203 protein-coding genes and 1 tRNA gene (2 of these 204 cut by a window edge) are annotated in these 225,551 nt (G+C 67.1%); 116 read left to right on the top strand and 88 right to left on the bottom strand.

Annotated features, from left to right (window positions below):
- Nucleotides 1-518, bottom strand: the 5' portion of a protein-coding gene (locus AC1RVY_RS17800) for an SDR family oxidoreductase (protein ID WP_492807487.1). It extends 247 nt beyond the left edge of the window; only the first 518 of its 765 coding nucleotides appear in the window; its start codon is at nt 516-518; its stop codon lies off the left edge, out of view.
- 107 nt (nt 519-625) lie between these two features.
- Here AC1RVY_RS17800 and AC1RVY_RS17795 point away from each other — a divergent pair, with 107 nt between their 5' ends.
- Nucleotides 626-1,537, top strand: a complete 912-nt coding sequence (locus AC1RVY_RS17795; RefSeq protein ID WP_492807485.1) for an AraC family transcriptional regulator — start codon at nt 626-628, stop codon at nt 1,535-1,537.
- Nucleotides 1,538-1,588: 51 nt separating this feature from the next.
- Here the strand turns inward: AC1RVY_RS17795 and AC1RVY_RS17790 are convergent, their stop codons facing one another.
- The 4 genes from AC1RVY_RS17790 to AC1RVY_RS17775 all read right to left on the bottom strand — a co-directional run bounded on the left by AC1RVY_RS17790 (nt 1,589) and on the right by AC1RVY_RS17775 (nt 6,671).
- Nucleotides 1,589-2,767: a DUF1513 domain-containing protein gene (locus tag AC1RVY_RS17790; RefSeq protein ID WP_492807483.1), complete on the bottom strand. Its 1,179-nt coding sequence runs from the start codon at nt 2,765-2,767 to the stop codon at nt 1,589-1,591.
- Nucleotides 2,760-3,878 (bottom strand): imelysin family protein, encoded by a 1,119-nt coding sequence (locus tag AC1RVY_RS17785; protein WP_492807481.1) that lies wholly within the window; start codon nt 3,876-3,878, stop codon nt 2,760-2,762. Before AC1RVY_RS17785 ends, AC1RVY_RS17790 begins: the two co-directional genes overlap by 8 nt.
- 79 nt (nt 3,879-3,957) lie before the next feature.
- Nucleotides 3,958-5,448 carry a di-heme oxidoreductase family protein gene (locus AC1RVY_RS17780; RefSeq protein ID WP_492807508.1) on the bottom strand — a complete coding sequence of 497 codons (1,491 nt, stop codon included), beginning with the start codon at nt 5,446-5,448 and terminating at the stop codon, nt 3,958-3,960.
- A gap of 2 nt (nt 5,449-5,450) precedes the next feature.
- On the bottom strand, nt 5,451-6,671 hold the full coding sequence (locus AC1RVY_RS17775; RefSeq protein ID WP_492807480.1) for an imelysin family protein: 1,221 nt from the start codon (nt 6,669-6,671) through the stop codon (nt 5,451-5,453).
- Nucleotides 6,672-6,983: 312 nt separating this feature from the next.
- On the opposite strand from AC1RVY_RS17775, the gene AC1RVY_RS17770 reads away from it, so the two are divergent.
- Nucleotides 6,984-9,209: a PhoX family protein gene (locus AC1RVY_RS17770; RefSeq protein ID WP_492807478.1), complete on the top strand. Its 2,226-nt coding sequence runs from the start codon at nt 6,984-6,986 to the stop codon at nt 9,207-9,209.
- Nucleotides 9,210-9,311: 102 nt separating this feature from the next.
- Here AC1RVY_RS17770 and AC1RVY_RS17765 read toward each other — a convergent pair whose 3' ends face one another.
- The 4 genes from AC1RVY_RS17765 to AC1RVY_RS17750 all read right to left on the bottom strand — a co-directional run bounded on the left by AC1RVY_RS17765 (nt 9,312) and on the right by AC1RVY_RS17750 (nt 12,705).
- The gene (locus tag AC1RVY_RS17765) at nt 9,312-10,133 is read right to left on the bottom strand and encodes a FecR family protein (protein WP_492807476.1); all 822 of its coding nucleotides are present in this window, start codon (nt 10,131-10,133) and stop codon (nt 9,312-9,314) included.
- On the bottom strand, nt 10,087-10,935 hold the full coding sequence (locus AC1RVY_RS17760; protein ID WP_218295679.1) for a BPSS1780 family membrane protein: 849 nt from the start codon (nt 10,933-10,935) through the stop codon (nt 10,087-10,089). Before AC1RVY_RS17760 ends, AC1RVY_RS17765 begins: the two co-directional genes overlap by 47 nt.
- Nucleotides 10,936-11,289: 354 nt before the next feature.
- Nucleotides 11,290-12,240, bottom strand: coding sequence for a homoserine kinase (locus AC1RVY_RS17755; protein WP_218340043.1), 951 nt, complete (start codon nt 12,238-12,240; stop codon nt 11,290-11,292).
- 105 nt (nt 12,241-12,345) lie between these two features.
- A complete protein-coding gene (locus tag AC1RVY_RS17750; RefSeq protein ID WP_492245864.1) occupies nt 12,346-12,705 on the bottom strand; it encodes a hypothetical protein in 360 nt (119 codons plus the stop codon).
- A 53-nt stretch (nt 12,706-12,758) separates the two neighbouring features.
- On the opposite strand from AC1RVY_RS17750, the gene polA reads away from it, so the two are divergent.
- A complete protein-coding gene (gene polA, locus AC1RVY_RS17745) occupies nt 12,759-15,557 on the top strand; it encodes a DNA polymerase I (RefSeq protein WP_492807473.1) in 2,799 nt (932 codons plus the stop codon).
- A 341-nt stretch (nt 15,558-15,898) separates the two neighbouring features.
- Here polA and AC1RVY_RS17740 read toward each other — a convergent pair whose 3' ends face one another.
- Nucleotides 15,899-16,798 carry a LysR family transcriptional regulator gene (locus AC1RVY_RS17740; protein ID WP_492807472.1) on the bottom strand — a complete coding sequence of 300 codons (900 nt, stop codon included), beginning with the start codon at nt 16,796-16,798 and terminating at the stop codon, nt 15,899-15,901.
- Nucleotides 16,799-16,904: 106 nt separating this feature from the next.
- Here AC1RVY_RS17740 and AC1RVY_RS17735 point away from each other — a divergent pair, with 106 nt between their 5' ends.
- The 6 genes from AC1RVY_RS17735 to AC1RVY_RS17710 all read left to right on the top strand — a co-directional run bounded on the left by AC1RVY_RS17735 (nt 16,905) and on the right by AC1RVY_RS17710 (nt 22,798).
- Nucleotides 16,905-17,879, top strand: coding sequence for a Bug family tripartite tricarboxylate transporter substrate binding protein (locus AC1RVY_RS17735; protein ID WP_492807470.1), 975 nt, complete (start codon nt 16,905-16,907; stop codon nt 17,877-17,879).
- A gap of 43 nt (nt 17,880-17,922) precedes the next feature.
- Nucleotides 17,923-18,762, top strand: a complete 840-nt coding sequence (locus AC1RVY_RS17730; protein WP_492807468.1) for a substrate-binding domain-containing protein — start codon at nt 17,923-17,925, stop codon at nt 18,760-18,762.
- 147 nt (nt 18,763-18,909) lie between these two features.
- A complete protein-coding gene (locus AC1RVY_RS17725; protein WP_492807466.1) occupies nt 18,910-19,977 on the top strand; it encodes a porin in 1,068 nt (355 codons plus the stop codon).
- A 216-nt stretch (nt 19,978-20,193) separates the two neighbouring features.
- Nucleotides 20,194-21,096, top strand: coding sequence for a glutathione-dependent disulfide-bond oxidoreductase (gene yghU, locus AC1RVY_RS17720; protein ID WP_492807464.1), 903 nt, complete (start codon nt 20,194-20,196; stop codon nt 21,094-21,096).
- A gap of 21 nt (nt 21,097-21,117) precedes the next feature.
- On the top strand, nt 21,118-21,750 hold the full coding sequence (locus tag AC1RVY_RS17715) for a glutathione S-transferase family protein (RefSeq protein ID WP_492807462.1): 633 nt from the start codon (nt 21,118-21,120) through the stop codon (nt 21,748-21,750).
- Nucleotides 21,751-21,871: 121 nt separating this feature from the next.
- On the top strand, nt 21,872-22,798 hold the full coding sequence (locus tag AC1RVY_RS17710) for a LysR family transcriptional regulator (RefSeq protein ID WP_218295669.1): 927 nt from the start codon (nt 21,872-21,874) through the stop codon (nt 22,796-22,798).
- 54 nt (nt 22,799-22,852) lie between these two features.
- On the opposite strand, the gene AC1RVY_RS17705 is transcribed toward AC1RVY_RS17710, so the two are convergent.
- Entirely contained in the window at nt 22,853-24,067 is a 1,215-nt protein-coding gene (locus tag AC1RVY_RS17705) for a D-amino acid dehydrogenase (RefSeq protein ID WP_492807460.1), read from the bottom strand.
- A gap of 355 nt (nt 24,068-24,422) precedes the next feature.
- On the opposite strand from AC1RVY_RS17705, the gene AC1RVY_RS17700 reads away from it, so the two are divergent.
- Both AC1RVY_RS17700 and AC1RVY_RS17695 read left to right on the top strand, forming a co-directional pair.
- Entirely contained in the window at nt 24,423-25,313 is an 891-nt protein-coding gene (locus tag AC1RVY_RS17700; protein WP_492807458.1) for a transporter substrate-binding domain-containing protein, read from the top strand.
- A gap of 21 nt (nt 25,314-25,334) precedes the next feature.
- Entirely contained in the window at nt 25,335-26,132 is a 798-nt protein-coding gene (locus AC1RVY_RS17695; protein ID WP_370627790.1) for an aspartate/glutamate racemase family protein, read from the top strand.
- A gap of 142 nt (nt 26,133-26,274) precedes the next feature.
- On the opposite strand, the gene AC1RVY_RS17690 is transcribed toward AC1RVY_RS17695, so the two are convergent.
- Nucleotides 26,275-28,674: a sensor domain-containing diguanylate cyclase gene (locus AC1RVY_RS17690; RefSeq protein WP_492807456.1), complete on the bottom strand. Its 2,400-nt coding sequence runs from the start codon at nt 28,672-28,674 to the stop codon at nt 26,275-26,277.
- A gap of 234 nt (nt 28,675-28,908) precedes the next feature.
- Here AC1RVY_RS17690 and AC1RVY_RS17685 point away from each other — a divergent pair, with 234 nt between their 5' ends.
- Both AC1RVY_RS17685 and AC1RVY_RS17680 read left to right on the top strand, forming a co-directional pair.
- Nucleotides 28,909-29,805: a dienelactone hydrolase family protein gene (locus AC1RVY_RS17685; protein ID WP_218340053.1), complete on the top strand. Its 897-nt coding sequence runs from the start codon at nt 28,909-28,911 to the stop codon at nt 29,803-29,805.
- 148 nt (nt 29,806-29,953) lie between these two features.
- The gene (locus AC1RVY_RS17680) at nt 29,954-30,814 is read left to right on the top strand and encodes a ZIP family metal transporter (protein ID WP_218295663.1); all 861 of its coding nucleotides are present in this window, start codon (nt 29,954-29,956) and stop codon (nt 30,812-30,814) included.
- 43 nt (nt 30,815-30,857) lie between these two features.
- On the opposite strand, the gene AC1RVY_RS17675 is transcribed toward AC1RVY_RS17680, so the two are convergent.
- A complete protein-coding gene (locus tag AC1RVY_RS17675; RefSeq protein ID WP_492807453.1) occupies nt 30,858-31,799 on the bottom strand; it encodes a LysR family transcriptional regulator in 942 nt (313 codons plus the stop codon).
- Nucleotides 31,800-31,868: 69 nt separating this feature from the next.
- On the opposite strand from AC1RVY_RS17675, the gene add reads away from it, so the two are divergent.
- The 3 genes from add to arsA all read left to right on the top strand — a co-directional run bounded on the left by add (nt 31,869) and on the right by arsA (nt 35,954).
- Nucleotides 31,869-32,954, top strand: a complete 1,086-nt coding sequence (gene add, locus AC1RVY_RS17670) for an adenosine deaminase (protein ID WP_218295661.1) — start codon at nt 31,869-31,871, stop codon at nt 32,952-32,954.
- 12 nt (nt 32,955-32,966) lie between these two features.
- Nucleotides 32,967-33,986 (top strand): tripartite tricarboxylate transporter substrate binding protein, encoded by a 1,020-nt coding sequence (locus AC1RVY_RS17665; RefSeq protein ID WP_492807452.1) that lies wholly within the window; start codon nt 32,967-32,969, stop codon nt 33,984-33,986.
- A 144-nt stretch (nt 33,987-34,130) separates the two neighbouring features.
- A complete protein-coding gene (arsA, locus tag AC1RVY_RS17660; protein WP_492807450.1) occupies nt 34,131-35,954 on the top strand; it encodes an arsenical pump-driving ATPase in 1,824 nt (607 codons plus the stop codon).
- Nucleotides 35,955-36,028: 74 nt separating this feature from the next.
- On the opposite strand, the gene AC1RVY_RS17655 is transcribed toward arsA, so the two are convergent.
- Nucleotides 36,029-36,787: a LytR/AlgR family response regulator transcription factor gene (locus tag AC1RVY_RS17655; protein WP_492807448.1), complete on the bottom strand. Its 759-nt coding sequence runs from the start codon at nt 36,785-36,787 to the stop codon at nt 36,029-36,031.
- Entirely contained in the window at nt 36,768-38,027 is a 1,260-nt protein-coding gene (locus AC1RVY_RS17650; RefSeq protein ID WP_492807446.1) for a sensor histidine kinase, read from the bottom strand. The genes AC1RVY_RS17655 and AC1RVY_RS17650 overlap by 20 nt, the downstream gene beginning before the upstream one ends.
- Before the next feature lie 51 nt (nt 38,028-38,078).
- Between AC1RVY_RS17650 and argH the strand changes: the two genes are divergently transcribed.
- Together argH and AC1RVY_RS17640 are read left to right on the top strand one after the other, a co-directional pair.
- Nucleotides 38,079-39,569 carry an argininosuccinate lyase gene (argH, locus tag AC1RVY_RS17645; RefSeq protein ID WP_492807444.1) on the top strand — a complete coding sequence of 497 codons (1,491 nt, stop codon included), beginning with the start codon at nt 38,079-38,081 and terminating at the stop codon, nt 39,567-39,569.
- A gap of 204 nt (nt 39,570-39,773) precedes the next feature.
- Nucleotides 39,774-40,766: a Bug family tripartite tricarboxylate transporter substrate binding protein gene (locus AC1RVY_RS17640; RefSeq protein ID WP_492807442.1), complete on the top strand. Its 993-nt coding sequence runs from the start codon at nt 39,774-39,776 to the stop codon at nt 40,764-40,766.
- A 141-nt stretch (nt 40,767-40,907) separates the two neighbouring features.
- Here AC1RVY_RS17640 and AC1RVY_RS17635 read toward each other — a convergent pair whose 3' ends face one another.
- A complete protein-coding gene (locus tag AC1RVY_RS17635; protein WP_218295653.1) occupies nt 40,908-41,516 on the bottom strand; it encodes a hypothetical protein in 609 nt (202 codons plus the stop codon).
- A 54-nt stretch (nt 41,517-41,570) separates the two neighbouring features.
- On the bottom strand, nt 41,571-43,688 hold the full coding sequence (locus tag AC1RVY_RS17630; protein ID WP_369643040.1) for a catalase: 2,118 nt from the start codon (nt 43,686-43,688) through the stop codon (nt 41,571-41,573).
- A 222-nt stretch (nt 43,689-43,910) separates the two neighbouring features.
- Between AC1RVY_RS17630 and AC1RVY_RS17625 the strand changes: the two genes are divergently transcribed.
- The 5 genes from AC1RVY_RS17625 (at nt 43,911) to AC1RVY_RS17605 (ending at nt 56,485) form a co-directional block, all read left to right on the top strand.
- A complete protein-coding gene (locus AC1RVY_RS17625; protein WP_492807507.1) occupies nt 43,911-49,883 on the top strand; it encodes an alpha-2-macroglobulin family protein in 5,973 nt (1,990 codons plus the stop codon).
- 51 nt (nt 49,884-49,934) lie between these two features.
- Complete coding sequence (locus AC1RVY_RS17620) at nt 49,935-50,303, top strand: hypothetical protein (protein WP_218295651.1); 369 nt, start codon at nt 49,935-49,937, stop codon at nt 50,301-50,303.
- The gene (pbpC, locus tag AC1RVY_RS17615; RefSeq protein ID WP_492807439.1) at nt 50,296-52,674 is read left to right on the top strand and encodes a penicillin-binding protein 1C; all 2,379 of its coding nucleotides are present in this window, start codon (nt 50,296-50,298) and stop codon (nt 52,672-52,674) included. The genes AC1RVY_RS17620 and pbpC overlap by 8 nt, the downstream gene beginning before the upstream one ends.
- Before the next feature lie 83 nt (nt 52,675-52,757).
- Nucleotides 52,758-55,040, top strand: coding sequence for a bifunctional diguanylate cyclase/phosphodiesterase (locus tag AC1RVY_RS17610; RefSeq protein WP_492807437.1), 2,283 nt, complete (start codon nt 52,758-52,760; stop codon nt 55,038-55,040).
- A gap of 281 nt (nt 55,041-55,321) precedes the next feature.
- Nucleotides 55,322-56,485, top strand: coding sequence for an alpha-hydroxy acid oxidase (locus AC1RVY_RS17605; protein WP_492253657.1), 1,164 nt, complete (start codon nt 55,322-55,324; stop codon nt 56,483-56,485).
- Nucleotides 56,486-56,524: 39 nt separating this feature from the next.
- Here AC1RVY_RS17605 and AC1RVY_RS17600 read toward each other — a convergent pair whose 3' ends face one another.
- A complete protein-coding gene (locus tag AC1RVY_RS17600) occupies nt 56,525-57,268 on the bottom strand; it encodes an IclR family transcriptional regulator (RefSeq protein ID WP_492807436.1) in 744 nt (247 codons plus the stop codon).
- Between the two features lie 136 nt (nt 57,269-57,404).
- Here AC1RVY_RS17600 and AC1RVY_RS17595 point away from each other — a divergent pair, with 136 nt between their 5' ends.
- From AC1RVY_RS17595 to AC1RVY_RS17545, 11 genes are all read left to right on the top strand, one after another.
- On the top strand, nt 57,405-58,931 hold the full coding sequence (locus tag AC1RVY_RS17595; RefSeq protein ID WP_492244170.1) for a class I adenylate-forming enzyme family protein: 1,527 nt from the start codon (nt 57,405-57,407) through the stop codon (nt 58,929-58,931).
- Nucleotides 58,928-59,731: a citryl-CoA lyase gene (locus AC1RVY_RS17590; RefSeq protein WP_492244169.1), complete on the top strand. Its 804-nt coding sequence runs from the start codon at nt 58,928-58,930 to the stop codon at nt 59,729-59,731. Before AC1RVY_RS17595 ends, AC1RVY_RS17590 begins: the two co-directional genes overlap by 4 nt.
- The gene (locus tag AC1RVY_RS17585) at nt 59,728-60,552 is read left to right on the top strand and encodes a hypothetical protein (RefSeq protein WP_492807433.1); all 825 of its coding nucleotides are present in this window, start codon (nt 59,728-59,730) and stop codon (nt 60,550-60,552) included. Before AC1RVY_RS17590 ends, AC1RVY_RS17585 begins: the two co-directional genes overlap by 4 nt.
- A 40-nt stretch (nt 60,553-60,592) precedes the next feature.
- Nucleotides 60,593-61,459: an SDR family NAD(P)-dependent oxidoreductase gene (locus AC1RVY_RS17580; protein ID WP_492807432.1), complete on the top strand. Its 867-nt coding sequence runs from the start codon at nt 60,593-60,595 to the stop codon at nt 61,457-61,459.
- 70 nt (nt 61,460-61,529) lie between these two features.
- Complete coding sequence (locus tag AC1RVY_RS17575) at nt 61,530-62,522, top strand: tripartite tricarboxylate transporter substrate binding protein BugE (protein WP_492807430.1); 993 nt, start codon at nt 61,530-61,532, stop codon at nt 62,520-62,522.
- 122 nt (nt 62,523-62,644) lie between these two features.
- Nucleotides 62,645-63,595 carry a DMT family transporter gene (locus AC1RVY_RS17570; RefSeq protein WP_492807428.1) on the top strand — a complete coding sequence of 317 codons (951 nt, stop codon included), beginning with the start codon at nt 62,645-62,647 and terminating at the stop codon, nt 63,593-63,595.
- Nucleotides 63,596-63,757: 162 nt separating this feature from the next.
- On the top strand, nt 63,758-64,333 hold the full coding sequence (locus AC1RVY_RS17565) for a sigma-70 family RNA polymerase sigma factor (RefSeq protein WP_218295643.1): 576 nt from the start codon (nt 63,758-63,760) through the stop codon (nt 64,331-64,333).
- Between the two features lie 15 nt (nt 64,334-64,348).
- Nucleotides 64,349-65,140 (top strand): anti-sigma factor, encoded by a 792-nt coding sequence (locus tag AC1RVY_RS17560; protein ID WP_218295642.1) that lies wholly within the window; start codon nt 64,349-64,351, stop codon nt 65,138-65,140.
- Between the two features lie 141 nt (nt 65,141-65,281).
- Nucleotides 65,282-66,217: a DUF3034 family protein gene (locus AC1RVY_RS17555; RefSeq protein WP_492807426.1), complete on the top strand. Its 936-nt coding sequence runs from the start codon at nt 65,282-65,284 to the stop codon at nt 66,215-66,217.
- A 19-nt stretch (nt 66,218-66,236) separates the two neighbouring features.
- Nucleotides 66,237-66,701: a group I truncated hemoglobin gene (locus tag AC1RVY_RS17550; protein ID WP_218340072.1), complete on the top strand. Its 465-nt coding sequence runs from the start codon at nt 66,237-66,239 to the stop codon at nt 66,699-66,701.
- 4 nt (nt 66,702-66,705) lie between these two features.
- Nucleotides 66,706-67,449 (top strand): cupredoxin domain-containing protein, encoded by a 744-nt coding sequence (locus AC1RVY_RS17545; protein ID WP_492807424.1) that lies wholly within the window; start codon nt 66,706-66,708, stop codon nt 67,447-67,449.
- A gap of 84 nt (nt 67,450-67,533) precedes the next feature.
- Here the strand turns inward: AC1RVY_RS17545 and AC1RVY_RS17540 are convergent, their stop codons facing one another.
- From AC1RVY_RS17540 to AC1RVY_RS17505, 8 genes are all read right to left on the bottom strand, one after another.
- Entirely contained in the window at nt 67,534-68,508 is a 975-nt protein-coding gene (locus AC1RVY_RS17540; protein WP_218295639.1) for a c-type cytochrome, read from the bottom strand.
- A gap of 153 nt (nt 68,509-68,661) precedes the next feature.
- Nucleotides 68,662-69,735: an ABC transporter substrate-binding protein gene (locus tag AC1RVY_RS17535; RefSeq protein WP_218295638.1), complete on the bottom strand. Its 1,074-nt coding sequence runs from the start codon at nt 69,733-69,735 to the stop codon at nt 68,662-68,664.
- 46 nt (nt 69,736-69,781) lie between these two features.
- The gene (locus AC1RVY_RS17530; protein ID WP_492807421.1) at nt 69,782-70,963 is read right to left on the bottom strand and encodes an NAD(P)/FAD-dependent oxidoreductase; all 1,182 of its coding nucleotides are present in this window, start codon (nt 70,961-70,963) and stop codon (nt 69,782-69,784) included.
- Entirely contained in the window at nt 70,960-72,366 is a 1,407-nt protein-coding gene (locus tag AC1RVY_RS17525) for an FAD/NAD(P)-dependent oxidoreductase (protein ID WP_492807420.1), read from the bottom strand. Before AC1RVY_RS17525 ends, AC1RVY_RS17530 begins: the two co-directional genes overlap by 4 nt.
- Nucleotides 72,363-72,689 carry a (2Fe-2S)-binding protein gene (locus tag AC1RVY_RS17520; protein ID WP_492807419.1) on the bottom strand — a complete coding sequence of 109 codons (327 nt, stop codon included), beginning with the start codon at nt 72,687-72,689 and terminating at the stop codon, nt 72,363-72,365. Before AC1RVY_RS17520 ends, AC1RVY_RS17525 begins: the two co-directional genes overlap by 4 nt.
- A 15-nt stretch (nt 72,690-72,704) precedes the next feature.
- Nucleotides 72,705-73,499 carry an ABC transporter permease gene (locus AC1RVY_RS17515; RefSeq protein ID WP_218340075.1) on the bottom strand — a complete coding sequence of 265 codons (795 nt, stop codon included), beginning with the start codon at nt 73,497-73,499 and terminating at the stop codon, nt 72,705-72,707.
- Nucleotides 73,500-73,594: 95 nt separating this feature from the next.
- Nucleotides 73,595-74,491: an ABC transporter permease gene (locus AC1RVY_RS17510; protein ID WP_492807417.1), complete on the bottom strand. Its 897-nt coding sequence runs from the start codon at nt 74,489-74,491 to the stop codon at nt 73,595-73,597.
- Complete coding sequence (locus AC1RVY_RS17505) at nt 74,488-75,582, bottom strand: ABC transporter ATP-binding protein (protein WP_218295632.1); 1,095 nt, start codon at nt 75,580-75,582, stop codon at nt 74,488-74,490. The genes AC1RVY_RS17510 and AC1RVY_RS17505 overlap by 4 nt, the downstream gene beginning before the upstream one ends.
- A gap of 294 nt (nt 75,583-75,876) precedes the next feature.
- Between AC1RVY_RS17505 and AC1RVY_RS17500 the strand changes: the two genes are divergently transcribed.
- The 4 genes from AC1RVY_RS17500 to AC1RVY_RS17485 all read left to right on the top strand — a co-directional run bounded on the left by AC1RVY_RS17500 (nt 75,877) and on the right by AC1RVY_RS17485 (nt 79,683).
- Nucleotides 75,877-76,749, top strand: coding sequence for an IclR family transcriptional regulator (locus tag AC1RVY_RS17500; RefSeq protein WP_369643023.1), 873 nt, complete (start codon nt 75,877-75,879; stop codon nt 76,747-76,749).
- Between the two features lie 154 nt (nt 76,750-76,903).
- Nucleotides 76,904-77,332 carry a TipAS antibiotic-recognition domain-containing protein gene (locus AC1RVY_RS17495; protein ID WP_492807415.1) on the top strand — a complete coding sequence of 143 codons (429 nt, stop codon included), beginning with the start codon at nt 76,904-76,906 and terminating at the stop codon, nt 77,330-77,332.
- 16 nt (nt 77,333-77,348) lie between these two features.
- The gene (locus tag AC1RVY_RS17490; RefSeq protein ID WP_492807414.1) at nt 77,349-77,990 is read left to right on the top strand and encodes a GNAT family N-acetyltransferase; all 642 of its coding nucleotides are present in this window, start codon (nt 77,349-77,351) and stop codon (nt 77,988-77,990) included.
- Between the two features lie 190 nt (nt 77,991-78,180).
- Entirely contained in the window at nt 78,181-79,683 is a 1,503-nt protein-coding gene (locus AC1RVY_RS17485) for a sensor domain-containing diguanylate cyclase (protein WP_492807412.1), read from the top strand.
- 19 nt (nt 79,684-79,702) lie between these two features.
- Here the strand turns inward: AC1RVY_RS17485 and AC1RVY_RS17480 are convergent, their stop codons facing one another.
- From AC1RVY_RS17480 to AC1RVY_RS17465, 4 genes are read right to left on the bottom strand one after another with little or no spacing between them, the layout of a single operon-like run.
- Nucleotides 79,703-80,806, bottom strand: coding sequence for an alpha/beta hydrolase (locus AC1RVY_RS17480; protein WP_492807411.1), 1,104 nt, complete (start codon nt 80,804-80,806; stop codon nt 79,703-79,705).
- 55 nt (nt 80,807-80,861) lie between these two features.
- A complete protein-coding gene (locus AC1RVY_RS17475; RefSeq protein ID WP_492807410.1) occupies nt 80,862-81,950 on the bottom strand; it encodes an alpha/beta hydrolase in 1,089 nt (362 codons plus the stop codon).
- A 2-nt stretch (nt 81,951-81,952) separates the two neighbouring features.
- Nucleotides 81,953-83,185: a (R)-mandelonitrile lyase gene (locus tag AC1RVY_RS17470; RefSeq protein WP_492807408.1), complete on the bottom strand. Its 1,233-nt coding sequence runs from the start codon at nt 83,183-83,185 to the stop codon at nt 81,953-81,955.
- Between the two features lie 9 nt (nt 83,186-83,194).
- Entirely contained in the window at nt 83,195-84,046 is an 852-nt protein-coding gene (locus AC1RVY_RS17465) for an aldo/keto reductase (RefSeq protein ID WP_492807406.1), read from the bottom strand.
- 121 nt (nt 84,047-84,167) lie between these two features.
- Between AC1RVY_RS17465 and AC1RVY_RS17460 the strand changes: the two genes are divergently transcribed.
- Nucleotides 84,168-85,175, top strand: coding sequence for a LysR family transcriptional regulator (locus AC1RVY_RS17460; RefSeq protein WP_218340084.1), 1,008 nt, complete (start codon nt 84,168-84,170; stop codon nt 85,173-85,175).
- 246 nt (nt 85,176-85,421) lie between these two features.
- On the opposite strand, the gene AC1RVY_RS17455 is transcribed toward AC1RVY_RS17460, so the two are convergent.
- Nucleotides 85,422-86,333 carry a LysR family transcriptional regulator gene (locus AC1RVY_RS17455; protein ID WP_218295624.1) on the bottom strand — a complete coding sequence of 304 codons (912 nt, stop codon included), beginning with the start codon at nt 86,331-86,333 and terminating at the stop codon, nt 85,422-85,424.
- A gap of 239 nt (nt 86,334-86,572) precedes the next feature.
- Here AC1RVY_RS17455 and amaB point away from each other — a divergent pair, with 239 nt between their 5' ends.
- From amaB to AC1RVY_RS17415, 8 genes are all read left to right on the top strand, one after another.
- Nucleotides 86,573-88,108, top strand: a complete 1,536-nt coding sequence (gene amaB / locus AC1RVY_RS17450; protein WP_492807404.1) for an L-piperidine-6-carboxylate dehydrogenase — start codon at nt 86,573-86,575, stop codon at nt 88,106-88,108.
- A 23-nt stretch (nt 88,109-88,131) separates the two neighbouring features.
- Nucleotides 88,132-89,322, top strand: coding sequence for an NAD(P)/FAD-dependent oxidoreductase (locus AC1RVY_RS17445; protein WP_492807402.1), 1,191 nt, complete (start codon nt 88,132-88,134; stop codon nt 89,320-89,322).
- Nucleotides 89,323-89,419: 97 nt separating this feature from the next.
- Complete coding sequence (locus tag AC1RVY_RS17440; RefSeq protein WP_218295621.1) at nt 89,420-90,331, top strand: amino acid ABC transporter substrate-binding protein; 912 nt, start codon at nt 89,420-89,422, stop codon at nt 90,329-90,331.
- Entirely contained in the window at nt 90,328-91,554 is a 1,227-nt protein-coding gene (locus AC1RVY_RS17435; RefSeq protein WP_492807400.1) for a pyridoxal phosphate-dependent aminotransferase, read from the top strand. Before AC1RVY_RS17440 ends, AC1RVY_RS17435 begins: the two co-directional genes overlap by 4 nt.
- 48 nt (nt 91,555-91,602) lie before the next feature.
- Nucleotides 91,603-93,303 carry a thiamine pyrophosphate-binding protein gene (locus AC1RVY_RS17430; RefSeq protein ID WP_492807398.1) on the top strand — a complete coding sequence of 567 codons (1,701 nt, stop codon included), beginning with the start codon at nt 91,603-91,605 and terminating at the stop codon, nt 93,301-93,303.
- 76 nt (nt 93,304-93,379) lie between these two features.
- Complete coding sequence (locus AC1RVY_RS17425) at nt 93,380-94,669, top strand: Y-family DNA polymerase (protein WP_218340089.1); 1,290 nt, start codon at nt 93,380-93,382, stop codon at nt 94,667-94,669.
- Between the two features lie 151 nt (nt 94,670-94,820).
- A complete protein-coding gene (locus tag AC1RVY_RS17420) occupies nt 94,821-96,380 on the top strand; it encodes a methyl-accepting chemotaxis protein (protein WP_492807396.1) in 1,560 nt (519 codons plus the stop codon).
- A 90-nt stretch (nt 96,381-96,470) separates the two neighbouring features.
- Nucleotides 96,471-96,737 carry a hypothetical protein gene (locus tag AC1RVY_RS17415; protein WP_218295616.1) on the top strand — a complete coding sequence of 89 codons (267 nt, stop codon included), beginning with the start codon at nt 96,471-96,473 and terminating at the stop codon, nt 96,735-96,737.
- 17 nt (nt 96,738-96,754) lie between these two features.
- Here the strand turns inward: AC1RVY_RS17415 and queF are convergent, their stop codons facing one another.
- The 4 genes from queF to AC1RVY_RS17395 form a co-directional block, all read right to left on the bottom strand.
- Nucleotides 96,755-97,600, bottom strand: a complete 846-nt coding sequence (queF, locus tag AC1RVY_RS17410) for an NADPH-dependent 7-cyano-7-deazaguanine reductase QueF (RefSeq protein WP_218295615.1) — start codon at nt 97,598-97,600, stop codon at nt 96,755-96,757.
- Between the two features lie 57 nt (nt 97,601-97,657).
- Complete coding sequence (locus AC1RVY_RS17405; RefSeq protein ID WP_218295614.1) at nt 97,658-98,569, bottom strand: 2OG-Fe(II) oxygenase; 912 nt, start codon at nt 98,567-98,569, stop codon at nt 97,658-97,660.
- A gap of 35 nt (nt 98,570-98,604) precedes the next feature.
- Nucleotides 98,605-99,390 carry a peroxide stress protein YaaA gene (yaaA, locus tag AC1RVY_RS17400; RefSeq protein ID WP_218295613.1) on the bottom strand — a complete coding sequence of 262 codons (786 nt, stop codon included), beginning with the start codon at nt 99,388-99,390 and terminating at the stop codon, nt 98,605-98,607.
- A 188-nt stretch (nt 99,391-99,578) separates the two neighbouring features.
- A complete protein-coding gene (locus AC1RVY_RS17395) occupies nt 99,579-102,713 on the bottom strand; it encodes an Rne/Rng family ribonuclease (protein ID WP_218295612.1) in 3,135 nt (1,044 codons plus the stop codon).
- A gap of 596 nt (nt 102,714-103,309) precedes the next feature.
- Between AC1RVY_RS17395 and AC1RVY_RS17390 the strand changes: the two genes are divergently transcribed.
- From AC1RVY_RS17390 to AC1RVY_RS17375, 4 genes are all read left to right on the top strand, one after another.
- Nucleotides 103,310-104,323 (top strand): RluA family pseudouridine synthase, encoded by a 1,014-nt coding sequence (locus AC1RVY_RS17390; protein WP_218295611.1) that lies wholly within the window; start codon nt 103,310-103,312, stop codon nt 104,321-104,323.
- Between the two features lie 20 nt (nt 104,324-104,343).
- Nucleotides 104,344-105,018 (top strand): HAD family hydrolase, encoded by a 675-nt coding sequence (locus tag AC1RVY_RS17385; protein ID WP_218340095.1) that lies wholly within the window; start codon nt 104,344-104,346, stop codon nt 105,016-105,018.
- Between the two features lie 32 nt (nt 105,019-105,050).
- Nucleotides 105,051-105,428: a Rieske (2Fe-2S) protein gene (locus AC1RVY_RS17380; RefSeq protein ID WP_218340096.1), complete on the top strand. Its 378-nt coding sequence runs from the start codon at nt 105,051-105,053 to the stop codon at nt 105,426-105,428.
- A gap of 101 nt (nt 105,429-105,529) precedes the next feature.
- Nucleotides 105,530-106,576 carry a S49 family peptidase gene (locus AC1RVY_RS17375; protein ID WP_492807393.1) on the top strand — a complete coding sequence of 349 codons (1,047 nt, stop codon included), beginning with the start codon at nt 105,530-105,532 and terminating at the stop codon, nt 106,574-106,576.
- Nucleotides 106,577-106,740: 164 nt separating this feature from the next.
- Here AC1RVY_RS17375 and AC1RVY_RS17370 read toward each other — a convergent pair whose 3' ends face one another.
- The 3 genes from AC1RVY_RS17370 to AC1RVY_RS17360 all read right to left on the bottom strand — a co-directional run bounded on the left by AC1RVY_RS17370 (nt 106,741) and on the right by AC1RVY_RS17360 (nt 109,421).
- Nucleotides 106,741-107,841: a toxin-antitoxin system YwqK family antitoxin gene (locus AC1RVY_RS17370; RefSeq protein ID WP_492807391.1), complete on the bottom strand. Its 1,101-nt coding sequence runs from the start codon at nt 107,839-107,841 to the stop codon at nt 106,741-106,743.
- An 82-nt stretch (nt 107,842-107,923) separates the two neighbouring features.
- Entirely contained in the window at nt 107,924-108,700 is a 777-nt protein-coding gene (locus tag AC1RVY_RS17365) for an SAM-dependent methyltransferase (protein ID WP_492807389.1), read from the bottom strand.
- 121 nt (nt 108,701-108,821) lie between these two features.
- Nucleotides 108,822-109,421 carry a Maf family protein gene (locus AC1RVY_RS17360; protein ID WP_492807387.1) on the bottom strand — a complete coding sequence of 200 codons (600 nt, stop codon included), beginning with the start codon at nt 109,419-109,421 and terminating at the stop codon, nt 108,822-108,824.
- Between the two features lie 25 nt (nt 109,422-109,446).
- Between AC1RVY_RS17360 and AC1RVY_RS17355 the strand changes: the two genes are divergently transcribed.
- The 13 genes from AC1RVY_RS17355 (at nt 109,447) to AC1RVY_RS17295 (ending at nt 120,524) form a co-directional block, all read left to right on the top strand.
- Nucleotides 109,447-109,998: a YceD family protein gene (locus tag AC1RVY_RS17355; RefSeq protein ID WP_492807385.1), complete on the top strand. Its 552-nt coding sequence runs from the start codon at nt 109,447-109,449 to the stop codon at nt 109,996-109,998.
- 108 nt (nt 109,999-110,106) lie between these two features.
- Nucleotides 110,107-110,289 (top strand): 50S ribosomal protein L32, encoded by a 183-nt coding sequence (gene rpmF / locus AC1RVY_RS17350; RefSeq protein ID WP_005794249.1) that lies wholly within the window; start codon nt 110,107-110,109, stop codon nt 110,287-110,289.
- Nucleotides 110,290-110,397: 108 nt separating this feature from the next.
- Entirely contained in the window at nt 110,398-111,453 is a 1,056-nt protein-coding gene (gene plsX / locus AC1RVY_RS17345) for a phosphate acyltransferase PlsX (RefSeq protein ID WP_218340100.1), read from the top strand.
- Nucleotides 111,453-112,430: a beta-ketoacyl-ACP synthase III gene (locus tag AC1RVY_RS17340; protein ID WP_218295603.1), complete on the top strand. Its 978-nt coding sequence runs from the start codon at nt 111,453-111,455 to the stop codon at nt 112,428-112,430. Before plsX ends, AC1RVY_RS17340 begins: the two co-directional genes overlap by 1 nt.
- 60 nt (nt 112,431-112,490) lie before the next feature.
- Nucleotides 112,491-113,441 carry an ACP S-malonyltransferase gene (gene fabD, locus AC1RVY_RS17335; RefSeq protein WP_492807382.1) on the top strand — a complete coding sequence of 317 codons (951 nt, stop codon included), beginning with the start codon at nt 112,491-112,493 and terminating at the stop codon, nt 113,439-113,441.
- Nucleotides 113,438-114,184 carry a 3-oxoacyl-ACP reductase FabG gene (gene fabG, locus AC1RVY_RS17330; RefSeq protein ID WP_218295601.1) on the top strand — a complete coding sequence of 249 codons (747 nt, stop codon included), beginning with the start codon at nt 113,438-113,440 and terminating at the stop codon, nt 114,182-114,184. The genes fabD and fabG overlap by 4 nt, the downstream gene beginning before the upstream one ends.
- 103 nt (nt 114,185-114,287) lie before the next feature.
- On the top strand, nt 114,288-114,527 hold the full coding sequence (gene acpP / locus AC1RVY_RS17325; protein WP_003058049.1) for an acyl carrier protein: 240 nt from the start codon (nt 114,288-114,290) through the stop codon (nt 114,525-114,527).
- Nucleotides 114,528-114,575: 48 nt separating this feature from the next.
- Nucleotides 114,576-115,820 (top strand): beta-ketoacyl-ACP synthase II, encoded by a 1,245-nt coding sequence (gene fabF / locus AC1RVY_RS17320; RefSeq protein ID WP_492807380.1) that lies wholly within the window; start codon nt 114,576-114,578, stop codon nt 115,818-115,820.
- Nucleotides 115,821-115,955: 135 nt separating this feature from the next.
- On the top strand, nt 115,956-116,468 hold the full coding sequence (locus AC1RVY_RS17315; protein WP_492807378.1) for a hypothetical protein: 513 nt from the start codon (nt 115,956-115,958) through the stop codon (nt 116,466-116,468).
- A gap of 6 nt (nt 116,469-116,474) precedes the next feature.
- A complete protein-coding gene (rpoE, locus tag AC1RVY_RS17310; protein ID WP_218295598.1) occupies nt 116,475-117,101 on the top strand; it encodes an RNA polymerase sigma factor RpoE in 627 nt (208 codons plus the stop codon).
- A gap of 9 nt (nt 117,102-117,110) precedes the next feature.
- Entirely contained in the window at nt 117,111-117,779 is a 669-nt protein-coding gene (locus tag AC1RVY_RS17305) for a sigma-E factor negative regulatory protein (protein WP_492807376.1), read from the top strand.
- Nucleotides 117,780-117,812: 33 nt separating this feature from the next.
- Complete coding sequence (locus tag AC1RVY_RS17300) at nt 117,813-118,892, top strand: MucB/RseB C-terminal domain-containing protein (protein WP_255594727.1); 1,080 nt, start codon at nt 117,813-117,815, stop codon at nt 118,890-118,892.
- Between the two features lie 162 nt (nt 118,893-119,054).
- Nucleotides 119,055-120,524, top strand: coding sequence for a Do family serine endopeptidase (locus AC1RVY_RS17295; RefSeq protein WP_492807374.1), 1,470 nt, complete (start codon nt 119,055-119,057; stop codon nt 120,522-120,524).
- A 120-nt stretch (nt 120,525-120,644) separates the two neighbouring features.
- On the opposite strand, the gene AC1RVY_RS17290 is transcribed toward AC1RVY_RS17295, so the two are convergent.
- Complete coding sequence (locus tag AC1RVY_RS17290; protein ID WP_218340104.1) at nt 120,645-121,043, bottom strand: hypothetical protein; 399 nt, start codon at nt 121,041-121,043, stop codon at nt 120,645-120,647.
- Between AC1RVY_RS17290 and lepA the strand changes: the two genes are divergently transcribed.
- The 9 genes from lepA to nagZ all read left to right on the top strand — a co-directional run bounded on the left by lepA (nt 121,033) and on the right by nagZ (nt 129,169).
- A complete protein-coding gene (lepA, locus tag AC1RVY_RS17285; protein WP_218295594.1) occupies nt 121,033-122,841 on the top strand; it encodes a translation elongation factor 4 in 1,809 nt (602 codons plus the stop codon). The two genes, AC1RVY_RS17290 and lepA, sit on opposite strands and share 11 nt — an antisense overlap.
- On the top strand, nt 122,841-123,815 hold the full coding sequence (lepB, locus tag AC1RVY_RS17280; RefSeq protein ID WP_492807371.1) for a signal peptidase I: 975 nt from the start codon (nt 122,841-122,843) through the stop codon (nt 123,813-123,815). Before lepA ends, lepB begins: the two co-directional genes overlap by 1 nt.
- 39 nt (nt 123,816-123,854) lie before the next feature.
- Nucleotides 123,855-124,220: a DUF4845 domain-containing protein gene (locus tag AC1RVY_RS17275; protein ID WP_492807370.1), complete on the top strand. Its 366-nt coding sequence runs from the start codon at nt 123,855-123,857 to the stop codon at nt 124,218-124,220.
- On the top strand, nt 124,220-124,903 hold the full coding sequence (gene rnc / locus AC1RVY_RS17270) for a ribonuclease III (RefSeq protein WP_492807369.1): 684 nt from the start codon (nt 124,220-124,222) through the stop codon (nt 124,901-124,903). Before AC1RVY_RS17275 ends, rnc begins: the two co-directional genes overlap by 1 nt.
- Nucleotides 124,900-125,904, top strand: a complete 1,005-nt coding sequence (gene era, locus AC1RVY_RS17265; RefSeq protein WP_218295590.1) for a GTPase Era — start codon at nt 124,900-124,902, stop codon at nt 125,902-125,904. Before rnc ends, era begins: the two co-directional genes overlap by 4 nt.
- A gap of 95 nt (nt 125,905-125,999) precedes the next feature.
- Nucleotides 126,000-126,764, top strand: coding sequence for a DNA repair protein RecO (gene recO / locus AC1RVY_RS17260; protein ID WP_218295589.1), 765 nt, complete (start codon nt 126,000-126,002; stop codon nt 126,762-126,764).
- A complete protein-coding gene (locus AC1RVY_RS17255) occupies nt 126,761-127,549 on the top strand; it encodes a pyridoxine 5'-phosphate synthase (protein ID WP_492244136.1) in 789 nt (262 codons plus the stop codon). The genes recO and AC1RVY_RS17255 overlap by 4 nt, the downstream gene beginning before the upstream one ends.
- Before the next feature lie 59 nt (nt 127,550-127,608).
- Nucleotides 127,609-128,025, top strand: coding sequence for a holo-ACP synthase (gene acpS / locus AC1RVY_RS17250; protein WP_492807366.1), 417 nt, complete (start codon nt 127,609-127,611; stop codon nt 128,023-128,025).
- A gap of 52 nt (nt 128,026-128,077) precedes the next feature.
- Nucleotides 128,078-129,169 carry a beta-N-acetylhexosaminidase gene (gene nagZ / locus AC1RVY_RS17245; RefSeq protein ID WP_492807364.1) on the top strand — a complete coding sequence of 364 codons (1,092 nt, stop codon included), beginning with the start codon at nt 128,078-128,080 and terminating at the stop codon, nt 129,167-129,169.
- A gap of 60 nt (nt 129,170-129,229) precedes the next feature.
- On the opposite strand, the gene AC1RVY_RS17240 is transcribed toward nagZ, so the two are convergent.
- The 12 genes from AC1RVY_RS17240 to AC1RVY_RS17185 form a co-directional block, all read right to left on the bottom strand.
- Nucleotides 129,230-129,886, bottom strand: coding sequence for a mechanosensitive ion channel family protein (locus AC1RVY_RS17240; protein ID WP_218295818.1), 657 nt, complete (start codon nt 129,884-129,886; stop codon nt 129,230-129,232).
- Nucleotides 129,887-129,948: 62 nt separating this feature from the next.
- Nucleotides 129,949-130,974 carry a GGDEF domain-containing protein gene (locus tag AC1RVY_RS17235; protein ID WP_369643777.1) on the bottom strand — a complete coding sequence of 342 codons (1,026 nt, stop codon included), beginning with the start codon at nt 130,972-130,974 and terminating at the stop codon, nt 129,949-129,951.
- An 81-nt stretch (nt 130,975-131,055) separates the two neighbouring features.
- Nucleotides 131,056-132,600 (bottom strand): lysine--tRNA ligase, encoded by a 1,545-nt coding sequence (lysS, locus tag AC1RVY_RS17230; protein WP_492807362.1) that lies wholly within the window; start codon nt 132,598-132,600, stop codon nt 131,056-131,058.
- 87 nt (nt 132,601-132,687) lie between these two features.
- Nucleotides 132,688-133,299, bottom strand: coding sequence for a sugar transferase (locus AC1RVY_RS17225; protein WP_492807360.1), 612 nt, complete (start codon nt 133,297-133,299; stop codon nt 132,688-132,690).
- A gap of 1 nt (nt 133,300) precedes the next feature.
- Nucleotides 133,301-134,476: a DegT/DnrJ/EryC1/StrS family aminotransferase gene (locus AC1RVY_RS17220; RefSeq protein WP_492807358.1), complete on the bottom strand. Its 1,176-nt coding sequence runs from the start codon at nt 134,474-134,476 to the stop codon at nt 133,301-133,303.
- 28 nt (nt 134,477-134,504) lie between these two features.
- Nucleotides 134,505-135,203, bottom strand: coding sequence for a class I SAM-dependent methyltransferase (locus AC1RVY_RS17215; protein ID WP_492807356.1), 699 nt, complete (start codon nt 135,201-135,203; stop codon nt 134,505-134,507).
- A complete protein-coding gene (locus tag AC1RVY_RS17210) occupies nt 135,200-136,231 on the bottom strand; it encodes a glycosyltransferase family 2 protein (RefSeq protein WP_492807354.1) in 1,032 nt (343 codons plus the stop codon). Before AC1RVY_RS17210 ends, AC1RVY_RS17215 begins: the two co-directional genes overlap by 4 nt.
- A gap of 5 nt (nt 136,232-136,236) precedes the next feature.
- On the bottom strand, nt 136,237-137,292 hold the full coding sequence (locus AC1RVY_RS17205; protein ID WP_492807352.1) for a glycosyltransferase: 1,056 nt from the start codon (nt 137,290-137,292) through the stop codon (nt 136,237-136,239).
- 1 nt (nt 137,293) lies between these two features.
- Nucleotides 137,294-137,872, bottom strand: a complete 579-nt coding sequence (locus AC1RVY_RS17200) for an acyltransferase (protein WP_492807350.1) — start codon at nt 137,870-137,872, stop codon at nt 137,294-137,296.
- On the bottom strand, nt 137,856-139,088 hold the full coding sequence (locus AC1RVY_RS17195) for a lipopolysaccharide biosynthesis protein (RefSeq protein WP_218295577.1): 1,233 nt from the start codon (nt 139,086-139,088) through the stop codon (nt 137,856-137,858). Before AC1RVY_RS17195 ends, AC1RVY_RS17200 begins: the two co-directional genes overlap by 17 nt.
- Nucleotides 139,085-140,995 carry a polysaccharide biosynthesis protein gene (locus AC1RVY_RS17190; RefSeq protein WP_492807346.1) on the bottom strand — a complete coding sequence of 637 codons (1,911 nt, stop codon included), beginning with the start codon at nt 140,993-140,995 and terminating at the stop codon, nt 139,085-139,087. Before AC1RVY_RS17190 ends, AC1RVY_RS17195 begins: the two co-directional genes overlap by 4 nt.
- A gap of 46 nt (nt 140,996-141,041) precedes the next feature.
- Nucleotides 141,042-141,683 carry an LON peptidase substrate-binding domain-containing protein gene (locus tag AC1RVY_RS17185; protein ID WP_218295575.1) on the bottom strand — a complete coding sequence of 214 codons (642 nt, stop codon included), beginning with the start codon at nt 141,681-141,683 and terminating at the stop codon, nt 141,042-141,044.
- A gap of 79 nt (nt 141,684-141,762) precedes the next feature.
- Between AC1RVY_RS17185 and AC1RVY_RS17180 the strand changes: the two genes are divergently transcribed.
- Nucleotides 141,763-142,311 carry a YggT family protein gene (locus AC1RVY_RS17180; RefSeq protein ID WP_492807344.1) on the top strand — a complete coding sequence of 183 codons (549 nt, stop codon included), beginning with the start codon at nt 141,763-141,765 and terminating at the stop codon, nt 142,309-142,311.
- A 239-nt stretch (nt 142,312-142,550) separates the two neighbouring features.
- Here AC1RVY_RS17180 and accD read toward each other — a convergent pair whose 3' ends face one another.
- The 7 genes from accD to asd form a co-directional block, all read right to left on the bottom strand.
- Nucleotides 142,551-143,423: an acetyl-CoA carboxylase, carboxyltransferase subunit beta gene (accD, locus tag AC1RVY_RS17175; RefSeq protein ID WP_218295573.1), complete on the bottom strand. Its 873-nt coding sequence runs from the start codon at nt 143,421-143,423 to the stop codon at nt 142,551-142,553.
- Between the two features lie 176 nt (nt 143,424-143,599).
- The gene (trpA, locus tag AC1RVY_RS17170) at nt 143,600-144,409 is read right to left on the bottom strand and encodes a tryptophan synthase subunit alpha (protein ID WP_218295572.1); all 810 of its coding nucleotides are present in this window, start codon (nt 144,407-144,409) and stop codon (nt 143,600-143,602) included.
- Nucleotides 144,406-145,683 carry a tryptophan synthase subunit beta gene (gene trpB, locus AC1RVY_RS17165; protein WP_218295571.1) on the bottom strand — a complete coding sequence of 426 codons (1,278 nt, stop codon included), beginning with the start codon at nt 145,681-145,683 and terminating at the stop codon, nt 144,406-144,408. Before trpB ends, trpA begins: the two co-directional genes overlap by 4 nt.
- Nucleotides 145,661-146,416 carry a phosphoribosylanthranilate isomerase gene (locus tag AC1RVY_RS17160; RefSeq protein WP_369642983.1) on the bottom strand — a complete coding sequence of 252 codons (756 nt, stop codon included), beginning with the start codon at nt 146,414-146,416 and terminating at the stop codon, nt 145,661-145,663. The genes trpB and AC1RVY_RS17160 overlap by 23 nt, the downstream gene beginning before the upstream one ends.
- Nucleotides 146,413-147,234 (bottom strand): tRNA pseudouridine(38-40) synthase TruA, encoded by an 822-nt coding sequence (truA, locus tag AC1RVY_RS17155; RefSeq protein ID WP_492253630.1) that lies wholly within the window; start codon nt 147,232-147,234, stop codon nt 146,413-146,415. The genes AC1RVY_RS17160 and truA overlap by 4 nt, the downstream gene beginning before the upstream one ends.
- Before the next feature lie 49 nt (nt 147,235-147,283).
- On the bottom strand, nt 147,284-149,944 hold the full coding sequence (locus AC1RVY_RS17150) for a motility hub landmark protein FimV (RefSeq protein ID WP_492807342.1): 2,661 nt from the start codon (nt 149,942-149,944) through the stop codon (nt 147,284-147,286).
- Nucleotides 149,945-150,233: 289 nt separating this feature from the next.
- Nucleotides 150,234-151,364: an aspartate-semialdehyde dehydrogenase gene (gene asd, locus AC1RVY_RS17145; RefSeq protein ID WP_492807340.1), complete on the bottom strand. Its 1,131-nt coding sequence runs from the start codon at nt 151,362-151,364 to the stop codon at nt 150,234-150,236.
- A gap of 367 nt (nt 151,365-151,731) precedes the next feature.
- Here asd and AC1RVY_RS17140 point away from each other — a divergent pair, with 367 nt between their 5' ends.
- Nucleotides 151,732-152,406: a dihydrodipicolinate reductase gene (locus AC1RVY_RS17140; protein WP_492807339.1), complete on the top strand. Its 675-nt coding sequence runs from the start codon at nt 151,732-151,734 to the stop codon at nt 152,404-152,406.
- Between the two features lie 75 nt (nt 152,407-152,481).
- Here the strand turns inward: AC1RVY_RS17140 and leuB are convergent, their stop codons facing one another.
- From leuB to AC1RVY_RS17110, 6 genes are all read right to left on the bottom strand, one after another.
- On the bottom strand, nt 152,482-153,555 hold the full coding sequence (gene leuB / locus AC1RVY_RS17135; protein ID WP_492807337.1) for a 3-isopropylmalate dehydrogenase: 1,074 nt from the start codon (nt 153,553-153,555) through the stop codon (nt 152,482-152,484).
- An 89-nt stretch (nt 153,556-153,644) separates the two neighbouring features.
- Entirely contained in the window at nt 153,645-154,295 is a 651-nt protein-coding gene (gene leuD, locus AC1RVY_RS17130) for a 3-isopropylmalate dehydratase small subunit (RefSeq protein ID WP_492807335.1), read from the bottom strand.
- Nucleotides 154,296-154,308: 13 nt separating this feature from the next.
- Nucleotides 154,309-154,434: an entericidin A/B family lipoprotein gene (locus tag AC1RVY_RS17125; protein WP_010463809.1), complete on the bottom strand. Its 126-nt coding sequence runs from the start codon at nt 154,432-154,434 to the stop codon at nt 154,309-154,311.
- Between the two features lie 12 nt (nt 154,435-154,446).
- Complete coding sequence (gene leuC / locus AC1RVY_RS17120) at nt 154,447-155,868, bottom strand: 3-isopropylmalate dehydratase large subunit (RefSeq protein ID WP_492807333.1); 1,422 nt, start codon at nt 155,866-155,868, stop codon at nt 154,447-154,449.
- Nucleotides 155,869-155,900: 32 nt separating this feature from the next.
- Nucleotides 155,901-156,854 carry a LysR family transcriptional regulator gene (locus tag AC1RVY_RS17115; protein WP_492807332.1) on the bottom strand — a complete coding sequence of 318 codons (954 nt, stop codon included), beginning with the start codon at nt 156,852-156,854 and terminating at the stop codon, nt 155,901-155,903.
- Nucleotides 156,855-156,993: 139 nt separating this feature from the next.
- Complete coding sequence (locus AC1RVY_RS17110) at nt 156,994-158,364, bottom strand: MBL fold metallo-hydrolase (protein WP_492807330.1); 1,371 nt, start codon at nt 158,362-158,364, stop codon at nt 156,994-156,996.
- A gap of 244 nt (nt 158,365-158,608) precedes the next feature.
- Here AC1RVY_RS17110 and AC1RVY_RS17105 point away from each other — a divergent pair, with 244 nt between their 5' ends.
- Nucleotides 158,609-159,547, top strand: coding sequence for a lytic transglycosylase domain-containing protein (locus tag AC1RVY_RS17105; RefSeq protein ID WP_492807328.1), 939 nt, complete (start codon nt 158,609-158,611; stop codon nt 159,545-159,547).
- Between the two features lie 40 nt (nt 159,548-159,587).
- Here the strand turns inward: AC1RVY_RS17105 and dnaJ are convergent, their stop codons facing one another.
- The 3 genes from dnaJ to grpE form a co-directional block, all read right to left on the bottom strand.
- A complete protein-coding gene (gene dnaJ, locus AC1RVY_RS17100; protein ID WP_218295559.1) occupies nt 159,588-160,733 on the bottom strand; it encodes a molecular chaperone DnaJ in 1,146 nt (381 codons plus the stop codon).
- 88 nt (nt 160,734-160,821) lie between these two features.
- Nucleotides 160,822-162,777, bottom strand: a complete 1,956-nt coding sequence (gene dnaK, locus AC1RVY_RS17095; protein ID WP_218295558.1) for a molecular chaperone DnaK — start codon at nt 162,775-162,777, stop codon at nt 160,822-160,824.
- A gap of 94 nt (nt 162,778-162,871) precedes the next feature.
- A complete protein-coding gene (grpE, locus tag AC1RVY_RS17090; protein WP_218340129.1) occupies nt 162,872-163,423 on the bottom strand; it encodes a nucleotide exchange factor GrpE in 552 nt (183 codons plus the stop codon).
- A 304-nt stretch (nt 163,424-163,727) separates the two neighbouring features.
- Here grpE and rpsF point away from each other — a divergent pair, with 304 nt between their 5' ends.
- The 5 genes from rpsF (at nt 163,728) to dnaB (ending at nt 166,849) form a co-directional block, all read left to right on the top strand.
- Complete coding sequence (rpsF, locus tag AC1RVY_RS17085) at nt 163,728-164,117, top strand: 30S ribosomal protein S6 (protein WP_094285575.1); 390 nt, start codon at nt 163,728-163,730, stop codon at nt 164,115-164,117.
- Between the two features lie 15 nt (nt 164,118-164,132).
- Nucleotides 164,133-164,423, top strand: a complete 291-nt coding sequence (priB, locus tag AC1RVY_RS17080; RefSeq protein WP_218295556.1) for a primosomal replication protein N — start codon at nt 164,133-164,135, stop codon at nt 164,421-164,423.
- Between the two features lie 17 nt (nt 164,424-164,440).
- Nucleotides 164,441-164,722 carry a 30S ribosomal protein S18 gene (gene rpsR, locus AC1RVY_RS17075; protein ID WP_005795932.1) on the top strand — a complete coding sequence of 94 codons (282 nt, stop codon included), beginning with the start codon at nt 164,441-164,443 and terminating at the stop codon, nt 164,720-164,722.
- Nucleotides 164,723-164,734: 12 nt separating this feature from the next.
- Nucleotides 164,735-165,187 carry a 50S ribosomal protein L9 gene (gene rplI, locus AC1RVY_RS17070; RefSeq protein ID WP_218295555.1) on the top strand — a complete coding sequence of 151 codons (453 nt, stop codon included), beginning with the start codon at nt 164,735-164,737 and terminating at the stop codon, nt 165,185-165,187.
- Between the two features lie 249 nt (nt 165,188-165,436).
- Nucleotides 165,437-166,849 carry a replicative DNA helicase gene (gene dnaB / locus AC1RVY_RS17065; protein ID WP_218295554.1) on the top strand — a complete coding sequence of 471 codons (1,413 nt, stop codon included), beginning with the start codon at nt 165,437-165,439 and terminating at the stop codon, nt 166,847-166,849.
- A 125-nt stretch (nt 166,850-166,974) separates the two neighbouring features.
- Here the strand turns inward: dnaB and AC1RVY_RS17060 are convergent, their stop codons facing one another.
- The 4 genes from AC1RVY_RS17060 to AC1RVY_RS17045 form a co-directional block, all read right to left on the bottom strand.
- Nucleotides 166,975-167,361, bottom strand: a complete 387-nt coding sequence (locus tag AC1RVY_RS17060; protein ID WP_218340130.1) for a hypothetical protein — start codon at nt 167,359-167,361, stop codon at nt 166,975-166,977.
- Nucleotide 167,362: 1 nt separating this feature from the next.
- The gene (locus tag AC1RVY_RS17055) at nt 167,363-169,120 is read right to left on the bottom strand and encodes a PhoH family protein (protein ID WP_492807325.1); all 1,758 of its coding nucleotides are present in this window, start codon (nt 169,118-169,120) and stop codon (nt 167,363-167,365) included.
- A gap of 190 nt (nt 169,121-169,310) precedes the next feature.
- Nucleotides 169,311-169,796 (bottom strand): peroxiredoxin, encoded by a 486-nt coding sequence (locus AC1RVY_RS17050; RefSeq protein WP_184858228.1) that lies wholly within the window; start codon nt 169,794-169,796, stop codon nt 169,311-169,313.
- 236 nt (nt 169,797-170,032) lie between these two features.
- Nucleotides 170,033-170,404: an Mth938-like domain-containing protein gene (locus AC1RVY_RS17045; RefSeq protein ID WP_218295551.1), complete on the bottom strand. Its 372-nt coding sequence runs from the start codon at nt 170,402-170,404 to the stop codon at nt 170,033-170,035.
- A gap of 150 nt (nt 170,405-170,554) precedes the next feature.
- Here AC1RVY_RS17045 and AC1RVY_RS17040 point away from each other — a divergent pair, with 150 nt between their 5' ends.
- From AC1RVY_RS17040 to moaD, 7 genes are all read left to right on the top strand, one after another.
- Complete coding sequence (locus AC1RVY_RS17040; protein WP_492244116.1) at nt 170,555-171,796, top strand: pyridoxal phosphate-dependent aminotransferase; 1,242 nt, start codon at nt 170,555-170,557, stop codon at nt 171,794-171,796.
- Nucleotides 171,797-171,827: 31 nt separating this feature from the next.
- Nucleotides 171,828-172,850 carry a DUF1176 domain-containing protein gene (locus tag AC1RVY_RS17035; protein WP_492807323.1) on the top strand — a complete coding sequence of 341 codons (1,023 nt, stop codon included), beginning with the start codon at nt 171,828-171,830 and terminating at the stop codon, nt 172,848-172,850.
- 68 nt (nt 172,851-172,918) lie between these two features.
- Nucleotides 172,919-174,253, top strand: coding sequence for a homoserine dehydrogenase (locus tag AC1RVY_RS17030; RefSeq protein ID WP_492807321.1), 1,335 nt, complete (start codon nt 172,919-172,921; stop codon nt 174,251-174,253).
- On the top strand, nt 174,253-175,692 hold the full coding sequence (gene thrC, locus AC1RVY_RS17025) for a threonine synthase (protein WP_218295548.1): 1,440 nt from the start codon (nt 174,253-174,255) through the stop codon (nt 175,690-175,692). The genes AC1RVY_RS17030 and thrC overlap by 1 nt, the downstream gene beginning before the upstream one ends.
- Before the next feature lie 148 nt (nt 175,693-175,840).
- The gene (gene mobB, locus AC1RVY_RS17020) at nt 175,841-176,398 is read left to right on the top strand and encodes a molybdopterin-guanine dinucleotide biosynthesis protein B (protein ID WP_218340137.1); all 558 of its coding nucleotides are present in this window, start codon (nt 175,841-175,843) and stop codon (nt 176,396-176,398) included.
- The gene (locus AC1RVY_RS17015; protein WP_492807319.1) at nt 176,395-177,636 is read left to right on the top strand and encodes a molybdopterin molybdotransferase MoeA; all 1,242 of its coding nucleotides are present in this window, start codon (nt 176,395-176,397) and stop codon (nt 177,634-177,636) included. Before mobB ends, AC1RVY_RS17015 begins: the two co-directional genes overlap by 4 nt.
- Nucleotides 177,637-177,715: 79 nt before the next feature.
- Nucleotides 177,716-177,970 (top strand): molybdopterin converting factor subunit 1, encoded by a 255-nt coding sequence (moaD, locus tag AC1RVY_RS17010; RefSeq protein WP_218295545.1) that lies wholly within the window; start codon nt 177,716-177,718, stop codon nt 177,968-177,970.
- Here the strand turns inward: moaD and dapA are convergent.
- The 4 genes from dapA to AC1RVY_RS16990 all read right to left on the bottom strand — a co-directional run bounded on the left by dapA (nt 177,957) and on the right by AC1RVY_RS16990 (nt 180,747).
- Entirely contained in the window at nt 177,957-178,853 is an 897-nt protein-coding gene (dapA, locus tag AC1RVY_RS17005; RefSeq protein ID WP_492807317.1) for a 4-hydroxy-tetrahydrodipicolinate synthase, read from the bottom strand. The genes moaD and dapA overlap by 14 nt on opposite strands.
- A 278-nt stretch (nt 178,854-179,131) precedes the next feature.
- Nucleotides 179,132-179,491 carry a hypothetical protein gene (locus AC1RVY_RS17000; RefSeq protein ID WP_218295543.1) on the bottom strand — a complete coding sequence of 120 codons (360 nt, stop codon included), beginning with the start codon at nt 179,489-179,491 and terminating at the stop codon, nt 179,132-179,134.
- Nucleotides 179,492-179,551: 60 nt separating this feature from the next.
- Nucleotides 179,552-180,463, bottom strand: coding sequence for a hypothetical protein (locus AC1RVY_RS16995; RefSeq protein WP_369642973.1), 912 nt, complete (start codon nt 180,461-180,463; stop codon nt 179,552-179,554).
- A gap of 29 nt (nt 180,464-180,492) precedes the next feature.
- Complete coding sequence (locus tag AC1RVY_RS16990) at nt 180,493-180,747, bottom strand: hypothetical protein (protein WP_492807315.1); 255 nt, start codon at nt 180,745-180,747, stop codon at nt 180,493-180,495.
- 76 nt (nt 180,748-180,823) lie between these two features.
- Here AC1RVY_RS16990 and AC1RVY_RS16985 point away from each other — a divergent pair, with 76 nt between their 5' ends.
- From AC1RVY_RS16985 to AC1RVY_RS16960, 6 genes are all read left to right on the top strand, one after another.
- Nucleotides 180,824-181,054: a hypothetical protein gene (locus tag AC1RVY_RS16985; protein ID WP_218295540.1), complete on the top strand. Its 231-nt coding sequence runs from the start codon at nt 180,824-180,826 to the stop codon at nt 181,052-181,054.
- A gap of 57 nt (nt 181,055-181,111) precedes the next feature.
- Complete coding sequence (locus tag AC1RVY_RS16980; protein ID WP_218340141.1) at nt 181,112-181,588, top strand: molybdenum cofactor biosynthesis protein MoaE; 477 nt, start codon at nt 181,112-181,114, stop codon at nt 181,586-181,588.
- A 183-nt stretch (nt 181,589-181,771) separates the two neighbouring features.
- Nucleotides 181,772-185,020, top strand: coding sequence for an IPTL-CTERM sorting domain-containing protein (locus AC1RVY_RS16975; RefSeq protein ID WP_492807314.1), 3,249 nt, complete (start codon nt 181,772-181,774; stop codon nt 185,018-185,020).
- 159 nt (nt 185,021-185,179) lie between these two features.
- Complete coding sequence (gene clpB, locus AC1RVY_RS16970; protein WP_218340143.1) at nt 185,180-187,786, top strand: ATP-dependent chaperone ClpB; 2,607 nt, start codon at nt 185,180-185,182, stop codon at nt 187,784-187,786.
- Nucleotides 187,787-187,861: 75 nt separating this feature from the next.
- Nucleotides 187,862-188,215 carry a hypothetical protein gene (locus AC1RVY_RS16965; protein WP_492807312.1) on the top strand — a complete coding sequence of 118 codons (354 nt, stop codon included), beginning with the start codon at nt 187,862-187,864 and terminating at the stop codon, nt 188,213-188,215.
- 120 nt (nt 188,216-188,335) lie between these two features.
- Nucleotides 188,336-189,775 carry a coniferyl aldehyde dehydrogenase gene (locus AC1RVY_RS16960; RefSeq protein ID WP_218295535.1) on the top strand — a complete coding sequence of 480 codons (1,440 nt, stop codon included), beginning with the start codon at nt 188,336-188,338 and terminating at the stop codon, nt 189,773-189,775.
- Here AC1RVY_RS16960 and AC1RVY_RS16955 read toward each other — a convergent pair.
- Both AC1RVY_RS16955 and AC1RVY_RS16950 read right to left on the bottom strand, forming a co-directional pair.
- The gene (locus tag AC1RVY_RS16955; RefSeq protein WP_492807311.1) at nt 189,747-191,627 is read right to left on the bottom strand and encodes an ATP-binding response regulator; all 1,881 of its coding nucleotides are present in this window, start codon (nt 191,625-191,627) and stop codon (nt 189,747-189,749) included. The genes AC1RVY_RS16960 and AC1RVY_RS16955 overlap by 29 nt on opposite strands.
- Complete coding sequence (locus AC1RVY_RS16950) at nt 191,614-192,249, bottom strand: response regulator (protein WP_218295534.1); 636 nt, start codon at nt 192,247-192,249, stop codon at nt 191,614-191,616. The genes AC1RVY_RS16955 and AC1RVY_RS16950 overlap by 14 nt, the downstream gene beginning before the upstream one ends.
- A gap of 163 nt (nt 192,250-192,412) precedes the next feature.
- On the opposite strand from AC1RVY_RS16950, the gene AC1RVY_RS16945 reads away from it, so the two are divergent.
- The 3 genes from AC1RVY_RS16945 (at nt 192,413) to AC1RVY_RS16935 (ending at nt 195,094) form a co-directional block, all read left to right on the top strand.
- Complete coding sequence (locus AC1RVY_RS16945) at nt 192,413-193,012, top strand: hypothetical protein (RefSeq protein WP_218340144.1); 600 nt, start codon at nt 192,413-192,415, stop codon at nt 193,010-193,012.
- Nucleotides 193,013-193,211: 199 nt separating this feature from the next.
- Nucleotides 193,212-193,733 carry a GNAT family N-acetyltransferase gene (locus AC1RVY_RS16940; RefSeq protein WP_055393295.1) on the top strand — a complete coding sequence of 174 codons (522 nt, stop codon included), beginning with the start codon at nt 193,212-193,214 and terminating at the stop codon, nt 193,731-193,733.
- A 185-nt stretch (nt 193,734-193,918) separates the two neighbouring features.
- On the top strand, nt 193,919-195,094 hold the full coding sequence (locus AC1RVY_RS16935) for a methyltransferase (protein ID WP_492807506.1): 1,176 nt from the start codon (nt 193,919-193,921) through the stop codon (nt 195,092-195,094).
- A gap of 36 nt (nt 195,095-195,130) precedes the next feature.
- Here the strand turns inward: AC1RVY_RS16935 and AC1RVY_RS16930 are convergent, their stop codons facing one another.
- Nucleotides 195,131-195,649: a hypothetical protein gene (locus AC1RVY_RS16930; protein WP_218295532.1), complete on the bottom strand. Its 519-nt coding sequence runs from the start codon at nt 195,647-195,649 to the stop codon at nt 195,131-195,133.
- Nucleotides 195,650-195,891: 242 nt separating this feature from the next.
- On the opposite strand from AC1RVY_RS16930, the gene AC1RVY_RS16925 reads away from it, so the two are divergent.
- Complete coding sequence (locus AC1RVY_RS16925) at nt 195,892-196,851, top strand: tRNA dihydrouridine synthase (RefSeq protein WP_492807309.1); 960 nt, start codon at nt 195,892-195,894, stop codon at nt 196,849-196,851.
- A 46-nt stretch (nt 196,852-196,897) separates the two neighbouring features.
- Here the strand turns inward: AC1RVY_RS16925 and AC1RVY_RS16920 are convergent, their stop codons facing one another.
- From AC1RVY_RS16920 to AC1RVY_RS16875, 10 genes are all read right to left on the bottom strand, one after another.
- Entirely contained in the window at nt 196,898-198,814 is a 1,917-nt protein-coding gene (locus AC1RVY_RS16920; protein ID WP_492807307.1) for a phospholipase D family protein, read from the bottom strand.
- A gap of 118 nt (nt 198,815-198,932) precedes the next feature.
- A complete protein-coding gene (locus AC1RVY_RS16915) occupies nt 198,933-200,135 on the bottom strand; it encodes an ammonium transporter (protein WP_492807306.1) in 1,203 nt (400 codons plus the stop codon).
- A gap of 154 nt (nt 200,136-200,289) precedes the next feature.
- Complete coding sequence (ribD, locus tag AC1RVY_RS16910; RefSeq protein ID WP_492807304.1) at nt 200,290-201,396, bottom strand: bifunctional diaminohydroxyphosphoribosylaminopyrimidine deaminase/5-amino-6-(5-phosphoribosylamino)uracil reductase RibD; 1,107 nt, start codon at nt 201,394-201,396, stop codon at nt 200,290-200,292.
- Nucleotides 201,397-201,421: 25 nt separating this feature from the next.
- Nucleotides 201,422-201,859 carry a type IV pilin protein gene (locus tag AC1RVY_RS16905; protein WP_492807302.1) on the bottom strand — a complete coding sequence of 146 codons (438 nt, stop codon included), beginning with the start codon at nt 201,857-201,859 and terminating at the stop codon, nt 201,422-201,424.
- A gap of 27 nt (nt 201,860-201,886) precedes the next feature.
- The gene (locus AC1RVY_RS16900; protein ID WP_492807301.1) at nt 201,887-205,630 is read right to left on the bottom strand and encodes a pilus assembly protein; all 3,744 of its coding nucleotides are present in this window, start codon (nt 205,628-205,630) and stop codon (nt 201,887-201,889) included.
- An 82-nt stretch (nt 205,631-205,712) separates the two neighbouring features.
- A complete protein-coding gene (locus tag AC1RVY_RS16895; RefSeq protein WP_492807299.1) occupies nt 205,713-206,549 on the bottom strand; it encodes a pilus assembly PilX family protein in 837 nt (278 codons plus the stop codon).
- Between the two features lie 24 nt (nt 206,550-206,573).
- Nucleotides 206,574-207,491, bottom strand: coding sequence for a PilW family protein (locus AC1RVY_RS16890; protein ID WP_492807297.1), 918 nt, complete (start codon nt 207,489-207,491; stop codon nt 206,574-206,576).
- 13 nt (nt 207,492-207,504) lie between these two features.
- On the bottom strand, nt 207,505-208,149 hold the full coding sequence (gene pilV, locus AC1RVY_RS16885; RefSeq protein ID WP_492807296.1) for a type IV pilus modification protein PilV: 645 nt from the start codon (nt 208,147-208,149) through the stop codon (nt 207,505-207,507).
- 5 nt (nt 208,150-208,154) lie between these two features.
- The gene (locus AC1RVY_RS16880) at nt 208,155-208,754 is read right to left on the bottom strand and encodes a GspH/FimT family pseudopilin (protein WP_492807295.1); all 600 of its coding nucleotides are present in this window, start codon (nt 208,752-208,754) and stop codon (nt 208,155-208,157) included.
- Between the two features lie 108 nt (nt 208,755-208,862).
- Nucleotides 208,863-209,147 carry a hypothetical protein gene (locus AC1RVY_RS16875; RefSeq protein ID WP_492807293.1) on the bottom strand — a complete coding sequence of 95 codons (285 nt, stop codon included), beginning with the start codon at nt 209,145-209,147 and terminating at the stop codon, nt 208,863-208,865.
- A gap of 173 nt (nt 209,148-209,320) precedes the next feature.
- On the opposite strand from AC1RVY_RS16875, the gene rpsO reads away from it, so the two are divergent.
- From rpsO to nuoL, 18 genes are all read left to right on the top strand, one after another.
- Complete coding sequence (gene rpsO, locus AC1RVY_RS16870; RefSeq protein ID WP_005793232.1) at nt 209,321-209,587, top strand: 30S ribosomal protein S15; 267 nt, start codon at nt 209,321-209,323, stop codon at nt 209,585-209,587.
- A gap of 207 nt (nt 209,588-209,794) precedes the next feature.
- Entirely contained in the window at nt 209,795-212,041 is a 2,247-nt protein-coding gene (gene pnp / locus AC1RVY_RS16865; protein WP_218295520.1) for a polyribonucleotide nucleotidyltransferase, read from the top strand.
- A gap of 104 nt (nt 212,042-212,145) precedes the next feature.
- A complete protein-coding gene (locus AC1RVY_RS16860; RefSeq protein WP_492807290.1) occupies nt 212,146-213,132 on the top strand; it encodes an NAD(P)H-quinone oxidoreductase in 987 nt (328 codons plus the stop codon).
- A 2-nt stretch (nt 213,133-213,134) separates the two neighbouring features.
- Complete coding sequence (gene tpiA / locus AC1RVY_RS16855; protein WP_492807289.1) at nt 213,135-213,884, top strand: triose-phosphate isomerase; 750 nt, start codon at nt 213,135-213,137, stop codon at nt 213,882-213,884.
- 39 nt (nt 213,885-213,923) lie between these two features.
- Complete coding sequence (secG, locus tag AC1RVY_RS16850; protein WP_218295517.1) at nt 213,924-214,298, top strand: preprotein translocase subunit SecG; 375 nt, start codon at nt 213,924-213,926, stop codon at nt 214,296-214,298.
- A gap of 114 nt (nt 214,299-214,412) precedes the next feature.
- A tRNA-Leu gene (locus AC1RVY_RS16845) sits at nt 214,413-214,497 on the top strand.
- 73 nt (nt 214,498-214,570) lie between these two features.
- The gene (locus tag AC1RVY_RS16840) at nt 214,571-214,930 is read left to right on the top strand and encodes an NADH-quinone oxidoreductase subunit A (RefSeq protein ID WP_055393226.1); all 360 of its coding nucleotides are present in this window, start codon (nt 214,571-214,573) and stop codon (nt 214,928-214,930) included.
- 24 nt (nt 214,931-214,954) lie between these two features.
- Nucleotides 214,955-215,434 (top strand): NuoB/complex I 20 kDa subunit family protein, encoded by a 480-nt coding sequence (locus tag AC1RVY_RS16835; protein ID WP_007849129.1) that lies wholly within the window; start codon nt 214,955-214,957, stop codon nt 215,432-215,434.
- A 10-nt stretch (nt 215,435-215,444) separates the two neighbouring features.
- Nucleotides 215,445-216,053, top strand: a complete 609-nt coding sequence (locus AC1RVY_RS16830) for an NADH-quinone oxidoreductase subunit C (protein WP_492807286.1) — start codon at nt 215,445-215,447, stop codon at nt 216,051-216,053.
- A 27-nt stretch (nt 216,054-216,080) separates the two neighbouring features.
- On the top strand, nt 216,081-217,334 hold the full coding sequence (locus tag AC1RVY_RS16825; RefSeq protein WP_492807285.1) for an NADH-quinone oxidoreductase subunit D: 1,254 nt from the start codon (nt 216,081-216,083) through the stop codon (nt 217,332-217,334).
- Nucleotides 217,331-217,864: an NADH-quinone oxidoreductase subunit NuoE gene (nuoE, locus tag AC1RVY_RS16820; RefSeq protein WP_492807283.1), complete on the top strand. Its 534-nt coding sequence runs from the start codon at nt 217,331-217,333 to the stop codon at nt 217,862-217,864. Before AC1RVY_RS16825 ends, nuoE begins: the two co-directional genes overlap by 4 nt.
- Nucleotides 217,861-219,219 carry an NADH-quinone oxidoreductase subunit NuoF gene (nuoF, locus tag AC1RVY_RS16815; protein WP_218340158.1) on the top strand — a complete coding sequence of 453 codons (1,359 nt, stop codon included), beginning with the start codon at nt 217,861-217,863 and terminating at the stop codon, nt 219,217-219,219. The genes nuoE and nuoF overlap by 4 nt, the downstream gene beginning before the upstream one ends.
- 15 nt (nt 219,220-219,234) lie before the next feature.
- Nucleotides 219,235-221,370 (top strand): NADH-quinone oxidoreductase subunit NuoG, encoded by a 2,136-nt coding sequence (nuoG, locus tag AC1RVY_RS16810; protein ID WP_492807281.1) that lies wholly within the window; start codon nt 219,235-219,237, stop codon nt 221,368-221,370.
- Entirely contained in the window at nt 221,367-222,443 is a 1,077-nt protein-coding gene (nuoH, locus tag AC1RVY_RS16805; RefSeq protein WP_218295511.1) for an NADH-quinone oxidoreductase subunit NuoH, read from the top strand. Before nuoG ends, nuoH begins: the two co-directional genes overlap by 4 nt.
- Nucleotides 222,444-222,455: 12 nt before the next feature.
- Entirely contained in the window at nt 222,456-222,968 is a 513-nt protein-coding gene (gene nuoI, locus AC1RVY_RS16800; RefSeq protein ID WP_218295510.1) for an NADH-quinone oxidoreductase subunit NuoI, read from the top strand.
- 50 nt (nt 222,969-223,018) lie between these two features.
- The gene (locus AC1RVY_RS16795; protein ID WP_218295509.1) at nt 223,019-223,687 is read left to right on the top strand and encodes an NADH-quinone oxidoreductase subunit J; all 669 of its coding nucleotides are present in this window, start codon (nt 223,019-223,021) and stop codon (nt 223,685-223,687) included.
- Nucleotides 223,684-223,992 carry an NADH-quinone oxidoreductase subunit NuoK gene (gene nuoK / locus AC1RVY_RS16790; protein ID WP_005793248.1) on the top strand — a complete coding sequence of 103 codons (309 nt, stop codon included), beginning with the start codon at nt 223,684-223,686 and terminating at the stop codon, nt 223,990-223,992. Before AC1RVY_RS16795 ends, nuoK begins: the two co-directional genes overlap by 4 nt.
- Nucleotides 223,993-224,023: 31 nt before the next feature.
- Nucleotides 224,024-225,551: the 5' portion of an NADH-quinone oxidoreductase subunit L gene (nuoL, locus tag AC1RVY_RS16785; protein WP_492807280.1), read on the top strand. It continues 509 nt past the right edge of the window; 1,528 of the gene's 2,037 nt are visible here — the first part of the coding sequence; it begins with the start codon at nt 224,024-224,026; the stop codon falls past the right edge of the window.

The following is a 225,551-nucleotide window of genomic DNA, read 5'->3' as shown; positions in this document are numbered from 1 at the left end:
GCATAGCCGGGCTCCACGAGTTTCACGCGGACGCCAAAGGCCTCCAGCTCGAAGGCCAGCGAGGCGGTGAACCCCTCGATGGCGGTCTTGCTGGCGGTGTAGGCGGCCACGAGCGGCATGGGTGCCAGGGTGGCGCTGGACGTGACGTTGACCACCAGGCCCGCGCGCCGGTCGCGCATCTGCGGCAGCACGGCCTGGGTCACCGCCATGGTGCCGAAGGTGTTGGTGTCGAAGATGTCGCGCACCGTGGCCATGGGCGTGGCCTCGAAGGCGCCGAACAGGCCCAGGCCCGCGTTGTTCACCAGCACGTCGATGGGGCCTGCGGCCTGCAGCGCCTGGGCGATGCTGTCGGACCGGGTCACGTCCAGCGGCAGGATGCGCAGGCGGTCCGATAGCGGCAGCAGGTCAGTGCGCGGGGTGCGCATGCTGGCGATCACGTTCCAGCCCTGGGCGTGGAAGTGGCGGGCGGTGGCAAGGCCGTAGCCGGACGAGCAGCCGGTGATCAGGATGGTCTTCATGGTGAAACTCCGTGGATGGGTTGCGATAGAAAGTGGTGCAACGATATCGAGCCGGAGCCGGATTAACTACAATCAAAAGTCTGATTTTCTTTTGCAGGAGTCCGACCGTGGTCGATCCCCTCGCGCAGGTCATCGCTCTGCTGCGGCCGCGCGCCGTGTTCTCCAAGCTGATCAGCGGCGCGGGGCCCTGGGCCGTGCGCTATGGCGAGTTCGGCAGCCCGAGCTTTTGCACCATGCTGGAGGGACAGTGCGTGCTCGCCCTCGCGGGGCAAGAGCCCGTGGCGCTGGAAGCGGGCGACTTCGTGCTTCTGCCCGCGACACCGGGGTTCACCTTGTCGGGCGTGGAGCAACCGGCGGCGCCGGTGTTCATGGACCCCCACCGCATGCCCGCGCCAGACGGCGAGCATGGGCTGCGCCATGGCACGCCCGACGGCCCGCCGGACATGCGCATGCTGGGCGGCTACTTCGAGTTCGACTCCCCCGACGCCGCGTTGCTGGTGTCGCTGCTGCCGGACATGCTGCACGTGCGCGGCGTGGAGCGGCTGCCGACCCTGGTGCAATTGGTGCGGCAAGAGTGCCTGGCCGCGCTGCCGGGCCGTGAACTGGTGCTGGACCGCCTGGTGGAGGTGCTGCTGATCGAGGCCCTGCGATCGAGCAACCGCGATGGTGCGCCCCCCGGGCTGCTGCGTGGGCTGGCGGACGCCCGCGTGGCGGTGGGCCTGCGCCTGATGCACAGCGCCCCGGAGCGGTCATGGACGGTGGACGCGCTGGCCCGGGAGGCGGCGTTGTCACGGTCCACTTTTTTCGAGCGCTTCCTGCGCGCCGTGGGGGTGCCGCCCATGGAATACCTGCTCGCCTGGCGCATGGCGCTGGCCAAGAACCTGCTGCGCAGCGGTGGCGGCGTGGGGCTTCATGAGGTCGCGGAACGCGTGGGCTACAGCTCGGCCAGCACGTTCAGCACGGCGTTCAGCCGCCATGTCGGGCTGGCGCCCGGCCGCTACGCGCGCCAGCAGCAGTAGCAGGCCTGCGGGTTGGTTGCTATGTTTTGTATAGCTGGTTGCGCTTGTCCATCAAGCGCTGGGGGCACTTTTCATTCCAATTTTCTGCGCCAGCACCCAGTGGTTGTCCAGCCGCACATCCTGCAAGCCCCGGCCATGCGGGTGGCGCAGGGGCGCGGCGGCCTGCGCGCCCTGCAGGCTGGCGCCCAGGCCGCCTGCCCACAGCGCGCCGCCTTGCACCGCCAGGGGGCAGGCCTCGGGCAGGGGCACCAGGCCCTGCCACTCGCCCTGCAATGAAAACGTGGCAATGCCGTGGGCGCGGGGGCAGCTCACGGCCCAGCCGGCGGGCGTGGCGGCCATGCTGCCGCCGTAGCCGTGGATGCCCTGGGCGATGGCCTGGGGTGCAGCCACCACGCGCAGCGCCGTGCCGTCGAACAGGGCCAGTACCGGGGCGGCGTCCTTGGCGGCTGCGTCGTCGTGCTCGGCCTGCAGCGCGATGCCCAGCGTGGTTCCATCGGGGCTCCATGCCAGGTGGCGCAGGCTCAGGCGGGGGTCCTGCAGGCGCCATTGGCCCAGCAGCCGGCCCGTGCGGGCGTCGAGCCGCACGAGCGATGAGTCCATGGTGCCCAGGTCGCGCTTGACGCGGCCTGTTTCTGGCGCGGTGGGCACGCCGCCGTTGGCGACGATCAGCGTGGGGGCGGCGCTGCCTTGGCCCTTGCTCTTGCCGCCCTGCGTGTCCCAGAGCAATTCATGCGCGTCGATGCCGTGGGTAGGCCATTCGGCGGTTTTCACGAGCGTGTGGGCGTCGCGCGCCACGATCAAGCTCGCGCCGGTCTCGGCGTCGGTCTCGGTGGTGTACAGCCGCTGGCCATCGGCGCTGGCGAGCACGTGGCCGTTGAAGGAGCGCTCTCCGTCTTGCCACAGCCACTGGGGCTCGCTGTCTTTGTCCGGCTGCCAGCGCACCAGCCAGTCGCCGGGCCGGCGGGCGGTGGCCAGCACGGAGCCGTCAGGCAGCACGCACAGGCCGTGGGCGCGCGTGGGCACTTCCAGCGACGCGTGGACCTGCAGCGCCTGCCCGGCACCCTCCTGCGTGGACAGCACGCCGATGTGGAAGCTGCCCTGGCGCTCCCACGCGGCAGCCAGGTGCACGCGGTCACCGGGTTTGGCGAAGACGGCACCTGGCGCAAGCACGCAGGCACCGAGGCCCCCCAGCAGGGCCAGCACGTGCCGGCGGTGCAGAAGATCAGTCACCGTCTGCATCCGAGAATCCAATGCTCACCTGCAGCGCGGGCGCCACTTCGGACTCGGCCAGGAACTTCAGCGCCGCCAGGTCCCTGGCGGTCTGCTGGATGGCCGCCTTGTTCTGCAGGCCGGACTTCTGCACCTGGGCCATCGACGCGTCGACCTTGTCGGTGGCCTGGCGCAGCTTGTCGGCCAGCGGGTTCAGGCCCTTGCCGCGCAGGTACATCTCCAGAGGCACCAGGGCCTCGCCAGCCGCCGGTATCTCGGCGCTGGCGGGCAGGGTGGTCACGCTGCGCAGGCCGCCCCAGGTGGCCGCCCAGGCCGCCAGCGTGGTGCCGCTGGCGGTGCGGGGGTAGTCGGGCGTGCGGGCGCCGGATCCCGATCCAGCGGCGCGCAGCGGCTTGTCCATCTGCGCCCAGCGCAGGCGCTCGATGCCGCCCACCCACTGGTTCACGAATTCGCTGATGGCCTGGGTGGACTGCTCCTGCTCGTCCTCGGCGCCCCAGTCGGTGGCCGCCGCATCGGCATAGGCCTTGGCGAGCGCGGCGGATTCCCGCGCCACATCCTGGGCCACTTCGTGCGCGTAGCCGCAGGCGGGGCTGCCGGGCTGGGCCGGGCGCGTCCACAGCAGCCATTCCAGCGCGGGCAGGCCCTTGGCGGGGGTGCCGATGCGCTCGAAGGCCTTGACGCCCTGGGGCTGGGCAGCGATGGCTTTGTCGATCAGCGCGGGGCGCGTGGGCGTGAAGTCGATGGCGCGCTGGCTGCGGCGTGCGATGACGGGGCCCACGGACACGGCGGCGAGTTGCTCCCACGCGCGGGCCGTGGCCTGCCAGGCGCCGCGTGCGGAGTCGAGCGCGGCCTTGCCGTCTGCCGCCGGCGCCTGGCACAGCGCCGCCACGGCGGGCACCAGGGCGCGGGCATCGCGGTCGAAGTCCTGTGCGCGTGGCAGGGCCCAGTGGCCGTAGATGCCTTGCAGGGCGTGCACCGTGTCGTAGAACGGCACGGCGTTGCGCTGCCAGGCTGGGATGGGGGGGGCAGTGGGCGCCGCAGACTGTGCCTGCGCTGTGAGAGGGGGCAGGGTGGCTAGCAGCAGGGCGGCTGCAAGGAGGGATGTTTTCATTGCCGGGCCGCCCCAAGATGAAAACGCGGCCCCCTCGGGGGCAGCGACCACACGGAGTGGGGGGCGTGGGGGTAAATTCTCATAGTGACTCCACGAATTTCACGAGCGCATCCCGGTCGGCCTTCTTCATCCTGAGCACCTGGTTCTTGGCCTCTTCGGCCTCGCCGCCATGCCACAGCACGGCTTCGAGCACGCCGCGCGCGCGGCCGTCGTGCAGCAGGCGGGTGTGGCCGTTCACGTCCTTGATCAGGCCCGTGCCCCACAGCGCAGGCGTCTTCCACTGCCGGCCGTTGGCACCGAAGTCGGGCCGGCCGTCGGCCAGGCGCTCGCCCATGTCGTGCAGCAGCAGGTCTGTGTACGGAAAGATGCGTTGTCCGCTCAGCGCCTTGCTCGTCAGCTGCGGGAACGGCCCCTCTTTGGTGACGTAGCTCGGGCGGTGACAGGTAGCGCACTGGGCCTGGCTGAACAATGCCTGGCCGCGCAGCACCTGTGCATCGTTGATGTTGCGGCGCGCGGGCGGGGCCAGCGTGGCTTGGTAGAAGATCACGTCGGCGAGGGTCTTGTCGTCGATCTCGACGCCGGGCTGGCCTTGGTCGCCACCGCTCTTGCCGCTGGGGGCGGCCAGGCAGTCCTTCTGCGTGGGCGTGCAGGCCTCTTGCGCGAAGTGGCGCGAGGTGATGCCCATGTCGCCGAGGAAGGCGCCGCCCGTCTGGTGCGCGATGGTGGCCACGTTGGCCTTCCAGCCGAAGCGCCCGACCATCATGCGGCCGGCGGGGCCGTCCCACACCTTGTTGGGCACGCCCTTGATGGGGCCGGGGGCGGCGGCCTGATCGGCGGCGTTGGCCAGGATGTCGGCCTCGGCGATGGCTTCGAGCAGGCCCGCGCCGATGATCTGGGGCGCGATGCGCGGGCTGGTCATCACGTCCTTGTGCAGGGGGCCGTAGCCCAGGTCGGCAAAACCGTAGGTGGGCTTTTGCAGCGTGTAGGGCGTGCCGTCGGCAAACTTGCCCTTGATGGTGTCGTAGCGCAGGGTCACGCGGCCTTCGGGCTTGACGCCCTGGATGGCCGCGTTGTTGAACTGGTCGCCGTACACCGGGTCGTGCACCGGCCCGCCGTGCACGTCGGTGCCGGGGATGGACAGGCGGATCAGCAGGGCCACCGTGGGGTCCTTCGTTTCGCCCAGGCGGTTGAAGATCGCCGGTGGTTCGCCCCGGCCGTCCTGCACGTGGCAGCCGCCGCACGAGCGCGCGATGAAGTGCGGGCCGAGGCCGTCGCGGGCTTTGGTGGACGCGGGCGCCTCCACCCAGTTGCGCCGGAAGAACGAGTTGCCGATGACGAAGCGCGTGCGCTCCTCGTCGGTCAGGTTGGCGGCCGGGAACGAGAAGGCATTGCGCCCGGTGGCAAACACCGTGGTGTCGCCGCCGGTTTTTTCGCCCAGCGGGTCAGGCTGGGGCGCTGCCGTCAACGACTGCAGGCCCAAGACGCCGAAACCGGCGATTGCGACGATGCCGATGCTGGCTGCTGCCAGGCTCACTGTGCGCCGGCGGGCAATGGCTTGCGCAGGCTTCATGCTCAAGGCTGGACCAGGGTCAGTTTGGTGATGCCGATCGCGTTGGCTGCGGCCACCAGGTCTTTACTCTGCTGCGTGAGGCTGTCGATGGTCTTCTGGATGCGCTGGCGGCCCGGCGCGTCCTTGCCGCCGATGATCTCGCGGTCGAACGGTGCCTGGATGCCTTCGGCGGCAGCCACCGAGGCCGCGATCTGCTTGGTGGTCTTGTCGGCCAGCGCCGCGTCCTTGTCGGCCACCAGGTCGCGCAGCGATGCGCCCTTGACCACGCTGCCGTCGGCGCGCTGGTACTCGCCCAGCCACACGTTCTGGATGCCCTTGGCATTGGTCACCGCGTCGCGGTGGGTGTTGTCCGAAAAGCACGAGTGCTCGTCTTCCTGGTCCTGGCTGTTCAGGGCCACTTCCAGGCGTTCGCCGGCCAGCTCGCCGCGCGAGAGCGAGCCCAGGCCCACGAGCATCTTGCGCACGGACTCCTGGCCGCCGCGCGCGAAGCGGGCGCGGTAGTTGTTCCTGGCGTCGGGCGCCCAGGCCTTTACCAGCGAGGTGAGGTCGTCGATGAGCAGGTCGGTCACCACGGTCAGGTACTGGCGGCGGCGGTCGGCGTTGGGGGCCTTGCCGTCCACGAAGTCCTCGAAGCTGCGGTCGCCCGGGCCTGTCTCGGACAGGTCCTGGCCCCACAGGAAGAATTCGATGGCATGCCAGCCGGTGGCGATGTTCTCCTCGCCGCCGCGCTCGTTCTGCGCGGACAGGTTCTTCTTGCTGATGGCGAACTTGCGGTTGTTCACGAGGCCCGCGTTGGGCTTGCCCTGGACGCTGTCGACGAACGATTCGTCCATGGGCCAGGCGTTGATGCGGCCCTCAGGTCCGTTGTCGTTGTCGATGGGCCCGCCGTAGAAGCGGAAGGCCTCGGTCTGGCCGTAGAACTCGCGCGCGGCCAGCCACTTCTTGCGGGCGTCTGCCAGGGTCTCGGCCGAGGGCTTGGCGGTGAAGGCCTGCACGGCCTCGCGCAATGCCTGCGCGCTGGCCAGGGTGTCGCTGTAGTTGGCATGCACCAGCTGCGCGTAGTGCGCCGCCACGGCCTGGGCCGTCACTGCCTGTTTCGCCTGGGCCTGCGGGGCCGCCGCCGGTGCCGTCTGGGCGGCAGCGCCGGTGCTGTAGGCGCAGGCGAAGCTACCCGCGAAAAACGCAGCCCCCAGCAGGGACGTCTTCAGGGAGGGGAATGTCATGCAGTGGTCTCCAGGGAATCACGCGGGCTGCCGCACGGGGCCATGGGCCGGTGGTGGCACCGCGAAGGATGGGTGTGGATGGCGGGGCCGCACTGGCTGGAAGGGGCCTGCGCGCGAGCGTGGGCACAGACGACTGGCTGGGTGGGCGGGAGTGAGAAGGGATTATACAAATGGTAGTGATTCGTATTTGCCGAATTCCCTGGGTCCTGGCCGGGAACGCCTGTCATCAAACCGACGCAAAACCTTCACGGGGATGTCACCCGCGGTTTCTACGCTCCAGGGGTTTTGTAACCAACAACCCGAGGAACCCCCATGACCCACCGCGTGGATACGCCCGAGCAGGCCATCGACTTCAACAACGAAAACGCCAACACCTCCGCCAACCCCACGTTCGACGCGGTGCTGGGCGCCCGCCTGTCGCGCCGTGGCCTGCTGCGCGGCGGCGTGGGCTCCGTCGGCACCACCGTGCTGGCCGGGTTCGGCGTGAGTGCCTGTGGCGGCAGCGACGACCCCGTGGTGACGCCTCCCCCCGCCGGCCCCAAGCTGCTGGGCTTCGGCGCCGTTCCCAAGAGCCTGGCCGACGTGGTGGCCGTGCCCGCGGGCTACACCGCCAGCGTGATCTTCGCGCTGGGCGACCCCATTGCCGCGGGCGTGTCCGCGTACAAGAACGACGGCACCGATGGCGACTTCGACAAGCGTGCTGGCGACCACCATGACGGCATGGAATGGTTCGGCCTGGGCGCCGACGGCAAGCGCAGCGACAACGCCACCGAGCGCGGCCTGCTGGCCATCAACCACGAAGCCACCACCGACGAGAAGCTGTCCTCGTACTTCCTGCACGCCAATGGCGGCACCACCACCTTGCCCCGCCCCCCGGCGGAAATCGACAAGGAAACGGCCATCCACGGCATCGCCGTGATCGAAGTGGCCAAGTCCGGTGGCAAGTGGGCCTACGCGCAGAACTCCGCGCTGAACTTCCGCCTCACGTCGCTCAGCCCCATCGAGATCTCGGGCCCGGCCCGCGGCAGCGCGCAGCTGTTCACCAAGTTCTCGCCCACCGGCACCACCACGCGCGGCACGCTGAACAATTGCGGCACGGGCAAGACGCCCTGGGGCACCTTCCTGACCGGTGAGGAAAACTGGTTCGGCTACTTCACGCGTGGCGCCGCCGACGATGCCGCGCGCGGCAACGACAAGAGCGTGACGGCCCTCAAGCGCTATGGCCGCAACCAGGGCGCCGCATCGCGCCACGGCTGGGAAAGCGGCGGCACCGACGACAAGTACCAGCGCTGGAACAACAGCAAGACCGGCACGTCGGTGGACGGCACGGACGACTACCGCAACGAGATGAACGGCATGGGCTACATCGTCGAGATCGACGCCTACGACAAGACCCGCATGGCCAAGAAGCGCACCGGCCTGGGCCGCTTCGCGCACGAGAGCGCGGCCTTCGGCAAGGTGGTGGCCGGCCAGCCGCTGTCCATCTACATGGGCGACGACTCGCGCGGCGAGTACATCTACAAGTTCGTGTCCACCGCCACGTGGAACCCGGCCGACGCCAACGCCAGCGACCGCCTGGCCATCGGCGACAAGTACCTGGACAGCGGCAAGCTGTACGCCGCCAAGTTCAACGCCGACGGCACCGGCGGCTGGGTGGAGCTGTCGCTCACCAACACCGCCATCAGCGGCTATGCCACGTACAAGTTCGCCGACGCGGCCGACATCGTCATCAACACCCGCCTGGCCGCCGACGCCGTGGGTGCCACGAAGATGGACCGCCCCGAGTGGAACGCCGTGAACCCCGCCAACGGCGAGGTGTACTTCACGCTGACCAACAACAGCGCCCGCAGCGCCAACCCTGGCAGCGGCCAGTACCTGCCCGACGCGGCCAACCCCCGCGCCTACACCGACATGAAGGGCCCGACCAAGCAGGAAGGCAACCCCAACGGCCACATGGTGCGCCTGAAGGAAGGTGCGTCCGTGTCGGCCTTCACCTGGGACGTGTACCTGTTCGGCGCGGAAGCCAGTGCCGACAAGACGCTGATCAACATCTCGGCCCTGACGGACGACCAGGACTTCTCCAGCCCCGATGGCCTGGCCTTCAGCAAGGCCACGGGCATCTGCTGGATCCAGACCGATGACGGCGCCTACACCGATGCGAGCAACTGCATGATGCTGGCGGCGGTGCCCGGCCAGGTGGGCGACGGCGGCAAGAAGACGCTGACCTACACCAAGGCGGATGGCAGCAAGTTCGACATCGTCTCGCCCGTGGGCAAGGCCGCCACGGCCGACACGCTCAAGCGCTTCCTGGTCGGCCCCAAGGGCTGCGAGATCACGGGCCTGGCCGAAACGCCGGACGGCAAGACGATCTTCGTGAACATCCAGCACCCGGGCGAGTCCACCGGCATGGCCAACCTGGGCGACCCCGCCAAGTTCCAGAGCCAGTGGCCCGCCAACGCCGGCTACGGCGCGGGCAAGCGCCCTCGCTCGGCCACCATCGTGATCACGAAGAACGACGGCGGCAACGTGGGCACCTGACGGGGCGGGGTGAGAGGGAATGGGCCTCTCACCTTCCTTGATGGATTGGTTGCTTGCAGGCCGGCCCAGGGGGGCCGGCCTTTTTGTTTTGGGGGCAGGGGCTCAGTAGTCCGAACCCGGGGGCGGCGGCGGGGCGGGGGGCGAGGGGCGTGCCGGCGTGGCGGCGGGTGTGCCGCCCGCGCCGGGCGTCGCGGTGTAACCCATCTGCCCGCTGCCGTCCTTGGTGCCCTTGCGCCCGGCGATCTGCCAGGCCGTGCGCTGGTGGATGAGGCTGGCCAGGAACTCCAGTTCCTCGTCGGTGTGGTTGATGGCGCCGGCCGGGGTGAGCAGGCGGCCATTGCGCGGCGCGCTCTCGACCCAGAACGACTGGTGGTATGACGCCTCGCTGACCAGGCTTTCGGTGCCCGCCGCCAGGTCCACCGTGCCGTAGCAATTGCAGAAGTAGCCCCGGTTGTCCTGATCGGCGAAGACCTCGGCGTACACCCCCGTGCCCCGGATGCCGGCGGTGGCGGTGGGCAGGATCACCTGGCGCTCCGCGCCCCGGCCCCACACGCTGGCCACGGCGCCGCTGACCAGGCGCAGTACCCTGACGGCGGTGGGCGTCTCGCCCTCCAGCGCCACGCGCGAGTTCTGGCGCACCAGGAAGGCGCCGTCGCCCACCGCAAAGACCACGGTGGCGCCGGGCCCGGTTTCAAGGCGGTCTCCCGCGGCGATGCTGTGCTGCGGGGTCAGCGCCTCGCCGTTGCGCAGCACCTGGCCGCGCAGCTCCACGATGTTGCTGCGCGACTGGGCGTGCGCGGCCACCCAGCCGCCCGTGGCCATCCACAGCGCTGCGGCCTGCAGCAGGCCGCGCCGCTGGTACCAGGCCAGCTCGTCCTCAGTGCGGCCCAGGAGCTGGTGCGGGTGGGGGCGGTGCGTCGTCATGGGGTGGCGCCTCGGAGGCTGGATGGGACGGGGGCTCGAAGCAGTCGCGGAAGGTGAAAACCACCGACGTGAAGAACATGGCCGCCATCACCATCGCGGCCCCCACCATGATGCCGCCCGCGGTCGATCCGGCCAGCCCCGCCGCGGCCAGCAGCGCGGACGCCAGCGTGACCACCACGCCCCCCAGCAGGAACACGCCCAGCCAGCCCAGCCCGTAGACCAGGAACGCGCCAAAGTTGCGCACGCAGGCCACGATGCTGAAGAACAGCGCCTTGACCGGCGGCACGCCGTGCCAGTGCACGAGCCCCGGGGCATGCCAGAACAGCAGCGACAGCGGCAGGTACAGCATCATGGACAGCCACATGGCGCCCTGGAAGGCGGGGTCTTCCGCCACTTCCTTGGTCAGGGCGGCGCCGCCCAGGTACACCCGCGCGAACTGGCCGCCGTCCAGCAGCGCCGACAGGCCCATCACCGCCAAGAAGCCCGCCGCATAGAGGGCGCCGAGCACCAGCATGTCGCGCAGCCGCTGCTGGCCGGTGCGAAACGCCACCAGCAGCACGGCGGGGGTGGGAAACCGCCCCTGCGTGGCTTCCGCCGAGGCCACCATCATGGCCAGCGTGGCCGAGGGCAGCAGCACCAGCGCGATGGCCGGGCCCACCAGCGGAATCAGCGTGGCCAGCGACATGGACGCCATGGTCATGAAGAACAGCGCCGCCAGCGCCATGGGTTGCCGCCAGAACGTCCGGATGCCGAGCTTGACCCAGGCCATGCCGGTGCGGGCGGGGACGATGTGGAGTTTCATGGATGCTTAGGAGGAGAAAAGAGGGTGGGGCCTGCGCCCGGGCACTGCTGGCAGCCGAGAGGCTTCCGCTGGCAGTGCAATGCATAGCTTGGAATTTACCCCAGCGGCCCATTCCGGCCGCGGTGCAAGGGATCCCCCCCTGCCGCGAAGGCCCGAACGCGGATTTTCCGCCGGGCCGGTCAAGAAAGGCGCTTCGCGTCTTCGTGCTCCGGTGATCCAGGGCGCTCCGCGCCCGCCCTGGCCCCTGCAACGGGGTCGGCCCCGGCGCGGAACATGCCGCACGGGCCGCGCCGCCGCGAGCGCGACATCCCCGTGGTGGGGGCGGGCGCCACGGGCGGCTCCAGGGGCTTCATCTCAGGCGTGCACGGGCTGCGCAATGCGGGCGCGCAGAACCCGCTCGAAGTGCGTGGGGTCGTGGGGCGTCAGCATCGAGGCTTCGCGAGGCAGGTGGAAGTCCCACAGGCGCGAGATCCAGAACCGCAGGGCGCCCGCGCGCAGCATGGCGGGCAGCAGTTCGCGCTCGGCCGCCGTGAGCGGGCGCACGGCCTGGTAGGCGTCGAGCATGCGGGTGGCGCGCCCGGCATCGTGCTGGCCCGTGGCGAGGTCGATGCACCAGTCGTTCAGGCACACGGCCAGGTCGAACAGCCAGGTGTCCACGCCCGCGAAGTAGAAGTCGAAGAAGCCGGTGAGCTCTTCGCCCTCGAACATCACGTTGTCGCGGAACAGGTCGGCGTGCACGGGGCCGCGCGGCAGGGCCGCGTAGGCGGCGCCGGCGGCCACATGGTTCTGGTAGGCCAGTTCGGAGCGCAGCAGGGCGGCCTGGGTTGCGCCGACGTGCGGCAACACCACCGGCACCGTTTCGTTCCACCAGGGCAGGCCGCGCAGGTTGGGCTGATGGCGGTCGAAGTCGCGGCCCGCCAGGTGCATGCGGGCCAGCATCGTGCCCACGGCGGCGCAATGCGCGGCCTGCGGCGCCAGCTGGCTCTTGCCGCGCAGCTTGTTCACCACGGCGGCGGGCTTGCCACACACGGTGTGCAGGATGTCGCCGTCCTGGTCGGCGCGCGGATCGGGCACGGGCACGCCACCGTGCGCCAGGTGCTTCATCAGGTACAGGTAGAACGGCAGCTGCGCGGCGGTGAGGCGCTCGAACAGCGTCAGCACGAACTCGCCCTGGTCGCTGGTGAGAAAGTAGTTGGTGTTCTCGATGCCACCCTCGATGCCGCGCAGCTCCACCAGCTCACCCAGTTGCAAACGGCGCAGCAGCTCGCGCGCCTCGGTGTTGGAGACTTCGGTAAAGACGGCCATCGCTCAGGGGGGTTACAAAGAAATGAAAAACTGACAGCAAAAGGGCAGGGCGTGCAGCGGCTTCATGGGGGCAGCGCGGTGGCGCTGCCCGGCGCCGCAGGGGCCTCAGAACTTCAGCACGTTCCAGACGCGCGGGGCGGTGGTGGTCTCCGCGCCGCTGTTGCTGCCCGCGCGGCTGCGGGCGCCGTCGGGCGACTGCACTTCATAGCCGGGCAGGTTGCCGGTCTTGGGCTGCACGGAAATGATCTGGGTCTGGCCGCCCACGCGCAGCTCATCCACGCGGTTGCCCGCGTCTTCGACATGGATGCGCTCGGTGCGCTGGTTGGAACGGCCTGCAGGTTGCTCCTGGTTTGAGAGCGCCTCGCGCGTGTCTGCCGTGCCCTGGGGGGCATTTGGGCTTGAACTCTGGGCCAGGGCGGTGCCGGAGGCAATGCCCAGCAGCAAAAGGAGGTGAAGAGCGCGCATGGGGCGATTGTAGGGCGCGGGCTGGGCGGGGCTTGGCCGTGCACAATTGCCGCATGAGCAACAAAAAGACCCTGGTGCTGGTGGACGGTTCCAGCTACCTCTACCGCGCCTTCCACGCCATGCCCGACCTGCGGGCCGTGCCGGGCGACCCGACCAGTGCCGCCACGGGCGCCATCCGGGGCATGATCAACATGATGCAGGCGCTGCGCAAGGAGGTGACGGCCGACTATGCCGTGTGCGTGTTCGACGCCTCGGGCCCCACCTTTCGCGATGCCCTTTACACCGAATACAAGGCCACGCGCTCGCCCATGCCAGACGACCTGCGCAGCCAGATCGAGCCCATCCACGAGGTGGTGGACCTGCTGGGCTGGAAGGTGGTGGCCGTGCCTGGCGTGGAGGCCGACGACGTGATCGCCACCTTGGCCAATGTGGCGGCCGCGCAGGGCATTGAAGTCATCGTGTCGAGCGGCGACAAAGATTTGAGCCAACTGGTCAACGAGCACATCACCATCATCGACACCATGAGCGGCAAGCGCCGCGATGTGGCGGGCGTGACGGCAGAGTTTGGCGTGCCGCCTGCGCTGATGGTGGACTACCAGGCGCTGGTGGGCGACACCGTGGACAACGTGCCCGGCGTTGCCAAGGTAGGGCCCAAGACCGCCGCCAAGTGGCTTGAAGAATATGGCTCGCTCGACAGCTTGATTGCCAACGCCGACGCCATCAAGGGCGTGGCGGGCAACAATCTGCGCGAGGCGATTGCCAGCGGTCAGCTGGCATTGAGCCGTCAGCTTGTCACCATGAAGACCGATTGCGCGCTGGCCGACTACATCCCCGGCCTGCCCGCGTTTGACGACATCACGCTGGACGCGCCAGACAACACCGGCCTGCTGCCGTTTTACGAACAATACGGCTTCAAGGGCCTGGCTGCCGCCATCAAAGGTGCAGCCGCCCCAGCGGCTACAGCCCCCACCGTCGCCATGCCCGGCCAAAGCGGCGACCTGTTTGCCGACCACTCCGCCAGCACCGTGGCCGAAGAAGCCCAGCACCGCACCGTGGTGTACGACACCATCCTCAACTGGGCCGACTTTGACCAGTGGCTGGAGCGACTGCACAAAGCCCCGCTCACGGCCATCGACACCGAAACAGACTCCCTCGACGAAATGCGCGCGCAAATCGTCGGCATCTCTTTCAGCGTGCAGCCCGGCGAAGCTGCCTACATCCCCCTGCGGCACGAAGGCCCCGACGCCCCCGCGCAGTTGCCGCTGGATGAAGTGCTCGCCCGCCTCAAGCCCTGGCTGGAGAACGCCAAGCACCACAAGCTGGGCCAGCACATCAAGTACGACCGCCATGTGTTCGCCAACCACGGCATCGAGGTGCAGGGCTACGCGCACGACACCATGCTGCAAAGCTACGTGCTCGAAGTGCACAAGCCCCACAACCTGACCAGCCTGGCCGAGCGCCACACCGGCCGCAAAGGCATCACGTATGAAGACCTGTGCGGCAAGGGCGCGCACCAGATCCCGTTTGCCCAGGTGCCCGTGGACAAGGCCGCCGCCTACTCGTGTGAAGACTCGGACCAGACCCTGGACGTGCACAACGCGCTGTGGCCGCTGCTGCAGGCGGACGACAAGCTGCGCTTCATCTACGAGCTGGAGATGCAGAGCAGCGAGGCGCTGTACCGCATCGAGCGCAACGGCGTGCTGATCGATGCGCCCACCCTGGCCACGCAGAGCCACGAGCTGGGCCAGCGCATCCTGCAGCTCGAAACCGAGGCGTACGAGATCGCAGGCCAGCCCTTCAACCTGAGCAGCCCCAAGCAACTGGGCGAAATCTTCTTCGACAAGCTGGGCATGCCCGTGGTCAAAAAGACCGCCACCGGCGCGCGCAGCACCGACGAAGAGGTGCTGGAAAAACTGGCCGAGGACTACCCCCTGCCCGCCAAGCTGCTGGAGCACCGATCCTTGAGCAAGCTCAAAGGCACCTACACCGACAAGCTGGCCCAGCTGGCGCTGCCGCGAACGGGCCGCGTGCACACCCACTACGCGCAGGCCGTGGCGGTGACGGGGCGCCTGTCGAGCAACGACCCCAACCTGCAGAACATCCCCATCCGCACCCCCGAAGGCCGCCGCGTGCGCGAGGCCTTCGTCGCTCCCGCAGGCCGCGTGATCGCCAGCGCCGACTACTCGCAGATCGAGCTGCGCATCATGGCGCACCTCAGCGGCGACCACTCGCTGCTGCACGCCTTCCACGCGGGCCTGGACGTGCACCGCGCCACGGCGGCCGAGGTGTTTGGCGTCGAGGTGGAGCAGGTCAGCAGCGAACAGCGCCGCTACGCCAAGGTCATCAACTTCGGCCTGATCTACGGCATGAGCGGCTTCGGCCTGGCCAAGAACTTAGGGATAGAAACCAAGGCCGCAGCGGCATATATCGACAAATACTTCCAGCGCTACCCCGGCGTGAAGCAGTACATGGACGACACCAAGGCCGCCGCCAAGTCCATGGGCTATGTCGAAACCGTGTTTGGCCGTCGCCTGTACCTGCCCGAGATCAACTCCCCCAACGGCCCCCGCCGCGCAGGGGCCGAGCGCGCTGCCATCAACGCCCCTATGCAAGGTACGGCGGCCGATCTGATCAAGCTGGCGATGGTGGCGGTTCAGAAGGAGCTGGACGCGCACAAGCCGGGCATCCAAATGATCATGCAGGTGCACGACGAACTGGTGTTCGAGCTGCCCGAGGGCGAGGTGGACTGGCTCAAGAGTCACATCCCGCGCCTGATGGCGGAGGTGGCTGCGCTGAAGGTGCCGCTGCTGGCCGAGGTGGGGGTGGGGGCGAATTGGGACAAGGCCCACTGAGGCCCAGGAGAGGACCGACGCGGGGAGGCAGAAATTTCGGTATTTTTGCCCGCCGGCGCTTATCCAGCAATCGCTGGCAGCTATCAAATTTTATGTCGTTGCCTGCGTCGCCGTCTCGCTGGAGAGACAAGCGGCTAGTTAGCTGCTCGCAAGACCCGTTTACGCCCTGGGTGAGAACACGAACAGCCGACCTTCGAAGTGAGGTGGTACTCCAAAGACAAGCCTCTCCAGGTTCGGAAGGTGCAGCCAGCATCAAGCCCGCATCGCTGGTGCGCCGTGTGACGGTGAATTGCCCGTGGGTAAGCCACACCAGAGTACGCATTGCGGCTGCCGGTTCTTCCTCAACCCGCGCCGTGCAACTGCTTCACCCGTGCCCTCAACGCGTCAGCCGCAGGTGACAGCACACGGTCGCGCCGCTGCAGCAGACCCAGGGTGCGCCACAAGTCGGGTGCGCTGAGGGGCACGCCGCAGACCTCGGCGTGAGCAGGCGGCAGTGCCAGCTGGGGCAGAACGGCCAGCCCCAGGCCACCCTCCACCAGGGCCAGCGCGCCCGCCACGTGATTGCATTCGTACCAAGCTACCGGTTTCTCGGGCAGGTCGGCCGTGGCCTGGTCCAGCAGCAGGCGGTTGGCGCTGTCGCGCGATACCGACACCAGCCGCATCCCGGCCAGTTCGGCCCAGGGCACTTCCTTGCGCTTGGCCCAGCGGTGGCTGCGCGGCATGGCCAGCATGTAGCGCTCTTTGGTCAGGGCTTCAAAGCGAACGGCAGACTCCTGACTTCCCGTGAAGCTGAGCCCGAAATCGGCCGCGCCGCTGAGCACGACGTCCAGGACCTGGCTTGCGCTTTCGTCCATGACATGCACCTGCACTTCAGGTTGCGCGACTGCAAAGCCGCGCAGCACACGGGGCAGGAGATGGCTGGCCACCGACGGGATGCAAGCAATCGTGACCCGCCCCCGGCGCAGGTGTACCTGGTCGCTCACGCGCTGCACGGCCGCATCCAGCCCGGCCAGCGCGGTGCGAGCCTCGTGCAGAAACTCCTGGCCGATGGCGGTCAGTTCCACGCTGCGGGTGGTGCGCTCCAGCAGTCGCACGCCCAGGGCCAGCTCCAGCCGCTCCACGCGCCGGCTCAAGGCGGGTGCCGACAGGCATAGCGCTTCGGCGGCAAGCCGGAAGCTCGCCTTCTCTGCAGTGGCCACGAATGCCTGCAGTTCACCCATATCGAATTTGATGCGTGCCATGCAACAGTCGCTCCTTAAATTGCAATTCACAGACCATTGTGCCCTGCCTAGACTTGCGCTCCTAGCAAGGCCGACCGTGCTTCGGCCGCTTCTGGAAACCACCCAAATGCAACGACGTTCAATGATCGCGGCGGCCACCCTGGCGGTCAGCCTTGCGCTGGCTTACACCACAGCCCAGGCTCAAGACTTCCCTCCCAAAAAGCCGGTCACCCTGGTCGTGGGCTTTGCCGCCGGCGGTTCGGCGGATATCGCTGCGCGGCTGATTGCCAAGAAGCTGGGCGAAAACATTGGCCAGAGCGTGGTGGTGGACAACAAGCCGGGCGCGGGCGGCAATCTGGCGCACACGCAGGTCGCCACCGGTCCATCGGATGGTTCGGTGCTGCTGTTTGGGTCGATCGGGCCGCTCACCATCGCGCCCCATTTCATGGCCGTGCGCTACGACCCGCTCAAGGATCTGTCGCCCATCACCATGGGCGTGAGCTTCCCCAATGTGCTGGTGGTGCCGGCCAGCACCGGCATCAAGACCCTGGGCGAATTTGTGGCCAAGGCCAAGCGTGAGCCTGGCAAGCTCGACTTTGCCTCGACCGGCCCTGGGTCTGCCTCCCACCTAGCGGGCGAGCTGCTTAACGATGTGGCCAGGATCGATACCGTGCATGTGCCCTACAAGGGCGGCGCCCCGGCGCTGCAGGATGTGCTGGGCGAGCGGGTCACGTCGTTTTATGCGGCCCCTCCAACGGCGCTGCCCCACATCGAATCGGGCAAGCTGGTGCCGCTGGCCACCACCGGGCTGACCCGCCCCGCCTACCTGCCCAATGTGCCCACGGTGGCCGAGACGTTCCCGGGCTTCAATGCCACCAACTGGTATGCGTTCGTGGCTTCGGCCAAAACGCCCAAGCCGTTGCTCGACCGCTGGAATGTCGAGCTGGTGAAGGTGCTCAACACCCCCGAGGTACGCGAAAACCTCCTCAAGCACGGCCAGACGGCTGCGCCCGGCACGCGGGAAGAACTGGGCAAGTTCATCGCGGCAGAGCACGGCAAGTGGGGCCGCATCGTGCGCGAGCGAAAGATCACTGCGGACTGAGGCGCAGCGCCCCGCATTCCAACAAGACATCAGGAGACAAGACATGCAATCCGTCCATTCGACGACTACCCGGCCTCCGCGGGCGCCGCGCCGACGATTCCTGAACGCCATGCTGGGCACCGCGCTGGCGGTGGGCCTGGGCATGGCGGGCGCCGTGCCGGCCAGCGTCCAGGCCGCAGAGATCCGCGTGGTCACATCGGGCGGCTTCTCGGCTGCGTACGACCAGTTGATCCCGCTGTACGAGCAGGCCACCGGCCACAAGGTGGTCACGGAGCGGGGTGCATCCATGGGCAACGCGCCCGATTCGATCCCGAGCCGTTTTGCCCGCAACGAGCAGTTCGATATCGTCATCCTGGCCTATTCGGGCCTGGAGGCACTCATTGCCCAGGGCAAGGTGCAGCAGGGCAGCCGCGTGGATCTCGCGCGTTCGATGATCGGCATGAGCGTGCGCAAGGGCACGCCCAAGCCCGACATCAGCACGGTCGATGCGCTCAAGAAGACGCTGCTCGATGCCAAATCCATCGCCTACTCGGCCAGCGCGAGCGGCGTCTATCTGTCGACCGAATTGTTCCCGCGTCTGGGTGTCGCGGAGCAGATCAAGGACAAGGCCACCAAGATATTCAGCGAACGCGTGGGCGCGGTGGTGCTGCGCGGCGATGCCGAGATCGGCTTTCAGCAGGTGAGTGAGCTGTTGCCGTTCAAGGAGCTGGAGTTTGTCGGCCCGTTGCCGGACGAAGTGCAGCAGCGCGTGTTTTTCTCGGCCGGGGTGGCGGCTGGGTCGGCCAATCCGGAAGCGGCCCGCCATCTGATCCGCTTCCTTTCGGCGTCGGCTGCAGCACCCATCATTCGCAGTACCGGCATGGAGCCCGCCAGCGCTCGCTGACGCGGCGACTCCCGGCACCGCCCAGGCACGCCCCCTGCGCCCGGGGCGCATGCCCCTTCCTGCGCGCACCTCAGACACGACAGGCACCGGCTTTGCACGGTGCGGCTGGCGGCTGCGCGCACATCACTACAACGACAAAAGAGTCCTATGACCCGCTTGATTCCTGTCCTCGTCGCCGCACTGAGTGCGCCGGCCTTCGCATTTGCCCAGCAGGGTGGCCCCACCGTGTATGGCATTGTCGACGCCAGCGTGCGGCACACCTCGGGCATGACCTCCGCCAACGCACCGGCCGCCGCGTCGGCCACCGGCCTGGCCAGCGGGGTCGACAACACCAGCCGCATCGGGTTCCGCAGCCGCGAGGACCTGGGCGATGGCATGTACGCGCTCTTCAACCTGGAGACGGGCCTGAACGTGGACACGGGCAGCACGGCCAACGTCACCAAGTTCTTTGATCGAGCCGCCATCGTTGGCGTCGGTGGTTCGTGGGGGCAGGTCACCCTTGGGCGCCAGACCAATCTGCTGGCCGATGCCGTCAGCCCGGTGGATGCCGTGGGTATGCGCTTTGCGGCCTTCAATCCCAGCATCGTCACTGCGGCCTTGAGCAACCATGGCCTCGGGATGGAGTACGGTGCCACCGGGTCTTCGAGCGGGTCGTACCGGCTGGACAACTCCTTCAAATACACCGGTTTCTTCGGTCCGGTCACGGCCCGGGCGATGTACAGCGTGGGTGAAAACGCCGGGTCCACCGCCGCCCAGCACTCGGCCGGTGCCGGCCTGGCGTACACGGCCGGGGGCTGGGTCATCTCGGGGGCGTTCCAGCGGTTCACCACGGCGGCAGACCTGCCGCTGCGTGCCGCCACGCTGGGCGCTGCCTACCAGTTCGGCAGCGTGCGCCTGGCGGTCAACACCGCGCGCAGCCATGCGCAGACGTCAGCAGCGGCCCGCACCGGGCAGCGCACCCATTCGGCCGGCGCTACCTGGTCGGCGACGAACACGATCGACCTCACAGCGGCGTGGTATCGCGTGGAGCGCGAGCGCACCGGGGCCAGGGAGGACGGGTACAGCCGGACCATGCTGTTTGCAGAATATAAATTCTCACGCCGCACCAAGCTCTACGCCGAGCTGGACCGTACCCGCTGGCGCGCGGGCTACCAGGGCGCGGCCGCCAAGAGCCGAGCCACTGGGATCAGCAGCGGCATCGCGCATACGTTCTGAGCCGCGCCGCGGTCCTCCGGTGCTGGCCACCGAGGCTGCCTGGTCGACCCCGCTCTGCGGTGCCCCCGGCATTGCCCTGCTGCATGAAAGAGTCTGGAAGCGGACGCCGGAAAGGGCATGGGGGGTAGCCATGCAGGCGCGCAGGGTCGCCGCTAAACTCGTGAGGCAACCCGTGGCCGCATGGCCGCCTCTCCCACATTTGCCTGGAGCCCCTGCATGCCCGATCCCACCCCCTACACCCCACCCGCCATCTGGCAATGGAACAAGGAAAACGGCGGCCGTTTCGCCAGCATCAACCGGCCCATTGCTGGTGCCACGCACGACAAGGAATTGCCCGTGGGGCGGCACCCGCTGCAGCTGTATTCGCTGGGCACGCCCAATGGCGTGAAGGTGACGGTGATGCTGGAAGAGCTGCTCGCGCTGGGCCACAGCGGCGCGGAGTACGACGCGTGGCTGATTCGCATCAACGAGGGGGAGCAGTTCGGTAGCGGGTTTGTTTCTGTGAACCCCAACTCCAAGATCCCTGCACTGCTGGACCGCACGGATCCGGCCCACCCAGTGCGCGTGTTTGAGTCCGGCGCCATCCTGATGTACCTGGCCGAGAAGTTCGGCAGCGCCTTCTTGCCAAAGGATGGCGCGGCGCGGGCCGAGTGCCTGTCGTGGCTGTTCTGGCAGATGGGCAGTGCGCCGTTTGTGGGCGGTGGGTTTGGGCATTTCTATGCCTATGCGCCGGTCAAGATCGAATATGCGATTGACCGCTATGCGATGGAGGCCAAGCGCCAGCTGGATGTGCTGAACCAGCGCCTGGCAGTGACCGAGTATGTGGCGGGGGATGAGTACACGGTGGCGGACATCGCGATCTGGCCCTGGTATGGCTTGCTGGTGAAAGGGCAGGCCTACAACGCAGGCGAGTTCTTGCAGGTGCACGAGTACACGCATGTGGTGCGCTGGGCCGAGCAAGTCGCCAAGCGCCCGGCGGTGCAGCGCGGGCGCAAGGTCAACCGCGTCAATGGCGACCCGGCCAGCCAGTTGCGCGAGCGGCATGACGCCAGCGACTTTGACACCAAGACGCAGGACAAGATCGAGGCGGCGGCAGCAGCTTCTTCACCCGCACGCTGAGTTTTTTTGCAAGGCGTCACCATGATCACTTTGTACGACTGCGCCACCGCGCCCAGCCCGCGCCGTGCGCGCATCCTGCTGGCAGAAAAGGGCGTTGCCCACGACACCGTGCAGGTGGACCTGCGCAATGGCGAGCAACTGGGCGAGGCCTACCGGCGCATCAACCCGCAGTGCACGGTGCCCGCGTTGCGCACCGAAGAGGGTTTGCTGCTGACCGACAACGCGGCGATCACCGCGTATCTCGAAGCGCGCTACCCGCAGCCTGCACTGCTGGGCGAGACGCCTGCAGAGAAGGCCGAGATCGCTAGCTGGAACTGGCGCATGGAGTTCGAGGGCCTGCAGGCCATTGCCGAGGCGCTGCGCAACAGCGCGCCCGCCATGGCCAACCGGGCGCTGCCGGGCGCGGTGGACTATCCGCAGATCCCGGCCCTGGCCGAGCGTGGGCTGGTGCGGGTGGGGCAGTTCTTTCAGCTGCTCAACGAGCGCCTGGCGGGGCGCGACTTCATGGCCACCGACCGCTTCAGCGTGGCCGACATCACGGCCGTGGTGGCGGTGGACTTTGCGCGCGTGGTCAAGCACAAGCCGGGCGAGCAGCACCCGCACCTGCTGCGCTGGCGCGCGGCCATGGCGGCGCGGCCGTCGATGTCGTTGTAGCTGTAGCTGAGAGAACCGTTACGGCCGCCAGCTAGCCGCCCGACCGGGCTGCCGCAGCCCGTTTCCGCAATGGGGAGATTCAAGGATTGCGTGCCCGGCGCGTTCCTTGCATCGTTGCACCATGCGCCTTCGCCACATAGAAGTTTTCAACGCCGTCATGCTCACCGGCAGTGTGAGCGCGGCGGCCCGCCTCATCAACGTCACCCAGCCCGCCGTGAGCCGCATCCTCGCCCACGCGGAGCTGCAGCTCGGTTTTCCGCTGTTCCACCGCCTCAAGGGCCGGCTGGTGCCCACCACCGAGGCGCAGACCCTCTACCCCCACATCGAGCGCCTGTTCACCCAGCTCGACGACGTGCAGCGCCTGGCCAACAGCTTGAAGAGCGACCGGCGCGAAGGCGAGCTGCACATCCTGAGCGTGCTGGCGCTGAGCTACGAAGTGCTGCCGCGCGCGCTGCGGTTCTTTCGCCAGGCGCACCCGGACGTGGTGATCACCATCGATGCGCTGCATTCGCCCCAGATCGTCTCGGCCCTGGTGCTGCAGGAAGCCGACGTGGGCTTCGTGTTCAGCGCCGTGGCGCACCCCTCGCTCACGCAGGAGCATCTGGCCGATGGGCGCATGCTCTGCGTGGCGCCCAAGGGCATGCTCGATGCGGCGCTGGTGCGCTCGGGCACCGTGCACCTGGCCGATCTGGCGGAGACGCCCGTGGTGCGCCTGGACGTGCGCGACCCCATCGGCACCGTGGTCAACCATGCGTGCCGCGAAGCGGGCGTGGGCCTGAAGACGGCGATCACCGTGCAGACCTACCACGCGGCGTTGGCGCTGGCGCACCACGGGCATGCGGTGGCGGTGGTGGATGCGTGCACCGCCGCATCGGCGGACCGCGGCAAGGTCGACGTGCTGGCGCTCGCGCCCCATATCGCCGTGCCCATCAAGTCGCTGCGCACCGTGAACCGGCCCAGCTCGCTGCTGGCCAGCGCCATGACGCGTTGCATGCGCCAGGCGGTGGCCGAGACCATGGAATCCGTGGGCCTGCCCGTGGCCGATTGAGCTGGCGGCGCGCTCCCGCAGCCCGCCGCGGCGGGCACGGGCAGCGCCGTACGCTCAGGCCGGCGCGAGCAGCTGCGCCACCTGGGCCGCGGTGCCGAACGCGAGGGTGAAACCCAGGGCGCCGTGCCCCGTGTTCAGCAGCAGGTTGGCGGGCGCACGGACATGGCGGCCCACCACGGGCACGCCGGTGGGCGTGGCCGGGCGCATGCCCGTCCAGGGGCGCAGCTCGCCAAAGTCGCTGCAGCGTGGAAAGACCGCGCTCGTGGCCTGGCACAGGCTGCGGATGCGCGCGGGAGGAATCTGCGCATCGTGCCCCACCAGTTCCGCCATGCCCGCCACGCGCAGGCGCTGGCCGATGCGCGCGAACACCACCTTGCGCGCCGCATCGGTCACGTTGACGCGTGGCGCGGCGCCCGCGTCGCCCGTGGCATCGAGCGTGATGCTGTAGCCCTTGAGCGGGTAGACCGGGAGGCGAACGCCCAGTGTCCGCGCCACGGCATGGCTGGCACTGCCCAAGGCCAGCACGAACTGCCGCGCCTCGATGGCCCCCTGGCTGGTGTGGACGGCCTGGATGTGCTGCCCCTCGCGCACGAAGTCCTCCACCCGGGCGCCGAGCACGAAGCGCACGCCGCGCGCAGCAAGCAGGTCCTGCAGGCCCTGGCAGACCTTGAGGCAATCGGCCGCGCATTCGCTGGGCGTGTGGATGGCGCCCGCGATGTGGCGCTCGTAATGGGCGAGGGCGGGTTCCAGCTCCACGCACCGCGCGGCGGACACGGCCTCCTGCGGGCGGCCCCAGGGGCGCTGCAGTTCCATCTGCCGGCGCGCGCCCGCGAGGCCCGCGGGCGTGTCGTACAGCACCAACTTGCCGGTGGTCGAAAAGTCGCAGTCGAGCTGCTCGGCCCGCAGCATGGCCTCGAACCGGTGGCGGCTCAGCGCGGCCAGATCGAGCAGTTGCCGGGTGCTCTGCTCCGACGTGCGCCGGTTGCAGGCGCGCAGGAACGCCACGCCCCAGCGCCACTGGTGGGGGTCCCACTGCGGGCGCAGCTTGAGCGGGGACTGGGGCGACAGCAGCAGCCGGGGCAGCTGGGCCCAGATGCCCGCGTCCGCGAGCGGCTGCACGTAGCTGTAGCTCAGCTGCGCACCGTTGCCGCCGCTGGCGCCGGCGCCGGGCTGGGCCTGGTCGACCACGGTCACCTGCATGCCGCGCTGGTGGAGTTCATACGCGGTGGCCAGGCCGACGATGCCTGCGCCGAGGACACATACCTGCATCTTGTGGGCTTTTGGGTGGATGGAAGCGCAATGTAGGGCGCGGGCCGGCGCCTGAACAATGCCAATGCGCGGGGCAGCCATGCCGGGAAGTTATGTGGATGCGCGCACGGGAAGGGGGCGCGCGGGTGCGGAAGTTGCGAGGGCCTCGTGGAAAGAGGCACGCGGATGGTGCGATGGCGTGCACCAGTCTGGCGGCATAACTTTTCGTCATGGCCTACCCGTGCAAATGAATTGTTCAAGGGCGGCGCAAATTCCTAAAGTGCCCCTGCGTCCGGATTTTCCGCATTCATTCCATGATTCACCTTCGTTCGCTTGCTCCCCCTCCATCCATCTGCTTTTGCACAAAGGGATTTCCATGAAGCTCTCTGCCCTCACCACCGCCGCCATCGTGGCCACCGGACTGCTGGCCAGCACCGCGGCCAGTGCCGACACCCTCAAGAAGGTTGCCGAGTCGGGCAAGATCACCGTGGCCTACCGCGAGTCGTCGGTGCCCTTCAGCTACCTGGCCGGCCCGGGCGCGCCGGTGGGCTTCGCGGTGGACATCACCAACGCGGTGGTCGACGCGGTGAAGAAGCGCGTGAACAACCCTGCGCTCAAGGTGGAGCTGCAGGCGGTCACCTCGCAGAACCGCATCCCGCTGCTGCAGAACGGCACCATCGACCTGGAATGCGGCTCCACCACCAACAACAGCACGCGCGGCAAGGACGTGCAGTTCGCCATCAACTACTTCTACACCGGCACGCGCCTGCTGACCAAGAAGTCGTCGGGCGTGAAGAACTACGCCGACCTGGCCAAGAAGAAGGTGGCGAGCACCTCCGGCACCACCAATGCGCAGGTGCTGCGCAAGTACAGCCGGGACAACAACCTCGATCTGGACATCGTGCTGGGCAAGGACCACGACGATGCCGTGCTGCTGGTGGACAGCGGCCGCGCCGAGGCGTTCGCCATGGACGACATCCTGCTCTTCGGCCTGATGGGCAATGTGCGCAATCCGGCCGATTGGGCGGTGGTGGGCGACTCGCTGCAGGTCGAGCCCTACGCCTGCATGCTGCGCAAGGACGACCCGCAGTTCCAGGCGCTCGTCAACGGCGTGATCGGCACCATGATGAAGTCCGGCGAATTCGAGAAGCTCTACACCAAGTGGTTCAGCTCGCCCGTGCCGCCACGCAACCAGAACCTCAACCTGCCCATGAGCACCGAGCTGCGCGAGAACCTGGTGGCGCAGAGCGACAAGCCGGCCCTTTGAGGCGCGAGCCGCAGAGAGCACATGCCAGTGTCCGCAAGCCACGGCCCGCTGCCGCAGGTGGTGGGAATCCTCGGGGGCATGGGCCCCGCCGCGGGGGCTGATTTCGTGCGCTTGTTCGTGCAGGCCTGTACCGAGCGCATGGGCGCGCTGGGCATTCCCGTGCACGACCAGGCCTATCCCGAGCACTGGCTGGCGCAGGTGCCGATCCCGGACCGCACGGCGGCGCTGAGCGACACCCGTGCGGGCGCGCACCAGCCGGCCGAGCCCATGCTGCAGGCCACGGGGCGGCTCGCGGCGCTGGGGGCCCGCGTGGTGGCCATTGCCTGCAACACGGCCCATGCCTGGCATGGCCTGCTGCAGCAGCGGTTCCCGCAGATGGTGGTGCTGCACGGCATGCAGGAGGTGGTGGGCGGCCTGGCCGCCGCCGGGGTGCAGGGCGTGGGCCTGCTGGCCACCCGGGGCGCCTACGACGCGGGCCTGTACCAGCGCGAGCTGGCGTACAGCCGCATCGAGTGCTTCGTGCCCACGCTCGCGGAGCAGGACGCGCTGATGCAGGGCATCTACGGCGGCGTGAAGGCCGGCGACTATGCCCTGGCGCGGGACCGGTTCGAGTCCGTCTCGCGGGCGCTGCAGCGGCGCCACGGCGTGTCCACGCTCATCATGGGCTGCACCGAGATCCCGCTGGCGCTGAGCGAAAGCCCGCGCCTGGACGGGGTGGCGTTGGTGAACCCCTCGCTGGTGCTGGCCAGCGCATTGGCTCGGCATGCGTACCGCGACGCGACCCTGCCACCCGCCCGGCCTGCGGCCCACCCGGCCTGAATCCCGGGGATGGCCTGGTTCAGCACGCACACCGCGTGTACGACAAATGCTTCACCGCGCCCATTGCACCCAGGGTTGGTGAAACCGGGCATGCGGATGCCTCACCTGCTGCTGGTGGATTCGCTCACGTACCCGCCGGACTTCATGCCGCGGTGAGCGTGGAGGGCGGCGGGGAGAACACCTCGAACCGGTTGCGTCCGCCATGCTTGGCGCGGTACAGCGCGGCATCGGCCGCCTGCACCAGGGTGTCCGATCCGGTATCGGGGCGGGGCACCAGGCTGGCCACGCCGATGCTCAGGGTGAGCATGGGGGCCGTGGGCGAACGCGGGTGGGGCAGGGCGGCCTCGCGCAGTCCGTCCATGCAGCGCTGGGCCACGGTCACGGCATCGGGCAGCAGGGTGTCGGGCAGCAGCAGCACGAACTCTTCACCGCCGTAGCGGGCGGCCACCTCGTCCGCGCGGCGGATGGTGGCCTGCAGCAGTTGCGCCACGTGGCGCAGGCAGGCGTCGCCGGCGATGTGGCCGTAGTGGTCGTTGTAGAGCTTGAAGTGGTCGATGTCGATCAGCACCACCGCCAGCGGCGCCTGGTGGCGGCCGCAGCGCAGCCATTCGGTGGCCAGCCGCTCGTCGAAGCGGCGCCGGTTGCCGATGCCCGTCACGCCATCGGTGGTGGAGAGCAGGGCCAGCTTCTCGTTGGCGGCCGCCAGTTCCTGCTCCTTGCGCACGAGCAGCGTCACGTCGGTGCGCACGCCGGCGATGCCGCCCTGCGGGGTGCGCCGCTCGTCGGCCTGCAGCCACCGGCCGTGGGGCAGGCGCTGCAGAACGGCCTGGCTGGCGGAGCGGTGGTCGGCCACGCGCTGCGCGATCCAGTCTTCCTCGTTGCCCACCGCGTCGAGGTATTGGCCACGCTCGACACCGTAGCGCGCGATCTGCTCGAAGGTGCTGCCGGGCACGATCATGGGCGCGGAAATGGGGTACAGCTTGCGGTACTGGGCGTTGCACACCACGAGCCTGTCGTCGGCATCGAAGAGGGCAAAGCCCTCGGGCAGCGATTCCACGGCGTCCTGCAGCAGCTCGCGGGCCTTGTGCGCGGCCTCCTGCGCGGCCTCCAGCGCCTGGCGCTGCTCGATCAGGTCGGTGATGTCCAGGCGCACCGCCACCACGTAGTTCTCGGGCGTGCGGGTCTCGTAGATGTTGATCCAGCGCCCGTCGGCCAGCCGCTGCACCAGGGTGGAGGTGCGGCTGCCATGCTCGGACAGGCGCTCGGCGATCCAGGCCTCCTCGCGGCCGTGGGCGGACGGAATCAGTCCCCGGTCCACCGAATGCCGCAGGATGTCGGCAAAGCTCCTGCCCAGGTGCTCCGCGTAGTTCATGTGCGGGTACATGCGCGACAGCTGCTGGTTGTAGAGCACCAGCCGGTCCTGCTCGTCGAAGATCTCGATGCTCACGGGCAGCGCCTCGACGGCGCGCTCGAGCAGCTGGCGGGTGTGCTGGCTTTCCTGGCGGGCCGCCTCGGCCGCCTGCCGCTGTTCGATGAGGTCGGTGATGTCCAGGCGCACGCACACCGTCATGCCCGACGGCGTGCGGCTTTCGTGCATGTGGATCCACGCGCCGCCCCCTTCATGGCGCACCTCGGGGCCTGGGCGGTGGCCCCGCAGCGCCATCTCGTGCGCCAGCCACAGCTCTTCCTGGCCCTGCGCCGCTTCGGGGATGCCCTGGCGAAGGCCCTCGCGCAGCAGTTCCTCATACGTCTTGCCCAGGGAGGTCTCCGAGCGCAGGTGGGGCCGCAGGCGCTCCATGTGGCTGTTGCACAGCACCAGGCGGTCGGTCTCGTCGTAGATTTCGAGTCCCGCCGGCATGGCGTCGACCGCCTCGCGCAGGCTGCGCTCGGCGCGCTCGGCGTCGTGCAGGGCCCGCTTGAGCGCGCGCTCGCTGTGCACGGCCTCGGTGATGTCGGTGCGCAGCACCACCACGCCCCCGCCGTCCAGGCCACGTTCCGTGATCCGCAGCCAGCGGTCGCCCTGCATCTCCTGCACCTCGGGGCCCGCCGGAGAGCGGTGGCGCGCCATGCGCTCGCGCAGCCAGGCCTCGGTGTCGGGCAGGGCGGCGGTGATCCTGCCCGATTGCGCGGCACGGCGCAGCACGTCCTCGAAGCGGGTGCCGTACTCCAGCGGCATCACGGAGTCCGCGGCCACCTGGCGGTACTGCGCGTTGCACAGCACGAGCCGGTCTTCGGCGTCGTAGATCGCGAGCCCGTCGGGCAGGATGTCGAGGGTGGCGGACAGCTGCATGCTGGCGCGCCCGGCCGCCTGGCGCAATGCGGCGGCGTCGCGGCGCAGGCGCCGGGCCCGCAGCGCCAGCCGACCGTGCAGCAGGGCCAGCGCCGCCAGCGCCACGCCCGCGGCGGCCAGCATGGCGCGCGCGGTGCCGTTGCCGGCATCCTGGCCCGCCAGGGCCCAGCCCAGCAGCGCCAGCCCGCCCACGCCGCAGAGCCCCGCCACCGGCAGCGCCAGCGGGTCTTCGCGGGGTGGGGGCGGGCTCATCGTGCAGGGTTTCCCAAGGTGGCGGTCACGGGTCTCTCTGGTGAAGGGATCGACCGCCCCAGGGCGCGCCGTGGTGGCGCACAACCAGGGGGCCAGCGGCTGGGTGCGGTGCCGGTCTGCGGAAAGTCTAGCAGCGGTCCCTGTTTTTCGGTACCCAGGGAAGCGGGGATGCGGCAAACCCCCTAGACTGCGGTTCCCATCCCTTGCCCATCCTTCTTTTCCTGGAGAAACCCGATGTTCAATGACGACCTCCATTCCGACGCCCGGGCCCTGCTGCCCGGCCGCAGCACCGACGCCGGCGCCACGCGGCGCACCGCGCTGCAGGCTGCCCTGGGGCTGGGTTATGCGGCCGCGGCCGCGCCCATCATGGCGCAGACGGCCATCGCCACGCCGGCGGACGGGCTCACGGCGGGCGAGGTGAGCTTTACCGTGAACGGCTTCAAGGTGCCCGCCTACCGCGCCGCGCCCGCCGGCAAGACCGGCCTGCCCGTGGTGCTGGTGATCCAGGAAATCTTTGGCGTGCACGAATACATCGCCGACACCTGCCGCCGCTTCGCCAAGGCCGGGTACCTGGCCATCGCGCCGCAACTGTATGCGCGCCAGGGCGACCCGTCCCAGTACACCGAAGTGGCCAAGCTCATGGCCGAAGTGGTGTCCAAGGTGCCCGATGCGCAGGTGATGGCCGACCTGGACGGCGCGGTGCAATGGGCCACCGCCAATGGCGGCGACGCCGCGCGCGTGGGCATCACGGGTTTTTGCTGGGGCGGCCGCATCACCTGGCTGTACGCCGCGCATGGCCCCGTGAAGGCGGGCGTGGCCTGGTATGGCCGCCTCGTGGGGCAGCCGGGCGAACTCACGCCCAAGCACCCGGTGGACATCGCGCCCATCCTCAAGGCGCCGGTGCTGGGCCTGTACGGCGAGAAGGACACGGGCATCGCCCTTGACACGATTGATAAGATGAAAGCCGCGCTGGCCAGCGGTTCGCCGCAGGCCAAGGCGTCGGAATTCGTGGTGTACCCGGACGCGCCCCATGCCTTTCATGCCGACTACCGCCCGAGCTACCGCAAGGAAGCGGCCGAGGACGGCTGGAAGCGGGCCCTCGCCTGGTTCAAGACACACGGCGTGGCCTGAGGCAGCGTGGGCCCACGCGGGCCCGGCAGGGGAAGTCCCTGGCCACCGCAGCCGCCCTCACCCGGGGCGGCTTTTTTAATCTCGCATCCGGGATGCGGTATTTGAACGAAAATAGGCTCCAGGGCATATCTATAAAGCGCAAGAAGCTATGACTTTGGTAGCAATCATCCTGGCCACACTGGCCGCGGGCATTGGCAGCGTGTGGCTGGCCGCGCTGCTGATGCGGCTGGGCCTGGGCGGGCGCCCGGACAGCGTCGGCCCCCAGCACCTGCTCAGCCTGGCGGCGGGCGCCTTGCTGGCCACGGCCTTCATGCACCTGCTGCCCGAGGCATTCGAGAGCCAGGCGGGCGCGCACGACCTGTTCGCCACGCTGCTCGTGGGCGTGGTGTTCTTCTTCCTGCTGGACAAGGCGGAACTCTGGCACCACGGGCACGAGCACAGCCATGTGGCGCAGGCGCCGGCACATCCGCTCGGCGCTGAACACGGCCACGGCCCTGACCACGGCGGCAGGCACGACCATGCGCACCACGACCACCATCACCACCACCATGCCCCGCGATCCGGCGGCTGGGCCGTGCTGACGGGCGACAGCGTGCATTGTTTTGGCGACGGCATCCTGATCGCCTCCGCCTTCCTGGCCGACATCCGGCTGGGCGTGATCGCTGCCGTGTCGGTGCTGGCGCACGAGGTGCCCCACCACATGGGCGACCTGGTGGTGCTGCGCCAGACCAGCCCCAACCGCCGCATGGCGCTGGTCAAAGTGTCCCTGGCGGGCGCCGTGACGGCGCTGGGCGGCGTGGTGGGCTACTTCCTGGTGGGGCAGCTGCAGGACCTGCTGCCCTACTTCTTGGCCGTGGCGTCCAGCAGCTTTGTGTATGTGGCGCTGGCCGACCTGATCCCGCAACTGCAAAAGCGTCTCACGGCACGCGAGACGGTGCTGCAGATCGCCTGGCTCGTCGCCGGCATGGTCATCGTCACGCTGGTGAGCGGGGCGGCGCACGGGCACTGAGCCCGGTGCGACAGGTTGCCAGGGCTGTCTCCGCCCAGGCGGCTTATCCCGTGCGCAGCGCCTGAGTGAGGAACTCCAGGCAATCCTGCACCAGCGGGGGCCGCGCCCCCATGGGGGCGTGCGCCATGAGCGCCACCCGGCGCGAGATCACCGGTGCGTGCAGCGGGCTCACCCGTACGGCGGCCGCGTCCAGGTTGTGGGTGTACAGCCGGGAAATCACCCCCACCGCCAGCCCGCAGCGCACCAGGCTGTAGAGAGATTCGCTGTAGAGCAACTGGTCTGCCGCTGCCAGGTCCACCCCGTGCTGGCGCAAGGTGGCCACCGCGAGGTCGTAGGTGCTGCCCCTCGCGAACAGGGCCAGGCGTTCGCCGGCCAGGTCTTGCCATGCCAGCCGCTTGCGCCGGGCCAGCCGGTGGCGGATGGGCAGCACCGCCACCAGGTCGTCGTGGGCCACGGGGAAGGTCTCGATATGGGGCGGAAGATCGAGCGCGACGCCCAAGGCCAGGTCCACCTCGCCGCGCTGCAGCGCGGCCACCAGATCGTCGTTGAGGGGGTCCTGCAGGCGCAGGTCCACGTCCGGGTGCTGCGCCAGCCACTGCCGCAGCGGCTCGGCCAGCAGGTGCATGGCCGAGGGCAGCGCGGCCACGCGCAGGGTGCGCTTGCCATCGTCCAGCGTGCGGTACAGCCCATCCACTCCCTGCTCGTAGCCATTGATGAGCCGTTCCACCTGCGGCAGCAGCAGGGCGCCCTGGGGCGTGAGGCGCACGTGGTGCGTGCTGCGCTCCAGCACGGGCGCTCCCAGCACGGCCTCCAGCTCGCGGATGGAGGCGGACAGCGCGGGCTGCGTGAGCGACAGGGCCTCAGCCGCCTGCCGAAAACTCAGGGCCCGGGCCACGGCCTGAAAGCTGCGCAACTGGCGCAGCGTGGGCGTGCGGTGCGCGGGTGGGCGCTCGGCCGCGGGCCGTGTGGCGGGGTGTTTGCTCATAAATTGCTTTTATTGCAACATCAAATTAAATCACTTCCGCTATCACACCGCGCTGCATAGCATGCGGCCATGCCCACCTTTGCCGCACCCGCAGACCCGCTGTACGCCTTTCTCCACGCCCTGCCCAAGGTGGAGCTGCACTGTCACCTGCTCGGCACCGTTCGGCGCGATACGTTCACCAGCCTCGTTCGCCGGGCGGGCGCCCCCATCGGCGATGCCGAGATCGAGGCCTTCTACACCCGGGGCGAAAAACCCGTGGGCGTGCTGCGGGTGCTGCGCGCGCTGGATGCCGAACTGATCCGCAGCCCGGATGACCTGCACCGCCTGACCTACGAATACCTGCAGGATGCCGCCGCGCACCACGTGCGCTATGCCGAGTTCTTCTGGAACCCCACGGGTACCGCACGGCAATCGGGGCTGGCCTATCCGCAGGCGCTGGAAGGCATCGTGCGCGCCATTGCAGATGCCGAGGCCGACTTCGGCATCACGGGCCGCCTGGTTGCCGCCATCGACCGCGAGGCCCCGCCCGAGGCCGCCACCGAAATGGTCGAATGGGTGCTGGCCCACCGGCGCGACGAGGTGATTGGCATCGGCATCGACTACCGCGAGGTGGATCACCCGCCTGAATGGTTCACCCCGGCCTACGCGCTGGCGCGCCGGGGCGGGCTCAGGACCACGGCCCATGCGGGCGAGTTCGGCATGCCCTGGAACAACGTGCGCACGGCCCTCGACGTGCTGCAGGTGGACCGCATCGACCACGGCTACACGGTGCTCGACAACCCGGCCCTGGTGCGCGAATGCGCCGACCGGGGCATCGTCTTCACCGTGGTCCCCACCAATTCGTATTACCTGCGCACCCTGGCCCCCGAACGCTGGGCGCTGGACCACCCCATCCGCCACATGCCGGCGGCGGGCCTGCGCATTCACCCCAACACTGATGACCCCACGCTGCACCACGTGAACCCCACCCAGGCCTGGGCCATGATGGTGCGCGACTTCGGCTTTGGCGCCGGGGACTTGCGCGGTTTCCTGGCCAATGGACTGGATGCCGCCTGGATTGACGATGGCACGCGGCGTGCATGGTCCACGCAGTGGCTGGCAGCGTTTGACAAGCAACTGGCGCAGACAAACCTGTTCTCTGCCGTCCCCCCCTGAAGGAGTCCTTGCATGCTTCCCTCCCGGTTCTTCCCTGTACCGTCCTTCTTGCCACGGCGCCTGGCGTGGCCCCTGGTGGCTGCGCTGCTCGGCGCAGGCGCCAGCATGGCTGCGCACGCGCAGGCCGCCTGGCCCGCCGCCAAGCCCATCACGCTCATCGTTCCCTTCAGTGCCGGGGGCAATGTGGATGTGACGGGGCGGCTCATCGCGCAAAGGCTCGGAGAACGCCTGAAACAGAGCGTGGTGGTGGACAACGTGGCAGGCGCTGGCGGCGTCATCGGCATGGAAAAGGCCGCCAGGGCGGCGCCAGATGGCTACACGCTCGTCCTGGGTGCTGACAGCCCGGCGGCCATTGCACGACTGGTGAACCCTGCGGCCGTGCGCTACGACACCCTCAAGGACCTGGCTCCGGTGGGTTTGGTGACCACCGCCCCCATGCTGATCGTGGCGCGCCCCGGGCTGCCGGCGAACAACCTGGCCGATGTGCTGCGTCTGGCGCGTGAAAAGCCCGGACAGCTGAGCTACGCCACCTCGGGCGTGGGCACGGTGCTGCACCTGGCCATGGAGCGCGTCAAGGAACAGAGCAAGACCTTCATGGTGCATGTGCCATACCGGGGTGGCGCACAGATCGTGACCGATGTGATCGGCAATCAGGTGGACCTCGCCGTGCTCATCAGCGTGACGGCGGCGCCGCACATCCACAGCAAGAAGCTCAAGGCCATCGCCCTGACGGACGACCAGCGCCTGCCCTCTCTGCCCGACGTGCCGACGGTGGCCGAGACCGCGGGCTTCAAAGGGTTTGACATGGTCTCGTGGACGGGCCTGTTTGCCCCCGCGCAGACGCCCCCCGCCGTGCTGGAGCGCCTGAACCGCGAGCTGGGCGAAGTGCTGCGCATGGACGATGTGCGCGCCAAGCTGGCCGATGGTGGCGCCGTGGCGGGCAAGGGAAGCGCCGCCGAGTTTGCGCGGTTTGTGCAGACCGAAAGCGCCCGGTATGCCGCGATCGTGAAGGCGGCGAACATCAAGGAATGACCCGCCGGCGGGGTGGTGCCTGTTGTGTTGTGCAGCGCGGCATCCACCCTCCGTTCTTGATGCGGGTCAATGGGCTGCGGGGTGTAGGGTCCGTGGGGGGACTTGCGCCAGACAAAAAGGTGGGGGCTGTGCCATGCTGATGGCATGAACGCTGCCGCATCTGCCTCGCACCACTCCGCTGTGGTTCGTCTGGGCCTGCTCGCCCAGCCTACGCGGTTCCTGTTCTTTACCGGCAAGGGCGGGGTGGGCAAGACCTCGTTGTCCACAGCGACGGCCATTGCCCTGGCAGATGCGGGCCGCCAGGTGCTGCTGGTCAGCACCGATGCGGCCTCCAACCTGGATGAAATGCTGGGCGTGCCGCTGTCCAACCAGCCCGTGGCCGTGCCCGGGGTGCCGGGGCTGCACATGCTCAACATCGACCCCGATACCGCCGCCGAGGCCTACCGCCAGCGCGTGCTGGCGCAGCTGGAGGCCACCGCCAGCAGCCATGAACGCGCCGCGGTGCGCGAGCAACTCTCGGGCGCCTGCACCACCGAGATCGCTGCGTTCGACGAATTTGCCGCGCTGCTGGCCAGCGAGGGCAGTGACACTGGCCATGTGTTCGACCACCTGGTGTTCGATACGGCCCCCACCGGCCACACGCTGCGCCTGCTGAGCCTGCCCAAGGCCTGGACCGGGTTTCTGGCGGGCAACGACCGGGGGGCATCCTGCCTGGGCCCGCACTCAGGCCTGAAGATGCAGGAGGCCCGGTTCAACGCCGCGCTGGCCGCACTGAGCGACCCGGGCCTGACCACCGTGGTGCTGGTCACCCGCCCCGACCCCCGACCCATGCAAGAGGCCGCGCGCACCGCGCTGGAGCTGCGCGCCCTGGGCCTGGCCAACCAGCGCCTAGCCATCAACGGCGTGTTCCACGCCAGCCAGCCGGGGCAGGACGCGGTGGCCGATGCCATCGAGGCCCTGGGCCGCCAGGCCCTGGACCAGATGCCCGATGCGCTGGCCCAGCTGCCGCGCGACGAGGTGCCGCTGCGTGCCTTCGATACCGTGGGTTTGCCTGCGCTGCGGGCGTTGCTGGGCGGTGGCGATGTGCTGCCGAGCGCGCCCGCCGCCGTTGCGGATGTGCCGTTGCAGGCTGAACCCCTCTCGTCCCTGGCCGACGCGCTGGCCGCCAAGGGCCACGGTCTCATCATGGTGATGGGCAAGGGCGGTGTGGGCAAGACCACCATTGCCGCCGCGCTGGCTGTGGGTTTGGTGCAGCGCGGACACAGCGTGCACCTCACCACCACCGACCCGGCGGCCCACGTGCAAAGCCAGCTGGGCGGCAGCGTGCCGGGCCTGAAGGTGGGGCGCATCGACCCGCAGGCCGAAACCAAAGCCTACATCGACAAGATCATGGCCACGCGCGGCAAGGCGTTGGATGACGCAGGCCGCGCGCTGCTGCGGGAAGACCTGCAGTCGCCCTGCACCGAAGAGGTCGCCGTGTTCCACGCCTTCAGCCGGGTGGTGAACGAGGCGCGCAGCGCCTTTGTGGTGCTGGACACCGCGCCCACCGGCCACAGCTTGCTGCTGATGGACGCCACCGGCGCCTACCACCGGCAGATGACGCAGCAGTACGAAGGCAGTGCCAACTCCAAACACATCATCACGCCCCTGATGCGCCTGCAGGACGCCGACATGACCCATGTGGTCATCGTCACGCTGCCCGAGGTGACACCCGTGGGCCAGGCCGCTGCGCTGCAGGACGACCTGCGCCGTGCCCACATCGAGCCCTGGGCCTGGGTCATCAACAAAAGTGTGGCGGCCACCGGCACCGGCGACCCGTTGCTGCAGGCCCGCCTGGTGGGCGAGCAGCAACAGGCCGAGCGCATTGCCAACGGACTGGCGCAACGCACCTATGTGCTGCCTTGGCTGGCCACGCCGCCGGTGGGGGTGGAGGCTCTGGGGCGGCTGGTCGAAGCGCCCCAGCAATGATCAGTTGTACGCTATAAAAATTATAGCTATTGGCGCTTTGGAGATAAGCGCCAGAGGTCAAAAAAGACCAGAAATCAACGCGCCAGCTCTTCCCGCACGGCGGCCACCTGCCGGCGCGACACCGCCAGCAGTTCCGTGGAGCCCTGCAGCCGCACGGCCCAGCCTTCGCCCTCCTCGGGGTCGTAGTGCTTTTCCAGCGCGCGCACGGCGCGGCGGGCCACCAGCGCGTTGCGGTGGATGCGCAGGAAGCGCGGCGCGAACTTGGCCTCCAGCTCGCTCAGGGCGCCGTCCATGATGTAGCTGCGCGTGGCGGTGCGCACGGTGACGTACTTCTGCTCGGCCTTGAAGTACAGCACCTCGGCCAGGGGCAGGCGTTCGGTGCGGCCCCGGTCCTGGATGAGCAGGGTTTCGCCTTCGGGCACGCCGGTGGTGGGCGCGGACGCGGGGGGGCGCGTGGCACGCTGTACCTTGGCCAGTGCCTGCTGCAGGCGTTCGCGGCGCACGGGCTTGGTCAGGTAGTCGGTGGCATCCAGTTCGAACGCGCTCACGGCATGGTCCGCGTGGGCCGTCACGAACACCACGGCCGGGGGCTGGGGCAGGGTCTGCAGGGTGTGGGCCAGTGCCAGCCCATCCTGGCCGGGCATGTGGATGTCAAGCAGCACCAGGTCGAAGGCGCGTCCGCCCGTGGGCCCCAGCAGCGCCATGGTTTCGCCGGCGTTGGCGGCCTCGGCCACGGTCATGCGCTGGGCAGGCTGGGCCTGGGCGCAGTCGGACAGGAGGGTGCGCAAGCGGCTGCGGGCCAGGGCTTCGTCGTCAACGATCAGGATGTTCATGGTCGGTAGCGGGGCTGCTGTGGTTGAGGTCGTCTTCGCCGTCCACCATGCGGCGCTGGGATGTTTGCGCGCGGCCGCCATGGGGGCCCCTTCGGGCTGGCGCCGCGCCGCGCGCGCCCCGGGCGCGCGCCTTGGGGTCGGTGGCGGGCAGGGTGATGCGCACCTGGTACAGGCCGTCCTGCACGCCGGCGGTGAATTCGCCCTGCACATCATGCAGCAGCGCCAGCCGCGCGCGGACGTTGGCCAGGGCAATGCCGTGGCCCCGGGGCGCCGTGTCGTCGCCATTGCCGTTGCCGTTGCCGTTCCTGCCTTCCTTGGGGGGCAGGGTGTTGGTGATGCGCACGACCACGCGGCTGCCGCGCAGCTCGGTCAGCACGCGCAGCCGCCCGCCGCGCGCGCTGGGCTCCACGCCGTGCTTGACGGCGTTCTCCACCAGCGGCTGCAGCAGCAGCGGCGGCAGGCGGGCGCTGTCGGTGCGGGGGTCCAGGTTCCACTGCACCTGCAGGCGCTTGCCAAAGCGCACCTCTTCGATGGCCAGGTAGCGGCGCGCCAGGGTGATCTCTTCGGCCAGCGTGACCGATTCCCCCTGTTCCACCAGCGCGTGGCGAAACAGGTCGCTCAGGTCTTCGAGCAGCGATTCGGCCTTGGCCGGTTCCGCGCGCACCAGCGCGATGGCGCTGTTGAGGGTGTTGAACAGGAAGTGCGGCCGGATGCGCGACTGCAGCTCGGTCAGCCGCGCCGTGGTGGCGGCGGGCGTGCGGCCCCGTGCGCGCAGCACCAGCGCCGCCACCAGCATGGCCGCCAGCAGCGCCCCTGTCGCGGCGCTGGCCAGCCAGGGCGGTGACGCAGGTTGCGCCACCAGCGCCAGCATGCCGCAGGCGTAGGCGCCCGCCAGCGCGCCCAGCAGCACGCCGGCCGCATACTGCTGCGCGGTGGAGAGGCGCTGCAGAACAGTCTTGAGGCTGCAGGCCGTGATGAGCCACAGCAGCGTGGCCGGCAATGCCCCGCCCGTCAGCAGCGCCATCGTGGCCAGCCATTCCACGGGGTTGCCCGCTCCGAACATCGCGCCCACGCCCACCACCAGCTCCACGAACAGCACGGCCCGCAGCACCACGCCCACCTGGCAGGCATCGAACACCAGCACCCGGCGCGCGGGCGCCAGGCCACCCCGCGCGGAGCCTCGCGGCAGGGCCGAATCGGGCGGCGGAGGCTGGGTCGATAAAATTTGCGTGTTTTGCATTGCGGCGCCCGGGTTGTCCGGGTGTCTGAACCTCCGGATTATTGCCCTCCTATGTCCAAAGCCCAAGCCACCAGCGCTGACTCTGCGCCGTCCCACAACCAGCTCGATACCAAGGCCCAGGCCTGGTCGGCGCTGTTTTCAGAGCCCATGAGCGACCTGGTCAAGCGCTACACCTCCAGCGTGTTCTTCGACAAGCGCCTGTGGCAGGCCGACATCGCGGGCAGCCTGGCGCATGCCGAGATGCTGGCGGCCCAGGGCGTGATCAGCCAGGAGGACCATGCCTCCATCCAGCGCGGCATGGCGCAGATCACCTCCGAGATCGAGTCCGGCGGCTTCGAATGGAAGCTGGACCTGGAGGACGTGCACCTGAACATCGAGGCGCGCCTGACGCAGCTGGTGGGCGATGCGGGCAAGCGCCTGCACACCGGCCGCAGCCGCAACGACCAGGTGGCCACCGACGTGCGCCTGTGGCTGCGCGGCGAGATCGACCTGATCGCCGACCTGCTCAAGGAGCTGCAGGTGTCGCTGGTCGATGTGGCCGAGCAGAACGTCGAGGTGATCCTGCCCGGCTTCACCCACCTGCAGGTGGCCCAGCCGGTGAGCTTCGGCCACCACATGCTGGCCTATGTGGAAATGTTCGCGCGCGACGCCGACCGCATGGCCGATGTGCGCCGCCGCACCAACGTGCTGCCGCTGGGCAGTGCGGCCCTGGCCGGCACCACCTACCCGCTGGACCGCGAGCGCGTGGCCAAGACGCTGGGCATGGTGGACATGAGCGGGTCCCCCGCGGTGTGCCAGAACAGCCTGGACGCCGTGAGCGACCGCGACTTCGCCATCGAATTCACCGCCGCCGCCAGCCTGTGCATGGTCCACGTGAGCCGGCTGTCCGAAGAGCTCATCATCTGGATGAGCCAGAACTTCGGCTTCATCAAGATCGCCGACCGCTTCACCACCGGCTCATCGATCATGCCGCAGAAGAAGAACCCCGACGTGCCCGAACTCGCGCGCGGCAAGACCGGCCGCGTGGTCGGCCACCTGATGGGCCTGATCACGCTGATGAAGGGCCAGCCCCTGGCCTACAACAAGGACAACCAGGAGGACAAGGAGCCGCTGTTCGACACCGTGGATACGCTCAAGGACACGCTGCGCATCTTTGCAGAGATGGTCGGCGGCCAGTTGAACCCCGCCACGGGCCAGAAGGAGGGCGGCATCACCGTCAACGCGCCCGCGATGGAGCAGGCCGCGCTCAAGGGCTACGCCACCGCCACCGACCTGGCCGACTACCTGGTCAAGAAGGGCTTGCCCTTCCGCGACGCGCACGAGACCGTGGCCCACGCCGTGAAGGCGGCCACCACGCATGCCTGCGACCTGTCGGAGCTGCCCCTGGCCGTGCTGCAGGGCTTTCACCCGCAGATCGACAAGGACGTGTACGAGTGCCTGAGCCTGCGCGGCTCGCTCAATGCGCGCAACACCTTGGGCGGCACCGCGCCCGCGCAGGTGCGCAGCCAGCTGGAGCGCCACCGCGCGCGCCTGGGAAAATGAGACAACCCCTGGGGCGCTGCGCGCCTTTGCCCGTCTCTCGAATCGCCGCGCAGTTCGGGAAGGGGCACGCCGCCAGCGCACGCCAGCGCAGCGCCGCAGCCACGGCGGGGCGGCCCCTGGTGCGCCGGGGCCGCTGGCCTGAACCGTGCTAGGTGTGCGGATGCGCACCCCAGCGACCACATTCGAACAAACCGGAGTTCTGCCATGACGACCACTTCCCGCCGCAGCCTGCTGTCCCGCCTTTTGCGCACCACCGCCCTGACGGGCGCCGCGCTGACCGTGGGGCTGGCCTTTGCCCAGGCACCCAAGCCCATCCGCCTGCTGGTGGGTTTCCCGCCCGGCGGCGGCACCGATGCGATCGCGCGCACGCTCGCCGAGAAGCTCAAGGACGAATTGGGCCAGCCCGTGGTGGTGGAAAACCGCCCCGGTGCGGGCGGCCAGATCGCCGCGCAGGCGCTCAAGGCCTCGGCGCCGGACGGCACCACGCTGTTCCTCACGCACGACCACACCATCTCCATCCTGCCGCAGGTGGTGAAGAACCCGGGCTTTGATCCGGTGCGCGACTTCGTGCCTGTGGGTGGCTTCGCCACCTTCGTGAACGCGTTCGCCGTCTCGGGCGGCACGCCGGCGAAGTCGTTCCCCGAGTACGTGGCCTGGGTGAAGGCCAGTGGCCACGGCAAGGGCGCGGTCGGCATTCCGGCACCCGCCTCCACGCCCGAGTTCCTGGTCAAGCTGCTGGGCCAGAAGTACCAGCTGGACCTGGTCTCGGCCCCCTACCGGGGCAGTGCGCCCATGATGGCCGACATGCTGGGCAACCAGATCAGCGCGGGCGTGGCCTCGGTGCAGGACTTCATGGAGAACCACAAGGCCGGCAAGGTGCGCGTGGTGGGCGTGCTGGGCACCAGGCGCCAGGCGGCCATGCCCGACGTGCCCACGTTCGACGAGATGGGCCTCAAGGGCTTCGAGGACCTGCCGTACTACGGCATCTACGCACCCACCGGCACGCCGCAGAAGTTCATCACCGACTTCTCGGCCGCGCTGGCCAAGGTCGTGGCCATGCCCGACGTGCGTGACCACCTCACCGCCATGGGGCTCACCGTGGGCCACATGTCGCCCCAGCAGCTGGCCGCCCGCCAGGCTTCCTACACCGACGCCTGGACCCGCATCATCAAGACGAGCGGGTTCGTGGCCCAGTAGTGGGGGTTCCGAAGGGCCGTGGCGCCAGCGCGGCCGGGCAATGAAATAGCCGCCAGCGCTTGTCAATCAAGCGCTGGCGGCTATTGTTTTTGTAGCTTTGGCATGGAGCGCCTGGCGGCGCCCCCCCCGCGGCTTGTCCGGCTACAGCATGGCCTCGCGCTGCTGCTCGGCGCGCGACGCGCCGATGGCGGTTTCCACCTTCTTGACCTCTTCGGGCGGCGGCAGCACGGCGGGCATGCCCAGCGCCTCAATGGCCAGTTCGCGGCACCAGCCCTTGGTGTGGTAGAGGTGGTGGTCCTCGTCCTTTTCCACGGCCTTGTGGGCCGCTTTCAGCGTCTGGCCCACGTCCCCCGTGGCCACCTCGGCCACCTTGCCCAGCAGTTCCCAGTTGGCGTGGTCCTTGGTCTCGGCGTGCACCACGCATTCGCAGGCCACCAGCTGGGCGGCGGCGGGGTCGCCCCCCTGTTTCGCCAGCAGCATGGCCTTGACCAGGGATTCGCCGATGTGCTTGACCACCGCCCGGCTGGGTGACTGCGCGGCCGGGTCCAGGCCCAGGGCGTCGCACAGGCTGCGCACCACCTCCTGGTGGGTCAGGGTTTCTTCCAGATAGGTCTGCCATTCCTTCTTGAGATCCGGGTTCACGGCGCAGGTGAGCGCGGTGCGGTACACCTGCTCGCCGCCGAGTTCGGTCTCCATCATCTGGAGCACGAGATCATCAAGCTGGTGGCTGTCATAGTGGGCTTTGGGCATGGTTTCTCCTTCGGTGGTTGGGTTGGCAATGGGGTGTGCGCAGGGGGTGTTCGTTCATGCGAGGGTGCGGACCCTGGGTTCGCGCTCCCATTGGCGGGTCTGCGCGGCAGCCAGAAAGCCCTGCACGTCGGCCGGGTCCACCACGCCCGCATCGGGCTCGATGCCCCCGGCCTGCAGGATGGCCTGGGTGCCCTTGCAGGCCGCGATGGCCTTGAGGTGCCCGAACGCGTCGCGGAACCAGTCCACGGCGGCGGCCTCCTGGGCCAGCTGCGCGCCCATCTCGGGCGACAGCACCGAGGCCACGGCGTCGAACACCACCGATGGCGTGCCTTGCAGCTGCCCGTCGGCGGGCAGCTGGGTGCCGTCCCTGAGCCGGGCACCGCCCACCTTGGGCGCCACGATCTTGACGGTGGCGCCGGCCTTCTCCGCCGCCTTGCGCAGGTTGGCCACCGTGTTGCCGTTGGAGCCGTCGGCCACCAGGATGCCGATGCAGCGGCCCTGCAGCGTGGGCTTCATGCGGTCGATGATGCGCAGCGCGGGAGAGGGCGGCAGGTCCTGCACCGGATCGGCCACCGGCGGGGCGGGGGGCAGGGCCTGCAGGCCCAGCCCGTCGGCCACGCGCCGGGCCAGCTCGGGGTCCACATGCTGCAGGTGGCCCACCACGGCCTCGCGCACATGCGGCGTGCCCACCTTGGACAATTCGAACACCAGCGCGGACGCCATGTGCGCCTGCTCCAGCGGGCTCTGGCTGCGAAAGAACATGCGCGCCTGGCTGTAGTGGTCGGCGAAGCTCTCGGCGCGGATGCGCCCCTTGGCGCCGTCGTCCCCTTGCGCGAAATGCCGCATTCCCAGCGCCTGCGAGGCGCGCGGCGTATCGGACTGCAGGCTGCTGGGCTCGTAGTTCACGCGGCCCTTGGGCACCTGCATCTGCATGTGGCCGTCGCGCTGCATGTTGTGAAAGGGGCACTTGGGCGCATTGATGGGAATCTGCGCGAAGTTGGGCCCGCCCAGGCGCGACAGCTGCGTGTCCAGGTACGAGAACAGGCGGCCCTGCAGCAGCGGGTCGTTGCTGAAGTCGATGCCTGGCGGCACATTGGCGGGGCAATAGGCCACCTGCTCGGTCTCCGCGAAGAAGTTGTCGGGCCAGCGGTTGAGCACCATGCGGCCCACGGGCTGCAGCGGCACCAGTTCCTCGGGAACGAGCTTGGTGGGGTCCAGGTGGTCGAACGGAAAGCGCTCCGCATCCTCTTCGGTGAAGAGCTGCACGGACAGCTCCCATTCCGGGAAATCGCCCGCCTCGATGGCCTCGAACAGGTCGCGCCGGTGGAAGTCGTTGTCCGCCGCCTGCAGCTTCACGGCCTCGTCCCACACCGTGGACTGGATGCCCAGCTTGGGGCGCCAGTGGAATTTCACGAAGGTGCTGTCGCCCGCGGCGTTGATCAGGCGGAAGCTGTGCACGCCGAAGCCTTCCATCATGCGCAGGCTGCGCGGGATGGTGCGGTCGCTCATCGCCCACATGATCATGTGCAGCGACTCGGGCATCAGCGAGATGAAATCCCAGAAGGTGTCGTGCGCGCTGGCCGCCTGGGGAAACGCACGGTCGGGCTCCATCTTGACGGCGTGCACGAGGTCGGGAAACTTCATCGCGTCCTGGATGAAGAACACGGGGATGTTGTTGCCCACCAGGTCCCAGTTGCCCTCGGGGGTATAGAACTTGACGGCGAAGCCGCGCACGTCGCGCGGCGTGTCCACCGAACCGGCGCCGCCCGCCACGGTGGAAAAGCGCGTGAACACGGGTGTCTGAACGCCCACCTCCGTGAGCACGCGGGCGGTGGTGTACTGCTTGAGGGAATGGGTGAGCTCGAAGAAACCGTGGGCCGCCGAGCCGCGCGCGTGCACGATGCGCTCGGGAATGCGCTCGTGGTCGAAGTGGGTGATCTTCTCGCGCAGGATGAAATCCTCGAGCAGCGTGGGGCCGCGTGGCGACGAACGCAGGGAGTTCTGGTTGTCCGCCACGGGAATGCCCAGCTGCGTGGTGAGCACGGGGTGCTTGCCGCCAGCTTGCTGCTGCAACTCGCCCGCGTTGCCGCGGTAGGTGTCGGCCTGGGTGGAGGAGGGAGCAGCGGGCAGCGTCTTCTTTGCCGCGCCGCGGGTGGTGGGGGTTCGTGCCATGGGCGCTCCTGAACGGTGGGAAGGAAGGGAAACAAACCCCCATCTTTGAGGGCCACACGCGGCCGCGGGGTAGGACGCCACCGTATCGGGCCGTCGTCGGCGGGCGGTGATCCGGCCGGCTGGCCGGATACGTAAGCGCTTGCAACGCCGCGCCGGGTGCAGTGCCGTTTTGTTACGCTTGCCGGTTCCTTCGGAGGGGACAGCGTGAACGCAAAGAAATGGATGCTGGCCACCAGCCTGTCGCTGGCGGCCTGGGGGGCGCAGGCCCTGCAGATCACCAGCTTTTCGCCGCAGGGCGAAGTGGCCCGGGTGCGGCAGGTGGTGGCCAAGTTCGATGCCGCTGCCGTCAACTTTGGCGACCCCAAGTCGCCCGCGCCGCTGGCCCTGAGCTGCAGCGATGCCGGGGCCACCAAGGGCACGGGCCGCTGGACGGGAGAGCGCGAGTGGGTGTTCGACTTCGAGCGCGACCTGCCGCCGGGGGTGCGCTGCACCGCCACCGTCAGGGCAGGGTTCAAATCGGCCGCTGGCGCTGAATTGACGGGCGCGAAAAGCTATCAATTCAATAGCGGAGGTCCGTTCGTGCAGGCCATCCGCCCGAACCCCTACCAGGAGATCGACGAAGAGCAGTTCTTCGTGCTGCAGCTCAATGGCCCCGCCACCACCGCCAGCGTGCAGGGCAATGTGTGGTGCACGGCCGAAGGCGTGGGCGAGCGTATCCCGGTCCGGTTGATCGAGGGCGCGCAGCGGGCCGAGATCCTGAAGGCGCTGGGCCTGGAGAAAAGCGCCGCGCAGGAGCCCCTGCAGTACGCCGCGCTGGCCTGCAACCGGCGGTTCACGTCCGGTTCGCGCATGCAGGTCGTGTTCGGCAAGGGCGTCGCCACGCCCAGCGGGGTGGCCAACGCGGTGGAAAAACGCTTTGACTTCAAGGTGCGCGAGCCCTTCTCGGCCGAATTCAGCTGTGAGCGGGAGAACGCGCAGGCGGCCTGCCTGCCCATCCGTCCGCTGCAGCTGTCCTTCAATGCCCCCGTGCCGCGCAAGCTTGCAGCGGCCATCCGCCTCAAATCGGCCAAGGAGACGCTCCAGCCCCGGATGGAAGGCGCGGGCGACGGCCAGGCGGGCGATGCGCTGGTGAACAGCGTGCAGTTCGCCGCGCCCCTGGCCGAGAACACGGCGTTCACGCTGGAGCTGCCCAAGGACCTCAAGGACGCCTCGGGCCGTCCGCTGCGCAATGCCGACAGCTTTCCGCTGAAGGTGGCCACGGGCGGCATGCCGCCGCTGGCCAAGTTCGCGGCGGCGCCGTTCGGCATCGTGGAGCGTTTTGCCGAGGGGCCGCGCTCCGACAAGCCCCCCGCCCTGCTGCCGGTGACGCTGCGCAATGTCGAGGCGGCGCTGCGCGTGCAGGGGCTGCAGCCGGGCGCCGAGGCGCCGGCAGGCAAGGTGAGCACGCTCAAGCCCCGCACCGATGCGGACATCATCGCGTGGTTCCGCAAGGTGCAGCGCTATGACAACTACGTGGTGAACCGCAAGCAGGCGCGGCAGGACGTGAGCGGCCCGCTGCCCAAGGCGCTGGACGAGGACAAGGAGTACGTGCAGTCGCGCATGCTGTCGCTGCTGGCGGGCAAGGGCGGGGTGAAGACGCTGGACCTGCCCAGGCCTTCCGGCAACGACCCGCGCCCGTTCGAGGTGGTGGGCATTCCCCTCACGCCCGGGTTCCACGTGGTGGAGATCGCCTCGCAGAAGCTGGGCGCCTCGCTGCTCGACGAACGCCATGGCGATGCCCGCACGATGTATGTGCGCACCTCGGCCCTGGTCACCAACCTGGGCGTGCATTTCAAGCTGGGCCGCGAGAACGCACTGGCCTGGGTGACCACGCTGGACAAGGGCCAGCCGGTGCAGGGCGCCACGGTGCGTGTGTCCGACTGCAAGGGCAACGAGCTGGCGCAGGCCATCACCAACGACCAGGGGGTCGCGAACATCGAGGGCCTGTCGTCCGAACCGCCGCGCTGCGGCGATGCCTACCACGGCGGCGATGGCGGCCAGGCCTATTTCGTGAGTGCGCGCCACAAGGGCGACGACGGCGTGGAGGACATGGCATTCACCTGGAGCGACTGGCAGCGCGGCATCGAGCCCTGGCGCTTCAACGTGCCCACGAACAGCGCCCCGCGCCCCAGCGAGCGGGCCCACACCATCTTCGACCGCACCCTGTTCCGGGCGGGCGAAACCGTGTCGATGAAGCACGTGCTGCGCTCTGAAACCCGCCAGGGGTTCGCGCTGCCCGCGCAGCGGCCCGAGACCCTGGTCATCACCCATGTGGGCAGCGGCCAGCAATTCACCCAGAGCCTCGCATGGCGCGCGACCGCCACCGGGGGGCTGAGCGCGCAGAGCAGCTTCGCCGTGCCGCCCGCCGCCAAGCTCGGCGTGTACCAGGTGGAGCTGCGCAGCGATTCCGACAATGAGCGCAGCTTCAGCTCGGGCGAGTTCCGCGTGGAGGAATTCCGCCTGCCGGTGCTCGAAGGGCGCATTGCGCCGGCCGACAAGAAGGCGCTGGTGCGCGTGCGCTCGGTGCCCACCGACGTGCAGGTCAATTACGTGGCGGGCGGCGGCGCGGCCCATCTGCCGGTGCGGGTGTCCGCCCTGGTGCGCGGCAAGAGCCTGCAGTACGCCGACTACGAGGCCTTCAGCTTCAACCCTCCGCGCAAGCGCGCGCAGGCCTCCAGCGCGGGTGGCGACGACGAGGAGCCCGCCGCCAGCCAGGACGCGCGCGTGATCGCCGACAAGCTGCCGCTCACGCTGAACAAGGACGGGGCGGGCAAGCTGACCATCGACAACGTGCCCCAGGCGCGCGAACCACAGGAATTGCTGATGGAGGCCACGTATGCCGACCCCAACGGCGAGGTGCAGACCCTGCGCGGCACGCACACGCTGTGGCCCGCCGGCGTGGTGGCGGGCGTGAAGACCGAGGGCTGGGTCTCGGCCCGCCAGAAGATCCGCTACCAGGCCCTGGCGCTGCAGCACGACGGCAAGCCCGCCGCCGACACCTCGCTGCAGGTGCAGGCCATCGCGCGCATCACGACCACCACGCGCAAGCGCATGGTGGGCGGCTTCTACAGCTATGACAACCAGACCGAAACGAAAGACCTGGGCACGCTGTGCAGCGGCAAGAGCGACGCGCGCGGCCTGCTGCTGTGCGAGTCCAGGCTGGACGAGCCCGGCGAGGTGGAACTGGTGGTCACGGCCACCGACCGCGACGGCAACACCAGCGTGGCCGCCTCGTCGGTGTGGGTCACGCGCCAGGGCGAGCTGTGGTTTGGCGGCGAGGACCACGACCGCATCGACCTGCTGCCCGAGAAGAAAAGCTACCAGCCGGGCGAGACCGCCAAGTTCCAGGTGCGCATGCCGTTCCGCTTTGCCACGGCACTGGTGGCGGTGGAGCGCGAGGGCGTCATCGACACCCAGGTGGTGCAGCTCAACGGCCAGGACCCGACGGTGAGCCTGAAGGTGCAGCCGGATTGGGGCCCGAACGTGTACGTGAGCGTGCTGGCCCTGCGCGGGCGCCTGCGCGAAGTGCCGTGGTACAGCTTCTTCACATGGGGCTTCAAGGCGCCGCGCGAGTGGTGGACCTCGTTCTGGTACGAGGGCAAGGAGTACCAGGCGCCCACGGCGCTGGTGGACCTGTCCAAGCCCGCCTTCCGGCTGGGCCTGGCCGAGATCCGCGTGGGCACGCAGGCCCACCAGATCAGCGTGAAGGTGGCGGCCGACAAGGAAAGCTATGCCGTGCGCGGCAAGGCGCAGGTCACCATCACCGCCACGCTGCCGGGCGGCAAGCCCGCCGCCAATGCCGAGGTGGCCGTGGCCGCCGTGGACCAGGCGCTGCTGGAGCTGATGCCCAACAACAGCTGGAACCTGCTCGAAGCCATGCTCCAGCGCCGCAGCTGGGGCGTGGAGACCTCCACCGCGCAGATGGAGATCATCGGCCGGCGCCACTATGGCAAGAAGGCCGTGCCTGCCGGCGGCGGAGGGGGCAGGGCGCAGACGCGCGAGCTGCTCGACACGCTGCTGCTGTGGGAGCCGGCCCTGCAGCTGGACGTCAACGGCCAGGCCAAGGTGACGGTGCCGCTCAATGACGCGCTGACCACCTTCAAGATCGTGGCGGTGGCCGATGCGTCCACTGGCCTGTTCGGCACCGGCAGCACCAGCATCCGCGCCACGCAGGACTTGCAGATCATCAGCGGCCTGCCGCCCCTGGTGCGCGAGGACGACCAGTTCCGCGCGCAGATCACGCTGCGCAACACCACCAAGGCGGCGATGAAGGTCGAGGTGGCGCCGCGCGCCACGCTGCTGGAGCTCAAGCCCCAGACCGTCGACATCCCCGCCGGCGAGTCGCGCGAGGTGGCCTGGCACGTCACCGCGCCCGCCCAGCTGGCGCAGACGCGCTCAGAGTCCATCCTGTGGGAGATCGAGGCCAAGGACACCGTCAGCGGCGCGCGCGATGCCCTCAAGGCACGCCAGCGCATCATCCCCGCCGTGCCGCTCACGGTGCAGCAGGCCACGCTCGTGCAGGTGGACGGCAGCTTCAGCCTGGACGTGAACCCGCCCGCCGATGCGCTGCCGGGCCGGGGCGGCCTCAAGATGTCGCTGCAGCCCAAGCTGGCCGAGGGCCTGCCCGGCGTGCGCGACTGGTGGGCCCGCTACCCGTTCGCCTGCCTGGAGCAAAAGACCAGCAAGGCCGTGGGCCTGCGTGACGGCGCGCTGTGGCAGACCGTGGTGGCGCAGTTGCCCACCTACCTGGACAGCGACGGCCTGGCCAACTACTTCCCGCCGCGCGACGGCGACGCCAACCGGGGCAGCGACACGCTCACGGCCTACGTGCTGGCGGCCACGCACGAGGCGGCCAGCCTCAACCCCGCGTTTGCCCTGCCCGACGAGGCCCGCGCGCCCATGGAGCGCGGCTTGATCGCGTTCGTGGAAGGCCGCATCCAGCGCAGCTTCTGGAGCCCGCGCAAGGACCTGGACATGCGCAAGGTGGCCGCGCTGGAGGCGCTCTCGCGCTACGGCAAGGCCCAGGGCCGGATGGTCGGCAGCATCACCATCGCGCCCAACCAGTGGCCCACGCACACGGTGATCGACTGGGTGAACGTGCTCAAACGCGTGGCCGACGTGCCCGAGCGCGACAAGCGTCTGGCCGAAGCCCTGCAGATCCTGCGCAGCCGCCTGTCGTTCCAGGGCACCAAGCTGATCTTCAGCACCGAGCAGGACGACTACTGGTGGTGGCTGATGCAGAACGGCGACGTGAACACCGCGCGCCTGATGCTCGCGGTGATGGACGACCCGGCCTGGAAGGACGACATGGGCCGCCTGGCCAACGGCTTCATCAGCCGCCAGCAGGCCGGCGCCTGGCACACCACCACGGCCAACCTGTGGGGCGGGCTGGCGCTGGAGAAGTTCAGCGCCAGGTTCGAGGCCGTGCCGGTGTCGGGCACCACCAAGGCCGCCATGGGCACCCACAACGCGGCGGTGGACTGGAGCAAGGTCGAGCGCGTGAAGACCACCGACCTGACAGGCGCTGCGCACCAGGCCACCTGGTTCGGCGCGCCTGCGTCGCCGGGCAACCTGAAGAACAACGGCATGTTCCTGCCCTGGGGCACAGCGGGTGGCAAGGAGCCACTGGCCGTCACGCACCAGGGCCCCGGCAAGCCCTGGCTCACGCTGCAGTCGGTGGCCGCCATCCAGCTGAAGGCGCCTTTTGCCGCCGGGTACTCCATCACCAAGACGGTGACGCCCGTGGAGCAGGCCAACAAGGCGCTGCCGCCCGGCCAGTACACGCGCGGCGACGTGCTGCGCGTGACGCTGGAGGTGAACGCCAGCGCCGACATGACCTGGGTGGCCATCACCGACCCGGTCCCGGGCGGCGCCACCATCCTGGGCAGCGGCCTGGGCCGCGACTCGGCCATCGCCACGCAGGGCGAGAAGGCGAAGAGCGGCGCGGGCTGGCCCGCGTTCGAGGAGCGCAGCTTCGAGGCCTTCCGCAGCTACTACGAGTACCTGCCCAAGGGCACGGTCAAGATGGAGTACACCGTGCGCCTGAACAACGTGGGCGATTTCGCGCTGCCCCCGAGCCGCGTGGAGGCCATGTACGCGCCCGAGATGTTCGGCGAGCTGCCCAACGCGCGGGTCAAGGTGGAGGCGGCCAGGTAGCCGCGGCGCCGTGCCACGCCCCGTCATGAGCCGTCCCCGGAGCCGCGCGCCATGAGCCTCAGTGTCTTCGTGGAACTGCGGTTCTGGCTGCTGGTGGCGTTTTCCCTGGTGCTGCCCGCGGGCATCTATGGGCTGCTGCTGGCCACGCGCTCGATCTCGCGCATGGCGGTGCTGGGTTTTGGCGTGGCGCTGGTGCTGATCGCGGGCGTGGACGTGTACCTGCTGCAATCGCTCGCGGCCCTGGCCAAAGGCACGCCGTCGCTGGCGGACGACGCGGTGTTCATCTCCGAACTGTCGATTGCCCTGTACATCCTGCCGGTGGTGTTCGGCGGCATCGGGGTCAACCTGATCTCGCACGTGCTGCTGCGCCACCTGACCGAGGCCGAAACGCGGTTCGACCGGGAGCATCGGGATGACTGACCGTGGCCGGCCCGTGGTGCCCGGGCGGGCGCGCAGGCCGTACAAGGGGTGGGCCGTGGCGGCCCTGTCCGCCTTCCTGGCGGCGCCCGCGGCGGCCATCGCGACTTTCGAGGAGGTGCGCGCGGACTTCAGACCGTCCGACACCGTGCTCCTCTCGCGCGAGGGCGAGGTGCTGCAGCGCCTGCGCACCGACACCACCGTGCGCCGTGGCCAGTGGGTGGCGCTGGCCGACATTTCACCCGCGCTGCGCACGGCCCTGGTGCTCAGCGAGGACAAGCGTTTCTTCGAGCACAGCGGGGTGGACTGGCAAGCCGCCTCGGCCGCCGCCTGGGGCAACCTGTGGAACCAGCGCACGCGCGGGGCCAGCACCATCACCATGCAGCTGGCGGGCCTGCTCGATGGGGACTGGCGCCAGGGGCCGGGCGGGCGCTCGGTGGCGCAAAAGCTCGGCCAGACGGTGGCCGCGCAGGTGCTGGACCGGCGCTGGCGCAAGGACCAGATCCTGGAGGCCTACCTCAACCTCGTACCCTTTCGCAGCGAACTGGTGGGCATCGACGCCCTGAGCCGCACGCTGTTCGGCAAGGCCGCCCATGGCCTGGACGAGCGCGAGGCGGCCGTGGCGGCCGCGCTGGTGCGCGCGCCCAACGCGCGCCCCGGCCTGGTGGCGCAGCGGGCCTGCGGGGTGCTGCGCGACATGCGGGCGCAGCAGCCACCGGCGCGGCCGCCATCCCTGGCCTCCGGCCGTCCGGCACAGCACCTGCCCCCCGTGGACTGCGATGCCCTGGACCTGTTCGCCACGGCGGCGCTGCAGCGCCGCGCGTTCGATGCGAGCGAGGGCGTGGCCCCCCACTTCGCGCGGCACTTGCTGCGCCAGCGCTTCATCAAGGAGGGGGGCGTGGTGCCCGAGCGCGTGCAGAGCACGCTGCGCGCGCCGCTGCAGCGCTTTGCCTTGCAGACTCTGCAGCAGCACCTGCGGGAGCTGCGCGGGCGCAACGTGGAAGACGGCGCGGTGCTGGTGCTGGACAACGCCACGGGCGCGGTGCTGGCCTGGGTGGGCTCGTCGGGGCCGCTGAGCCAGGCCGGCGAGGTGGACGGCGTGCTGGCGCCGCGCCAGCCGGGCTCCACGCTCAAGCCGTTCCTGTATGCGCAGGCCATCGCCGAGCGGCGTCTCACGGCGGCCTCGCTGGTGGATGATTCGCCCGCGCACATCGCCACCGCGGGCGGCCTGTACATCCCGCAGAACTACGACCGCCAGTTCAAGGGCTGGGTGTCGGTGCGCACCGCGCTGGCGGCGTCGCTGAACGTGCCGGCGGTGCGCACGCTGGTCATGGTCACGCCGGACGCGTTCCATCGCCAGCTCTCCGCGGCGGGCATGCCGCTGCGCGAAAACGGGGACTACTTTGGCTACAGCCTCGCGCTGGGCAGCCCCGAGGTGCCGCTGCTGCACCTGTCCAACGCGTTTCGCACCCTCGCCAACGGCGGGCGCCTGAGCCCGGTGGCATGGGCCCAGGCGCCCCCCGGCAAGGTCCCGGCCTTCGCCCCCGCGCTCGATCCGCGCGCCGCCTTCATCGTGGGCGACATCCTGTCCGACGGCAATGCGCGGGCGCGCACCTTCGGCACCGACAGCGTGCTGGCCACGCGCTTCTGGACCGCCGTGAAGACCGGCACCAGCAAGGACATGCGCGACAACTGGGCCGTGGGCTGGTCCGCGCGCTACACCGTGGGCGTATGGGTGGGCAATGCCAGCGGCGCGGCCATGCACGACGTGAGCGGCACCAGCGGCGCCGCGCCCATCTGGGCCGCGGTCATGGGCTTCCTGCACGCGCGCGAACCCAGCCGCGCCCCCAAGGCGCCCCCAGGCCTTGCCCGGGCCGCCGTGCAATTCGGGCCCGCCGCGCCACAGCCCGGTGGCGCGGGCGACGCCCGCCAGCCCCTGGAGGCGGCGCGGCAGGAGTGGTTCCTGGAGGGCACCCAGCAGTCCCTGTTTGCTATTGATTCAGGAGCTAACGGGCAAGACGAAACCAGCGCCAGCGCCAAAAGAACCCCCCATCCCCCGGGGCGGGAGGCCGGGGCGGCCGCGCCGGGTCTTGGCGCGCGCATCACGGCGCCGGCCCCCGGCACCATCATCGCGCTGGACCCGGACATCCCTCCCGCGCGCCAGCGCCTGCAGTTCACCGCCACGGGAAGCGGGTGGCTGTGGCGCATGGACGGCAGGCCGCTCGGGCGCGGCGCGCGCGTGGCCTGGATGCCCTGGCCGGGGCGGCACGTGGTGCAGCTCACCGATGCCCAGGGCCAGGTGCTGGACGAGGTCCGCATCGAGGTGCGCGGCGCGGGTGCCGTGGCGCCCGCACCCAGGGCCACTGCGCATTGACGCCACGAAATCCGAGGGATACGGTGTGACTTGCCGCCCGGCACGCCACAGGTAGACGCCTAGAATGGTTACAAGATATTTCTATGCCCTTTCTGCGCCAGTTCTTTTCCCACCGCCTGATCTGGCTGGCCCTGTTGGTCTCGCTGGGCATTGGCGCACTCTTCGCACGCACGATCTGGACCATTCGCGCTGACGAGTGGAACTACGCCGCCCAGACCAACGCCAATCTCGCGCGCACGCTGGAGCAGGGGCTGAGCTGGGCGCTCGACACGTTCGACAAATCGCTGGAAGGCGTGGCGCGCGAGGTGGGCAGGCCCGAGGTGTGGGCCCTGCCGCCCGACCTGCGCGCCCGGGTGGTGTTCGACAACTCCCTGCGCGCGCGTGGCGCGGGCGATGTGCTGGTGCTCGACACCCTGGGCAACGTGGTGCTCGATTCGGGCCCGCTGCCGCCGCGCCGGGTCAACTTCGCGGACCGCGACTATTTCACGGCGTTCCAGTCGGGCGGGCACCAGGGCCTGTTCGTGGGCAAGCCCGTGCCCTCGCGCGTGACCGGGCTCAACATCCTGCCGGTCTCGCGCGCCTACTACCGCCCGGACGGCAGCTTCGCCGGGGTGGTGGTGGGCGCCATCAGCCTGAGCTATTTCAATGAGCTGTTCGGTTCGCTCGACATGGGCCCCCACAGCGGCGTGAACCTGTTTCGCAGCGACGGCGTCGTGATCACCCGGTTTCCCTATGGCGACGCCGACGTGGGCCGCAGCCTGGCGGGCACCCCCAACCTGATCCGCTTCCAGAAGGAGGGCACGGGCACCTTCATCGGCACGTCCACCATCGACGGCATGGAGCGCCTGTATTCGTTCCGTCCCGTGGGGCGCTATCCGCTGATCCTCAACGTGGCGCAGTCCACCGACACCGTCCTGGCCAAGTGGTACCGCAGCGCCTGGGTGCTGGGTGGGTTCGCGCTGCTGCTGATGGTCAGCTGCGTGGGGCTGGCCACGCTGTTCGTGCGCGAACTCACGCTGCGCCAGCAGGTCTCCGCGCGGCTGCGCGAGGCCGAACGCAACACGCGCACCATTCTCGACAACATGCCCTCGATGATCGGCTACTGGGATGCCGGGCTGCGCAACCGGTTCGCCAACCAGGTCTATTTCGAGTGGTTCGGCGTGCGGCCCGAGCGCATGCCCGGCATGCACCTGAGCGACCTGCTCGGGCCGGAGCTGTTCGCGCAGAACAAGCCGTTCCTGGACAGGGCGCTGCTGGGCGAGCCGCAACTGTTCGAGCGCACCTTCGCGGATGTGCATGGCGTTGCGCGCCACACCATGGCCTCCTACCTGCCCGACACCGAGGGCGGCAAGGTGCGTGGCATCTTCGTGCAGGTGACGGACATCTCGGAACGCAAGCGCATGGAGGACGAACTGTTTGACGAGAAGGAGCGCGTGCGCCTCACGCTGCAGTCCATCGGAGACGCGGTGGTCTGCGCGGACGCCCATGGAGCGGTCACGTACCTGAACCCGGTGGCCGAGCGCCTGACCGGCTGGCAGGCCTTCGACGCGGCGGGCCACAACGTGGACGAGGTAGTGAACCTGCGCAGCCCCGACAACGACGCGGTGCTGGCCAGCCCCTTGCGCCAGGCCATGGAGCAGGGCCTGGCGGTGGAAGCGGTGCGCGGCGTGGTCCTGCACCGCACCAGCGGGCAGCGCTTTCAGGTGGAGGAAACCTCCAGCCCCATCACCGACCGCCATGGGGCCGTGACGGGCGCCGTGGCCGTGCTGCGCGATGTGACCGAATCGGTGGTCATGGCCGAGCGCATGGCGCACCTCGCCCAGTACGACGCGCTGACCGACCTGCCCAACCGCGTGCTGCTGCAGGACCGCGCCCAGCTGGCCATCTCGCAGGCGCGCCGCGACGGCAAGTGCCTGGCCGTGATGTACCTGGACCTGGACGGCTTCAAGGACGTGAATGACACCCTCGGCCACGATGTGGGCGACCTGCTGCTGGTGCAGTTCGCCCAGCGCCTGAAGGCCGCCGTGCGCGCCTCGGACACCGTGTGCCGCCAGGGCGGCGACGAATTCGTGGTGCTGCTGCCGGGGCTGGACGGCGCCGAGCCCGCGTGCAGCGTGGCGTGCAAGATCCTCGCGTCCTGCGACCTGCCTTTCGAGCTGGCGGGGCGGGTGCTGCAGATCGGGCTGAGCGGCGGCATCGCGCTGTACCCCCAGCATGGCGACACCTTCGACGCGCTTTCGCGCCATGCCGACAGCGCCATGTACGCCGCCAAGCGCGGCGGGCGCATGCGCTTCATGCTCTACCGGGGCCCGGACGAGGCGCCCGAGGTCGTGCTGGCCGACAACGCGGGAGGCCGCGTGCGCTGAGCATGCGGCGGTGCGACGCGGTGCGGGGAGGGGTGCCGCATGCCAGAACCCACAGGTGGGATCATGTTTTGCTATGAAAATAATAGCTTCTTGCGCTTGTGGAATAAGCGCCAGGCGGTGTTTTTAGTGAAAGTCCTGGAGCTTGCGCGGGCCCGCCCCGGCCCGCCTTGGAAATTTGTTGCAGCCCCGCGCAAATAATTTTGATGGCCCGCCAGCGCGCAAGTGCCTACCATCCGCGCAGTTCTTACCGTCCCCTGTGCAACCCCTTCTGGAGCGTCCGCGTGCCTGACTTGTCCAAAATCACCTGCATCGAAGACCTGCGTGTCATCGCCCAGCGGCGCGTGCCGCGCATGTTCTATGACTACGCCGATTCAGGCTCGTACACCGAGGGCACCTACCGCGCCAACGAAAGCGACTTCCAGCGCATCAAGCTGCGCCAGCGCGTGGCCGTGAACATGGAAGGCCGCAGCACGCGCACCACCATGGTGGGGCAGGACGTGGCCATGCCCGTGGCCATCGCGCCCACGGGCCTCACGGGCATGCAGCATGCCGACGGCGAGATCCTGGGCGCGAAGGCGGCCAAGGCGTTCGGCATCCCGTTCACGCTCTCGACCATGAGCATCTGCTCCCTCGAGGACATCGCCGAGCACACGGGGCGCCACCCGTTCTGGTTCCAGGTGTACGTGATGCGCGACCGCGACTTCATCGAGCGCCTGATCGACCGCGCCAAGGCCGCCAACTGCTCGGCGCTGCAGCTCACGCTGGACCTGCAGATCCTGGGCCAGCGCCACAAGGACATCAAGAACGGACTGTCGGCGCCGCCCAAGCCCACGCTCGCCAACCTCATCAACCTGGCGACCAAGCCGCGCTGGTGCCTGGGCATGCTGGGCACCCCGCGCCGCTCGTTCGGCAACATCGTGGGCCATGCCAAGGGCGTGGGCGACCTGTCCTCGCTCTCGTCCTGGACGGCCGAGCAGTTCGACCCGCAGCTCAACTGGGGCGATGTCGAGTGGATCAAGAAGCGCTGGGGCGGCAAGCTGATCCTCAAGGGCATCATGGACGCGGAGGACGCCCGCCTGGCGGTAGACAGCGGCGCCGATGCGCTCATCGTCAGCAACCACGGCGGCCGCCAGCTGGACGGCGCGCCATCGTCCATCGCCGCGCTGCCCGGCATCGCGGCCGCTGCCGGCAAGGACATCGAGGTGTGGATGGACGGCGGCATCCGCAGCGGGCAGGACGTGCTCAAGGCGCGCGCGCTGGGCGCCCAGGGCACGCTGATCGGGCGCAGTTTCCTCTACGGCCTGGGTGCCTTCGGCGAGGCGGGGGTGACCCGCGCGCTGCAGATCATCCAGAAGGAGCTGGACATCACCATGGCCTTCTGCGGCCACACCAACATCAACACGGTGGACCAGTCCATCCTGCTGCCGGGCACCTACCCCGTCTAACCGTGGCCCGTGCAACCGCGGCCGGCCGGCGCGCAGGACCTACAGCGTCTTCTGCAGCGCCGCGATCTCCCGCTGCAGGGTCTGCACCACGAAGTCATCGCGCGGCTGCATGCGCGCCGTCATGGCGCTCACGCTGATGGCGCCGACCACCATGCCGCCCCGGTCCCGGATGGGCACGCCAATGCTGGTCACACCCGCCACGGCGTAGTTGGTGATGCTGGCGTAGCCCCGCGCACGGGCGGCTTCCATCAGGTCCAGCAGGATCTGCCGCGTGAGGCCCCCGTAGGTGGCCAGGTGCGGCTCGATGCGGCCGAGCACCTCGGGCAGTTCGTCCTGCGGCATGAAGCTCAGCAGCGCCAACCCCCCGCCGCCAATGCCCAGGGGCCGGCGCTTGCCCACTTCCACGGTCAGCACCTGGATCGGAAAGCTGCCGGACTGGCGGTCCAGGCAGAACGAATCCGCCCCGCTGCGCACCACCAGGAAGGCGGTGTCCCCCGTCTCGGCGCTGATGCGTGCGAGGAAGGGCGCGCACTGGTCGCGCAAATTGAAGTGGGTGGACGCCACCAGCCCGAGTTCGTAGGCGAAGTGGCCCAGCCGGTAGCGGCGCCGGGCGTCCTGCATCACCAGCCCCCCTTCGACCAGTTGCTTGAGCAGCCGGTGCACCGTGGGCTGCGCCAGGCCGCTGGCCGCCACCAGCGTGGACAGGCGCGCGCCGGACTTGTGCTCGGAGGAAATCAGCCGCAGCAGCCCGATGGCCCGGTCCAGGCTTTGAACGGTGGTCATGTCATCAAATTCACTGTAAATCCATATTGTGGACTTATTTGCTTTGGCGTCCGGACGTGCAAAGGAATAATTCAATGAGAAATTTATTTCACTGACGACGATTCAACAATAAAAGTCCGTATTGCGGAATATTTGCATGTACCCCATCGATTTCTTCTACCGCGCTGTCCGGATGTATCCGCAGCGGGAAGCCCTGGCCGGCGGCGGCCAGGTGCTGACCTATGCCGCGCTGGCCGCGCGCGTGGACGCCGCCGCCTGCGCGCTGCAGCAGCTGGACGCCGAACCCGGCTCGCGCGTCGGCATCTGCGCCGGCAACACCGTGGACCATGTCGTGGCGCTGCTGGCCGTGCTGGCGGCGGGCAAGGTGTGGGTGCCGCTGAACTGGCGCAACCCGGCGGCGGAGCTCAACCGCATCATCGCGTTCACCGAACCCACCATCGTGGTGGCCGAGCCCGCGCACCTGGGCACGCTCGACCTGGCCGGCGTGAAGGCCGTGCTGGCGCTGGGCGAGGGCGGTGAAGCCCGCGCCACGCTGCAGGCCGCCGAGGCTGCGCACGCGGGCCAGCGGCCCCGGCCGCACGGCCGCTCGCGCGACGAGGCCCAGGCCATCAAGTTCACGGGCGGCTCCACCGGCGTGCCCAAGGGCGTGATGCAGCCCTACCGCGCGTGGGTGGCCACGCTGGTCAACCAGATCCAGGCGTTCGGCTTCGGCGCGGACGACCGCTACCTCATCTCGGCGCCCGTCACGCACGGCACCTCCACCTACCTGCTGCCCATCCTGGCGCAGGGCGGCTGCCACGTGCTGCCCGCCAGCAACAAGCCGGCCGAGCTGCTGCGCAGCTTCCGCGAGGATGGCATCACCACCACCTTCATGCCGCCCACGCTGCTGTACATGCTGGTGGCGGAGGCGCATGGCGAGCGCCTTCGGCTGCCCCGCCTCAGGCACCTGATCTACGGCGGCGCGCCCATGCCGCCCGAGAAGATCCGCGTGGTGCGCGAATGCTTCGGCCCCGTGCTGGAGACCACCTACGGCCAGACCGAGGCGCCGCAGGTGGTCAGCGTGATGCGCGCCGAAGACTTCGCCGACGAGGCCAACTGGCGCTCCGTGGGCCGCCAGGGCCTGGTGACCGACATGGCCATCATGAGCCCGGAAGGCGCCCTGCTGCCCACGGGCGAGGCGGGCGAGATCGTGGTGCGCGGCGACCTCATCATGAACGGCTACTGGAAGATGCCGGAGAAGACCGCCGAGACCATCGTGGACGGCTGGCTGCACACGGGCGACCGGGGCTACGTGGACGAGCGCGGCTACCTGTTCCTCAAGGACCGGCTGCGCGAGGTGGTCATCACCGGCGGCTTCAACGTCTACCCCATCGATGTGGAGAGCGTGCTCGACCAGCACCCCGCCGTGCACGAGTCCGCCGTGTTCGGCATCGAGGACGACAAGTGGGGCGAGGCCGTGCACGCGGCCGTGCAGCTCAAGCCCGGCGCGCAGGTGAGCGCGCAGGAGCTCATCGCCTTCGCCAAGGAGCACCTAGGCTCCGTGAAGACCCCCAAGGCCGTGCACTTCTACGCCGACCTGCCGCGCAGCGTGGCGGGCAAGGTGCACAAGGTCACGCTCAAGGCCGACATCACGCACCTGGTGCGCCAGGAGCAGCCCGCATGAACAAGCCCGTGGAACGCCCCTACACCGAGCTGTGCACGCACTCGCCAACGTCGATCCACTACCGGGGCGACAACCTGGCCGAGGACGTGCTGGGCCAGCGCGGCTTCACCGACGTGCTGTTCTCGCAGATCCTCAACCGCCGGCCTGACGCCGACGACCTGCGCGTGCTCGACGCCGCGCTCATCGCCATCATGGAGCACGGCCTCACGCCGAGCGCCATCGCCACGCGCATGGTCTACATGAGCTCGCCCGAGAACATCCAGAGCGGCGTGGCAGCGGGCCTGCTGGCCGTGGGCAGCCAGTTCGTGGGCACGGTGGAGAATTCGGCCATCCTGCTGCGCCAGATCATCGATGCGCCCGAAGGCGTGGAGGCCGCGGCGCGCGCCACGGTGCAGCGCCACCGCGCCGAGCGCAAGCCCATCCCCGGCTTCGGCCAGCACATGCACAAGCCGGACGACCCACGCGCCGCCAGGCTGCTGGCCATCGGCCGCGAGCATCCGCGCTTCGAGGGGCGCTACCTGCAGGCCATCGAGGTCCTCTCGCGCGAGGTGGATGGCGCCTTCGGCAAGCACATCACCATCAACGCCACGGGCGCGGTGGGCACGCTGCTGGGCGAGCTGGGCGTGCCCCCGGCGATGATGCGCGGCTTTGCCGTCATCTCGCGCGCGGCGGGGCTGGTGGCGCACATCGCGGAAGAGCAGCGCATTCCGTCCGCCCGTTTCGTGTGGGACCTGGTGGACCACGAGGTGCCCTACCGTGGCACGGGCGAGGGCCACAACAAGGACCGGAGCGGCGAATGACCGGCACCACCCCTTCGCGCGACATCCTGGTCTGCGATTCGGTCACCCGCATGGGGCAGGACGTGCGGGGCCGCGTGGCCGTCGCTGCCTCGCATGGCGGCGTGTTCGCGGTGCACCTGGCGCTGCAGGAGGGCGTGGCCGGCCTGGTGGTGTGTGATGCGGGCGTGGGGCTGGAGCGCGCGGGCATCGCGGGCCTGGACCATGCCAACAGCCTGGGCGTGCCGTGCGCCGCCCTCCACCACCGCTCGGCGCGCATCGGCGACGGGGCCGACTGCGCGCGGCGCGGCCTGGTCTCGTACGCCAACGCGCGTGCCGTGCAGCTGGGCGTGCGCGTGGGCATGCCCGCCCTGCAGGCCGCGCAGTGCATGGCCGCTGCGGACCTGCAGGCCGTGGACCCGGGACCCTCGCCCGGCGAGGCGCGCAAGGTGCTGCCGGGACTGCATGGGCACCGCACCGTCGTGCTCATCGACTCGGCCTCGCTGGTGGCCGAGGAGGACCGCGACTGCGTGGTGATCACCGCCTCGCACGGCGGCTTGCTGGGTGGCCGGTTCGAGACCGCCATCAAGCTGCCCGTGTTCGCCGCGCTCTACAACGATGCGGGCATCGGCTGCGACGGCGCGGGCGTCTCGCGCCTGCCGGCACTCGATGCGCGGGGCATCCCGGCTGCCACGGTGGCTGCCAGCAGCGCGCGCATTGGCGACGCCCGCTCCGCATGGGAGACCGGCGTGATCAGCCGCGTGAACCAGGCGGCCTATGCCCTGGGGGCGCGCGAAGGGCAGGGCGCACGCGACTGGGCCGAACTCATGGCGGCCGTGCACTGAGGCTGAAGGCCCGGCACAACCCACAAAGAAAGAGACATTCATGGCGACCACAGCACATGCAAGCAACCCGGCAACGTCGGCCGCGTACTTCCCGCCGCTCGATGCGCTGCCCGGCCGGGGCCGTGTGGCGGGCAAGGTGGCGCTGGTGTTCGGTGGCGGTTCGGCTGGCCCCGGCTGGGGCAACGGCAAGGCCGCCGCCATGGTCTATGCCCGCGAAGGCGCGCGCGTGGCGGTGGTGGACATCCGCCGCGAGGCGGCCGAGGAAACCCGTGCCCAGCTGTACGCCGAGGGCTTCGACGCCGAGGCCTATGCCGCCGACGTCACGGACTCCGCCGCCGTGGCCGAGGTGGCGCGGCGCGTGCACGCGCGCTTTGGCGCCATCGACATCCTGCACAACAACGTGGGCATCACGCGCATGGGCAGCGTGATCGACATGGACGAAGCCACCTGGCAGCAGGTGATCGACACCAACCTGACCGGCGTGTTCCTCACCTGCAAGCACGTGGTGCCGGTGATGCTGGCGCAGGGGCGCGGCGCCATCGTCAACATCTCGTCGCTGGCCTCGCAGCAGATCAACAGCTACCGGTACATGCCGTACTACGCGGCCAAGGCCGGGCTCAACCACTTCACGCGGGCGCTGGCCGTGCAGTACGCGGCCCAGGGCATCCGCGCCAACGCGGTGCTGCCGGGCGTCATCGACACACCGCTCATCCACCAGCAGATCGCCGGCCAGTTCGCCAGCACCGAGGAGATGCTGCGCACCCGCAACGCCGCCAGCCCCATGGGCCGCATGGGCCAGGCCTGGGACGTGGCCTACACGGCGCTGTTCCTGGCGAGCGACGAGGCGCGCTACGTGACGGGCGTGTGCATTCCGGTGGATGGCGGCAAGGGCTGCACGGGCAAGTAGGCCCTTCACGTTCCAGCGTTTCAAAGTTCCATTGATTCTTTCATTCCCACATTCGCAGGAGACAACACCCATGAACAAGCACCGAATGAACCGCCGCACGGCCGCTGGCGTCGCACTGGCACTGCTGGGGGCCGCGGCGGCGCTGCCCGCCGCCGCGCAGGGCGCCTTCCCTGACAAACCCGTCAAGCTGGTGGTGCCGTTTCCGCCGGGCGGCACGTCGGACATCAGTGGCCGCGTGCTGGCCGACGCCTTGTCCAAGGAACTGGGCCAGCCGGTGATCGTGGAGAACAAGGCGGGCGCGGGCGGCTCGGTGGGCGCGCGCTTCGTGGCCGAATCCAAGGCCGACGGCTACACGCTGCTGCTGGGCACCACCAGCACCAACGGCACGAATTCGGCGGTGTACAAGAACCTGAGCTTCGATGCGCTCAAGAGCTTCACGCCCATCACGCGCATCCTCTCGGTGCCCGGGGTGCTGGCCATCAACAAGAGCTTCCCCACCAAGAACTATGCGGAGTTCGCCAAGCTCGTGGGCCAGTCGCCCGGCAAGTATTCGTATGCCTCCTCGGGCAACGGCGGCGCCACCCACATGGCGATGGAGTACTACAAGTCGCTCAGCGGCCTGCGCGTGGTGCATGTGCCGTACCGCGGCACGGGCCCGGCGCTCAACGACGTGATCGGCGGCCAGGTCGAGATGATCTACGACACGCTGGCCTCGTCGATGCCGCATATCAAGGCCGGCAACCTGGTGCCCATGGCCCTGGCCACGCCCCGGCGCCTGAAGGAATTGCCCGAGGTGCCCACCTTCGCGGAGCTGGGCCTCAAGAGCGCCAACGAAGGCTTCTGGAACGGCGTGCTGGCGCCCGCCGGCCTGCCCGCCGATGTGCTGGAGAAGCTGCACGGCGCCATCGTGCGTGCGCTGCGCACGCCGATGGTGCAGGAGAAGTTCGCCGCCGCCGGTGCCATCACGGTCGAGGACACGCCCGCGGCCTTCGCCAAGATCATTGCCGACGACATCGTGAAGTGGAAGAAGGTGGCCGAGACCAGCCACATCACGGCGGACTGACCGTCTGGCCGTCTGACTGACCGGGCCGCTGACGTGGGGGCGCACCGCGCCCTCGCGCCCCTGCATGGCCGCATTGCCCATTGGCGTCGGGCGGCGGGCCGTGGGGCCGCTATAACCCCTGCATGACTCTTTCCTGGATCGCCTGGGCGTGGATACCGCTGACGCTGTGGGCCGCATTGGCACAGACCGCGCGCAACGCGGCGCAGCGCTCGCTCACCGCCGGGCTGGGCACGCTGGCGGCCACGCTGGTGCGCTTTCTGTACGGCCTGCCGCTGGCCACGGCCTGGGTGGCGGGGCTGACCTGGGTGGGGGCGGGCGGCATTCCGCAGTTCAACCTGCTGTATGCCGCGTGGCTTGCCATGGGCGCGCTCACGCAGGTGGGGGCCACGGCCTTCCTGCTGCTGGCGATGAAGGAGCGCAACTTCGTGCTCGCCGTGGCGTATTCCAAGACCGAGGTGCTGCAGGTGGCCCTGTTCTCGGCCGTGCTGCTGCACGAACTGCCGGGCCTGCTGGCGCTGGGCGCCATGGCGGCGGCCACGGTGGGCGTGGTGCTGCTGTCGCTGCCGCCGGGCGGCTGGCGCGCGCTGCGCGCGGGGCCAGGGGCCGTGGACGGCCAGGGCAGCGGCCGGCTCGTGGTCTACGGGCTGTCATCGGGCGCCTGCTTCGCGCTGGCCAGCGTGGGATTTCGCGGTGCGTCGCTGGCGCTGGCCGAGGCCAATGCGGGCGTGGCGCCCTGGGTGGCCGGTGCCTGGGGCGTGTTCTGGGCGCAGCTGCTGCAGTCGGTGGTGCTGGGCGGCTGGCTGCTGGCACGCCAGCCCGGCGTGGCGGGCGCCATCGCGCGGGCCTGGCGCATGTCGGTGGTGGCGGGATCGATGGGCGCGGTCGCGTCCATCGCGTGGTTCACGGCCTACGCCATGCGGCCCGCGTCCGACGTGCGCACGCTGGGCCTGGTGGAGGTGCTTTTCAGCTACCTCGTCTCGCGCCGCGTGTTCCGCGAGAGCCTGACGCGCACCGAGGGCGTGGGGCTGGCGCTGGTGGTGGCGGGGCTCGTGGGGGTCTGCGCGCAGTGGTAGCGGTCGCAGCCGCAGCAGCGCCGCCCGGGGCGGCTTGAACGCGGCCGCCGCGCGCTGCACTCTTCGGGCCGGGCGATGAATCCAAAGCGCCCGCTGTGGCGTATTCACCCACAGAAGATCCCATTGCACCGTGAACAGAGACCAATCCCAGAGAATGGGCGCATGAGCACCCTCCACACAGACCGTGAACTGATGGACCTCCTCGACCGCATCGCCGCGCAGGACGACACCGCGCTGAAAAGCCTGTACGAGAGCACCTCGTCGCGGCTTTTTGGCCTGGCGCTGCGCGTGGTGCGCAACCGTGATGCGGCCGAGGACGTGCTGCAGGAGTCGTTCCTGACCATCTGGCGGTCGGCCGCCAGCTACCGTGCATCGCTCAGCCCGCCCATGGCGTGGCTGGGGCTCATCGTGCGCAGCCGCGCGCTCGATGCGCTGCGCAAGCGCACCAGCGACCGCGCGGACCTCATGAACGAACTGGACGATGCCCTGGCGGAAACGCTGCCGGGCGAGGGCGCCAACCCCATGGACGCCACCGAGGCGAGCGAGCAGGCCTTCGCGTTGCACCAATGCCTGGGCAGGCTGGAGACGCGGCAGCGCGAGGTGGTGAGCCTGGCCTACCTGCGCGACCTGAGCCACGGCGAGCTGGCCGAGCAGCTCAAGCTGCCGCTGGGCACCGTCAAGACCTGGATCCGGCGCGGGCTGGAACAGCTGCGCGCCTGCATGGCACGCTATGCCTGAGCCAGGAACCTCCCCATGAACCTTTCCCGACACCCCGAACTGCTGGACCGCCTGGCGGCCAGCTATGCGCTGGGCACGCTGCGGGGCGGCGCGCGCCGCCGCTTCGAAACCCTGGCCCGCGAGCAGGCCCCCGTGCGGGCTGCCGCGCTGGTGTGGCAAGGCCGCTGGTCCGGCCTGACCGAACTGCAGGAACTGGCCGAGCCGTCCTCGCATGTCTGGACCCGCATCCACAACCTGGTCGAGGCGGACAAGGCCGCGCGGGCCCTGCAAGCCGCCCATCGGCCCGCAGACCGGGTGCCGGGCGGCGGCTGGTGGCACAGCCTCTTGGTGTGGCGCGGCGCGGCCGCCGCCGGCGCGCTGGCCACCGTGGCGGCGGTGGCGATCGGCGTGCAGGTGCACGGCGCGCTCAAGGCCACGTCGGGCCGGCAGATTGCCACGCTGCAGCAGCAACTGCAGGCCGCGCCGCAGATCCAGTACGTGGCCGTGCTGTCCGACGACAAGGAGGCCGCGTCGATGCTGGTCACCTTCGACCCCAGGAACAACCAGCTGGTGCTGCAGCGCGTGGGCGGCTTCCAGGAAGGGGCCGACAAGTCGCTGCAGCTGTGGGCGCTGCCGCCCTCGGGCGGGCCGCGTTCGCTGGGGGTGCTGGGGCAGGACAGGCTGCTCACCCTGGTGGCGGGCGAGGCCGATGTGAAGCAGGTGCCAGCCCTGGCGATCAGCCTGGAGCCCAAGGGTGGCGTGCCCAGCGCGACCGGACCTACCGGGCCGGTGCTGTTCAAGGGCGCGCTGATCGAGCGCATGCTGTAAGGGGCGCCGGGGTGGAGGGCTGGCGCAGGCGCCCGTCAAAAAAATTTATCTGTCGTTTTTGAATCCACCGGGTGCCGGGGTTCGTAAGTTGGGAGCAACATCCACTTACAACCGCGACACCGCCCTTTGGGAGAGATCACGATGGAATACAGGCTTCACTGCACGCTGCTCGCGGCACTGGCGATGGGCGCCGCCGGGCTGGCCCAGGCCGGGACGGGCAAGCTGCTGCTCACCGGCGGCGTCAGCAGCATCGGCGGGTCGGCCGGCGGCGGGCTCACGCCCTGGGCCGTGATCGGCACGAACGCCACGGCGGGCGAGACCGGCTTCAGCGGCTACGCCACGCGGGCGGCCACGCAGGACTACGGCCTCACGGGCTATGGCGTGGCGCTGGGCCTGCACGACCGGGTGGAGCTGTCGCTGGCCCGGCAGGATCTTGATGCCTCGCCTGCGCTGGCGCTCAACGGCATCGCGCCCTTTGGCGTGGCGCCCGGCCAGCACATCCGGATGGATGTGGTGGGCATCAAGGTGAAGGTGGCGGGCGATGCCGTGCTGGATGCCGACAGCCTCATGCCGCAGATCGCCGTGGGCCTGGAGCACAAGCGCACGCACGCGGGCTCCATCGGGTCGGTGCTCGACTTCCTGGGTACAAGAACCAGCGGCACCGATGTGTATGTGAGCGCCACCAAGCTGCTGCTGGCGCAGAGCCTGCTCGTCAACGGCACCCTGCGCTACACCAACGCGAACCAGAACGGCCTGCTGGGCTTTGGCTCGGCCGCGCCGGGCAGGAACAGCCGCAGCCTGCAGCCCGAGTTCTCGATGGCCTACCTGCTGAGCAAGAACCTGGCGGTCGGCGCCGAGTATCGCTTCAAGCCCAACAACCTGCAGGCGCTGGGGGCGGCGGCCGGCCTGGGCGCCGCGCTGCGCGAGGACGACTGGAAGGACATCTTCATCGCCTGGGCACCCACCAAGAACGTGTCGCTCACGCTGGCGTATGTGGACCTGGGGCGCATCGTGCCGGGCATCACCAACAACCGCCGCCAGACGGGCTACTACCTGTCGGCCCAGGTCGCTTTCTGAGCCCGCTTCGGAGACCCCCATGACGATCAAGCGCAACACCCTCACTGCCCTGGCCCTGGCCGCCGCCTGCCTGTGGGCTCCAGCTGCCCTGTCGCAGCCTGCCCCGGCCACCTCCCCGGCGGCGCCCGCGGGCCTGTACCAGGCGCTGGGCGAAAAGCCCGGCATCACCCGCCTCATGGACGACTTCGTGGACCGTGTCGTGAGAGACCCGCGCATCGGCGGCCACTTCAAGGAGGCAAAGCCCCAGGCCCTCAAGGAAAGCCTGACCGACCAGGTCTGCCAGCTCAGCGGGGGGCCTTGCAAATATGAAGGCGCTGACATGAAATCGGCCCATGCCGACATGGACATCCACAAGGGCCACTTCCATGCCCTCGTGGAGGTGCTGCAAAGCGCCATGGATGCCCAGGGCATACCCTTCGCCCAGCAAAACCGGTTGCTGGCCCTGCTCGCACCCATGCACCGGGACGTGATCACCATCCACTGACGCCATGATGAAAAATACTATTATTTTGATAGCTATCAGCGCTTTATGGGTAAGCGCTAGCGCCGGGAATGTTCAAATCCAGGTGCTGGACCGCGAGGGCCGGCCCGTGCCCGATGCGGTGGTGGTGGTGTACCCCGGCGCCATGGCCGGCACGCCCCCGAGCCTGCTGCAGGCCAGTCCCACCATCGAACAGGAGAAGATGCGCTTCGTGCCCGCCTTGACCGTGGTGGCCCCCGGCACCACCGTGCGCTTCACCAACCAGGACCGGTGGGACCACCATGTGCGCGGCAACCCCGCCACGGTCGCGGCCGCCGCGGCGCCGGGCGGCACCAACCCCGGCTTCGAGCTGCGCCTGGCGGGCAAGACCGATGGCAAGCCCTCCAACTTCGCCGACGTGAAGCTCGACACGCCCGGCGTGGTGCTGCTGGGCTGCCATCTGCACGGCTCCATGCGCGGCCATGTGTTCGTGACCGATTCGGCCTGGGCCCTCAAGACCGACAGCGACGGCATTGCCCGCTTCCCCGCCGTGCCCGAAGGTGCCGCCCAGGTCCGCGTATGGCATGCGGAGCAGCTGGTGGACCTGCCACGCAAGGCCCTGAACGTGGCGCCCGGCCCGGTGCTCGACACCGTGCAGCTCAGCGTGGTGCCGCGCGTGCGCCGCGCCCCGCCCGCCGCGCCCCCGGGAGGCCCCATGGGTTCGTACAGCCAGGCGCCCGCGGGCGGCGCCCACCTGCACCCCGGCAGCTGACCCGCCACCACGGCGGGTGGTCCACCGGATGGCGGGCCAGCGGGCAGGCCGGCGCCCCGTGGGCCGTGCCGGCCCTTCGCTTCCTCAGCCCGGCAGCTTCAGGCCGCCCGGTCCCGAGGGAATGGTGTTGACGCTGCTCTTGTTGCCCGCGGCCGGCGCGCCCACGTTGTCCACCTTCACGCTCCCGGCGGGGGCATTGAGGTACAGGTAGAGCGCCTGTGCATCCACATCGCTGAGCTGGCCCAGCGACTCGAACGGCATGACCTGGATGGGCGTGCCGTCCGGCCGCTTGCCGGTGCGCAGCATGGCGACGAAGCTCGCCGCCGTGGGGTAGCGCGCCAGGGCGCTGTCGGCGCCGGGGCGGATGTCGGCGGCAGCGGGCCAGTCGGGTGGCCCGCCCGGAATCTTGCCGCCCTCCAGCGTGGCGCCGTGGCAGCCGATGCACATGTTGGCCACGTACTGGCCGTTGGCCAGTGTCACGCCGGCTGGCACGGGGCGTGACGGAGCGAGCTGGTGGTCGATGCGCGCCGCCGCGTCGGGGATGGCGCCCAGGCCGTACAGCACCCAGGCGGGGCGGGGCAGCTCCACCACCGCCTGCGTGCCCTCCTGGGGCTTGAGCTGGCGCACATACGACACCAGGGCATTCAGGTCGTCGTTGGTGAAGCGGTTGTAGTCCTCGCTGGGCATCACCAGCACGGGGCGGCCGTTGGGCTTCACGCCATGGCGGATCACGCTGTTCCAGTCCTCGGGCTGGTAGCGCGCCACCACGCCGGCGGGCGTGATGTTGGGCCCGATGATGCGCGTGCCCTTGCCGTCGTTGACGAATTCGCGGCCCGTGCCCTGCGCGCCGTGGCAGTCGGTGCAGCCGCGCGATGCATACAGGTAGCGCCCGCGCTCGATGGTCTGCGCATCGGTGGTGTAGGCCACGGGCCGGGGCTTGATGTCGATGTACCGGTTGCGCTTTTGCTCGGCCAGATACAGGCCGCTGGCCGCCGTGGCGGCAACGATGGCGCTCAGCAGCAGCGCGCCGCCGGCGGTCCATTTGATCCAGCGTTTCATGGGGGGTCCCTCTTCTTCGAATGAATGATTGGCGTGTCCAGGCGCCGGATTCTGAATTCGAAGAAGCGGTTTGTGCCACCCGCCGCCGCAAGGCGTGGCGGGGCCGGTGACATTTGTCACAAACGGCCCGCCGGTGTGGGGGGCCGCGAAGGTTCAGCGCTCGATGGTCTTGTTCCAGCGCGTGTTCCAGGCGGGGCGGTTGGCGTTCACGCTGTCCCAGTCCAGCGTCACGGCGTTCTTCATCCACTGGCTGATCTGCGCCACTTGCGCCGCGCCTTCGCCGACGGCCGGGGCCTTGGGGTTGGTGGGGATCTGCGCGCCGAACTGCAGCACGTTGGCCTGCGCCAGCGGGCTCAGCAGGAACTCGGCCAGCTTCTGCGCCAGCTCGGGCTCGCTGTTCCTGGCGATCACGCACTGGCCGGTCATCAGCACCACCGAGCCCTCCTTGGGCTGTGCGTATTCCACGGGAATGCCCTTGGACTTGAGCGCGGCCACGGCCGTGGGCGTGAGCGGGAACAGCGCGGCCTCGCCGGTCTGAACCATCTCGGAAATCTTGGCCGAGCTCGGGATGTATTCGAGCACATTGGGGCCGATGGTCTTGGCCCAGTTGTTGAAGCCCGGTTCCACGTTCTTGTCGTTGCCGCCCTGGATGCGGTTGAACATCAGGAAGCCGTGCAGCCCGAACGACGACGACGGCATGGACTGGAACACCACCTTGCCCTTGTACTTGGGGTCTGCAAAGTCCATCCACGAGGTGGGCGCGGCCCAGCCCTTTTCGGTGAACATCTTGGTGTTGTAGGCGATGCCGGTCATGCCCAGGCTCACGCCGCTGGCCAGGTCGTCCTTGAAGCGCGCGGCGGGGTAGATGTCGTTCAGGTGCGGGTTGGGGCGCTGCTTCTCGCACAGCCCCATGCCCATGGCGCGCACCATGATGCCGTCATCGAGGAACATCACGTGCATCTGCGGCTTGTCCTTGTTGGCCTGGGCCTTGGCCAATATGTCCGAGGACGTGCCCGGCACCACCACGACCTTCACGCCGTGCAGCTTCTCGAACGCCGGGAACACGTACTGGGTGTACGCCTTCTCCATGGTGCCGCCGTTCATGCCGATGTACAGCGTCTTGGGGGTCTGTGCCACGGCTGCGCCGCTGGCGGCCAGGGCCGTGGCAGCGGCCGCAGCCAGCAGGCCGCGGCGCAGGGAAACGTTCGGGCGGAAAGCGAAGTTCATGGTGATTGCCTTTCGGGTGGGAGGGGGTGGGGAGAGGTCGGCGGGCTCAGTGGGCCTGCGCTGTGGTTGTTGTGGGCGTGGCGCCCGCGGCGGGCGCTGGCGGCGTGTCAAAGCGAGCCAGGGAAAACGCGTCGATCGGCGTGCTGGTGTGCCCGTCGCGCGCCAGTTCGGCCAGCACTTCGCCCACGGCGGGGCCGATCTGAAAGCCCGCGCCCGCAAAGCCGAAGCCATGGATCAGGCCGGGCGTGGTGCGGCTCTTGCACAGCACGGGCTGGCGGTCGGGCAGGTAGCCCTCGGTGCCGCTCCAGGTGCGGATGAAGTGCGCGTGCTTCAGCGCGGGCAGCAGCTCGACCGCCTGCACGGTGAGCGACGCGATGGCGCCGCGCTCCGAGCGCGCGCGGTCGCCGTCGAGCCAGAAGCCCGACCCGCCGCCCAGCACCAGGTTGCCGCGCGCCACCTGGCGGCAGTAGATGCCGCCGCCTTCCACGCCCAGGCTCCATTGCATGAAATAGGGCAGGGGCTCGGTGACCATCATCGCGGGGTGGCCGGAGCGCAGCGGCACCGGCTCGCCGAACTGCTCCGCCATCGCACCGGCCCAGGCGCCCGCGCAGTTGAGCACCACCGGGGCACTGACCTCCAGTGCCGTGCCCGAGTGCAGCGTGAACAACTGTCGGCCGTCGTGTTCGATGCGCGTGAGCGGCGATCGCTCGAAGATCTGCGCGCCGGCGCGTTGGGCAGCCAGCGCGAACGCGGGCGACACCAGGCGCGGGTTGGCCTGCCCATCGTCCACGCACAGCGACCCGCCCACGGCCTTGCCGCCCAGCCACGGGCACTGTGCCCGCAGGCGTTCGCCGCTGATCAACTCGATGCCCAGATCGAAGTCCCGGCTCAGGTCGGCGTAGTGCTCCAGCGCGGCCATGTCCGCCTCGCTGCGCGCGATCTTGAAATGCCCGGTGCGCGCGTATTCGCCATCGGTGCCGATCAGTTCGGGCAGGCGTGCCCAGATATCGTGGGCGCGCTGCGCCAGCGGCAACTGGCTCAACGGCCGCCCCTGGCGGCGCACGCCGCCGTAGTTCACGCCGCTCGAGCGCGAGCCGCAGAGATCGCGCTCGAGCAGCACGACATCGACGCCCTGGCGGCGCAGGGCCAGCGCGGCCGATGCGCCCACGATGCCGCCGCCCACGATGGCGACATCGGTCTTGACGGTCCGAGGCGTGCTGCTGCTCATGCGCTGGCTCCCGCGTCGGTGGCCTGCCGTGCCTGCAGGTGGATCGGTATCGGCTTGATCGGCGCCTGTCCGCGCAGCCGGCCCACCCGCTCCACGGGCTGGCCGGTGGCCTGCGCCAGGATCTCGGCCGCGGCCACGCCGCAGCTGCGGCCCTGGCAGCGGCCCATGCCCACGCGGGTGAGCGCCTTCAGTCGGTTCATCTCGTCGGCACCGGTCTCGCGCACGCAGGCGCGCAGCTCGCCCGCCGTGATGTTCTCGCAGCGGCACACCACCAGCGCATCGGGCGCTTGCGCGGCCCAGTCGGTGGGGAAGGGAAAGGCGCGTTCCAGCCCCTGGCGAAACCGCATCAGGCGGTGAAGCTGGCCCTGCAGCGCCTGCATGCGCGCCGCGTCCACGGCCGTCCCGTGGTCCTGCAGCAGCGCCAGCGCGGCCAGCTCGCCGGCCCACTCGGCCGCGTCGGCACCCAGGATGCCCGCGCCGTCGCCCGCCAGGTACACGCCCTGCACGCTGCTGCGGCCCGCGGCATCGCGCTCGGGCAGGTGGGCGCGGTGCATCGGTGCCCAGGCAAAGCGGCAGCCCAGCAGGTCGGCCAGTTGTGTTTCGGAGCGCAGCGCGTAGCCAAAGCCCACGGCGTCGCAGCTGAGCGTGTGCTCGCGCCCGGCGCCATCGGCCCACACCACGCCGGCCACGCGGCCGTCGCCCAGCACGCGCACGGGGCGGATGCCGCTGTGGATGGGCACGCCGTGCGCGCGCAGCCAGCCCACGTAGTAGACGCCCTTGGCGAACACCGCCGGCTGCGTGAGCATGGCGGGCACGGCGGCCAGCTGGTCGGCCAAGCGCGCGGTGTCGAGCACCGCAGCGACCATGGCGCCGGCCTTGGCGTACTGGTAGGCCACCAGGTACAGCAGCGGGCCCGTGCCCATCAGCACCACCCGGCTGCCGATGGCGCAGCCCTGGAATTTGAGCGCCACCTGCGCGCCGCCCAGCGTGTAGACGCCCGGCAGCGTCCAGCCCGGCACGGGCAGCACGCGGTCGGTGGCGCCGCTGGCCACGATGAGCTGGCCGTAGGGCACGGTGCGCGTGGTCTGCGTGGGGCCGTGCAGCACATCCAGCAGGCCGCCTTGCGCATTCCACACCAGGCTGTCGGGCTGGTAGTCGATCTGTGCGTGCAGGCCGTCCAGCGTGCCGTGCAGTGCGGTGGCACGCGCGGCCTCGGTGCCGTACAGCGTGGCGGGGGTGCGCTTGAAGTGGGCGGGCGGGCGGCGGTAGATCTGCCCGCCGCCGCGCGCGGCTTCGTCGATCAGCACCGGCCGCACGCCGTGGGCCGCCAGCGTCTGCGCGGCGCGGATGCCGGCCGGGCCCGCGCCCACGATCACGGGTTGCAAAGCAGGCGCCATCGTCATGGCTGGCCCCCTCTGGCAAAGGTGGCCGCGTCGGCGGCTTCGGTGCGCAACGCCATGCCGGGGGTGATGAAGGTGCTGCAGGCGCGCAGGCGCTCGCCGCTGTCGGTCAGCACCCAGCAGTCCTGGCAGGCACCCATCAAACAGAAGCCCGCGCGCGGCTCGTGGCTGAATTCGTTGCGGCGCAGTTGCGCATGCTGCGTGAGGATGGCCGTCAGCACCGTATCGCCCTGAAGAGCGGTGGCGGATTGGCCGTTGATGGTGAAGTGCACGGGCGCACGGCTCTTCTCGGCCACGCGGTGCAGCAAGGCAGGGCTGGAACTCATGTTTTCGGTGCTCATCTACTTCCGGCCCACGAGGACGCGGTCCAGTCCATACACACGGTCCAGCAGCACCATGGCGCACGCCGTCACGGCCACCATCAGCGCCGACACGGCCGCCATCAGCGGGTCGATGGATTCGGTGGCGTACATGTACATGCGCACCGGCAGCGTCACCGTGCTGGGCGAGGTGACGAAGATCGACATGGTCACTTCGTCAAAGCTGTTGATGAAGGCCAGCATCCACCCGCCCGTCACGCCCGGCAAAATCATCGGCAGCGTGATGCGCGTGAACACCGTGGCCTGGCTGGCGCCCAGCGACAGGGCTGCATGCTCCGCGCTGCGGTCGAACCCCACCAGCGCCGCCACCACCAGGCGCAGCGTGTACGGCGTGACGATGAGCGCATGCGCCACCACCAGCCAGCCAAAGCTGCCCGTGCCGCCGATCAGCGCGAACAGGCGCAGCAGGGCCACGCCCAGCACCAGGTGCGGAATGATCAATGGCGACAAAAACAGGCCGTTGAGAAAGCCGCGCCCGGGAAAGTCGTAGCGCGTGATCGCAATGCCCGCGGGCACTGCCAGCACTGTCGCCAGCGTGGCCGACGCCAGGGCCAGCCACAGGCTGTTCCAGAACGACTGCATGAAGTCCGGGTGGTCGAACACCGCCTTGAACCAGCGCAGCGAGAACTCGGTGGTGGGCAGCGTCAGCGTGTTGTGCGGCGTGAAGGCGACGATGCACACCACCAGAAGCGGGGCCAGCATGAAGGCGATGACGAGCGCGTTGAACGCGAGGGCGATGGGGCCGTTCTTGTGCATGGATCAGGACTCCCGCCGGGCCGCCCCAAGGGAGGCCTGCGCCCCCTTGGGGGGCAGCGAATACACGAAGTGATGGAGCGTGGGGGTGGTCATACTTACCCGAGAGATTTCTTATAGCGGCCTTCAACCAGGCGGTTGTAGCTCAGCATCACCACCAGGTTGGCCACCAGCAAGGTCAGCGCAATGGCGGCGCCCAGCGGCCAGTTCAGCTCGTGCAGGTACTCGTCGTACACCACCGTGGCCACCATCTTCAGCCGCCGCCCGCCCAGCAGGCCGGGAATGGCGAACGAGCTGGCGGCCAGGCCGAACACGATCAGGCTGCCTGACAAGATGCCCGGCAGCACCTGCGGCAGCACGATGCGCCGCAAGGTGGTGAAGGGCGAGGCCCGCAGCGACAGCGCGGCGTTTTCCACGCCCGGGTCCAGCTTCTGCAGCGATGTCCACACGGGGATCACCATGAAGGGCAGCATCACGTGCACCAGCGCCACCACCACGGCGATCTCGGTGTAGAGCATCTTCACCGGGCCGATGCCCACCAGGCCGAAGGCAGCGTTCACCAGCCCCTCGGGGCCGAGCAGCATGCTCCAGCCAAAGGCCCGCACCACCACCGACACCAGCAAGGGCGCCAGCACCACCAGCAGCAGGATGGAGCGCCACGGGTTGCGCATGCGGCTGAGCACATAGGCCTCTGGCGCGCCGATGGCCACGCAGATCAGCGTGACCAGCCCGGCGATCCAGAACGTGCGCCAGAAGATCGCGTGGTAGTACGAATCGGCAAACACATGGCGGTAGTGCTCCAGCGTGAACTCGCCCGCCTTCACCCCCGTGGCCGGGTCGAACGCGTTGAAAGACAGCACCGCCGTCAGCGCCAACGGCACCAGCAGCAGCACGGTGAACAGCAGCAGCGCCGGGCCGGACAGCCACCAGGGCATGGCCTTCCTGCCCAGCAGCGGGTGGGGTGCTGAGGACAGGGTCGATGGGATGGCTGTCATGGCGTGGCCTCGGCCTCGGCGCCTGCCGTTGCGGCTTCATCGGCGGGCAGCAGGCGCATGCAGTGGTCGGGCCAGTCCAGGCCGGTGCGGTCGCCTTCGTCCAGCGCGTTGCGGCCGTCGTTGGGCGCCAGCACCATCAGGTCGCCCATGGGGGTGTCCACGCGGTACAGCCACTGGCTGCCCAGAAAGAAGCGTTCGCGCACCTCGCCGCCGATGCGGCCCTGCACCGCAGGCACCAGCTGCAGTTTTTCGGGCCGCACGCTCAGCAGCACGGCCGCGCCGGGGCGAAACTGCGCGCCGTCCACCCGCACCTCGATGGGCCCCGCGCCCACGTGGGTGTGCGTGTTGTTGGCCGAGGTCACCTTGCCGGGCACCAGGTTGGCCTTGCCCACGAAGGTGGAGATGAAGCGGGTGCGCGGGTGCTCGTACACGCGGTGCGGGTGGTCGATCTGCGTGGCGCGGCCGGCCTCCATCACCACCACGCGGTCGCTGATGGACATGGCCTCGCTCTGGTCGTGCGTGACCATCACCGTGGTGGTGCCCACCTTGCGCTGGATCTGGCGCAGCTCGAACTGCATCTCCTCGCGCAGCTTGGCGTCCAGGTTGGACAGGGGCTCGTCCAGCAGCAGCACGGGGGGCTCGATGACCAGTGCGCGCGCCAGGGCCACGCGCTGGCGCTGGCCGCCCGACAGTTCGCGGGGGTAGCGCGTGGCGTGCGCCTCCAGGTGCACGAGGCCCAGGGCCTGGGCCACGCGGTCCTTGCGCTCGGCCTTGGGCACCTTGCGCATCTCCAGGCCAAAGCTCACGTTGTCGGCCACCGTCATGTGCGGAAAAAGCGCATAGCTCTGGAACACGATGCCCAGCCCGCGCGTGTTGGCTTTGGCGTGGGTGATGTCGCGCCCGTCCAGCTGGATGCGGCCGCTGCTCACCGCCTCGAAGCCCGCCACCATCTGCAAGGTAGTGGTCTTGCCGCAGCCCGAGGGGCCGAGCAGGGAGACGAATTCGCCTTTTTCCACCGTGAGGTTCATGGACTGCACCGCGCAGGTGCTGCCGTAGAACTTGGTCACATCACTGAGCTTCAGGAAGGACATGGGGGCCTTTCTTCGGATTCCGGTTTCCTGCCATGCGCGTGCTCCGAGCGGCGCGCGCATGGATGTCTTTGTGCCGGGCTGCCTCTGCTGAACAAGGTGGCTTGCCACTGCTGCACCGCTGTGGTGCATGGGGCCGTTCAGGATGGAGAGCCTTGGCGTTTTCAGTTCACTCTATTGCAACAACCGAACCAGATTGCACCGGGTATTCCATTAATCAGAATTTTTCTTTAAATTATTCCGATAGTTGGAATGTGATAGGTAGAATGAAGCCCATCTATTCCGCAGGAGCGATGCATGGAAGCAGCAACCGCAGGCACGGGCGGCGTACCCCGGGTCTTTGCCCTCATCCGCGCCCTGGTGGCCGTGCAGGCCGAGGGCGGCCGGGTCACCCAATTGGCGCGTGCCATCGGTCTCACGCAGGGCACCACGCACCGTTTGCTGCAATCGCTGGTGGCAGAAGGCATGGTCGAGCAGGATGAGCGCAGCAAGCTCTACCGCCTCAGCATGGACTTCTTCGCGCTGGCGGCCCGCGCCGGCAACCCGGGCGACCTGCGCAGCCTGTGCCGCCCGGCGCTGCTGCGTCTGTGCGGCAGCCTGGGTGACAGCATCTTTTTGCTGGCGCGCAGCGGCTTCGACGCCATCTGCCTGGACCGCAGCGAGGGGCCCTTCCCGATCCGTTCGTTCACCGGCGACATCGGTGGCCGCGTGGCGCTGGGGGTGGGGCAGGGCGCGCTGGCCATCCTCGCGTTTCTGCCCGAGGCCGAGCGCGAAGAGGTCATCCGCTTCAACCTGTCGCGCGTGCGCGAGTACGGCGTGTACGACGAGGTGTATTTGCGCACCGAGATCGAGCGCGTGCGCCAGCAGGGCTACGCGGGCCGCAACACCGGCCTGCTCGAAGGCATGGCCGGTGTGGCCGTGCCCATCTGCGACCGCGAAGGCCGCGCCGTGGCGGCGCTGAGCGTGGGCACCATCGCCGACCGCCTGAACGCCGACCGCATGCCCACCGTGGTGGAGCTGCTCAAGCGCGAGGCGGCTGCCATCGGGCCCCGGATCAACCCCTTTGACGCCACCCTGCGCCGGCCTGCACAAAGCCTGGCGGGTTCGCCGCCAGCGCAGCGGGTGGTGCCCGGCGCGGACCGGGCGAGCGCATCCGACCCCCTGGGCTGAGGTGCTGGCCTGGCGGCGCGCGGCCCGCGCTCGGCAAGTCCCGGCCGCCATCCGCGTAGCCCGCAGAAAAATGCGCTGGACAGCGTGGTGGCAGTCCGCCCCGCTATAGTCCGCGCTCCCCCTGGCGGTTTGCGGGCCGGCGATGCACGCCGTGTTGACCGACCCGCCTCTTCAAGACAAGAAAAAAACGAACACCATGGGCCTGCAGCAGACCACCCCCGAATACCTCGACCAATGCCGCGCCGCGCAGCGGGCTGAGCAGGAGCAATCCCTGGCGGCCACCAACGACTGGGCGCATGTGGACAAGCCCCAAGTGCATGCCGACTTCGCTGCGTTCTACCAGGAGCTGGGACCGCTGATCGATGCGCACGCCCCTGAATCCGAGGCCATCCAGGCCCTGATGGGAAAGCACTTTTCCATCGTCGCGCGTTTTTACGTGCCGTCGCGCGACGCTTATGTGGGCACCGTGCTGTTCTATGCCGACAATGCCGACATGAAGGCGTTTCACAATGCCTACCACCCGCGCATGGTGGAGTTCCTGGGCGACGCCGCGTTCGTCTACGCGCTGCAGAACCTGCAATAGCGCTCCCTGGAGGCCCATGCAACCCCATGCCACGCCGGCGCAGCCACCCGCGAGCGGCGCACTGGAACCCTTTGCTCCCGTGTGCGGCGCCCTGGCCGAAGCGCTGCGGGACGATGCGTTCTATCAGGCCGTCACCATCGACCACGCGGCCGACCCCGCCCTGCGGCACCGTGTGCTGGCCCACTACTTCGCGCTGGCCCTGGAAGAGGCCCGCGCCGTGGGCGAGGTGCATGTGTCGGGCGCCGACGGCGCCGCCCTCTGGCTGACCCAGGAGGCCACGGCCAGCGCGCAGGCCCTGCACGGCGAGCGCCGCACCCAGGGGCTTTCCCGGCTGCTCGGGCCCGCAGGTTTCGCCAACTATGTGCGCATCGCCGCCGCCATGGAGGAGCAGGTGCCCGGCGACCTGCGGGGTGCGTGGTACCTGTCCATCCTGGGCGTGCGCCCTGCTGCGCAGGGCCAGGGGCTGGCGCAGGGACTGCTGCGGCTGACGCTGGCCCGCGCAGACCTGGCGCGCGCCATCTGCTTTCTGGAAACCTTCAACCCGCTCAGCCTGCCGTTCTACCGGCGCCTGGGGTTCACGCGCACGGTGGAGTGCGTGGAACCGGTCTCTGGCCGCACGTACTGGCTGATGGTGCGCGAGGCCGCGCGGCGCCCCTGAAGGCGCGCAAGCCCAGGCACGCACGCACGCACGCCACCGCCCGCGCGGCGGGTCTTTGAAAGGTGGGGTTTCATCCCAGTAGCAAAGCCACCACCAATCACTTAGTATGGTCCGCAGAGGGGTAGAGGCCAGCCAGGCCGCCGATCTGTCCTGACGTTTGCTGGGTGTGCTGGTGGGTGGAAATGAATCGATGAAGCGTGATGTTCGCCTGGCAGTGCTGCTGCTGACCGTTGTGTACCTCTCGGTGGCTGCCGCCACCGCCTGGCAGATGTGGTCGGCGCGGGAGCGCTCGCTGGCCGAAATCGACACCCAGAACCTCAACCTGGCGCAGACCCTCAACACCTACACCGAAGGCGTCATCACGCAAAGCGCCATGCTGCTGCTGGGCATCGTGGAGCGGCTGGAGGAAGAGGGCACCGGCCCCCAGCACATGCAGCGCCTGCAGCGGCTGATCGACCAGCAGGAGCATTTGCTGACCCAGCTCAATGGCATCGTCATCTATGGCGCCACCGGCGACTGGCTCATGTCTTCGGCCGGGCGCTTGCCGGCCCAGGCCAACAGCACGGACAGGGCCTTCTTTGCCCACCACCGCGACAGCGCGTCGCGCGAGCCCTTCATCGGGCCGGCCATCCGGAGCCGCTCCACCGGCGACTGGGTCATCACCATCAGCCAGCGCTTCGAGGACAAGGACAGGCGCTTTGGCGGCGTGGTGGTGGTGAGCCTGGGCATCAAGAGCTTTCTGGAGCTGTTCGGCAAGATCGACGTGGGCGACCAAGGCGCCATCGGGCTGTCGACCACGGGCGGGCAGATGCTCGTTCGCTATCCCTACCGCGAGCAGGACCTGGGCCGCGACTTCTCCAAATCGGCCAATTTCCAGCGCGTCTACTCCGGCGCCGTGTCCGGCACGGCCTCGTTCAAGTCCGGCATCGACGGAACGCAGCGGCTGTACGCCTTTCGCAAGAGCGACCGGTATCCCGTGGTCACCACCGTGGCGGTGGGCAAGGAAGAAGCCCTGTCCGGCTGGCGGCATCAGGTGCTGCTCACTGCGGCCGTCGTCGGTGCCTTGCTCCTGGGCATCGCGGTCATCGGCTGGCGGCTGCTGCTCGACATCCGCCGCCGGACCCGCGCCGAGGCCTCCCTCGTGGCTGCGCGCGAGGATCTGATGCGGGTGAACCAGAAGCTGGAGGCGCTGGCCGCGCAAGACCAGCTCACGGGCCTGGCCAATCGCCGCTGCTTCGACGAAACCCTGAACATGGAGTGCCGCCGCGCGAGCCGGCAGGGGACGCCGCTGTCCCTGCTGCTCATCGATATCGACTACTTCAAGGGTTTCAACGACACCTACGGCCATGTGGCGGGCGATGCCTGCCTGCAGGCGGTGTCGAAATGCCTGGTGCAGTACGCCAAACGCCCCGGTGACCTCGTGGCGCGCTACGGCGGGGAAGAACTGGCGATCATTCTTCCCGGCACGGATCTTCAGGGGGCGCGCATTGTGGCGGAGGTCGTGCGGGAGCGGATCGAGGCGCTGGCCATCGCGCACAGCGGCAGCTCGTGGGGCTGCGTCACGGTGAGCGTGGGAGCCGCCACGATGGCAGGGCCTTACGCGCAGGGGTGCGAGCGGCAACTGATCGAGGCGGCGGATGGCGGGCTGTACCGGGCCAAGGCGTCAGGGCGCAATCGGGTGGAAGCGCCGTGAAGACGGGGTTCTTTCCGGATCACAAGGTCCTGGCGTAGAACGGAATCAGCTGGCCCATCGCGGCTTCCACATACTGGGGCACCCAGTAGGTCTCGATGTGCGTGGCGCCTTCGATCTTGAACAGTTCCTTGTCCTTCGCGCCCGTGGCCTTGGCGAACGCATCTTCGGTCATGTACAAGCTGTCAGCCTTGCTGCCCGCGATCATCAGCAGCGGTTGCTGGATCAGTTCGATCTCCTCGGTGGCATCCCAGCGCATCAGGTCCATCAAGCTGCTCGTGGTGTATTTGAACGTGGAGCCCGGATGCGCATGGGTGCGCCAGTAGTATTCGTAGCCCTGCCGGTACATCTCGAATGGCAACGCCGCAATCTGCGCATCCGTCATGTCGGCATCGCCCGAATAGAGAACCTTGCCTCCCGCCTTCTCCTGGGCGCGCGCATCCGACGCGTCCTTCAAGCGCTTCTGGATCGTATCCAGCTGGGAGTCGGAAAACCCGTTGCGGCGGACCCGTCCGGAGTTGAACATGCTGAGCGTCGCCAGCGTCTTGAAGCGCTTGTCTGACTTCGCTGCCGACAGCGCATAGCCGCCGCCACCACAAATGCCGAGCAGTCCCAGGCGCGCCGCATCGACACCTGGATAGCGGGTGATGAAGTCGGCCGCACCGTGAATGTCCTCCGTGCGAAATTGCGGCTTGTCCGTGCTGCGTGGCTGGCCGCCGCTGCCTCCCTGATACGCCGCGTCCATCGCGATCGTGATGTAGCCCTGCTCCGCCAGGTGCTGGGCATACAGGCCGGCGACCTGCTCCTTCACGCCGCCGTTCGGGTGCGCCACGACGATCGCGGGGTATTTCTTCTTGGGATCGTGGTTCGCCGGGGTGTAGACGTTGGCGACGATGTCCAGGCCGTTGAGCTTGTACTTCACCGGGCGGATGTGGACCTTGCCCGGCTCGTTCTTCGTGATCGCGCCGGCATAGACCAGCGTGAAGGGATTCTTGCTGCCGCCACCAGCGGCGACAGCGGAGGTGGGTGTGGCCATGGCGGGAACACCGATGGCGGCGGCTGAGATGGCAAGGGCCGAGGTCCCAAGGAACTCGCGGCGCTTTTCATTGACGGCTTCGTGTTTCATTCAAGCTCCAATCATTTTTGTGATCTGCCTGCGCGGCATGGCGCGGCCGGGTACGTCAGTCCAGCTTCTTGTGGGCCAGAAACTGCGACACCAGCTGCGCGATCTGCAGGTTGTTCAAGTCGGACATCAGGAAGTGCGTGTTGCCGCGCACTCCAATCTCCGGAAGGTGCACCAGCCGGGCGTCGCCGCCGTGCCTGTTGACGGCGTCGACCCACAGCCGGGCCATGGCCAGCCGCACACGCCAGTTGTCCTGGCCGCGCTCCGGGGTGGGCTCGACCGGGAAGTTGTCGCCGTAGTAGATGGTGATCGGGAGCCGGGTGAGCTTCAGGAAGTCCGGCATCGGCACCGCCTCGGGCGACAGCGTCCCGGCCGCACTGGGCATGGCCTGGGGCAACTCGCCCCGCGGAAAGATGAAGCCGCTGCCCGGCTCGAAAGCGACGATCGCCTTGACGTTCGGGTTCTTGATTGCCGCCAGCCAGCCCGGGCCGCCGGCTTGCGAATGCGTGAACAGGATCGCCGGGCCGATTTTGGTGAACAGCGCCGACAGGGCGTCTGCTACCACGCCGGCGTCGTAGGGGCCGGTGTTGGGGGTGACCGAGCGGAAGAACTGCTCCAGCGTCTCCGGCTTGCGGTCGAACTGGACATTGCCGAAGTAGTTCGGCCACTTGCCCATCCGGAACTGGTCGAAGATCAGCTGGTCGTTGGGTGCCGGCTCGATCGTTGCCGCGACCGTGCTGCTGCCGGCCCGGCCACGGCGCGGCTGGTCCACCACGTAGACCGGAAAGCCACGGCGCAGGAACAAGGTCTGAAAGCCCTCGCGCCCGTCCGCCGTGGTTTCCCAGCTGCGCGCGGACTGGAAGGCGCCATGCAGCATCACGATGGGCAATGCCTTCGGGTTCTGCGGCACCTGGTAGAAGGCATAGAGGTGGTCGCCGTGGAAACTCTGGCCCGAAGCGCCCGGCTTGTTGTTGTCGTAGTTTCCGGGGGTTTTCTGCACGGTCCCGCCGACGGCGAAGCTCCCCTGGGCCTGGATCACCAGCGGACCAGGGGCGTTGCCGGTGCCCTGGGGAGGAGCGGTTGCGCAGCCGGTGATGAGCGCCGGCAGGGCAAGGGCGGCGGCCCACAGGATTCGGTGGGTGTCCATGTTCAACCTTTCGATGCGGCGGCAACCGCCTGCGTGAGCGCGTCTTGGGCGCGATGGGCGGCATCTGGATCGCCCTGTTCTGCCAGCACCTGCACCAGTTGCCGCAGCTGCGTGGCACTCAGGCCCACGCGCAGGCTGGCCCGCAGGTGCGAGCGCAACTGGGCCTCCACGCCCGGCATGGCGGCGAGCGCGCCGACCGTGGCCAGTTCGCGGCTTTGCCAGTCGAGGTTGTCGCGCTCGAAGATGTCGCCGAACAAGTGGGCCTGCAGGAACTGGTTGATGACGGGCGCGAAGTCGAACAGCGGGCGCTGCACCGGCCCGCCGGAGATCGCGGTCTGGTTCGCCTTGCCGGCCGCCACCAGTTCATCGCCGGTGGCGATGCGGCGGCCGGGTTCGCGGCCCGGTGCGTCCTGGATGCCGCGCTGCCTGCGTTCCTGCACGACCTTCATCAGTTCGCCAAGCGCGTTGAGGCTCTTGGGGAACCCCGCATAGGCGTAAAGCTGCACCAGAACTTCCTTGGCCTCGCTGACCGTCATGCCCGCATCCAGCCCCTGGTTCAAGGCCGTGTTGAGCCGGGGCATGTTGCTGGCCGCCGCAAAGGACGCCATCAGGGGGATGGCCTGCTGCCTGGCCGACAGGACTTCGCTGGCGGGCTGTGCATGCGCCGCTGCCCGCGGGGGCACGATGTGCTGGCCGGCGTGTCCAGCCGGCATCGCGGCGGGAGCCGCCGCGGCCAGGCCCGCGCTGGCCAGGGCGGCCTCGTAGTCCTGATCGCTGACCTTGTCTTTCCAGGCCACCGAGATGCCGTCTTCCTTTTCGGCGATGGCGACATGGGCCATGGGGCCGCCGGGGCCCGCGCCGTGCCAGTGGCGCACGTTGGCGGGGATGCCGACCACGTCGCCGGGGCGGATCCACTGGGCCGGTTGCCCCGCCTGCTGCACCAGACCCAGGCCGGCCGTGACCACGAGCGTCTGTCCCAGAGGATGGGTGTGCCAGGCCGTGCGGGCCCGGGCCTCGAAACGCACCGTTGCGCCGCCGGCCTTTCCCGGCGGCAGCGCCTGAAACGGCGTGCTGATCTCGACGGTGCCCGTGAAGGTCTCCGGCGCCCCGGTCGCGGCGGGCGACGGCGCGGCCGTGCGGACGGCAACGGCGGGCGCGGCGCTTTCCGGTCCGGGCCGCTGCGCGCTCGCCACGGTGGCTGCGCCGCACAGGGCGAGGCAAAGCAGTGTCTTCATGCGCATGGCTCAGAGGTCGAGCTTGCGCCCGGCCATCCACTGGACGATGGCGGGATCGCGGTGGGAGAAGAAACTGCTGGTGCGGGTGTCGAGCGTGGCAATGCGCGCCATGTCCGCGGCATCGAGCTCGAAGTCGAGGATGGCGATGTTCTCCGCCATGCGTTCCCTGTGCACCGACTTGGCCAGGGTGGCGATGCCGCGCTGGGCCAGCCAGCGCAGCACGACCTGGCCCACGGATTTGCCGTGGCGCCTGCCGATGTCGGTGAGCACCTCGTTCTCGAACAGGTTGTTGCGCCCTTCCGCAAACGGTGCCCAGGCCTGGGCCTGCACGCCGATTTCCCGCATGAAGGCGGCGCTCTCGATCTGCTGCAGGAACGGGTTCACCTCCACCTGGTTGACGGCCGGTGCGATCTGGTTGAACGCCTGGATGTCCATCAGTCGGTCGGGGTGGAAATTGCTGACGCCGATGGCACGCAGCTTGCCCGCGCGGCAGGCTTCCTCCATTGCGCGCCAGGCGCCATGCACGTCGCCGAATGGCTGGTGGATGAGGTAGAGGTCCAGATAGTCCACCTGCAGGCGGCGCAGCGATGTGTCGATGGCCCGCTGTGTGCGCTCGTAGCCGGCGTCCTGAACCCAGAGCTTGGTCGTCACGAAAAGCTGGGCCCGCGCCACGCCGCTGGCCTTCAGGCCCTTGCCGACCGCTTCCTCGTTCAGGTAGGACGCCGCGGTGTCGATCAAGCGGTAGCCGGCCTGGATGGCGTCGATCACGCAGCGTTCGCATTCCTGCGCATCGGGAATCTGGAAGACACCGAAGCCCAGGACGGGCATCTGGACGCCATTGTTCAAGGTGAGGTGTTGCAAGGTGGGTTTCCTCAGGGGACTATGGGGCGAAGTCTAGGAACTGGACTCACATCCGGATAGTGGTAAATAGGTTGCTGGATTCGCATCCAAATGGAGACAATGCCGGCAGGAGGAAGCAGCCATGGCCATCAACGAACTCCGCTCCGTATCCACCTTCATCAAGGCCGCGGAGCTGGGCAGCCTGCGCAAGGCGGCACACGCGCTCGACATCAGCCCGCAGGCGGCGAGCAAGGCGCTGGCGCAACTGGAGGAACACCTGGACGCGAGGCTGTTCCATCGCACGACGCGGGTGATGTCGCTGACCGATGCAGGGCAGCGCCTGCTGGAGGACGTGCAGCCCGCGTTGCTGGGCGTGCAGCGCGCCCTGCAAAACGCGCGGACGGCCAGGGACGAATTCGCCGGGCCCTTGCGCATAGCCGGCCCTCGCACGGCTTTTCAGCCCATCCTCTGGCGCCTGGTGGAGGAGTTCTGTGAACGGCACCCCGGCATCCAGCCCGACGTGCTCCTGGACGACCGGGTGGGCAACTGGGTCGAGGACCGGGTGGACGTTGGCTTTCGCCTGGGCGCCTCGCCGCATGAAGGGGTCATCGCCCGCAAGCTGTTCCCGTTGCAGATGGTCATTTGCGGAGCACCGGCGTATTTGCAGCGCTTTGGCGTGCCGGACTCTCTGGCGGCCCTGGCCGCCCACCGCTGCAGCGCTTTCCGCCACCCCGGCACGGGCAAGGTCGCCCCCTGGCATGTGAAGCTGGGGGAGCAGACCGTGGACCAGCCGGTCGTGCCCGCCATCTGCAGCAATGACGAAGTCTTCGAGCTGCAGGCCGTGCTGGCGGGCAAGGTCCTGGGGCAGCTGGCGGGCGTGACCGCGGCGCCCTATATCCGTTCGGGGCAGCTGGTCCCCGTCCTGCGCGACCACATGCCCGATTTCGCCAGCTACTTTGTGTACTTCGGCAGCAGGACGTCGCAGCCTGTGCGCGCCCGGGCGTTCATCGACCTGGCCGTGGAACGCCTCACCAACAACCCGCAGTACGTATTGAACGACAAGGAACTGGCGGGGGCGGATCGCCGGGCCGGCCGCACCGCGCGCAAGCCGCCGGGAACCGCCAGTAGCCGGGCAGTGCGGCCCGCCTGAAGCCGCTGCCTGGTTTCCGCTAGGGGTTTTGTGCAGGGCCGATCGAGCCGCCCGCGCCGGGCCTTGGCGGACTTCCGCTGGTGGACGGGCGCTGAATGACGGCCTGCCGGTGCGCGGCCCGGGCGCCGGATACCCGGTGCTGCTACTTCACTTTTCATAGCTGCCAGCGCTTTAGCCACAAGGGCTGGAGGCATTTTTATTCAGAATTTCCATGTACCCGGTGGTGCAGGGGCGTCGCGCCGGTCCTCAGCCTTGGGCTTGCCGCTGGCCTGCGCATTCCCCCACCACCCAGTCCCTGAACGCCTTCACCAGCGGCGTCTGCGCGCGCGCCTCCGGGTACACGAGGTAGTACGCATCGGTGCTGGTCAGTACCGTGCCCGACAGCTCCACCAGGCTGCCCGCCGCCAGCTCCTGCTCGATCAGGAAACGCGGCAGCAGCGCCGCGCCCAGGTGTGAGACAGCGGCCTGGGCGATCATGGCGAAGTGTTCGGACTGGGGGCCGCGCAGGGCCAGGGCCGTGGGGGCGCCCACCAGCTCGAACCACTCGGCCCACTGGGTGGGGCGCGTGCTTTGCTGCAGCAGCACCACGCGGGTCAGATCCTGTGGCGTGCGGATGTGGTGGCGGTCGCGGTAGGCGGGGCTGCACACGGGCACCGTCTCTTCGTGCATCAGGTATTCGCACACGGCACCCGCCCAGTGCGGCGCACCGAAGTGGATGGCCGCGTCGAACGGTGTTCCCGCGAAATCAAAGGGCTCGGTGCGGGCCGAAAAATTGACCATGGCCTCGGGGTGCTGGGCCATGAAGCCGCCCAGGCGTGGGATGAGCCAGCGGGTGCCCAGCGTGGGCAGCACGGCCAGGTTGAGCAGGCCGTCGGTGCTCGCGAACGCCATGGCCTTTTGCGTGCTGGCCGACAGCTGCTGCAGCACGGCCAGCACGTCGGCGGCGTAGACGCGGCCCGCGTCGGTGAGCACCACGCGCTGGCGCACGCGGTGGAAGAGGGCGGTGCCCAATTGCTCCTCCAGCTGGCGGATCTGGCGCGACACGGCGCTTTGCGTGAGGTGCAGCTCCTCGGCCGCGCGCGACACGCTCTGGTGGCGGGCAGCCGTTTCAAAGGCCAGCAGGTCGGCGGTGGAAGGCAGGAAGGAGCGGCGCAGCATGGTCATGCGTGGGGGGAATGATCGGTGGTGGCCCAGGCAAGGCCTTTCAAGTCCGTGGCACTGATGCGGTGTGCGGTGCGGGTCCCTGCTATTTTCAGGTACTTCATTCCAATTTGTGATCAAGTAGTTCCATTTTTTTGCTATCCAGCGCGGCAGGATTGGCGGATATTGGCGCCTTCATTGCGTGTTTTCTCCTGCGCTGCCCCCTTTTCCTGCCCTTCTGATCCTTGCGAGCCGCCATGTCCGCCACCCCTGCCGCCACCCCCCTCGTGACCGAAGTCGATCAATTGCTGCAACGCCTGGGCGTGCCCCGCGCGGGCTACACCGGTGGCACGCTGGCCGCCCGCTCGCCCATCACGGGCGAGGTTCTGGCCCGGGTGCCGCAGCACGGCCCCGCCGAGGCGACCGCCGCCATCGGCCGTGCGCATGCGGCCTTCCAGGCCTGGCGCAACGTGCCTGCGCCGCGCCGGGGCGAGCTGGTGCGCCTGCTGGGCGAAGAGCTGCGCGCCGCCAAGGCGGACCTGGGACTGCTCGTCACCATCGAGGCGGGCAAGATTCCGTCCGAAGGCCTGGGCGAGGTGCAGGAGATGATCGACATCTGCGACTTCGCGGTGGGCCTGTCGCGCCAGCTGTACGGCCTGACGATTGCCACCGAGCGCCCCGGCCACCGCATGATGGAAACCTGGCACCCGCTGGGCGTGTGCGGCGTGATCTCGGCCTTCAACTTCCCGGTGGCCGTGTGGTCGTGGAACGCGGCGCTGGCGCTGGTGTGTGGTGATTCGGTGGTGTGGAAGCCGTCCGAAAAGACCCCGCTCACGGCCCTGGCCACGCACGCCATCGCGCAGCGTGCCATCGCGCGGTTTGGTGCCGACGCGCCCGAAGGCCTGCTGGAGTTGATCGTGGGCCAGCGCGACATTGGCGAGGTGCTGGTGGATGACGCCCGCGTGCCCGTGCTGTCAGCCACGGGCTCCACCGCCATGGGCCGCGCGGTGGGCCCGCGCCTGGCGGCACGTTTTGCGCGCGGCATCCTGGAGCTGGGCGGCAACAATGCCGCCATCGTGGCCCCCACGGCCGACCTGGACCTGGCGCTGCGCGGCATCGCGTTCGCCGCCATGGGCACGGCGGGCCAGCGCTGCACCACGCTGCGCCGCCTGTTCGTGCACGACAGCATTTACGACCAGCTGGTCCCCCAGCTGGCCAAGGTGTACGCCAACGTGCAGGTGGGCGACCCGCGCACCGCCGGCACGCTGGTGGGCCCGCTGATCGACCGCATGGCCTTTGACGGAATGCAAAAGGCGCTGGAACAAAGCCGTGCGCTGGGTGCCACGGTGCACGGCGGCGGCCGCATGGAAGGTTTGGGTGGTGCGGACGCGTACTACGTGCGCCCTGCCCTGGTGGAGCTGCAAAGGCATGACGGCCCCGCGCTGCACGAAACCTTCGCGCCCATCCTGTACGTGGTGCGCTACAGCACGCTGGACGAGGCCATCGCGATGAACAACGCCGTGGGCGCGGGCCTGTCGTCGTCGATCTTCACGCTCAATGTGCGCGAGGCCGAGCTGTTCATGTCGGCAGCCGGCTCGGACTGCGGCATTGCCAACGTGAACATCGGCCCGAGCGGCGCGGAAATCGGCGGCGCGTTTGGCGGCGAGAAGGAAACCGGCGGCGGGCGCGAGGCGGGCTCCGACAGCTGGAAAGCCTACATGCGCAGGGCGACGAACACCATCAACTATTCCACGGCACTGCCGCTGGCGCAGGGCGTGACCTTCGACGTGTGAGCAGCGCAGTGGCAAGCGCTTTCATGCCGGCTGAAACGCCACCCATCGTCGTCATCGGTGGCGGCGTCATCGGCAGCGCCATCGCGTACTTCCTGACGCTGCAGCAGCCGGGCTGCGCGGTGGTGGTGGTCGAGCGGGACCCGACCTATGCGCGCGCATCGTCCGCGCTGTCGGCCAGCTCCATCCGCCAGCAGTTCTCCACCGACATCAATGTCCAGATCTCGGCCTATGGCATCGACTTTCTGCGCAATGTGAACACGCTGCTGGCCTGCAGCGGCGACGCGCCGGATGTGGGCCTGCACGAGGGCGGCTATCTGTACCTGGCCACCGCGGCCGGCGAGGCCACGCTGCGTGAGAACCATGCGCTGCAAAAGCGGCACGGCGCCGATGTGGTGCTGCTCGGCCCGCAGCAGCTGGCCGGGCGCTTTCCGTGGCTGGCGCTGCAGGACGTGGTGCTGGGGTCGCTCGGGCTGTCGGGCGAGGGCTGGTTCGACGGCTACCTGCTGCTGAGCGCGCTGCGCAAGAAGGCGCAGAGCCAGGGCGTGCGCTACGTGGCCGATGAGGCCGTGGGCCTGGACGTGGTGGCTAGCGATGGCGTGCGGCATGTGCGTGCCGTCCGCCTGAAAAGCGGTGGCGAGCTGCCGTGCCGCTTTGCGGTGAACGCGGGTGGCCCCTGGGCCGCGGCCATCGCGGGCTGGGCGGGCATCGGCCTGCCCGTGGTGGGCAAGCGCCGCACGGTGTTCCACCTGGCCAGCCCCGCGGCGCTGCCCGGCTGCCCGCTGCTCATCGACACCAGCGGCATCTGGCTGCGGCCCGAGGGCCAAGGCTTCATCTGCGGTTTTGCGCCTGCGGCCGACAACGACGCCGACTTTGCCCCGCTGGAGCCCGAGTACGACGCCTTCGACAACCATGTCTGGCCTGCCTTGGCGGAGCGCATTCCGGGATTCGAGGCGCTGCGCATGCAGGGCGCCTGGGCGGGCTACTACGAGATGAACACCTTCGACCATAACGCCATCGTGGGCCTGCACCCCGCGTGCGACAACCTGGTGTTCGCCAACGGCTTCTCGGGCCATGGCCTGCAGCAGTGCCCTGCCGTGGGGCGCGGCCTGGCCGAGCTGATGCTGACGGGCCGCTACCGGAGCCTGGACCTGGCGCCGCTGTCCATCGAACGCATCGCGCGCAACCAGCCGCTGCTGGAGAAGAACGTCATCTGAACCCAGGAGCCCCGCACCGGGGCCCCGCCCATCCGGCCCTCCCTTTTTTTCGACGCTTTCCCACCTGCCAACCACAACACAACCGGAGACAACGACCATGGCAATTTCCCGCAAGACATTCACCGCGCTCGCTGCAGGGCTCGCACTGGCCTGCACGGCCTTCGTGCCCGCGCAGGCGCAAACCGCCATGCCCACGCTGGAGAAGATCAAGGCATCGGGCAAGGCGGTGCTGGGCGTGCGCGAGACCTCGCCGCCCATGGCCTACGCGCTGGGCGCGAATGAAAAATACGTGGGCTACCACGTGGAGCTGTGCGAGCGCGTGCTCAAGGAAATCGTGCCCGACGCGAAGCTCGAGTACATGGCCGTGACGGCGCAGAACACGATGCCGCTGGTGCAGAACGGCACGCTGGACATCGGCTGCGGCCCCACCACCAACAACCTGGCGCGCCAGCAGCAGGTGGCTTTTGCCGTGACCACCTATGTGAGCGAGGTGCGCATGGCGGTGCGCAAGGATTCGGACCTGAAGTCCATCAGCCAGCTGGGCAACCGCACGATCGCGGCCTCCACCGGCACCACGGCCGTGCAGCTGCTGCGCAAGCAGGAGCGCACGCTGGGCGCACCCGTCAAGACGGTGCTGGGCAAGGACCACCACGAGAGCTTCATGCTGCTCGAATCCGGCCGCGCTGATGCGTTCGTGCTGGACGACAACCTGCTGGCGGGCCTGATCTCCAACTCCAAGGACCCGTCGGCCTACCGCATCGTGGGCGAGCCGCTGGGCGCCGAGCCGATCGCGCTGCTGTTCCGCAAGGACGACCCCACCTTCAAGGCCGCGGTGGACGGCGTGCTCACCCGGCTGATGCAGAGCGGCGAGATGGAAAAGATCTACACCAAGTGGTTCGTGAACCCCATTCCGCCCAAGAACATGAGCCTGAATTTGCCGCTGGGCACCACGCTGCGCCAGCTGTTCTCCGCACCCAACGACAAGCCCCTGGAGTCCTACCAGCAATGAACGCCGCCATCCCCGCCACAGCCTTTCGCGCGGCCGACCGCATCAGCGCCATCGGTGTGTCGGACATCGTGCGCATCACCCAGGCCGCCAATGAATTGAAGCGCCAGGGTCAGCCCGTGATCGTGCTGGGCCTGGGCGAGCCGGACTTCGACACGCCCGTGCACATCCAGGAGGCCGCGCAGCGCGCCATGGCGCGGGGCGACACGCACTACACGGTGCTGGACGGCACGCCGGAACTCAAGGCCGCCATCCAGCTCAAGTTCCGCCGCGACAACGGCCTCGCGTTCGCCACCCACGAGATCACTGTGGGCGCCGGTGCCAAGCAGGTCATCTACAACGCGCTGATGGCCAGCCTGAACCCGGGCGACGAGGTGATCCTGCCCGCGCCGTACTGGACCTCGTACGCCGACATGGTGCTGATCGCGGGCGGTGTGCCCGTGGTGGTGCCGTGCAGCGAAGACAACGGCTTTCGCATTACGGAGCAAGAGCTGGATGCCGCCATCACGCCGCGCACGCGCTGGGTGTTCATCAACTCGCCGTCCAACCCCAGCGGCACGGCCTACAGCGCCGAGCAACTGCGGCCCCTTCTGGAGGTGGTGCTGCGCCACCCGCGGGTGTGGGTGCTGGCGGACGACATCTACGAACACATCCTGTACGACGGCCATGCGTTCGCCACGCCGGTGGTCGTGCTGCCCGCGCTGCGCGAGCGCACGCTCACGGTGAACGGCGTGTCCAAGTCGTACGCCATGACGGGCTGGCGCATCGGCTACGGCGCGGGCCCGCGTGCGCTGATCGCGGCCATGGCGGTGGTGCAGAGCCAGGCGACGTCGTGCGCGTCGTCCATCAGCCAGGCGGCGGCGGTGGCGGCGCTCACCGGTCCGCAGGACGTGGTGGCCGAGCGCTGCCGCGAGTTCCAGGCGCGGCGCGACCTCGTGGTGGCTTCGCTCAATGCATCGCCGGGCCTGCGCTGCCGCGTGCCCGAGGGTGCGTTCTACACCTTTGCCAGCTGCGAAGGCGTGCTGGGCCGCACCACGCCGGGCGGCGCGCTGCTGCGCACGGATGCCGATTTTTGCGACTACCTGTTGCGCGAGTTCCACGTGGCCGTGGTGCCGGGCAGCGTGCTGGGGCTGGCGCCGTATTTCCGTATCTCGTACGCTGCCAGCATGGCCGACCTGCAGGAGGCCTGCACACGTATCCGCCGTGCGTGCGAGGCACTGCGCTGACCCACCTGTTTTCCTCGTTTGATATTTTCCCGTTCCGGACCTTTTGACATGACCACGCCTTCCACCTCCAGCCCCGCCCCAAGCCGCACCGGCGGCCAGATCCTGGTGCAGCAGCTCATCACCCATGGCGTCAAGCAGCTGTTCTGCGTGCCGGGCGAGAGCTACCTGGCTGTGCTCGATGCCCTGCACGATGCAGACATCGGCGTGACGGTGTGCCGCCAGGAAGGCGGCGCGGCCATGATGGCCGAGGCGCAGGGCAAGCTCACGGGGCAGCCAGGCATCTGCTTCGTGACGCGCGGGCCGGGCGCCACCAATGCGTCGGCCGGGGTGCACATCGCGCACCAGGACTCGACCCCGATGATCCTGTTCGTGGGGCAAGTGGCGCGCGGCGCCATGGGGCGCGAGGCGTTCCAGGAGCTCGACTACAGCGCGGTCTTCGGCACCATGGCCAAGTGGGTGGTGCAGATCGACGACCCGGCGCGCGTGCCCGAACTCATCTCGCGCGCCTTCCACGTTGCCACCTCGGGCCGCCCCGGCCCGGTGGTGGTGGCGCTGCCCGAAGACATGCTGACGGAGGCCGCCACCGTGGCCGACGCGCAGCCCTACCAGGTCACCGAGACCCACCCCGGCGCCGCGCAGATGGCAGAGCTGGCCCAGCGCCTGCAGGCCGCCCAGAGCCCCGTGGCCATCCTGGGCGGCAGCCGCTGGTCCGAACAGGCGGTGCGCGAGTTCACGGCGTTTGCCGAGGCGTGGTCCATTCCGGTGTACTGCTCGTTCCGCCGGCAGATGCTGTTTGCCGCCACCCACGCCTGCTACGGCGGCGACCTGGGCCTCGGCGTGAACCCCAAGCTGCTGGCGCGCATCCGCGCGTCCGACCTGGTGCTGGTGGTGGGCGGGCGCCTGTCCGAAGTGCCGTCGCAGGGCTACGAGCTGTTCGGCATCCCCACGCCCACACAGCCCCTGGTGCATGTGCATGCCGATGCCGATGAACTGGGCAAGCTCTACCGCCCCACGCAGGCCATCCACGCCACGCCGCAGGCCTTCGCCGCGGCCTTGAACGCGGTGCGCCCCACGGCGCCGGTGCCGTGGAAGGCCCACACCGAAGCCGCCCATGCCGACTACCTGGCCTGGAGCGATACCGCGCCCATCCGCATCCCCGGTGATCTGCAGATGGGCCAGGTGATGCAGCACCTCAAGGACGTGCTGCCCGCCGACACCATCTTCTGCAACGGCGCGGGCAACTTCGCGACGTGGGTGCACCGCTTCTGGCCCTTCACCACCTATGCGAGCCAGCTCGCGCCCACCAGCGGGTCGATGGGCTACGGGCTGCCGGCCGGCGTGGGCGGCAAGCGCCTGTGGCCGCAGCGCGAGGTGGTGATCTTCGCGGGTGACGGCGACTTCCTGATGCACGGCCAGGAGTTCGCGACCGCCGTGCAGTACGGCCTTCCGATCATTGTGGTGCTGCTGGACAACGCCATGTACGGCACCATCCGCATGCACCAGGAGCGCGAGTACCCGGGCCGCGTGAGCGCCACGCAGCTCAAGAACCCCGACTTCAAGGCCTACGCCCAGGCCTTCGGCGGCCACGGCGAGCGCGTGGAGCGCACCGAAGACTTCGCCCCCGCGCTGGCCCGCGCGCGCGCCAGCGGCCTGCCCAGCGTGCTGCACTGCCTGATGGACCCCGAGGCGATCACGCCCACGGGAACGCTGCAGGGCCTGCGCAACGCGGCGCTCGCCAAGAAGCAATAGACACAATCAATACCGCAGCCCAAACCCTGTGGTCGGCCGGGCGGCTGACAGCAGGGTGTCTGCGCTTTTGCGCACAATGGAGGCCGTGACCTCCGCACCGCCCGACGAGCCCTCCGCACCGCGCCTGCGTCGCATCGCGCACCTCGACATGGATGCCTTCTTCGCATCCGTCGAGCTGCTGCGCTACCCCCAGCTCAAGGGCCTGGCCGTGGTCATCGGCGGCGGGCGGCGCAAGGTGGACGAGCTGCTGCACCAGAGCCCCGATGGCCAGGGCCTGCGCGAGCCGCATTTCATCCCGGTGGCCGACTTTCCCCTGCTCAAGGACTATGTGGGCCGGGGCGTCATCACCACCGCCACCTACGCGGCGCGGCAGTTCGGCGTGGGCTCGGCCATGGGCATGATGAAGGCCGCCAGGCTGTGCCCCCATGCCATCGTGCTGCCCGTGGATTTCGACGAAGTGCGCCGCTTTTCGCGCCTGTTCAAGAGCACCATCACCGACATCGCTCCGGTGATGCAGGACCGGGGCGTGGACGAGGTCTACATCGACTTCACCGACGTGCCCGGGGGCCAGCGCGAAGGAGGCAGGGTGCTGGCACGGCTCATCCAGAAGAGGATCTTCGACGTGACGGGGCTGACCTGCTCCATCGGCGTGGCCCCCAACCGGCTGCTGGCCAAGATGGCCAGCGAGTTCAACAAGCCCAATGGCATCTCCATCGTCTATGAGTCGGATCTGCAGGCGAAGATCTGGCCGCTCAACGTGCGCAAGATCAACGGCATCGGCCCCAAGGCGGGTGAGAAGCTGGCGCGCCTGGGCATCGAGACCATCGGCCAGCTGGCGGCGCAGGATGAACAGTGGCTGATGGGGCACTTCGGCAAATCGACGGGGGCGTGGATGCACCGGGTGTCCTGGGGGCGGGACGACAGCCCCGTGGTGACCGAAAGCGAACCCGTGAGCATGAGCCGCGAGACCACCTTCGACCGCGACCTGCACGCCGTGCGCGACAAGGCGGAGCTGGGCGCGATCTTCACCGACCTGTGCCTGCGCCTGGCCGAAGACCTGCAGCGCAAGGGCTATGTGGCGCGCACCATCGGCATCAAGCTGCGCTACGACGACTTCAAGATCGCCACGCGCGACCACACCGCGGGCATCTACACGGCGGACGGCGCCACCATCCGCCAGCTGGCGGGGCAGTGCCTCAAGCGCGTGCCGCTGGACAAGCGCCTGCGCCTGCTGGGGGTGCGGGCCAGCACGCTGGCGCGGCGCGGGGAAGAGCCGGTGCTGGAGCCACGCACACCGGTGCCGGCCGGCGGCCGGGGGCGGCGGCCCGACGCGCAGGCCACCATGGAAACCGGTCAGCTTTTCTAGGCCCGAGGCTGCGCCCGGGGCCGCCCGTTCTCGCGGCACCGCCGCAATTCTTTTGGTGCCAGACGGTGTGATCGGCAGGTAGACTTGATCGGTATCAAGCGGTAGCGGACCGCGCCGCCTGCCGACGATGCGGGCCCATCAGGAGCTTTCCATGCGCATCAACCTGCCGGTGACCCAGCAGAATTTCGACTACCCCGGCGATGAGCTGCTGGTGTCCAGCACCAACACCAAGGGCGAGATCACGCACTGCAACCCCGCCTTCGTGCGCGTGAGCGGGTACAGCCACGACGAGCTTGTCGGCCAGCCCCACAACATCATCCGCCACCCCGACATGCCCGCCGAGGCCTACAAGGACTTGTGGCGCACCGTCGGCCGGGGGGAGCCCTGGACGGGACTGGTGAAAAACCGCCGCAAGAATGGCGACCACTACTGGGTGCGGGCCAATGTCACGCCCATCATGGAGGGGGGCAAGCCCCGCGCCTACATGTCGGTGCGCACCAAGCCCAGCGCGGCGGAGTCCGATGCCGCCGAGGCCCTGTATGCGCAAATGCGCCGCGATGCGGCCTCGGGCGCGCGCAGTTTCTACCTGGACGCCGGCAACCTGCGCTACCGCGGTGTGCGTGGCTGGCGGCAGCGCATAGCGCAAATGGCGTTGCTGCCCCGCATGGCGCTGGTGCTTGGGGTGTTGCTGCTGCTGGCGCTGGTGCCCGACATGCTGGGGCTGCAGGGCCCCGTGGCCTGGGTGACGCGCCTGGTGCTGCTGCTGGTGGGGAGCGGGTGGGCGCTGTGGCGCTACCAGGCCACCGTGCTGCGGGGCGTGCACGATGCGACCCGGTTCGCCTCCGACATCTCGGCATGCAATCTGGCCACCTCGGTCCACACGGACTATCCACCGCCATTGGGCGCGCTCATGCAGCGGCTGCGGCAGACGCAGGTCAACCTGCGCGCGGTGGTGGGCGATGTGCGCACCGAAGTGCGCAGCTTCACCCAGTCGGCCGCCGAGATTTCGCGCGGCAGCCTGGACCTGTCGGCACGCACCGAATCGCAGGCGAGCAGCCTGGAGGAAACCGCCGCGTCGATGGAGCAGCTGGCCAGCACCGTGCAGCAGACGGCCGACACCGCCGCCAAGGTGTCGCACGAGAGCGCGCAAAGCAGCGACATCGCCACGCGCGGCGGCCAGGCCGTGCAGGAGGTGGGCGCTGCCATGCAGGAGATGAAGCAGTCGTCCACGCGCATCAGCGAGATCGTGGGCGTGATCGAGGGCATCGCCTTCCAGACCAACCTGCTGGCGCTCAATGCCGCCGTGGAGGCGGCCCGCGCGGGCGAGCAGGGCCGGGGCTTTGCCGTGGTGGCGGGGGAGGTCCGGGCCCTGGCGCAGCGCAGCGCCAGCTCGGCCAAGGAGATCAGCGGCCTGATCGGCGCGACGGTGAACCAGATCGCCAACGGCGCGCAGCAGATGGACCATGCCGGCACCACCATCCAGGGCGTGGTCAACGCCGTGGGGCGGGTGAGCACGCTGGTGCAGCAGATCAGCAGCGCGACCAAGGAGCAGTCCCAGGGCATCGCCCAGGTCAACGAGGCTGTCACGCAGCTCGACACCGTGACGCAGCAGAACGCGGCGCTGGTGGAGCAGTCGGCGGCATCGGCCCAGGGCCTCAAGGAAAGCGCCCTGTCGCTGGGCCGGTCCGTGGATGTGTTTCGCCTGGGCTAGCGGCCCTGCGCCGTGGCGGGGCGCGCGGTATTTCTTGACGAATTCTTACTGCTAACTTACAGTGAATTTCCCGTTTTCCGGGAGGTTCCCATGACCCTGAACGAACTGCAACGCATCAAGCAGTGGCATGTCGCGCACAAGGCCGAGCACCCGCTGGAGTACCACCTCTGGGACCTGGTGCTGACGATCTGGATGCTGGGGTGGGTGGGCTGGTTTCCCATCTGCGCCTTTGGCGAGCCCTGGACCGCGCCGGTGTGCCTGGTCGCCATCTTTCTGCCCAGCCTGTATGTGACCTGGCGCACCCGCGCGCATGCGCGCCACACCCTGCGGTGTGACTGGATTGACGCGCGCGGTTAGCGGATCTTTGGAGGGCCTTACTGGCGGGCGGTGCGCACGTTGCGCGGCAAGCCCTGCGGGTGGCTGGTGCGCAGCGGGTTGATGTCCAGGCCGCCCCGGCGCGTGTAGCGCGCATACACGGTGAGCTTGATGGGTTTGCAGCGGGTCCACACGTCCATGAAGATGCGCTCCACGCACTGCTCGTGGAATTCGTTGTGGTTGCGAAAGCTCACCAGGTACTGCAGAAGGCCTTCCTGGTTGATCTGCGGGCCGCTGTAGCTGATCTGCACGCTGCCCCAGTCGGGCTGGCCCGTCACCAGGCAGTTGCTCTTGAGCAGGTTGCTGGTGAGCACTTCGGACACGGGGGCCTCGCCAAACACGGCCGTCAGCAGCTCGGGCGCGGGCTGGTACTGCGTGCATTCCACGTCCAGCCGATCGAGGCTCAGGCCGTCGAGTTCGTGCACGGGCTCCTGGTCGAACAGTTCGGGGCTGAGGAGCCGCACGCCCACGGTGGCCGGGTGCTCCGCGCCGCGCCATACGGCCTCGCTGATGTCGGCACGGATGCGGGCCTGCACCTCGGCCGCATCCGTGAATCGGGTGTTGTTGAAGCTGTTGAGGTAGAGCTTGAACGACTTGCTCTCCACGATGTTAGGGGTCTCGCACGGCACGGTGATGTGCGCCAGCGCCACCTGCGGCTTGCCGCGCTGGTTGAGCCACGACAGCTCGAACGCCGTCCACAGGTCGGCGCCGAAGAACGGCGCGGCGCCGGTGACACCGATCTCGGCCCGCTTGCCCGCGCGGGGGATGGGGAACAGCAAAGAGGCGTCGTACTGGTCGATGTAGGCCGATGCCTTGCCGAGTTGGGATTGTTCCGGGGTGTTCATGGATACTATTAAATTGATAGCTATTGGCGCAATGTGGATAAGCGCCAAGGCCTGTTTTTATTTGAATTCCCGCTCGCGCAGCCACTTGGTGGCGATCCATTTTTCGCCGGCGATCACCGGGGCGCCGCCATGCAGGGTGCGCGTGGACGGGTGCGGGCGCTCGTAGCTGAAGAACACGGCATTGCCGCGCTGCGGCGCCACTTCCACATGCACATCGGGGAAGGTGGTGCCGCCGCCTTTCTCGGGCGTGTTCAGGTACATCACGAGCGTGCCCACACGCTGGCCGCCGCGCTTGACGATGGTGGGCGTGCCCGGCTCGGCGGGGTCGAAGTAGTCGTAGTGCGGCTTGTATTCGGCACCGGGGCGGTAGTGCAGCACCTGCAGGCCCTCGCCGTTCTCGATGGGCCAGTTCAGCAGGCGGGCGATGCGCTCCTCGATGCGCTGCAGCAGCGGGCTTTCGCCGCGCTGGAAGAACATGCCGTCGCTCGTGCGGTCGTCGTTGACTTCCTCGCCCCCCGTCTTGGTGGCCACGGTGAGCGAGCGCGCCATGCGCGGTGCGGCGGCGGCGATCAGCGCATCGCATTCTTCGGGCGACAGCAGGTTGCCGAACACCACGATGCGCGGCTGGGCGATCGCCAGCAGCACGTTCACGCTGCGGTCGCCGGCCTCAAGCTGCGCGGGGGATTCGTCCAGCCGCGGCTCGGGCACCGCCACGGCGGGTGGCTGGCCCTGCTGCACGGCCAGTTCGTTGAGGTGGTCCTGCAGCGTGATCTCCAGCGCATCGGCGGCCACGTCCTCATCCCAGCCCGCATCGCGCATGGACTGCAGCACCACGGGCGCGGCATAGCCTGCCTGGGCCTGCTCGATGATCCAGCGGCGCAGCTCGGGCGTGATGGCCTGCCGCGCGGCACCGCGGTCCTGTTGGGTTGCCGTGGTGCTGTCCGGGTGCTGTTCAGAACGCGATGTCATGGCGGTCCTTCAACGTAAGCAGGTTTCTTTCGGGGTTACGGGGCGGGTGCTGCCTTGCGCCGGAATACCAGGCGCTCGGGCCCGGATGATGCCGGGGCAAAGGCATAGCCGTCCAGATCAAACCCTTCCAGCTGGCGGGGTGTGGCAAGGCGGTGCGTGACGGCATAGCGGGCCATGAGGCCGCGCGCGCGCTTGGCGTGGAAGCTGATGATCTTGTAGCCGCCGCCTTTCCAGTCCTCGAACACGCATTCGACCACGCGTGCCTTGAGCGCCTTGCGGTCCACGGCCTTGAAGTACTCCTGCGACGCCAGGTTGACCACGACGGGCGTGGTGTCGGCGCGCAGCCGGGTGTTGAGGTGCTCGGCGATCTGGCTGCCCCAGAACTGGTACAGGTTGCTGCCCGCGGCCGTGGCCAGGCGCGTGCCCATCTCCAGCCGGTAGGGCTGCATGCGGTCGAGCGGGCGCAGCACGCCGTACAGGCCGCTCAGGATCGCCACGTGGCGCTGGGCCCAGTCCAGGTCGTCGGCGGTGAGCGCGCGCGCCTGCAGGCCTTCGTACACGTCGCCGTTGAAGGCCAGCAGCGCCTGGCGCGAGTTGGCGGCGGTGAAGCGGGGGCGCCAGGCCTGGTAGCGCGCCACGTTGAGCGCGGCCAGCTTGTCGCTCAGGTCCATGAGCGAGGCGATGTCCTGGGGGGACTGGGTGCGCAGCACCTCGATCAGGGCCGTGGACTGTGGCACGAACTGGGGCGTGGAATGGGGCAACCCCTCGGGCAGGGGGGTGTCGTAGTCAAGGGATTTGGCAGGGGACAGCAGGAACAGCATGTGGGAGTCCGGGTGGTCCGTGGGGCTCGGAAGGGGAGAAGGCTGGGCGGAGCGAGGCCGGAATGCCGGCAGCGGCCAAAATGGTACCTGCTGCAGGGCCGCCGCAGCGCCAAGGCGTTGTTCAGGGCCCCCAAAGCAAGAAGGCGGCCCTGGGCCGCCTTCTTGTTTTCAGGGCCGCAGCCGGTGGATCAGGCCGCCGGCGGCTGCTCGAAAGGCAGGGTCATCGCCGACAGGTCGCGGCGGGTTTCCACCAGCACCAGCGGGCCTTCGTCCAGCACGACCGCGGGCGGCCGTTCGCGTGGAACGCGGATGGGTTGCGGTTCGGCCGCGATCGCCGCCTGCACGGCGGCGATCTTGCCCGCGTCCGAGTTCACCCATTGCAGCCCCGACGAGGCGGCAACCTGCTGGAGCTCGTCGACCGGCAGCGTGAAGGACTGGACACGGGGCATGCCGTTGGCGGCAGCCGCCGCAGCAGCAACCGCCACCGGGGCTGGCGCGGGCGCGGCAACGGGTGCGGCCGGGGGCGCCACGGGTGCCGCGGCAGCAGGGGCCGTGGCGGCCACCGGAGCAGCCACGGGCGCTGGCGCTGCAGCCGCCACCGGGGCGGCAGCCGGAGCCTCGGCCACGGCGGCCTCCACCGGTGCGGCGGGGGCGCTGAAGTAGCTGCGGCGTGGAGCCTCATCCTGCTCCGGCGCCGGTTCGGCCTGGGGTGCGGCGACGGCGGTGGGATCGAAGTCCAGCATCGCCGGTGCCGCTGCCGTGGTCTCGGCGCTGTCGCGAGGACCTCGCTCGCCGCGTTCGCGGCGGTCACGGCCGTAGCGGTCGCGCGAGCGGCGCTCGCGGCGCTGCTGCTCTTCGCTGGCCGGGGCTCCATTGCCCGCGGCCACGTCGTTGCCGGACAGGTCCAGGTCGGGCAGCGATGCCAGCGGGGCGGTGTCGACGAAGTCGCCCGCGGCCGGCGCGGTGCTCTCCTGCGCTTCGACAGCACGGGGCGTGCGTTCGCCGCGCTCTGCACGGTCTCCACGTTCGCGGCGGCCGGAGCCTTCGCCACGGTCACGGCGCGGACCGCGCTCGCCGCGCGGCTGCTGGCCCGCTTCCGCGCTGTTGCCGTTCGGACCTTCCACCTGCGCCTGCGCGGCAGCGGTGTTGTCGCCGTTCAGGCCGGCGGCCTGGTTGCGGGGCTCGGCGTCGCGGCGGCCACGGCCACCGTCACGGCCGTTGCGGCCTTCGCGTCCCTCGCGGGCTTCGCCTTCGGGGCGGCGGTCGGTGTCGCGGGGTGGGCGGCCCTCGGCGTCGCGCGGAGCGCGGCCTTCGGCCGAGCGCTCGCCACGGCGGCCGCGGCCTTCGCTGGCGCCTTCGCGGTTGCCGCCATCACGGCCGCCTTCGCGTTGGCCTTCCCGGTTGCCATCGCGGCCACCACGGCGGCCACGGCCTTCGCCGTTGCGGCCATCGCGGCGGGGCTCGCCGCGGCCCGTGGTTTCAGGTGTGGCGGCGGGGGCAGGGGCTGCTGCCACCGGTGCGGGGGCTGCCGGTGCATCGCCAAAGCCGAACAGGCTCTTGAGCCAGGAAAAGAAGCCTTGCTCCTGCGGCGCGGCGGCGGCAGCGGGCGCTGGCGCAGCCACGGGGGCCTGGGCGGGTGCCGCGGGCGCGGCAGCGGGGCGCTGGCCGGCGCGGGGTGGGCGGGCCGCGCCTTCGGGGCGGGGCTCGGCCACGGGGGCGGGAGCATCGGGCAGCACGCCCTTGATGACGGGGGTCTGCTTGTTGGTGGGTTCCTGCGAGCGGCGCGTCACGGCCGTGGGGTCTTCCACTTCCTCGGCGAGCTTGTAGCTGGCTTCGATGTGGTCCAGGCGCGGATCGTCGTGCTTGAGGCGTTCCAGGCGGTAGTTGGGGGTTTCCAGCGTCTTGTTGGGCACCATCAGCACGGCCACGCGCTGCTTGAGTTCGATCTTGGCGATCTCGGTGCGCTTTTCGTTGAGCAGGAACGAGGCCACTTCCACCGGCACCTGGCAGTGCACGGCGGCCGTGTTGTCCTTCATGGACTCTTCCTGGATGATCCGCAGGATCTGCAGGGCCGAGCTTTCCGTGTCGCGGATGTGGCCCGAGCCGCCGCAGCGGGGGCAGGGGATGGACGAGCCTTCGCTCAAGGCGGGCTTCAGGCGCTGGCGGCTCATCTCCATGAGGCCGAACTTGCTGATGGTGCCGAACTGCACGCGGGCGCGGTCCTGGCGCAGCGCGTCGCGCAGGCGGTTTTCCACTTCGCGGCGGTTCTTGCTCTCCTCCATGTCGATGAAGTCGATCACGATCAGGCCGCCCAGGTCGCGCAGGCGCATCTGGCGCGCCACTTCGTCGGCGGCTTCCAGGTTGGTGCGGGTGGCGGTTTCCTCGATGTCGCCGCCCTTGATGGCGCGGGCCGAGTTCACGTCCACGCTGACCAGCGCTTCGGTGTGGTCGATCACGATGGCGCCGCCCGAGGGCAGTTGCACGGTGCGTGCGTAGGCCGATTCGATCTGGTGCTCGATCTGGAAGCGGCTGAACAGGGCGGCGTCGTCGCGGTAGCGCTTCACGCGGGCGGCATGCTCGGGCATGACGTGCGCCATGAACTGCTGCGCCTGTTCGTAGATGTCGTCGGTATCGATGAGGATGTCACCGATGTCGTTGTTGAAGTAGTCGCGGATCGCGCGGATGACGAGGCTCGATTCCTGATAGATCAGGAAGGCGCCCTTGCCGCCCTTGGCGGCGCCGTCGATGGCGTTCCACAGCTTGAGCAGGTAGTTCAGGTCCCACTGCAGCTCGGGCGCGGTGCGGCCGATGCCGGCGGTGCGCGCGATGATGGACATGCCGTTGGGGTATTCCAGCTGGTCCATCGCCTCCTTGAGCTCGGCGCGGTCCTCGCCCTCGATGCGGCGCGAGACGCCACCGCCACGGGGGTTGTTGGGCATCAGCACCACGTAGCGGCCGGCCAGCGAGACGAAGGTGGTCAGGGCCGCGCCCTTGTTGCCGCGCTCTTCCTTTTCAACCTGGACCAGCAGCTCCTGGCCCTCGCGGATCACTTCATTGATGCGCGCCTGGCTGGGCGAGACACCGGGGGTGAAGTAGCTGCGCGAGATTTCCTTGAACGGCAGGAAGCCGTGGCGGTCTTCGCCGTAGTCGACGAAACAGGCTTCCAGCGAAGGCTCGACGCGCGTGACGACGGCCTTGTAGATGTTGCCCTTGCGCTGTTCGCGCCCCTCGATTTCGATTTCGTAGTCGAGGAGCTTCTGTCCGTCGACGATGGCCAGGCGCCGTTCTTCAGGCTGCGTGGCGTTGATGAGCATCCGCTTCATGATGCGATTCCTTCAGTGTTTCGCGGACAGCAGCGGAGCAGCCAACCGTGACCCACGGAGAGGGCTGCGCGGGCTGCCGCCCACAGTTTCCAAACCAATACAACAAGCTCTACAGGAGCTGTGAATGCCTGGACTGACGCATCGAAACGAAGGGAATTGCCGGGAATGCCAAGGGTCTGCCGAGCGCTAGCGCGGCAGGAAAAGGCAGGGGCGCGTGGATGGGGGCGAGTGAGAGTGGCGCAGTTTTGCTACCAAAATAGTAGCGTGTTGCGCTTGCAGGACGGGCGCTGGGGCGGAATGTGCGTGTGCGGCCGGGGGCAACAGCCACCGCCACAAGGTCACCATCCATGCCATCAACAACCACATGCTCGCTTCGATCCGCTGGCAGGCTGCTCCCGGGTAGGGTGCGTCTGCCAGCTTGGGGATTCCGTATCAGTGTTTCAATCTGTCAGCCCGCCGAACGAAGCGCAGGCCACCGCAGGCATCTGGCCTGCAATCTGCGTGCACGACGCCCGCTGGCATCGACCTTCCTGCACGAGGGAAAGGGTTGCGTGGACTAAACTCCAGACAAATCAACCACTTACAGCAACGCGCAGGTGAAACACATTATAGGGGCCAAACCGCCATCCGACCGCACCACGGCGGCAAGCCCTCCGGCGGCACGCCTGATCGAGGTCGATTCCGATTCCGCGGGCCAGCGGCTCGATAACTTTTTGATACGCCACTTGAAAGGTGTGCCAAAAACGCACGTCTACCGCATCATCCGCAGCGGCGAGGTGCGCATCAACAAAGGCCGCGTGAGTGCCGACACCCGCGTGGAAGCAGGGGACGTGGTGCGCCTGCCTCCTGTTCGAATTTCAGACAAGGTGGCCGAGAAGGCCGAGCGTCCGGCGCCCGCGCGCGAATTTCCCATCCTGCTCGAAGACGAGCATCTGATCGCCATCGACAAACCTGCCGGTGTAGCGGTGCACGGCGGCAGCGGCGTGAGCTTCGGCGTGATCGAGCAGTTGCGCCAGGCGCGCCCGGCCGCGAAGTTCCTGGAGCTGGTGCACCGGCTGGACCGCGAGACCTCGGGCATCCTGCTGGTGGCCAAGAAGCGCTCGGCGCTCACGCACCTGCAGGACCAGTTCCGCGAGCGCGAGACCGGCAAGACCTACCTGGCACTCGTCACGGGTGCCTGGCCCGCCAACAAGAAAGTCATCGACCTGCCGCTGCACAAGTACCTGCAGGCCGACGGGGAGCGCCGTGTGCGCGTGACCACGGCCGACGACCCGGACGGCATGCGCTCCGTCACGCTCGTCAAGGTGCGCAGTTCCGTGCCCCCGCGCCCCGCGCAGGGGCTGCCCGCCATGTCGCTGCTGGAGGTGACCATCAAGACCGGCCGCACCCACCAGATCCGCGTGCACCTGGCCAGCCAGGGGCATGCCATCGTGGGGGACGACAAGTACGGGGATTTCGACCTCAACAAGCGGCTGCAGAAGCTGGGCATGAAGCGCATGTTCCTGCATGCCTGGCGGTTACAGTTCAACCATCCCGCCTCGGGCGAGCGCGTGGCGCTCCATGCCGAGCTGCCGTCCGAACTGGCCGGCTTTGTGCCTTCTCCTGCCTGAAATGGCGCGAACAACCCCCCATGCCCTCCACCACCTCCCGCCCGCGCCGTTTCGATCTCATCGCCTTTGACTGGGACGGCACCCTGTTTGATTCCACCGCCATCATCGTGCGCTGCATCCAGGCGGCGGTTCGCGATGTCGGTGGCACGGTGCCCACCGACAAGGAGGCCGCCTACGTGATCGGCATGGGGCTCATGCAGGCCCTGGCCCATGCCGCCCCCGACGTGCCGCCCGAGAAGTACACCGACCTGGGCAACCGCTACCGGTTCCACTACATCCAGCACCAGGAGGACCTGAGCCTGTTCGACGGCGTGCTGCCGCTGCTGGCCGACCTGCGCGATCGCGGGCACCTGCTGGCGGTGGCCACGGGCAAGAGCCGCCGCGGCCTGGACGATGCGCTGCATTCGGTGGACCTGCGCGGCGTGTTCGATGGCTCGCGCACGGCCGACCAGACCGCGGGCAAGCCGCATCCGCTGATGCTGCAGGAGCTGATGGCCGAGTTCGACGTGCTGCCCGAGCGGCTGCTGATGGTGGGCGACACCACGCACGACCTGCAGATGGCGGTGAATGCCGGCTGCGCCAGCGTGGGGGTGAGCTACGGCGCGCATGAGCCCGAGGTGTTCCATGCACTCAACCCGCTGCACGTGGCCCATTCGGTGCGCGATCTGCACGACTGGCTGCTGCAATACGCCTGACGGGGGTGCACGATGCGCAAGCGAGCATTCCCATGACGGACCTTCCTGACCGGGCCATTGCGTTGTGCAACAGCGCCGACCTGGCCGACAGCGGCCTGGCCGTTGCGTTTGACGTGGTCTATGCGGGGCAGACCTGCCGGGCCTTTGCCATCCGCTACCGCGGCACGCCCCATGCCTACCTCAACCGCTGCACGCACGTGGCGATGGAAATGGACTACCAGCCCGACCGGTTTTTCGACGACACCGGCCAGTGGCTGCTGTGCGCCACCCATGGTGCGGCCTACCTGCCCAGCACAGGGCAGTGCGCGGGGGGGCCCTGCCGGGGCGGCCTGGTGAAAATTGCCTTGTCGGAAAGCGATGGCGTGGTGCACTGGCATACTGCATACAACCTGCAACCCGTAGAGTTCTAGAAAATCTAGATGAATTACCCTTATGTGCTGTCGTCCGGTGCCTTGCCCGTGCCCTGGACAAGCCGCCCCGGCAAGGCAGGCGCAGCGCCAGGACGCATGACATGACCGACCCCCAAACGCCCGGTTCCCCGGGTTTTGACCCCAAAAGCAACCCAGCGCCCGACCTGTGGGCGCAATCAGCTACGAATTCAGGAGCATCTGTGAGCGACTCATCGCGTGAACCCGGCTGGGAACGCGCCACGCTGGAAAAGCTGGCCTTCTCTGCCCTGCAAGAGCAACGCAGCGCCCGCCGCTGGAAGATATTCTTCCGGCTGGCATGGCTGCTGCTGATCGCCGCCGTTGCCTTCGCCGCCCTGCGCCAGGCGTCGCCCAGCGCCAGCAAGAGCGCGCCGCACACGGCGGTGGTCGACATCAAGGGCGAGATCGCCGCGGGCGCCGAGGCCAGCGCCGAGTTCGTCGTGGCCGCGATGCGCAGCGCGCTGGAGGACGAAGGCTCGCAGGCGCTGGTGCTGCTCATCAATTCGCCCGGCGGCAGCCCGGTGCAGGCCGGCATCATCAACGACGAGATCGTGCGCCTGAAGGCCAAGCACAACAAGCCGATCTATGCCGTGGTGGAGGAAACCTGCGCCTCGGCCGCGTACTACATCGCCGCCGCGGCGGACGACATCTATGTGGACAAGGCCAGCATCGTGGGCAGCATCGGCGTGCTGATGGATGGCTTCGGCTTCACCGGCACCATGGAAAAGCTGGGCGTGGAGCGCCGCCTGCTGACCGCTGGCGAGAACAAGGGCTTTCTCGACCCGTTCAGCCCGCAGACCGAAAAGCAGCGCGCCTACGCGCAGACCATGCTCGACCAGATCCACCAGCAGTTCATCGCCGTGGTGAAGGCCGGGCGCGGCGACCGCCTCAAGACCACGCCCGACACGTTCAGCGGCCTGTTCTGGACCGGCCAGCAGGCCGTGGAAATGGGCCTGGCAGACAAGCTGGGCAACCTGGACTACGTGGCGCGCGAGGTGGTGAAGGCCGAGGACATCATCGACTACACCCGCCGCGACAACGTGGCCGAGCGCCTGGTCAAGCGTTTTGGCGCCGCCATCGGCGTGGGCGCGGTCAAGTCGCTGTCAGTGGCGGGGCCGCAGCTGCGCTGACGCCACCTGATCTGGCCTGCGGGCCACTCGCAGCCAATGCCCTGGGTGGAGATTCCATCCGGGGCATTTTTGCGTATGTGGCTTGTGCGAATGGCGCCGCTGACCGGACGGTGCAAGCCTCAGGGGCGGCAGGAGGGTGGAGGGGCAGTGGTCTGATGCCTGCTTCAGCTGTCCAGCCCGCCGGCCCTGCGCTGGCGCGAGCCATCTTCAAGAATGGTGTCGTCCGCCACGAGCTTGCCCGCTTCGTCCCACTGCTTGCGCGCCGTGAGGCGCGTGCGGCCGCGGGCATCGGGGGCGGAATACTGCTCTTCCATCGCCGGCCGGCCGTTGTCGTGGAACGCCTGCTGCGTTCCCACGGGCCACTGGTCCTTGGTGAGCTGGTCGCGCCGCAGGAGGCTGCCGTCGTCGCGGTACATCTCGCGCAGCAGGCGGGCCTGCTCGCCGGTGCCGCTCCAGGTGCTGAGTTCGCGCACGGACCCGTTGAGGTACCAGCGCTCCACCTGCACCTCGCGCCCGCCGTCAAAACCGCGCTGCTCGATGAGCTGGCCCGATGCGCCGTAGCGCCGGGTGCTCCACAGAGGGCCCCGGGTGTCGCGCAGCGCGCGCTCGTCGGGGGCGAAAATGCGTTCCTCGCGCAGCACGCTCCTGCCGCCTTCGGTGTGGAAGCTGCGGTGAACGCGCCGGCCTTCCACCACGAGCTGCTGGGCGGAGACGAGGCCGTCGCCGTTCCATTCGGTGGCGCTCAGCAGGCGGCCCTGGTCGTACCGAAGCTGTGCGGTTGGGGTCCCGTTTTCCGCGTGCAGCAGGGTGTCGGTGGCGCCATCGAAGCCGCAGAGCTTGCGGTCTTCGGGCAGCACGCTGGCACGGGGGCAGAGCAGGCGCGTGAGCTGGCCCCTGCCGTTGGTCTCCACATGAAAGAGCTCCTGCCCGTCGCCATGGAACGACACCCGCTCCACGCGGCCGGTGGCATCGAAGCGGCGCACCGCGCCCTGGGTGCGGCCGTTGTCGGCGGTTTCCTCGCGCCGCACCTGGCCGTTGGGCCAGAACTCGGCCACCCGGCCGTGGCTGTTGCCGCGTTCGTTCACCGTGCGCTCGCGCTGCAGGCGGCCTTCGCGGTCGAACATGCGCTCCTGGCCGATGTACTTGCCATCGCGCAGCTCCTGCTCTCGCTGGACATGGCCCGTGTCCTCTTCGCGGCAGCGCACGAGCCCGGACTGTCCGGCCGTTTCGGCACCGTTGGAGATGTTGATGGCCTTGCCGTTCAATTCACAACGAATAATGGCCTCTGCGCTTGTGATATAAGCGCTACAAGCTATTAAAAATATAGCAATCGAATGCGGCTGCATGTCAGCGGCCCAATGCGAACACCACGGGGGTGCGGTTGTCGGGGGGCTCGGGCTGCTGGCGCCATTGCCGCACCAGCTGGCTGCGGATGCGTGCGTCCGGCAGCGTCAGCCCGCTGGCCAGCGCCAGCCGGGTGTGGGGTTGCAGCGCCTGGACCAGCGCCTGCCACAGGGCCGCATTGCGGTACGGGGTTTCGATGAAGAGCTGGGTCTGCCCTGTCTTGAGGGCCAGGCCTTCGAGTTCCTTGATGCGCTGGGTGCGCTCCTGGCTGTCCTGTGGCAGATAGCCGACGAACGCGAAGTTCTGCCCGTTCAGGCCGCTGGCCGCCAGTGCGAGGAGCAGCGACACCGGGCCCACCAGGGGGGCCACGGGGATCTGCAGATCGTGCGCGGCGCGCACCACGGACGAGCCCGGGTCGGCCACGGCGGGCATGCCCGCCTCGCTGACCAATCCCATGTCATGCCCCGCCAGCGCGGCGGCCAGCAGGGGGCGGGCATCGAAGGGGGCCGACCCCTTGTCGCCATGGTCTCCCTTCTTGTGCACCTCGCGCGGCAGTTCGGTGATCTGCTGCTGCTGCAGGGAAGCGGCCAGGGGGTGGATGGCATCGACGCGCTTGAGGTAGGCGCGGGTGCTCTTGGCGTTCTCGCACACCCAGTGGGTGAGCCGCGCCGCAGTCTGCAAGGTGCTGGCGGGCAGCGCATCCTGCAGCGGAACCTGGCTGTCGCAGCCAAAATCGAGCGGCGCGGGCACCAGGTACAGCGTTCCGGTTCTTGCGTTCATCGCTGGGCTCCATGGGGCTGCGTGGTACCGGCCGTCCAGGCAACTGGCGCAGCCCAGGCCGGGGCGTGCCCTTCTGCGCAAGGAGAGGGTGGCTGCGCGACGCGGCTCGGGGGATGTTTCATCACGGCAGTACCAGCCCTGCCGCCCGCAGCATGCGGCAGGTGCGGATCAGGGGCAGCCCAATGAGCGCGGTGGGGTCGTCGCTCACGATGGCATCGAGCAGCGCGATGCCCAGGCCTTCGCTCTTGGCGCTGCCCGCGCAGTCGTAGGGCTGCTCGGCGCGCAGGTAGCGCTCGATCTCTGCGTCGGACAGGTCTCGGAATTTCACCTCCACCGCAGCCAGGTCCACCTGCTCGAAGCCCGTGGCGGCGCACACCACGGCCACGGCGGTCTGGAACACCACGGTCTGGCCCCGCATCTGGCGCAACTGCTGCACCGCGCGCTCGTGGTGGCCCGGCTTGCCCAGGGGTTCGCCCGCAAGGTCGGCGACCTGGTCGGAGCCGATCACCACGGCATCGGGGTGCTGGCGGGCCACCGCCTGGGCCTTGGCCACCGCCAGGCGCAAGGCCAGCGCGCGCGGGACCTCGCCCGGGCGGGGCGTCTCGTCCACATCGGGGGCGGCAACGTCGAAACGCAGGTTCAACCGCTGGAGCAATTCGCGTCGGTACCGCGAGGTGGAGCCCAATACCAGAGGGCGTTGCAGGGGAGGGGATTGATGCATGCGCCGATTCTCTTACACTGCCGCCATGACCAAGGAATTCTCCGCACAGCGCCTGGACGTAAAAGCCTTTGCACAGGCGGGCGGTCGGCTGTCGGGCCACGATTCGCTCTTGAAGTACGAACGCCTGGCTCAGGAGGCCAAGGGCCTGCACCCGGACCTGATGGTGGACTGGGAGGCGGTCGGCGAAGTGCGCACGGCGCTGGGTGGCATGGGCCAGGTGTGGCTGCATCTCAAGGTGCAGGCCAGTTTCCCCATGGAGTGCCAGCGCTGCATGACCCCGGTGGATGTCCCCTTGGAGGTGGACCGCGAGTTCCGCTTCGTGGCCGACGAAGCCACGGCCGAGGCGCTGGACGACGAGAGCGAGGAAGACCTGCTGGCCATGAGCCGCGAATTTGATCTGCGCGAGCTGATCGAAGACGAATTGCTGATGGCGCTGCCCGTGGTGCCCAAGCACGACGAATGCCCGACCTCGGTGCCCCTGGCTTCCTCGGATGAGGATTTCGAAGAGGCCAACGCCGAGAAGTCCAACCCATTTGCCGCGCTGGCGGGCCTGCGAAAACCCGGCAAAGGGTCATAAAGAGGCCGCGAGCCATTTAGGCTATAATCGAGGGCTTCGCGCGAATCCCCTCGTGTCTTTAATGGGCTGATCGCGTTTTTACCAACCTATTCAAGACCAGGAGCCATCATGGCCGTTCAGCAAAACAAAAAGTCCCCTTCCAAGCGCGGCATGCACCGCTCGCACAATGCCCTGAATGTGCCGGGCATTGCCGTGGAACCCACTACCGGTGAAACGCACCTGCGCCACCACATCAGCCCCAACGGCTTCTACCGCGGCCGCCAGGTGCTGAAGAACAAGTCTGAAGCCTGACTTTCGCCCCATCCAAAGGCCCGTTGCTACTGAAATCGTAGCGCGGGCCTTTGTTTTGACCGTTGCATTTCATCTTCCGGCCTGTCTGGCCGGTCGGACAAGTCGCCCATGATCACACTGGCTGTTGACTGCATGGGGGGCGACCATGGCCCCCGCGTCACGCTCGCGGCGTGCCGCCAGTTCCTAGATAACCACCCTGATGCCCGCCTGCTGCTCGTTGGCCTAGCGGACAGCCTGCAGTCGTTCTCGCACGACCGCGCCACCATCGTGCCCGCTTCCGAAGTGGTGGCCATGGATGACCCCGTGGAGGTGGCCCTGCGCAGGAAGAAGGACTCTTCGATGCGCGTGGCGATCCAGCAGGTCAAGGATGGCGCCGCCTCGGCGGCTGTCTCCGCAGGCAATACCGGCGCCCTGATGGCCATTGCCCGCTATCTGCTCAAGACGCTCGACGGCATCGACCGCCCGGCCATCGCCACGCAGATGCCCAATGCCGCCGGCGGCGCCACCACGGTACTGGACCTGGGCGCCAACGTGGATTGCTCTGCGGAGCACCTGCTTCAGTTCGCCGTCATGGGCTCCGCGCTGGTGTCCGCCCTCAGGGATGGCGGCGAGCCGACGGTGGGCCTCCTCAATATCGGTGAGGAAGTCATCAAGGGCAGCGAAGTGATTAAAAAAGCAGGTGAACTCCTGCGATCTGCTGCCAATTCTGGCGATCTGAATTTCTATGGAAATGTCGAAGGCAATGACATCTTCAAGGGAACGGTGGATATCGTCGTGTGTGACGGCTTTGTCGGCAATGTGGCCCTCAAGGCCAGCGAAGGCGTCGCGTCGATGATCATTGGTGCACTCAAGACCGAGTTCTCTCGCAACATCTTCACCAAAATTGCTGCCATCACTGCCTATCCGGTCTTAAAAGCGCTGATGAAGCGTATGGACTACCGCCGGTACAACGGTGCGGCCCTTCTGGGGCTGCGTGGACTGGTGTTCAAGAGCCATGGGTCGGCTGACACAATGGCCTTCGAGCAGGCGTTGAACCGGGCGTATGATGCAGCCCGCAACAACTTGCTCGACCGTGTCCGGACCCGGATTGCGCATGCAGCGCCTCTTCTGGTGCCTGCAGATGCACAGCCCCAGCCTGGCGTTGCGGCGACGATCACACATTGATGAGACGCTACTCCCGCATTACCGGCACCGGCAGCTACCTGCCCCCGCGCCGGCTGACCAACGCTGATCTGGTGGCCGAACTGGCCCAGCGCGGCATAGAAACCTCGGACGAATGGATCGTGGAGCGCACGGGCATCCGCGCCCGCCATTTCGCGGCGCCTGATGTCGCCAGCAGCGATCTGGGGCTGGAAGCCGCGCGCAACGCCCTGGAGGCCGCGGGGCTGCAGCCCACGGACATCGATCTGATCATCGTGGCCACGTCCACGCCGGACATGGTGTTTCCTTCGGCTGCCTGCATATTGCAGAACAAGCTGGGCGCCAATGGTTGCCCGGCGTTCGATGTGCAGGCAGTGTGCAGCGGTTTTGTCTATGCCCTGTCCGTGGCGGATGCCATGATCCAGACGGGGGCCGCCAATCGCGCGCTGGTCATTGGCGCTGAGGTTTTCAGCCGTATCCTGGACTTCAACGACCGTACCACCTGCGTGCTGTTTGGCGATGGGGCGGGTGCTGTGGTGCTGGAAGCGTCTGAGACGCCCGGCATCCTGTCCAGCGACCTGCACGCCGACGGCAGGCATGTGGGAATCCTGTGCGTGCCCGGCAACGTGGCCGGTGGCCAGGTGCTGGGGGACCCGGTCCTCAAGATGGACGGGCAGGCTGTTTTCAAGCTCGCTGTCGGGGTGCTCGAAAAGGCCGCGCATGCGGTGCTCGCGAAGGCGGGCATGACGGAGGCCGACATCGACTGGCTGATCCCGCACCAGGCCAACATCCGCATCATGCAGGGCACCGCCCGCAAGCTCAAGCTGTCCATGGACAAGGTGGTGGTCACGGTGGACCAGCATGGCAATACATCGGCCGCTTCCATTCCGCTCGCGCTGGACCACGCGGTGCGCTCTGGCCAGGTCAAAAAGGGCGAGACCCTGCTGCTCGAAGGTGTGGGCGGTGGCTTTACCTGGGGCGCGGTGCTCCTGAAGTTATAGCTTTCAGCGCTTATTGAATAAGCGCTGGGACTCGATTTCAATCATATTTCTGGATTTTTCATGAAATCTTTTGCATTTGTCTTTCCGGGGCAAGGCTCGCAATCGGTGGGCATGCTCGACGGATGGGGCGATCACCCGGTGGTCGTCCAGACCCTGCAGGAGGCATCGGATGCCCTGGGCGAGAACGTCAGCCTGTTGATCAAGGACGGCCCCAAGGAGGCGCTTGCGCTGACCACCAATACGCAGCCCGTGATGCTGGTGGCGGGGGTCGCTGCATGGCGCGTGTGGCGCGCGGAGGGCGGCGCGGCTCCCGTGGCTGTGGCTGGCCATTCGCTGGGCGAATATTCGGCGCTGGTGGCGGCGGGGGTGCTGACGCTGGCCCAGGCCGCGCCACTGGTGCGCCTGCGGGCGGCCGCCATGCAGGAGGCCGTGCCCGTCGGCACCGGAGCGATGGCGGCGATTCTGGGCATGGAAGCCTCCAAGGTCATCGCGGGCTGCGCCGAGGCGCTGGCTTCGCTGGGTGCGGGCACGTCCGAGGTGGTCGAGGCGGTCAATTTCAACGACCCCATCCAGACCGTCATTGCAGGGACCAAGGCGGGTGTCGACAAGGCCTGCGAAGTTCTCAAGGCGGCGGGTGCCAAGCGTGCATTGCTGTTGCCTGTCTCCGCACCCTTTCATTCCAGCCTGATGAAGCCCGCCGCCGAGAAGCTGCGGCTGGCGCTGGCGGATGTGGCGTTTGCCGTTCCCCAGATCCCTGTGCTGAACAACGTGGATGTCGCGGTTCGCCAGGACGCGGATGCGATCCGGGATGCGCTGTACCGGCAGGCCTTTGGCCCCGTGCGCTGGGTGGAATGCGTGCAGGCCCTCAAGGCGCGCGGCGTGACCCATATTGTTGAAAGTGGCCCTGGCAAGGTGCTGGCCGGCCTGACCAAGCGCATCGACCCCGAGTTGGTGGGTGGTGCAATGTTTGATCCGGCCACGCTGGCCGAAACCCGGGAGTTGCTGGCATGACGGAAACCTCATCGGCCGCGCAGGTGGCGTTGGTGACAGGCGCGTCGCGCGGCATTGGCGCGGCCATTGCGCTGGAACTGGCTGTTCGTGGCTATCAAGTGGTGGGCACGGCCACGACCGACGAGGGGGCTGAGCGCATCAGCCAGGCCCTGTCGGCCTATCCGGGCTGCCGCGGCGCCAACCTGAACGTGAACGATGCGGCCGCCGTTGATGCGCTGCTGGATGCCATCGTCAAGCAGCAGGGCGGATTGCATGTGCTGGTGAACAATGCGGGCATCACCCGCGATACGCTGGCCATGCGCATGAAGGACGACGACTGGGACGCGGTGCTCGACACCAATCTCAAGGCCGTCTTTCGCGTGAGCCGTGCGGCGATCCGTCCGATGATGAAGCAGCGTTTTGGGCGCATCATCAGCATCACCAGTGTGGTGGGCGCCTCGGGCAATCCAGGCCAGGCCAACTACGCGGCCGCCAAGGCGGGTGTGGCCGGCATGGCGCGCGCACTGGCCCGCGAACTGGGCAGCCGCGGCATCACGGTCAACTGTGTGGCGCCTGGTTTTATCGAGACCGACATGACCTCTGTGTTGCCCGAAGACCAGCAAAAAGCGCTCAATGCGCAGATTCCCCTGGGCCACATGGGCAAGCCCGCAGACATCGCCCATGCGGTGGCCTACCTGGCTTCGCGCGAGGCTGGCTATGTCACCGGGCAGGAGTTGCATGTCAATGGCGGCATGTATATGTAATTGATGGAAGATAACGCCGGTTCATCCGGACGGCGGGCTGCTGAGGGGCTTCTCCTGAAGCAGCTAGAATCGCGGATTCATTCACAACCCCCAGAGGGAAACCATGAGCGATATCGAAGCACGCGTCAAAAAAATCATTGCCGAACAACTCGGCGTGGAAGAGTCCCAAGTCACCAATGAAAAGGCCTTCGTGGCAGACCTCGGTGCCGACTCGCTTGACACGGTGGAGCTGGTGATGGCGCTGGAAGACGAATTCGGCATCGAGATTCCGGATGAAGACGCCGAGAAGATCACCACGGTGCAAAACGCCATCGACTACGCCAATACCCACCAGAAGGCCTGAGCGGCGCTCTGCGCCTGACTCAAGCGATCAGCAGAAGGTTTTTTACGCATGAGCCGTCGTCGCGTTGTCGTGACCGGCCTGGGATGCGTCAGCCCCGTGGGCAACACGGTGGCCGAATCCTGGGCCAACCTCCTTGCCGGAAAATCCGGCATTGATCTCATCACCAAGTTCGACGCGTCGAACTTCGCCTGCAAGATCGCGGGGGAGGTCAAAGGTCTTGACCTGGAGTCGTACATCAGCGCCAAGGATGCGCGCGCGATGGACAGCTTCATTCATTTCGGCATCGCGGCAGCTGCGCAGGCGGTGCAGGATGCCGGCCTGCCCACGGGTGAGGCGCTCAGCGAAGAGTTCGCCACGCGCATTGCCTGTGTGATCGGATCGGGGATTGGTGGCCTGCCACTGATCGAGAATACCCACGCGGAACTGGTCAGCCGCGGCCCCCGTCGCATCACGCCGTTCTTCGTGCCGGCGTCCATCATCAACATGGTGGCGGGCCATGTGTCCATGCGCTTTGGCTTCAAGGGCCCCAACCTGGCGGTGGTCACTGCCTGCACCACGGGCCTGCACTGCATCGGCGAGGCGGGCCGGATGATCGAGTACGGCGATGCCGACGTGGTGGTCGCCGGTGGCACGGAATCCACCGTGTCGCCGCTGGGCATCGGGGGGTTCGCGGCCATGCGTGCCCTGTCCACCCGCAACGACGACCCCAAGACAGCATCCCGCCCCTGGGACAAGGACCGCGATGGTTTTGTGCTGGGCGAGGGCGCCGGCGTGATGGTGCTGGAAGAATACGAGCATGCCAAAGCCCGGGGTGCCAAGATTTACGCAGAATTGAGCGGCTTTGGCATGAGTGCCGATGCCGGGCACATGACGGCCCCCAACATGGATGGCCCGCGCCGCGCCATGCTCAACGCCTTGCGCAATGCGGGCATGAATGCCGACCAGGTCGACTACCTGAACGCCCACGGTACTTCCACGCCCCTGGGTGACATCAACGAAACAGATGCCATCAAGGCGGCCTTGGGCGACCATGCCTACAAGACTGTGGTGAGTTCTACCAAATCCATGACCGGCCACTTGCTGGGCGGCGCGGGTGGTATCGAGAGCATCTTCACGGTGTTGGCGCTGCATGAGCAAAAGGTGCCGCCGACCATCAATTTGCTGAATCAGGATCCGGAGTGCGATCTGGATTACTGCGCCAACACGGCGCGTGACATGAAGATCGACGTGGCCGTCAAGAACAACTTCGGTTTTGGCGGCACCAACGGAACCCTGGTCTTCAAACGCGTCTGATCCTCTGGCACCACATCCTGCCGCGCTGGATGACAAGGCCTTTCTGCCTTGTTGTTGCCTTGAGCCCGAGGGCGGGCCCGCCGCGAAGCTGTGCCCCGGCTTGGGCCGTGGGCTTTTGGTGACCGGTGGCGCGCCATGGACGTGATCTCCTCGCGGCGGCCGCCGGCGGTGCTGTACCCCCTGCGGCGCAGCCGTGCCCTGGGCTGTGTGCTGGCTGGCGTGCTGCTGGCAGGCGCGGGCGGGCTCGGGGCGTGGTTCTTTCGAGGCTCGGGTGCGGGCTCCCTCTGGCTTGTTCTGGCCGGCGGCGGGCTCTGGCTCGTGGCCGCCGCCAGCGCACTGCACTTCTGGGTTCACCAGTTTTCTGGTGCCATTCGCTGGGACGGACAGTCCTGGGCTCTGGAGAGTGGGCAGCCCGGCGACACATTGGCGGCACTTTCCAGTCCCCCGGAAGTCCTTCTCGACGTGCAATCGCATCTGTGGCTGCATGCGCGGCCCGCGGGGCGCGGCCGCATCTGGCTGTGGCTGGAGCGTTCCAGCCAGCCTGGACGTTGGATGGATCTGCGCCGTGCGGTATATTCGCGCCCCAGACCGGGCGCTGGCAACGCTGACGAAACCGCCCCGGCAGCAGCCGTGGGGCGTGAATCCTGAGTATCCATGACTGTAATTCCGCCTTCCCCTTCCGAAGACAGCGATCTCCAACTGGTGGAGCGTACGGTGGCGGGCGATCAGCGCGCCTATGAGCTACTGGTCATCAAGTACCAGCGCCGCATCGAGCGCCTCATTGGGCGCATGGTGCGCGACACCGACCTCGTGCAGGACATCGCACAGGAGACGTTCATCCGTGCCTACCGCGCGCTGCATCAGTTCCGCGGCGATGCGCAGTTCTACACCTGGCTCTACCGGATTGCCGTCAATACCGCCAAGAAGGCGCTGATGGACATGAAACGCAATCCCGTCATTTCGGAGAATGCGCTGCGAGGGAATGAGGATGAAGATGAAACTTCCCGCCTCGGACACGAACTAACCAGCGAAGAAACCCCCGAAACCGTGCTCGCGGCCCGAGAAATCGCGCAAGCCGTCAATGCGGCCATGGAGGCGTTACCCGAAGATCTGCGCCAGGCGGTGACCTTGCGCGAGATCGAGGGACTGAGTTACGAAGAGATCGCAACGGCCATGGATTGCCCCATTGGCACGGTGCGGTCCCGGATTTTCCGGGCGCGTGAGGCCATTTCGGCAAAAGTGCGCCCCTTGCTTGAAAACCAGTCGGGCAAACGGTGGTGAGGTAATGAAATGAACAAGGCTGTACGTAGCGATGGATTGGCAGAGGGCGCCGTGGTGAATGAGATGCACAGGCGCGAACAGTTGTCTGCGCTGGCCGATGGCCAGTTGGATGGGGATGAGTTGGCCGATGCCCTGGCCTACGCGGAGCAAGCCGAGGGGCATGCGGCGTGGCAGCTCTACCACCTGGTGGGTGACGTATTGCGTTCGTCCGATCTGGCGCGGCCCTCCAGCCCGGATTTCATGGCACGGCTGCGCGATGAGCTCGCCAAGGAAGGGCCTGCCCCGGGCGTTCAGCCCCCGGTGCAGGTGGCAGTGGTGGCTCCCGTGATGGAGAGTGCCGCCAATGCGTCCGTCTTCCGCTGGAAGATGGTCGCTGGTTTTGCGTCGCTGGCGGCGGTGGCCGCGATTGGATGGACCTCCTTGGCCAGCCTGCAAGGCACTGGTGCGGCGGGTCCGTCGGGCGGTGCCCAGCTCGCTCTTGCGCCGGAATCCGCGCCCAGCACCGCTGGCACGCCCGTGGTGGCCGTGGCGGATGCCGAAGGTGGGGCACAGGTGATGATTCGCGATCCCCGCCTGGACGAGTTGCTGGCGGCGCACAAGCAGTTTGGCAGCACTTCCGCCCTGCAGATGCCCGCGGGCTTCCTGCGCAATGCGACATTTGAGACACCCGGCCGCTGAGTCAAGGATGGCTCTTTGTGCTGAGACCGTGCGATGACCAATACAGGGGTTGCGGGCAATAGCGTGATTGCGCCATGTCGGTGGTTCAGGTCCGGGTGGGTGGCGGTGCTTCTGTGCGTGGCGGGGCTTTCCGCCGCGATGGGGGAGGCGCAACCGGAAAAGTCGCCTCGTCCGTTGGGAGACGCGGCCCCGGTGCCCGCGGCGCGCACCATCGTGCAATGGATTGAGCGCATGCACAGCGCGCCCTGCATCCGGCCCTATGCGGGAACCTTCGTGGTGCTTGCAGCGTCGGGCGCGATGGCCAGTTCGCGCATCTGGCACGCCTGTGAAGGGCAGCAGCAGATGGAGCGCGTGGAGGCGCTGAGCGGCACGCCGCGGACTATTTTCCGGCGCGATGACGAGGTGCGCACTTTCTGGCCCCAGTCCCGGGTGGTCCGCTCGGACCGCCGCGAAGCCTCGGGGCAGTTTCCGCGCGTTCCTGTGGTCAACGGCACGTCGATCTCCCAGTTCTATGTCTCGCGTTCGGTGGGGCAGGAGCGGGTGGCGGGTTTTGTCGCGGACGTGGTGTGGTTCAAGCCGGTGGACTCCCTGCGCTTCGGCTACAGGCTGTGGAGCGAGCGGGACACAGGCCTTGTCGTGAAGCTGCAGACACTGGCTGCGGATGGCCGCGTTCTGGAGCAGGCCGCCTTTTCAGAGCTGGATCTGAATGCGCCCGTGCGAGTGGAGCAGCTCTCGCGCCTGATGGATGCCACGGAGGGCTACAAGGTCGTGGCACCGGCCGTGGTCAAGACCACCGCGTCGGCAGAGGGGTGGGCCTTGCGCCAGCCGGTCGCGGGATTTGTTCCGGTGAGTTGCCATCGGCGCGCGGTGTCTGCCGCGGACGATGCCCAGGGCGTTCTGCAATGCCTGTACTCCGATGGCCTCGCGTCGGTCTCGCTGTTCGTGGAGCCGTTTGATCCCCAGCGGCACCCTGCGCAGCCCCAGGTGTCGAGCATGGGCGCCACCCAATTGCTGGCGATGCGGGTCTTGCCCGATGTGTGGCTCACCGCGGTCGGAGAGGTACCTCTGCAGACCCTTCGCCTGTTTGCCGGGCAATTGGAGCGCACCCGCTGATTGCACGGCTGCCACTCCGTGGGGTGGCGGGCCGCTGCGGGTTGCGGCCTGCCCTTCAGAGGGGCATGCAGACAGCACGTCAGCGCGGGAACCAAATGGCCGCACACTCTTCACAGTTACATACAGTTTGAGACTGCGTTCGTCACAATTCACGAAAGGTCGATGATGCCGAAGTTCGATGGAAATGCGCTGCGCTCCGTAGCATTTGCGTGCATGTTCGCCGGGGTTGCCGGTGGAGCGTTTTTGCCCCAGGCCGGCTTCGCGCAGCCCGCCGCGGCTGTGCGTGGCCTGCCAGACTTTACCGACCTGGTGGACCAGGTGGGACCGTCCGTGGTCAACATACGGACCGTGGAAAAGGCCTCCAGCCGCGCGAGCGCGAATGGCATGGACGAGGAAATGCTGGAGTTCTTCCGCCGTTTCGGAGTGCCGATTCCCAACGTGCCGAGGCAGCAGCGCCCGCAGCGGCCCCAGGACGACGAGCAGCCCCGTGGCGTGGGCTCGGGCTTCATCCTGACCACGGACGGGTTTGTCATGACGAACGCTCATGTCGTGGAGGGGGCCGATGAAGTGATCGTCACGCTGACCGACAAGCGTGAGTTCAAGGCCAAGATCATCGGCGCGGACAAGCGCACGGACGTGGCCGTGGTCAAGATCGAGGCCACCGGGCTGCCCGCAGTGAAGGTGGGTGATCTGGGGCGCCTGCGTGTCGGAGAGTGGGTCATGGCGATTGGCTCGCCTTTCGGGCTGGAGAACACGGTGACCGCGGGGATCGTCAGTGCCAAGCAGCGCGATACCGGCGACTACCTGCCCTTCATCCAGACCGACGTGGCCATCAACCCTGGGAACTCGGGGGGGCCCCTGATCAACATGCGCGGCGAGGTGGTGGGGATCAACAGCCAGATCTATTCGCGCTCGGGTGGATTCATGGGTATTTCGTTTGCCATCCCGATGGATGAAGCCATCCGGGTGAGCGAACAATTGCGCGCGTCCGGGCGGGTCACGCGGGGTCGCATCGGCGTGCAGATCGGACAGGTCACCAAGGACGTGGCGGAATCGATTGGCCTGGGCAAGGCGCAGGGGGCCCTGGTGACCGGCGTGGAGGCTGGATCGCCGGCAGACAAGGCCGGGGTGGAAGCGGGGGACATCATCACCCGTTTCGATGGCAAGACCATCGAGAAGGTGGCTGATTTGCCCCGGCTGGTGGGCAACACCAAGCCCGGCACCAAGAGCACCATGACCGTATTCCGCCGGGGCGCTTCGCGGGATCTGGGCATCACCATTGCCGAGATCGAGCCTGACAAGCCCGCGGCCGCCAAAGCGGCAGAACGGGAAGAGAAGCCCAAGGCATCGGCCGCTGCGCAGCAAATCGGGCTGGCGGTGATTGAACTTTCCGATGCGCAGAAGAAGGAACTTAGGGTCAAGGGCGGGGTACTGGTGGCGACCGCCACGGAGGCTGCCGCGCGTGCCGGCCTGCGCGAAGGTGACGTGATTCTTGCGATCGCAAACACCGAGGTATCGGGGGTCAAGGAGTTCGAAGCCGTGCTGGCAAAGGCGGACAAGAGCAAGGCCATCAATGTGCTGTACCGACGCGGAGAGTGGGCGCAATATGCCTTGATCCGGCCCGGACGCTGAGGCGTCGGATGTGCGGGTGGGGGCGCCTGGGCGGCGATTCCCCACTTTTGCAATGGGCTATTTGACCGCGGCGAAAGGTTTTTTGGCGTTTTTGCTGGAACCTCTCCGAAGGCATGAATGTTAGCTTTTGCTAACTTTTTCAAGGTCTATCAACTGGATTCGATAGAATAGAGGCTCCTGTTCAACGCTAATCTGTATATTGGCCAGGCGCGGATTCACGATGCGGGATGCGCTGGTGCAATGCACAGCTGATCCACAGCTCACCCACAAGTTGTCCAGCGTTGTTGTTGTGCAGACTGTGAATAAGTTGTGAATAAAAGCCCTGTTGCACCCTGGCAACTCCCCCTGGATGCAGTCGTATGGGCTTTTTCCTGCGGGCTTTTTGCCTACAATGAAGCTCCAACTATCGCAGTTGCCAATGATTGTTGGTTCAGGGCGCGTCGCCATTCGACGCGCCCTTTTTTCTTGTGTGCTCCGTTTTAATTCAATCACTTGACGCTTTCCGTTGATGAACCACATCAGAAATTTTTCCATCATTGCGCACATCGACCATGGCAAGTCGACGCTCGCTGATCGCTTGATCCAGCGCTGTGGCGGCCTTGCGGACCGTGAGATGGAGGCCCAGGTTCTGGACTCGATGGACATCGAAAAGGAGCGTGGGATAACCATCAAGGCGCAGACGGCGGCACTGCAATACAAGGCACAGGATGGCCAGGTCTACAACCTCAATCTGATCGACACGCCGGGTCATGTGGACTTCTCGTATGAAGTGAGCCGCTCGCTGTCTGCCTGCGAGGGCGCGTTGCTGGTGGTCGATGCATCCCAGGGCGTCGAAGCCCAGACGGTCGCGAACTGCTACACGGCGCTGGACCTGGGTGTCGAGGTCGTGCCGGTGCTGAACAAGATGGATCTGCCCAATGCGGATCCGGACAACGCCAAGGCCGAGATCGAGGACGTGATCGGCATCGACGCCACGGATGCCATTCCATGTTCCGCCAAGACGGGCATGGGCATCGAGGAGATCCTGGAAGCCATCGTCGCCAAGGTGCCCGCGCCGCGCGGCAATGCGCAGGGTCCGCTGCGGGCCATGATCATCGACAGCTGGTTTGACAGCTATGTCGGCGTCGTGATGCTGGTGCGCGTGGTGGACGGGCGGCTGCTCAAGGGCGAGCGCATCAAGATGATGGCCAGTGGCGCCGTGTACAACGCCGACAACCTGGGGGTGTTCACGCCCGCCAACGAGCCGCGCAATTCGCTGGATGCGGGGCAGGTGGGCTACATCATCGCGGGCATCAAGGAGCTGCAGGCCGCCAAGGTCGGCGACACGATCACGCTGGAAAAGAAGCTGCCCAACAACGCAGGCCCCGCCGCCGAGGCCTTGCCCGGCTTCAAGGAAATCCAGCCGCAGGTTTTCGCGGGGCTGTACCCCACCGAAGCGAGTGAGTACGACTCGCTGCGCGATGCGCTGGAAAAGCTCAAGCTCAACGACGCCTCGCTGCACTACGAACCCGAAGTGAGCCAGGCGCTGGGCTTTGGTTTTCGTTGCGGATTCCTCGGGCTCCTGCACATGGAAATCGTGCAGGAGCGCCTGGAGCGGGAGTTCGACCAGGACCTCATCACCACGGCGCCCAGCGTGGTCTACCAGGTGGTCAAGGCCGATGGCGAAGTGATCATGGTCGAGAATCCCTCCAAGATGCCGGACCAAGGGCGGCTGGAGGAGATCCGCGAGCCCATCGTCACGGTCCATCTGTACATGCCCCAGGACTATGTGGGCCCGGTGATGACACTGGCCAACCAGAAGCGCGGCGTGCAGATGAACATGGCATACCACGGCCGCCAGGTGATGCTCACCTACGAAATGCCGCTGGGCGAGATCGTGCTCGACTTCTTCGACAAGCTCAAGTCGGTGTCGCGCGGCTATGCCTCCATGGACTACGAGTTCAAGGAATACCGCGCCTCCGATGTGGTGAAGGTCGACATCCTGCTCAACGGTGAAAAGGTCGACGCGCTGTCCATCATCGTGCACCGCTCGCAATCGCAGTACCGCGGACGTGCCGTGGTCGCCAAGATGCGCGAGATCATCAGCCGCCAGATGTACGACGTGGCCATCCAGGCCGCCATCGGTGCCAACATCATTGCGCGCGAAACCATCAAGGCATTGCGCAAGAACGTGCTGGCAAAATGTTACGGCGGTGATATCACCCGCAAGCGCAAGCTCCTCGAGAAGCAGAAAGCAGGTAAGAAACGCATGAAACAGATTGGATCGGTCGAGGTGCCCCAGGAGGCCTTCCTGGCCATTTTGCAGGTGGAAGACTGATGCAGGCCATGCAGATTCTCACCTCTCTGGTGCTGGCCGCATTTGGCGGGTATATCGGCGCTTGGTACTTTGGGGCCGTGGAAGGCAACTTTGCCCTGCTGTTGTTCCTGGCCACGGTGATCACGGGTGCCTACTGGCTGGCCGAGCGGCTGTACTTTTTGCCGCAGCGCCGCCGGGCGGCCCAAGCCGTGGAAGATGCCGCCGTGCAGCGCCGCGTCGAACTGGACCGCATGGGCATCCAGAAGGTTGATGTGGATGTCCAGGAAGCCAAGGGGAGGCTGCTCATGCAGCCCTGGTGGCTGGACTGGACCGCAGGACTCTTCCCGGTGATCGTCGCGGTGTTCCTGCTGAGGTCATTTCTGTTCGAGCCTTTCAAGATTCCGTCGGGTTCCATGATTCCCACGCTGCTGGTGGGCGACCTGATCCTGGTGAACAAGTTCACCTACGGTATCCGCCTGCCGGTCATCCACACCAAGATCACCGAAGGCACCAAGCCTGCGCGGGGGGATGTGCTGGTGTTTCGCTACCCGCCGCAGCCCAGCCTGGACTATATCAAGCGGGTGGTCGGCGTGCCGGGGGACGAGGTCGCCTACCTCAACAAGCGCCTCACGATCAATGGCCAAGCCGTGGATACCAAGACAGCGCCGGATTTCTTCGAAGAGGATTCGATGCGCTACTTCAAGCAGTTTGAAGAGCAACTGGGCCCGCAGCCGCATCGCTTGCTGAACAACCCCGATGTTCCTGCCTTCGTGCAGGGCGCGAGCAATTTTGCCTACCGGCAAAACTGCCGCTACAGTGTCGAAGGCGTCGTCTGCAAGGTGCCGGAAGGCCACTATTTCATGATGGGGGACAACCGGGACAACTCGCTCGATTCGCGCTACTGGGGATTCGTTCCAGAAGGCAATATCGTCGGGAAGGCCTTTTTTGTCTGGATGAATTTCGGTAACCTCAAGCGCATCGGTTCATTCCACTAAGCCACGGCCGTCAAGGCAAACAAGGAGAGGGAATACATCATGGTGAAAGTCCATCGCGTGGCCAGCCGGTCGCGCCAGCGCGGATTGTCTTTTTTTGGTCTGGTCTTCATTGGTGTCCTGGCTGTGGCCGTTTTCGCCATTGGCGGCCAGTCGGTTCCCATTTTTATTGAATACGCCGCGATCAAGAAAGCGGCTGAGAAGGCCAAGGCTGAAGGCTCTGTGGCTGGCGTGCGGGCTGCTTTTGACCGCGCAGCGGCGATTGATGACATTACCTCCCTCCAGGGCAAGGACCTGGAGGTGGGCAAGCGTGGCGACAAGGTCGTGGTGTCCTATAAGTACTCCCGCGAAATCGCGCTGGCGGGCCCGGCCTATCTTGTCTACCGCTTTGAAGGACAGACCAACTAGTGCACGCCGGCCTTCAAGCGCTGCAGTCCCGCCTGCAGCATGTTTTTTCCGATCCATCCCTTCTCCAGCGCGCCACCACGCACCGCAGTTTTTCGGCCGATCACAATGAGCGGCTGGAGTTCCTGGGGGACTCCGTGCTGAATCTCGCGGTCGCGAGCCTGCTGTACCAGCGGCTGTCGGCCCTGCCGGAGGGGGATCTGTCCCGTGTCCGTGCCAACCTCGTCAAGCAGGACACCCTGCACCAGCTGGCGCTGGGCCTGAAGGTGTCCGAGGTGCTGCGCCTGGGTGAAGGCGAGTTCAAATCCGGCGGCCAGCAGCGGCCGTCCATCCTGGCCGATGCGCTGGAGGCGCTCATCGGCGCGGTGTACCTTGACGCGGGGTATGGCAGCGCGGAGGCGCTGGTGCACCGCCTGTTCCAGGGTGTCGAGATCAACCCGCAGATGCAGGCGGCGTCCAAGGATGCCAAAACCGCGTTGCAGGAGTGGCTCCAGGGCCGCAAAATGAAGCTGCCGCAGTACCGCGTGGTGGCGACGGTCGGGGCGGCGCACCGCCAGACCTTCGATGTCGAATGCGACATTCCCGAGTTGGGCCTGACCGAGCGTGGCATCGGCGGCTCCCGCCGGGCCGGCGAGCAGGCCGCAGCAGTGGCCATGCTGGCCACATTGAAAGCAAAGAATCTATGAATGATGCTACCAAAGATGTAGCTGGTGACGAAGGTGCAGCAAGCGCAGGGGCGCAAAATGACCTGGAGGCCATGCTCGCGGCGGCGGGCGCCCCCGCGGCCGTCCCCGGCCAGCGCTGCGGCGTGATCGCCATTGTGGGCAAGCCCAACGTGGGCAAGTCTACGCTGCTCAATGCGCTGGTGGGGCAGAAGATCAGCATCACCTCGCGCAAGGCGCAGACCACGCGCCACCGCATCACCGGCATCCGCACCCGCGAGCAGACGCAGTTCATTTTCGTGGACACGCCGGGCTTCCAGACGCGCCACGCCACCGCGCTCAACAAGTCCCTGAACAAGACCGTGATGGGGGCGATCGGCGACGTGGACCTGATCCTGTTCGTGGTGGAGGCCGGCAACTTCACGCTGGCCGATGCCAAGGTACTCTCGCTGTTCAAGCCCGGCATTCCCACGCTCCTGGTGGCGAACAAGCTCGACATGGTGCACCGCCGCGCGGAGATCGCGCCCTGGCTCAAGAGCATGCAGGAGCGCCATCCGTTCACCGAATTCGTGCCCATGTCGGCCAAGAACAAGGGCGACATCGAGCGCCTTTTCGGCATCTGCGAAAAATACCTGCCCGAGCAGGGCTGGTGGTACGGCGAGGACGAACTGACCGACCGCAGCGAGAAATTCCTGGCCTCCGAAACCGTGCGCGAAAAGCTGTTCCGCTTCACCGGGGATGAACTGCCCTACACCTCCACCGTCGTCATCGACAAGTTCGAGGAAGAGGCGAGCAAGCAGCACAAGCGACTGGTCAAGATCGCCGCCACCATCGTGGTGGAGCGGGACAACCACAAGATGATGGTCATCGGCGACAAGGGTGAGCGGCTCAAGCGCATCGGCACCGAGGCGCGGCAGGAGCTGGAAAAGCTCATGGATGCCAAGGTGTTCCTGGAGCTGTGGGTCAAGGTCCGCTCCGGCTGGGCTGACGATGAAGCCCGGGTGCGTTCCTTCGGCTACGAGTAAGTGCATGCCATCAGCGCCCGCTGCCCGCCGGGTGGCCGGCGTTGGTTGAGCCGCCGCCACACTCCATCCTCACGCCTATCCCTGCGACCCCCCACGTGGCTGCCGCCAAGCGCATCTCCGATGAACCTGCCTTCGTGCTGCACAGCTACGACTGGAGCGAGTCCAGCCTGATCCTGGAGGTCTTCAGCCGCCACTACGGCCGCGTCGCCCTGGTGGCCAAGGGCGCGAAGAAGCCCAGCTCCAACTTCCGCCCGGTGCTGCTGCCGCTGCAGCCCCTGCTGCTGACCTACACCCTGGCCGGCAATGGCGACGCGGACATCCACGCGCTCAAGGGCGCCGAGTGGGTGGGTGGCCACGTGATGCCCACGGGCGACGCCCTGCTGTCGGGCCTGTACCTCAACGAACTGCTGCTGCGCCTGCTGGCCCGCGCGGACCCGCACGCCGCGCTGTTCGACGCCTACGCGGGCGTGGTGCGGGTGCTGGCCAGCGAGCATGGCGACGCCCTGGAGCCCGTGCTGCGCAGTTTCGAACTGCTGCTGCTGCGCGAGATCGGCCTGTTGCCGAGCCTCGACGTCCAGACCATGACCCTGGCCCCCCTGCAGGCCGGCACGCGCTACACGCTGGTCCCCGAAGGAGGCCTGCGCGCTGCCTCGGCGGTCGAGCGGGGCGGGCTGCCGGGCAGCCAGTGGCAGGCATTGCAGCGGGCGCTGGACGATGCCGCCAGCTATACCGCCACACTGCGGGCCTGCGTTGCCGTCTCGGCCGAACTCAAGCCCCAGCTGCGTGCCCTGCTGCAATACCATTGCGGCAGCCCGACGCTGCGCACCCGCCAGCTCATGATCGACCTGCAGGCCCTATGAACCAGCCACACCGCCCCTCGCACCCGACCACCGCCCTGTCGGTCAACGTCAACAAGGTCGCCCTGGTGCGCAACACGCGCCACCTGGGCATTCCGAGCGTCACGCGCGCGGCCGAGCTGTGCCTGCGGGCGGGCGCGCAGGGCATCACCGTGCATCCCCGGCCCGACGAGCGGCACATCCGCGGCCAGGACGTGTTCGAGCTGGCCGCCTTGATGAAGGCCTGGCCCGATCGCGAATACAACATCGAAGGCAACCCGTCGCAGAACCTGATGGACTTCATCCGCCAGGTGCGCCCCCACCAGGCGACCTTCGTGCCCGACAGCGAAGACCAGTTCACCAGCGACCACGGCTGGAGCTTTCCGCAGGATGCCGGGCGCCTGGCGCCTCTGATCGCCGAGTGCAAGGCACTGGGTGTGCGCGTGAGCCTGTTCATGGACCCGGTGCCGGAGCAGATGGCCGCCGCCAGGGCGGTGGGCGCTGACCGGGTGGAGCTGTACACCGAGCCCTATGCCGCCGCCTGGGGCACCCCGCAGCAGGAGGTTGAGCTAAAACGCTACGCTGCGGCCGCACAGGCCGCGCTGGATGCGGGCCTGGGCGTGAATGCGGGCCACGACCTGAACCGCGACAACCTCGCCGCCTTCGTGCGCGGCGTGCCCGGCGTGCTGGAGGTCTCGATTGGGCATGCACTGATCGCCGACGCGCTGGAGCTGGGCTACGCCGCCACGGTGTTGGCCTACCTGGGCTGCATCCGGTCGGGTTTCGCGGCACAGGCAGATAACTCCTGATTTGATAGCTGCTTGCGCTTGATAGATAAGCGCTAGCAGCCAATTTGATTCAACAAAACATGATCTACGGCATCGGCACCGACATCTGCGACGTGCGCCGCATCGCGGCCAGCCTGGAGCGCCACGGCGAGCGTTTTACCCAGAAGGTGCTGGCCGACGGCGAACTGGCCACCTGGCGCGAGAGGAGCGGCCGCTGGCCCGACCGGGGCCTGCGCTACCTGGCCACGCGCTTTTCCGCCAAGGAAGCCTTCAGCAAGGCCATCGGCCTGGGCATGCGCATGCCCATGACCTGGCGCCACTGCGAGGTCGCCAAGCTGCCATCCGGCCAGCCAGTCATCGTGCTGCACGGCGCGCTCAAGGAATGGTTCGAGGCCCGGGGGCTGCAGGCGCACCTGAGCGTGACCGACGAGACCGACTACGCCGCCAGTTTCTGCGTGGTCGAGAGGGTTGAAGAAAAATCGGCCTCCAGCGCTTGATTGGCAAGCGCTGATAGCTATTATTTGCATAGCAAAATCATTCTTGAAACCCATGACCGAACACGCACCCCTCATCCTCGACGTGGCTGGCAAAGAGCTGACCAGCGCTGACCGCCTCCGCCTCGCGCACCCGCTGACCGGCGGCATCATCCTGTTTGCCCGCAACTGGGAGAACCGCGCGCAGCTGCTGCAGCTCACGAGCAGCATCAAGGCCGTGCGCGACGACCTGCTGATCTGCGTGGACCACGAAGGCGGCCGCGTGCAGCGCTTTCGCACCGATGGCTTCACGCACCTGCCGCCCATGCGCGCGCTGGGTGATATGTGGATGGACGACGGCAAAGGCGCCAAGGCCGTGCCCGGCAGCGGCGCGCTGCGTGCGACCAATGCGGCCACGGCGGCGGGCTATGTGCTGGGCGCCGAGCTGCGCGCCTGCGGTGTGGACTTCAGCTTCACGCCCGTGCTCGACCTCGATTGGGGTGAAAGCGGTGTGATCGGCGACCGCGCCTTTCACCGCGACCCGCGCGTGGTGGCGCTGCTCGCCAAGAGCCTCATGCATGGTCTGCTGCAGGCCGGCATGACCAACTGCGGCAAGCACTTCCCCGGGCACGGCTTCGTCAAGGCCGACTCGCACACCGAGGTACCCGTGGACAAGCGCAGCCTCAAGGCCATCCTGGCCGACGACGCCGCCCCGTACCCCTGGCTCAGCAGCACGCTCACCAGCGTGATGCCGGCCCATGTGATCTACCCCAAGGTCGACAGCCGCCCCGCGGGTTTCTCGCAGCGCTGGCTCCAGGACATCCTGCGCCGCCAGATGCGCTTTGATGGCGCGATCTTCAGCGACGACCTCAGCATGGAAGGCGCCCGCCGCCTGGACGGCCAGGTGGTCGGCTACACCGATGCGGCCGTGGCGGCGCTCCAGGCCGGCTGCGACCTCGTGCTGCTGTGCAACCAGAGCGTGGGCGATGGCCGCGCGGTGGATGAACTCATCGCCGGCCTGGACCAGGCCCGCGCCCAGGGCCGCTGGCAGCCGAGCGTGGACAGCGAGTCCCGCCGCCTGGCGCTGCTGCCCGAAACCTTGCCCCAGGCGTGGGACGAGCTGATGTACCAGCCCGCCTACCTGCAGGCGCTCGACCTGCTGCCCTGACGCCGAGCAACCGCTTGCGCGCGGCCCGGCGCAGGGCCGTGCCGCGCCCGGTTGGTTGCGCTATGGCGTGTTGAAAGGCCCGGGCGTGACCGGTGGCGGGGCCGCCGGCGCACTTTCCGCGGCATGCGCAGCGCTGGCGGGGGGCGCGGGCGGCGGTGGCACCCCCTGGAATCTGCGCACCACCCGCTGAAACACCAACGCATTCGGAATCTGCAGCCAGGCCACCTGGCCCGCTGCTGCGCCATGGTCCTCCAGCGTGGTGTACAGCAGGTTGATGTCCACCACCCGGCCCTTGGCGCCCGGTTTCTCCGCGGTGTCCAGCACCTCGATGTAGTCGCCGATGCGAAAGGGCCGTACCGTGAAGATGAGCAGCGCGCAGAACAGGTTGGAGAGCACGCTCCACGCGGCAAAGAACGCCACGGCGCCCACCGTGGCGAAGCCCGTGAATGCCGTCCAGAGCACGGTGGCGGACACTCCCATGCGCTCGAGCACCAGCAGCAGGGCGCCCGCCACGATGAACCAGCGGATGAGCCCGTTCATGGGCACGACCAGCTCGTCGGGCACCTGGTAGTGCGCACTGGCGCGGCGCACGATGCGGCGCAGCATGCGCTGCAGCAGCCAGGCGACAAACAGGATCAGCAGGATCTGCGTGCCGGGGATGATGACTTCCAGCCAGTCCTGCACCCAGTCGGGCAGGCGGGCCTTCAGGATTTGCATGCGCGAAACGGCGGTGCGCGCGCTGCGCTCGGTGGCGTCGAACGAGAAGGCGGAAAAGAAACTCAATTGCGCAATTGCTCCACGGTGTCCATCTGCATTTCAAAGCTGAAGAAGCGGTTGCGGCCCTGGGCCTTGGCGGCATACAGGGCCTGGTCGGCCCGCATGATCATGCTTTCGGCATTGGTGCTGTCGTCGGGCACGCAGGTGGTGATGCCGCCCGACAGTGTCAGGATGCTGCCCAGTGGCGAATCCGCATGCGGTATGGCGCGGACCTTGAGCAGCTGCGCCAATGCCCTTGCAAAGGTCATCGCGCCCGAGCGCGGCGTGTTCGGCAGGATGAGTGCGAATTCCTCGCCGCCATAGCGCGAAGCCACATCCCGGGGGCGCACGCAGACCTCGCGCAGCAGGCGGCCCACCTCTTTCAGGCAGGCATCGCCCTGCACATGCCCGCTGGCATCGTTGAAGAGCTTGAAGTGGTCCAGGTCGCACAGCATCAGCGTGAGCGGCGTGGCATCGCGGCGTGCGGCCAGGATCTCGTTGTGCAGGATGCGGTCGAAGCCGCGGCGGTTGACCAGGCCGGTGAGTGCGTCGACCTCGACCATTTCGTTGAGGCGCTGGTTGGCCAGGTGCAGCTCGGCCGACACCGACACGAGCCTGCGGCGCATGTCCAGCAGCCGCCGCATGGCCCGCAGCTTGGCCATCAGCACGATGGGCCTCACGGGCTTGACCAGGTAGTCATCGCCCCCCACTTCGATGCCGCGCCAGACGTCGAGCTCGTTGTCCAGGCCCGACAGGAAGATGATGGGCGTCCAGTCGCCGGCCTCGCTCTCGCGCATCTGCTGCGCCACCCAGTAGCCATCCTTGCCGGGCAGCTTGATGTCCAGCAGCACCAGGTCGGGCCGGTGGGCCTTGAACAGGTGCAGTGCCGCACTGCCCTCCGGGGCCTCGAAGATGGCGGACACGCCCGCGCGCCGCAGTTCGGCCACCAGCGCGGCCCGCACGGAGCCCTGGTCCTCGACCACCAGCACCGAAAAGCCTGCGCCCGCGGGCAGTGGCGCGTTGGCCGGATAAGGGGCGGTGCTGGAGATGAATGGCACGGTGGCTCCTGGTGTGTCCTGTGAAACGGCGCGATCAGGCGGACGTGGCGGCCGGGCGCTGCGGATGCGGTCTCAGGACTCCCGGCGCAGCGCTGGGAAAAGAATCACGTCGCGGATGCTGGGGCTGTCGGTCAGCAGCATCATGAGGCGGTCGATGCCGATGCCGCAACCCCCCGTGGGGGGCATGCCGTATTCCAGCGCCCGCACGAAGTCATGGTCGTAGAACATGGCCTCGTCGTCGCCGCTGTCCTTGGCGGCCACCTGGGCATGGAAACGCGCGGCCTGGTCTTCGGCATCGTTCAGCTCGCTGAAGCCGTTGCCGAACTCGCGGCCCGTGATGTACAGCTCGAAACGCTCGGTGACCTCGGGGCGGGCATCGTTGGCGCGTGCCAGTGGCGAGATCTCGGTCGGGTGCTCCATGATGAACGTCGGCTGCCAGAGCTTGTCTTCCACCGTTTCTTCGAAATACAGCACCTGCAGGCTGGCCAGCGTGCGTGCCGAGAGCTTGTCCTTCTCCTCGGTCATGCCCAGCTTCTTGAGCGCGCTGACCAGCCACGCGGCATCGTCCACGTGGGCGCCGGCTTCGGTGTACTGGAAGATCGCTTCGCGGATGGTCAGGCGCGCGAACGGCTGCGTCAGGTCCACGGCGCGGCCCTGGTAGGTCATTTGCAGCGAGCCCGTGGCCTTGAGCGCCACTTCGCGGATCAGCGTCTCGGTGAAGTCCATCAGGTCCAGGTAGTTCCAGTACGCCGCGTAGAACTCCATCATGGTGAACTCGGGGTTGTGGCGCACCGAGATGCCCTCGTTGCGGTAGCTGCGGTTGATCTCGAACACCCGCTCGAAACCGCCCACGATCAGGCGCTTCAGGTACAGCTCGGGCGCGATGCGCAGGTACATCTCCTGCTCCAGCGCGTTGTGGTGCGTCACGAACGGCTTGGCATTGGCGCCGCCCGGGATGGGGTGCAGCATGGGCGTTTCGACTTCAAGGAAGCCGTGGCCCACCATGAACTCGCGCAGGCCGCTCACCGCCTTGCTGCGCGCCATGAAGCGCTTGCGGGCCTGCTCGTCGGTAATCAGGTCCACATAGCGCTGGCGGTACTTCTGCTCCTGGTCGGCCATGCCGTGGAACTTGTCGGGCAGGGGGCGCAGGCTCTTGGTCAAGAGGCGCAGGCCGGTCACCTTGACCGACAGCTCGCCCGTCTTGGTCTTCATGAGCGTGCCTTCGGCGCCCACGATGTCGCCCAGGTCCCAGTGCTTGAAGGCGGCATACAGCTCTTCGCCCACGGCGTCGCGGGTCACGTAAAGCTGGATGCGCCCGCCCACGTCGCCCAGCGAGCCATCCTGCACCGTGGCAAAACTGGCCTTGCCCATGACGCGCTTGAGCATCATGCGGCCGGCCACCGAGACGTTCACCGGCGTGGCTTCCAGGGACTCGTTCGTGGCAGCGCTGTGTTCCAGGTGCAACTGGGCAGCCTTGTGGCCGGGCTTGAAGTTGTTGGGAAAAGCAACGCTACCGCCGTTGGCCTGGGCTTCGCGCAGAGCGCGGAGCTTTTCACGGCGCTCGGCGATGAGCTGGTTTTCGTCCTGGGGAGCGGGGGCGTGGTTTTGGTCTGACATAGGTGCCGTCGGTGCGGGGGCGTGAAATTTGGGGGCTGGGTTCAGCCAAACCCCTCATTTTATCGGCTATGTGTTACTGACAGGTTCTTAGCCCTTGGACGGGCGGTCGCTCCACAGCGCGGATGCTGTCCCTGCGAGGATCTTCAGATCGCTCCAAAGCGTGTGCGAGCGGGCGTACTCGGCGGCGTAGCGGAGCTTGATGGGCAGGATCTGTTCCACATAAGTGCGCTCTGGATCGCAGCTTTGGCCCAACAAGGTGCTTTCGTCGCGGAATTCGATGGAGGCGCGGTCTGTGATGCCGGGCCGCACGCTGAGCACCAGTTCCCGCACGGAATCTGGGTAGAGCGCGACATAGTGCGGCACCTCAGGCCTGGGGCCGACAAGGCTCATATGGCCCAGCAGCACGTTGAAAAGCTGCGGCAGCTCATCGACCTTGGTGCGCCGCAGCCAGTGGCCCGCCCGGGTAATGCGGGCATCGGCTCCTACGGTAATCGCCGGGCCCGAGGCTTCGGCGCGCGGGTGCATGGTGCGGAACTTGTAGATGCGGAACAACCTGCCTGCGCGGCCCACACGCTGTTGGCGAAAGAGTGCTGGGCCCGGAGAATCCCACACCACCCACAGTGCCACGGCCAGCAGCACGGGCGCGAGCAGCAGCAGCCCGAGGGCGGCAAAACACAGGTCGAACAGCCGCTTGGGCATGTCAGCCCAGCACCTCATGCAGCGCAGCAATCACGCGCTCCTGGTCGCTGTCACTCATGGCGGTGAACAAGGGGATGCTGATCATGGCTTGGTAGGCTGCATCGGCCTGGGGGAACATGGCGGGCGTCAATTGGTACCGGTCGCGCCAGTACGGGTGCCGGTGCAGCGGCACATAGTGCACGCTGGTGCCGATGCCCCTGTCCGACAGTGCCTGGATGACCTCGTCACGCCCCAGTGGCGCGTCCGCCCGCAGCCGGATGACATAGAGGTGCCACGCATGGGTGTCGCCTGGTGGCGCAGTGGCTGGCAAGGTCAGGGGCAGGGGCGCCAGCTGTTCGTGGTAGCGGATTGCCAGGTCTTGCCGTCGCTGCACGAATTGTGGCAGCCGCGCCAGTTGCTCCACGCCCATGGCGGCTGCAACGTCCGTCATGTTGTACTTGAATCCCGGAGCCACCACCTCGTAGTACCAGGCGGGCGTCTTGGACGTGAAGCGGTCGAAGGCATCCCGGTTCATGCCGTGCAGGCGCATCACGCGCATGCGCTTGGCGAGCTCCGGGTCGCGCGTCACCGCCATGCCGCCTTCTCCGGTGGTGATGGTCTTGTTGGCGTAGAAGCTGAACACCGTGACATCGGACTGCAGTTGTCCCACCAGGGTGCCGCGCCAGGTGGTGGGCAAGGCATGGGCTGCGTCTTCCACCACCTTGAGCTGGTGTTCTTTGGCGATGGACAGGATGGCGTCCATGTCGCAGGCCAGGCCCCCGTAGTGCACGGGCATGATGGCTTTTGTTCGGGGCGTGATGGCGGCGCGCACCTTGGCCGGGTCGATGTTGAGGGTCACCGGGTCCACATCCACCAGTACCGGTTCGGCGCCCAGGTAGCGCACGACCTCCACGGTGGCAGTGAAGGTCAGTGTGGGCGCGATCACCTCGTCGCCGGGGCCGATGCCCAGGGCTTCCAGCGCAAGGTGCAGACCCGCCGTGGCGGAGTTGACAGCAAGGCTCTGGAGCCCGCCGCCCCCCAGGAAGGCGGCGAATGCCTGCTCGAACTCCTTGGTCTTGGGCCCGGTCGTGACCCACCCCGAAAGCAGGGCTGCGCTGACGGCATCGATTTCCGCAGCACCGATATCGGGGCGGGCGAACGGCAGGAAGGGCAGGTCAGGGGAAGAAGGGTGGGGCATGGAGGGCGTCCAGACGGGCAGGCGGTGCTCAGCGGGGCTTCACGGCCCAGGTCAGGCGGTGGGTGCGCAGGAACCAGAGCAAGGTGGATGCGGGAGGAATCATCGGTGGGGGCAGGCACCGCGCGAGCGGGGGCGCCAGGGTAAGGCGGCACGAGTGTATCTGCGCGGCGGGAAACAGCGTTTTCAATTCGCGCAGGGGCATGCCTCGCACATCGGCATTGGCAGGGTTGTTGACGACAAAGTCATAGACCAGCACTCCGCCGCCGGGCGCGACCCATTGCCAGATCGCCTGGGCCAGATGGCGGCGATAGCCCTCGTCGAGCAAAGAGCTGAAGAGCGTGAAGGCGAGCACGGCATCCTGGCTGGCAGGCTGCACCGGGGCCAAGACGGCATCTCCTTCCACAATGGCCGCGTCCGCTGGCAGCGAGGCGCGCGCTGCGGCGGCTCGTTCGGGAAGAAGCTCCAGGCCCGTCAGGCAGGCGGGGGTGGCACCCAGCCGCACCAGGTCGTGCAGATTGCCCCCGCTTCCGCAGCCAACCTCTAGCATCGGCCGGTGGGCCAGGCTGCTCCAGCCGTGGGCCTGCCAGGTGCCTGCCATGGCACGGAGGCGCTCCTGCTGCGCCTGCAGCGCCGCCGCATTGGCATACAGGCTGTAGCGGGCTTCATCGGCCGCTGGGTCGCGCCGTGCGTAGCGGGTCTTGACGGCCTGGGGTTCGTTGTCGGTCATCGCGTGATGCGTGCAAAGTCGGAGGAAGGCGCGCGCGAGCGTGCAACGTCCCACAGCCCTCGCCAGGTGCCCAGGCCGTAGCCCACATGAAACGCCGCAATCGTCGCCGGGAGGCGGGGCAGCAGCCCCCAGTTGCGGGCCGATCGGGCTGCCGCCACCGATGCCGCCAGAAGATAGGTTGCGTAGGCGAGGCCCAGCGCGGCCCCGGGCCAAGCGGACCAGGGCAACACCACGGCGCTGGCCACCGCGCTGGCCACAAATGCTGCAGGCACCAGCTGCCGCACGGAGCCTGGCTGCCCATGTTTGCGCATCACAAAAGGCCGCCAGTAGCCGTACTGCCGTTGTTGCGCGAACAGGTGCCTGAGCGAATTGCGCGGGTGGTAGGTGGAATGGATGAGCCGGCTCTGCCAGATGCGTGCCCCCCCCAGGCGCATGCGCAGGTTGTGCTCGTCGTCCTGGTTGCGCACCAGAGCTTCGTCAAACAGTCCGAACCGGTCAAACACGCTGCGGGGCCAGCATCCCAGGTAGACGGTATCCACCTCGCCCTCGTACTGGTCATCGCGCGAGCGCGCGCCGCCCACCACCCAGCGGCACTGGAAGGCTGCGGCGATGGCGGCCCCGGCGGGCCCGGTTCCCCGGGCCACCCACGGGCCGCCCACGTTGTCGGCGCGGGTGCGTTCGAGCGCCTCGATGCACTGCGCAAGGTAGTCGGGGGCAAACTGGCTGTGCACGTCCATGCGGGCAATGGTGCCGCCCCGCGCGTGGGCAATACAGGCGTTGAGCCCGGTGGAGACAATGCGGCCGGGGTTGTCCACCAGGACGAGCCGTGGGTCCGCAGCACAGCGCTGCAGGAGGTGCTCGCGCGTGCCGTCATCGCTGTCGCCGTCTGCAATCAGCACTTCCATGCGCCAGCCCGCCGGCAGTTGCTGGCGGAGGGCCGAGTCGCAGAAAGCGTCGATGTGCTGGCGCTCATTGCGGCACGGCACGATCACGCTGATCAGGTTGTCCAATTCAAGGCCTTGGGGCATGGGGTTCAAGGTGTATGGAGCAACTGCTGGTACAGCGCGTGCATGCGGTTCATCTGTACCGCGCGGTCGCCGTCCTGGGCGATGCGGGTGGCATTGTGCAGGCCGGCTTGTTCCGCCAGGGTGTCGTTGGCGATCAGGGCTTCCAGCCGGGCGGCGAGCGCTGTGGCGCTCCCCGCCTCAACCAGCCACTGCGGGTCGATCCAGTGCCGGTTGGCCTGCAGTTCGCTGGCGACCACCGCGAGGCCACACGCCATGCTCTCCAGCATGGCGACGGATGTTGCGTCACTGCTGGGCACCGAGACAGATATCTTGCCTTCGCCCAGTACCCGGGTCATGCCCGCATCATCGAGTCGGCCGTGGAACTGCACCTTGTTGTCCAGCTGCGCCTTGTGCACCTGGCTGCGCAGGGCGCTTTCCATGCTGCCTCCTCCGAGCAGGTGCAAGCGCAGGTCGGCCGAGGGCAACCGCGCCTGCAGAAGAGCGAATGCCTCGATGATGGTGTCGATGTTGTAGTTGGGTTCCCAGGCGCGCAGGCTCACCAGCTGGCTGCCTTGCTTGTGGCTCCAGGGAACGGGGTGGAAGCGCTGCAGTTCCACCCCCCAGTGGATTTCCTCGGTGGTGCAGCGGGGTCGGAATTGGGCCACTGCGCTCATCAGGCTGGCGGAGTCGCCGGTGATGAGGTCGGCCTGGCGCAGTATCCAGCCGGTCAGCCAGCGCATCCAGGCGCTCTTGCCGGGGGTCACCAACAGGTCGCTTCCCCAGGCGGTCATCACCACCGGATGTTTGCCGCAACGTGCGGCCAGATAGCCGTAGGAGGTGACGTAATGGGCATGCAGGAGGTCGGGGGCCAGTTCGGCCACGTGGCGCCTGGTTTCCCGGACACGGAACAGCCAGTCGAGCGAGCGGTGCACGGGCCGGATGGCCCGCACGGTGACGCCATCGATGGACGCGGGGCGTGCCGTGATCAGCGAAACGCGGTAGCCACGCTGGAGCATTTCCCGCGCCCACCGCTGAACATGGGGGCTGGTGGCATCACCCAGGAGGCACAGGTGTGTTGCCATGTCAGATTGTCCGCGTCCAGGATTCGTAGTGCGGACGCAGTTCTGGATGCTGCGAAAGCAGGCGCTCATCCTGTTCGCGCACGTCGCCGATCTGGCGCGCCGGGACCCCCGCCACGATGGCGAAGTCGGGCACTTCGCCGCGCACCTGCGAGTAGGCACACACCACCACCCCCTTGCCGATGCGCGTGCCGGCTTCGATCAGGCTGTGGGGGCCGATGAAGGTGTAGGCGCCGATCTCGATGGGCGCGCTGATGTAGCCAGGCTTGGAGCCCTCGTGGACTGCATAGCCGCTGCCCAGGAGGCGAATGGCGCGGTGGGAGCTGTGCGTCACGATGCTGACGAAGTTGGTGATCTGGACCCCTTGCCCAATCTGCAGGCCCGCTGTGGCGTCGATGAAATTGTATTGGCCGATGAACACGTGGTCTGCCAGCCGCAGTGCATGCTCCCCCTCGATGCAGGTGCTGGGGGCGATGCGGGTGTGTGGCAGTGGCTGGCCGAGGTGGTTGCTTTCCCCGAAGACGATGCGATGGAGCAGCGCATGCCAGAGGCGGCGGCGCCATCGGTTAAACACGGCTCTCATGGGGCACCTCCCTCCAGTTCGCCAACACCCAGAAATAATAGGCAAAGTAGGCCAGCATGCTCGCTGACACGCCCCATCCGGCACCTTGCAGGCCGCCCAGGTACAGGCCCAGCAGCAGTCCGGCGAAGAAAAGGCATTGTCCGATCAATGCCAGGCGCAGCGCCCAGGCCTGTGCATTCCAGGCCATGGTGACCACGGCAAGGGGTGACGCCACGAAGTGCAGGGCGATGTACGGGGCGATGGCCCGTGCAAGTTCCCCTGTCTGGGCCCATCTTGCCCCAAAGGCCAGGGCGAAAATATCCGGCCCCCAGAGGAGAAGGATCGCCGCGAGCGGGCAGGCCAGGGCAGCGAGCCCCAGCATGGCCCGGCGCACCAGCGCCCGGGCGTCGCCAGGGCTCTCTGCCTTCAGAAGGCGCGGGTACAGGGTTTGCGACAGCGCACCCCCGACGAGGGTTGCCGGGGCCTTGAGATAGCGCAGTGCCAGGGCCCAGAACCCCGCTGAGGCGTCCCCTGTCCACGCTGCCACCAGCACCAGCGTGAGCGTATCCTGCAGCGCACCCATGAACGCGTGTGGCGTGTTGAGCAGGGGGAAGTCCTTGTGCTGCAGGGCCATGGACCGCAGCCTGGCAAGGGGCTGGCGCCACATGGCCGTCCAGCCCCCGGCTGGCGCCGGCCGGGCCAGCATCCAAGCCCCTCCCAGGCTGGCCAGCGTGGCCCCGAGCACCAGGCCCAGGGGGCCGGCCTTCAGCAGGCCGAGCACGAGCTGCAGGATGGCGCCCCCACCTTGCTGCAGCAGCCTTGCCGCCGACAGCAGTCCAAAACGCTGCGACCGGGTGGCCCACATGGTGAGCCATTGCATGGCGCCGCCCGCCAGCACCGCGAAGGGCAGTGCCCAGGCCATCGGCATGCGTTGCCAGAGCATGAGCACGGCAGCGGTTGCGGCGGAAGCCGCCGTCACCGCGAGCAGCACGCGCGCGCACAAAGCCATGAGTTCGGCAGCCCGTGGCTCCGTGGGTTCGAGGGGGAGTGCGAATTCGTAGCGCGCGCAGCCGACCACCGCCATGTTGGTGGCCAACGCCCACAGCAGCGCGAACTGCCCGAAGGCCTCCGGGCTGTACAGGCGCGTGAGCGCCGGGCCCAGCACGAGTGGAATGGCGTGGGCCGCAACGCTGCCCGTGAGCAGGGTCAGCGTTGCCCGCAGGAGTCCCGGCTTCATGGCAGTGCTTGTGTTTCAGGACGGTAGCCCGGCACCAGCTGGCCCAGCAGGGCCGTCATGGCGGCCCGATCGCCATCGCGCGCGGCCTGCTGCAGTGACTGCAGCAGGGCCTGCAGTTCGGCCCAGGGGCGAAACTCCTCGCGGGCCCGCAGTATGCGGGGATGGACGGTGGGCAGCGGGTTGTCTCCAATCAGCAGCTCTTCGAAGAGTTTCTCGCCGGGGCGCAATCCCGTGAAGACGATTTCGATGTCGCCCTCGGGGTGCTGGTCGTCGCGCACTGTCAGGCCCGACAGGGCCACCATGCGTTGCGCGAGGTCCAGGATCTGTAGCGGCTCGCCCATGTCCAGCAGGAATACGTCGCCCCCGTCCGCCATCGTCCCCGCCTGCAGCACGAGCTGGGCCGCTTCGGCGATGGTCATGAAATAGCGCGTGACATCGGGATGCGTCACCGTGAGGGGGCCGCCGGCCGCGATCTGCTGGCGGAACAGCGGTATCACGCTGCCGCTGGAGCCCAGCACATTGCCAAAGCGCACCATGGACAGGCGTGTCGGGCATCTCCAGCCCGGTGGGCTTTCGGCCAACAGCCCGAAAGGCATGCGCTGGGACGCCGCGATGGCTTGCAGCACCATTTCTGCCACACGCTTGGTGGCGCCCATGATGTTGGTGGGGCGAACAGCCTTGTCTGTGGAAATCAGGACGAAGTGGCGAGCGCCATGCTTCAGCGCGACCTGCACCATGTTGAGCGTGCCGAACACGTTGTTCAGGATGCCTTCGCCCGGATTGGCTTCCACCATGGGCACGTGCTTGTAGGCGGCTGCGTGGTAGATGGAGGTGGGGCTGTACTGCTGGCAGATGTCGTCCATGCGCTGCTTCTGGGTGACGCTGGCGAGCAGGGGTACCAGGGCGCACTGGTGCGCGCCCTGGTGGGCGAGCGCCTGCAGCTCGTGGTGAATGGAATACAGCGCATATTCGCTGTGATCCACGAGCAGCAGTTGGCGGGGGCCCTCGCGCACGATCTGCCGGCACAGCTCGCTGCCGATGCTGCCGCCCGCGCCGGTGACCATCACCACGGCGTTCTCGAGATCGCGCCCCAGCAAGCCAGGGTCCGGGGCCACCGGTTCGCGGCCCAGCAGGTCCTCGATCTCGAGGTCCTGGAAGTCGGTGACCGTGACCCGGCCGCTGGCGAGGTCCGACAGGCCGGGCAGGGTGCGTATCCGAACGGGCAATTGGCGCAGGCTTTCGATGATCTGCCGGCGTCGCAGGCGCGTGGTGCTGGGCAGTGCCAGCAGCACATCGGTGATCGCGAGCTGGCGCGCCACCTCGGGCAGTGCAGTGGGGGAATGCACCCGCACTCCGTTGATGCTGCGTCCGACCTTGCTCGGATCGTCATCGACAAAGCCCTTGAGCACGTACTGGCGCATGGCGCCCAGTCCCGCTGCGGTCTGGGCGCCAGCGCTGCCGGCTCCGTAGATCAGCAGGCGGTAGGGGGCATGGCTGCTGTGGCCGGCCAGCGCCAGCCACCCCAGTGCGCGGCTGGAGCCCACCAGGAGCATGAACAGCAGAGGCTGCAGAATGCCGACGCTGCGTGGCACGCCTTCCCATTGCGCTGCCAGGAGGCAGCCCAGCAGGAGTGCTCCATAGATGGCCACCGCCTTGCCGGTGGTGATGAGTGCCGTGATTCCTGTGTAGCGGAATATCGCGCGGTACAGCCCCAGTTTGGCGAAAATGGGAAACGCCAGGGCCGGGGCCAGTGCATACGCGAGCCACTGCATGCCTTCGGGCCAGTGCGGTGTCTCCAGCCTCAGCGTGAAGGCGAGCCACATGGCGACGAGGCCCAGGCAAACGTCCATCGCCACCACCACAACGCGCTTGGCTGCGCGCGACCAGCCCAGGATGCGGTTCAGCATGGGCGTTCAAAGGGGAGGCTGGGTGGGATGGCGGCGGGTTTGCGGCTCATTGTGTTGGCGCAATCCCCGTACGCTCGAGCACGTCCCCGACCAGCTCCAGCCGCACCAGCGGGTTGTCCAGTTCCATCAGGCGCTGCTTGAGTTCCAGGGGCACGGGCAGCAGTTCGCACCAGCGGTTGGCCACCCATCCGCAGTCGTCCAGCTGCGCAGCCGTCGGGATGATCGCGGTCGGGGTGTCCGGGTCACGCTGGTGCAGGGTGTGGAGCACCTGCGCGAGCGCCGTCGCGGCCTTCTTCAGATCCTCTGGCACCGCGACGGTCAGGTCCTGGTCGATATGCCCCACATCGGCGATCCACAGGCCATGGGGTAGGTGGCTGCGCTGGGTGATGCGAAAGCGCTGGCCGCCCCGGCACAGCAGGGTGATCAGGCCGGGCTGCGGCGTGTCGATCTGCTCGATGACCGCCAGGGTGCCCACGTCGTTGAATTGCTCTTCGGGCGCGCCGGCCTGGCGCACTTCGCGGCCTTGCGTGAGGGCCACCACGCCAAAAGGCGCACCGGCCTGATGGCATTTGCGCACCATGTCCAGGTAGCGCACCTCGAACACGCGCAGGGCCAGCACACCGCCCGGGAACAGCACGGAACCCAGGGGGAAAAGGGGCAAGGATGACAGGGTGAGGGGTTGTGTCATGAATGGGGGAATGCCTTGGCCCGCTATCATCCCATGGCGCAGCCTGCTTTCGCAGCGGCCCCTTGCTTTTGTCTCATCCATGCTCTATCAGATCGCCTCATTCCTGCTCGACGTTGTTGGTGGCCTGCTCACGGGGGCCTGCCTGCTGCGCCTGTATATGCAATGGCAGCGCATCCCGTTTTCCAACCCTGTCGGCGGGCTGGTTTTTGCACTGACGGACTGGCTGGTCATGCCGCTGCGCAAGGTGATTCGGCCCGTGGGGCGCTGGGATGTGTCAAGCCTCGTCGCGGCCGCGCTGTTGCAACTGCTGCAGTATTTCCTGCTCACGCTCCTGCTGGGCGCGGCGTCCGCATGGGCGTGGCTGCCGTGGCTTGCCCTGTTCGGGCTGGCGCGTGTGGCGGTGTCGGGGCTGATCGGCCTCCTGATCGTCCATGCCGTGATGTCCTGGGTGCAGGCACGGTCGCAACTCTCGGACGTGATCGCCCGGCTGTGCGAGCCGGTGTTGCGGCCATTTCGCCGCATCATCCCGCTGGTCGGAGGGATCGATCTGTCGCCCCTGGCCGTGCTGGTGCTGCTGCAGGTGGTCATGATCGTGCTGGGCCATCTGCAGGCCAGCGTGATGAGGTAACCCCCCTGAGTCGCCTTCGGCGCCTTCCCGCTCAAGGGGATGAGGGGGACGCGGGCCTCGCTGCGGAGCAGCCCTTCCTTGCCCTCTCTGGCAGGCACCGCGCGGTATCAACGGCTGCGTGCTGTCCGGTGGGTGATCAAATATGCCTCTGGCGCTTATCTGGTAAGCGCTGACAGCTATCAAAAAAGAAGCGATCCTCTCGTGAGGTACCTTTGCGGACCCGCTGTCCCGCGGATGACTTACATCACTGCGTCAGCGGGCAAACGCTGCAGCATGGCCAGGCTGCTGGCCACGGTGTTGCGCAGCTCGCGGCGGTCGCAGATGAAGTCCACGGCGCCCTTGGTCTGCAGGAATTCGGCGCGCTGGAAGCCTTCTGGCAGCGTCACGCGCACGGTGGATTCGATCACGCGCGGGCCGGCAAAGCCGATCAGGGCCTTGGGCTCGGCAATCACGATGTCGCCCACAAAGGCAAAGCCGGCGCTCACGCCGCCCATGGTCGGGTCAGTCAGCACGCTGATGTAGGGCAGGCCCTTCTTGGCCAGGCGGGTGAGGGCCGCATTGGTCTTGGCCATCTGCATCAGGGACAGCAGGCCTTCCTGCATGCGCGCACCGCCGGTGGCGGTGAAGCAGATGAAAGGCACTTTCTGCTCGATGGCGGTTTCCACGCCCCGCACGAAGCGCTCGCCCACCACGGAGCCCATGGAGCCGCCCATGAAGTCGAACTCGAAGCACGCGGCCACCACGTTGATGCTCTTGACCGCGCCGCCCATGACGATGAGGGCGTCGGTCTCGCCGGTGTTCTCCAGGGCTTCCTTCAGGCGCTCGGGGTATTTGCGGCTGTCCTTGAACTTGAGGGCGTCCACGGGCAGCACTTCCTGGCCGATTTCGTAGCGGCCTTCGGCATCCAGGAAGGCATTGAGCCGCGCGCGGGCGCCGATGCGGTGGTGGTGGCTGCAGTGGGGGCAGACGTTCTGGTTGTGCTCCAGATCGGCCTTGTAAAGCACCGTCTCGCAGCTCGGGCACTTGATCCACAGGCCTTCAGGCACCTGGCGGCGCTCGGTGGGGTCCGTTTGCTGGATCTTGGAGGGCAGAAGTTTTTCGAGCCAGGACATGGTTTTCCTCTGTATGAATGGGCCAGCAGCGGCGGCACGGCCTTGAAACTGGCGCGGCCCAAAGGCCACGGCTCCCGCGCAAGGGCCGCCCCGCCGCGCTGGGAGCGTCCCCCTTCCCGCGCGAAGCGCGAGAGAAGGGGGAAACGGCAAAGCCGCTCAGGGGGATGCTCTTTATTCTACGCGTCCAAAGCCTTGCGGATGCCGCGCAGGAAGTCGATGGTCAGGGGCACCACCTTGGCGTGCTCCTGGTCCTCGATGAGCTGGATGATGCGGCTGCCGATGACCACGGCATCCGCCACCTTGCCGATCGCCTGGGCCGTGGCCGCATCGCGGATGCCGAAGCCCACGCCCACGGGGATGGTCACATGCTGGCGGATGCGGGGCAGCATCTGCTCCACGGCCGAGGTGTCGAGCGCGCCCGAACCGGTCACGCCCTTGAGCGATACGTAGTACACATAGCCGCTGGCCACGCGCGCCACCTGGGCCATGCGTTCATCCGTGCTGGTGGGGGCCAGCAGGAAGATCAGGTCCATGCCGTGCGCGCGCAGGCTGGCCGCGAAGGCCTCGCATTCCTCGGGCGGGTAGTCCACGATGAGCACGCCATCGACACCGGCCTCGGCGCTGTCGCGCACAAAGGCGCCTGCGCCGTGGATCTGGTCATAGCGCTCCACCGGGTTCGCGTAGCCCATCAGCACCACGGGCGTGGTGCTGTTGCGCTTGCGGAACTCGCGCACGTGGTCCAGCACCTGCACCATGCCCACACCCAGGCCCAGCGCCTTTTCGCCCGCCTTCTGGATGACGGGGCCGTCGGCCATGGGGTCGGAGAAGGGCACGCCCAGTTCGATCACGTCGGCACCGGCCTCCACCATGCCGTGCATGAGGGCGGGCGTGATGTCGGCAAACGGAAAACCGGCGGTGACATAGGGAATCAGCGCCTTGCGGCCCTGGGCTTTCAGCTGTTCGAAAGTGGTGTCTATGCGGCTCATGGCTTGGCGTCTCCTGGGGCGCCCTTGACGGTCAGGCCGCGCATGGAGGGGCGGTCGTAGAAATCTTCTCCCGACAGGTCGGCCACGGTGCCGATGTCCTTGTCGCCCCGGCCCGAGAGGTTGACCAGGATGGACTGGTCGGGCCGCATCGTGGGTGCAAGCTTGAGGGCATAGGCGAAGGCGTGGCTCGATTCCAGCGCCGGGATGATGCCTTCGGTGCGGCACAGGTGGTGGAAGGCGGACAGCGCTTCCTGGTCGGTGATGCCCACGTACTCGGCGCGTCCGATCTCCTGCAGCCATGCGTGCTCGGGACCTACGCCGGGGTAGTCCAGGCCCGCGCTGATGCTGTGCGTCTCGGTGATCTGGCCGTTGGCATCCTGCAGGATGAAGGTGCGGTTGCCGTGCAGCACGCCACTGGAGCCACGCTGCAGCGATGCCGAGTGCTTGCCGCTGTCCAGGCCTTCGCCGGCGGCCTCCACGCCGATCAGGCGCGTCTTCTCGAACGGGATGTACGGATGGAAGATGCCCATGGCATTGCTGCCGCCGCCCACGCAGGCGATCACGGCATCGGGCTGCTCGGCGGCGATCTTCTGCGCGGCGAGCATGGGGGGCATCTGTTCGATGGCTTCCTTGCCGATCACGCTCTGGAAATCGCGCACCATCATCGGGTAGGGGTGCGGGCCCGCCACCGTGCCGATGATGTAGAACGTGTTGTCCACATTGGCCACCCAGTCGCGCATGGCCTCGTTGAGCGCGTCCTTCAGGGTCTTGCTGCCCGACTCGACAGGCACGACGGTGGCGCCCAGCAGTTTCATGCGAAAGACGTTCGGGCTCTGGCGCTTCACGTCCTCGCTGCCCATGTAGACCACGCATTCCAGGCCGTAGCGCGCGCAGATCGTGGCCGTGGCCACGCCGTGCTGGCCGGCGCCCGTCTCGGCAATGATGCGGGGCTTGCCCATGCGCTTGGCGAGCATGGCCTGGCCGATCACGTTGTTGATCTTGTGGGCGCCGGTGTGGTTGAGGTCTTCGCGCTTGAGGTAGATCTGCGCGCCGCCCGTTTCGCGGCTGGTGCGCGCGGCGTGGTACACGGGCGATGGGCGGCCCACGAAGTGCTTGAGCTCGTAGTGGAATTCTGCGAGGAACTCCGGGTCGTTCTGGTAGCGGGCATACGCCTCGCGCAGTTCCTGGATGGCGTGGGTCAGTGTCTCGCTGACGAAACTGCCGCCGTAGGAGCCGAAATGGCCTGAAGCATCAGGTTGCTGATAGGAATTCATGAGGGTTCTTTGCAAGTTGGGCATCTGCCGCGCGCACGGCGGCGATGAACCGATGGATTTTTCCGGCGTCCTTGATGCCCTTCAGGGGCTTGCCATCGGGGCTGTTCGGATCTACGGCCTCGACGCCGGAGCTGACATCAACCGCCAGCGTCTTGCAACGCGGGCGGACTTGCAAAATGCCATCGGTCACGTTTGCAGGCGTGAGTCCACCAGACAAAACGAGGTGAGAGCTGACGCTTGGTGGAAGGAGTGACCAATTGAATGCCTTGCCGCCGCCGCCGTACCCCTCGACATGGGCGTCGAGCAGGATGGCTTGGGCGTGGGAGTAATCGTGCGCGTATTTTACGAGGTCGAACCGTGCCGCACCGTCGCCAAGGGGAATGCGCGCGGCTCGCAGGTAAGGCCGTGCCCCCTGGCCGGTGGCGGCCAGGCAATCCTCGGGCGTCTCGTCACCATGAAATTGCACGGTGGCGCCCGCTATCAAAGCGCTGGCAGCTATCACTTTGGGAGCGGTTTCATTCACGAAGAGCAAAACCGGCGTGACAAAAGGGGGCAGGCGCCTGGCCAGCTGTGCCGCGCGTTCGGGTGTCACGGCCCGTGGGCTGGGCGCGTAGAGCACGAATCCGACGGCATCCGCGCCAGCCGCCACGGCCGCGTCGACGTCTTCTTCGCGGGTCAGGCCACAGATCTTGATACGGGTGCGCGCCGGGGAGGGGACTTCTTTGGCTTTCATGGCAGCCAATCATACGCAGCCGTGCGCTGGGGCAGGCCCCACGAGGCGTCGTAGACAGGGCCTTGAAAATACAGTCCATCCGGAGAGAACGTGGGTGCCGCGGCGTCGCGCGATCTTGCCGCGAGTACCTGCGCTACCCACTGCGGAGGGTATTTGCCTTGGCCCACGGCCACCAGGCAGCCCATGATGTTGCGGATCATGTGGTGCAGGAACGCGTTGGCCTCGAACTCGAAGCGCCAGTAGCAGGAACTCCAGCCCAGTTCCGGGTGCGGGGCGTTGAGGCCCCGGCGCGAGATATCGATGCGCTGCAGGGTCTTGACGGGCGACTTGGCCTGGCACGCGGATGCACGAAACGAGGTGAAGTCATGTTCGCCCAGCAGGTGGTTTGCGGCCTGGCGCATCGCATCGTGATGGAGCGGGTGGAATACCCATCCCACGCGCCCCGAGTCCACGCTGGGCCGCACGGGTGATTGCAGCAGCACATACGCATAGCGCCGCGCGACGGCGCTGGCCCGGGCGTGAAAACTGTCCGGCACGTGCTGCGCCCATTGCACGGCAATGTCGGCAGGGAGGAAGGTATTGGTGCCGCGCACCCACGAAGCGCAGGGGCGGTTCAGTGGCGTGTCGAAGTGCACCACCTGCATCAGCCCATGCACGCCCGCATCGGTGCGGCCTGCGCACAGCGTGCTCACAGGGTGCGTGGCAAAGCGGCCCAGGGCCGCTTCGAGCTTGTCTTGAATGGTGTCGCCGGACAGCTGGCTTTGCCAGCCGCTGTAGGCCTGGCCGTTGTAGCTGACACCCAGCGCCACCCGGGTCATGGGGTGGCGGCCTGGGGGCGGGCGGGGGCGGCCTGCGGGGCGGGCCGCATCAACCCAGTTCGGCCAGCATGCGCTGGGCGCGGGTCTTGAGGGCGCCGCTGGACTCGGCAACCACTTCTTCGATCAGCGTGCGTGCACCATCCGTATCACCGATGGCATTGAACTCTTCGGCCAGCGCGAGCTTGGTGGCCAGTGGGTCGTCCTGCGCCGCCGCCGAGCCGTCGTCGCTCAATTCAGGGGCCGGCAGAGGGGCCTTGGCTGCGGGGGCCGCCATGGGCTTGGAGGGGGCGTTCAGGTCCAGCGACAGGTCGCCGAGGTCAAACTCCATCGGGCCGGAGTCCTGGGCATCCGCGGTGAGCGGCATGGGGCCCGAGGGTGCCATGCTCAGGTCGTCCGCCGAAGGAAAGTCCAGATTGGCCACGGGCGGAGGCGCCATCGTGCCCGAGGCTGGTGCCACTTCTGGCGCATTCCAGGCGGGAGCGGTCGCCGACGGCAACTCCGGCAGGTCCAGTTCAGGGCGCAGTGTCTGCGGCTCGTCGGCCGGGTCCGCTGCGCGGCGGGCACCGCCCGATGCCGCGGCCGCGGCCGCCGCTGCGGCAAATCCGCCGGGAGGTGCCGGGGCCACCGCTGGCGCATCGGTCAGCGCGTCGTCGGGCAGGTCCAGATCCAGGTCGAGGTCCAGGTCGGGGGGCAACGCAGCCGTCGCCGCCGCGCCGCCCACGCCCGTGAACGTGCTCGGGAATCCGCCTGGGGGCAGCGATGGCGACTCGTCCTCGGCCATGCCTGGGCGGCCGCCAGGCTGGTAAAGGCGGTTTTCGGGATCCAGATCGCGGCCAAGCTCGGCAATGCGGTTCCAGTCCGGGCCTTCGCCCTGGGTCAGCTTGAACACGTCCCCTGCCACCGCCTCCAGGGCCTTGCGGTCCTGGCGCTTGGCGTAGATCTCACCGAGCTTCACATGCACCGACACGCGGGCAGGGTTGTGGCGGATCGCCTCCTTGAGGATTTCCTCGGCCTGCAGGTCACGGCCATAGGCCAGGTACACGTCGGCTTCGGCCACAGGGTCCACGTCGCCGCCGGCATCGAGCTGGCTGGGTGAGTAGGCCATGGACGAGCCCGTGGTCATCTCGCTGTTGGCGGTATCGACGCGCTGCCCGCCGCTGGCGCCGAAGAACGAATCCGGCTGGATGCGGCTTTCCAGGAAGGAGCTGTCGACGCCCGCATTCTGGCGGCGGCGCTGAACCACGCGGTAGGCGCCATAGCCCAGCAGCAAGGCCAGGAGCCCGCCACCGGCGAGCGGCAGCAGCGGGTCGTCCATGAGGCCGGACAGGAAACCCGGCTCTTCAACTGGTGCGGGAGCCGGTGCGGGAACGCGGACTGGCTTCGCTGGCGCCGATGCGGCCGGAGCGGGTGCGGAGGCAGGCTCGGACGCGGCTTCCGCCGGCACGGCTGCATCTGCCGGCGCGCTGGCTGCGGGAGCAGGGGCTGGTGCCGGGGTTTCCGGCACGGCAGGGGCCGTGGGTGTGGCAGGAACGGCGGGTGCCTGCACTGCCGCCGCGGCAGGAGCGCTGGCGGCGCCGGCGGGCGCCGGTGCGGCGCTGCCCGCAGCGGCCGACGCGGCGCCCAGCTTGTTGAGGTCCGTGATGTTCTTGGACAGCTCGGCCATGCGCGTGGCGGCCTCTCCGGCTTGCTTGTCCTTGGCGAGCTGGTCCTCGGCCGCCTTCTGGCCCTTGACGGAACCTTTGGACAGCGTGAGCTTGTCGGGCGCGGCCGTGGCAGGTTTCTTGTCCTCCACACGGGCCTGCACCGCGCCGGAGGCCGAGCGTTCTGCGGCGGCGACCGCGGCGGTGGGGGCGGCACCCGCCAGCTTGCGGCGGAATTCGTTGAAGTCCCGGGCCTGCGCGGCAAGGATCTGACGCGCCTCGGGTGCCGGCGTGGACTGCGCCGCAGCCTGGTCGGGCATCTGCAGGACCGCGCCAGCCTTCAGGCGGTTGACATTGCCCTGGATGAAGGCATCGGGGTTCGAGCGCATCATGGCGACCAGCATCTGGTCGAGGGACACGTCGGCGGGGCGGTGAGCGTTCGCAATGCGGCCCGCCGTGTCGCCTGCCTGCACCCTGACTCCATCGGCGGGGGCGGGGCGGGCGGCCACGGCTGGCGGACGCGGCGTCGGCGGTGTGGCAGGGGCCACCGCTGCGGGAGATTCGCTGGCCCGCGGGGCGACCGGCGCGCGCACGGCAGGAGCCTGCTGGGTGGCCGGCGCAGGCAGCTGCGGAGAGGCCGTCACCGCTGGCGCGGGACGGCGCAGCGTGGGCGGGTCGAACAGCATGGTGTAGCTGCGCACGATGCGGCCCGAGCCCCAGTTGGCGTCCAGCACCAGATCGAGGAAGGGTTCGTTCACGGGCCGGCTGCTCGTCAGGCGCAGCACGGCCGTGCCATCCGGGCGGCGCTGCAGCTGGATCTGCAGATTGTTGATGGTGGGCGTGTATTCCATGCCCTGGGCGCGGAACACGTCCGGGGAGGCCGTGGTGGCCCGCAAGCTGTCCGCTTCGGCGGGAGTGATCTGGGGCAGGTCGATTTCGGCGCGCAGGGGCTCGCCCAGGGCAGACTGCACGGTGATGCGGCCCAGCGCCAGGGCCGAGGCGTCGCCCGCGTACAAGCCGGCCGACACTACGGCTGCCGCCGCCAGGGCAGAGAATTTCCAACGATGCATGTTTGCCAACAACTGAGTAGGTTTTTGTGCGGCTCGGTCGAGCGGTGCTTTTTTTCTCATGGTCTGGTCCCGCCCCGGCGCGTGAAAATATGTAAAAAGCACCATAGCATCAATGTTTTGCACTGACAAGCTGAGGTGGCGCCGAAGCTTTGAGAGGGGTCCTGGCGCCCCAAGTTGGGGCGCCAAGATGTTGCCAATTGCCAACGTGGCGTAACTGAGTGTGTCAAGACCCTTGGCGCAAAAAAGCGCGCGCAACCGGGGCTGCGCGCGCTTTTCGGGGGGCCGGAGCTCAGGCGTCGAGCAGGATGCGCAGCATGCGGCGCAGCGGTTCGGCCGCGCCCCACAGCAGCTGGTCGCCAATGGTGAACGCGCCGACATATTCAGGCCCCATGGCCAGCTTGCGGATGCGGCCCACGGGGATGTCCATGGTGCCGGTCACCGCCACGGGCGTCAGGTCCTTGATGGTGGCTTCCCGGGTGTTGGGCACGACCTTCACCCACTCGTTGTCGGCGGCGATCATGGCCTCCAGGTCCGCCAGGGGCACGTCCTTCTTCAGCTTGAAGGTCAGCGCCTGGCTGTGGCAGCGCATGGCGCCCACGCGCACGCAGAAGCCGTCCACCGGCACGGCGGGGGCGCTGAAGCCCTCGCCCTGGCCCAGGATCTTGTTGGTTTCCGCCATGCCCTTCCATTCTTCCTTGGACATGCCGTTGCCCAGATCCTTGTCGATCCAGGGGATCAGGCTGCCGCCCAGCGGCACGCCGAAGTTGGCGGTTTCAGCGCCCGTCAGGGCGCGTTGCTTGGCGATCACCTTGCGGTCGATTTCCAGGATGGCGCTCTTGGGGTCATCGAGCAGGGCCTTCACTTCGGCGTTGAGCGTGCCGTACTGCGTGAGCAGCTCGCGCATGTGCTGCGCGCCGCCGCCGGAGGCCGCCTGGTAGGTTTGCGTGCTCATCCATTCCACGAGACCCGCCTTGTACAGGGCGCCTACGCCCATCAGCATGCAGCTCACGGTGCAGTTGCCGCCAATCCACTCCTTGCCGCCCTGGGCCAGGGCGTTCTTGATCACGGGCATGTTGACCGGGTCCAGCACGATGACGGCGTTCTTCTCCATGCGCAGGGAGGAGGCGGCGTCGATCCAGTGGCCGTTCCAGCCGGCGGCGCGCAGCTTGGGATAGACCTCGTTGGTGTAGTCGCCGCCCTGGGCGGTGATGATGATTTCGCAGCGCTTGAGGGCCTCGATGTCGAACGCGTCCTGCAGGGTGCTCTCGTTCCTTGCCTGCTCGGGAGCCTTGCCGCCTGCGTTCGAGGTGGAGAAGAACATCGGCTCGATCAGGTCGAAATCCTTCTCCTGCGCCATGCGGTCCATCAGGACCGAGCCGACCATTCCGCGCCAGCCAACCAACCCTACCAACTTGCTCATTTCAACGCCCTTTCTAAATAAGAAACAGTGCCAGACCGGACTGCTCGCCTGGCTCGTCTGGCCAGGGAGGGCGCACGACGAACCAGGCTGAGTCAGCCCTTAATGGTCGTGGTTTTGGTGATGGTTGCGCGCGCAGCCACACCGGCCAGGGCGGCGGGTGCGATGTTCAGGGCGAACGGGCGGGCGGCAAACATAGGCGAATATTGTACCGGATACGGCCTGGATCCGGGTGCGCCGGCGGCCCTGCGGCGCGCGCCCTCCGTGGGCGGCGCAAAAAGAGCCCGCCCCGCCGGGCTGGCCGCGCGCCACGCCGGTGCGGCGGTCTACAGTGCTGCCTTTGCCTCCTTTGTTCAATTCGAAAGTAGAAATGCAAGTCATCGTTGTGGGGTCAGGCAAGCTGGCCAAGGAGCTTCTGGGGGCGCTGCCTGCCCGTGGCGAAGCGCAGGTTTTGCCATGGGCCGGTGAGGGGCAGCGTGCAGAAAAATCCGTCGTGCTGCATGCCGGTTCCGGCAGGGAGCTGGAGGCTGCCTGCGCCTTTTGCGAATCCACGCACTCCCCGTTGGTGGAACTGGCCACCGGGTCCGGGCTGGAAGGGCGTGTGGTGGGTTTTCCGGTCGTCCTGTGTCCGAACACCAACATCCTCATGCTCAAGTTCATGGCCATGCTGGAGCGCAGCGGGCCTCTGTTTCGCGGCTACCGCACCGGGCTGACCGAATCCCACCAGGCCCAGAAGTCCTCGGTGCCGGGCACGGCCGTCAGCATGGCGCAGGCGCTGGGCCTGGCGCCGGGGGACATCCGGTCCGTGCGCGATGCCGGGGTGCAACGGGACGTGCTGCACATTCCCCAGGAGCATCTCGCCCGCCACGCTTACCACCGGGTGCTGATCGAGGATGGCGCGTGCAGCGTGACGCTGGAAACCCGTGTCTATGGCGATGCACCGTATGCGGAGGGTGTCGCGCACATCGTGGCGGCCGTGCGCGAGCGGCCGCTGGAAAACCGGTGCTATTCCATCATGGAGTTCATCAACAACGCGTGGGTGTAGGCGGCACGCGGGCGCCACAACAATAAAAAAGCGCCGGAGGACCGGCGCTTTTTCGTGACCGCCGGGCAGTGCGGTTCAGGCGGCCAGCGCCTTGACCACTGCATCGCCCATCTGCGCTGTGCCCACCTTGGTGGTGCCTTCGCTGTAGATGTCGGGGGTGCGCAGGCCCTGGGCCAGCACCTTCTGCACCGCGGCTTCGATGCGCTGGGCGGCGGCTTCCTGGTTCAGGCTGAAGCGCAGCATCATCGCGGCCGACAGGATGGTGGCCAGCGGGTTGGCCACGCCCTTGCCGGCGATGTCCGGCGCACTGCCGTGGCTGGGTTCGTACAGGCCCTGGTTGGTGCTGTTCAGGCTGGCCGAGGGCAGCATGCCGATGGAGCCCGTCAGCATGGAGGCTTCGTCCGACAGGATGTCGCCAAACATGTTGCCCGTGACCACCACGTCAAACGCCTTGGGCGCCTTGACCAGTTGCATGGCGGCGTTGTCCACGTACATGTGCTGCAGCTCGACGTCGGGGTATTCCTTGTGCACGTCGGTGACCACGTCTTTCCAGAACTGGAAGGTTTCGAGCACGTTGGCCTTGTCCACGCTGGTGACCTTCTTGTTGCGCTTGCGCGCGGCCTGGAAGGCGACGTGGGCGATGCGCTCGATCTCAGGGCGGCTGTAGCGCATGGTGTCAAAGGCTTCTTCGGCGCCGGGGAAATGGCCGTCCGTGGCCACGCGGCGGCCGCGCGGCTGGCCAAAGTAGATGTCGCCGGTCAGCTCGCGGATGATGAGGATGTCGAGGCCCGCGATCAGCTCGGGCTTGAGGCTCGACGCACCCACCAGTTGCTCGTAGCAGATGGCGGGGCGGAAGTTGGCGAACAGGCCCAGGTTCTTGCGCAGGCCCAGGATGGCCTGCTCGGGGCGCAGGGGGCGGTCGAGCGTGTCGTATTTCCAGTCGCCCACGGCGCCGAACAGGATGGCGTCGGCTTCCTTGGCGAGCTTGAGCGTGGACTCGGGCAGCGGGTGGCCGTGGGCGTCGTACGCCACGCCGCCCACCAGGGCGGATTCCATCTCGAACGGGAGTTCCAGGGCCTCCAGGACCTTGACGGCTTCAGAGACGATTTCGGTGCCAATGCCGTCACCCGGCAGAACTGCGATTTTCATTGAATTTGCTTTGCTTTTGATAGCTGTTAGCGCTTACAGGTAAAGCGCTAGGTGCCAATTTGACTGATATTTTGGATGCCCACGCCGTCTCACGACACCATGGTGTGCGCCAGCCAGGGCTTGGTGGCCAGCCGCTGGGCTTCAAAGGCCTTGATCTTGTCGGACTGGCGCAGGGTCAGGCCGATGTCGTCAAAGCCGTTGAGCAGGCAGTATTTGCGGAAGGCCTGCACCTCGAACGGAATCTCTTGGCCCTGCGGACGCACGATGACCTGGCGCTCCAGGTCGATGGTGAGCTGGTAGCCGGGGAAGGCCAGCACTTCGTCAAACAGTTGGGCCACGGTGGCCTCGGGCAGCACGATGGGCAACAGGCCGTTCTTGAAGCAGTTGTTGAAGAAAATGTCGGCAAAGCTCGGCGCGATCACCGCGCGAAAGCCGTACTGGTCCAGCGCCCAGGGCGCGTGTTCGCGGCTGGAGCCACAGCCGAAGTTCTTGCGCGCCAGCAGCACGGAGGCGCCCGCGTAGCGCGGCTGGTTCAGCACGAAGTCGGGGTTGGGCTTGCGGCTGGCGGGGTCCTGGCCGGGCTCGCCGTGGTCCAGGTAGCGCCACTCGTCGAACAGGTTCACGCCAAAGCCGGTCTTCTTGATCGACTTGAGGAACTGCTTGGGGATGATCGCGTCGGTATCGACGTTCTCGCGGTCCATCGGGGCCACGAGGCCTTTGAGCAAGGTGAATTTCTGCATGGCGTTCTCTGGATTACTTGGCGGCGCGCTCGAGGGCGCCGCCGGCACGCTGTACGTCCTGGCCCACGCCCTTGACGGTGTTGCAGCCGGCCAGCACGAAGGTGATGGCGAGCACGATGAGGGTTGCGGTCTTTTTCATGACAGGGCTCCTTCAGGCAAATTGACGAATGTCCACAAAGTGGCCGTGCACGGCGGCGGCGGCGGCCATGGCGGGGCTCACCAGGTGCGTGCGGCCGCCAGCGCCCTGGCGCCCTTCGAAGTTGCGGTTGCTGGTGCTGGCGCAGCGCTCGCCGGGCTCCAGGCGGTCGGCATTCATGGCCAGGCACATGGAGCAGCCGGGTTCGCGCCACTCAAAGCCCGCGGCCACAAAGATCTTGTCCAGGCCTTCGCGCTCGGCCTGTTCCTTGACCAGGCCCGAGCCGGGCACGACCATGGCCAGCTTCACGTTGCTGGCGACCTTGCGGCCCAGGTTCTTCACCACGGCGGCGGCTTCGCGCATGTCTTCGATGCGGCTGTTGGTGCACGAACCGATGAACACCTTGTCGATGGTGATGTCGTTGATCGGCTTGCCCGGCTGCAGGCCCATGTAGGTCAGCGCGCGCTCGATGGCGCCGCGCTTGTTGGCGTCCTTTTCCTTGTCGGGGTCGGGCACGCGGGCGTCCACGCCCAGCACCATCTCGGGCGAGGTGCCCCAGGTGACCTGCGGCACGATGTCGGCGGCGTCGAGCTTGACGACGGTGTCGAACTTCGCGTCGGCATCCGAATGCAAGGTCTTCCAGTACGCCACGGCCTGGTCCCATTCCACGCCCGTGGGCGAGAGGGGGCGGCCCTTGACGTAGTCAATGGTCTTGTCGTCCACCGCCACCAGGCCCGCGCGCGCGCCGCCTTCGATGGCCATGTTGCACACGGTCATGCGGCCTTCCATGCTCATGGCGCGGAAGACGGAGCCCGCAAACTCGATGGTGTAGCCCGTGCCGCCGGCCGTGCCGATCTTGCCGATGATGGCCAGCACCACGTCCTTGGGGGTCACGCCCTTGGCCAGCGTGCCGTCCACCTGCACCAGCATGTTCTTGGCCTTCTTGGCCAGCAGGGTTTGCGTGGCCATCACGTGCTCGACCTCGCTGGTGCCGATGCCGTGGGCCAGCGCTCCGAAGGCGCCGTGCGTGCTGGTGTGGCTGTCGCCGCACACCACGGTCATGCCGGGCAGGGTGGCGCCGTTCTCCGGGCCGATCACGTGCACGATGCCCTGGCGCTTGTGCATGAACGGGAAGAACGCCGCCGGCGTGATCTGCGCCATGTTGTCGTTCAGCGTGGTGATCTGTTCCTTGCTGATCGGATCGGTGATGCCGTCATAGCCTGCCTCCCAGCCCGTGGTCGGCGTGTTGTGGTCGGCCGTGGCCACGATGGAGCTCATGCGCCAGACCTTGCGGCCCGCCTCGCGCAGGCCTTCGAAGGCCTGCGGACTGGTGACTTCGTGCACCAGGTGGCGGTCGATGTAGAGGATGGAAGTGCCGTCCTCTTCGGTGTGGACGACGTGTTCGTCCCAGATCTTGTCGTACAGGGTGCGTCCCATGGGGTGGCTCTCTTCCTTCAGGTGGGGTGATTTTAGTGTTGGGGTCTGGGCGGCATGGCCGCGGCGCGGGGAGCAAGGTGCTCCACCAGCAGCCGGGCGGTGACGGGCAGGGCATCGAAATCGCGGGCCACCACGCGCAGTTCGCGGTGGGCCCAGGCGTCCGTCAGTGCAATGGCCTGCAGCCGGCCCACGCCGCGCATGAGCTCAAAGGCGCGGTCGGGCAGCAAGCCCACGCCCAGGCCGCTGTCGATCATCCGGCACATGGCGTCCAGCCCGGTGACCTGGATGCGCTGGCGCAGCGGGCGCCCGGCTGCCGCAGCCGCCGAGCGCATGGCCAGGCTGATGCTGCTGTTGGCATGCAGGCCCACGATGTCCCAGTCCAGGATGTCTTCAAAATTGATAGCGTCACGTCCCGCCAGTTCATGCGCCTGCGGCACAACCAGCACCAGGTTGTCGGCGCGGTACGGGCGGCTTTGCAGTTCCATGGCGCCGTTGCCGCTGGCCATGCTGACATTGCAGATGCCCAGGTCCGCCGCGCCCTCCTGCACGGCATGCAGCACGTCGCTGCTCAGGTGTTCCTGCAGGTCGATCTTGATCTGGCTGTGCTCCCGGGCGAACGCGCCCAGGTCTTCCGGCAGGAACTGGAAGATGGCCGAGATGTTGGCGTGCATGCGCACATGGCCACGCACGCCGTCGGCGTATTCGCTGAGTTCACCCTGCATGCGTTCGAGCCCGAACAGCACGGTGCGCGCGTGGTGCAGCAGGCTTTCGCCCGCGGGCGTCAGCGTGACGCCGCGGCTGTGGCGGTAGAGCAGGGCGGTGTCCACGGCTGTTTCCAGGTCGGACAGGCGCTTGCTCACGGCCGATGCGGCAATGAACTCCCGCTCGGCCGCCCGGCCGATGCTGCCCAGCTCGCACACCGCCACAAACAGCTGCAGCGAGGTCAGGTCGATACGGCGCGCAAAACTGCGCTCGGAGCTTTTCATCGTGTCATTGTCTTCTCGAAAAGAGAAGGTTCTGTATTTTCTTCCTATTATGAATTGGTTGCCATCGTTGTGCGCGATGGCTGGGCTGCCGCTCCGCTGTGACCCCAGCGGGCGACGCGTGCTCAAGAAGCCGCCGGGCTCAGGCGGCGCAGGTGCTGCCGTGCTCCGGCACCAGGGCGTGCCAGCGCAGTTCGTGCTCGATGCGCTGGCGCAGCATGTCGGCAGCGCCCATTTCTCCGTGCACCACGTACACCTGGTCCGGCGCATGGCCCATGCTGCGCAGCCAGGCGATGAGCTGGTGGCCGTCCGCATGCGCCGAGGCGGACGACAGATGCACCACCTCCGCGCGCACGGCCACGTCCTGGCCGTGGATGCGGATGTTCTTCTCGCCCGCCGCCAGGCGCGCGCCCCGGGTGCCGGGGGCCTGGTGGCCGGTCAGGATGACCATGTTGCGGTGGTCACCCGCGTGCAGCCCCAGGTGGTGCAGCACGCGGCCCCCCGTGGCCATGCCACTGGCCGACAGGATGACCATGGGGCCATGCAGCCTGGCCAGCCCCTTGGATTGTTCGGGCGTCTGGACCATGGTGGCGCCATGTTCCAGCGCCTGCACCTCGCGGCCGCTCAGCCGGTGTTCCTGCATGTGATGCTGGAACAGCCCCGTGGTGCTGACCGCCATGGGGCTGTCCAAAAACACCTTGAGCGAGGCGGGCACCACCCCGCGCGCCTTGAGCTGGCCGATGGCATGCAGGACCACCTGCGCGCGGCCCACGGCGAACACCGGCACCACGGCAATGCCGCCACGGGCCGCCAGGCGCTGCAGGGCGGCACCCAGCTCGCCCTGCAAGTCTTCTGCGGGGTGCTCGCGGTCGCCATAGGTGGACTCGATGAGGACCGTGTCCGCCGGGGGCGGAGCATCGGGCGGGTTCATGAGCAGGTCGTCGGGCCGCCCCAGGTCGCCCGAGAACAGGATGCGGCGGCCCCCCACTTCCAGCAGCACGCTGGCCGCCCCCAGGATGTGGCCTGCGGGGGAAAAGGTCACGCGCCAGCCCGGCAGGGGCTCGAACACCTGGTGGAAGGCATGGACCTGGAACTGCTTGAGGCAGTGCAGTGCGTCGAGCCGGGTGTACAGGGGCAGGGCGGGGGTGTGGCTGCTGAGCTGGTGCCGGTTGAGGTACGCGGCGTCTTCCTCCTGCAGGTGTCCGCTGTCGGGCAGCAGGATGGTGCACAGGTCGCGTGTGGCCGGTGTGCAGTGGATGGCGCGGGCATAGCCGTCGCGGGCCAGCAGGGGCAGGTAGCCGCTGTGGTCCAGGTGCGCATGGGTCAGCACCACCGCGTCGATCTGCCGGGGCGTGACGGGCAAGGGCTGCCAGTTGCGCAGGCGCAGCTGCTTGTATCCCTGGAACAGGCCGCAATCGACCAGCAGGCACCTGCCGTTGTGGCGGACCAGGTATTTGGACCCTGTGACCGTGCCGGAGCCGCCCAGGAAGGTGAGGTTGACGTCGTTGTTCATGCCGGATGCTCCTGCGCGATGGTCCTGGGGCCGTGGCGCCGCCCTGGAGGGCGGCAGCGTGGATTTCCATGCTACTTCGCGGGCGGGTGGGCGGGGCGGCCTGCCGGCGGCTTCTTGCCTCAGATCAAGAAATGGCGGCTGGCAATGTTTTCCTGTTGCCATGGGGACTTCGGTGCTACCGTGGGGCGCCGCTTCCAGTCGGGGGCGGGGTTTTGGGCGGTTGTCTCCGCAGGCGGGTTCTGGCATGCAACCCTGGTTTTCCCCTCCAGCGCACGGTCCCGTGCTGGCGGCGGTCCTGATCGCCGCGGGCACGGGTGTGCACGCGCAGGTGCCGGACGAGCCGCCCGAGTGGGCCGACGAGCCCCCCGTGCTGTCGCGCTGGCTGGAAGAGGGCTACGACGCGGAGGTGCGGCGCCAGCCGCACCGCGCTGCCTCGCGGTATTGCGACGCGGCGCGCTATGGCAGCGTGGAGGCGCAGTACCGCCTGGGCCGCCTGTTGCTGCATGGACGTGACGTGGTGCCCGATCCCGCGGCGGCGGCCACCCTGCTCGCCATGGCCGCCCAGCGTGGGCATGAGAAGGCCCGCAGCCTGGCGCAGGGCATGGTGCCCGGCGACCACCTCCCCGACTGCCTCACCACGGGTGAGGCCCCTCGGCTGGAGGTCAGGGACTCCGCCCAGGAGGTGGTGCCGCAGGAGGTGGTGGACCGCTACGTGAGCAACCTGCCGGACGACAAGCGCCGCCACGCGGAACTGGTGCAGCGGCTCGCGCCCCGCTTCGACGTGGACCCACGGCTGGCGCTGGCCATCGTGCGGTCGGAGTCCAATTTCCAGGCCCGTGCGCTGTCGCCCCGCAATGCGCAGGGGCTGATGCAGCTGATTCCGGAGACGGCGGAGCGTTTTGGCGTCCGGGACGCCTGGAGCCCCGAGCAGAACGTGCGGGGCGGGCTGGCCTATCTGCGCTGGCTGCTGGACCGTTTTGCCGGCGATGTCGCCCTGACATCGGCCGCCTACAACGCTGGCGAAAAGGCCGTGGAGCGCCACGGCGGTGTTCCTCCCTATGCGGAGACCCGCGAGTACGTGCGCCGCATCCTGGGTTTTTACCGCTCTGCGCAGCACGAGCGGCCTGTGGCCGGCCCGGCATCGCTGGCGTCGGCGCGCGCAAAAAAACCGCCTGGGCCGTAGATAGGCCGCAGGCGGTTTTTGGCAGGCGCTGGCGCCCGGATCAGCTGAAGAAGTTCTTCAGCCGGTCCGTCCAGCTCTCGCCGCTGGGCGAGTGGCGGGCGCCACCCTTCTTGAGGGAGTCTTCCAGCTCGCGCAACAGCTTGCGCTGGTGCTCGGTGAGCTTGACCGGCGTTTCCACCGCGATGTGGCAGTACAGGTCGCCGGGGTAGCTGGCGCGCACGCCCTTGATGCCCTTGCCGCGCAGGCGGAACTGCTTGCCGGCCTGGGTGCCTTCGGGGATGTCGATGGCCGCCTTGCCCGCGAGCGTGGGCACCTCGATCTCGCCGCCCAACGCCGCCGTGATGAAGCTCACGGGCACCTGGCAGTGCAGGTCGTCGCCATCGCGCTCGAAGATGTCGTGTTTCTTCAGGCGGATCTCGATGTACAGGTCGCCGGGCGGGCCGCCGTTGGTGCCCGGTTCGCCGTTGCCCGTGCTGCGGATGCGCATGCCGTCGTCGATGCCGGCGGGGATCTTCACTTCCAGCGTCTTTTGCTTCTTGAGCTTGCCCTGGCCGTGGCAGGTGGTGCAGGGTTCGGGAATGATCTTGCCCGTGCCGCGGCAGTGCGGGCAGGTCTGCTGCACGCTGAAGAAGCCCTGGCGCATCTGCACCGTGCCCGCGCCCTGGCAGGTGCCGCAGGTCTTGGCGCTGGTGCCGGGCTTGGCGCCGCTGCCGTGGCAGGTGTCGCAGCTTTCCCACGAGGGGATGCGGATCTGCGCATCCTTGCCGCGCGCGGCTTCTTCCAGGGTGATCTCCATGGCGTAGCTGAGGTCGCTGCCCCGGTACACCTGGCGTCCGCCAGCACCGCGCCCACGCCCGCCCTGCTGGCCGAACATGTCGCCGAAGATGTCGCCGAAGGCCTCGGCGAACCCGCCGAAGCCTTCCGCGCCCGGGCCCCCGGGGCCGCGCATGTTGGGGTCCACCCCGGCATGGCCGTACTGGTCATACGCGGCCCGCTTTTGCGGGTCGGAGAGCATCTCGTAGGCCTCCTTGGCCTCCTTGAATTTCTCTTCGGCAGGCTTGGCCGCATCCCCCTGGTTGCGGTCGGGGTGGTGCTTCATCGCCAGCTTGCGATAGGCCTTCTTGATTTCTTCGTCCGAGGCGTTCTTGGGAACGCCCAGGATTTCGTAAAAGTCTCGTTTGGACATGGTCTTTCTGAGCCCGGTTGGAACAGGAACGCCGCGCAAGCCCCCTGTCAGGAAACTCGCGCGGCGGCTCGGGTCAAACGGGGCGTGTTCAGCCCTTCTTGACTTCCTTCACCTCGGCATCGACCACGTTGTCGTCGTCGGGCTTGCTGCTGGAGGAGGACGATGCCTGCTGACCACCCGATGCGTCGCCCGCACCGGCGCCGGCTGCCGCCTGCGCTGCCTGTGCGTCGGCATACATCTTCTCGCCCAGCTTCTGGCTGGCGGCCATCAGGGCCGTGGTCTTCTCGTCAATCGCGGCCTTGTCCTCGCCCTTGAGGACTTCTTCCAGCGCCTTCACGGCGGCGGTGATCGCGTCCTTCTCGCCTGCGTCGAGCTTGTCGCCGTGTTCGGCCAGGCTCTTGTTCACGCTGTGCACGGCGGCCTCGCCCTGGTTGCGGGCCTGCACCAGCTCCAGCTTCTTCTTGTCGTCGGCGGCGTTGAGCTCGGCGTCCTTCACCATCTGCTGGATTTCTTCTTCCGACAGGCCGGAGTTGGCCTTGATGGTGATCTTGTTTTCCTTGCCCGTGCCCTTGTCCTTGGCGCCCACGTGCAGGATGCCGTTGGCGTCGATGTCGAACGACACCTCGATCTGCGGCACGCCGCGCGATGCGGGTGGAATGCCTTCCAGATTGAACTCGCCCAGCAGCTTGTTGCCTGTGGCCATCTCACGCTCGCCCTGGTAGACCTTGATGGTCACGGCGGGCTGGTTGTCGTCAGCCGTCGAGAAGGTCTGCGCGAACTTCGTCGGGATGGTCGTGTTCTTCGTGATCATCTTGGTCATCACGCCGCCCAGCGTCTCGATGCCCAGCGACAGTGGCGTCACGTCCAGCAGCAGCACGTCCTTGCGGTCGCCCGAGAGCACCTGGCCCTGGATGGCGGCGCCCACGGCCACGGCTTCGTCGGGGTTCACGTCCTTGCGGGGTTCCTTGCCGAAGAATTCCTTGACCTTCTCCTGCACCTTGGGCATGCGCGTCATGCCGCCCACCAGGATCACGTCATGGATGTCGGAGACCGACACGCCGGCGTCCTTGATCGCCATGCGGCAGGGGGCGATGGTGCGCTCGATCAGCTCTTCCACCAGTGCTTCGAGCTTGGAGCGCGTGAGCTTGATGTTCAGGTGCTTCGGGCCCGAGGCATCGGCGGTCACGTAGGGCAGGTTGATGTCGGTCGAGGCCGAGTTCGACAGCTCGATCTTGGCCTTCTCGGCCGCTTCCTTCAGACGCTGCAGGGCCAGAACGTCGTTCTTGAGGTTGACGCCCGACTCCTTCTTGAACTCGTCAATGATGTAGTCGATGATGCGCTGGTCGAAGTCTTCGCCGCCCAGGAAGGTGTCGCCGTTGGTCGACAGAACTTCGAACTGCTTTTCGCCGTCCACGTCGGCGATTTCGATGATGGACACGTCGAACGTGCCGCCACCCAGGTCATACACGGCGATCTTGCGGTCGCCCTTTTCCTGCTTGTCCAGGCCAAAGGCCAGTGCCGCGGCGGTGGGCTCGTTGATGATGCGCTTGACGTCCAGGCCGGCGATGCGGCCGGCGTCCTTGGTGGCCTGGCGCTGTGCGTCGTTGAAGTACGCGGGCACGGTGATGACGGCTTCCGTCACGGGCTCGCCCAGGTAGTCCTCGGCCGTCTTCTTCATCTTGCGCAGGATGTCGGCGGACACCTGCTGGGCCGACAGCTTGTTGCCGCGCACTTCGATCCAGGCGTCGCCGTTGTCGGCTGCCACGATCTTGTAGGGCATCAGGTCGATGTCCTTTTGCACTTCCTTCTCGGTGAACTTGCGGCCGATCAGGCGCTTGACGGCGTACAGCGTGTTCTTGGGGTTCGTCACGGCCTGGCGCTTGGCCGAGGCGCCGACGAGGATCTCGCCGTCTTCCTGGTAGGCCACGATGGAGGGCGTGGTCCGCGCGCCTTCGCTGTTCTCGATCACGCGCGTCGTGTTGCCTTCCATGATGGACACGCAGCTGTTGGTGGTACCGAGGTCAATGCCGATGATTCTTCCCATGATTTTTCTCCGAATGCTGGAATGGTTTGGATGGCTAGTAACTTGTGGATAACTCGTGGGGGTTCAAGTCATCCGTGCTGATTTATTTGAGGATTTACTTCGGGGCCGTGACGGTGACAAGCGCCGGGCGCAGCACGCGCTCGGCGATCACGTAGCCCTTTTGCAGCACGGCCACGACGGTATTGGCTTCCTGCTCGGCAGGCACCACGCTGATGGCTTGGTGCTGGTGGGGGTCGAACTTGGCGCCGGCGGCAGGGTTGATGGCCAGCACCTTGTTGCGCTCCAGGGCCGAGGTCAGCTGGCGCAGGGTGGCGTCGGCGCCCTCGCGCAGCTGCTGGGGCGTGGCTTCCTTGATGGCCAGCGCGGCATCCAGGCTGTCGGCCACGGGCAGCAGGCTTTCGGCAAAGCTCTCGATGCCGAATTTCCGCGCCTTGGAGACCTCGTCTTCGGCGCGGCGGCGGGCGTTCTCGGCCTCGGCCTTGGCACGCAGGAACTGGTCGGCCAGGTCAGCGCTCTTGGCCTTGAGTTCGGCCAGCTCGCCCTGCAGCCGCGCCAGCTCGTCGGAGGCGTGGGCTGCCATGGCGGCTTCAACTTCTTCGGGGGCGGGGGCGCTCTGTGGGGGGATGGGTTGGCTGGTGTCTGACATGTCGTGGTCTAAAAGTGGATAAAAGTAGTACGCGCGGGAGGTGGGGACATGCCCGCGCATTTCAAGGTCTGGCGAAGGGGCATGTGGCTGTGGGCCCATGCCCGGCGTGTTTTGCTGTAAAGCATGTCGTCCCGCCCGGCGGATTTGCAAGGGCCAGGGCGCGACAAGGCCGCATTTTCGGGAGGGATGCCGCTCTTGGAAAGCTCCTGAGTGTACAAGCGGCCAGGAGCGGGCTATAATTGCCGGCTTTGCCTTGCCACACTGCTCACGACGCAGCAGGTGGTCTTACCCAAAAGGAGTATGCATGCGTCATTACGAAATCATTTTGTTGATCCATCCGGATCAAAGCGAACAGGTTCCAGCCATGCTGGAGCGCTACAAGGGCATGATCACCGCTGGCGGTGGCAAGGTGCACCGCGTGGAAGACTGGGGCCGCCGTCAACTGGCGTACCTGATCAACAAGCTGGCCAAGGCCCACTACCTGTGCGTGAACATCGAAGCCGACCAGGCCGTGATGGCTGAACTGGAGCACGCCTTCAAGTTCAACGACGCCGTGCTGCGCCACCTGACGGTTCAGAAGAAGAAGGCCGATACCGGCCCGTCTTCCATGATGAAGACCGTCGAGCGCGAAGAAGCCCGCAAGGCCAGCCAAGCTGAATACGCTGCGGCCGGCGGCGAGCGCGGCGAGCGCTGATCCTTCCTCGTTGGGGTGGAGAACCGCGTTGTCTTGACCGCCTGTATCGCAGAGGCTGAACCCTTGCGCTACACGCCCGCCGGATTGCCTGCCATCGCCCTGCGGCTCGAACACGAGTCCCAGCAAACCGAAGCAGGCCATCCCCGCGAGGTCAAGGCCACCATGAAAGCCGTCGCCTTTGGTGCGATGGCCGAGCGCCTGGCAAGGCAGAACATCGGAAGTCTCTGGACTTTCAGTGGATTCCTCGCCACACCGCGCAATGGCAAGAACGCAGTGCTCCACATCCAGGATATTCAACAAAATTAATTTGCAAGGGGTCCGCAATGGCCACGTTCAAGAAGTTCAACAAAGACAAGCGCCCAAAGCGCAACACCCAGTCCCTGCTGTTCAAGCGCAAGCGCTTTTGCCGCTTCACGGTGACGGGTGTTGAAGAAATCGACTATAAGGATGTCGACACGCTGCGCGATTTCATCGCCGAAAACGGCAAGATCATCCCCGCGCGCCTGACCGGCACGCGCGCCATCTTCCAGCGTCAGCTGAACACCGCCATCAAGCGCGCCCGCTTCCTGGCCCTGGTGCCTTACAGCGACCAGCACAAGATCTAAGGAGCACAACCCATGCAAATCATCCTGCTCGACAAGGTTGTGAACCTCGGCAACCTCGGCGAAATCGTCAAGGTCAAGGACGGCTACGCCCGCAACTTCCTGATCCCCGCTGGCCGCGCCCGCCGTGCCACCGAAGCTGCCAAGGCAGAATTCGAAGCCAAGCGCGCTGAACTCGAAAAGGCAGCTGCCGCCAAGCTGGCAGAAGCCCAGGCCCAAGGCGAGAAGCTGGCTGGCACCACCGTCAAGCTGACGCAAAAGGCTGGCGTGGACGGCCGTCTGTTTGGTTCCGTGACCAACCACGACATCGCCGAAGAGCTGAACAAGCAAGGCTACAAGGTCGCGAAGTCGCAGATCCGCCTGCCCAACGGCCCTATCAAGGTCGTGAGCGAAAGCACCGTGAACGTTGCTCTCCACACCGATGTGGTGGTGGAAGTGACCGTGTCGGTCTACGGCGAAACCGCCTGATCGGCCATTTCCGGCCCTGGAGCTGGAATGTCGCAAGGCCGCCTTCGGGCGGCCTTTGTTTTTTTGGCCCCACTGCGCCATACAGGCTTGCCCACCGGCTGCCCACCCGTTATCCACAGACTTGTGCCATGACGGCGCGCCGTGCACACGCTAGCATGCAAGGCTTGCCGTGCGCTGCGGTTTGCCGCCAGACCACGCGCCCAGCCGGCCGTCGACGCATCCCTTTCCGCTTTCAAGAAACTGTTGCCCATGTCCGCCGTCTTTCCTGCCCTTGATGATGGCTTCACGCCCGTGCCCGACCGTGAAGTGGCGCAGTTGCGCGTGCCGCCGCACTCCATCGAGGCCGAATCCAGCGTGCTCGGCGGCCTGCTGCTGGACAACAACGCCTGGGACCGCGTGGGCGACCTGCTGGTGGAGAGCCACTTCTACCGGCACGAGCACCAGATGGTGTATTCGGCCATCGGTGCGCTGATCAATGCCAGCAAGCCGGCCGACGTCATCACCGTCTTCGAGCACCTGCAGAACCAGGGCAAGGCGCAGGAAATGGGCGGGCTGGCCTACCTGAACAACCTGGCCCAGTACGTACCCAGCGCCAGCAACATCCGCCGCTATGCGGAAATCGTGCGCGAGCGCGCCATCCTGCGCAAGCTGGTCACGGCCAGCGATGAAATCTCCACCAATGCGTTCAACCCGCAGGGCAAGACGGTCGAGCGCATCCTGGACGAGGCCGAGGCCAAGATCTTTGCGATCGGGGAGGAGGGTTCCCGCACCAAGCAGGGCTTCCAGTCGCTCGACACCCTGGTGATCGACCTGCTCGACCGGGTGCAGGAGATGGCGGACAACCCGGTGGACGTGACCGGCGTTCCCACCGGCTTTGCCGACCTGGACCGCATGACCTCGGGCCTGCAGGCGGGCGACATGGTGGTGCTGGCGGCGCGTCCGTCCATGGGCAAGACCTCGTTCGCGGTGAACATCGCCGAGCACGTGGCGCTCAACGAAGGCCTGCCGGTCGCCATCTTCTCGATGGAAATGGGCGCCGCCCAGCTGGCGGTGCGTATCGTGGGTTCCATCGGCCGCGTGAACCAGGGCAACCTGCGCACGGGCAAGCTGACCGACGACGAGTGGCCCCGCCTGACCGAGGCGATCGAAAAGCTGCGCACCGTGTCGCTGCACATCGACGAGACGCCGGGCCTGACACCTGGCGAGCTGCGCGCGAACGCCCGGCGCCTCGCGCGCCAATGCGGCAAGCTCGGACTGATCGTGGTGGATTACCTGCAGCTCATGAGCGGCTCGGGGGCCGGCAGCTCCGACAACCGTGCCACCGAGCTGGGCGAAATCTCCCGGGGCCTCAAGATGCTGGCCAAGGAACTGCAGTGCCCGGTGATCGCGCTGTCGCAGCTCAACCGCTCGGTGGAGCAGCGCACCGACAAACGCCCCATGATGTCCGACCTGCGCGAATCCGGCGCCATCGAGCAGGATGCCGACATCATCATGTTCATCTACCGCGACGACTACTACAACAAGGACTCGAAGGAGCCCAACGTCGCGGAGGTCATCATCGGCAAGCAGCGGAACGGCCCCACCGGCACCGTGAAACTGTTCTTCCAGAAGAACCAGACGCGTTTCGAGAACCTGGCGATGGGCTCGGGCGACGATTTCTAATGAAAATAGCTACCAGCGCTTGTTGTATAAGCGCTGGCAGCTATTGAATTGATAGTAATCTCGCAGTGCCCGGGTGAGGGACTGTGCAACGCCTGCGTGGCTGCTGAGTTGTGTGGTGGTTGCCCTTACTGTCGCAGCGCCCACACCAGCAAGCCAGCGCAGCCGGCCGCCAGAACACCCATGGCCACCGTGAGCCGCCGGTGGCGCTGGCGCAGCACTTCCACCGCCTGCACCACCTGGGCGTTCTGTTCGGCCAGGGACTGGATCAGCACCGCTGATTCCTGCTGCTCCTGCTCCAGCCGCGCGACGCGGTCCCGCAGATGCTGCAACTGCAGCGCGACCGGAATGGCGGGCTCGCCGCCGGCACTCTCGAGTGCACCTGCCGCAGCATCGGCATTCCCTTTTTGCGTGGTGCCCAGCAGCTTCCTGGCCGCCTGCAGGATCTGGGGCGTCGCCTCGATGACGTCGCCCCAGGGCACCAGTTTCAGTGCTGCGACCCAGCCCGCCGCCAACTCAGAGCACCTCGCTGGCGAAGTCCGCCAGGCGCGAGCGCTCGCCGCGCGCCAGCGTGATGTGCCCGCTGTGTGGCCAGCCCTTGAAGCGGTCCACGGCGTAGGTCAGGCCTGACGAGCCTTCGGTGAGGTAGGGCGTGTCGATCTGCGCCAGGTTGCCCATGCAGATGATCTTGGTGCCGGGGCCGGCCCGGGTGATCAGCGTCTTCATCTGCTTGGGCGTCAGGTTCTGTGCCTCGTCGATGATCACGTACTTGTTCAGGAAGGTGCGCCCGCGCATGAAGTTCATGCTCTTGATCTTGATGCGGCTGCGGATGAGTTCGTTGGTGGCGGCGCGGCCCCATTCGCCCGCATTGCCGCCGTCGCCTTTGGCCAGGAACTCCAGGTTGTCATCCAGCGCGCCCATCCAGGGGCCCATCTTTTCTTCCTCGGTGCCGGGCAGGAAGCCGATGTCCTCGCCCACGCTCACCGTGGCGCGGGTCATGATGATCTCGGTGTAGCGGCGGTCGTCCAGCACCTGGGTCAGGCCCGCGGCCAGGGCCAGCAGGGTCTTGCCGGTGCCCGCCGTGCCCGTCAGGGTCACGAAGTCGATCTCGGGGTCCATGAGCAGGTTCATGGCGTAGTTCTGCTCGCGGTTGCGCGTGGTCACGCCCCACACCGCGTGCTTGGCCGAGCCGTAGTCCTTGAGCGTCTGCAGCACCGCCGTCTTCTCGCGGATCTCGCTCACGCGGGCGAACAGGCTGGGCTCGCCGGGCGCTTCGAAGTACACGAACTGGTTGATCATCAGCTGCGGCACGATGGGCCCGCCGATGCGGTAGTAGGTGTGCGCGCCGCTTTGCCAGCTTTCGACGTTCTTGCCGCTCTTGGCCCAGAAGTCCGTGGGCAGGGCCAGCACACCGGCGTAGAGCAGGTCGCCGTCCTCCAGCGTCTTGTCGTTCTGGTAGTCCTCCGCCGTCAGGCCCAGCGCGCGCGCCTTCACGCGCATGTTGATGTCCTTGGACACCAGCACCACTTCACGCGGGGCGTGCAGCTTGCGCAGGGCCTCGACCACGCCCAGGATCTGGTTGTCGGCCTTGCCCGGTGGCAGGCTGGTGGGCAGGCTGTAGTCCAGGGGCGCGGTCTGGAAATACAGGCAGCCGCCGGCCGCGCGCTGCCCCGTGGAGTCAAGTTTCAGGCCGCGCGCGATGTCGGCGCCTTGTGCGGCTGCCAGCGCATCCAGCGTGCGGCTGGCCTGGCGGCCATTGCGGGCCACTTCGGTCATGCCCTTCTTGTGGCCGTCGAGTTCTTCCAGCACGATCATCGGCAGGAAGATGTCGTGTTCCTCGAAGCGGAACAGGCTGGTCGGGTCGTGCAGCAGGACGTTGGTGTCCAGCACGAAGAGCTTGGTGGGACCTTGCGGCGCGGACTTTCTGCCGCGCGTGCTGGCGGGTGCGGCAGCAGCGCCGGCCGCCACGGAGTTGCCGCCGGTGGTGCGTGCCTTGCGGGTGCTGGTCGGGCGGGAGGCGGGCACGGCTGCGGGCTCCGGCGCGCGGGAGCGGGTCTCCACCTGGACAAGGGGTGCCGTGCTCGGTGCGGCCGTGGCCGAAGCCACGCTGTCCGCCTTGCGCCCCGAGCGGGCCGCGGGTGTGGCCGCACGTGCTGGGGGCGCCACAACGGGTTCATTGGCGGAGGCTTGCGACACCCGGGGGCGGGCTGCGACTTCAAAGGCTTCTGGCGCGAGGAGTGCGGCGCGCCGGCTGGGGGCGGGGGGCAGGGGCATGGTGGCGGGGCCTCGGTCGGTAATGGGAAAGACGGTCAGAAAGCAAAAAGCCGCCTGGAGACCAAGGCGGCTTTGGGGTGGCAGGGGGCAGGCGTTGCGGTAACCAGGGGCATAAATCCATTATGCCTACTCGCGATGTCTTGCCTGGGCAAAACCAGCGGGTTGTCGCTTTGAAGCCCCAAGGTGCGGATCAGGCGGCTTTTTTCAGGGCCTTGATGGATTTGACGGCCTTCAGGACTTCGTCCACGTGGCCCGGCACTTTCAGGCCGCGCCACTCTTGCACCAGCAGGCCATCGGGGCCGATCAGGAAGGTGCTGCGCTCGATGCCCTTGACCTTCTTGCCGTACATGATCTTGTTCTTGACCACGCCGAACATGTGGCACATCTTCTCTTCGGTGTCGGCGATCAGTTCGAAGGGCAGTTCCAGCTTTTCCTTGAAATCGTCGTGCGACTTCATGTTGTCGCGCGAAACGCCGAACACCGCGGCGCCTGCCTTCACGAAGTCCTTGTACTTGTCGCGGAACTGCATGGCCTCCGTCGTGCAGCCAGGCGTGTTGTCCTTGGGATAGAAGTAGAGAACCAGAATCTGGCCAAGGTGGGAGGTATTGGAAACCTTGATACCACCGGTTGCGTTGGCTTCAAATTCAGGGAGGGGTTTGTTGACAACGATCGCCATATCACTTCAATCTCTCAGGATGTAGTCGTTGGTAAGCCGGGGGAGCGGGTGTGTTATTGCTCTTGGAAGTGCCCCCGACCGCAACCGGTGATTTTACCCCGAAATCGATTGCCAGCCAAATGTAAGACAGTGTGTCCGCGTCGGCGTCTGCGGGTATGGAGGGAGGGGCTGCCGGGGCGCTGCGGGGCTGGGGAGCCGGGTCTTCGCCGGCGGGCGGCCTGCCCTCTGGCGGCGTTTCAGTCTTCCAGGATCAGCGCGGCCACCACGTTGCGGCCTTCGCTGGCCAGGATGTTGTAGGTGCGGCAGGCCGCGGGCGTGTCCATGGTCTCCAGGCCCAGCCTCCGCGCAATGAGGGGGGCGAGCCAGGCCGGCGGCGGAAAGCGGTTGCGCGTGCCGCTGCCGAAGATGATGAGTTCCGTCTCCAGCTGCGCCAGCTGCGCGAAGTGTTCCGGCGTCAGGTCTTCGAAGCGGGCACACGGCCACGCCTGGCGCAATCCGCCAGACCCCACGATGACGCTGTGGGTGATCTTTTCCGCGTCGATGCCGATCCAGCCGGGGCCGTAGCCGCTGATGGTCTGTGCGTTCGAGCGGTCGGGCTGGAATTTCATGGGCGTTGGTGCGGGTTGCAGGCGCTGGCGCAGCGGGTGCGCAAGGGCGCACGGCCCGGCAGCGGTGGTGATCTGTGGTCAAATTATAGGTTTCGCCAAGGTGCCAGCCGCTCTGGCCGCCACCTGACCCCACTGCACCACCGTCAGCGCATGAAAACCGTCCAAAAATCCGCCAAGCTCGCCAACGTCTGCTACGACATCCGGGGGCCCATCATGGACGCGGCCAAGCAGATGGAGGAAGACGGCCACAAGATCATCAAGCTCAATATCGGCAACCTGGCCGTGTTCGGCTTCGATGCGCCCGAGGAAATCCAGCTGGACATGATCCGCAACCTGCCCAATTCGGCGGGTTACTCGGACAGCAAGGGTATTTTCGCGGCGCGCAAGGCGGTGATGCACGAGACGCAAAAGCAGGGCATCAAGGGCGTGATGCTCGATGACATCTACCTGGGCAACGGCGCCAGCGAACTCATCGTGATGGCCACCAATGCCCTGCTGGACAACGGCGACGAGCTGCTGCTGCCGTCACCCGACTACCCGCTGTGGACGGCGGCCGCCAGCCTGTCGGGCGGTACGCCCGTGCACTACCTGTGCGACGAGGCCAATGGCTGGATGCCGGACCTCGATGACATCCGCGCGAGGATCACGCCCCGCACCAAGGGCATCGTGGTCATCAACCCGAACAATCCCACGGGCGCGCTGTATTCGGACGATCTGCTCAAGGGCATCGTGGCCATCGCGCGCGAGCATGGCCTGGTGATCTTTGCCGACGAGGTGTACGACAAGGTGCTGTACGACGGCGCCAGGCACACGGCCATTGGCTCGCTGAGCGAGGACGTGCTCACGCTCACCTTCAATTCGCTGTCCAAGAGCTACCGCTCCTGCGGCTACCGCGCCGGCTGGCTGGTGGTGTCGGGCGACAAGAAGCCCGCCAGGGACTACATCGAGGGCCTGAACATGCTCTCGAACATGCGCCTGTGCGCCAACGTGCCGGGCCAGTGGGCGGTGCAGACGGCGTTGGGTGGCTACCAGAGCATCAACGAGCTGGTGAACGAAGGCGGGCGCCTGCGCAAGCAGCGTGATCTGGCGTATGAGCTCATCACCGCCATCCCCGGCGTCACCTGCGTGAAGCCGCGTGCGGCGCTGTACATGTTTCCTCGCCTGGACCCTGCGGTCTATCCCATCGCGGACGACCAGCAGTTCTTCCTGGAGCTTCTGCAGGAGACCAAGGTCATGCTGGTGCAGGGCACGGGCTTCAACTGGGCCGCGCCGGACCATTTCCGCATCGTGTTCCTGCCCCACGAAGACGACCTGCGCGACGCCATCGGCCGCGTGGCGCGCTTCCTGGAGCAATACCGCAAGCGCGCGCAGGCGGCTGCGGTGGCCGCATGAGGCGGCGCGCCGCGGCGTGAAGGCCTGCTCCATGCGCATCCGCTCAGCTGCCTGCCGCGCCGGGGTGTTCCTGGCGTATGCGCTGGCGCTCGCCGCCGCATTCCTGCCGCCTGCGCAGGCGGATGGCAAGGGCGCCGTCAGCTTCCAGCACAAGGACTGGGCCCTGCAATGCGACAACACCCTCGCCTGCCGGGCCGTGGGCTACCAGTCCGAGTCCGGCGACTCCGGGCCCGTCTCCATCCTCCTGGTGCGCGAAGCCGGGCCCGGCACGCCGGTGCGGGCCGATCTGCAGGTGTCCACGGAAAAAGCCAGCCCCGCCGCGCTGCACCTCAAGGTGGGCAGGCTGTCGCTGGCCGGGCTGAAAGGCGACGCCCCGCAGGTGCCCGCGGACCAGGTGCCCCGCCTGCTGCAGGAACTGCTCAAGAATGAAGAGGCCACCGTGAGCGCTGGCAAGGACCAGTGGGCGCTTTCGCTCGCCGGGGCCAGTGCCGTGCTGCTCAAGATGGACGAGGCCCAGGGCCGCGTGGGCACCCCGGGCGCGCTGGTGCGCCGTGGCACGCGGCCCGAGTCTTCCGTGCTGCCACCCGTGCCGGCCCCGGTGGTCAAGGCCGTGAGCCCGCTGCCCACGCGCCCGGGGGATGCCGCCCTGGCCAAGCCCCTGCTCGCGGCGCTGGACCGTGCCAGCGTGGAAGACCAGTGCAATGGCGACCCGTTCAACCCGGCCAATGCGCAGGTGCACCGCCTGACGGAGCGCAAGGTGCTGCTGTCCGTGCCCTGCGGCATGGGAGCCTACAACTTCAGCAGCCTGCTCTGGATCGCCAGCGACCGGCCTCCCCACAAGCCAGTGTTCCTGGCCGATGTGGACGGGGACTTCGACCCCGCCACGGGCAGCGTGCATTCGGCGATGAAAGGGCGCGGCATCGGCGACTGCTGGTGGGTGCGCCAGTGGCAGTTCGATGGCCAGGGCTTTGTGCTGGCCAGCGAATCCGGAGACAGCATGTGCCGTGGCTTTGCCGGTGGCGCATGGCAATTGCCCACCTATGTCACGCGGTGATCCTGGTGCTGCACCCCATCGCTTCCTGGTTCCTTTAAAAAATCCTTAGTTACTCCACCACCATGGCTATGAAACCCATCCAAGTAGGCCTTCTGGGCATCGGCACCGTCGGCAGCGGCGTATTCAACGTGTTGCAACGCAACCAGGACGAGATCAGCCGCCGCGCTGGCCGTGGCATCGAGATCACCATGGTGGCCGATCTGGACGTGGAGCGTGCCAGATCGGTCGTGGGCGCCGGCATCCAGGTCGTCAACGACGCCCGCGCCATCATCGCCAACCCCGATATCGACATCGTCATCGAGCTCATCGGCGGCTACGGCATCGCCCGCGCGCTGGTGCTCGAGGCCATCGCGGCCGGCAAGCACGTCGTCACCGCCAACAAGGCGCTGCTGGCCGTGCACGGCACCGAGATCTTCGCGGCCGCATCGGCCAAGGGCGTGATGGTGGCCTTCGAGGCCGCCGTGGCCGGGGGCATCCCCATCATCAAGGCGCTGCGCGAAGGCCTCACCGCCAATCGTATCCAGTGGATCGCCGGCATCATCAACGGCACTACTAACTTCATCCTGTCGGAGATGCGCAGCAAGGGCCTGGACTTCGACGTGGTGCTCAAGGAAGCCCAGCGCCTAGGCTATGCCGAGGCCGACCCCACCTTCGACATCGAAGGCGTGGATGCCGCGCACAAGGTCACGCTGATGAGCGCCATCGCCTTCGGCATCCCGGTGCAGTTCGACAAGGCTTATGTCGAAGGCATCACCAAGCTCGGTGCCGCCGACATCAGGTACGCCGAGCAACTGGGCTACCGCATCAAGCTCCTGGGCATCACCAAGCGCGCCGACAAGGGCATCGAACTGCGCGTGCACCCGAGCCTGGTGCCTTCCAAGCGCCTCATCGCCAACGTGGAGGGCGCCATGAACGCCGTGGTGGTGCAGGGGGATGCCGTGGGCACCACGCTGTACTACGGCAAGGGCGCGGGCAGCGAGCCCACCGCCAGCGCCGTGATCGCCGACCTGGTGGACATCGCCCGCCTGCACACGGCCGACCCCGAGCACCGCGTGCCGCACCTGGCCTTCCAGCCGCACACTCTGACCGACGCCATGGGCGCGTCGCCGGTGCTGCCCATGAGCGAAGTGGTCACCAGCTACTACCTGCGCCTGCGCGTGGCCGACCAGGCCGGCGTGCTCGCCAAGGTCACGGGCCTGCTGGCCGAGGCGGGCGTGAGCATCGACGCGGTGCTGCAGCGCGAGGCCGATGAAGTGGGCGGCGAAGGCTCCACCCAGACCGACCTCATCATCCTCACGCACGACACCCGCGAAGGCACCATGGACGCCGTCATCGCCCAGATGCAGGCCCTGCCCACGGTGCTGGCGCCCATCACGCGCATCCGCAAAGAGGAACTGAACTGATGCTGTACATCTCCACCCGCGGCCATGCCGACCGCAAGCATTTCTGCGACATCCTGCTCGAAGGCCTGGCCCCCGATGGCGGCCTGTACCTGCCCGAGCATTACCCGCAGGTCAACGACGCCATGCTCACGCGCCTGCGCAAGGCCTACCACGAGCAGGGCTACGCCGAGCTGGCCTTCCAGATCCTGTCGCTGTACATCGACGACATCCCTGCAGCCGATCTGAAAGCCATCTGCGCCAAGACGTACACCGCCGAAGTCTTCGGCACGGGCGAGATCGTGCCCCTGCGCCACCTCGAGGACGGCCTGTGGCTCGAAGCCCTGTCCAACGGCCCCACGCTGGCCTTCAAGGACATGGCCATGCAGCTCCTGGGCAATCTGTTCGAGTACGAACTGAACCGCCGTGGCGAAGAGCTCAACATCCTGGGTGCCACGAGTGGCGACACCGGAAGCGCGGCCGAGTACGCCATGCGCGGCAAGAAGGGCGTGCGCGTCTTCATGACCAGCCCTCACGGCCGCATGAGCGCCTTCCAGCAGGCGCAGATGTTCAGCCTGCAGGACGAGAACATCCACAACATCGCCATCGAAGGCGTGTTCGACGACTGCCAGGACATCGTCAAGGCCGTCAGCAACGACCTGGCCTTCAAGCGCAAGTACAAGATCGGCACCGTCAATTCCATCAACTGGGCGCGCCTGCTGGCGCAGGTGGTGTACTACTTCGCGGGTTACATCCAGGCCACGGAGAACAACAGCCAGAAGGTCAGCTTCACGGTGCCTTCGGGCAACTTCGGCAACGTCTGCGCCGGCCATGTGGCGCGCATGATGGGCCTGCCGATCGACAAGCTGGTGGTGGCCACCAACGAGAACGACGTGCTCGACGAGTTCTTCCGCACTGGTGCGTATCGCGTGCGCGCCGCGGCCGATACACACGAAACATCGAGCCCCTCGATGGACATCAGCAAGGCCAGCAACTTCGAGCGGTTCATCTTCGACCTGCTGGGCCGCAACGGCCAGCGCACGAACGCGTTGTTTGCCAAAGCACTGCCCGCATATGGCCGGTTCGATTTGAGCGCCGACCCGCTGTTTGCCGAGGCCGCCACCAAGTACGGCTTTGAAAGCGGCAAGAGCACCCATGCCGACCGCCTGGCCACCATCAAGGACAACTATGAGCGCCATGGCGTCACCATCGACACCCACACGGCCGATGGCGTGAAGGTGGCGCGCGAACACCACCAGGACGCCACGGTGCCCATGATCGTGCTGGAGACCGCGCTGCCCATCAAGTTCGCCGAGACCATCGTCGAAGCCCTGGGCCATGCGCCCGAGCGGCCCGCCAAGTTCGCGGGCATCGAAGACCTGCCCAAGCGGGTGCACGTCATGCCTGCCAACGTGCAGTTGGTGAAGCAATACATCGAGCGCCACTGCGCGCCAGCCCTGTAGGCAGGTGGCCAGACAATCCAGGGACGTTGTGCTGCTGCGCAGGCGGTGGACGGCTCTGGATGGCTTGATTTGATACAAAAAATGCCCCTGGCGCTTGTCTGATAAGCATTAGCAGCTATAAATACAATAGCTAACCAAGGAGCAGTGGATGAAGGTTGTCGGTTTCGCCGGTTTTTCCGGCAGTGGCAAGACCACGCTGGTCGAGCAGTTGATTCCCGAGCTGCGGCTGCGGGGGCTGCGCGTGTCGGTGGTCAAGCATGCCCACCACAGTTTTGACCTCGACCATCCGGGCAAGGACACCTACCGCCACCGTGAGGCAGGCGCCTTCGAGGTGGTGGCGGCCTCCGACAAGCGGCTCATGCTCGTGCGCGAGTTCGAGCGGCCCGCCACGCTCAGCGTGCACCACCTGATCGCGGAGCTGTACCCGGGCGTGGACTGGGTGCTGGTGGAGGGCTTCAAGGACAGCGACCTGCTCAAGGTGGAGGTGTGGCGTGCACCCGAGCCCGGGCAGGTGGCCAAGCCCGTGCGCTACCCCGAGGACGACTTCGTGGTCGCCATCGCCACCGATGCACCGCGGGGCCTGCCCGTGTCCACGCAGCTGCCCTTGCTGGACCTCAATGCGCCGGGGCAGGTGGTGGACTGGCTGATCGAGAACCAGCACCGCTTCGACTACGACTGCGAACTCTATGGAGCGGGTCTCGCATGAACCGCCCGAACAACCCCTTGAAGCCCCTCGACGCAGCGTTGGAGGACCTGCTGCCGCAGGCCGCGCCCCTGCAGGGCACCGAGACGGTCACCACCTTCGATGCGGACGGCCGCGTGCTGGCGCAGGACTGCGTCTCGGCCCTGCAGGTGCCCCCGCAGGACAACAGCTCCATGGACGGCTACGCGGTGCGCTGCGCCGATGTGGCGGTTGTGGGGGTGGTGCTGCCCGTGTCGCAGCGCATTGCGGCGGGCAGCGCGGGCGATCCGCTGGTGCCGGGCAGCGCCGCCCGCATCTTCACGGGCGCGCCCGTGCCTGCCGGGGCCGATGCGATCCTGATGCAGGAAGACTGCGAAGCCCTGGCCATGGAGGACGGCCTGGGCCAGGTGCGCATCAACGCCGTGCCCCGGCGGGGCCAATGGATCCGCAGTGCGGGCGAGGACATCACCCGGGGTGCCGTGGTGCTGCCGGCCGGCACACGCCTCACCCCGGCCGAGCTGGGGCTGGCCGCCAGCATCGGGCTGCACCAGCTGCAGGTGGCCCGCCGCCCCCGCGTGGCGCTGTTTTCCACGGGCGATGAACTCGTCATGCCCGGCCAGGTACCGCCCGAGCAGATGCGGCCGGGAGCCATCTACAACAGCAACCGCTTCTTCCTGCGCGCCATGCTGCTGCGCCTGGGCTGCGAGGTGACCGACTTTGGCATCGTGCCGGATCGGCGCGACGCCACCATCGACGCCCTGCGCGAGGCGAGTGCCGCGCACGACCTGATCCTGACCAGCGGCGGCGTGAGCGTGGGCGAGGAAGACCACATCAAGCCCGCCGTGGAGACGCTGGGCACGCTGGACCTGTGGCAGATCGCCATGAAGCCCGGCAAGCCCTTCGCCTACGGCCGCATTGGCGCGGCCCATTTCATGGGCTTGCCGGGCAATCCCGTGTCGAGCTTCCTGACGTTTGCGCTGCTGGTGCGGCCGTTTGTGCTGCGCCTGCAGGGTGTGCAGGACGTCGCTCCTCAATCCCTGGCTGCTCGCGCCGATTTCACCTGGCCCAAGGCCGACAAACGCCGCGAATTTCTGCGCGTGCGGCACAACGCGGCGGGGGGGCTGGAGCTGTTCAACAACCAGAGCTCGGGCGTGCTCACCTCCGTCGCCTGGGGCGATGGCGTGGTGGACAACCCGGCGGGCCAGACCATTGCATCTGGCGATACGGTGCGATTTATCTCCTTTGCGGAGTTGTTGTCATGAGAAACCACCCCCACGCTCTCCACTGTGTGTGGTCGCTGCCCCCCGAGGGGGCCGCTTTTCATCTTGGGGCGGCCCGGCGATGAAAAAGATCACCGTGCGCTACTTCGCCTCGATCCGCGAGGCCATCGGGCAGGGCAGCGAGGCACTGGAGACCTCCGCCACCACGCTGGGTGCCTTGCGCGACGAACTCATCGCACGCGGCGGCGCCCACGCCAGCAGCCTGGCGCGCGGCAGGGCGGTGCGCATGGCGCTCAACCAGACCTTGAGCGACGAATCCGCCACCCTGGCCGAGGGGGCCGAGGTGGCATTTTTCCCTCCGGTTACGGGCGGCTGACGCCAGGCAGCGCCCGCAGGCGCTGCTCCAATGCCTCAGAGGCCGCCGTCATGGGTGCCCGCAGGCCATTGCAGATCTCCCCTGCGTGCGCCAGCATGGCCTTGAGCGGGGCAGGGTTGGGCTCTGCAAAACACGCTTCCACCCAGGGTTGCAGGGCCTGCCACAAGTCGCGGGCCGCGGGCAGATCGCCCAGGCGCAGCAGGGCCATCAACTCCACGAAACGCGGTGTCTGCCAGTGCGCGCAGGCAGAGATGGCACCCGCGCCGCCGAGGGCCAGCGTATGGAAGATCTGCGCGTCTTCGCCCGTCAGCACCTGCAGCCGGCCATCGGCGATCAGGGCCTGCGTCTTGGCGGGGTTGCCGCCGCAGTCCTTGATGGCCTGGATGCGCGGATGCCCCGCCAGCGCCAGCAGCGTCTCGGTGGTGAGCGTGGCGCCCGTGCGGTAAGGAATGTCATAAATCAGCACGGGCGCCGCGCTGGCGTCGGCCAGGGTTCGGAACCAGTGCAGCAGGCCTTCTTGCGAGGGACGGATGTAGTGGGGGGCGGACACCAGCAGGCCTGCAACCGGGTAGTGCGCAAGGGCCTGCACCTGCTCCAGCACCCGGCCCTGGTGGTAGCCCGACACGCCCATCGCCACGGGCAAGCCCTGTGCGGCGCTGAGCACTGTTTCCAGCACCTGCAGCTGCTCGGCCTTGTCGAGGGCCGCAGCCTCACCGGTCGAGCCGCAGGCAACGAAGCCCGAAACACCGTCGGCACACAGCCGGGCGGTGAGGGCGGCAAGGGCCGGATGGTCCACGGCGCCGTCCTTGAACGGCGTGACCAGGGCGATCCAGAGCCCGCTGAACGGCGGCTGGTGGGAGGTGGCGGTATCGGTGGCAGACATGCGAAGCATCCTTTCAGGGTTCGACCAGGGGAAGAACCGTCCGGAGGGTGCGCGTGCGGAATGCCGGGGAGTGAAAAGAGAAAAGAAAAAAGGGAATTCTCTACCAGGTGGTTCCGTCGCTCATCCGGACGGAACCACAGCTCCGGTCAGATGAGCTCTGGTTTTTTGGCTTTGCCCACGCACCGCAACGCCACCGCAGGTGCGGCGGTCATGGCAAAGGGGGTGTGTGTGGACATGGGCCGCAGTATAGCGAAGCGCCTGCCGTGTCCCAGGAGTGGTCAGCCTGCCTGCGGTGGCTGGGCCGCATCGTGTGCAGGTTCAGGCTGGGGCGGCACCAGCCCGGGGCATGGCCACGCCAGCAGTTCTGCCAGGCGCGTGACGATCCACGTGGCCTCGGGCACCGACACGCCGGATTCAAGGGTGCACAGCCCCGCATGGATGCGCCGCAGGATCTCGGCCTCGGAAGGCGCCTGCACGTGGTACAGCGTCTGTGCGTGCTCCACCAGGTGGCCCGCCAGGTCTTCGCACAGCTCGTAGCGGGCGCGCACGCCGTCTGCCTTTTCCGTCAGGCGTCCTCGGGTGTCGGTGTACACCGCCATGAAGGAGGGCGGCACGTGGATCTGGTTGTCGTCGTACATGGCTGGGTAGATGGTGGGAGCGATCAGGCGGCAGAAAAAATGCCCGCCAGAGCGGTTCAGTCAGGGGCTTTGCATATCCGCGGCTTGGTGGTGCGCGGGGGCTTGTGAGCAGGTTTGCAGGTGGTTGTGCGCCATGGCCGCTGTCTCGGCAAACCAGCCCAGCAGGTGTTGCAGCCAGATTCGCAGTTCAGCCTCAAAGCGGGGCGTGAGCGCGACCAGGCCCCGGGGGGCATCCTGGGTGAGGTGGCCCTGCGCCGTTGCCTCGTTGACCAGGTTGCGCACATGCGAGTGCGAAAAGCCCAGGCGCTGCGCAAGCTCGCTGGCGCGCAGGGCAAACGGCGTGGGCCCTTGATCGCCGGGGCGGTGCACCCGGCAGTGTTCGCGCAGCAGCAGCATGGCAATGCGCCCGCCGCCTTCGCGCTGGTCAAACCAGTCCCAGCCGCCGAAGCGGCCCCGGGTTTCGGCCAGGCGATCCAGGATGTGGTCGGCCCCGGCCAGAAAGGCGGCAAAGTAATCCGCGTCGCTGTCCAGCCGCTGCGCATGGCCCGCGGGCAGGGCGCCCAGGGCCTCGGCGCAGTGCAGGTGGTGCCGCACCCAGGTGCGCAGGCCGTCCAGCAGCCGGGGGGTGGGCGCGAGGTAGCGGAGCCGGCGGTCGGCGGGATCGGTGTCCACCGCCACCATGCCCGCCAGCCGCAGCACGGCGAAGAACGTGGCCAGCGTGCGGGCGCCCCCCGGCATGCGTTGCTGCAGGAGCGTCAGCGTGGGGCGTGGCGCGCCCCGCAGCTGCCATTGGTAGTGCTGCACCACCAGCCGGCCCGCCGCGTGCGACTGCAGCGCCCGGCCGAAGATCTTGTTGATGAGCCGTTCGTTCCAGTGCAGGCGCAGGATGCCGTCGCAGTAGGCCTCCACGGCCTGGGTGTAGGTGTCCGGAGCCTGGGAGTCGAGCGCTTCGAAGGATTCTTGCAGGTCCATGGCGCGTGTTGCGGTGCAGGGTTGCTGTTTCAGTCCGGCGTGAACAGGCGCTCGAACTTGGCCTGGTCTGCGGCCAGCTCGAAGGTCACCACCTGGCCCATTTTCATGTCCGACAGGCGGCAGGCCCCAAACAGGGTGGTTTTGCCTGCCAGCTCCATCACCTCCAGGTCGATGATGGCGTAGGGGTGGGGCACGAAGACCTGGTGCTTGAACACATTGCGGACCGTGTTGCGCGGGGACGGGTAGAGCTTGTAGAGATCGGTCTCGATCGTTTGTGTGGCCATGGGCTTAAGGTGCGAGGGTGGCTGCAGTACGGGTACAGTGCGGGCGAATCGTACAGACAAACCTTTTTACCAATCTATGGCACGCAACAAAAGTGAATGGCCCTCCAAGGTGCTGGCGCTGGTCCGCGGCGGCAACCTGCCCGCCGCCATCGCGCAGATCAAGGTGGCACCCACCGTCGGCGACGTCACCCGGCTGCAGACCCTGCTGGCCCAGCTGCCCCCTTCGCCCGCGCTGGCGCAGCTGAACAAGGTGGTGGAAGAAGAGCGTGCCTTGCTGGCCGCGCCACGGCTGCACCGTTCGCCGTAAGCGGCCACGCCGCGCCATTCCGCCTTGCCGCCATTCGCCCTGTAGAGAGCTTCTGCCATGACCTTGCCCCGCGTTTCCATCCAGACCGAGGACTTTGACCTGTCCACCGAAATCGCCGCCCTGCGCCGCGAGAACAAGGGCGTGGGCGCGGTGTGCAGCTTTGTGGGCACGGTGCGCGACCGCAACGAAGGCGACCAGGTGTCCTCCATGGAGCTGGAACACTACCCCGGCATGACCGAAAAATCCATCGAGGCCATGGTGGACGAGGCGTTCCGGCGTTTCGACATCTTTGGCGCCCGCGTGATCCACCGCGTGGGGCTGCTGCAACCGCTGGACCAGATCGTGTTGGTGGCCGTGACCAGCGCCCACCGGGGCCAGAGCTTTCAGGCCTGCGAGTTCCTCATGGACTACCTCAAGACCCAGGCCCCGTTCTGGAAGAAGGAAGAAACCGCCCAGGGCGCGCGCTGGGTGGACGCGCGGGTGAGCGACGACGCTGCGCTGGCGCGCTGGGGCATCGTGGCCACCAACGCCTGAACGCACCCGCCGGCCGGCCGGAATGCCCCTGCTGCCGGCGCTGCAGCCGCGCGCCAGGCCGGCGGTTTCGCAGATCGATGCAATCTTTGGACTTGTGCGGCGCTGGTCCCCTTTTGAGAATCGCCTGCTGTCCCGCTGGCACCTTTCTTCTGCCCGGCGAGGGCTGACAGGGAGGAATGTGTCATGGAACTTCAAGCGCGGGCATTTTCACGCGCGTGCCGATGGTGCCTGGCGGCCGTGGGGCTCATGCTGGCGCTTTCGGGCCCGGCCCGGGCCGACGTGGCCTTTGTCGCCGCCAGCAGCCTTTCCCTGGGGGGGCTGCTCGGCGAGACGGCGCGCGGCGACTTCAATGAAGACGGTCAGCCGGACCTTGCCGTGGTGGACCGGCAAAACAACACCGTCAGGATCCTGCTCAATACCGGCGGCGCTGCGGGCTTTTCGGCCGCGGGTTCGTTCGGCGTGGGCGCGGCCCCTTACGGCCTGGTGGCGGCCGACTTCAATGGGGATGGGCATCTGGACATCGCGGTGGCCAGCTTCAACGAAGGCACCGTCACGGTCCGCCTGGGCGACGGCCATGGCGGGCTGTCTGCAGCAACCGCCTTCGGCGCCGGCCCCAATCCTTATGGCCTGGCGGTGGCGGACTTCGATGGCGACGGGCGGCTGGACGTGGCCGTTGCGGTCTTCTCGGGCGCGGCCAAGGGGGTTTCGGTGCTGTGGGGCGACGGGACAGGCCGGCTGGATGGGCGTCCCCGCACGGAGATCGGCATGGGTGTGTCGACGACACGCATCGTCTCGGGCGACTGGAATGAAGACGGGCATGCCGACATCGTGGTGGGCTCGGGCGATGGCGTCTTCTGGCTGCGGGGAGACGGCGCGGGCGGCTTCGCGGCGGCCCAGCGCCTGACGGGCGATGAGTACGTGCCTTTCGTGGCCGTCGGCGATGCCAACGGAGACGGCCACCTGGACATCCTGGCGCTGGTGCAGAACACCTCGGCCAGCCCGATCCTCCTGACCGGGGACGGCACGGGAAACTTTTCACGCCGCGGCGTGGGCTCCCCCGGATGGTTCTCGAGCGCTGCCATCGTGGATGCCACGGGCGATGGACGGGCGGACCTGGTGCTCGCGCGCTCCAGCGGCACCGTTGTGGTGTGGCCCGGCCTCGCCGGTGGCGGGTTCGGCTTCAACGCAGGGGGCCAGGAGTACTCGGTGGGTGATGACGAAAGCACCCTGGCGGTGGCCGATTTCAACGGCGACGGCCACCCGGACATTGCCGTGGCCAACGGGTGGGGCGGGCGAATGGTCCGGTTGCTGGGAGACGGCGCGGGCCGCTTTGCCGCCGCACGCAGCTACGGCATCCCCGAGCGGGACGCGCGCGCTGTGGCGGTGGCCGACTTCAACGAGGACGGGCGGATCGACCTGGCCGTCGCCTACGCGGATGAATCCAGCGTCTGGATCCTGCGGGGCGATGGCCAGGGCGGCTTCGTGTTGTCCACGCGGCTCGATACCGGGGCGCAGGTGCGCGCGCTGGCCGCTGGCGACCTCGACGGGGATGGCCACGCGGACCTGGCGGTGGTCAGCGAAACCGACCGGAGCGTCATGGTCTATCTGGGCCGGGGGGCGGGCGACTTCTCCCTGGCGGGCCAGGGTTTCTTTACCGGGCTGTCGCCCAGGTCGATCGTCACCGGGACATTTCGCGGGCCGGGCTACCCTGCCCATGCCGCCGTGTGGGCGCTGGAGACGACCAGCTCGCTCGAAGCCATCCGATGGGTGGGCGTCACGCCCCAAGGCGCCGTCGACATGCTGGACATGACGGTGTGGCAGGGCGTGCGGGGCTTCGCGCCGGTCGATGTCAACCAGGATGGGCGCACCGACCTGGTGGCCGCGACCTCGGCGGGCACCGTGGGCACTTCGCTGTCCGCCGCTTCGCAGCCGCTGGAGCCGGTCTACCTGCCAGTCTCGGCCGGCCCGCTGGGCGCGGTCGCGGGGTGGGGCGTCGCGGGGCGGGCGGGGGTGTTCACGGCCGCCGGCACGCAGATCGCGTCCCTGGCCGCGGCGCCCGGGCAGGCGATGGGCGTGGTGGGACAGTACGGCGCAGGGCTCGCGGCCAAGGCGCTCGCGGCCGCGGATTTCGATGGCGACGGGCTGCCCGACGTGGTGGGCGCCGACGCGTCGGGTGGGATCGCCATCCTGCGCGGGCAGGCCGGGGTGGGCGCTCTGGGCCTGCCTGTCGCGCGGTTCGCCGGAGGCACGGCCGAGCAGATGGCGGTGGCCGATTTCAATGGCGACGGCAGGCCGGACGTCGCCATTGCCAACGGTATCGCGGGCATCACGGTGCTGATGAATGCCTCCCCGTCGGCCGATGCCGCATTGGCCTCCCTGGCGCTGTCGCAGGGTGTCCTCAGCCCCGCGTTCCAGCCGCAGGTGGCGGCGTATGCGGCTGGCGTGCCGCATGCGGTGACCGCGCTTTCCCTGACGCCCGTCGCCGCCGATGCCGGGGCCTCCATCACCGTGAACGGCACGCCCGTGGCCAGCGGCTCCGCGACGCCGCCCCTGGCCCTGGTGCCGGGTACCAATGTGATCCAGGTGGAGGTGCTCGCGCAGAACGGCGTGGCCCGCCGGACGTACACCATCACCGTGGTCCGCGACCAGACGGTCCGGCACGCGGTCACGGCCCTGGCAGGCTCGGGTGGCAGCATCGGCCCGGCCGGCACGGTCGACGTGGCGCAGGGACAGACGCAGGCCTTCACCGTCACGCCCGGCGCGGGTTACCGCATCGCGTCCGTGGCGGGCTGTGGCGGCAGCCTGGCCGGTAGCACCTACACCACGGCAGCGGTGACGGCCGCCTGCACCGTGCAGGCGCGTTTTGAAACCCTGCCCACACCCACGAACACCGGGTCGGGGCCCGTCAACGTGGGCGTGGTGGATGGCAGCACGGGCTGCCAGCTGGACCTGGCGGGCACCGGCCCGGTGGCGGCGCCGGCGCCGTACCCCGGCGCCACCTTGCCGCACGGGGCGTTCCGCCTGCGGCTCATCCATTGCCAGCCGGGTGAGACGGTGCGTGTGGCGGTGACCTTTCCAGACCTCACGGGCTTCACCGTGAAGAAGTACGGGCCCACACCCGACAGCCCTTCCTCCAGCCGATACTACGACCCCGTGAACCTGCAGATCAGCGGCAACACCGTGACCTACGATGTGACGGACGGTGGCTGGGGGGACGACAGCTTTGGCGCGCAGGATGGCACCATCAACGACCCTGTCGTCCCCGTGCTGCTGGCGCCTGGCCCGGTGGCGATCCCCACGCTGTCGGCCGGGGGCCTGGGTGGGCTGGCTGCCCTTCTGGGGTTGCTGGCCTTGCGGGGCGGCCGGCGCACGGCCCTGCGGGCCCACTGGGCCGGTACCTGGTCCGGAGTTTCGAGAGAAATCAGCCGCTAGCGCTTGATGGTAAAGCGCTGGCGGCTATAAAAATGGTAGCTAATGGGGAAGCCATCGGCTGGATGATTCGCTGACGCAGGTCAATCGGTGGGCGGGGGCAGTGTCTTGAAATCAGGCATACCCCGCCTCAAGTGCTCTGCAATTCGGAGGACATCCACCATGCGTCTCGACAAATTCACCACCAAGTTCCAGGAAGCCCTGAGCGATGCCCAGAGCATCGCCCTGGGCAATGACCACGCCTACATCGAGCCCGTGCACATGCTCGTGGCCATGCTCAAGCAGGACGACGGCCCCAAGGCGCTGCTGCAGCGTGCGGGCGCCAATGTGCCCGGCCTGCTGGCTGCGGCCGAGGCCGCCGTCAAGCGCCTGCCCCAGGTGCAGGGCAACGAGCAGGTGCAGGGCGGCCCGGAGCTCGGCCGCGTGCTGCAGGCCACCGAGAAGGAGGCCATCAAGCGCGGCGACCAGTTCATCGCCAGCGAGCTGTTCCTGCTGGCCGTGATCGACAGCAAGGGCGAGGCCGCCAAGATCGCCAAGGACAACGGCCTGACGCGCAAGAGCCTGGAAGCCGCCATCGATGCCGTGCGCGGCGGCCAGAAGATGGACAGTGCCGAGGCCGAGGGCCAGCGCGGCGCCCTGGCCAAGTACTGCATCGACCTGACCGAGCGCGCGCGCATCGGCAAGCTCGACCCCGTGATCGGCCGCGACGACGAGATCCGCCGCGCCATCCAGGTGCTGCAGCGCCGCACCAAGAACAACCCGGTGCTCATCGGCGAGCCCGGCGTGGGCAAGACGGCCATCGTCGAAGGCCTGGCCCAGCGCATCGTGGCCGGCGAGGTGCCCGAGTCGCTCAAGAACAAGCGCGTGCTGTCGCTGGACATGGCGGCGCTGCTCGCGGGCGCCAAGTTCCGCGGCGAGTTCGAGGAGCGCCTGAAGACCGTGCTGAACGAACTGGCCAAGGACGAGGGGCAAACAATAGTCTTCATCGACGAGCTGCACACCATGGTGGGCGCGGGCAAGGCCGAGGGCGCGATGGACGCGGGCAACATGCTCAAGCCAGCGCTTGCGCGCGGCGAGCTGCACTGCGTGGGCGCGACCACGCTCGACGAGTACCGCAAGTACATCGAGAAGGACGCCGCGCTGGAGCGGCGCTTCCAGAAGATCCTCGTGGGCGAACCTACCGTGGAGGCGACCATCGCCATCCTGCGCGGCCTGCAGGAGAAGTACGAGGTGCACCACGGCGTGGACATCACCGACCCGGCCATCGTGGCCGCGGCCGAGCTGTCCAACCGCTACATCACCGACCGCTTCCTGCCCGACAAGGCGATTGACCTCATCGACGAGGCCGCGTCCAAGATCAAGATCGAGATGGACTCCAAGCCCGAGGTGATGGACAAGCTCGACCGCCGCCTGATCCAGCTGCAGATCGAGCGCGAGGCCGTGCGCCGCGAAAAGGACGAATCCTCGCAAAAGCGCTTTGCGCTCATCGAGGAAGAGATCGCCAAGCTGCAAAAGGAAATCGCCGACTACGACGAGATCTGGCAGTCCGAAAAAGCCCAGGCGCAGGGCAGCGCGCACGTGCGCGAAGCCATCGACAAGCTCAAGTTCCAGATCGAGGAATTCACCCGCAAGGGCGACTTCAACAAGGTGGCCGAGCTGCAGTACGGCAAGCTGCCCGACCTGGAAAAGCAGCTGAAGGAAGCGCAGGCGCAGGAGGATGGCAAGGACGGCGCTCCCGCCACCCGCCGCCTGCTGCGCACACAGGTGGGTGCCGAAGAAATTGCCGAGGTGGTGAGCCGCGCCACGGGCATTCCGGTGGCCAAGATGATGCAGGGCGAAAAGGACAAACTCCTGCTGATGGAGGCCAAGCTGCATGAACGCGTGGTGGGCCAGGAGGAGGCGATCGCCGCCGTGGCCAACGCCATCCGCCGTTCGCGCTCGGGCCTGAGTGACCCCAACCGCCCCACGGGCTCGTTCCTGTTCCTGGGCCCCACGGGCGTGGGCAAGACCGAGCTGTGCAAGGCGCTGGCGGGCTTCCTGTTCGACAGCGAGGACCACCTGGTGCGCATCGACATGAGCGAGTTCATGGAAAAGCACTCGGTGGCCCGCCTGATCGGCGCGCCGCCCGGCTACGTGGGCTACGAGGAGGGTGGCTACCTCACGGAGGCCGTGCGCCGCAAGCCCTACAGCGTGCTGCTGCTCGACGAGGTGGAGAAAGCCCACCCGGATGTGTTCAACGTGCTGCTGCAGGTGCTGGACGACGGCCGCCTGACCGACGGCCAGGGCCGCACCGTGGACTTCAAGAACACGGTGATCGTGATGACGAGCAACATCGGCTCGCACCTGATCCAGGCCATGGTCGGACAGGACTCCGAGGACATCAAGGAAGCGGTGTGGGGCGAGCTCAAGAACCACTTCCGGCCCGAGTTCCTCAACCGCATCGACGAGACCGTGGTGTTCCACGCGCTGGACGCGCAGCACATCGCCTCGATCGCCAGGATCCAGCTGCAGCTGCTGCAATCCCGGCTGGCCAAGATGGATTTGGAATTGCAGGTGTCGGATGCGGCCTTGGCAGAATTGGCCAAGGTGGGGTTCGACCCGGTGTTCGGCGCGCGGCCGCTCAAGCGGGCGATCCAGCAGCGCATCGAGAACCCGCTGTCCAAGTTGTTGCTGGAAGGGCGTTTCCCGCCCAAGAGCGTGATTCCGGTCACCGTGAACCCCGTGCTGGAGCCGGGTGTGTTCCAGTTCGGCGTGGCTCCGCAGGAGTGATGTGGGCCGGGAAAGGGATTGCGGCGCTGGCCAGGGCTGCAATCCCGACCCCAAGTTGTGAAGGAGAGGTGTCGTTTGAATGAATTTGTTGCGGGCGTTGTGCGCCTGTTGCTGCGGGTGGTGGTCATCGCCATGGGCTTGGTGCTGTTCGCCAGCCTGCTGGTCGCCGTGATGGTGCTGGCGCTGGTGTGGGCGCTGCGCGCAGGCTGGGCGCGCCTCACCGGCCAGCCGGTGACCCCCTGGGTGATGCGCATGGACCCCCGCACGGGTTTCAGCACCGTGTTCCGCTCCACCGAGCGCTGGTCGTCCGGCCGCCGTGGCCCGGCGCCCGCGCCCGACGATGCCGGCGGCGCGGCCGCGTCGCGCCGTGGCGGCATCCTGCCCGGCGCCGCCGAGGTGACCGACGTCGAGGCGCGGGACGTGCGCTGACCCGGCGCCGCACCCTGCCTTCTTGCACTGCGCAGCGCCGCCGCCTGCGCGGCCCGTCCGCGCCCTGCCTCCCCGGTTTTTTCGTGGCGCGCCTGTCGGGGCGTCTTCTATGATCCGACCATGACACCTGCCGATATCCACGCCCACTTCGATCTTCAACGCCAGGCCAGCCGCGAGCATGTCGATGTGCCGCTGCTGGTGCGCCGCGAGCGGCTGCTGCGCCTGTCCAAGATGCTCGACGAGCACGGCCCGGTGCTGGCGGCAGCGGTGCAGGCCGATTTCGGCATGCGGTCCCCGCGCCTGACCGAGGTGGCCGATTTCTTCGTGCTGCGCACCCTGCTGTCGCACACGCTGCGCCATCTGGCGAAATGGATGAAGCCCCGGAAAGTGCGCACGCCGCTGTACCTGCAGCCCGCCCGTGCCTGGATCCAGCGCCAGCCCCTGGGGGTGGTCGGTGTGATCGCGCCGTGGAACTACCCCGTCCAGCTGGCCCTGGCGCCCGCCATCACCGCGCTGGCGGCGGGCAACCGCGTGATGCTCAAGCCCAGCGAGCTCACGCCGCACACCTCGGCGCAGCTGGCGCTGCTGGTGGCGCAGTTCTTTTCGCCCGACGAGTTCTGCGTGGTGCAGGGCGATGCGAACCTGTCGGCGCTGTTCGCGTCGCTGCCGTTCGACCACCTGGTGTTCACCGGCTCCACCGCCGTGGGCCGCAAGGTGGCCCAGGCGGCGGCGCAGCACCTCACGCCCACCACGCTGGAGCTGGGCGGCAAATCGCCGTGCATCATCGACGGCCATTGCGACATGCAGGACGCGGCGCTCAAGATCGCGCACGGCAAGCTGCTCAACGCCGGCCAGACCTGCATTGCCCCCGACTATGTGCTGCTTCCCCGGGGCCGCGAGGGGGAGTTCGCGCAGGCCTACCGGGCCGCCGTGGGCCGCCTGTTTCCTACCATCGAGGGCAATGCGGACTACGCCTCCATCATCACGGCGCGCCACCATGCCCGCCTGCGCACCATGCTGCAGCAGGCGCAGACCCAGGGCGCCGAGGTGCAGACCATCGAGCCGGCCGAGGGCAAGCCTGTCGTCCACACCGTGGGCACGCTGGGCGATGGCGCCAGCCGCCAGATGCTGCCCACGCTGGTGTTCGGGGCCACGTCCCAGATGCAGCTCATGCAGGAGGAGATCTTCGGCCCCATCCTGCCCGTGATTTCCTATGAACGGCTCGACGACGCCATTGCCCACATCAATGCCGGGCCGCGCCCGCTGGCGCTGTACTGGTTCGGCCAGAGCGAAGCGGTGCGCGACGACGTGCTGCGCCGCACCGTGAGCGGCGGCGTGACGGTGAACGACACGCTGATGCACATTGCCCACGACAACCTGCCGTTTGGCGGCGTGGGCGACAGCGGCTGGGGCGCCTACCATGGCGAGCAGGGCTTTCTACGCTTTTGCCACCAGAAATCCGTGCTGGTGCAGTCGCGCTGGGCGATGGGTTCGCTGTTCTATCCGCCGTACGGCGCGAAGTTCGACCAGGTCATGGGACTGCTGCGGCGCTGGCTGTAGCCTCCGTGCCGCCGTCCGGCGGCAAGGGCTCCATCGTGCTGGCGGTTTGAGGGTGCGTGATGAGCTGGACCATGGCGCTGCGCAGCTGGCCCGTGGACACGGGCTTGTGCAGCAGCAGCGCTGACGTGGACTGCGCATCGCGCAGGCGCTGGGGCGATGTGTCCCCCGTCATGATGATCGCGGGCACCGGCGTTCCCAGGTAGGCGCGCAGGGCCTGCAGTACCTGTTTGCCGGTTTCTTCGTGGCGCAGGCGGAAGTCCGTGATGATGATGTCCGGCGTGATGTCTTCCAGGCGCTCCAGCGCATCGGCGCTCGATTCCGCGGTGATGCACTGGCAACCCCAGCTTTGCAGCAGCGACTGCATCCCGATGCGCACGGCTTCGTCGTCGTCGATGGCCAGCACCTTCAGGCCCGCAAGGCTTCGGGCATCCGGAGCGGGGGCGGTGTCGTCTTCCAGCGCGCCCTGCCAGCGGTCCAGCCACAGCCGAAACACCGAGCCCCGTCCCGGCTGGGAGAGCACTTCCACGGAGGTGTTCATCTCCCGCGCCAGCCGCTGCACGATGGCCAGGCCCAGCCCCAGGCCCTTGCGCCGGTCGCGCTCGGGGTTCCCGAGCTGGTGGAACTCCTTGAAGATGTGTTCCCACTGGTGCTGCGGGATGCCGGCCCCCGTGTCCCACACCTCCAGTGCCAGGCGCTTGCCGCGTGTGCGGCAGGCGATCAGCACGCCGCCCCGGGCGGTGTAGCGCAGGGCGTTGGAGATGAAGTTGTGCATGACCAGCCCGACCAGCGAGCGGTCGGCATGGGCCGCGGCCGAGGTCTCCCGCGTGCGGTACACGAGGCCCGCCGTATCCGCCTGCACGCCGAATTCCTGCTCCAGCGCCGTGAGCAGCGGCTGCACGGCAAAGGCTTCGGGCCGCACCTTGACGACACCGGCTTCCAGCCGCGAGTAGTCGAGCAGGGTGGTCAGCATCTCGGCGGCGGCGCCCGAGGCCGCATGGGCGTGCCCCAGCACGGTGAGCTGGTGGTCGTTGAGCGGGCTGCGCTGCAGCGACTCCAGGAACAGGCCCATGGCATGCAGGGGCTGGCGCAGGTCGTGGCTGGCGGCGGCCAGGAAGCGGGACTTGTCGCGGTCGGCCTGCTCGGCGGCCCCCTGCGCGGCCAGGGCGCGCTGCGACTCGGCGCGCAGCTCGTTGACGAGCCGGTCGTTCTCCAGCTTGAGCGCGATGCTGCGCCGGGTGGCCCGGTCGGCGGTGCGCGCCTGCATGCCGGTGAGCGCGTAGTAGACCCCCGTGAGGAACAGCGCGGGCCACATCACGGGCCCGCCGGCCAGGGCGACGGCCATCATCACGCCGCCGATCGCGCAGGTGAGGTAGGTGACATAGGCGCGGTACAGGGGGGCGCCCAGCCCCAGCGCGCCGGACGACACCGTGCTGATGATGCCGATGGCGTAGATCACGCTGTCGGACGTGCCCCAGTAGAGCACCACATACCCCAGGCTGCCCCAGCTCAGGCCCATGGCGGCCATGCAGGCGATCAGCTTGCGCGCCGCCTGCGGCGCCGGGTCGGTGAAGGGCGCGATGCTGCGCAGGGTGAGGTACACCCCGGCCACCACCAGCGTGTGCGACACCAGCCAGACCGTGATGGCCTGCGTGTCGGCCACCCGCGCCATGACCCACAGCGTGCCCAGGGCGGTGGCCAGCGACGCCAGCAGCGTCATCGGGAAGTTTTGCCGCAGCAGGGCCACCTGTTCGCGCAGCACCTCGTCGCGCTCCCACACCGGCCACCCCCAGCGGGTGGGGGGCAGCACGGCATCGGCGGCAGGCGCCCCCCGCAGGGCCTCAGAGTGTGTCATGGAGCTGGGGTGTGGACAGGCCCAGGCGCTGCGCGGCGAGCAAGGCCGCGCTGCGGCTGTTGACGCCCAGCTGCGCGAAGATGGCGGCCACGTGCACGCGCACCGTGTTCTCGCTCAAGCCCAGGTCGCGCGCGATGACCTTGTTGGGCTTGCCGGTGCACAGCAGCGACAGCACGTCGAGCTGGCGCGCGGTCAGCGAGGGCGTGTCGGGGCCGCGCGTGGTGGCGCTGTTGCCGCTGTTGATCGGAAAACACGGCTGGCCCGACAGGGCGCAGGTGATGGCTTCCAGGATGTCTTCGGCGCTGGCGGATTTGGGCAGGAATCCATCGGCGCCGCGCGCGCGCGCTTCGTGGATCGCATCGGGCGCCACGCTGGCCGAGACCAGGACGATGCGGGCCCTGGGGCAGGCCTGGCGCAGCAGGCGCAGGCCGTCCAGGCCGCTCATGCCGGGCAACTGGATATCGAGCAGCACCAGATCCGTGTCCGCCAGCTGCTGCGCGCAGGCATCGGCGATGGAGCCCGCCTCCGCAATCGTGCCGACGCTCGGATGGTCCTGCACGATCAGGCGCAGGCCTGTGCGGAACAGGTTGTGGTCATCCACAAGCAAAAGGCGGGCAGTCATACGGCAAGTATTGCGCACAACACGCTGTTGCGGACTAGTCCATTTGTGCGATGGACGCCCGGTTATGCACTTTCTAGACTTTCCGTCAAGCATTGAAAAGCACCTGGAGTGCGCACCAATGCGCAAACCTCGTCTTCATCCTTCGTTTTTCAAAGGTGCTCCCATGACAGCCAATGCCTTCCTCGATGGTTCAGCTTCCCCCGATGCGTCCCACCGCCGCGATGAGCGACGACCGGCCGCCGCAGGGGGAGGGCATGGCACGGCCTCCTCGGGCCTGGGGGGCAATACGGTGGCGCGGATCGTGGAGGAAAACTGCCCCGGCATGCTGGCATCGGCCGGGGTGGTGATCGAGCACCTGGACGCCCAGGCCGGGACCTGGCAGTTTTCGACGGACGACGGGTGCACATGGCGCGCCATCCGCACCGACCTCGTCAACCGCCCCGGCAACCTGGGCCTGGCGCTGGACCGGGATGCGCGGCTGCGCGTGCTGCCCTTTGGCGGCCACCGCGTGAGTGGGGCGCGCGTGGCATTTCACACCGTGCAGCGCAGCCATGCGCAGGGCAATGGCAGCTACCGGGCCTATGCCAGCGACGAACGCGAGGACGGGTCGCGCACGGTCACGCTGGTGCTGGGCCTTGCGGCCATTAACGGCACGCCCCCGGCGGTGCATGTGCCGCGCCCCCGCAACAAGCGTGCGCTGGTCCAGCGTGCCGCCGCCGCCGCGGCCGGTGCCTCGCTCTCGGGTTCCATGGCGCTGGCCTGACGCGCGCAGGGCCGCCCGCGCCAGCGTGCTGCGGTGCAGCATCAGCGGTGTGCCAGCCCTGGCTGGACGCGGTGGACGCAGGGGGTGGATAGGGCGTGAATGGGGGGCCGGGCAGGGGGCCGTACAAGGGTAAAAACCGTTTGCGGCGACAATGCCGGTCCTTTCGTTTTTTCATTCCCCGTTTTCGTTCGGTTTTTCCATGTCCAGTATCCAGGTTCGTCCCGCCACGCTTCGCGATGCCAAAGCCATTGCCCAGATCCATACCGTCTCAGCCCAAGAGGTCTACAAAGGGCTGGTGCCAGACGAGCAGTTGAAATCCATGTCGGTCGAAAAGCGCCAGGCCTACTGGCGCGAGGCCATCGAATATTGCGAGCCCCAGGTCCAGGTGGCCGTGGACGGCGAGAAGATCGTCGGCTTCGTGGGCTACGACCGCTCGCGCGATGAAAAATCCCGCCCCACCACCGGTGAAATCTGGGCCATCTACGCCGCCCCCACCCACTGGAACCAGGGCGTGGGCCTGGCCTTGTGGGATGCCGCCCGCGACGGCCTGCAGGAAGAAGGCTGCACCAACGTCACGGCGTGGGTGCCCCTGCGCAACGAGCGCGCCATCCGGTTCCACGAGCTGGCGGGCTTCAAGCGCGAACTCTCCACCGCCAAGACGGCCGTGGTGGGGGGCGTCAAGATCGAAGAAGTGCGCCTGAAGCGCCCCATCAACGCGTAGGATGAACAACCACCCCCTGAGCGACTTCGTCGCGTCCTCCTTCTCTCGCGCTTTGCGCGGGAAGGGGGATGCCGCTAGCGCGGCGGGGCGGCCCTTGCACGGCGGCCTTGGCAGGGGCCGCGCCAGTTTCACGGGCTGCTGTTAACGCCCGAAGCAATAGCAATCTGATGCCCACACTTCTTCCTATGATCGAATGGAGCCGCCAGGGCCAGATTCAACAAGTCCAGTGGCGCTCCGAGAGCGGTGCCCCGGCCCCGCGCCGGGTCGTCACCGCCGACGATACCTTGGCCGCAGACACGGCCTACCGCATGGCCTGTGAAGGCACCGGCCTGTTGTGGCAGGGCGACTTTCAGAACGCCCGCATGCTGCTGCAGGCGCTGATGCGCCGGGCCGATGCCAGGTCCGGCAAGGGGGGCAAGTCGGCCAGACCCCGCAAGTGCGCCGCCAGGGCGGCCGACAAAGCCGCTGCCGCCACCCCGGCCGAGGCCTTTCACCTGCACCGCCAGGCGCAGGCGCAGCGCGCGCGGGTGCTGGCGTCGGTGCTCATCCCGCTCGAAGGCGACTACGGCATCGACCTGCGCCGTGCGCCCGACTGGCGCCAGGCGTGCACCGAGGCCTGGGGCCCGGCCACGGGCGAGCGTTCGGTGGCCACGCTGCGCGAGTTGCTGGGCCTGGTGGGCGCGCACGAGTGGCGCAAAAAAGGCGTGGAAGTGCCCGCCTTGGGTGCGCCCCCGCTCAACCGCATCCACCCGCACTACGGCGTGTTCTCGCCCGTGCGCGGCGAATATGTGGGCCTGGTCGCCGACACGGCGCTGCCCACCAAGACACTGGCCTTTGACATTGGCGTGGGCACCGGGGTGCTGTCTGCCGTGCTGGCACGCCGTGGCGTGCAGCGCGTGGTGGCCACCGACCAGGACCCGCGCGCCCTGGCCTGCGCGCGCGAGAACCTGCAGCGCCTGGGTGTGCTTGCCCAGGTGGAACTGCTGCAGGCCGACCTGTTCCCCCCGGGGCGCGCGCCGCTGGTGGTGTGCAACCCGCCCTGGGTGCCGGCCCGCGCCAGCTCGCCCATCGAACACGCGGTGTACGACGAAGGCAGCCGCATGCTCAAGGGCTTCCTGGCGGGCCTGCGGGAGCACCTGGAGCCAGGCGGCGAAGGCTGGCTGATCCTGTCGGACCTGGCCGAGCACCTGGGCTTGCGCTCGCGTGAGCAGCTGCTGCAATGGATTGCCGATGCGGGGCTGGTGGTGCGGGGCCGGCACGATGTGAAGCCGGGCCATGCCAAGGCGGCAGATGCGGGCGATGCGCTGCATGCGGCCCGCGCGGCCGAGGTCACGTCGCTGTGGCGCCTGGCCGCCGCCTGACGGACGGCCCGTCTCCACTCCATTGCCTCGGGGCGTCTAGGACTGCGCGTGCCGGGGCAGCAGCTGCTCGAACCTTTCGCGCAGGCTCGCGGCCCGTTCGGCGCCGGCGGCAAGCGCCACTTCCTCGAACATGGCCTCGCCCACGTCCAGCATGCTCGTGCGGTCCTTGGCGGCGCGCAGCGCCTGGCGGAACTGCTCTGCCAGCGTGGGGTCGCGGCGCGCGAACAGCCGCTCGCAGGTGTCGAAAAGGTACATGCGCGCACCGGCGAGCGAGCGCAGGGATTCGCCAGGCTCCGGGCGCTGGACCGATGGCCCGCCCGGTGGCGCGGTGCTGGGCGAGGGCGCGGCGGAGGGCAGCCCGGCCGCGGGGCCGGCCAGATAGCCCTGGCGCATGAGGTTGTCGACGATCTGCGCGCCGATGCCGTTGTACATGGCCTGCAGGTCCGACAGCGATTTGCCGTCAACCAGCAGCAGCAGAGAGCGCTCGCGCAGGCTCAGGGTGCGGACGCCGGGCAAGAGTTCCAGGCGGGCTTTTTCGGTTTTTTGTAGCAGCATGGGAGCCTCCATTCACGGGTGGATGGCGGCGATTGCATCAGTCCGCCGTGACGCGGTGATGACCTCGCTGCCGCACAATGGCGGGCTGCTCCCCGGCGTGCAGGACCCTGGGGGGTGGATGCTATATATTTAATAGCTGCTAGCGCTTGTACATCAAGCATTGCGGCCCTTTTTGACTCATATCCTGGCTGTGTGCCGGCCGCGCCCCGTGCGGGGCGCAGGGCGCGGCGGCCTTTCTCGCGATGACCTTGCTGCTTGCCCCCATGGAGGGGCTTCTGGATTTTGTGCTGCGTGATGTGTTGACCCGCGTGGGCGGGGTGGACCGCTGTGTCTCCGAGTTCATCCGCATCACCGGCACCCTGCTGCCCGACAAGGTGTTCCTGCGCTATGTGCCCGAGCTGCGCAACGGCAGCCGCACGCTCGCGGGTGTGCCGGTGCGTGCGCAGTTGCTGGGCTCCGATCCGGTCAGCATGGCCGAGAACGCGGCCCGCCTGGCGGACCTGGGGCCCGAGGGGATCGACCTGAACTTTGGATGCCCTGCCAAGGTCGTCAACCGCCATGGTGGCGGCGCCGCGCTGCTGCAGGAGCCCGAACGCATCGCCGCCGTAGTGGCCGCCGTGCGCCGCGCGGTGCCTTCGCACCTGCCGGTGTCCGCCAAGATGCGGCTGGGCTTCAACGACACCGGGCTGATGCGCGAATGCGCCCAGGCGATGCAGGCGGGCGGCGCCGCCGAGCTGGTGGTGCATGCGCGCACCAAGGCCGATGGCTACCGGCCCCCGGCGTACTGGGAGCACATTCCCGCCATCCGCGCGGCAGTGCAGATACCGGTGGTGGCCAATGGCGAGATCTGGACGGTGGCCGATGCGCTGCGCTGCCGCGAGGTGTCGGGCTGCGCCACGCTCATGCTCGGGCGCGGCATGGTGGCAGACCCGGGGCTGGCCCGCGCCATCCGCGCGGCCGATGCGGGCCGGCCTGGGTCGGACACGGTGGCCTGGAGCGACCTGCTGGCGCACGTCGCGGCCTTCTGGCAACTGGTGTGCGAGGACCTGGAGCCCCGCCAGCGCGCGGGGCGCCTCAAGCAGTGGCTCAATCTGCTGCGCAGGCGCTTTCCGGAAGCCGAGGCCGCCTACCAGCACGTGCGCACGATGACGGACCAGCGGGCGATCACCGCCTGGGTGGAGGCGCTGCGGGCCGGGGATTAGCCGCGCATCGCGGCGCGGTGCCGCAAAGAGGCGCCTGGACAGGTGCCTAGAGCAGGTGGTCGGGCGCCAGCGGGCCCAGGAGCTGCAGCATCAACCGCAGCGGGGCGCTGGCGTCGGGTTCGGACGTCGCGTCCGCCAGGCCGCTGCCCTCGGGCGCGCGCCATACAAGGCGGTCGTCGTTCAGCTGCACATGCCAGGCGACCTCGCGCAATGCGGCCTCGATCTGCGCGGTGGCGCGGCGCGACAGGTCGCCGCTGCGGATCAGCAGCGCGATTTCCGTGTTCTGGCGCTGCGACCGGATGTCCAGGTTCATCGAGCCCACGGCCAGCAGGCGGCCATCCAGGATCAGAAGCTTGGAATGCAGCATGGCCCGCGAGCTGCCCACGGCACCAGAAGCGCCAGCCTTGCCGCCCCCGCCGGTGCTGCCCGTGGAGCCCAGGGCGCCCCGCAGCACGCCCGTGAGTTCGCTGCGCATCTCATACAGCTCGACGCCCATGGCCAGCAGGTCGGGGCGGTGGCGCGCATAGCCTGCGTGGGCAATGGGCGCATCGTTGGAGGCGAGCGAGTTGGTGAGCACCCGCACCCGAACGCCGCGCGCGCGCGCCGCCGCGAAGGCCTGTTTCATGTCCGGGCCGGGCACGAAGTAGGGCGAGATGATGAGCAGATCCTGCCGTGCCTGGCCCATCAGCTGCAGCAGGCCGTCCACCACGGTGTCGGTCTGGGCATCAAGGGCTTCGGCGCCGGGCACCCCGGGCGCGGCGGAGGCGGTGGAGGGTGGGTTGGGGCCGGGGAGGGGGCCGCTGGCGGTGTCCGTGGCACGTGCAGGCACTGGCGCCGATGCCACGGCGCCAGCCGTCGCCGCACGCGGCCCGCGCGAGGTGATCGCCATGGGGGATGCCCTGGCGGGGGCTTTTTCCGGCAGCGCACCCGTGGACGTGCCGTCTGGGGGGATCTTGGCGGGCTTGTCCACCAGCACCACCGCGGGGGCCCAGGTGAACTGCGCTTGCGCCAGGTCCATGGGCTGGTAGTCCCAGATGCGGGCGCGTTGCGCGGTGGTGGTCTGGCTGCCGTCTTGCACCGGCTGGCTGTCGGGCGCCAGGGTGCCGCCCTGGCCGGCGATCCGGTCCCGCCGCGCCGCGTCGGAAGTGCGCGTGCGCTCGCGCAGGGTGTCAAGCTCCTGCTGCGTGACGAGCGACTGCACGGGATAGGCGCGCTCGTTGTTCCAGTAGCTGTCGAAACTGCGGGAGAGGTCCTGCACCACGGGCCCGGCCGCCAGCACGTCCAGATCCACGAAGTTGCCGGAATCGGCGTTGCCGAAGTACGCGTCGCCCAGGTTGCGGCCACCCGTCACGCCCATGGCGTTGTCGGCGATGAAGAGCTTGTTGTGCATGCGCTGCTGCACGCGGGAGAAGTCCCCCAGCGCGCCCAGCATGCGCCCCAGGGGCGAGCCGCGCGCACCCGTGAGCGGGTTGAACATGCGCATCTCGATGTTGGGCACGAAGGCCAGCCGCATGACCTGCGCATCACGCCCCGTGCTGTGGAAGTCGTCCAGCAGCACACGCACACGCACGCCGCGCTGGGCCGCCGCGATCACGCCCAGCAGCAGGCGCTCGGTACTGGCGTCAGCGTGGATGGCGTAGTACTGCAGGTCCAGCGTCTTCTGTGCGGCGTCGACCAGGGCGAGGCGGCTGCTGTAGGCCGCCTGGGGCCCGCTGAGCAGCAGGAACCCGGAAGGATGGCGGCCGCCCACCGACGCGCGGCGCGTTTCCACCAGTTGGCCCAGGGCCGTGTCCGCAGGCGACGCCAATGCGCTCGACACCGGCCGGTCCACATCCTTGGGCAGGCCGGCGCAGCCGGTGATGGCGCTTGCAATGCACATGGCCAGGACGGCCAGCCAGCCATAGCGGGCGGTGGTGCCCAGGAACGGCGCTGGAGCGGCGGGAGCAGGGGGCAGTGCAGGCATGGCGCGATTGTGACCGTGCGGCGCCGCTCGCGCTTGTCAGACGCGGCGCCAACGCAGCCACGGTGGCGACCGGGTGGATGCGGGCGCATCGCAGTGCGGTGCCCTGGCGCCGCGGCGGCTACCAGCTCACTTCGCGATCGGGTGTGGCGCTGATCTTGTGGATCGACAGGTCCGCACCGTCGAACTCCTCTTCCTGCGAGAGCCGCAGGCCGACCGTGCTTTTGAGAATGCCATACACCACGAAGCCGCCCGCCAGTGCCCAGGCCACGCCCAGGGCGGTGCCGACAAGCTGGGCGGAAAAGCTCACCCCGCCGAGCCCGCCCAGCGCCTTGCTGCCAAAAATGCCCGCCGCCAGCCCGCCCCAGGTGCCGCACAGGCCGTGCAGCGGCCAGACACCCAGCACGTCGTCGATCTTCCACCGGTTCTGCGTGAGCGTGAACATCAGCACAAAAATGGCGCCAGCCACCGCACCCACCACGAGCGCACCCAGCGGGTGCATCAGGTCGGAGCCCGCGCACACCGCCACCAGCCCCGCCAGCGGGCCGTTGTGGACGAAGCCGGGGTCATTCTTGCCCAGCACCAGGGCGGCCAGCGTGCCGCCGACCATGGCCATCAGGGAGTTCACTGCCACCAGGCCGGAAAGCTTGTCCACGGTCTGCGCGCTCATCACATTGAAGCCGAACCAGCCCACGACGAGCACCCATGCGCCCAGCGCCAGAAACGGAATGTTGGAAGGCGGGTGCGCGGAGATGGCGCCATCCTTGCGATACCGGTTGGCGCGGGAGCCCAGCAGGATCACGGCAGGCAGGGCGATCCACCCTCCCATCGCGTGCACCACGATGGAGCCGGCGAAATCATGGAACTCCTCGCCGGCGAACCCTTTGATCCAGGCCTGCACGCCAAAATGCTGGTTCCAGGCAATGCCCTCGAAGAATGGATACACAAAGCCGACGATGACCGCCGTGGCCATGAGCTGCGGCCAGAACTTGGCGCGTTCCGCGATCCCCCCCGACACGATGGCCGGAATGGCCGCTGCAAAGGTGAGCAGGAAGAAGAACTTCACCAGTGCATAGCCGCTTTGCTGCACCAGCGACTCGGCCCCCACGAAAAAGTGCGTGCCGTAGGCCAGGCTGTACCCCACGGCAAAGTACACGACCGTGGACACAGAAAAATCCACCAGGATCTTCACCAGCGCATTCACCTGGTTCTTCTTGCGGACCGTGCCCAGCTCCAGGAAGGCAAAACCGGCGTGCATGGCCAGCACCATGATGGCCCCCAGAAGAATGAACAGGGCATCCGTGCCCTGTTTGAGTGCTTCCATAACGTCCTCTTGCAGTAAATTGATCCGTTCTGGTGCGGTTTGAATGGGTGCACCAGATTTGCACCAAATTGAAGCAAGAAGCGCGCCAGAGGTTGGTGCGTGGCTTTTGCACTGCCTTGGGGCGGTGCGGCCGAAGGCGATCGCGAGGGCCGGATTAAAAACTATCCCGACCCTGGACCCGTGCCAGGACGCGAAGGTCCGGTCCGATCATCTCTGCGGATGTGAACTGCAGCGCAAGCCCGTCCGCCAGCGCATGGAGCGGGTCCAGGTTCGCCATGCTCAGCCCGGGGCCCAGCAGGCGAGGGGCCAAGTACACAAGCAGTTCATCGACGAGGCCTTCTCGGACGAGGGATCCATTGAGCTTGTGGCCTGCTTCCACATGCAGCTCATTGATTCCCCGCTGGCCAAGGTCTTTCAGCATCGCTGCCAGATCCACTTTGCCGCTGGCATTGGGCAGATGGATCACCGTGGCACCACGAGCTTCCAAGGCGGCTTTCTTTTCCTTGCTTGTGTTGGCTGTGTAGACAAGGCAATCACGTCCGCCCATCAGCAGGTTGGCATGCGGGGGCAGCTGCAATTGACTATCCACCAAGACCACATGGGGCTGGCGGGGTGTAGGTACTTCCCGGACGTCCAGGCGTGGGTTGTCGTCCAGCACGGTACCAATGCCGGTCAGAATGGCACAGGCCCTTGCCCGCCAGGCATGCCCATCCGCGCGTGCCGTGCGCGAGGTGATCCACTGGCTGGCGCCGTTATGAAGCGCCGTGGTGCCGTCCAGGGACGCTGCCGTCTTGAGCCGCACCCATGGCGTGCCCCGAACCATGCGGCTGAAAAAACCGATGTTGAGTTCGCGTGATTCTTCTGCCCCTGGGCCCACGACAACCTCGATACCCGCCGCCCGCAATCGCTCGAATCCGTGGCCTGCGACCAGAGGGTTGGGGTCGGTGATGGATGCCACCACTTTTGCAATCCCGGCTTCGATCAATGCATTGCAGCATGGACCGGTGCGGCCATGGTGAGAGCATGGCTCCAGGGTGACATAGGCGGTGGCACCGCGCACGTCGCGGCCAGCTGCTGCGGCATCGCGCAGCGCCATGATTTCTGCATGGGGGCCACCAGCACGCTGAGTGAATCCTCGGCCCAGCACCTCACCGTCGGGAGCGGTGATGACGCAACCAACGCGAGGATTGGGGCTGGAAAGAAAAAGCGCCTGGGCGGCTAGCCCAAGCGCTTGAGTCATAGAGGACGCGGTGTTGTTCATTGCCCCCCGGATAGTAGCTTAGCAACTACTTGTCCCAGCAAGTGGCGTCAAAGCCCGCGTCAGTTTGAATTTTGCCATTTGCTCCGCGTACACCCGTATGGGTCAGCGTGTAGTTTCCGCATTTGTCCCCAAGTTGGGCGCCTCTAGGTGTGGCGGTCAACGTGAATGAGGATGTTGTCGCGGGACCACCAATGGACAAAGTATACCGCTTGTTTGGGTCGAGGGTTCCATCTGTGAGACGCCATTGAAGAGAATTTGGAAGAGTTGTCGGGTACACGCCGTTGGCCGTGGAGGCTCGTTCCAACCATTGTTGCGCTTGCAAGAGGCCCGCACGGGCATCAGCCCGGTGGCCCCGCCGGATATATTCCGTGTAGCTGGGGAAAGCGATGGCCGAGAGGATGCCGACGACAGCCACCACAATCATTAGTTCAATCAGCGTAAAGCCCCGATGTTGCCTTTTCATAAGACAGTGTGCTCCTGCTAAAGCTGGTTATTGCATTTGGCGCCAACTGGGGCGCATGGACTGCTCTGGGAGGAGGGCGTTGTCCAAATTGTCGTCCGTCCCATCTGGTTTCTTCCCAGTGACTCGCATTTTTTCCCCACGCTTGATCATGGTCTGAGCTCCTGCAGTGACTGACACTCGCGATGCGCCTTGGTCGGCGGCCAAATTGTATTTACCATTGCCATCCGTATCCATGATTTGCACGCTGGGCTTCTTGCCATCCATGATGTTGATAAGGGTCATGTATTGGCGTTCCTTGTCTACCGTGCCTGCTTCGCATGTTTCAACCGCAGGGTCTAGTCTGGAGCCCTTGGCCGGCACCTGCGAGAAGACGGTCAGCAGGTTGCTGCCGTCATAGAATTCGATAGGCTTGAGCAGGCGTTCGCGGGTCTGGGGCAGGTCCATGTACCAACCGCTGCTGGTTCCCCAATTCAGTACGGTGGCATCGGTAATGGTCCAGAACTCATGACCATCGCGGGTGTTCACGGACGCAGTGGGAATTGTGCGTTGGACCAGATTCGACTGGGTAACCGGTGCTGGCAGGTCCGCACTCGACTTCACCAGCTTGTTGCAAGGTGCGTCGGTAGAGGATGCGCAAACTTCCACACGGTCCTTCTTGGTGCCTACCAGCTTGTAGCGTGTGTTATCGAGCACCGAGTACAAGGTCTGCTTGTTCGCGTTGACGGGGGTGTTGGGGTCGTTCGGGTTGCTCGCGTTGTACGTTGCCAAGTTGCTTCCTGTACCAAAGGCCACCATCAGTCCACCCACCGATACAGTTTCTTTTTTGCCGCCACCGATATCGATTTCCTTCTTTCGGTCATTGGCACGCACTGTGGGCACAATGGTTATCGGTTGTGCCAACGTGCGCGAATCAGGGGAGCCTTCCGTGCCCCCTTTGGCGGTAAACAGTGGCACTCCGCTGGTCGTATGGTTGGTGGTGGTCGCGGCAGAACTACCCCATCGCGCCACACCCCAGGCGGTATCGTCATTGCTGGTGAGCAGGAACTTCCACATGTTGCCCTTGAGATCACCCGCATACACCACATCGGGGCGGCCATCGCCGTTGATGTCTACGAGGCGCGGTGCGGAGAGGCCATTGTCGGTGGTATCGAGGTGGGCATTCGTGGCGGTGGTACCCGTAGCCACTAAACGCAACAGTTCCTTGCTGCCATCCAAGTACTGGACCAGCAGCACGGGCCGGCCGCTTTTGCTGTTGTAGCCGTTACCCATCACCGCCGCCCAGCGGTTGTTGTTCAAGCGCACGATTTGCGTCGTACGCTGCGGGTTTGCCTCGTCCATCACCGGCTTGGTAAAGATGTGTCCCATGTCGGCAAGAGTCAGGCATGCCTCTTTCTTGGTGACAGGGGTGATGACGGTGTTCTCGCAATCCTCCACGCTGGTGGTGGCCTCGGTGGCATGACGCGTCTTGTCCATCACTACCAGTTGCTGGGCATTGCCTTCGGTAAAGTTGCCAGCGTCATCACCCGCGATATTGCCCGGGTTGGTCACGTCCAGCACAAAGAACCCCTTCCCACCAGCGCCTAGCGATCCGACCAGTAGCGTGTGCCAGTTGGGGGCGTAAGTGGGATCCGTGGTGTCACCGGTGCCCATGTCCACATCACCGGTCATGGGAGAGCCATCTACATAGTAGCGATGATTCTGGTTGAAAGCGGGGTCAGCGAGGCGGCCCACGGCAGGTATCACCCCACGGGGCACGTAGGCCACCTTCTCTGAGCCATTCTCGGCCGAAAAACCGTGCAACATGCCATCGTTTCCACCCACGTAGATCATGGGCAAGCGATCCTTCTGCGCGCGCGTAAAAGCGGTATAGCCTTTCCAAGCATAGTTGCTGACGGGTGCGCCCACATACCAGACCTCGGAGTTGACGATATCCCCTTGGCGAGATTTGCGTTGACGGAAGGGGTTGGTGGATGGGTAATTGGCCGGGCTTTCCGTTCCCTCCTTGGTGCGATCACCGCGCACATAATTCAGGCGGTCCTGTCCTAGGGCATCAGTGGTGCCATCACTCTTCATATTGAGAAATGCTTTTTGCGCGGTGCTAAGGTTAGTTTCATCGCTAGCCCATTTGAATGGCACCCCCCCTTTTTCCTGACCCGTCGTAGCGTCAATTTGTTTGCTGCTCCAACTCAAGATAAGGCGACTGCCGACACTGAAACCTGTGGCATCCAGCAGGTCGGCCGTTGTTTTGCCTGCCCACCCCACCGCGGGCACTGTGGTGCCGTCCTTTTTCACGGTTTCCGCTTCAACCCAACCTCTCCAAGCCTCTTTGGGCATGTAGTTCGCCACGTATTTACCCACGTCGTTACGGGATGCATTGCTACCGCTAGTGGCGGTGGAACCCCGGTCAGGTTCGTTCTGGGTATTGATCTGCTGGATGATCATGCGGAAGGCTTTTTCCAAATCTTCGCCTTGTTCTACGGCGAAGAAGCGACCGCGGCCATTGAGAGCAGCGTGCCATAGGTCTAGCGAACGGCGGTCTTCGTTGCTCATGGCAGGCCAAGTCTTGTCTCCCTTGACCAGATTTGGAAAGTCGCCGTCATAACCAAACGGCACCATCTCCGTGGGGCGTGTGATGTTGTACTTGGCGTCGGAAAAATCGGTCTTCCATTCATAGGCCATCTTGCTGAAGCCAATGGTGTAGGTCACCATATGAGGCCAAGTCGCAGGGTTGTATTTTGGATTCCAGTACTTTGGCAGAGCCACGCCCCCGATGGTCTCAGTTGCCGGTGCCTGGTCATACTCCGGCTCTGGCAATATCGTGCCGGTCAAGTCAGCGGGAAGCTGGAGTCTTTGTGACCAACTTTTAAAGGCCCAATCAGCCAAGGTGTTGTCCGTGCCATCGCGGTACATTTTTGTGAAATTTGTGGTGCCGGTAGTGGTACTGGAACCATACTTAGTACTATCTGGCAAGTCCACTGTTCCAGGGGTATCTATGTTGCCGCCTGCCGCATAAGTATTGACGTAATTGTTCCATCTGCCATCAGTCATCACAATGTGGTAGTTTCGACGGCAACCAAGATACTCTGCGGTAGTACTGCTATCGCCTGGTTTGGTGGCCCAAGGACCGTTCGCGCTTAGCGTGCGCCGCATGTAGTCATCGGCCTGCTTAAACATACGATGAGTTGGCGTTCCATTGCCAGGCTTCAATTTGTCAATGAAATTCTTGAAGTTCTGGCGATGGGTAACTGTTGCGTCGTCTTTGAGCACGCGCATCGAGTTTTCACCCATCGTAGCGCTGTCTACGCTAGTAGCTCCCGCAAGGCCACGAAGAGTATTGCTGTCATCCCTTTGACGGGGGCCGACACCGGGTGAGCCCCCGTTGTTCCACATGACTTGCCAAGCGAGGCGGATTTTTCCATCAGGCAGCAAGGTTGTATCGTTGAACACATTCTTCAGTGCGTACTTCAACACGTTGATGCGGCGGCTGGTCGTAGGCCAAGTCTTCTTGTTTGGGTCCGTGGGGGTCGGAGTTGCTAGTGGAGCAGTTTCTCCGGTTGCCCCGTTTTCGCTTTCCATGTCCAGACGGAAGTCCATGCTGCCTGAGTCATCGACAGAAATAATCACATTGGGTGCAACGTAGGGCGTGACTGTGCCTGGTGGAGATTGTGCAAAATCAAGCGCCCACCCACCATGCGGTGCAAGTGCCGCACTAGCCGCGATGGCGAGCAGCGTCTTTTTGAAATTGGGGTGAGGTTGCGTTGGACGGGGCATTATGTGCTCCAAGTCGAATTGGGTTGAAATCTACTGCAGGGCTTAAGTGCTGAGCGCTGAATGCTCTTGATTTGATAGTAATTCAGTCCACGAGTTTTTGACGAGCATAGGTTTGCTGCAGCACCACGCGGGTAACGGGCACATCTACACCGCCCTCGTTTCTGAGTTTGCGTCCGTGCGCTACTGCAGTAATTCGGTACACAACGCTGGGTTGCAGGTTGAGAGCCAAGTTGTTGAGGCCATCAGCAATCAGGCGTGATTTGTCGGCATCACTGTCGTAGGGCAGCACTTCAATCCAATACCAGCCACCTTCATTGTTCCTGGTGGTATCCGCGCCTTTGTTGCCTATTTGCAGGATGGGGTTGCTAGCGCTGCCAACGTTGGCACCGGAGTATTGGCCGTAGCGTGCACCTATACGGTTGGCATTGGTACTAACCATCATTTGTTCCAGCGACACGTCTTCGCCAGGGGTAGTGAGGTCGGGGGTGCTACCGGTGTTGTTCCAAAAATCCTGTCTACCAGGGCGCTTGAGGCAGAGGGCATCAATACAGCGCGGGCCTGAGGTGATTCCTTCCAGTTTTGCCAAAAGGGCTGCGGTCTCCTTGGCTTCCAACGGAATTTGTGCTTGGGTAGAATTGCCATTGCGGCACGCCGTGGCGGTGGGTATGCGGCAGTCGCTGCCATCGGCCTTTTCACCGCGAATGTCCAACTCTGCGTCGAGTAACAAGGCCTGGGCGGCTTCAAACGCGCGCTGATAGTCGGCATCGTTGCCTACCACCATTTCGTTGAATATCGACGTGCGCGAGGCCCATAACGCCAACAGCATGGAGAGCATGACAAAGACGATGACGATGAACAGCGAGATGCCACGCTGGTGTCGCTGAGATTGTCGAAAAGAGGGGGGGGGCATGCGTTGCATGAACGTGGTTGTGTGGTGTGTGGATCAGCCTGACAGCCCTTGGCTGCGCAGTTGGTATACGTTACGGAACACTGTGTGCATGCGCCGGTTGCGGGGGGCGGCGAGGGAGGTCATGTTGACGGCAGTCGTACCGTCGCAGTCGGTGTAGGTGCTGTTCGTGGGTAGGTCGAGGGATTCGCTGCCATAGAGCACTAGGCACACCTCCACGCCAAAGACCTGAGGCCAGCCTGTAGCGCCCACGGTGGTGGCATCGACGTAGCGCATCTGCGGGTTGCCTGTTCCCGCACTGCTTTGCATGAGATAGCGGACCTGAAAGTTGGCGACATTGCGTACAAGGGGTTGCGAATTGCCTGTGCCGGCGCAGTGCAGTTCGTTGTTCTTCAATACAAAGCGGCTTTGTATCAACGCGTCGGTGCCGTTTTCTGCCAAGCAATTGCGCTGCAGGGATTCGCTCGGCTTGAGAGGGTCCTTGGGGTGGTAAACAAGTTCTTTATAGTTGCGATAGCCAGTTGTGAGTTTGTATTCTGTCGCACCGGGCGAGTCCTTTCCGCTCAGGGTGTCGGTAGCAAGGGTGAATACGCTGCCATCTTCTGAGGTTGCCACGAAATCGGTTTCAAAGGCTACACGGTCTCCCACTAAGGTAGGCGTGGTGTCGCCTTCTACCTTGGCTGCCGATAATTTGAGTTTGAGGGAGCCCGCTTGACGAAGCTGCTGACCCATGACACGAAAAGCATAGGATGCTTGCTGCTGAATATCGCTTGCATCCGTGACGGTGCCTGAGATATCGCGCGAAACCATGAGGGCACCCATTGCCACAGCGACGGTGAGTAGGCCGATGACAATGCCCACCAGCAATTCGATCAAGGTGACGCCGCGCTGAACGGAATGCCTCGGGTGCACGTGTTTTGTTTTGGGCATGCTTGCAAATGATGGAGTACACATGAATGGGCCTCCGTCAGGACTTGGGGCCTGGGCAGAAATACTGGACTGCCGTATCTGCAAAGTACGGCGCGCAACGGCTGCTGACGGGGATATATTGCAAGTGACAGGTGAAGTCTGTCGGACATGTTGTCGCAGCGGTACCGTCGCCACCAAGGGCTGTGGATGTGGTGCTCAGGCTGTCCTTGTATGCACTGCTGGCGTCGCGCTCGTTTTCGCGCCAACTGATCAAAACGCCCAACTGGCGACGGCTACCGGCGGTGTTGTCTCCTGGGGCAAAAAAGATGCTGGCATTGCCCAAAGGCAAGGCGCGCTCTACAGCACGTTTCCATTCGCGCACGTCGTAGGCTGCGAACTCGGCATGGGTGCAGGCGCCGGTATCGCAGAGCTTGGATGCTTGGGCGGTAGGGGCCGCGCCCGAACGCCAGCCCACCGCATAATTGTTGATATTGCCCAGGGCATTGGGATTGACTTTGAGGCGCTCGCCTAAGTCCTCTATCAGCCTGACAGCCTGTGCACGGCGCACGGTAGTCGATGTGTCGGTTAGCGTGCGCATCTGAACACCCAGTATTCCCAGAATGCCCAGTGCGGCAACAACAATGGCCACCAGGGACTCGATCAGGGTGATGCCGTGTTGGCGGTGGATGAATGGGGATTGCATGTCGTTCAGCCGGAAGTGCAAGGGAGATCTGTGATGACCCTGATGCGTCCGCCCGAACTCATGCACAGGCCTCGTGCAGCAGAGTCCGAAAGCGTTTTATGCAATGGAACCAAGCTGAATCCAATGAAGGGTCCGGTGACCCGGCCCCACCGGTCGAATTGAATGCTGGCGCCCCCGCTGGTGCGAGAGACTGTCACATTGGGGGGCATGGTGAAGCTCTGTAGGATTTCTTCGCCTGGGTCCTGGATGCCATCGCTGTCGGTGTCGGTGAAGACGACCCAGCCACAGTCCCATTCGTCGTTGTTCGCAGCCAAGATGCAGCCGTTGGTCCCCGTGGGCTCCTTGCGTATGGAAACTTTGCCCCCGCGCTTGATAGCTTCAGAGCGCGCGTAATACAGCGAGGATTGCAAACCCTCTACCGCTTGTCGGACGCGCCAACGTTCGACCAACGGCGTGAAACTGGGCGCCGCCAGAGCGATGAGAATGGACAGAATGGCAACCACCACCATCAACTCGATGACGGTGAATCCCCGGAGGGCGAGCGGTGGTTGTCGACAGCCTTGGTGCGCACTGAGCGTGCTGAATTGATATTGCGGTGCCTGCATATGGGCCGATGCTAGGCGTGTCTCATGGATGCCAGGAGCCAAGTCTGACGAGTGGCTGGCAGGCAGAGATGAACGGTGCTGCTGGTGCGCACCGAGCGCTCCTTCTCCCTATTTCGTATACCCCCGGCAAGCCCCCGCGTTGTGCATGCCTTTGCATTCCCGGTACATCCGGCGATCACGCTGGGCGGGTGTCTCTTCGGAGCTGCTGCGCTGATAGGTGACTTTGCTAACGCTTTTCTTCTTGGAAGAGGTGTTGGCGGTGGTGGCGGTGTCACTGGCAGAGCGCTTGGCCAGTGCGTAGCCAGGGCTTGTGATCAGGACCAAAGCGACGCCTGTGGCCAGCAAGGCATGGCGGACTGTGGTGTGTGAAAGGAAGGCGTCAAGTTGCGTCATGAGGGGGCTTTCAGGTGTGGGGTGGGAACCTGGGCGGGGCAAGAATTCCACATGGGGGTTATAATCGACAAGTTTTGCATGGTGCAAGACGCACGCCTGCGGCCGTTCCAGCTGCTGGCGCAAGTAAAAATCACGGTCCGGCAATCCGTTGCGGGCCACATTCAAGGAAAACTATGATCGCATCCTCCATCAAGGCCGAAGTCGTCAAGGCCAATGCCCGTGCTGCCAACGACACTGGCAGTCCAGAAGTGCAAGTGGCCCTGTTGACGGCCCGCATCAACGAACTGACCCCTCACTTCAAGACGCACGCCAAGGACCACCACGGTCGCCGCGGCCTGCTGCGCATGGTGAGCCGCCGCCGCAAGCTGCTGGACTACCTGAAGGCCAAGGACGCTGACCGTTACACCGCGCTGATCGCCAAGCTGGGTCTGCGCAAGTAATCTTCATTGCATGCGAAAACGCCTGGGTTAGTCCGCTAGCTCAGGCGTTTTTTACTTCGGAGCCGCAAAACAGAGCGAAGCTGTGTCATTCCAATGGGGTTGCCGCCGCAGTGCAGCAGGCAGGTCCACTGGAATGGCATCGTGTTCTGAATTGCTCTCCGCCGCAGTCTGGTAGAGCGCTACCAGCTATTAAAAAAGGAGCTGAACATGAGCATTTTTAACAAAGTCACCAAGACCTTCCAATGGGGCGACAAGACCGTCGTCATGGAAACCGGCGAAATCGCACGCCAAGCCTCTGGCGCCGTGTTGGTGAACATTGATGACACCGTGGTGCTGGCCACCGTGGTGGCATCCAAGGGCGCCAAGCCCGGCCAGGACTTCTTCCCCCTGACGGTGGATTACATCGAGAAGACCTACGCCGCCGGCAAGATCCCCGGCAGCTTCTTCAAGCGCGAAGCGAAGCCCAGCGAGCACGAAACGCTGACCAGCCGCCTGATCGACCGCCCGATCCGCCCGCTGTTCCCCGAAGGTTTCTTCAACGAAGTGCATGTGGTGATCCACACGGTGTCGCTGAATCCCGAAGTGGATGCTGACATCGCTGCCCTCATCGCCACCAGTGCGGCGCTGGCCATCTCCGGTATCCCGTTCAACGGCCCCATCGGCGCCGCACGCGTGGGCTACATCAATGGCGAATACGTGCTCAACCCCGGCCAGACGGCGCGCAAGAGCTCGCAGATGGATCTGGTCGTGGCCGGCACCGAAGCCGCCGTGCTGATGGTCGAATCCGAAGCCCAGCAACTGTCCGAAGAAATCATGCTCGGCGCCGTGGTGTTTGGCCATGAGCAAGGCAATGTGGCCATCAACGCCATTCATGAACTGGTGCGCGATGCTGGCAAGCCCGTGTGGCAGTGGGAAGCGCCCGCCAAGGACGAAGCCCTGATCGCCAAGGTGGTTGCGCTGGCCGACGACAAGCTGCGCGCCGCCTACCAGATCCGCAACAAGCAGGCCCGCACCCAGGCCTGCCGCGAGTCCTACGCTGCCGTGATGGCCGCGCTGAAGGCCGATGGCGTCGAGTTCGATGCCGTGAAGGTCGAAGGCATGCTGTTCGACATCGAGGCGGGCATCGTGCGCAGCCAGATCCTGGCCGGCGAGCCCCGTATCGATGGCCGTGATACACGCACCGTGCGCCCCATCGAAATCCGCAGCAGCGTGCTGCCGCGCGCCCATGGCTCGTCGCTGTTCACGCGTGGCGAAACCCAGGCGCTGGTCGTGACCACGCTGGGTACCGAGCGCGATGCGCAGCGCATCGACGCCCTGGCTGGCGAGTACGAAGACCGTTTCATGATGCACTACAACATGCCTCCCTTCGCCACGGGCGAAGTGGGTCGCATGGGTTCGACCAAGCGCCGCGAAATCGGCCACGGCCGCCTGGCCAAGCGTGCCCTGGTGGCTGTGCTGCCCACCAAGGAAGAATTTCCCTACACCATGCGAGTGGTGTCGGAAATCACCGAATCCAATGGCTCTTCGTCCATGGCTTCGGTCTGCGGCGGCTGCCTGTCCATGATGGACGCCGGCGTGCCCATGAAGGCCCACGTGGCGGGTATCGCCATGGGCCTGATCAAGGATGCCAACCGCTTCGCCGTGCTGACCGACATCCTGGGTGATGAGGATCACCTGGGCGACATGGACTTCAAGGTGGCGGGTACCACCGGCGGCATCACCGCGCTGCAGATGGACATCAAGATCCAGGGCATCACCAAGGAGATCATGCAGGTCGCCCTGGCGCAGGCCAAGGAAGCACGCATGCACATCCTGGGCAAGATGCAGGAAGCCATGGGCGAAGCCAAGACCGAGGTGTCCACCTTCGCGCCCAAGCTCTACACCATGAAGATCAACCCCGAGAAGATCCGCGACGTGATCGGCAAGGGCGGCGCCGTGATCCGTGCGTTGACCGAGGAAACGGGCTGCCAGATCAACATCGAGGAAGACGGCACCATCACCATCGCGGCCACCGACGCTGCCAAGGCGGACGAAGCCAAGAAGCGCATCGAGCAGATCACGGCCGAGGTCGAGATCGGCAAGATCTACGAAGGTCCCGTGACCAAGATCCTGGACTTCGGCGCGCTGATCAACCTGCTGCCCGGCAAGGATGGCCTGCTGCACATCAGCCAGATCGCCCATGAGCGTGTCGAGAAGGTGTCCGACTACCTGACCGAAGGCCAGATCGTGAAGGTCAAGGTCATGGAGACCGATGAGAAGGGCCGCATCAAACTGTCGATGAAGGTGCTGGCCGACCGCCCGGCGGGTGGCAGCGATCGTCCTGCTCCCGCGGAGCGCGGTGACCGTGAGCCTCGCCGTGACCAGGGGCGCGACGGCGGCCGCCAGCCGGCGGAGCAGCAACAACAACAGCAATCCCTGCCTTCGGACAACGGTTCCGGGCAGATCGTGGGCTGAGTTGGTGATTTGCTATTGATTTTGTAGCTGCTGGCGCTTGTGAAAAGGGCGCTGGCAATCAAAATCACTCAAACAAACCAACCAACTGTCCAAGGAATCGCAACATGCGTGCTGTCGAGATCACATCCTTTGGTGGGCCGGAGGTGTTGCAGCTGGGGGAACGCCCCATGCCGGAGCCGGGCGCCGGCGAGTTGCTGATCCGTGTTGCCGCCAGCGGCATCAACCGTCCTGACGTGCTGCAGCGACTGGGGCACTATGCTCCGCCGCCCGGCACCTCGGACCTGCCGGGCCTGGAGGTCGCGGGCGTGGTGGAGTCGGGTGATCCTGCGGCCATGGCGCAGGCGGGCATTGGCGTGGGCGACCGCGTCTGTGCCTTGGTGGCGGGCGGGGGGTATGCGCAGTGGTGCGTGGCACCTGTCGCGCAGTGCCTGCCCGTGCCCGAGGGCTTGAGCGACGTCGAGGCGGCATCGTTGCCGGAAACGTTCTTTACCGTGTGGAGCAACGTCTTCGACCGGGGGCGTCTGCAGGCGGGCGAAAGCCTGCTGGTCCAGGGGGGCACCAGCGGCATTGGCGTGACTGCCATACAGCTGGCGCGGGCGTTCGGAGCGACCGTCATTGCCACGGCGGGCAGCGACGACAAGTGCGCGGCCTGTCTGCAGTTGGGGGCCCACCATGCCATCAACTACAAGACGCAGGACTTCGTGGCGGAAGCAAAGCGCATCACGCAGGCCAAGGGCGTGGACGTGGTGCTGGACATGGTCGCTGGCGACTATGTGGCGCGCGAGGTGGAGTGCGTGGCCGAAGACGGGCGCATCGTCATCATCGCGGTGCAGGGTGGTGTCAAGAGTGACTTCAATGCGGGCCTGGTGCTGCGGCGCCGGCTCACCATCACGGGCTCCACCCTGCGCCCGCGTCCCGTGGCATTCAAGGGTGCCATCGCCCGCGCGTTGCGCGAGCATGTGTGGCCCTTGCTGGCGCAGGGGAGGGTGCGTCCCGTCATCCACAGCACGTTTGCCGCGGCGGATGCCGCCAAGGCCCATGCCCTGATGGAGTCGAACCAGCACATCGGCAAGATTGTTTTGACGTGGTGACCATGAACAGCAAGAAAAAACTCATCGCAGGCAACTGGAAGATGAACGGCAGCCTGGCTGCCAACGATGCCCTGTTGAAAGGCATCATTGCCGGCCTTGAGGGCGCGGCCTGCGACGTCGCTGTCGCCGTGCCTGCTCTGTATCTGGCGCAGGCGCAGTCCGTCGCGTTCGGATCCGTGGTGGCGATTGCCGCCCAGGATGTGTCGCAGCACGATGCAGGGGCGTACACCGGTGAGGTCTCGGCTGCCATGCTGAAGGAATTTGGCGTGCGCTATGCGCTGGTGGGGCACTCGGAGCGCCGCCAGTACCATGGGGAAACCGATGTCGCCGTTGCCGAGAAGGCGCAGCGGGCACTGGCCGCGGGCATCACGCCCATTGTCTGTGTCGGCGAGACCCTGCAGGAGCGCGAGGCCGGCCAGACCGAGGCCGTGGTCAAGCGTCAGCTGGCGGCGGTGATCCATCTCAATGGCCATTGCATCAGCGAAGTGGTGGTGGCATACGAACCGGTCTGGGCGATCGGCACGGGCCGCACGGCCACGCCCGAACAGGCGCAGGCCGTGCACGCGGTGCTGCGTGCGCAGCTGTCTGCGGCCAGCGAGCACGCCGACCGCATCCGCCTGCTGTACGGTGGCAGCATGAATGCCGTCAATGCGGCGCAATTGCTTGCGCAGCCTGACATCGATGGCGGCCTCGTCGGGGGGGCATCGCTGAAGGCGCCCGATTTCCTGCAAATTATTGCGGCTGCCCGTTGAGGCGGCCCTTCCAGCTATTCAATCAGGAGTGAACAGAGAATGAACGTGATCGTGAATGTGGTTTTGGCGGTGCAGATGCTGACGGCCCTGGGGATGATTGGCCTGATCCTTGTCCAGCATGGCAAGGGTGCGGACATGGGGGCGGCATTTGGCAGCGGCAGTTCCGGAAGCCTGTTCGGCGCCAGCGGCAGTGCCAATTTTCTGTCGCGCACCACGGCAGTCCTGGCTGCGGTGTTTTTTGTCGCAACGCTGGCGTTGGCCTACTTTGGCAATGCTCGTCCCGCTAGTTCGGGCAGCGTGCTGGAAAGCCCGGCTGCTGCAGTGCCCGCGGGTGCTCCTGCGGCCTCGGCTTCGGATGCTGTTGTGGCTCCTGCGGTGCCCGCTTCAGGCGCCGCGCAGATCCCCACCAAATAATCTGCACTAAATTGGGCTTCGTAAGCCGAAGCAGGGTTTTTCCGGAGTAGAATTCTGGATTGTCTGGAAAGCCAAAACCGCAAGGTTCCTCATGCCATCCAGATGCAAAAAACAGCCGTCGTGGTGAAATTGGTAGACACGCTATCTTGAGGGGGTAGTGGCGAAAGCTGTGCGAGTTCGAGTCTCGCCGACGGCACCAAAACAAAGGCCTGCCTGCATGACCCGGCTCGGGTCCTGACGGGCAAGGCCACAGCGGTGAGCACATCCTCAAGATGAACCTCGATCAGTACCTCCCCGTCCTTTTGTTCATCTTGGTCGGCATCGCCGTCGGCGTTGTCCCCCTTGTCCTCGGCTACATACTGGGCCCCAACCGCCCGGATGCCGCGAAGAACTCCCCCTACGAATGTGGCTTTGAAGCCTTCGAGGATGCGCGCATGAAGTTTGACGTGCGCTACTACCTCGTGGCCATTCTCTTCATTCTTTTCGATCTCGAAATCGCATTTCTCTTCCCATGGGCGGTGACGCTGCATGAGGTGGGTATCGCCGGCTTCGTGGCCGTCGTGATTTTCCTGGCCATCCTGGTCGTGGGCTTTGCCTACGAGTGGAAAAAGGGTGCCCTGGATTGGGAATGAGCGGGCCTCAACAAGGATGATGCAATGATTGAAGGCGTGATGAAGGAAGGCTTCATCACCACGAGCTATGACTCCGTGGTGAATTGGGCCAAGACGGGCTCTCTGTGGCCCATGACTTTTGGCCTGGCGTGCTGTGCGGTAGAGATGATGCATGCCGCCGCCGCGCGCTATGACATCGGCCGCTTCGGTGCGGAGGTGTTTCGTGCCAGCCCCCGCCAGTCCGATCTGATGATCGTGGCCGGCACGCTGTGCAACAAGATGGCGCCCGCCCTGCGCAAGGTGTACGACCAGATGTCGGAGCCCCGCTGGGTGCTGTCGATGGGTTCGTGCGCCAACGGCGGCGGCTACTACCACTACAGCTATTCCGTGGTGCGCGGCTGCGACCGTATCGTGCCCGTGGACGTGTACGTGCCCGGCTGCCCGCCCACTGCCGAAGCGCTGATCTACGGGATCATCCAGCTGCAGCAGAAGATCCGCCGCACCAACACCATTGCTCGCGTCTGAAGGGTTGATGATGACTGCTGTTGCCATTCGGCCCGAAAACCTCAAAGACAACATTGCCGCGGCGTTGGGCGCGAAAGTGCGCCAGATCACGGTGGCCGTGGATGAGGTCACGGTGGTCGTTGCCGCCGCCGACTACCTCGATGCCATGCGCGTCCTGCGTGATGCGGAGGGCTGCCGTTTCGAACAGCTGATCGATCTGTGCGGCGTGGACTATTCCGCCTATGCAGACGCAGTGAACGAGGGAGCCCGCTATTGTGTCGTGTCGCACCTGCTGTCCGTGAGCCTGAACCAGCGTCTGCGCGTGAAGGTGTTCTGCGCGGATGACGATTTCCCTGTGGTGGCTTCGGTCTCCGATCTCTGGAACTCGGCCAACTGGTACGAGCGCGAGGCGTTCGACCTTTTTGGCATCGTGTTCGACGGCCACAACGACCTGCGCCGCATCCTGACCGACTACGGCTTCATCGGCCACCCCTTCCGCAAGGACTTCCCGCTGTCCGGCCACGTCGAGATGCGCTACGACGCAGAGCAGCGCCGGGTGGTCTACGAGCCGGTGTCGATCGAGCCGCGCGAGATCACGCCGCGCATCATCCGCGAAGACAAGTACGGAGGCCTGCACTAAGGCGCTCCGCGCCCCACGTGACCCACCATGGCTGAAATCAAGAACTACTCCCTGAACTTCGGACCGCAGCACCCTGCAGCGCACGGCGTGTTGCGCCTGGTGCTCGAGCTCGACGGCGAAGTCGTCCAGCGTGCCGACCCGCACATCGGCCTGCTGCACCGCGCCACCGAAAAGCTGGCCGAGCACAAGACCTACATCCAGTCGCTGCCCTACATGGACCGCCTGGACTACGTGTCCATGATGTGCAACGAGCACGCCTACTGCCTGGCCATCGAAAAGCTGCTGGGCCTGGAAGTGCCTATCCGCGCCCAGTACATCCGTGTGATGTTCTCCGAGATCACGCGTCTGCTGAATCACCTGATGTGGCTGGGCTCGCACGGCAACGACTGCGGCAGCTCCACCATCCTGATCTATACCTTCCGCGAGCGCGAAGATCTGTTCGACATGTACGAAGCCGTCTCCGGCGCGCGCATGCACGCGGCGTACTTTCGTCCGGGCGGCGTGTACCGCGATCTGCCGGATTCCATGCCGCAGTACAAGGTCAGCAAGATCAAGAACGCCAAGGCCCTGGAGGCTATGAACAAGAACCGCCAAGGTTCGATGCTCGACTTCATCGACGACTTCACGCAGCGCTTCCCCGCCTGTGTGGACGAGTACGAAACCCTGCTCACTGACAACCGCATCTGGAAGCAGCGCACCGTGGGCATCGGCGTGGTGCCCCCCGAGCGTGCACTGAACCTGGGCATGACCGGCCCCATGCTTCGTGGCTCCGGCATTGCCTGGGACCTGCGCAAGACGCAGCCCTACGACGTCTACGATCGCATGGACTTCGACGTGCCAGTCGGCAAGACGGGTGATTGCTACGACCGCTACCTCGTGCGCGTGCAGGAGATGCGCGAGTCCAACCGCATCATCAAGCAGTGCGTGAACTGGCTGCGCGCCAATCCGGGTCCTGTCATTACCGACAACCACAAGGTGGCTGCGCCCGATCGTGAATCCATGAAGTCGAACATGGAGGAGCTGATCCACCATTTCAAGCTCTTCACCGAAGGTTTCCACGTGCCAGAAGGCGAGGCCTACGCCGCTGTCGAGCATCCCAAGGGCGAGTTCGGCATCTACCTGGTCAGCGACGGCGCCAACAAGCCCTACCGCCTGAAGATCCGTGCGCCCGGCTTTGCGCACCTGGCCACTCTCGATGAAATGGCGCGCGGCCACATGATCGCCGACGCCGTGGCCATCATCGGCACCATGGATATCGTGTTCGGAGAGATTGACCGATGAGTACGACCGAATCGAAGAACCAGACCGCTGGCGCCACCGCCATCACCGAGACGACGCTTGGCCGTTTTGCGCGCGAAGTCGCCAAGTACCCTCCCGAGCAGAAGCAGTCGGCCGTGATGGCCTGCCTGTCCATCGTGCAGCAGGAGCAGGGCTGGGTCAGTGTCGAGAGCGAGGCCGTGATCGCCGAGTACCTCGGCATGGCCCAGATCGCGGTGCACGAAGTCACCACGTTCTACAACATGTACAACCAGCAGCCGACGGGCAAGTACAAGCTCAACGTCTGCACCAACCTGCCTTGCCAGCTGCGCGACGGCCAGAAGGCGCTGCACCACCTCGAGAAGAAGCTCGGCGTGGCCATGGGCGAGACCACTTCCGACGGCCTGTTCACGCTGCAGCAGTGCGAATGCCTGGGTGCCTGTGCCGATGCGCCCGTGATGCTGGTCAACGACCGCACCATGTGCAGTTTCATGGACAACGACAAGCTTGACCAGCTTGTGGATGGCCTGCGCGCTGCGGAAGGACAAGCATGACCACCGCCGCACAGATCCTCTCGCAGTTCCAGGCCACCGGCGTCCAGACCTGCTTCCACGACCGCCACATCAACCCGCAGATCTATGCGGGCCTGGACGGCACGAACTGGAGCCTCAAGGACTACGAAGCGCGTGGCGGCTACGCCGCGCTGCGCAAGATCCTGGCGCAGGGCGAAGGCGAAGGCCTCACCCAGGACCAGGTGATCGCCACCGTCAAGGAATCGGGCCTGCGCGGCCGTGGCGGCGCGGGCTTCCCCACCGGCCTCAAGTGGAGCTTCATGCCCCGCTCGTTCCCGGGCCAGAAGTACCTGGTGTGCAACTCCGACGAAGGCGAGCCGGGCACCTGCAAGGACCGCGACATCCTGCAGTTCAACCCGCACATCGTCATCGAGGGCATGATCATCGCGGCTTACGCGATGGGCATCTCCGTGGGCTATAACTACATCCACGGCGAAATCTTCCAGACCTACGACCGTTTTGAAGAAGCGCTGGAAGAGGCACGCGCCGCAGGCTACCTGGGCGACAAGATCCTGGGCAGCAACTTCAGCTTCCAGCTGCATGCCGCGCACGGCTTCGGCGCCTATATCTGCGGCGAAGAGACCGCGCTGCTCGAATCGCTGGAAGGCAAGAAGGGCCAGCCCCGCTTCAAGCCGCCGTTCCCGGCCAGCTTCGGCCTGTACGGCAAGCCCACGACGATCAACAACACCGAGACCTTCGCGGCCGTGCCGTGGATCATCCGCAACGGCGGTGCTGCCTATCTTGAATGCGGCAAGCCCAACAACGGCGGCACCAAGATCTTCTCGGTCTCCGGCGACGTGGAAAAGCCCGGCAACTACGAAGTGCCCCTGGGTACGCCGTTCGCCAAGCTGCTCGAACTCGCTGGTGGCGTGCGCAAGGGCCGCCAGCTCAAGGCCGTGATTCCCGGCGGCTCGTCCGCACCGGTGCTGCCAGCGTCCATCATCATGGAATGCACGATGGACTACGACTCCATCGCCAAGGCCGGCTCCATGCTGGGCTCGGGCGCGGTCATCGTGATGGACGACTCCCGCAGCATGGTCGAGAGCCTGCTGCGCCTGTCCTATTTTTACTCGCACGAGTCCTGCGGCCAGTGCACGCCGTGCCGCGAAGGCACGGGCTGGATGTGGCGCGTGATTGACCGGATCCAGCATGGCCAGGGGCGCGATGGCGACCTGAACCTGCTCAATTCGGTGGCGGACAACATCCAGGGCCGCACCATTTGCGCACTGGGTGACGCAGCGGCCATGCCGGTGCGCGCCATGATCAAGCACTTCCGTCCGGAATTCGAAGCGCTGATCCGCCAAGAGAAGACCCCGCAGGCTTCCGCCTCCGCCTGATCGCGAGAAACGCATATGGTTGAAATCGAACTCGACGGGCAGAAGGTAGAAGTCGCCGAAGGCTGCATGGTGATGCATGCAGCCGAAAAGGCCGGCACCTACATTCCCCATTTCTGCTATCACAAGAAGCTCTCCATCGCCGCCAATTGCCGCATGTGCCTGGTGGACGTGGAGAAGGCCCCCAAGCCCATGCCCGCCTGCGCCACGCCGGTCACGCAGGGCATGATCGTGCGCACCAAGAGCGACAAGGCCATCAAGGCCCAGCAGTCGGTCATGGAATTCCTGCTGATCAACCACCCGCTGGATTGCCCCATCTGCGACCAGGGCGGCGAGTGCCAGCTGCAGGATCTGGCCGTGGGCTACGGCGGTTCCTCCTCGCGCTACGAGGAAGAAAAGCGCGTGGTCTTCCACAAGGATGTGGGCCCGCTGATCTCCATGGAGGAGATGAGCCGCTGCATCCACTGCACCCGCTGCGTGCGCTTCGGCCAGGAAGTGGCCGGCGTGATGGAACTCGGCATGATCCACCGCGGCGAGCACTCCGAGATCACCACCGTGGCGGGCGATACCGTGGACTCCGAGCTGTCGGGCAACATGATCGACATCTGCCCCGTGGGCGCGCTCACGAGCAAGCCGTTCCGCTACAGCGCCCGCACCTGGGAACTGTCGCGCCGCCGCTCCGTCAGCCCGCACGACTCCACCGGTGCCAACCTCATCGTGCAGGTCAAGAACCACAAGGTGATGCGTGTCGTTCCGTTCGAGAACGAAGCCGTCAACGAATGCTGGATCGCCGACCGTGACCGCTTCTCGTACGAATCGCTCAACAGCGACGAGCGGCTGACCCAGCCCATGCTCAAGCAGGGCGGTGTCTGGAAGACCGTCGACTGGCAGACCGCGCTCGAATACGTGGCCAACGGCTTGAAGAACATCAAGAACGACCATGGTGCCCACAGCATCGGCGCTCTGGTGAGCCCGCACAGCACGCTCGAAGAGCTGTACCTGGCCTCCGCCCTGGTGCGTGGTCTGGGCAGCGACAACATCGACTACCGCCTGCGCAACGCCGAATTCGCGGCGCCCGAAGGCATCCGCTGGCTCGGCACGTCCATCGCCTCGCTGTCCACGCTGCAGCGCGTGCTGGTGGTGGGCTCCAACCTGCGCAAGGACCATCCGCTGTTCGCGCAGCGCATTCGCCAGGCTGCGCGCCATGGCTGCCAGGTCAGCGTGGTCGACTCGGCCCTGGCCGATTGGGCCATGCCCGTGAAGCACTCCCTGCTGCAAGGCGCCGGTCAGTGGCTGCAGGCGCTGGGCACCATCGCCGCTGCCGTGGCACAGGAAAAGGGCACGGCCGCACCCGAAGGTTCCGGTGATCCCACCGAAGCTTCCCTGGTCATCGCCCGCTCATTGCTGGGCGGCGAACGCAAGGCCGTACTACTGGGCAATGCCGCAGCGCACCATGCCCAGGCAGCCCAGTTGCTGGCGCTTGCCAACTGGATTGGTGAACAAACCGGGGCAACCGTCGGCTACCTGACGGAAGCCGCCAACACCGTGGGCGCGCAATTCGCCGGCGCCCATCCCGTGAACGGAGGCCTGAATGCAGGCCAGATGCTGGCGGGTGGACTGAAGGCGGCCTTGCTGCTCAATACCGAGCCTGTCCATGACTCTGCAGCCGGCCTGCAGGCCGCCACGGCCCTGGGAGGGGCGGAGATGGTGGTGACCTTGAGTCCGTTCAAGGCCAATATGGAGTTCAGTGATGTGCTGCTGCCGGTGGCGCCGTTCACGGAAACCTCGGGCAGCTTCATCAATGCGGAAGGCCGCCTGCAGGGTTTCCATGCCGTGGTGCGTCCTCTGGGCGATACCCGTCCGGCCTGGAAGGTGCTGCGCGTGCTGGCCAATCTGCTGGGCGTGCCGGGTTTTGATTTCGAGACGTCGCAGGATGTGCTGGCCCGCGCCACGAATGTGCCTGCTGGCACCTTCGCGCAGGTCCCGGCCGCTCAATTGTCGAATGCCGTGAGCACTGCTGTCCCTGTCGCCACCGCAGTGGTGGGCGAGCCCGTGGTGGCCTCGATCTATCAACTGGACGGCCTGGTGCGCCGTTCCACGTCGCTGCAGCTGACCGCCGACGCGCGCTTGGCACGCGAAGGAGTGGCAGCATGATCGACGCGATCTACAACGCGGGCCTGAACCTGCTTTCCTTTGGCTGGTGGACCGGCGTGGTCTGGCCGGTGCTCTGGATCCTGCTCAAGATCGTCTGCATTCTGGCGCCCCTGATGGGGGCGGTGGCCTATCTCACGCTGTGGGAGCGCAAGCTCCTGGGCTTCATGCAGGTGCGCCATGGCCCCAACCGGGTCGGCCCGCTCGGGTTGCTGCAACCCATCGCGGATGCCTTGAAGCTGCTGACCAAGGAAATCATCCAGCCTACCGCCGCCAGCAAAGGGCTCTTCGTGCTGGGGCCGGTCATGGCGATCATGCCCGCGCTCGCTGCCTGGGTGGCGATTCCGTTCGGCCCGGACGTGGCATTGGCCAATGTCAACGCCGGCCTGCTGCTGGTGATGGCTATCACCTCCATCGAGGTGTACGGCGTGATCATTGCCGGCTGGGCATCGAACTCCAAGTACGCCTTCCTGGGCGCACTGCGGGCGTCCGCGCAGATGGTGAGCTACGAAATCGCCATGGGTTTTTGCTTCCTGGTGGTGATCATGGTTTCGGGCAGCATGAACCTGACCGAGATCGTGATGTCCCAGTCCCGCGGCATGGCCTCCAACATGGGCCTGGGCTTCCTGTCCTGGAACTGGTTGCCATTGCTGCCCATCTTCCTGGTCTACCTGATCTCGGGTGTGGCTGAGACGAACCGCCATCCGTTCGACGTGGTGGAAGGCGAAGCCGAAATCGTGGCGGGCCACATGGTGGAGTACTCCGGCATGGGTTTCGCGATCTTCTTCCTGGCGGAATACGCGAGCATGTGGCTGGTGTCCATCCTGGCCGCCCTCATGTTCCTGGGCGGCTGGCTGCCTCCGGTGGATTTCCTCTCGTTCATTCCTGGCTGGATCTGGCTCGGGATCAAGACATTCCTCGTGGTGTCCATGTTCATCTGGATCCGGGCGACATTCCCCCGTTTCCGTTATGACCAGATCATGCGTCTGGGTTGGAAGATCTTCATTCCGGTCACCCTGGTGTGGCTGCTGATCGTCGGCGGGTGGTTGCTCTCGCCTTGGAATATCTGGAAATAAGCGGGGACACAAATGACTGCTGTTGCTGCTGCTGCACCTTTCTCGTTCAAGGATTTCTTCAAGAGCTTCATGCTCGTGGAACTGCTCAAGGGCATGGCCCTCACGGGGCGCTACGCCTTTCGCCGCAAGGTGACCGTGCAGTTCCCTGAAGAGAAGACCCCCTTGTCGCCACGTTTTCGTGGCCTGCACGCCTTGCGCCGTTATGAGAATGGCGAAGAGCGCTGCATCGCCTGCAAGCTGTGCGAGGCCGTGTGCCCCGCCATGGCCATCACCATTGAGTCGGACGTGCGCGACGATGGCTCCCGCCGCACCACGCGCTACGACATCGACCTGACCAAGTGCATTTTCTGCGGCTTCTGCGAAGAAAGCTGCCCGGTGGACTCGATCGTCGAGACGCACATTTTCGAGTACCACGGCGAAAAGCGTGGCGATCTGTATTTCACGAAGGACATGCTCCTGGCCGTGGGCGACCGGTACGAAGGTGAAATCGCGGCAGCCAAGGCTGCGGACGCCAAGTACCGCTGAGCGGTGCTGGGTTCAGCCTCTTTGCCAGACTTTCTATAAAGACCCGATTCATGGACGCCAAGACAGGTTTCTTCTACCTCTTCTCGGTCGTGCTGCTGTTCGCAGCCTTCCGGGTGATCACCGCGCGCAATCCCGTGCATGCGGTGCTCTACCTCATCCTCGCGTTCTCGCAGGCCGCCGCCGTCTGGTTGCTGCTCAAGGCCGAGTTCCTGGCTATTGCACTCGTGCTGGTGTACCTGGGCGCGGTGATGGTGCTTTTCCTTTTCGTCGTGATGATGCTGGACATCCACATCGACACGGTGCGCAAGGGGTTCTGGAAGCACTTTCCCCTGGCCGCCACGGTGGGCGCACTGATCGCGCTCGAAATGGCCGCGGTGCTGATGGGTGGCTTCCGGGGCATGGATGAGCCGAAGGCTGTCGCCACAGCGGTGAATGCGGCGGGCCAGGTCGTCCAATATTCCAACACCAAGGCGCTGGGCAAGCTGCTCTACACCGAGTATCTCTATCCCGTGGAAATCGCGGCCGTGATCCTGCTTGTGGCGATGATTGCCGCCATTGCCCTGACGCTGCGCCAGCGCAAGGACAGCAAGGCGATCAATCCGTCCGTACAGATCCGCGTGCGCGCCAGCGACCGCCTCGAAGTGGTCAAGGTTGCCGCCACCCAGAAGGCTGAGGCGCCAGCGCCTGCAGAGGCTGTCGCCGAGGAGAAAAAAGCATGACGCTGACATTGGGCCACTTTCTCTCGCTGGGCGCGATGCTGTTCGCGCTGGCCGTGATCGGCATCTTCCTCAATCGCAAGAACCTGATCGTGCTGCTGATGGCGATCGAGTTGATGCTGCTGGCGGTCAACATGAACTTCGTGGCGTTCTCCCACTACCTGGGCGACATGCATGGACAGGTGTTTGTGTTCTTCATCCTGACCGTGGCAGCGGCCGAATCGGCGATCGGCCTGGCCATCCTGGTGCTGCTGTTCCGCAACAAGTCCAGCATCAACGCGGAAGACCTCAACACCCTCAAGGGTTGATGAGCCACCTGTATTCCCAAGGTTCTCAAGAATGAGTCAAACCCTCTCTGCTTCAACGCTCCTGGCCGTGCCGCTGGCTCCGCTGGCGGGCGCCTTGCTGGCCGGCATCTTCGGTACGACCTTTGGTGGTAACTGGATTGGCCGCCGCCTGAGCCACACCCTGACCATCCTGGGCGTGCTCGTGGCCTTCGTCCTGTCGGCCATGACGCTCAAGAGTGTTGCGCTGGATGGCGCCCGTTTCAACGAAACGCTGTACACCTGGATGGTGGTCGGCGGCCTCAAGATGGAAGTCGGCTTCCTGATCGACAGCCTCACGGCCATGATGATGGTGGTGGTGACCTTCGTGTCGCTGATGGTGCACATCTACACGATCGGCTACATGGAAGAGGACGACGGCTACAACCGCTTCTTCGCGTACATCTCCCTGTTCACGTTCTCCATGCTCATGCTGGTCATGAGCAACAACCTGCTGCAGCTGTTCTTCGGCTGGGAAGCCGTGGGCCTGGTGTCCTACCTGCTGATCGGTTTCTGGTTCAACAAGCCCAGCGCGATCTTCGCCAACATGAAGGCCTTCCTGGTCAACCGCGTGGGGGACTTCGGCTTCATCCTGGGCATCGGCCTCATCGCGGCCTACGCAGGCACGCTGAACTACGGCGAAGTGTTTGCCAAGTCGGGTGAGCTCGGCGGCCTGGCTTTCCCCGGCACCGACTGGATGCTGATCACCGTGATCTGCATCTGCCTGTTCATCGGTGCGATGGGCAAGTCCGCCCAGTTCCCGCTGCACGTCTGGCTGCCCGACTCGATGGAAGGCCCGACCCCCATCTCGGCACTGATCCACGCGGCCACCATGGTGACGGCCGGCATCTTCATGGTGGCGCGCATGTCGCCCCTGTTCGAGCTGTCGGATACCGCCCTGAACTTCATCCTGGTGATCGGGGCCATCACGGCGCTGTTCATGGGTTTCCTGGGCATCATCCAGAACGACATCAAGCGCGTGGTGGCCTACTCCACGCTGTCGCAGCTCGGGTACATGACCGTGGCGCTGGGTGCGTCGGCCTATTCGGTCGCCGTGTTCCACCTGATGACCCACGCGTTCTTCAAGGCGCTGCTGTTCCTCGGTGCCGGCTCGGTCATCATGGGCATGCACCACAACCAGGACATCCGCTGGATGGGCGGCGTGCGCAAGTACATGCCCATCACCTGGATCACCTCGCTGCTGGGTTCGCTCGCGCTGATCGGCACCCCGCTGTTCGCGGGCTTCTATTCCAAGGACAGCATCATCGAGGCGGTCCATTTCAGTCATCTGCCTGCGGCCGGTTTTGCGCACTTCGCCGTGCTGGCGGGTGTATTCATCACGGCGTTCTATTCGTTCCGCATGTACTTCCTGGTTTTCCATGGCAAGGAGCGTTACGACCAGAATCCTGATGCGCACCATGATGACCACCATGGCCATGACGATCACCATCACGAGCCCCACGAATCGCCCTGGGTGGTGACCGTGCCTCTGGTGCTGCTGGCCATTCCGTCGGTGGTGGTGGGTTTCATGTTCATCCAGCCCA

The organism is Acidovorax sp. GW821-FHT11A03, from assembly GCF_058809075.1.
Note: the sequence above shows the minus strand (reverse complement) of the source record. Positions and strands in the feature narration are given on the sequence as shown.

Bases quoted from the DNA above. Each gene is read 5' to 3' on its own strand.
- AC1RVY_RS17505 (WP_218295632.1), bottom strand. From the start codon at position 75,582: ATGTCCTTCCTGAAGCTCAGTGATGTGACCAAGTTCTACGGCAGCACC.
- asd (WP_492807340.1), bottom strand. From the start codon at position 151,364: ATGAGCAAGTTGGTAGGGTTGGTTGGCTGGCGCGGAATGGTCGGCTCG.
- leuC (WP_492807333.1), bottom strand. From the start codon at position 155,868: ATGGGACGCACCCTGTACGACAAGATCTGGGACGAACACGTCGTCCAC.
- nuoF (WP_218340158.1), top strand. From the start codon at position 217,861: ATGACCACCGCCGCACAGATCCTCTCGCAGTTCCAGGCCACCGGCGTC.
- leuB (WP_492807337.1), bottom strand. From the start codon at position 153,555: ATGAAAATCGCAGTTCTGCCGGGTGACGGCATTGGCACCGAAATCGTC.
- AC1RVY_RS17225 (WP_492807360.1), bottom strand. From the start codon at position 133,299: ATGCCCAAGCGGCTGTTCGACCTGTGTTTTGCCGCCCTCGGGCTGCTG.
- AC1RVY_RS17385 (WP_218340095.1), top strand. From the start codon at position 104,344: ATGCCCTCCACCACCTCCCGCCCGCGCCGTTTCGATCTCATCGCCTTT.
- AC1RVY_RS17780 (WP_492807508.1), bottom strand. From the start codon at position 5,448: ATGAAGCCTGCGCAAGCCATTGCCCGCCGGCGCACAGTGAGCCTGGCA.
- AC1RVY_RS17180 (WP_492807344.1), top strand. From the start codon at position 141,763: ATGCTCTATCAGATCGCCTCATTCCTGCTCGACGTTGTTGGTGGCCTG.
- era (WP_218295590.1), top strand. From the start codon at position 124,900: ATGAATGATGCTACCAAAGATGTAGCTGGTGACGAAGGTGCAGCAAGC.
- AC1RVY_RS17700 (WP_492807458.1), top strand. From the start codon at position 24,423: ATGAAGCTCTCTGCCCTCACCACCGCCGCCATCGTGGCCACCGGACTG.
- add (WP_218295661.1), top strand. From the start codon at position 31,869: ATGCCCACCTTTGCCGCACCCGCAGACCCGCTGTACGCCTTTCTCCAC.
- polA (WP_492807473.1), top strand. From the start codon at position 12,759: ATGAGCAACAAAAAGACCCTGGTGCTGGTGGACGGTTCCAGCTACCTC.
- AC1RVY_RS17435 (WP_492807400.1), top strand. From the start codon at position 90,328: ATGAACGCCGCCATCCCCGCCACAGCCTTTCGCGCGGCCGACCGCATC.
- AC1RVY_RS17560 (WP_218295642.1), top strand. From the start codon at position 64,349: ATGAACCTTTCCCGACACCCCGAACTGCTGGACCGCCTGGCGGCCAGC.
- AC1RVY_RS16795 (WP_218295509.1), top strand. From the start codon at position 223,019: ATGGACGCCAAGACAGGTTTCTTCTACCTCTTCTCGGTCGTGCTGCTG.
- AC1RVY_RS17395 (WP_218295612.1), bottom strand. From the start codon at position 102,713: ATGAAGCGGATGCTCATCAACGCCACGCAGCCTGAAGAACGGCGCCTG.
- AC1RVY_RS17590 (WP_492244169.1), top strand. From the start codon at position 58,928: ATGAACAAGCCCGTGGAACGCCCCTACACCGAGCTGTGCACGCACTCG.
- AC1RVY_RS17050 (WP_184858228.1), bottom strand. From the start codon at position 169,796: ATGGCGATCGTTGTCAACAAACCCCTCCCTGAATTTGAAGCCAACGCA.
- AC1RVY_RS16935 (WP_492807506.1), top strand. From the start codon at position 193,919: ATGATCGAATGGAGCCGCCAGGGCCAGATTCAACAAGTCCAGTGGCGC.
- AC1RVY_RS17530 (WP_492807421.1), bottom strand. From the start codon at position 70,963: ATGAGCAGCAGCACGCCTCGGACCGTCAAGACCGATGTCGCCATCGTG.
- rpmF (WP_005794249.1), top strand. From the start codon at position 110,107: ATGGCCGTTCAGCAAAACAAAAAGTCCCCTTCCAAGCGCGGCATGCAC.
- AC1RVY_RS17455 (WP_218295624.1), bottom strand. From the start codon at position 86,333: ATGCTGCGCCGCTCCTTCCTGCCTTCCACCGCCGACCTGCTGGCCTTT.
- AC1RVY_RS17205 (WP_492807352.1), bottom strand. From the start codon at position 137,292: ATGGCAACACACCTGTGCCTCCTGGGTGATGCCACCAGCCCCCATGTT.
- AC1RVY_RS17275 (WP_492807370.1), top strand. From the start codon at position 123,855: ATGGTGAAAGTCCATCGCGTGGCCAGCCGGTCGCGCCAGCGCGGATTG.
- AC1RVY_RS17540 (WP_218295639.1), bottom strand. From the start codon at position 68,508: ATGAAACGCTGGATCAAATGGACCGCCGGCGGCGCGCTGCTGCTGAGC.
- mobB (WP_218340137.1), top strand. From the start codon at position 175,841: ATGAAGGTTGTCGGTTTCGCCGGTTTTTCCGGCAGTGGCAAGACCACG.
- AC1RVY_RS17360 (WP_492807387.1), bottom strand. From the start codon at position 109,421: ATGCATCAATCCCCTCCCCTGCAACGCCCTCTGGTATTGGGCTCCACC.
- AC1RVY_RS17490 (WP_492807414.1), top strand. From the start codon at position 77,349: ATGCAACCCCATGCCACGCCGGCGCAGCCACCCGCGAGCGGCGCACTG.
- argH (WP_492807444.1), top strand. From the start codon at position 38,079: ATGTCCAAAGCCCAAGCCACCAGCGCTGACTCTGCGCCGTCCCACAAC.
- fabD (WP_492807382.1), top strand. From the start codon at position 112,491: ATGAAATCTTTTGCATTTGTCTTTCCGGGGCAAGGCTCGCAATCGGTG.
- AC1RVY_RS17105 (WP_492807328.1), top strand. From the start codon at position 158,609: ATGCAACCCTGGTTTTCCCCTCCAGCGCACGGTCCCGTGCTGGCGGCG.
- AC1RVY_RS17555 (WP_492807426.1), top strand. From the start codon at position 65,282: ATGGAATACAGGCTTCACTGCACGCTGCTCGCGGCACTGGCGATGGGC.
- AC1RVY_RS17630 (WP_369643040.1), bottom strand. From the start codon at position 43,688: ATGGCACGAACCCCCACCACCCGCGGCGCGGCAAAGAAGACGCTGCCC.
- AC1RVY_RS17000 (WP_218295543.1), bottom strand. From the start codon at position 179,491: ATGTACGACGACAACCAGATCCACGTGCCGCCCTCCTTCATGGCGGTG.
- moaD (WP_218295545.1), top strand. From the start codon at position 177,716: ATGAAAAAGATCACCGTGCGCTACTTCGCCTCGATCCGCGAGGCCATC.
- AC1RVY_RS17365 (WP_492807389.1), bottom strand. From the start codon at position 108,700: ATGAACGCAAGAACCGGAACGCTGTACCTGGTGCCCGCGCCGCTCGAT.
- AC1RVY_RS17315 (WP_492807378.1), top strand. From the start codon at position 115,956: ATGGACGTGATCTCCTCGCGGCGGCCGCCGGCGGTGCTGTACCCCCTG.
- AC1RVY_RS17685 (WP_218340053.1), top strand. From the start codon at position 28,909: ATGTTCAATGACGACCTCCATTCCGACGCCCGGGCCCTGCTGCCCGGC.
- AC1RVY_RS17755 (WP_218340043.1), bottom strand. From the start codon at position 12,240: ATGGCCGTCTTTACCGAAGTCTCCAACACCGAGGCGCGCGAGCTGCTG.
- AC1RVY_RS17255 (WP_492244136.1), top strand. From the start codon at position 126,761: ATGAACCAGCCACACCGCCCCTCGCACCCGACCACCGCCCTGTCGGTC.
- AC1RVY_RS17750 (WP_492245864.1), bottom strand. From the start codon at position 12,705: ATGCGCGCTCTTCACCTCCTTTTGCTGCTGGGCATTGCCTCCGGCACC.
- AC1RVY_RS17545 (WP_492807424.1), top strand. From the start codon at position 66,706: ATGATGAAAAATACTATTATTTTGATAGCTATCAGCGCTTTATGGGTA.
- AC1RVY_RS17030 (WP_492807321.1), top strand. From the start codon at position 172,919: ATGAAACCCATCCAAGTAGGCCTTCTGGGCATCGGCACCGTCGGCAGC.
- AC1RVY_RS16860 (WP_492807290.1), top strand. From the start codon at position 212,146: ATGCGTGCTGTCGAGATCACATCCTTTGGTGGGCCGGAGGTGTTGCAG.
- AC1RVY_RS16830 (WP_492807286.1), top strand. From the start codon at position 215,445: ATGACTGCTGTTGCCATTCGGCCCGAAAACCTCAAAGACAACATTGCC.
- AC1RVY_RS16980 (WP_218340141.1), top strand. From the start codon at position 181,112: ATGACCTTGCCCCGCGTTTCCATCCAGACCGAGGACTTTGACCTGTCC.
- AC1RVY_RS17595 (WP_492244170.1), top strand. From the start codon at position 57,405: ATGTACCCCATCGATTTCTTCTACCGCGCTGTCCGGATGTATCCGCAG.
- AC1RVY_RS16995 (WP_369642973.1), bottom strand. From the start codon at position 180,463: ATGGACCTGCAAGAATCCTTCGAAGCGCTCGACTCCCAGGCTCCGGAC.
- AC1RVY_RS17110 (WP_492807330.1), bottom strand. From the start codon at position 158,364: ATGAACAACGACGTCAACCTCACCTTCCTGGGCGGCTCCGGCACGGTC.
- AC1RVY_RS17550 (WP_218340072.1), top strand. From the start codon at position 66,237: ATGACGATCAAGCGCAACACCCTCACTGCCCTGGCCCTGGCCGCCGCC.
- AC1RVY_RS17585 (WP_492807433.1), top strand. From the start codon at position 59,728: ATGACCGGCACCACCCCTTCGCGCGACATCCTGGTCTGCGATTCGGTC.
- clpB (WP_218340143.1), top strand. From the start codon at position 185,180: ATGCGTCTCGACAAATTCACCACCAAGTTCCAGGAAGCCCTGAGCGAT.
- AC1RVY_RS17035 (WP_492807323.1), top strand. From the start codon at position 171,828: ATGCGCATCCGCTCAGCTGCCTGCCGCGCCGGGGTGTTCCTGGCGTAT.
- fabG (WP_218295601.1), top strand. From the start codon at position 113,438: ATGACGGAAACCTCATCGGCCGCGCAGGTGGCGTTGGTGACAGGCGCG.
- AC1RVY_RS17210 (WP_492807354.1), bottom strand. From the start codon at position 136,231: ATGCCCCAAGGCCTTGAATTGGACAACCTGATCAGCGTGATCGTGCCG.
- tpiA (WP_492807289.1), top strand. From the start codon at position 213,135: ATGAACAGCAAGAAAAAACTCATCGCAGGCAACTGGAAGATGAACGGC.
- AC1RVY_RS17040 (WP_492244116.1), top strand. From the start codon at position 170,555: ATGAAAACCGTCCAAAAATCCGCCAAGCTCGCCAACGTCTGCTACGAC.
- AC1RVY_RS17640 (WP_492807442.1), top strand. From the start codon at position 39,774: ATGACGACCACTTCCCGCCGCAGCCTGCTGTCCCGCCTTTTGCGCACC.
- AC1RVY_RS17620 (WP_218295651.1), top strand. From the start codon at position 49,935: ATGAGCCTCAGTGTCTTCGTGGAACTGCGGTTCTGGCTGCTGGTGGCG.
- AC1RVY_RS17625 (WP_492807507.1), top strand. From the start codon at position 43,911: ATGCTGGCCACCAGCCTGTCGCTGGCGGCCTGGGGGGCGCAGGCCCTG.
- AC1RVY_RS17045 (WP_218295551.1), bottom strand. From the start codon at position 170,404: ATGAAATTCCAGCCCGACCGCTCGAACGCACAGACCATCAGCGGCTAC.
- AC1RVY_RS16955 (WP_492807311.1), bottom strand. From the start codon at position 191,627: ATGACACACTCTGAGGCCCTGCGGGGGGCGCCTGCCGCCGATGCCGTG.
- AC1RVY_RS16960 (WP_218295535.1), top strand. From the start codon at position 188,336: ATGACACCTGCCGATATCCACGCCCACTTCGATCTTCAACGCCAGGCC.
- AC1RVY_RS17775 (WP_492807480.1), bottom strand. From the start codon at position 6,671: ATGACATTCCCCTCCCTGAAGACGTCCCTGCTGGGGGCTGCGTTTTTC.
- AC1RVY_RS17240 (WP_218295818.1), bottom strand. From the start codon at position 129,886: ATGCAAATCCTGAAGGCCCGCCTGCCCGACTGGGTGCAGGACTGGCTG.
- AC1RVY_RS17220 (WP_492807358.1), bottom strand. From the start codon at position 134,476: ATGCCCCACCCTTCTTCCCCTGACCTGCCCTTCCTGCCGTTCGCCCGC.
- AC1RVY_RS17500 (WP_369643023.1), top strand. From the start codon at position 75,877: ATGGAAGCAGCAACCGCAGGCACGGGCGGCGTACCCCGGGTCTTTGCC.
- trpA (WP_218295572.1), bottom strand. From the start codon at position 144,409: ATGAGCCGCATAGACACCACTTTCGAACAGCTGAAAGCCCAGGGCCGC.
- AC1RVY_RS17460 (WP_218340084.1), top strand. From the start codon at position 84,168: ATGGCCATCAACGAACTCCGCTCCGTATCCACCTTCATCAAGGCCGCG.
- rpsF (WP_094285575.1), top strand. From the start codon at position 163,728: ATGCGTCATTACGAAATCATTTTGTTGATCCATCCGGATCAAAGCGAA.
- yaaA (WP_218295613.1), bottom strand. From the start codon at position 99,390: ATGCTGTTCCTGCTGTCCCCTGCCAAATCCCTTGACTACGACACCCCC.
- AC1RVY_RS17470 (WP_492807408.1), bottom strand. From the start codon at position 83,185: ATGAAGACACTGCTTTGCCTCGCCCTGTGCGGCGCAGCCACCGTGGCG.
- rpsO (WP_005793232.1), top strand. From the start codon at position 209,321: ATGATCGCATCCTCCATCAAGGCCGAAGTCGTCAAGGCCAATGCCCGT.
- AC1RVY_RS17715 (WP_492807462.1), top strand. From the start codon at position 21,118: ATGATCACTTTGTACGACTGCGCCACCGCGCCCAGCCCGCGCCGTGCG.
- AC1RVY_RS17525 (WP_492807420.1), bottom strand. From the start codon at position 72,366: ATGACGATGGCGCCTGCTTTGCAACCCGTGATCGTGGGCGCGGGCCCG.
- AC1RVY_RS17680 (WP_218295663.1), top strand. From the start codon at position 29,954: ATGACTTTGGTAGCAATCATCCTGGCCACACTGGCCGCGGGCATTGGC.
- AC1RVY_RS17565 (WP_218295643.1), top strand. From the start codon at position 63,758: ATGAGCACCCTCCACACAGACCGTGAACTGATGGACCTCCTCGACCGC.
- rplI (WP_218295555.1), top strand. From the start codon at position 164,735: ATGCAAATCATCCTGCTCGACAAGGTTGTGAACCTCGGCAACCTCGGC.
- trpB (WP_218295571.1), bottom strand. From the start codon at position 145,683: ATGAATTCCTATCAGCAACCTGATGCTTCAGGCCATTTCGGCTCCTAC.
- AC1RVY_RS17710 (WP_218295669.1), top strand. From the start codon at position 21,872: ATGCGCCTTCGCCACATAGAAGTTTTCAACGCCGTCATGCTCACCGGC.
- nuoK (WP_005793248.1), top strand. From the start codon at position 223,684: ATGACGCTGACATTGGGCCACTTTCTCTCGCTGGGCGCGATGCTGTTC.
- AC1RVY_RS16925 (WP_492807309.1), top strand. From the start codon at position 195,892: ATGACCTTGCTGCTTGCCCCCATGGAGGGGCTTCTGGATTTTGTGCTG.
- plsX (WP_218340100.1), top strand. From the start codon at position 110,398: ATGATCACACTGGCTGTTGACTGCATGGGGGGCGACCATGGCCCCCGC.
- AC1RVY_RS17195 (WP_218295577.1), bottom strand. From the start codon at position 139,088: ATGAAGCCGGGACTCCTGCGGGCAACGCTGACCCTGCTCACGGGCAGC.
- pnp (WP_218295520.1), top strand. From the start codon at position 209,795: ATGAGCATTTTTAACAAAGTCACCAAGACCTTCCAATGGGGCGACAAG.
- AC1RVY_RS16880 (WP_492807295.1), bottom strand. From the start codon at position 208,754: ATGCAGGCACCGCAATATCAATTCAGCACGCTCAGTGCGCACCAAGGC.
- AC1RVY_RS16900 (WP_492807301.1), bottom strand. From the start codon at position 205,630: ATGCCCCGTCCAACGCAACCTCACCCCAATTTCAAAAAGACGCTGCTC.
- lepB (WP_492807371.1), top strand. From the start codon at position 122,841: ATGCAGGCCATGCAGATTCTCACCTCTCTGGTGCTGGCCGCATTTGGC.
- AC1RVY_RS17570 (WP_492807428.1), top strand. From the start codon at position 62,645: ATGACTCTTTCCTGGATCGCCTGGGCGTGGATACCGCTGACGCTGTGG.
- pilV (WP_492807296.1), bottom strand. From the start codon at position 208,149: ATGCAATCCCCATTCATCCACCGCCAACACGGCATCACCCTGATCGAG.
- AC1RVY_RS17150 (WP_492807342.1), bottom strand. From the start codon at position 149,944: ATGCATCGTTGGAAATTCTCTGCCCTGGCGGCGGCAGCCGTAGTGTCG.
- AC1RVY_RS17290 (WP_218340104.1), bottom strand. From the start codon at position 121,043: ATGTGGTTCATCAACGGAAAGCGTCAAGTGATTGAATTAAAACGGAGC.
- AC1RVY_RS16915 (WP_492807306.1), bottom strand. From the start codon at position 200,135: ATGGAAGCACTCAAACAGGGCACGGATGCCCTGTTCATTCTTCTGGGG.
- nuoH (WP_218295511.1), top strand. From the start codon at position 221,367: ATGATCGACGCGATCTACAACGCGGGCCTGAACCTGCTTTCCTTTGGC.
- thrC (WP_218295548.1), top strand. From the start codon at position 174,253: ATGCTGTACATCTCCACCCGCGGCCATGCCGACCGCAAGCATTTCTGC.
- dnaJ (WP_218295559.1), bottom strand. From the start codon at position 160,733: ATGTCCAAACGAGACTTTTACGAAATCCTGGGCGTTCCCAAGAACGCC.
- AC1RVY_RS17405 (WP_218295614.1), bottom strand. From the start codon at position 98,569: ATGACATCGCGTTCTGAACAGCACCCGGACAGCACCACGGCAACCCAA.
- AC1RVY_RS16890 (WP_492807297.1), bottom strand. From the start codon at position 207,491: ATGTGTACTCCATCATTTGCAAGCATGCCCAAAACAAAACACGTGCAC.
- AC1RVY_RS17635 (WP_218295653.1), bottom strand. From the start codon at position 41,516: ATGCCCAAAGCCCACTATGACAGCCACCAGCTTGATGATCTCGTGCTC.
- AC1RVY_RS17445 (WP_492807402.1), top strand. From the start codon at position 88,132: ATGCCGGCTGAAACGCCACCCATCGTCGTCATCGGTGGCGGCGTCATC.
- AC1RVY_RS17125 (WP_010463809.1), bottom strand. From the start codon at position 154,434: ATGAAAAAGACCGCAACCCTCATCGTGCTCGCCATCACCTTCGTGCTG.
- AC1RVY_RS16940 (WP_055393295.1), top strand. From the start codon at position 193,212: ATGTCCAGTATCCAGGTTCGTCCCGCCACGCTTCGCGATGCCAAAGCC.
- rpsR (WP_005795932.1), top strand. From the start codon at position 164,441: ATGGCCACGTTCAAGAAGTTCAACAAAGACAAGCGCCCAAAGCGCAAC.
- AC1RVY_RS16945 (WP_218340144.1), top strand. From the start codon at position 192,413: ATGACAGCCAATGCCTTCCTCGATGGTTCAGCTTCCCCCGATGCGTCC.
- AC1RVY_RS17740 (WP_492807472.1), bottom strand. From the start codon at position 16,798: ATGGCACGCATCAAATTCGATATGGGTGAACTGCAGGCATTCGTGGCC.
- AC1RVY_RS17300 (WP_255594727.1), top strand. From the start codon at position 117,813: ATGACCAATACAGGGGTTGCGGGCAATAGCGTGATTGCGCCATGTCGG.
- AC1RVY_RS17295 (WP_492807374.1), top strand. From the start codon at position 119,055: ATGATGCCGAAGTTCGATGGAAATGCGCTGCGCTCCGTAGCATTTGCG.
- AC1RVY_RS17675 (WP_492807453.1), bottom strand. From the start codon at position 31,799: ATGAGCAAACACCCCGCCACACGGCCCGCGGCCGAGCGCCCACCCGCG.
- AC1RVY_RS16825 (WP_492807285.1), top strand. From the start codon at position 216,081: ATGGCTGAAATCAAGAACTACTCCCTGAACTTCGGACCGCAGCACCCT.
- AC1RVY_RS16950 (WP_218295534.1), bottom strand. From the start codon at position 192,249: ATGACTGCCCGCCTTTTGCTTGTGGATGACCACAACCTGTTCCGCACA.
- AC1RVY_RS17430 (WP_492807398.1), top strand. From the start codon at position 91,603: ATGACCACGCCTTCCACCTCCAGCCCCGCCCCAAGCCGCACCGGCGGC.
- AC1RVY_RS17730 (WP_492807468.1), top strand. From the start codon at position 17,923: ATGCAATCCGTCCATTCGACGACTACCCGGCCTCCGCGGGCGCCGCGC.
- AC1RVY_RS16875 (WP_492807293.1), bottom strand. From the start codon at position 209,147: ATGACGCAACTTGACGCCTTCCTTTCACACACCACAGTCCGCCATGCC.
- AC1RVY_RS17765 (WP_492807476.1), bottom strand. From the start codon at position 10,133: ATGACGACGCACCGCCCCCACCCGCACCAGCTCCTGGGCCGCACTGAG.
- AC1RVY_RS17785 (WP_492807481.1), bottom strand. From the start codon at position 3,878: ATGAAAACATCCCTCCTTGCAGCCGCCCTGCTGCTAGCCACCCTGCCC.
- nagZ (WP_492807364.1), top strand. From the start codon at position 128,078: ATGACCGAACACGCACCCCTCATCCTCGACGTGGCTGGCAAAGAGCTG.
- AC1RVY_RS17690 (WP_492807456.1), bottom strand. From the start codon at position 28,674: ATGAGCCCGCCCCCACCCCGCGAAGACCCGCTGGCGCTGCCGGTGGCG.
- amaB (WP_492807404.1), top strand. From the start codon at position 86,573: ATGTCCGCCACCCCTGCCGCCACCCCCCTCGTGACCGAAGTCGATCAA.
- AC1RVY_RS17705 (WP_492807460.1), bottom strand. From the start codon at position 24,067: ATGCAGGTATGTGTCCTCGGCGCAGGCATCGTCGGCCTGGCCACCGCG.
- AC1RVY_RS17055 (WP_492807325.1), bottom strand. From the start codon at position 169,120: ATGCCCCTGCCCCCCGCCCCCAGCCGGCGCGCCGCACTCCTCGCGCCA.
- AC1RVY_RS17375 (WP_492807393.1), top strand. From the start codon at position 105,530: ATGACCGACCCCCAAACGCCCGGTTCCCCGGGTTTTGACCCCAAAAGC.
- AC1RVY_RS17515 (WP_218340075.1), bottom strand. From the start codon at position 73,499: ATGCACAAGAACGGCCCCATCGCCCTCGCGTTCAACGCGCTCGTCATC.
- yghU (WP_492807464.1), top strand. From the start codon at position 20,194: ATGCCCGATCCCACCCCCTACACCCCACCCGCCATCTGGCAATGGAAC.
- AC1RVY_RS17760 (WP_218295679.1), bottom strand. From the start codon at position 10,935: ATGAAACTCCACATCGTCCCCGCCCGCACCGGCATGGCCTGGGTCAAG.
- grpE (WP_218340129.1), bottom strand. From the start codon at position 163,423: ATGTCAGACACCAGCCAACCCATCCCCCCACAGAGCGCCCCCGCCCCC.
- dapA (WP_492807317.1), bottom strand. From the start codon at position 178,853: ATGTCTGCCACCGATACCGCCACCTCCCACCAGCCGCCGTTCAGCGGG.
- AC1RVY_RS17355 (WP_492807385.1), top strand. From the start codon at position 109,447: ATGACCAAGGAATTCTCCGCACAGCGCCTGGACGTAAAAGCCTTTGCA.
- acpS (WP_492807366.1), top strand. From the start codon at position 127,609: ATGATCTACGGCATCGGCACCGACATCTGCGACGTGCGCCGCATCGCG.
- AC1RVY_RS17340 (WP_218295603.1), top strand. From the start codon at position 111,453: ATGAGACGCTACTCCCGCATTACCGGCACCGGCAGCTACCTGCCCCCG.
- acpP (WP_003058049.1), top strand. From the start codon at position 114,288: ATGAGCGATATCGAAGCACGCGTCAAAAAAATCATTGCCGAACAACTC.
- ribD (WP_492807304.1), bottom strand. From the start codon at position 201,396: ATGAACAACACCGCGTCCTCTATGACTCAAGCGCTTGGGCTAGCCGCC.
- AC1RVY_RS17580 (WP_492807432.1), top strand. From the start codon at position 60,593: ATGGCGACCACAGCACATGCAAGCAACCCGGCAACGTCGGCCGCGTAC.
- AC1RVY_RS17115 (WP_492807332.1), bottom strand. From the start codon at position 156,854: ATGAAAAGCTCCGAGCGCAGTTTTGCGCGCCGTATCGACCTGACCTCG.
- AC1RVY_RS17215 (WP_492807356.1), bottom strand. From the start codon at position 135,203: ATGACCGACAACGAACCCCAGGCCGTCAAGACCCGCTACGCACGGCGC.
- AC1RVY_RS17735 (WP_492807470.1), top strand. From the start codon at position 16,905: ATGCAACGACGTTCAATGATCGCGGCGGCCACCCTGGCGGTCAGCCTT.
- AC1RVY_RS17015 (WP_492807319.1), top strand. From the start codon at position 176,395: ATGAACCGCCCGAACAACCCCTTGAAGCCCCTCGACGCAGCGTTGGAG.
- AC1RVY_RS17185 (WP_218295575.1), bottom strand. From the start codon at position 141,683: ATGACACAACCCCTCACCCTGTCATCCTTGCCCCTTTTCCCCCTGGGT.
- AC1RVY_RS16975 (WP_492807314.1), top strand. From the start codon at position 181,772: ATGGAACTTCAAGCGCGGGCATTTTCACGCGCGTGCCGATGGTGCCTG.
- AC1RVY_RS17520 (WP_492807419.1), bottom strand. From the start codon at position 72,689: ATGAGTTCCAGCCCTGCCTTGCTGCACCGCGTGGCCGAGAAGAGCCGT.
- AC1RVY_RS17655 (WP_492807448.1), bottom strand. From the start codon at position 36,787: ATGAACATCCTGATCGTTGACGACGAAGCCCTGGCCCGCAGCCGCTTG.
- rpoE (WP_218295598.1), top strand. From the start codon at position 116,475: ATGACTGTAATTCCGCCTTCCCCTTCCGAAGACAGCGATCTCCAACTG.
- lysS (WP_492807362.1), bottom strand. From the start codon at position 132,600: ATGTCAGACCAAAACCACGCCCCCGCTCCCCAGGACGAAAACCAGCTC.
- AC1RVY_RS17425 (WP_218340089.1), top strand. From the start codon at position 93,380: ATGGAGGCCGTGACCTCCGCACCGCCCGACGAGCCCTCCGCACCGCGC.
- dnaK (WP_218295558.1), bottom strand. From the start codon at position 162,777: ATGGGAAGAATCATCGGCATTGACCTCGGTACCACCAACAGCTGCGTG.
- arsA (WP_492807450.1), top strand. From the start codon at position 34,131: ATGAACGCTGCCGCATCTGCCTCGCACCACTCCGCTGTGGTTCGTCTG.
- AC1RVY_RS17475 (WP_492807410.1), bottom strand. From the start codon at position 81,950: ATGGACACCCACCGAATCCTGTGGGCCGCCGCCCTTGCCCTGCCGGCG.
- nuoE (WP_492807283.1), top strand. From the start codon at position 217,331: ATGAGTACGACCGAATCGAAGAACCAGACCGCTGGCGCCACCGCCATC.
- nuoI (WP_218295510.1), top strand. From the start codon at position 222,456: ATGACTGCTGTTGCTGCTGCTGCACCTTTCTCGTTCAAGGATTTCTTC.
- accD (WP_218295573.1), bottom strand. From the start codon at position 143,423: ATGTCCTGGCTCGAAAAACTTCTGCCCTCCAAGATCCAGCAAACGGAC.
- AC1RVY_RS17665 (WP_492807452.1), top strand. From the start codon at position 32,967: ATGCTTCCCTCCCGGTTCTTCCCTGTACCGTCCTTCTTGCCACGGCGC.
- AC1RVY_RS17305 (WP_492807376.1), top strand. From the start codon at position 117,111: ATGAACAAGGCTGTACGTAGCGATGGATTGGCAGAGGGCGCCGTGGTG.
- AC1RVY_RS17415 (WP_218295616.1), top strand. From the start codon at position 96,471: ATGACCCTGAACGAACTGCAACGCATCAAGCAGTGGCATGTCGCGCAC.
- AC1RVY_RS17610 (WP_492807437.1), top strand. From the start codon at position 52,758: ATGCCCTTTCTGCGCCAGTTCTTTTCCCACCGCCTGATCTGGCTGGCC.
- AC1RVY_RS17510 (WP_492807417.1), bottom strand. From the start codon at position 74,491: ATGACAGCCATCCCATCGACCCTGTCCTCAGCACCCCACCCGCTGCTG.
- AC1RVY_RS17600 (WP_492807436.1), bottom strand. From the start codon at position 57,268: ATGACCACCGTTCAAAGCCTGGACCGGGCCATCGGGCTGCTGCGGCTG.
- AC1RVY_RS17140 (WP_492807339.1), top strand. From the start codon at position 151,732: ATGCAAGTCATCGTTGTGGGGTCAGGCAAGCTGGCCAAGGAGCTTCTG.
- AC1RVY_RS17575 (WP_492807430.1), top strand. From the start codon at position 61,530: ATGAACAAGCACCGAATGAACCGCCGCACGGCCGCTGGCGTCGCACTG.
- AC1RVY_RS16990 (WP_492807315.1), bottom strand. From the start codon at position 180,747: ATGGCCACACAAACGATCGAGACCGATCTCTACAAGCTCTACCCGTCC.
- AC1RVY_RS17725 (WP_492807466.1), top strand. From the start codon at position 18,910: ATGACCCGCTTGATTCCTGTCCTCGTCGCCGCACTGAGTGCGCCGGCC.
- nuoG (WP_492807281.1), top strand. From the start codon at position 219,235: ATGGTTGAAATCGAACTCGACGGGCAGAAGGTAGAAGTCGCCGAAGGC.
- AC1RVY_RS16895 (WP_492807299.1), bottom strand. From the start codon at position 206,549: ATGCAACGCATGCCCCCCCCCTCTTTTCGACAATCTCAGCGACACCAG.
- AC1RVY_RS17420 (WP_492807396.1), top strand. From the start codon at position 94,821: ATGCGCATCAACCTGCCGGTGACCCAGCAGAATTTCGACTACCCCGGC.
- AC1RVY_RS17190 (WP_492807346.1), bottom strand. From the start codon at position 140,995: ATGCTGAACCGCATCCTGGGCTGGTCGCGCGCAGCCAAGCGCGTTGTG.
- queF (WP_218295615.1), bottom strand. From the start codon at position 97,600: ATGAACACCCCGGAACAATCCCAACTCGGCAAGGCATCGGCCTACATC.
- AC1RVY_RS17695 (WP_370627790.1), top strand. From the start codon at position 25,335: ATGCCAGTGTCCGCAAGCCACGGCCCGCTGCCGCAGGTGGTGGGAATC.
- truA (WP_492253630.1), bottom strand. From the start codon at position 147,234: ATGACCCGGGTGGCGCTGGGTGTCAGCTACAACGGCCAGGCCTACAGC.
- AC1RVY_RS16930 (WP_218295532.1), bottom strand. From the start codon at position 195,649: ATGCTGCTACAAAAAACCGAAAAAGCCCGCCTGGAACTCTTGCCCGGC.
- AC1RVY_RS16985 (WP_218295540.1), top strand. From the start codon at position 180,824: ATGGCACGCAACAAAAGTGAATGGCCCTCCAAGGTGCTGGCGCTGGTC.
- AC1RVY_RS16920 (WP_492807307.1), bottom strand. From the start codon at position 198,814: ATGCCTGCACTGCCCCCTGCTCCCGCCGCTCCAGCGCCGTTCCTGGGC.
- AC1RVY_RS17380 (WP_218340096.1), top strand. From the start codon at position 105,051: ATGACGGACCTTCCTGACCGGGCCATTGCGTTGTGCAACAGCGCCGAC.
- AC1RVY_RS17770 (WP_492807478.1), top strand. From the start codon at position 6,984: ATGACCCACCGCGTGGATACGCCCGAGCAGGCCATCGACTTCAACAAC.
- secG (WP_218295517.1), top strand. From the start codon at position 213,924: ATGAACGTGATCGTGAATGTGGTTTTGGCGGTGCAGATGCTGACGGCC.
- AC1RVY_RS16905 (WP_492807302.1), bottom strand. From the start codon at position 201,859: ATGAAAAGGCAACATCGGGGCTTTACGCTGATTGAACTAATGATTGTG.
- dnaB (WP_218295554.1), top strand. From the start codon at position 165,437: ATGTCCGCCGTCTTTCCTGCCCTTGATGATGGCTTCACGCCCGTGCCC.
- AC1RVY_RS17200 (WP_492807350.1), bottom strand. From the start codon at position 137,872: ATGAGAGCCGTGTTTAACCGATGGCGCCGCCGCCTCTGGCATGCGCTG.
- AC1RVY_RS17440 (WP_218295621.1), top strand. From the start codon at position 89,420: ATGGCAATTTCCCGCAAGACATTCACCGCGCTCGCTGCAGGGCTCGCA.
- AC1RVY_RS17480 (WP_492807411.1), bottom strand. From the start codon at position 80,806: ATGAAACACGAAGCCGTCAATGAAAAGCGCCGCGAGTTCCTTGGGACC.
- AC1RVY_RS17485 (WP_492807412.1), top strand. From the start codon at position 78,181: ATGAAGCGTGATGTTCGCCTGGCAGTGCTGCTGCTGACCGTTGTGTAC.
- leuD (WP_492807335.1), bottom strand. From the start codon at position 154,295: ATGCAGAAATTCACCTTGCTCAAAGGCCTCGTGGCCCCGATGGACCGC.
- pbpC (WP_492807439.1), top strand. From the start codon at position 50,296: ATGACTGACCGTGGCCGGCCCGTGGTGCCCGGGCGGGCGCGCAGGCCG.
- AC1RVY_RS16840 (WP_055393226.1), top strand. From the start codon at position 214,571: ATGAACCTCGATCAGTACCTCCCCGTCCTTTTGTTCATCTTGGTCGGC.
- AC1RVY_RS17160 (WP_369642983.1), bottom strand. From the start codon at position 146,416: ATGAAAGCCAAAGAAGTCCCCTCCCCGGCGCGCACCCGTATCAAGATC.
- lepA (WP_218295594.1), top strand. From the start codon at position 121,033: ATGAACCACATCAGAAATTTTTCCATCATTGCGCACATCGACCATGGC.
- fabF (WP_492807380.1), top strand. From the start codon at position 114,576: ATGAGCCGTCGTCGCGTTGTCGTGACCGGCCTGGGATGCGTCAGCCCC.
- AC1RVY_RS17650 (WP_492807446.1), bottom strand. From the start codon at position 38,027: ATGCAAAACACGCAAATTTTATCGACCCAGCCTCCGCCGCCCGATTCG.
- AC1RVY_RS16835 (WP_007849129.1), top strand. From the start codon at position 214,955: ATGATTGAAGGCGTGATGAAGGAAGGCTTCATCACCACGAGCTATGAC.
- AC1RVY_RS17535 (WP_218295638.1), bottom strand. From the start codon at position 69,735: ATGAACTTCGCTTTCCGCCCGAACGTTTCCCTGCGCCGCGGCCTGCTG.